245 protein-coding genes, 9 tRNA genes, 3 pseudogenes, 1 riboswitch and 3 other annotated features (1 of these 261 running past the window's edge) are annotated in these 227630 nt (G+C 43.3%); of the genes and pseudogenes, 68 read left to right on the top strand and 189 right to left on the bottom strand.

The features are described 5' to 3' along the window. The 5 genes in view from AB5N96_RS05980 to AB5N96_RS05960 are tightly spaced (at most 57 nt apart) and all read right to left on the bottom strand, a layout consistent with a single transcriptional unit that may run on beyond the window. On the bottom strand, positions 1 to 37 hold the beginning of the coding sequence (locus AB5N96_RS05980; RefSeq protein WP_499704934.1) for a DUF1444 family protein. 773 nt of this gene lie to the left of the window's left edge; only the first 37 of its 810 coding nucleotides appear in the window; its start codon is at positions 35 to 37; the stop codon falls past the left edge of the window. A 37-nt stretch (positions 38 to 74) separates the two neighbouring features. Then, a complete protein-coding gene (locus tag AB5N96_RS05975) occupies positions 75 to 389 on the bottom strand; it encodes a thioredoxin family protein (protein ID WP_499704933.1) in 315 nt (104 codons plus the stop codon). After that, positions 386 to 913 carry a hypothetical protein gene (locus tag AB5N96_RS05970; protein ID WP_204590492.1) on the bottom strand — a complete coding sequence of 176 codons (528 nt, stop codon included), beginning with the start codon at positions 911 to 913 and terminating at the stop codon, positions 386 to 388. Before AB5N96_RS05970 ends, AB5N96_RS05975 begins: the two co-directional genes overlap by 4 nt. Before the next feature lie 57 nt (positions 914 to 970). Next, positions 971 to 1492: a DUF84 family protein gene (locus tag AB5N96_RS05965; RefSeq protein WP_499704932.1), complete on the bottom strand. Its 522-nt coding sequence runs from the start codon at positions 1490 to 1492 to the stop codon at positions 971 to 973. Positions 1493 to 1532: 40 nt separating this feature from the next. Next, a complete protein-coding gene (locus tag AB5N96_RS05960) occupies positions 1533 to 2606 on the bottom strand; it encodes a M42 family metallopeptidase (RefSeq protein ID WP_499704931.1) in 1074 nt (357 codons plus the stop codon). Positions 2607 to 2772: 166 nt separating this feature from the next. On the opposite strand from AB5N96_RS05960, the gene AB5N96_RS05955 reads away from it, so the two are divergent. After that, positions 2773 to 3090: a PepSY domain-containing protein gene (locus AB5N96_RS05955; RefSeq protein ID WP_204590495.1), complete on the top strand. Its 318-nt coding sequence runs from the start codon at positions 2773 to 2775 to the stop codon at positions 3088 to 3090. 236 nt (positions 3091 to 3326) lie between these two features. Here the strand turns inward: AB5N96_RS05955 and AB5N96_RS05950 are convergent, their stop codons facing one another. From AB5N96_RS05950 to pepV, 6 genes are read right to left on the bottom strand one after another with little or no spacing between them, the layout of a single operon-like run. Further along, the gene (locus tag AB5N96_RS05950) at positions 3327 to 4175 is read right to left on the bottom strand and encodes a YtnP family quorum-quenching lactonase (RefSeq protein WP_499704930.1); all 849 of its coding nucleotides are present in this window, start codon (positions 4173 to 4175) and stop codon (positions 3327 to 3329) included. A 10-nt stretch (positions 4176 to 4185) separates the two neighbouring features. Continuing rightward, the gene (gene trmB, locus AB5N96_RS05945; protein ID WP_499704929.1) at positions 4186 to 4827 is read right to left on the bottom strand and encodes a tRNA (guanosine(46)-N7)-methyltransferase TrmB; all 642 of its coding nucleotides are present in this window, start codon (positions 4825 to 4827) and stop codon (positions 4186 to 4188) included. A gap of 14 nt (positions 4828 to 4841) precedes the next feature. Next, positions 4842 to 5759: a diacylglycerol/lipid kinase family protein gene (locus AB5N96_RS05940; protein ID WP_499704928.1), complete on the bottom strand. Its 918-nt coding sequence runs from the start codon at positions 5757 to 5759 to the stop codon at positions 4842 to 4844. Continuing rightward, complete coding sequence (gene thpR, locus AB5N96_RS05935; RefSeq protein WP_499704927.1) at positions 5756 to 6301, bottom strand: RNA 2',3'-cyclic phosphodiesterase; 546 nt, start codon at positions 6299 to 6301, stop codon at positions 5756 to 5758. The genes AB5N96_RS05940 and thpR overlap by 4 nt, the downstream gene beginning before the upstream one ends. Next, on the bottom strand, positions 6294 to 7145 hold the full coding sequence (gene dat, locus AB5N96_RS05930; RefSeq protein WP_204590500.1) for a D-amino-acid transaminase: 852 nt from the start codon (positions 7143 to 7145) through the stop codon (positions 6294 to 6296). Before dat ends, thpR begins: the two co-directional genes overlap by 8 nt. A gap of 3 nt (positions 7146 to 7148) precedes the next feature. After that, a complete protein-coding gene (pepV, locus tag AB5N96_RS05925) occupies positions 7149 to 8543 on the bottom strand; it encodes a dipeptidase PepV (RefSeq protein ID WP_499704926.1) in 1395 nt (464 codons plus the stop codon). Between the two features lie 226 nt (positions 8544 to 8769). On the opposite strand from pepV, the gene AB5N96_RS05920 reads away from it, so the two are divergent. After that, positions 8770 to 8991: a DeoR family transcriptional regulator gene (locus AB5N96_RS05920; protein ID WP_204590502.1), complete on the top strand. Its 222-nt coding sequence runs from the start codon at positions 8770 to 8772 to the stop codon at positions 8989 to 8991. A gap of 54 nt (positions 8992 to 9045) precedes the next feature. On the opposite strand, the gene AB5N96_RS05915 is transcribed toward AB5N96_RS05920, so the two are convergent. Both AB5N96_RS05915 and AB5N96_RS05910 read right to left on the bottom strand, forming a co-directional pair. Beyond that, on the bottom strand, positions 9046 to 9750 hold the full coding sequence (locus AB5N96_RS05915) for a pseudouridine synthase (RefSeq protein ID WP_499704955.1): 705 nt from the start codon (positions 9748 to 9750) through the stop codon (positions 9046 to 9048). Further along, a complete protein-coding gene (locus AB5N96_RS05910; RefSeq protein WP_499704925.1) occupies positions 9750 to 11390 on the bottom strand; it encodes a putative polysaccharide biosynthesis protein in 1641 nt (546 codons plus the stop codon). The genes AB5N96_RS05915 and AB5N96_RS05910 overlap by 1 nt, the downstream gene beginning before the upstream one ends. A 103-nt stretch (positions 11391 to 11493) precedes the next feature. Here AB5N96_RS05910 and AB5N96_RS05905 point away from each other — a divergent pair, with 103 nt between their 5' ends. Next, a complete protein-coding gene (locus AB5N96_RS05905) occupies positions 11494 to 12747 on the top strand; it encodes a BaiN/RdsA family NAD(P)/FAD-dependent oxidoreductase (RefSeq protein ID WP_499704924.1) in 1254 nt (417 codons plus the stop codon). A 1156-nt stretch (positions 12748 to 13903) separates the two neighbouring features. Here AB5N96_RS05905 and leuS read toward each other — a convergent pair. The 7 genes from leuS to AB5N96_RS05870 all read right to left on the bottom strand — a co-directional run bounded on the left by leuS (position 13904) and on the right by AB5N96_RS05870 (position 22885). Further along, the gene (leuS, locus tag AB5N96_RS05900; RefSeq protein WP_499704923.1) at positions 13904 to 16318 is read right to left on the bottom strand and encodes a leucine--tRNA ligase; all 2415 of its coding nucleotides are present in this window, start codon (positions 16316 to 16318) and stop codon (positions 13904 to 13906) included. Between the two features lie 56 nt (positions 16319 to 16374). Beyond that, positions 16375 to 16589: a binding site (T-box leader), on the bottom strand. A gap of 43 nt (positions 16590 to 16632) precedes the next feature. Beyond that, positions 16633 to 17400, bottom strand: coding sequence for a 3-hydroxybutyrate dehydrogenase (locus AB5N96_RS05895; protein ID WP_204590506.1), 768 nt, complete (start codon positions 17398 to 17400; stop codon positions 16633 to 16635). Between the two features lie 65 nt (positions 17401 to 17465). Then, positions 17466 to 18788, bottom strand: coding sequence for a GntP family permease (locus AB5N96_RS05890; RefSeq protein WP_204590530.1), 1323 nt, complete (start codon positions 18786 to 18788; stop codon positions 17466 to 17468). A gap of 40 nt (positions 18789 to 18828) precedes the next feature. After that, on the bottom strand, positions 18829 to 19488 hold the full coding sequence (locus AB5N96_RS05885) for a 3-oxoacid CoA-transferase subunit B (protein ID WP_204590507.1): 660 nt from the start codon (positions 19486 to 19488) through the stop codon (positions 18829 to 18831). Positions 19489 to 19505: 17 nt separating this feature from the next. Beyond that, positions 19506 to 20195, bottom strand: coding sequence for a CoA transferase subunit A (locus tag AB5N96_RS05880; protein WP_204590508.1), 690 nt, complete (start codon positions 20193 to 20195; stop codon positions 19506 to 19508). 225 nt (positions 20196 to 20420) lie between these two features. Then, positions 20421 to 21716 carry a sigma-54 interaction domain-containing protein gene (locus AB5N96_RS05875; protein WP_499704922.1) on the bottom strand — a complete coding sequence of 432 codons (1296 nt, stop codon included), beginning with the start codon at positions 21714 to 21716 and terminating at the stop codon, positions 20421 to 20423. Then, positions 21713 to 22885, bottom strand: a complete 1173-nt coding sequence (locus tag AB5N96_RS05870) for an MDR family MFS transporter (RefSeq protein ID WP_499704921.1) — start codon at positions 22883 to 22885, stop codon at positions 21713 to 21715. Before AB5N96_RS05870 ends, AB5N96_RS05875 begins: the two co-directional genes overlap by 4 nt. Positions 22886 to 22974: 89 nt before the next feature. Here AB5N96_RS05870 and mnmM point away from each other — a divergent pair, with 89 nt between their 5' ends. Continuing rightward, complete coding sequence (gene mnmM, locus AB5N96_RS05865; RefSeq protein WP_499704920.1) at positions 22975 to 23532, top strand: tRNA 5-(aminomethyl)-2-thiouridylate-methyltransferase MnmM; 558 nt, start codon at positions 22975 to 22977, stop codon at positions 23530 to 23532. Positions 23533 to 23585: 53 nt separating this feature from the next. On the opposite strand, the gene AB5N96_RS05860 is transcribed toward mnmM, so the two are convergent. Both AB5N96_RS05860 and AB5N96_RS05855 read right to left on the bottom strand, forming a co-directional pair. Further along, a complete protein-coding gene (locus tag AB5N96_RS05860; protein ID WP_499704919.1) occupies positions 23586 to 24899 on the bottom strand; it encodes an NAD-dependent malic enzyme in 1314 nt (437 codons plus the stop codon). Between the two features lie 55 nt (positions 24900 to 24954). Continuing rightward, entirely contained in the window at positions 24955 to 25743 is a 789-nt protein-coding gene (locus AB5N96_RS05855) for an alpha/beta hydrolase (protein WP_499704918.1), read from the bottom strand. Between the two features lie 72 nt (positions 25744 to 25815). Between AB5N96_RS05855 and AB5N96_RS05850 the strand changes: the two genes are divergently transcribed. Continuing rightward, positions 25816 to 26328: a gamma carbonic anhydrase gene (locus tag AB5N96_RS05850; RefSeq protein ID WP_499704917.1), complete on the top strand. Its 513-nt coding sequence runs from the start codon at positions 25816 to 25818 to the stop codon at positions 26326 to 26328. A 45-nt stretch (positions 26329 to 26373) separates the two neighbouring features. Here AB5N96_RS05850 and metK read toward each other — a convergent pair whose 3' ends face one another. Beyond that, entirely contained in the window at positions 26374 to 27573 is a 1200-nt protein-coding gene (gene metK, locus AB5N96_RS05845) for a methionine adenosyltransferase (protein ID WP_338032458.1), read from the bottom strand. 180 nt (positions 27574 to 27753) lie between these two features. Beyond that, positions 27754 to 27878: riboswitch (SAM riboswitch) on the bottom strand. A 190-nt stretch (positions 27879 to 28068) separates the two neighbouring features. Here metK and pckA point away from each other — a divergent pair. Then, the gene (gene pckA, locus AB5N96_RS05840; RefSeq protein ID WP_499704916.1) at positions 28069 to 29655 is read left to right on the top strand and encodes a phosphoenolpyruvate carboxykinase (ATP); all 1587 of its coding nucleotides are present in this window, start codon (positions 28069 to 28071) and stop codon (positions 29653 to 29655) included. Positions 29656 to 29821: 166 nt separating this feature from the next. Here pckA and AB5N96_RS05835 read toward each other — a convergent pair whose 3' ends face one another. Further along, positions 29822 to 31042 carry a prolyl oligopeptidase family serine peptidase gene (locus tag AB5N96_RS05835; RefSeq protein WP_499704915.1) on the bottom strand — a complete coding sequence of 407 codons (1221 nt, stop codon included), beginning with the start codon at positions 31040 to 31042 and terminating at the stop codon, positions 29822 to 29824. Positions 31043 to 31276: 234 nt separating this feature from the next. Next, positions 31277 to 31726, bottom strand: a complete 450-nt coding sequence (locus AB5N96_RS05830; RefSeq protein ID WP_204590518.1) for a Dps family protein — start codon at positions 31724 to 31726, stop codon at positions 31277 to 31279. Positions 31727 to 31808: 82 nt separating this feature from the next. On the opposite strand from AB5N96_RS05830, the gene yidD reads away from it, so the two are divergent. Next, complete coding sequence (gene yidD / locus AB5N96_RS05825; protein ID WP_204590519.1) at positions 31809 to 32039, top strand: membrane protein insertion efficiency factor YidD; 231 nt, start codon at positions 31809 to 31811, stop codon at positions 32037 to 32039. 89 nt (positions 32040 to 32128) lie between these two features. Next, positions 32129 to 33190, top strand: coding sequence for a metal ABC transporter solute-binding protein, Zn/Mn family (locus tag AB5N96_RS05820; protein WP_499704914.1), 1062 nt, complete (start codon positions 32129 to 32131; stop codon positions 33188 to 33190). A gap of 441 nt (positions 33191 to 33631) precedes the next feature. On the opposite strand, the gene menE is transcribed toward AB5N96_RS05820, so the two are convergent. The 5 genes from menE to AB5N96_RS05795 are packed head-to-tail and all read right to left on the bottom strand — an operon-like array spanning position 33632 to position 39746. Further along, the gene (menE, locus tag AB5N96_RS05815; protein ID WP_499704913.1) at positions 33632 to 35038 is read right to left on the bottom strand and encodes an o-succinylbenzoate--CoA ligase; all 1407 of its coding nucleotides are present in this window, start codon (positions 35036 to 35038) and stop codon (positions 33632 to 33634) included. A 58-nt stretch (positions 35039 to 35096) separates the two neighbouring features. Further along, on the bottom strand, positions 35097 to 35915 hold the full coding sequence (gene menB, locus AB5N96_RS05810) for a 1,4-dihydroxy-2-naphthoyl-CoA synthase (protein WP_204590522.1): 819 nt from the start codon (positions 35913 to 35915) through the stop codon (positions 35097 to 35099). 13 nt (positions 35916 to 35928) lie between these two features. Continuing rightward, a complete protein-coding gene (menH, locus tag AB5N96_RS05805; protein WP_499704912.1) occupies positions 35929 to 36693 on the bottom strand; it encodes a 2-succinyl-6-hydroxy-2,4-cyclohexadiene-1-carboxylate synthase in 765 nt (254 codons plus the stop codon). Next, on the bottom strand, positions 36686 to 38395 hold the full coding sequence (menD, locus tag AB5N96_RS05800; RefSeq protein WP_499704911.1) for a 2-succinyl-5-enolpyruvyl-6-hydroxy-3-cyclohexene-1-carboxylic-acid synthase: 1710 nt from the start codon (positions 38393 to 38395) through the stop codon (positions 36686 to 36688). Before menD ends, menH begins: the two co-directional genes overlap by 8 nt. After that, entirely contained in the window at positions 38385 to 39746 is a 1362-nt protein-coding gene (locus tag AB5N96_RS05795; protein WP_204590525.1) for an isochorismate synthase, read from the bottom strand. Before AB5N96_RS05795 ends, menD begins: the two co-directional genes overlap by 11 nt. Before the next feature lie 197 nt (positions 39747 to 39943). Between AB5N96_RS05795 and AB5N96_RS05790 the strand changes: the two genes are divergently transcribed. Both AB5N96_RS05790 and AB5N96_RS05785 read left to right on the top strand, forming a co-directional pair. Continuing rightward, positions 39944 to 40285 (top strand): P-II family nitrogen regulator, encoded by a 342-nt coding sequence (locus tag AB5N96_RS05790; RefSeq protein WP_499704910.1) that lies wholly within the window; start codon positions 39944 to 39946, stop codon positions 40283 to 40285. 12 nt (positions 40286 to 40297) lie between these two features. Next, positions 40298 to 41572, top strand: a complete 1275-nt coding sequence (locus AB5N96_RS05785; protein WP_499704909.1) for an ammonium transporter — start codon at positions 40298 to 40300, stop codon at positions 41570 to 41572. A 123-nt stretch (positions 41573 to 41695) separates the two neighbouring features. Here the strand turns inward: AB5N96_RS05785 and AB5N96_RS05780 are convergent. From AB5N96_RS05780 to acpS, 24 genes and pseudogenes are all read right to left on the bottom strand, one after another. Further along, a tRNA-Glu gene (locus AB5N96_RS05780) sits at positions 41696 to 41767 on the bottom strand. 9 nt (positions 41768 to 41776) lie between these two features. Next, positions 41777 to 41867, bottom strand: a tRNA-Ser gene (locus AB5N96_RS05775). Between the two features lie 5 nt (positions 41868 to 41872). Further along, a tRNA-Asn gene (locus AB5N96_RS05770) sits at positions 41873 to 41948 on the bottom strand. Positions 41949 to 41953: 5 nt separating this feature from the next. Further along, positions 41954 to 42030 (bottom strand) — tRNA-Ile (locus tag AB5N96_RS05765). Between the two features lie 3 nt (positions 42031 to 42033). Next, positions 42034 to 42107, bottom strand: a tRNA-Gly gene (locus AB5N96_RS05760). A gap of 3 nt (positions 42108 to 42110) precedes the next feature. Beyond that, positions 42111 to 42186: transfer RNA gene (locus AB5N96_RS05755), tRNA-Phe, on the bottom strand. A gap of 53 nt (positions 42187 to 42239) precedes the next feature. Continuing rightward, a tRNA-Asp gene (locus tag AB5N96_RS05750) sits at positions 42240 to 42315 on the bottom strand. A 27-nt stretch (positions 42316 to 42342) separates the two neighbouring features. Further along, positions 42343 to 42414 (bottom strand) — tRNA-Glu (locus tag AB5N96_RS05745). A 5-nt stretch (positions 42415 to 42419) separates the two neighbouring features. Next, positions 42420 to 42495 (bottom strand) — tRNA-Asn (locus AB5N96_RS05740). An 88-nt stretch (positions 42496 to 42583) separates the two neighbouring features. Then, positions 42584 to 43051, bottom strand: a complete 468-nt coding sequence (locus tag AB5N96_RS05735) for a SprT family protein (RefSeq protein ID WP_204590655.1) — start codon at positions 43049 to 43051, stop codon at positions 42584 to 42586. A 207-nt stretch (positions 43052 to 43258) separates the two neighbouring features. After that, a complete protein-coding gene (locus AB5N96_RS05730; RefSeq protein ID WP_499704908.1) occupies positions 43259 to 45397 on the bottom strand; it encodes a Tex family protein in 2139 nt (712 codons plus the stop codon). An 86-nt stretch (positions 45398 to 45483) separates the two neighbouring features. Then, positions 45484 to 46095 carry a PP2C family serine/threonine-protein phosphatase gene (locus AB5N96_RS05725; protein WP_499704907.1) on the bottom strand — a complete coding sequence of 204 codons (612 nt, stop codon included), beginning with the start codon at positions 46093 to 46095 and terminating at the stop codon, positions 45484 to 45486. Next, positions 46092 to 46877 (bottom strand): RNA polymerase sigma factor SigB, encoded by a 786-nt coding sequence (sigB, locus tag AB5N96_RS05720; RefSeq protein WP_204590653.1) that lies wholly within the window; start codon positions 46875 to 46877, stop codon positions 46092 to 46094. Before sigB ends, AB5N96_RS05725 begins: the two co-directional genes overlap by 4 nt. After that, positions 46855 to 47325: an anti-sigma B factor RsbW gene (gene rsbW, locus AB5N96_RS05715; RefSeq protein WP_204590660.1), complete on the bottom strand. Its 471-nt coding sequence runs from the start codon at positions 47323 to 47325 to the stop codon at positions 46855 to 46857. The genes sigB and rsbW overlap by 23 nt, the downstream gene beginning before the upstream one ends. 2 nt (positions 47326 to 47327) lie before the next feature. Beyond that, positions 47328 to 47657 (bottom strand): STAS domain-containing protein, encoded by a 330-nt coding sequence (locus AB5N96_RS05710; protein ID WP_204590652.1) that lies wholly within the window; start codon positions 47655 to 47657, stop codon positions 47328 to 47330. A 69-nt stretch (positions 47658 to 47726) separates the two neighbouring features. Beyond that, on the bottom strand, positions 47727 to 48728 hold the full coding sequence (locus AB5N96_RS05705; RefSeq protein WP_204590651.1) for a PP2C family protein-serine/threonine phosphatase: 1002 nt from the start codon (positions 48726 to 48728) through the stop codon (positions 47727 to 47729). A 13-nt stretch (positions 48729 to 48741) separates the two neighbouring features. Then, positions 48742 to 49143: an anti-sigma regulatory factor gene (locus tag AB5N96_RS05700; protein WP_204590650.1), complete on the bottom strand. Its 402-nt coding sequence runs from the start codon at positions 49141 to 49143 to the stop codon at positions 48742 to 48744. A 6-nt stretch (positions 49144 to 49149) separates the two neighbouring features. Further along, on the bottom strand, positions 49150 to 49512 hold the full coding sequence (locus AB5N96_RS05695) for an STAS domain-containing protein (RefSeq protein WP_204590649.1): 363 nt from the start codon (positions 49510 to 49512) through the stop codon (positions 49150 to 49152). After that, a complete protein-coding gene (rsbRA, locus tag AB5N96_RS05690) occupies positions 49509 to 50339 on the bottom strand; it encodes an RsbT co-antagonist protein RsbRA (RefSeq protein ID WP_204590648.1) in 831 nt (276 codons plus the stop codon). The genes AB5N96_RS05695 and rsbRA overlap by 4 nt, the downstream gene beginning before the upstream one ends. Before the next feature lie 125 nt (positions 50340 to 50464). Beyond that, complete coding sequence (locus tag AB5N96_RS05685; protein ID WP_204590647.1) at positions 50465 to 50815, bottom strand: type II toxin-antitoxin system PemK/MazF family toxin; 351 nt, start codon at positions 50813 to 50815, stop codon at positions 50465 to 50467. 5 nt (positions 50816 to 50820) lie between these two features. Next, a pseudogene (locus tag AB5N96_RS05680) lies at positions 50821 to 50946 on the bottom strand (transcriptional regulator); the annotation flags it as partial. 250 nt (positions 50947 to 51196) lie between these two features. Continuing rightward, positions 51197 to 52303: an alanine racemase gene (gene alr / locus AB5N96_RS05675; RefSeq protein WP_499704906.1), complete on the bottom strand. Its 1107-nt coding sequence runs from the start codon at positions 52301 to 52303 to the stop codon at positions 51197 to 51199. 104 nt (positions 52304 to 52407) lie between these two features. Then, positions 52408 to 52602, bottom strand: coding sequence for a hypothetical protein (locus tag AB5N96_RS05670; protein ID WP_499704905.1), 195 nt, complete (start codon positions 52600 to 52602; stop codon positions 52408 to 52410). A 46-nt stretch (positions 52603 to 52648) separates the two neighbouring features. Continuing rightward, complete coding sequence (gene acpS, locus AB5N96_RS05665; RefSeq protein ID WP_392455813.1) at positions 52649 to 53002, bottom strand: holo-ACP synthase; 354 nt, start codon at positions 53000 to 53002, stop codon at positions 52649 to 52651. Between the two features lie 59 nt (positions 53003 to 53061). Between acpS and AB5N96_RS05660 the strand changes: the two genes are divergently transcribed. Beyond that, the gene (locus tag AB5N96_RS05660) at positions 53062 to 53691 is read left to right on the top strand and encodes a rhomboid family intramembrane serine protease (RefSeq protein WP_392455812.1); all 630 of its coding nucleotides are present in this window, start codon (positions 53062 to 53064) and stop codon (positions 53689 to 53691) included. A gap of 19 nt (positions 53692 to 53710) precedes the next feature. On the opposite strand, the gene AB5N96_RS05655 is transcribed toward AB5N96_RS05660, so the two are convergent. The 7 genes from AB5N96_RS05655 to AB5N96_RS05625 all read right to left on the bottom strand — a co-directional run bounded on the left by AB5N96_RS05655 (position 53711) and on the right by AB5N96_RS05625 (position 61615). Beyond that, positions 53711 to 55225, bottom strand: coding sequence for a PH domain-containing protein (locus AB5N96_RS05655; protein ID WP_499704904.1), 1515 nt, complete (start codon positions 55223 to 55225; stop codon positions 53711 to 53713). Further along, positions 55218 to 55691, bottom strand: a complete 474-nt coding sequence (locus AB5N96_RS05650; protein ID WP_392455809.1) for a PH domain-containing protein — start codon at positions 55689 to 55691, stop codon at positions 55218 to 55220. Before AB5N96_RS05650 ends, AB5N96_RS05655 begins: the two co-directional genes overlap by 8 nt. Positions 55692 to 55784: 93 nt before the next feature. Beyond that, entirely contained in the window at positions 55785 to 57311 is a 1527-nt protein-coding gene (cshA, locus tag AB5N96_RS05645; protein WP_204590640.1) for a degradosome RNA helicase CshA, read from the bottom strand. A gap of 348 nt (positions 57312 to 57659) precedes the next feature. Continuing rightward, positions 57660 to 58388 (bottom strand): alpha/beta hydrolase, encoded by a 729-nt coding sequence (locus AB5N96_RS05640; RefSeq protein ID WP_204590639.1) that lies wholly within the window; start codon positions 58386 to 58388, stop codon positions 57660 to 57662. Between the two features lie 10 nt (positions 58389 to 58398). Further along, the gene (locus AB5N96_RS05635; RefSeq protein ID WP_499704903.1) at positions 58399 to 59763 is read right to left on the bottom strand and encodes a UDP-N-acetylmuramoyl-tripeptide--D-alanyl-D-alanine ligase; all 1365 of its coding nucleotides are present in this window, start codon (positions 59761 to 59763) and stop codon (positions 58399 to 58401) included. Next, positions 59760 to 60848: a D-alanine--D-alanine ligase gene (locus AB5N96_RS05630; protein ID WP_204590659.1), complete on the bottom strand. Its 1089-nt coding sequence runs from the start codon at positions 60846 to 60848 to the stop codon at positions 59760 to 59762. Before AB5N96_RS05630 ends, AB5N96_RS05635 begins: the two co-directional genes overlap by 4 nt. Then, the gene (locus AB5N96_RS05625) at positions 60848 to 61615 is read right to left on the bottom strand and encodes a hypothetical protein (protein ID WP_204590637.1); all 768 of its coding nucleotides are present in this window, start codon (positions 61613 to 61615) and stop codon (positions 60848 to 60850) included. Before AB5N96_RS05625 ends, AB5N96_RS05630 begins: the two co-directional genes overlap by 1 nt. Before the next feature lie 137 nt (positions 61616 to 61752). Here AB5N96_RS05625 and AB5N96_RS05620 point away from each other — a divergent pair, with 137 nt between their 5' ends. Continuing rightward, positions 61753 to 62937: an FtsW/RodA/SpoVE family cell cycle protein gene (locus AB5N96_RS05620; protein ID WP_499704902.1), complete on the top strand. Its 1185-nt coding sequence runs from the start codon at positions 61753 to 61755 to the stop codon at positions 62935 to 62937. A gap of 559 nt (positions 62938 to 63496) precedes the next feature. Here AB5N96_RS05620 and AB5N96_RS05615 read toward each other — a convergent pair. Beyond that, positions 63497 to 63724 carry an Lmo0850 family protein gene (locus tag AB5N96_RS05615; protein ID WP_204590662.1) on the bottom strand — a complete coding sequence of 76 codons (228 nt, stop codon included), beginning with the start codon at positions 63722 to 63724 and terminating at the stop codon, positions 63497 to 63499. 117 nt (positions 63725 to 63841) lie between these two features. Here AB5N96_RS05615 and AB5N96_RS05610 point away from each other — a divergent pair, with 117 nt between their 5' ends. The 4 genes from AB5N96_RS05610 to AB5N96_RS05595 all read left to right on the top strand — a co-directional run bounded on the left by AB5N96_RS05610 (position 63842) and on the right by AB5N96_RS05595 (position 68097). After that, the gene (locus AB5N96_RS05610; protein WP_204590635.1) at positions 63842 to 64150 is read left to right on the top strand and encodes a metal-sensitive transcriptional regulator; all 309 of its coding nucleotides are present in this window, start codon (positions 63842 to 63844) and stop codon (positions 64148 to 64150) included. A 12-nt stretch (positions 64151 to 64162) separates the two neighbouring features. Further along, positions 64163 to 64378 carry a copper ion binding protein gene (locus AB5N96_RS05605; RefSeq protein ID WP_499704901.1) on the top strand — a complete coding sequence of 72 codons (216 nt, stop codon included), beginning with the start codon at positions 64163 to 64165 and terminating at the stop codon, positions 64376 to 64378. Positions 64379 to 64459: 81 nt separating this feature from the next. Beyond that, positions 64460 to 66853 (top strand): heavy metal translocating P-type ATPase, encoded by a 2394-nt coding sequence (locus AB5N96_RS05600; RefSeq protein WP_499704900.1) that lies wholly within the window; start codon positions 64460 to 64462, stop codon positions 66851 to 66853. 65 nt (positions 66854 to 66918) lie between these two features. Continuing rightward, the gene (locus AB5N96_RS05595; protein WP_499704899.1) at positions 66919 to 68097 is read left to right on the top strand and encodes an MFS transporter; all 1179 of its coding nucleotides are present in this window, start codon (positions 66919 to 66921) and stop codon (positions 68095 to 68097) included. A 14-nt stretch (positions 68098 to 68111) separates the two neighbouring features. Here AB5N96_RS05595 and AB5N96_RS05590 read toward each other — a convergent pair whose 3' ends face one another. Then, positions 68112 to 69413 (bottom strand): MFS transporter, encoded by a 1302-nt coding sequence (locus tag AB5N96_RS05590; RefSeq protein ID WP_499704898.1) that lies wholly within the window; start codon positions 69411 to 69413, stop codon positions 68112 to 68114. 113 nt (positions 69414 to 69526) lie between these two features. Between AB5N96_RS05590 and AB5N96_RS05585 the strand changes: the two genes are divergently transcribed. Beyond that, entirely contained in the window at positions 69527 to 70753 is a 1227-nt protein-coding gene (locus AB5N96_RS05585; protein WP_204590631.1) for a helix-turn-helix domain-containing protein, read from the top strand. Between the two features lie 185 nt (positions 70754 to 70938). Here AB5N96_RS05585 and AB5N96_RS05580 read toward each other — a convergent pair whose 3' ends face one another. Further along, positions 70939 to 72327, bottom strand: coding sequence for a cation:dicarboxylate symporter family transporter (locus AB5N96_RS05580; RefSeq protein ID WP_204590657.1), 1389 nt, complete (start codon positions 72325 to 72327; stop codon positions 70939 to 70941). Between the two features lie 140 nt (positions 72328 to 72467). On the opposite strand from AB5N96_RS05580, the gene cls reads away from it, so the two are divergent. Continuing rightward, complete coding sequence (cls, locus tag AB5N96_RS05575) at positions 72468 to 73922, top strand: cardiolipin synthase (protein ID WP_499704897.1); 1455 nt, start codon at positions 72468 to 72470, stop codon at positions 73920 to 73922. A 618-nt stretch (positions 73923 to 74540) separates the two neighbouring features. Here the strand turns inward: cls and AB5N96_RS05570 are convergent. Next, positions 74541 to 75365 (bottom strand): M15 family metallopeptidase, encoded by an 825-nt coding sequence (locus AB5N96_RS05570; RefSeq protein WP_392455797.1) that lies wholly within the window; start codon positions 75363 to 75365, stop codon positions 74541 to 74543. A gap of 124 nt (positions 75366 to 75489) precedes the next feature. Between AB5N96_RS05570 and AB5N96_RS05565 the strand changes: the two genes are divergently transcribed. Then, entirely contained in the window at positions 75490 to 76644 is a 1155-nt protein-coding gene (locus AB5N96_RS05565) for an MFS transporter (protein WP_204590628.1), read from the top strand. 46 nt (positions 76645 to 76690) lie between these two features. Here AB5N96_RS05565 and AB5N96_RS05560 read toward each other — a convergent pair whose 3' ends face one another. From AB5N96_RS05560 to AB5N96_RS05535, 6 genes are all read right to left on the bottom strand, one after another. Next, on the bottom strand, positions 76691 to 76945 hold the full coding sequence (locus tag AB5N96_RS05560; RefSeq protein ID WP_204590627.1) for a hypothetical protein: 255 nt from the start codon (positions 76943 to 76945) through the stop codon (positions 76691 to 76693). An 8-nt stretch (positions 76946 to 76953) separates the two neighbouring features. Beyond that, positions 76954 to 77721, bottom strand: coding sequence for a membrane protein insertase YidC (yidC, locus tag AB5N96_RS05555; protein WP_338032462.1), 768 nt, complete (start codon positions 77719 to 77721; stop codon positions 76954 to 76956). Between the two features lie 81 nt (positions 77722 to 77802). Further along, entirely contained in the window at positions 77803 to 78612 is an 810-nt protein-coding gene (locus tag AB5N96_RS05550; RefSeq protein WP_204590625.1) for an AraC family transcriptional regulator, read from the bottom strand. 78 nt (positions 78613 to 78690) lie between these two features. Continuing rightward, entirely contained in the window at positions 78691 to 79590 is a 900-nt protein-coding gene (locus AB5N96_RS05545) for a diacylglycerol/lipid kinase family protein (RefSeq protein WP_499704896.1), read from the bottom strand. Positions 79591 to 79653: 63 nt separating this feature from the next. Then, on the bottom strand, positions 79654 to 79983 hold the full coding sequence (locus AB5N96_RS05540) for a YbyB family protein (protein ID WP_204590623.1): 330 nt from the start codon (positions 79981 to 79983) through the stop codon (positions 79654 to 79656). An 84-nt stretch (positions 79984 to 80067) separates the two neighbouring features. Beyond that, on the bottom strand, positions 80068 to 80502 hold the full coding sequence (locus AB5N96_RS05535; protein ID WP_204590622.1) for a GNAT family N-acetyltransferase: 435 nt from the start codon (positions 80500 to 80502) through the stop codon (positions 80068 to 80070). A 98-nt stretch (positions 80503 to 80600) separates the two neighbouring features. On the opposite strand from AB5N96_RS05535, the gene AB5N96_RS05530 reads away from it, so the two are divergent. Beyond that, the gene (locus tag AB5N96_RS05530; protein WP_204590621.1) at positions 80601 to 81098 is read left to right on the top strand and encodes a GNAT family N-acetyltransferase; all 498 of its coding nucleotides are present in this window, start codon (positions 80601 to 80603) and stop codon (positions 81096 to 81098) included. A 23-nt stretch (positions 81099 to 81121) separates the two neighbouring features. On the opposite strand, the gene AB5N96_RS05525 is transcribed toward AB5N96_RS05530, so the two are convergent. The 6 genes from AB5N96_RS05525 to mntR form a co-directional block, all read right to left on the bottom strand. Beyond that, entirely contained in the window at positions 81122 to 81619 is a 498-nt protein-coding gene (locus tag AB5N96_RS05525; protein WP_392455790.1) for a DUF4064 domain-containing protein, read from the bottom strand. A 321-nt stretch (positions 81620 to 81940) separates the two neighbouring features. Then, entirely contained in the window at positions 81941 to 82222 is a 282-nt protein-coding gene (locus AB5N96_RS05520) for a GNAT family N-acetyltransferase (protein WP_204590619.1), read from the bottom strand. Between the two features lie 19 nt (positions 82223 to 82241). After that, on the bottom strand, positions 82242 to 83216 hold the full coding sequence (locus AB5N96_RS05515; RefSeq protein ID WP_499704895.1) for a ring-cleaving dioxygenase: 975 nt from the start codon (positions 83214 to 83216) through the stop codon (positions 82242 to 82244). A 383-nt stretch (positions 83217 to 83599) separates the two neighbouring features. Continuing rightward, positions 83600 to 84493, bottom strand: a complete 894-nt coding sequence (locus AB5N96_RS05510) for a DUF1002 domain-containing protein (protein ID WP_499704894.1) — start codon at positions 84491 to 84493, stop codon at positions 83600 to 83602. A gap of 51 nt (positions 84494 to 84544) precedes the next feature. Further along, on the bottom strand, positions 84545 to 85408 hold the full coding sequence (locus AB5N96_RS05505) for a CvfB family protein (RefSeq protein WP_392455787.1): 864 nt from the start codon (positions 85406 to 85408) through the stop codon (positions 84545 to 84547). 12 nt (positions 85409 to 85420) lie between these two features. Beyond that, entirely contained in the window at positions 85421 to 85846 is a 426-nt protein-coding gene (mntR, locus tag AB5N96_RS05500; RefSeq protein WP_204590615.1) for a transcriptional regulator MntR, read from the bottom strand. A 163-nt stretch (positions 85847 to 86009) separates the two neighbouring features. Between mntR and AB5N96_RS05495 the strand changes: the two genes are divergently transcribed. Next, complete coding sequence (locus AB5N96_RS05495; protein WP_204590614.1) at positions 86010 to 86165, top strand: lmo0937 family membrane protein; 156 nt, start codon at positions 86010 to 86012, stop codon at positions 86163 to 86165. 31 nt (positions 86166 to 86196) lie between these two features. On the opposite strand, the gene AB5N96_RS05490 is transcribed toward AB5N96_RS05495, so the two are convergent. The 4 genes from AB5N96_RS05490 to AB5N96_RS05475 form a co-directional block, all read right to left on the bottom strand. After that, positions 86197 to 87300 carry a GNAT family N-acetyltransferase gene (locus tag AB5N96_RS05490; RefSeq protein ID WP_204590613.1) on the bottom strand — a complete coding sequence of 368 codons (1104 nt, stop codon included), beginning with the start codon at positions 87298 to 87300 and terminating at the stop codon, positions 86197 to 86199. Between the two features lie 53 nt (positions 87301 to 87353). Beyond that, the gene (locus AB5N96_RS05485; protein WP_499704893.1) at positions 87354 to 89723 is read right to left on the bottom strand and encodes a penicillin acylase family protein; all 2370 of its coding nucleotides are present in this window, start codon (positions 89721 to 89723) and stop codon (positions 87354 to 87356) included. A gap of 138 nt (positions 89724 to 89861) precedes the next feature. After that, positions 89862 to 90773: a UDP-N-acetylmuramate dehydrogenase gene (murB, locus tag AB5N96_RS05480; protein WP_204590611.1), complete on the bottom strand. Its 912-nt coding sequence runs from the start codon at positions 90771 to 90773 to the stop codon at positions 89862 to 89864. Between the two features lie 78 nt (positions 90774 to 90851). After that, positions 90852 to 91157, bottom strand: coding sequence for a winged helix-turn-helix transcriptional regulator (locus tag AB5N96_RS05475; protein WP_204590610.1), 306 nt, complete (start codon positions 91155 to 91157; stop codon positions 90852 to 90854). Between the two features lie 210 nt (positions 91158 to 91367). Between AB5N96_RS05475 and AB5N96_RS05470 the strand changes: the two genes are divergently transcribed. Both AB5N96_RS05470 and AB5N96_RS05465 read left to right on the top strand, forming a co-directional pair. Then, positions 91368 to 91892 (top strand): YceI family protein, encoded by a 525-nt coding sequence (locus AB5N96_RS05470; RefSeq protein ID WP_499704892.1) that lies wholly within the window; start codon positions 91368 to 91370, stop codon positions 91890 to 91892. A gap of 378 nt (positions 91893 to 92270) precedes the next feature. Then, positions 92271 to 92522 carry a hypothetical protein gene (locus AB5N96_RS05465; protein ID WP_204590608.1) on the top strand — a complete coding sequence of 84 codons (252 nt, stop codon included), beginning with the start codon at positions 92271 to 92273 and terminating at the stop codon, positions 92520 to 92522. 14 nt (positions 92523 to 92536) lie between these two features. On the opposite strand, the gene AB5N96_RS05460 is transcribed toward AB5N96_RS05465, so the two are convergent. From AB5N96_RS05460 to AB5N96_RS05445, 4 genes are all read right to left on the bottom strand, one after another. After that, positions 92537 to 93916: a Glu/Leu/Phe/Val family dehydrogenase gene (locus AB5N96_RS05460; protein ID WP_204590607.1), complete on the bottom strand. Its 1380-nt coding sequence runs from the start codon at positions 93914 to 93916 to the stop codon at positions 92537 to 92539. Positions 93917 to 94000: 84 nt separating this feature from the next. Beyond that, entirely contained in the window at positions 94001 to 95407 is a 1407-nt protein-coding gene (locus AB5N96_RS05455) for an alanine/glycine:cation symporter family protein (protein ID WP_499704891.1), read from the bottom strand. A 96-nt stretch (positions 95408 to 95503) separates the two neighbouring features. Beyond that, a complete protein-coding gene (locus AB5N96_RS05450) occupies positions 95504 to 96208 on the bottom strand; it encodes a DsbA family oxidoreductase (RefSeq protein ID WP_499704890.1) in 705 nt (234 codons plus the stop codon). Between the two features lie 56 nt (positions 96209 to 96264). Continuing rightward, entirely contained in the window at positions 96265 to 97191 is a 927-nt protein-coding gene (locus AB5N96_RS05445; protein WP_204590604.1) for a manganese-dependent inorganic pyrophosphatase, read from the bottom strand. Positions 97192 to 97332: 141 nt separating this feature from the next. Between AB5N96_RS05445 and AB5N96_RS05440 the strand changes: the two genes are divergently transcribed. Continuing rightward, the gene (locus AB5N96_RS05440) at positions 97333 to 98130 is read left to right on the top strand and encodes a GNAT family N-acetyltransferase (RefSeq protein ID WP_204590603.1); all 798 of its coding nucleotides are present in this window, start codon (positions 97333 to 97335) and stop codon (positions 98128 to 98130) included. 319 nt (positions 98131 to 98449) lie between these two features. Here AB5N96_RS05440 and AB5N96_RS05435 read toward each other — a convergent pair whose 3' ends face one another. The 3 genes from AB5N96_RS05435 to AB5N96_RS05425 form a co-directional block, all read right to left on the bottom strand. Then, positions 98450 to 99064, bottom strand: a complete 615-nt coding sequence (locus tag AB5N96_RS05435; RefSeq protein WP_204590602.1) for a DNA-3-methyladenine glycosylase — start codon at positions 99062 to 99064, stop codon at positions 98450 to 98452. Further along, a complete protein-coding gene (locus AB5N96_RS05430) occupies positions 99065 to 100336 on the bottom strand; it encodes an acetyl-CoA hydrolase/transferase family protein (protein ID WP_204590601.1) in 1272 nt (423 codons plus the stop codon). It lies immediately after the preceding gene. Positions 100337 to 100421: 85 nt separating this feature from the next. Beyond that, positions 100422 to 101639: an MFS transporter gene (locus AB5N96_RS05425; RefSeq protein WP_499704889.1), complete on the bottom strand. Its 1218-nt coding sequence runs from the start codon at positions 101637 to 101639 to the stop codon at positions 100422 to 100424. 163 nt (positions 101640 to 101802) lie between these two features. Here AB5N96_RS05425 and thrC point away from each other — a divergent pair, with 163 nt between their 5' ends. Then, positions 101803 to 102864: a threonine synthase gene (gene thrC, locus AB5N96_RS05420; protein ID WP_499704888.1), complete on the top strand. Its 1062-nt coding sequence runs from the start codon at positions 101803 to 101805 to the stop codon at positions 102862 to 102864. After that, the gene (gene thrB / locus AB5N96_RS05415; protein WP_204590598.1) at positions 102861 to 103760 is read left to right on the top strand and encodes a homoserine kinase; all 900 of its coding nucleotides are present in this window, start codon (positions 102861 to 102863) and stop codon (positions 103758 to 103760) included. The genes thrC and thrB overlap by 4 nt, the downstream gene beginning before the upstream one ends. Positions 103761 to 104063: 303 nt before the next feature. Here thrB and zupT read toward each other — a convergent pair whose 3' ends face one another. From zupT to AB5N96_RS05375, 8 genes are all read right to left on the bottom strand, one after another. Then, on the bottom strand, positions 104064 to 104876 hold the full coding sequence (gene zupT / locus AB5N96_RS05410) for a zinc transporter ZupT (RefSeq protein WP_392455770.1): 813 nt from the start codon (positions 104874 to 104876) through the stop codon (positions 104064 to 104066). Between the two features lie 80 nt (positions 104877 to 104956). Beyond that, positions 104957 to 105610 (bottom strand): uracil-DNA glycosylase, encoded by a 654-nt coding sequence (locus AB5N96_RS05405; RefSeq protein ID WP_204590596.1) that lies wholly within the window; start codon positions 105608 to 105610, stop codon positions 104957 to 104959. Between the two features lies 1 nt (position 105611). Then, positions 105612 to 106223 carry a phosphatase PAP2 family protein gene (locus AB5N96_RS05400; RefSeq protein WP_204590595.1) on the bottom strand — a complete coding sequence of 204 codons (612 nt, stop codon included), beginning with the start codon at positions 106221 to 106223 and terminating at the stop codon, positions 105612 to 105614. A 97-nt stretch (positions 106224 to 106320) separates the two neighbouring features. Then, positions 106321 to 106629, bottom strand: coding sequence for an antibiotic biosynthesis monooxygenase family protein (locus AB5N96_RS05395; RefSeq protein WP_204590594.1), 309 nt, complete (start codon positions 106627 to 106629; stop codon positions 106321 to 106323). A 2-nt stretch (positions 106630 to 106631) separates the two neighbouring features. Then, positions 106632 to 107597, bottom strand: a complete 966-nt coding sequence (locus tag AB5N96_RS05390) for a siderophore ABC transporter substrate-binding protein (RefSeq protein WP_499704887.1) — start codon at positions 107595 to 107597, stop codon at positions 106632 to 106634. 14 nt (positions 107598 to 107611) lie between these two features. Further along, a complete protein-coding gene (locus AB5N96_RS05385; RefSeq protein ID WP_499704886.1) occupies positions 107612 to 108376 on the bottom strand; it encodes an iron ABC transporter ATP-binding protein in 765 nt (254 codons plus the stop codon). Then, positions 108373 to 109323 (bottom strand): iron chelate uptake ABC transporter family permease subunit, encoded by a 951-nt coding sequence (locus AB5N96_RS05380; RefSeq protein WP_499704885.1) that lies wholly within the window; start codon positions 109321 to 109323, stop codon positions 108373 to 108375. Before AB5N96_RS05380 ends, AB5N96_RS05385 begins: the two co-directional genes overlap by 4 nt. After that, complete coding sequence (locus AB5N96_RS05375) at positions 109316 to 110269, bottom strand: ABC transporter permease (protein WP_392455761.1); 954 nt, start codon at positions 110267 to 110269, stop codon at positions 109316 to 109318. The genes AB5N96_RS05380 and AB5N96_RS05375 overlap by 8 nt, the downstream gene beginning before the upstream one ends. 185 nt (positions 110270 to 110454) lie before the next feature. Here AB5N96_RS05375 and AB5N96_RS05370 point away from each other — a divergent pair, with 185 nt between their 5' ends. Then, on the top strand, positions 110455 to 112194 hold the full coding sequence (locus AB5N96_RS05370) for an ABC transporter ATP-binding protein (RefSeq protein ID WP_204590590.1): 1740 nt from the start codon (positions 110455 to 110457) through the stop codon (positions 112192 to 112194). A gap of 51 nt (positions 112195 to 112245) precedes the next feature. On the opposite strand, the gene hflX is transcribed toward AB5N96_RS05370, so the two are convergent. Genes hflX through AB5N96_RS05355 form a run of 3 tightly spaced genes read right to left on the bottom strand, consistent with a single transcriptional unit; the run spans position 112246 to position 115901 of the window. Continuing rightward, on the bottom strand, positions 112246 to 113511 hold the full coding sequence (gene hflX / locus AB5N96_RS05365; protein WP_204592021.1) for a GTPase HflX: 1266 nt from the start codon (positions 113509 to 113511) through the stop codon (positions 112246 to 112248). Between the two features lie 11 nt (positions 113512 to 113522). Beyond that, complete coding sequence (locus AB5N96_RS05360) at positions 113523 to 114260, bottom strand: VOC family protein (RefSeq protein WP_499704884.1); 738 nt, start codon at positions 114258 to 114260, stop codon at positions 113523 to 113525. Between the two features lie 45 nt (positions 114261 to 114305). Beyond that, entirely contained in the window at positions 114306 to 115901 is a 1596-nt protein-coding gene (locus AB5N96_RS05355) for an AMP-binding protein (protein ID WP_499704883.1), read from the bottom strand. Positions 115902 to 116022: 121 nt separating this feature from the next. Here AB5N96_RS05355 and AB5N96_RS05350 point away from each other — a divergent pair, with 121 nt between their 5' ends. Then, entirely contained in the window at positions 116023 to 117198 is a 1176-nt protein-coding gene (locus AB5N96_RS05350; RefSeq protein ID WP_499704882.1) for a class I SAM-dependent methyltransferase, read from the top strand. Next, positions 117195 to 117467 (top strand): hypothetical protein, encoded by a 273-nt coding sequence (locus AB5N96_RS05345; protein ID WP_204592014.1) that lies wholly within the window; start codon positions 117195 to 117197, stop codon positions 117465 to 117467. The genes AB5N96_RS05350 and AB5N96_RS05345 overlap by 4 nt, the downstream gene beginning before the upstream one ends. Before the next feature lie 856 nt (positions 117468 to 118323). Here the strand turns inward: AB5N96_RS05345 and fumC are convergent. Further along, on the bottom strand, positions 118324 to 119700 hold the full coding sequence (fumC, locus tag AB5N96_RS05340; protein ID WP_499704881.1) for a class II fumarate hydratase: 1377 nt from the start codon (positions 119698 to 119700) through the stop codon (positions 118324 to 118326). A 140-nt stretch (positions 119701 to 119840) separates the two neighbouring features. Between fumC and AB5N96_RS05335 the strand changes: the two genes are divergently transcribed. The 3 genes from AB5N96_RS05335 (at position 119841) to AB5N96_RS05325 (ending at position 122710) form a co-directional block, all read left to right on the top strand. Next, the gene (locus tag AB5N96_RS05335; RefSeq protein WP_499704880.1) at positions 119841 to 121973 is read left to right on the top strand and encodes an MMPL family transporter; all 2133 of its coding nucleotides are present in this window, start codon (positions 119841 to 119843) and stop codon (positions 121971 to 121973) included. 136 nt (positions 121974 to 122109) lie between these two features. Further along, positions 122110 to 122370 carry a metal-sensitive transcriptional regulator gene (locus AB5N96_RS05330; RefSeq protein WP_204590090.1) on the top strand — a complete coding sequence of 87 codons (261 nt, stop codon included), beginning with the start codon at positions 122110 to 122112 and terminating at the stop codon, positions 122368 to 122370. Between the two features lie 34 nt (positions 122371 to 122404). Then, entirely contained in the window at positions 122405 to 122710 is a 306-nt protein-coding gene (locus AB5N96_RS05325) for a rhodanese-like domain-containing protein (protein ID WP_204590091.1), read from the top strand. A gap of 26 nt (positions 122711 to 122736) precedes the next feature. On the opposite strand, the gene AB5N96_RS05320 is transcribed toward AB5N96_RS05325, so the two are convergent. The 3 genes from AB5N96_RS05320 to AB5N96_RS05310 form a co-directional block, all read right to left on the bottom strand. Then, positions 122737 to 123111 (bottom strand): DUF3221 domain-containing protein, encoded by a 375-nt coding sequence (locus AB5N96_RS05320; RefSeq protein WP_204590092.1) that lies wholly within the window; start codon positions 123109 to 123111, stop codon positions 122737 to 122739. Between the two features lie 177 nt (positions 123112 to 123288). Next, complete coding sequence (locus tag AB5N96_RS05315; RefSeq protein ID WP_392455752.1) at positions 123289 to 123741, bottom strand: TraR/DksA C4-type zinc finger protein; 453 nt, start codon at positions 123739 to 123741, stop codon at positions 123289 to 123291. A gap of 65 nt (positions 123742 to 123806) precedes the next feature. Continuing rightward, positions 123807 to 124526, bottom strand: coding sequence for an SDR family oxidoreductase (locus tag AB5N96_RS05310; RefSeq protein ID WP_499704879.1), 720 nt, complete (start codon positions 124524 to 124526; stop codon positions 123807 to 123809). A gap of 90 nt (positions 124527 to 124616) precedes the next feature. Between AB5N96_RS05310 and AB5N96_RS05305 the strand changes: the two genes are divergently transcribed. Then, positions 124617 to 125261, top strand: a complete 645-nt coding sequence (locus tag AB5N96_RS05305) for a GntR family transcriptional regulator (protein WP_204590096.1) — start codon at positions 124617 to 124619, stop codon at positions 125259 to 125261. Positions 125262 to 125337: 76 nt separating this feature from the next. Here the strand turns inward: AB5N96_RS05305 and brnQ are convergent, their stop codons facing one another. Together brnQ and AB5N96_RS05295 are read right to left on the bottom strand one after the other, a co-directional pair. Continuing rightward, positions 125338 to 126684, bottom strand: a complete 1347-nt coding sequence (gene brnQ / locus AB5N96_RS05300; RefSeq protein WP_204590097.1) for a branched-chain amino acid transport system II carrier protein — start codon at positions 126682 to 126684, stop codon at positions 125338 to 125340. A gap of 185 nt (positions 126685 to 126869) precedes the next feature. Continuing rightward, positions 126870 to 127658, bottom strand: coding sequence for an alpha/beta fold hydrolase (locus tag AB5N96_RS05295; protein WP_204590098.1), 789 nt, complete (start codon positions 127656 to 127658; stop codon positions 126870 to 126872). A 152-nt stretch (positions 127659 to 127810) separates the two neighbouring features. On the opposite strand from AB5N96_RS05295, the gene aroD reads away from it, so the two are divergent. The 3 genes from aroD (at position 127811) to AB5N96_RS05280 (ending at position 130769) form a co-directional block, all read left to right on the top strand. Beyond that, positions 127811 to 128548: a type I 3-dehydroquinate dehydratase gene (gene aroD / locus AB5N96_RS05290; RefSeq protein WP_204590099.1), complete on the top strand. Its 738-nt coding sequence runs from the start codon at positions 127811 to 127813 to the stop codon at positions 128546 to 128548. Positions 128549 to 128638: 90 nt separating this feature from the next. Next, the gene (locus tag AB5N96_RS05285; RefSeq protein ID WP_392455745.1) at positions 128639 to 129568 is read left to right on the top strand and encodes an ABC transporter ATP-binding protein; all 930 of its coding nucleotides are present in this window, start codon (positions 128639 to 128641) and stop codon (positions 129566 to 129568) included. Beyond that, entirely contained in the window at positions 129531 to 130769 is a 1239-nt protein-coding gene (locus tag AB5N96_RS05280) for an ABC transporter permease (protein WP_499704878.1), read from the top strand. The genes AB5N96_RS05285 and AB5N96_RS05280 overlap by 38 nt, the downstream gene beginning before the upstream one ends. Positions 130770 to 131039: 270 nt before the next feature. Here AB5N96_RS05280 and AB5N96_RS05275 read toward each other — a convergent pair whose 3' ends face one another. Further along, positions 131040 to 132167 carry an N-acetyldiaminopimelate deacetylase gene (locus AB5N96_RS05275; protein WP_499704877.1) on the bottom strand — a complete coding sequence of 376 codons (1128 nt, stop codon included), beginning with the start codon at positions 132165 to 132167 and terminating at the stop codon, positions 131040 to 131042. Next, entirely contained in the window at positions 132168 to 132881 is a 714-nt protein-coding gene (dapD, locus tag AB5N96_RS05270) for a 2,3,4,5-tetrahydropyridine-2,6-dicarboxylate N-acetyltransferase (protein ID WP_392455741.1), read from the bottom strand. Positions 132882 to 133034: 153 nt separating this feature from the next. On the opposite strand from dapD, the gene AB5N96_RS05265 reads away from it, so the two are divergent. Together AB5N96_RS05265 and AB5N96_RS05260 are read left to right on the top strand one after the other, a co-directional pair. Beyond that, positions 133035 to 133451: a DUF4395 domain-containing protein gene (locus AB5N96_RS05265; protein WP_204590104.1), complete on the top strand. Its 417-nt coding sequence runs from the start codon at positions 133035 to 133037 to the stop codon at positions 133449 to 133451. A 102-nt stretch (positions 133452 to 133553) separates the two neighbouring features. Beyond that, entirely contained in the window at positions 133554 to 133847 is a 294-nt protein-coding gene (locus AB5N96_RS05260; RefSeq protein WP_204590105.1) for a hypothetical protein, read from the top strand. Positions 133848 to 133888: 41 nt separating this feature from the next. On the opposite strand, the gene AB5N96_RS05255 is transcribed toward AB5N96_RS05260, so the two are convergent. Together AB5N96_RS05255 and AB5N96_RS05250 are read right to left on the bottom strand one after the other, a co-directional pair. Further along, entirely contained in the window at positions 133889 to 134362 is a 474-nt protein-coding gene (locus AB5N96_RS05255) for a hypothetical protein (protein ID WP_392455740.1), read from the bottom strand. Further along, positions 134359 to 135078, bottom strand: coding sequence for a YebC/PmpR family DNA-binding transcriptional regulator (locus AB5N96_RS05250; protein ID WP_204590107.1), 720 nt, complete (start codon positions 135076 to 135078; stop codon positions 134359 to 134361). The genes AB5N96_RS05255 and AB5N96_RS05250 overlap by 4 nt, the downstream gene beginning before the upstream one ends. 143 nt (positions 135079 to 135221) lie before the next feature. On the opposite strand from AB5N96_RS05250, the gene AB5N96_RS05245 reads away from it, so the two are divergent. Further along, positions 135222 to 136502, top strand: a complete 1281-nt coding sequence (locus tag AB5N96_RS05245) for a glucose-6-phosphate isomerase (protein ID WP_499704876.1) — start codon at positions 135222 to 135224, stop codon at positions 136500 to 136502. A gap of 50 nt (positions 136503 to 136552) precedes the next feature. Here the strand turns inward: AB5N96_RS05245 and AB5N96_RS05240 are convergent, their stop codons facing one another. From AB5N96_RS05240 to AB5N96_RS05195, 10 genes are all read right to left on the bottom strand, one after another. After that, on the bottom strand, positions 136553 to 137170 hold the full coding sequence (locus AB5N96_RS05240) for an NAD(P)-dependent oxidoreductase (protein ID WP_204590109.1): 618 nt from the start codon (positions 137168 to 137170) through the stop codon (positions 136553 to 136555). A 473-nt stretch (positions 137171 to 137643) separates the two neighbouring features. Then, positions 137644 to 139281: a glycoside hydrolase family 13 protein gene (locus AB5N96_RS05235; RefSeq protein ID WP_204590110.1), complete on the bottom strand. Its 1638-nt coding sequence runs from the start codon at positions 139279 to 139281 to the stop codon at positions 137644 to 137646. An 18-nt stretch (positions 139282 to 139299) separates the two neighbouring features. Next, complete coding sequence (locus AB5N96_RS05230) at positions 139300 to 140328, bottom strand: LacI family DNA-binding transcriptional regulator (RefSeq protein ID WP_499704875.1); 1029 nt, start codon at positions 140326 to 140328, stop codon at positions 139300 to 139302. 16 nt (positions 140329 to 140344) lie between these two features. Beyond that, positions 140345 to 141451: an ABC transporter ATP-binding protein gene (locus tag AB5N96_RS05225; protein WP_204590112.1), complete on the bottom strand. Its 1107-nt coding sequence runs from the start codon at positions 141449 to 141451 to the stop codon at positions 140345 to 140347. Next, a complete protein-coding gene (locus AB5N96_RS05220; RefSeq protein ID WP_204590113.1) occupies positions 141448 to 142365 on the bottom strand; it encodes an ROK family protein in 918 nt (305 codons plus the stop codon). The genes AB5N96_RS05225 and AB5N96_RS05220 overlap by 4 nt, the downstream gene beginning before the upstream one ends. After that, on the bottom strand, positions 142362 to 144032 hold the full coding sequence (locus AB5N96_RS05215) for an alpha,alpha-phosphotrehalase (RefSeq protein ID WP_204590114.1): 1671 nt from the start codon (positions 144030 to 144032) through the stop codon (positions 142362 to 142364). Before AB5N96_RS05215 ends, AB5N96_RS05220 begins: the two co-directional genes overlap by 4 nt. A 102-nt stretch (positions 144033 to 144134) precedes the next feature. Next, positions 144135 to 145496, bottom strand: coding sequence for an FAD-dependent oxidoreductase (locus AB5N96_RS05210; RefSeq protein ID WP_499704874.1), 1362 nt, complete (start codon positions 145494 to 145496; stop codon positions 144135 to 144137). A gap of 497 nt (positions 145497 to 145993) precedes the next feature. Beyond that, a complete protein-coding gene (locus tag AB5N96_RS05205; protein WP_204590122.1) occupies positions 145994 to 148027 on the bottom strand; it encodes a catalase in 2034 nt (677 codons plus the stop codon). A gap of 103 nt (positions 148028 to 148130) precedes the next feature. Then, on the bottom strand, positions 148131 to 148907 hold the full coding sequence (fabI, locus tag AB5N96_RS05200) for an enoyl-ACP reductase FabI (protein WP_392455730.1): 777 nt from the start codon (positions 148905 to 148907) through the stop codon (positions 148131 to 148133). Between the two features lie 93 nt (positions 148908 to 149000). After that, a complete protein-coding gene (locus AB5N96_RS05195; RefSeq protein WP_499704873.1) occupies positions 149001 to 149897 on the bottom strand; it encodes a MerR family transcriptional regulator in 897 nt (298 codons plus the stop codon). Positions 149898 to 149999: 102 nt separating this feature from the next. Here AB5N96_RS05195 and AB5N96_RS05190 point away from each other — a divergent pair, with 102 nt between their 5' ends. The 6 genes from AB5N96_RS05190 (at position 150000) to AB5N96_RS05165 (ending at position 155225) form a co-directional block, all read left to right on the top strand. Beyond that, positions 150000 to 150428, top strand: coding sequence for a hypothetical protein (locus AB5N96_RS05190; protein WP_499704872.1), 429 nt, complete (start codon positions 150000 to 150002; stop codon positions 150426 to 150428). A 4-nt stretch (positions 150429 to 150432) separates the two neighbouring features. After that, the gene (locus AB5N96_RS05185; RefSeq protein WP_499704871.1) at positions 150433 to 151497 is read left to right on the top strand and encodes an ABC transporter permease; all 1065 of its coding nucleotides are present in this window, start codon (positions 150433 to 150435) and stop codon (positions 151495 to 151497) included. A 4-nt stretch (positions 151498 to 151501) separates the two neighbouring features. Next, the gene (locus tag AB5N96_RS05180) at positions 151502 to 152203 is read left to right on the top strand and encodes an ABC transporter ATP-binding protein (protein ID WP_499704870.1); all 702 of its coding nucleotides are present in this window, start codon (positions 151502 to 151504) and stop codon (positions 152201 to 152203) included. Next, positions 152196 to 153497 (top strand): cryptochrome/photolyase family protein, encoded by a 1302-nt coding sequence (locus tag AB5N96_RS05175; protein ID WP_499704869.1) that lies wholly within the window; start codon positions 152196 to 152198, stop codon positions 153495 to 153497. Before AB5N96_RS05180 ends, AB5N96_RS05175 begins: the two co-directional genes overlap by 8 nt. A gap of 78 nt (positions 153498 to 153575) precedes the next feature. Then, positions 153576 to 154751, top strand: coding sequence for an aminotransferase class I/II-fold pyridoxal phosphate-dependent enzyme (locus tag AB5N96_RS05170; protein WP_499704868.1), 1176 nt, complete (start codon positions 153576 to 153578; stop codon positions 154749 to 154751). Positions 154752 to 154766: 15 nt separating this feature from the next. After that, positions 154767 to 155225: an antibiotic biosynthesis monooxygenase family protein gene (locus AB5N96_RS05165; protein WP_499704867.1), complete on the top strand. Its 459-nt coding sequence runs from the start codon at positions 154767 to 154769 to the stop codon at positions 155223 to 155225. Between the two features lie 37 nt (positions 155226 to 155262). Here AB5N96_RS05165 and AB5N96_RS05160 read toward each other — a convergent pair whose 3' ends face one another. After that, a complete protein-coding gene (locus AB5N96_RS05160; protein ID WP_204590130.1) occupies positions 155263 to 156246 on the bottom strand; it encodes a ring-cleaving dioxygenase in 984 nt (327 codons plus the stop codon). A 110-nt stretch (positions 156247 to 156356) separates the two neighbouring features. Further along, positions 156357 to 156929 carry a GNAT family N-acetyltransferase gene (locus AB5N96_RS05155; protein ID WP_392455721.1) on the bottom strand — a complete coding sequence of 191 codons (573 nt, stop codon included), beginning with the start codon at positions 156927 to 156929 and terminating at the stop codon, positions 156357 to 156359. Between the two features lie 152 nt (positions 156930 to 157081). Between AB5N96_RS05155 and AB5N96_RS05150 the strand changes: the two genes are divergently transcribed. The 8 genes from AB5N96_RS05150 to trpA all read left to right on the top strand — a co-directional run bounded on the left by AB5N96_RS05150 (position 157082) and on the right by trpA (position 164546). Continuing rightward, positions 157082 to 157906, top strand: coding sequence for an ABC transporter substrate-binding protein (locus tag AB5N96_RS05150; protein WP_499704866.1), 825 nt, complete (start codon positions 157082 to 157084; stop codon positions 157904 to 157906). An 84-nt stretch (positions 157907 to 157990) separates the two neighbouring features. Continuing rightward, positions 157991 to 158192, top strand: a binding site (T-box leader). A 62-nt stretch (positions 158193 to 158254) separates the two neighbouring features. Further along, a complete protein-coding gene (trpE, locus tag AB5N96_RS05145) occupies positions 158255 to 159610 on the top strand; it encodes an anthranilate synthase component I (protein ID WP_499704865.1) in 1356 nt (451 codons plus the stop codon). Further along, positions 159607 to 160182 carry an anthranilate synthase component II gene (locus AB5N96_RS05140; protein WP_204590134.1) on the top strand — a complete coding sequence of 192 codons (576 nt, stop codon included), beginning with the start codon at positions 159607 to 159609 and terminating at the stop codon, positions 160180 to 160182. The genes trpE and AB5N96_RS05140 overlap by 4 nt, the downstream gene beginning before the upstream one ends. After that, positions 160166 to 161179 (top strand): anthranilate phosphoribosyltransferase, encoded by a 1014-nt coding sequence (gene trpD / locus AB5N96_RS05135; protein WP_499704864.1) that lies wholly within the window; start codon positions 160166 to 160168, stop codon positions 161177 to 161179. Before AB5N96_RS05140 ends, trpD begins: the two co-directional genes overlap by 17 nt. After that, a complete protein-coding gene (gene trpC, locus AB5N96_RS05130; protein ID WP_499704863.1) occupies positions 161176 to 161964 on the top strand; it encodes an indole-3-glycerol phosphate synthase TrpC in 789 nt (262 codons plus the stop codon). The genes trpD and trpC overlap by 4 nt, the downstream gene beginning before the upstream one ends. After that, on the top strand, positions 161951 to 162562 hold the full coding sequence (locus tag AB5N96_RS05125) for a phosphoribosylanthranilate isomerase (RefSeq protein ID WP_499704862.1): 612 nt from the start codon (positions 161951 to 161953) through the stop codon (positions 162560 to 162562). The genes trpC and AB5N96_RS05125 overlap by 14 nt, the downstream gene beginning before the upstream one ends. Next, a complete protein-coding gene (gene trpB, locus AB5N96_RS05120) occupies positions 162559 to 163764 on the top strand; it encodes a tryptophan synthase subunit beta (RefSeq protein WP_499704861.1) in 1206 nt (401 codons plus the stop codon). The genes AB5N96_RS05125 and trpB overlap by 4 nt, the downstream gene beginning before the upstream one ends. After that, positions 163761 to 164546 carry a tryptophan synthase subunit alpha gene (trpA, locus tag AB5N96_RS05115; RefSeq protein ID WP_499704860.1) on the top strand — a complete coding sequence of 262 codons (786 nt, stop codon included), beginning with the start codon at positions 163761 to 163763 and terminating at the stop codon, positions 164544 to 164546. The genes trpB and trpA overlap by 4 nt, the downstream gene beginning before the upstream one ends. A gap of 419 nt (positions 164547 to 164965) precedes the next feature. Here trpA and AB5N96_RS05110 read toward each other — a convergent pair whose 3' ends face one another. The 3 genes from AB5N96_RS05110 to AB5N96_RS05100 form a co-directional block, all read right to left on the bottom strand. Then, positions 164966 to 166354: a copper amine oxidase gene (locus AB5N96_RS05110; RefSeq protein WP_239584876.1), complete on the bottom strand. Its 1389-nt coding sequence runs from the start codon at positions 166352 to 166354 to the stop codon at positions 164966 to 164968. A 202-nt stretch (positions 166355 to 166556) separates the two neighbouring features. Beyond that, complete coding sequence (locus AB5N96_RS05105; protein WP_499704859.1) at positions 166557 to 167348, bottom strand: anti-sigma factor; 792 nt, start codon at positions 167346 to 167348, stop codon at positions 166557 to 166559. After that, a complete protein-coding gene (locus tag AB5N96_RS05100; protein ID WP_338032445.1) occupies positions 167329 to 167913 on the bottom strand; it encodes an RNA polymerase sigma factor in 585 nt (194 codons plus the stop codon). Before AB5N96_RS05100 ends, AB5N96_RS05105 begins: the two co-directional genes overlap by 20 nt. 163 nt (positions 167914 to 168076) lie before the next feature. Here AB5N96_RS05100 and AB5N96_RS05095 point away from each other — a divergent pair, with 163 nt between their 5' ends. Then, on the top strand, positions 168077 to 168685 hold the full coding sequence (locus AB5N96_RS05095) for a hypothetical protein (protein WP_204590141.1): 609 nt from the start codon (positions 168077 to 168079) through the stop codon (positions 168683 to 168685). Between the two features lie 54 nt (positions 168686 to 168739). Continuing rightward, the gene (locus tag AB5N96_RS05090; protein ID WP_204590142.1) at positions 168740 to 168904 is read left to right on the top strand and encodes a hypothetical protein; all 165 of its coding nucleotides are present in this window, start codon (positions 168740 to 168742) and stop codon (positions 168902 to 168904) included. A 14-nt stretch (positions 168905 to 168918) separates the two neighbouring features. On the opposite strand, the gene AB5N96_RS05085 is transcribed toward AB5N96_RS05090, so the two are convergent. The 4 genes from AB5N96_RS05085 to AB5N96_RS05070 all read right to left on the bottom strand — a co-directional run bounded on the left by AB5N96_RS05085 (position 168919) and on the right by AB5N96_RS05070 (position 175075). Next, positions 168919 to 170295 (bottom strand): MATE family efflux transporter, encoded by a 1377-nt coding sequence (locus tag AB5N96_RS05085; RefSeq protein ID WP_204590143.1) that lies wholly within the window; start codon positions 170293 to 170295, stop codon positions 168919 to 168921. A 427-nt stretch (positions 170296 to 170722) separates the two neighbouring features. After that, complete coding sequence (locus AB5N96_RS05080; RefSeq protein WP_499704858.1) at positions 170723 to 171511, bottom strand: 3D domain-containing protein; 789 nt, start codon at positions 171509 to 171511, stop codon at positions 170723 to 170725. A 233-nt stretch (positions 171512 to 171744) separates the two neighbouring features. Then, positions 171745 to 173631 carry an alpha-E domain-containing protein gene (locus AB5N96_RS05075; protein WP_392455704.1) on the bottom strand — a complete coding sequence of 629 codons (1887 nt, stop codon included), beginning with the start codon at positions 173629 to 173631 and terminating at the stop codon, positions 171745 to 171747. Continuing rightward, on the bottom strand, positions 173624 to 175075 hold the full coding sequence (locus tag AB5N96_RS05070; protein ID WP_392455703.1) for a circularly permuted type 2 ATP-grasp protein: 1452 nt from the start codon (positions 175073 to 175075) through the stop codon (positions 173624 to 173626). Before AB5N96_RS05070 ends, AB5N96_RS05075 begins: the two co-directional genes overlap by 8 nt. A gap of 165 nt (positions 175076 to 175240) precedes the next feature. Between AB5N96_RS05070 and AB5N96_RS05065 the strand changes: the two genes are divergently transcribed. Then, positions 175241 to 176773, top strand: coding sequence for an FAD-dependent oxidoreductase (locus AB5N96_RS05065; protein ID WP_499704857.1), 1533 nt, complete (start codon positions 175241 to 175243; stop codon positions 176771 to 176773). 184 nt (positions 176774 to 176957) lie between these two features. On the opposite strand, the gene AB5N96_RS05060 is transcribed toward AB5N96_RS05065, so the two are convergent. The 5 genes from AB5N96_RS05060 to AB5N96_RS05040 form a co-directional block, all read right to left on the bottom strand. Further along, positions 176958 to 177419, bottom strand: a complete 462-nt coding sequence (locus tag AB5N96_RS05060) for a hypothetical protein (protein ID WP_204590148.1) — start codon at positions 177417 to 177419, stop codon at positions 176958 to 176960. Positions 177420 to 177783: 364 nt separating this feature from the next. Beyond that, on the bottom strand, positions 177784 to 178641 hold the full coding sequence (locus AB5N96_RS05055) for a nuclease-related domain-containing protein (protein ID WP_499704856.1): 858 nt from the start codon (positions 178639 to 178641) through the stop codon (positions 177784 to 177786). Positions 178642 to 178758: 117 nt separating this feature from the next. Continuing rightward, on the bottom strand, positions 178759 to 179022 hold the full coding sequence (locus tag AB5N96_RS05050; RefSeq protein WP_499704855.1) for a hypothetical protein: 264 nt from the start codon (positions 179020 to 179022) through the stop codon (positions 178759 to 178761). 369 nt (positions 179023 to 179391) lie between these two features. Then, positions 179392 to 180954 (bottom strand): flotillin lipid rafts scaffold protein FloT, encoded by a 1563-nt coding sequence (gene floT / locus AB5N96_RS05045; protein ID WP_499704854.1) that lies wholly within the window; start codon positions 180952 to 180954, stop codon positions 179392 to 179394. Positions 180955 to 180966: 12 nt separating this feature from the next. Further along, positions 180967 to 181497, bottom strand: coding sequence for an NfeD family membrane protein (locus tag AB5N96_RS05040; protein ID WP_204590202.1), 531 nt, complete (start codon positions 181495 to 181497; stop codon positions 180967 to 180969). A 181-nt stretch (positions 181498 to 181678) separates the two neighbouring features. On the opposite strand from AB5N96_RS05040, the gene nfsA reads away from it, so the two are divergent. Beyond that, the gene (nfsA, locus tag AB5N96_RS05035) at positions 181679 to 182410 is read left to right on the top strand and encodes an oxygen-insensitive NADPH nitroreductase (RefSeq protein ID WP_499704853.1); all 732 of its coding nucleotides are present in this window, start codon (positions 181679 to 181681) and stop codon (positions 182408 to 182410) included. A 50-nt stretch (positions 182411 to 182460) separates the two neighbouring features. On the opposite strand, the gene AB5N96_RS05030 is transcribed toward nfsA, so the two are convergent. From AB5N96_RS05030 to AB5N96_RS04945, 18 genes are all read right to left on the bottom strand, one after another. Next, positions 182461 to 182646, bottom strand: a complete 186-nt coding sequence (locus AB5N96_RS05030; RefSeq protein ID WP_204590154.1) for a hypothetical protein — start codon at positions 182644 to 182646, stop codon at positions 182461 to 182463. 324 nt (positions 182647 to 182970) lie between these two features. Further along, positions 182971 to 185547 carry an AAA family ATPase gene (locus AB5N96_RS05025; protein WP_499704852.1) on the bottom strand — a complete coding sequence of 859 codons (2577 nt, stop codon included), beginning with the start codon at positions 185545 to 185547 and terminating at the stop codon, positions 182971 to 182973. Next, the gene (locus AB5N96_RS05020; protein ID WP_499704851.1) at positions 185544 to 186881 is read right to left on the bottom strand and encodes a 3' terminal RNA ribose 2'-O-methyltransferase Hen1; all 1338 of its coding nucleotides are present in this window, start codon (positions 186879 to 186881) and stop codon (positions 185544 to 185546) included. Before AB5N96_RS05020 ends, AB5N96_RS05025 begins: the two co-directional genes overlap by 4 nt. Positions 186882 to 186977: 96 nt before the next feature. Next, a complete protein-coding gene (locus tag AB5N96_RS05015) occupies positions 186978 to 187625 on the bottom strand; it encodes an SDR family oxidoreductase (protein WP_392455689.1) in 648 nt (215 codons plus the stop codon). Positions 187626 to 187662: 37 nt separating this feature from the next. Continuing rightward, positions 187663 to 187866 carry a hypothetical protein gene (locus AB5N96_RS05010; RefSeq protein ID WP_204590157.1) on the bottom strand — a complete coding sequence of 68 codons (204 nt, stop codon included), beginning with the start codon at positions 187864 to 187866 and terminating at the stop codon, positions 187663 to 187665. A gap of 61 nt (positions 187867 to 187927) precedes the next feature. Continuing rightward, on the bottom strand, positions 187928 to 188422 hold the full coding sequence (locus AB5N96_RS05005) for a VanZ family protein (protein ID WP_499704850.1): 495 nt from the start codon (positions 188420 to 188422) through the stop codon (positions 187928 to 187930). Between the two features lie 12 nt (positions 188423 to 188434). Further along, a complete protein-coding gene (locus tag AB5N96_RS05000; RefSeq protein ID WP_499704849.1) occupies positions 188435 to 188911 on the bottom strand; it encodes a GNAT family N-acetyltransferase in 477 nt (158 codons plus the stop codon). Beyond that, positions 188912 to 189652 (bottom strand): SDR family NAD(P)-dependent oxidoreductase, encoded by a 741-nt coding sequence (locus AB5N96_RS04995; RefSeq protein WP_499704848.1) that lies wholly within the window; start codon positions 189650 to 189652, stop codon positions 188912 to 188914. Between the two features lie 34 nt (positions 189653 to 189686). After that, positions 189687 to 190046, bottom strand: a complete 360-nt coding sequence (locus tag AB5N96_RS04990; RefSeq protein ID WP_392455683.1) for a hypothetical protein — start codon at positions 190044 to 190046, stop codon at positions 189687 to 189689. Beyond that, a complete protein-coding gene (locus AB5N96_RS04985; protein ID WP_204590161.1) occupies positions 190043 to 190243 on the bottom strand; it encodes a hypothetical protein in 201 nt (66 codons plus the stop codon). The genes AB5N96_RS04990 and AB5N96_RS04985 overlap by 4 nt, the downstream gene beginning before the upstream one ends. Next, the gene (locus tag AB5N96_RS04980; protein ID WP_392455682.1) at positions 190240 to 190809 is read right to left on the bottom strand and encodes a maltose acetyltransferase domain-containing protein; all 570 of its coding nucleotides are present in this window, start codon (positions 190807 to 190809) and stop codon (positions 190240 to 190242) included. The genes AB5N96_RS04985 and AB5N96_RS04980 overlap by 4 nt, the downstream gene beginning before the upstream one ends. A gap of 275 nt (positions 190810 to 191084) precedes the next feature. After that, the gene (locus AB5N96_RS04975) at positions 191085 to 191486 is read right to left on the bottom strand and encodes an RDD family protein (RefSeq protein ID WP_204590163.1); all 402 of its coding nucleotides are present in this window, start codon (positions 191484 to 191486) and stop codon (positions 191085 to 191087) included. Beyond that, positions 191483 to 191695, bottom strand: coding sequence for a hypothetical protein (locus AB5N96_RS04970; protein WP_392455680.1), 213 nt, complete (start codon positions 191693 to 191695; stop codon positions 191483 to 191485). Before AB5N96_RS04970 ends, AB5N96_RS04975 begins: the two co-directional genes overlap by 4 nt. A gap of 43 nt (positions 191696 to 191738) precedes the next feature. Next, positions 191739 to 192137 carry a thiol-disulfide oxidoreductase DCC family protein gene (locus AB5N96_RS04965; protein WP_499704847.1) on the bottom strand — a complete coding sequence of 133 codons (399 nt, stop codon included), beginning with the start codon at positions 192135 to 192137 and terminating at the stop codon, positions 191739 to 191741. A 95-nt stretch (positions 192138 to 192232) separates the two neighbouring features. After that, positions 192233 to 192655, bottom strand: a complete 423-nt coding sequence (locus AB5N96_RS04960; protein ID WP_204590166.1) for a hypothetical protein — start codon at positions 192653 to 192655, stop codon at positions 192233 to 192235. 16 nt (positions 192656 to 192671) lie between these two features. Continuing rightward, positions 192672 to 192884: a hypothetical protein gene (locus AB5N96_RS04955; protein WP_392455677.1), complete on the bottom strand. Its 213-nt coding sequence runs from the start codon at positions 192882 to 192884 to the stop codon at positions 192672 to 192674. A gap of 64 nt (positions 192885 to 192948) precedes the next feature. Continuing rightward, positions 192949 to 193587: a FusB/FusC family EF-G-binding protein gene (locus AB5N96_RS04950; protein ID WP_499704846.1), complete on the bottom strand. Its 639-nt coding sequence runs from the start codon at positions 193585 to 193587 to the stop codon at positions 192949 to 192951. 70 nt (positions 193588 to 193657) lie between these two features. Beyond that, positions 193658 to 194107, bottom strand: coding sequence for a hypothetical protein (locus AB5N96_RS04945; protein WP_499704845.1), 450 nt, complete (start codon positions 194105 to 194107; stop codon positions 193658 to 193660). A 101-nt stretch (positions 194108 to 194208) separates the two neighbouring features. Here AB5N96_RS04945 and AB5N96_RS04940 point away from each other — a divergent pair, with 101 nt between their 5' ends. Next, the gene (locus tag AB5N96_RS04940; protein WP_499704844.1) at positions 194209 to 194448 is read left to right on the top strand and encodes a hypothetical protein; all 240 of its coding nucleotides are present in this window, start codon (positions 194209 to 194211) and stop codon (positions 194446 to 194448) included. Positions 194449 to 194529: 81 nt separating this feature from the next. Here AB5N96_RS04940 and AB5N96_RS04935 read toward each other — a convergent pair whose 3' ends face one another. The 7 genes from AB5N96_RS04935 to AB5N96_RS04905 form a co-directional block, all read right to left on the bottom strand. Then, positions 194530 to 194955 (bottom strand): protein-tyrosine phosphatase family protein, encoded by a 426-nt coding sequence (locus AB5N96_RS04935; RefSeq protein ID WP_499704843.1) that lies wholly within the window; start codon positions 194953 to 194955, stop codon positions 194530 to 194532. A 121-nt stretch (positions 194956 to 195076) separates the two neighbouring features. Next, entirely contained in the window at positions 195077 to 195460 is a 384-nt protein-coding gene (locus AB5N96_RS04930) for a DnaJ family domain-containing protein (protein WP_392455673.1), read from the bottom strand. 470 nt (positions 195461 to 195930) lie between these two features. Then, positions 195931 to 196428 carry a VanZ family protein gene (locus tag AB5N96_RS04925; protein ID WP_499704842.1) on the bottom strand — a complete coding sequence of 166 codons (498 nt, stop codon included), beginning with the start codon at positions 196426 to 196428 and terminating at the stop codon, positions 195931 to 195933. Continuing rightward, positions 196425 to 197735: a D-serine ammonia-lyase gene (gene dsdA / locus AB5N96_RS04920; RefSeq protein ID WP_392455670.1), complete on the bottom strand. Its 1311-nt coding sequence runs from the start codon at positions 197733 to 197735 to the stop codon at positions 196425 to 196427. The genes AB5N96_RS04925 and dsdA overlap by 4 nt, the downstream gene beginning before the upstream one ends. Positions 197736 to 197753: 18 nt before the next feature. After that, complete coding sequence (locus AB5N96_RS04915) at positions 197754 to 198167, bottom strand: DUF4181 domain-containing protein (RefSeq protein WP_204590177.1); 414 nt, start codon at positions 198165 to 198167, stop codon at positions 197754 to 197756. 12 nt (positions 198168 to 198179) lie between these two features. Beyond that, complete coding sequence (locus tag AB5N96_RS04910) at positions 198180 to 198545, bottom strand: hypothetical protein (RefSeq protein WP_204590178.1); 366 nt, start codon at positions 198543 to 198545, stop codon at positions 198180 to 198182. Next, on the bottom strand, positions 198546 to 198758 hold the full coding sequence (locus tag AB5N96_RS04905; RefSeq protein WP_499704841.1) for a hypothetical protein: 213 nt from the start codon (positions 198756 to 198758) through the stop codon (positions 198546 to 198548). Between the two features lie 154 nt (positions 198759 to 198912). Between AB5N96_RS04905 and AB5N96_RS04900 the strand changes: the two genes are divergently transcribed. After that, the gene (locus AB5N96_RS04900) at positions 198913 to 199275 is read left to right on the top strand and encodes a VOC family protein (protein WP_392455665.1); all 363 of its coding nucleotides are present in this window, start codon (positions 198913 to 198915) and stop codon (positions 199273 to 199275) included. A 94-nt stretch (positions 199276 to 199369) separates the two neighbouring features. Here AB5N96_RS04900 and AB5N96_RS04895 read toward each other — a convergent pair whose 3' ends face one another. The 3 genes from AB5N96_RS04895 to AB5N96_RS04885 form a co-directional block, all read right to left on the bottom strand. After that, positions 199370 to 199759, bottom strand: a complete 390-nt coding sequence (locus AB5N96_RS04895; RefSeq protein ID WP_499704840.1) for a DUF4181 domain-containing protein — start codon at positions 199757 to 199759, stop codon at positions 199370 to 199372. A gap of 175 nt (positions 199760 to 199934) precedes the next feature. Next, positions 199935 to 200324, bottom strand: coding sequence for a hypothetical protein (locus AB5N96_RS04890; RefSeq protein ID WP_499704839.1), 390 nt, complete (start codon positions 200322 to 200324; stop codon positions 199935 to 199937). A 180-nt stretch (positions 200325 to 200504) separates the two neighbouring features. Further along, on the bottom strand, positions 200505 to 201041 hold the full coding sequence (locus AB5N96_RS04885) for a hypothetical protein (protein WP_499704838.1): 537 nt from the start codon (positions 201039 to 201041) through the stop codon (positions 200505 to 200507). 167 nt (positions 201042 to 201208) lie between these two features. On the opposite strand from AB5N96_RS04885, the gene AB5N96_RS04880 reads away from it, so the two are divergent. After that, positions 201209 to 201655, top strand: coding sequence for a DUF4362 domain-containing protein (locus AB5N96_RS04880; RefSeq protein ID WP_499704837.1), 447 nt, complete (start codon positions 201209 to 201211; stop codon positions 201653 to 201655). A 30-nt stretch (positions 201656 to 201685) separates the two neighbouring features. Continuing rightward, positions 201686 to 202117, top strand: coding sequence for a DUF4279 domain-containing protein (locus AB5N96_RS04875; RefSeq protein WP_499704836.1), 432 nt, complete (start codon positions 201686 to 201688; stop codon positions 202115 to 202117). Between the two features lie 95 nt (positions 202118 to 202212). On the opposite strand, the gene AB5N96_RS04870 is transcribed toward AB5N96_RS04875, so the two are convergent. Next, entirely contained in the window at positions 202213 to 202443 is a 231-nt protein-coding gene (locus AB5N96_RS04870) for a hypothetical protein (RefSeq protein ID WP_499704835.1), read from the bottom strand. 150 nt (positions 202444 to 202593) lie between these two features. Between AB5N96_RS04870 and AB5N96_RS04865 the strand changes: the two genes are divergently transcribed. Further along, entirely contained in the window at positions 202594 to 203895 is a 1302-nt protein-coding gene (locus AB5N96_RS04865) for an acetamidase/formamidase family protein (protein ID WP_204590186.1), read from the top strand. Between the two features lie 28 nt (positions 203896 to 203923). Here the strand turns inward: AB5N96_RS04865 and AB5N96_RS04860 are convergent, their stop codons facing one another. From AB5N96_RS04860 to AB5N96_RS04835, 6 genes are all read right to left on the bottom strand, one after another. Further along, the gene (locus tag AB5N96_RS04860; protein WP_499704834.1) at positions 203924 to 204187 is read right to left on the bottom strand and encodes a Txe/YoeB family addiction module toxin; all 264 of its coding nucleotides are present in this window, start codon (positions 204185 to 204187) and stop codon (positions 203924 to 203926) included. Continuing rightward, positions 204184 to 204477 (bottom strand): type II toxin-antitoxin system Phd/YefM family antitoxin, encoded by a 294-nt coding sequence (locus AB5N96_RS04855; protein ID WP_499704833.1) that lies wholly within the window; start codon positions 204475 to 204477, stop codon positions 204184 to 204186. Before AB5N96_RS04855 ends, AB5N96_RS04860 begins: the two co-directional genes overlap by 4 nt. Before the next feature lie 644 nt (positions 204478 to 205121). After that, positions 205122 to 205622, bottom strand: a complete 501-nt coding sequence (locus tag AB5N96_RS04850; RefSeq protein ID WP_499704832.1) for a GNAT family N-acetyltransferase — start codon at positions 205620 to 205622, stop codon at positions 205122 to 205124. 246 nt (positions 205623 to 205868) lie between these two features. Continuing rightward, a complete protein-coding gene (locus AB5N96_RS04845) occupies positions 205869 to 206348 on the bottom strand; it encodes a hypothetical protein (protein WP_499704831.1) in 480 nt (159 codons plus the stop codon). Beyond that, positions 206345 to 206731, bottom strand: a complete 387-nt coding sequence (locus tag AB5N96_RS04840; RefSeq protein ID WP_499704830.1) for a hypothetical protein — start codon at positions 206729 to 206731, stop codon at positions 206345 to 206347. Before AB5N96_RS04840 ends, AB5N96_RS04845 begins: the two co-directional genes overlap by 4 nt. Positions 206732 to 206854: 123 nt before the next feature. Further along, positions 206855 to 207562, bottom strand: coding sequence for a DNA alkylation repair protein (locus AB5N96_RS04835; protein WP_499704829.1), 708 nt, complete (start codon positions 207560 to 207562; stop codon positions 206855 to 206857). A gap of 159 nt (positions 207563 to 207721) precedes the next feature. On the opposite strand from AB5N96_RS04835, the gene AB5N96_RS04830 reads away from it, so the two are divergent. Beyond that, entirely contained in the window at positions 207722 to 208639 is a 918-nt protein-coding gene (locus tag AB5N96_RS04830; RefSeq protein WP_499704828.1) for a carbon-nitrogen hydrolase family protein, read from the top strand. Positions 208640 to 208668: 29 nt separating this feature from the next. Further along, positions 208669 to 209337, top strand: a complete 669-nt coding sequence (locus AB5N96_RS04825; RefSeq protein WP_499704827.1) for a GNAT family N-acetyltransferase — start codon at positions 208669 to 208671, stop codon at positions 209335 to 209337. A 58-nt stretch (positions 209338 to 209395) separates the two neighbouring features. Here AB5N96_RS04825 and AB5N96_RS04820 read toward each other — a convergent pair whose 3' ends face one another. The 4 genes from AB5N96_RS04820 to AB5N96_RS04805 form a co-directional block, all read right to left on the bottom strand. Beyond that, positions 209396 to 209545, bottom strand: coding sequence for a hypothetical protein (locus AB5N96_RS04820; RefSeq protein WP_204590194.1), 150 nt, complete (start codon positions 209543 to 209545; stop codon positions 209396 to 209398). A gap of 19 nt (positions 209546 to 209564) precedes the next feature. Continuing rightward, positions 209565 to 210404, bottom strand: a complete 840-nt coding sequence (locus tag AB5N96_RS04815; RefSeq protein WP_204590195.1) for an alpha/beta fold hydrolase — start codon at positions 210402 to 210404, stop codon at positions 209565 to 209567. Between the two features lie 546 nt (positions 210405 to 210950). After that, positions 210951 to 211556, bottom strand: coding sequence for a flavin reductase family protein (locus tag AB5N96_RS04810; protein ID WP_499704826.1), 606 nt, complete (start codon positions 211554 to 211556; stop codon positions 210951 to 210953). Positions 211557 to 211567: 11 nt separating this feature from the next. Further along, positions 211568 to 212509 carry a ring-cleaving dioxygenase gene (locus AB5N96_RS04805; protein WP_499704825.1) on the bottom strand — a complete coding sequence of 314 codons (942 nt, stop codon included), beginning with the start codon at positions 212507 to 212509 and terminating at the stop codon, positions 211568 to 211570. Positions 212510 to 212651: 142 nt separating this feature from the next. Between AB5N96_RS04805 and AB5N96_RS04800 the strand changes: the two genes are divergently transcribed. Beyond that, entirely contained in the window at positions 212652 to 213284 is a 633-nt protein-coding gene (locus AB5N96_RS04800) for a pentapeptide repeat-containing protein (RefSeq protein WP_499704824.1), read from the top strand. A gap of 41 nt (positions 213285 to 213325) precedes the next feature. Here AB5N96_RS04800 and AB5N96_RS04795 read toward each other — a convergent pair whose 3' ends face one another. The 4 genes from AB5N96_RS04795 to AB5N96_RS04780 all read right to left on the bottom strand — a co-directional run bounded on the left by AB5N96_RS04795 (position 213326) and on the right by AB5N96_RS04780 (position 216730). Next, on the bottom strand, positions 213326 to 213973 hold the full coding sequence (locus tag AB5N96_RS04795; protein ID WP_499704823.1) for an NAD(P)H-binding protein: 648 nt from the start codon (positions 213971 to 213973) through the stop codon (positions 213326 to 213328). A gap of 290 nt (positions 213974 to 214263) precedes the next feature. Continuing rightward, entirely contained in the window at positions 214264 to 214704 is a 441-nt protein-coding gene (locus AB5N96_RS04790; protein ID WP_204591902.1) for a disulfide oxidoreductase, read from the bottom strand. After that, a complete protein-coding gene (locus tag AB5N96_RS04785; RefSeq protein WP_204591904.1) occupies positions 214697 to 215389 on the bottom strand; it encodes a DsbA family protein in 693 nt (230 codons plus the stop codon). The genes AB5N96_RS04790 and AB5N96_RS04785 overlap by 8 nt, the downstream gene beginning before the upstream one ends. A gap of 270 nt (positions 215390 to 215659) precedes the next feature. After that, positions 215660 to 216730 (bottom strand): PQQ-dependent sugar dehydrogenase, encoded by a 1071-nt coding sequence (locus AB5N96_RS04780; RefSeq protein ID WP_499704822.1) that lies wholly within the window; start codon positions 216728 to 216730, stop codon positions 215660 to 215662. A gap of 148 nt (positions 216731 to 216878) precedes the next feature. On the opposite strand from AB5N96_RS04780, the gene AB5N96_RS04775 reads away from it, so the two are divergent. Beyond that, complete coding sequence (locus tag AB5N96_RS04775; RefSeq protein ID WP_499704821.1) at positions 216879 to 217589, top strand: ZinT family metal-binding protein; 711 nt, start codon at positions 216879 to 216881, stop codon at positions 217587 to 217589. A gap of 60 nt (positions 217590 to 217649) precedes the next feature. Here AB5N96_RS04775 and metG read toward each other — a convergent pair whose 3' ends face one another. Then, on the bottom strand, positions 217650 to 219272 hold the full coding sequence (gene metG, locus AB5N96_RS04770) for a methionine--tRNA ligase (RefSeq protein WP_499704820.1): 1623 nt from the start codon (positions 219270 to 219272) through the stop codon (positions 217650 to 217652). A 47-nt stretch (positions 219273 to 219319) separates the two neighbouring features. After that, positions 219320 to 219557: a binding site (T-box leader), on the bottom strand. Positions 219558 to 219658: 101 nt separating this feature from the next. Here metG and AB5N96_RS04765 point away from each other — a divergent pair. Beyond that, on the top strand, positions 219659 to 220144 hold the full coding sequence (locus tag AB5N96_RS04765) for a hypothetical protein (protein WP_499704819.1): 486 nt from the start codon (positions 219659 to 219661) through the stop codon (positions 220142 to 220144). A 64-nt stretch (positions 220145 to 220208) separates the two neighbouring features. Here the strand turns inward: AB5N96_RS04765 and AB5N96_RS04760 are convergent, their stop codons facing one another. From AB5N96_RS04760 to AB5N96_RS04715, 10 genes and pseudogenes are all read right to left on the bottom strand, one after another. Then, on the bottom strand, positions 220209 to 220652 hold the full coding sequence (locus tag AB5N96_RS04760; protein ID WP_499704818.1) for a hypothetical protein: 444 nt from the start codon (positions 220650 to 220652) through the stop codon (positions 220209 to 220211). A gap of 24 nt (positions 220653 to 220676) precedes the next feature. Further along, positions 220677 to 221132, bottom strand: coding sequence for a GNAT family N-acetyltransferase (locus AB5N96_RS04755; RefSeq protein WP_392455632.1), 456 nt, complete (start codon positions 221130 to 221132; stop codon positions 220677 to 220679). Beyond that, the gene (locus AB5N96_RS04750; RefSeq protein WP_499704817.1) at positions 221116 to 221985 is read right to left on the bottom strand and encodes a DUF2268 domain-containing putative Zn-dependent protease; all 870 of its coding nucleotides are present in this window, start codon (positions 221983 to 221985) and stop codon (positions 221116 to 221118) included. Before AB5N96_RS04750 ends, AB5N96_RS04755 begins: the two co-directional genes overlap by 17 nt. A 1-nt stretch (position 221986) precedes the next feature. Further along, positions 221987 to 222223, bottom strand: coding sequence for a hypothetical protein (locus tag AB5N96_RS04745; protein WP_204591914.1), 237 nt, complete (start codon positions 222221 to 222223; stop codon positions 221987 to 221989). 107 nt (positions 222224 to 222330) lie between these two features. Then, on the bottom strand, positions 222331 to 222495 hold the full coding sequence (locus tag AB5N96_RS04740; protein ID WP_204591915.1) for a hypothetical protein: 165 nt from the start codon (positions 222493 to 222495) through the stop codon (positions 222331 to 222333). Positions 222496 to 222658: 163 nt separating this feature from the next. After that, positions 222659 to 222949: a hypothetical protein gene (locus AB5N96_RS04735; protein WP_204591916.1), complete on the bottom strand. Its 291-nt coding sequence runs from the start codon at positions 222947 to 222949 to the stop codon at positions 222659 to 222661. A gap of 144 nt (positions 222950 to 223093) precedes the next feature. Then, positions 223094 to 223276 (bottom strand): annotated as a pseudogene (locus AB5N96_RS04730) (LysR family transcriptional regulator); the annotation flags it as partial. Between the two features lie 276 nt (positions 223277 to 223552). Continuing rightward, a pseudogene (locus tag AB5N96_RS04725) lies at positions 223553 to 223828 on the bottom strand (DMT family transporter); the annotation flags it as partial. Positions 223829 to 224160: 332 nt separating this feature from the next. Further along, entirely contained in the window at positions 224161 to 224529 is a 369-nt protein-coding gene (locus tag AB5N96_RS04720; protein ID WP_499704816.1) for a type II toxin-antitoxin system PemK/MazF family toxin, read from the bottom strand. Positions 224530 to 224612: 83 nt separating this feature from the next. Continuing rightward, entirely contained in the window at positions 224613 to 224894 is a 282-nt protein-coding gene (locus tag AB5N96_RS04715) for an AbrB/MazE/SpoVT family DNA-binding domain-containing protein (protein WP_204591925.1), read from the bottom strand. A 359-nt stretch (positions 224895 to 225253) separates the two neighbouring features. Between AB5N96_RS04715 and AB5N96_RS04710 the strand changes: the two genes are divergently transcribed. Beyond that, positions 225254 to 225520 (top strand): DUF1905 domain-containing protein, encoded by a 267-nt coding sequence (locus AB5N96_RS04710; protein ID WP_499704815.1) that lies wholly within the window; start codon positions 225254 to 225256, stop codon positions 225518 to 225520. Positions 225521 to 225982: 462 nt separating this feature from the next. Here AB5N96_RS04710 and AB5N96_RS04705 read toward each other — a convergent pair whose 3' ends face one another. Beyond that, on the bottom strand, positions 225983 to 226537 hold the full coding sequence (locus AB5N96_RS04705) for an SMI1/KNR4 family protein (RefSeq protein ID WP_499704814.1): 555 nt from the start codon (positions 226535 to 226537) through the stop codon (positions 225983 to 225985). A 412-nt stretch (positions 226538 to 226949) separates the two neighbouring features. After that, complete coding sequence (locus AB5N96_RS04700) at positions 226950 to 227381, bottom strand: Imm26 family immunity protein (RefSeq protein WP_499704813.1); 432 nt, start codon at positions 227379 to 227381, stop codon at positions 226950 to 226952. Between the last annotated feature and the right edge of the window lie 249 nt (positions 227382 to 227630).

Here is a 227630-nt window from a genome sequence, read left to right as displayed (position 1 = left end):
ATGTTTTTAACTGTGCAATCAGCTGCAAAGGCTTCATTGAGAGCACTCCTTTCTCAGCTTCAAAATGAAACGGCTCACGCGAGTGAACCGTCTAAAAACTCTTCAATTTGTTGTTGTGTCTTGCGGTCTTTACTAACAAAACGTTTCGTTTCTAACCCTTGTTCAAAAACGATGAAACTTGGAATGCCATAGACGTCCATCTCTTGGCAGATTTCGATGAATTGATCTCGATCAACTGAGACAAATGTGTAGTGTGCAAACTTCTCTTCCACTTCTGGCATGAAAGGATCGATAAAGTGACAATCTGGACACCAACCAGCTGTAAATAAGAATACTGTGTTGCCTTGTTTTAGCTCTTCAAACTGTTCTTTTGACTGTAAATCAATCATTGTGACGCCTCCTCAGTTTGGTATGAATGCACAATCCGCATCATATCTTGTAATTTTGTATCAATCGCTTTGTCATTTGTTACGGTGGAAAGCTTTACGCCGCCGCGGCTAACAATCAATTCAAATTGATCATCTGAATGCGCGACCACAGCTGCGAACCCAAATTGGTCACTCAATTCATTCGTTTCTTCTTCCACAATTTCTTTTGAAGGATCCGATACGAGTAAATCATAATACAGTCTGCTAGTAGCTGGTTCATTCTCATTTATAAATAACACATACGTGTCGTTTGAGTGATTCAATAATATATTTGGTGCCTCTGACCCTGTTTCTACTTGATAGCCTGATGGAATGAATAGACCGTGTTCGCCAACTTTTTCATTTGGTTGCTCAGGTGTCTCTTCAAGTAATTTAGTTGCGCTTCGCACACCTTCAGCTGCTTGTTCTTCAGGTGATGCACAAGCTGCGAGTACAAGGACGAGAGCCAGTGGGACAAGTAAAAATCGCCATTTACGTTTTATCATTTGATGGCCTCCCTTCTTTTTCCCCGCCCTCTATTGTACCTGTCTAGGCAAAAACAATCAAACAACTGATTTTTGACGCATCCATTGGCCGATGAGCTGCAGCACGATATGTTCAAACATCGCACTTCTATCAATGAGCCCATTTGTGAACACGCCGATAGCCCCTTCATTATGGCGAATATTTTGTTTGTTCGTATAAAGATCCATTAAAGGTCCAAGTTCTTGTCCCGCACGAATCCCCTCTGCGATTTCTTCCGGGAGAGGTAATCCAGCGCCCATTGCAGTGAACGTCTCTCCATCTTTTGTAACAAGTGCTCCCCAATTACACAAATACAGAGTCCCTTCGATCCACTTGACTCCACCTTCTAGGCCGATTGCAATTTCTGATTCCGTTTCACGCAATGCGTGAGTTGCTCGGTTTATCGCGCCTCGTCGTGTTTCCTCATCTGAGATGGGCTGTGCTGCCACATCTGATTCTGCAGGAAATGGTTGAAAATCAAAGATCACTCCAGCTTTTTCACATGCATTTTTCACAGCTTGAATTTTCGCTTTGTTTTGTGTTCCAATAGTGCAAATCATATCAGTTCCTCCTATTAAAGAAAGTGCCCCGAAGGACACTTTAAACGTTTTCTTTGATCGTTTTCAATGTAGTAGCATCTGCTGATTTCACAAGTTTGATGAGCAGTTCTTTCGCTGCCGCGTAATCGTCTGTGTGAATGATCGAAGCTGCCGTATGAATATAGCGCGAGCAGATTCCGATCACTGCACTTGGAACCCCTTCGTTTGCCGTGTGGACACGTCCTGCATCGGTCCCACCTTGTGAAATGAAATACTGGTACGGAATTTTGTTTGTTTCAGCCGTATCCAAAATGAATTCACGCATTCCACGGTGAGTCACCATCGAACGGTCTAAAATACGCAATAATGTTCCTTTTCCAAGTTGACCAAATTCATTTTTGTCGCCAGACGCATCATTCGCTGGACTTGCATCAAGTGCGAAGAATAGATCAGGTTGAATCATCGTTGCAGATGCTTGTGCTCCACGAAGACCAACTTCTTCCATTACGTTTGCACCAGAGAACAATTGATTCGGTAACGTTTCACCTTTTAGTTCTTTTAACAGTTCAATCGCAAGACCCACACCATAGCGGTTGTCCCACGCTTTTGCCATGATTTTTTTCGGATTTGCCATTGGCGTAAATGGACACACTGGAACAATCTGATCACCTGGACGGATGCCCATCGCTTGAACGTCTGCTTTATCGTCTGCCCCGACATCAATCAACATGTTCTTGATATCCATAGGACGATTGCGTACTTCTTCGCTCAACAAGTGCGGCGGGATTGATCCAATCACACCAGGAATTGTTTTTTCACGTGTCACGATATCTACACGTTGCGCGAGCATGACCTGATTCCACCATCCACCAAGCGGCTGGAAACGAATCATTCCGTTTTCTGTGATGCTAGAAACCATAAATCCTACTTCATCCATGTGTCCGGCAACAAGAATGCGAGGGCTATTTTCAGGTCCCTTCTTGACACCGAAGATGCCGCCCAAATTATCTTGAATGATGTCATCTGAATATTTTTCTAGTTCTGAACGTACGAAGTTACGTACTTGGTGCTCATTTCCTGGCGTTCCAGGTAGTTCTGTTAATGTTTTAAACAACTGCAAAGTTTCTTGATTCACTTGTAATGTCCCCCTTAACAAAATCACTCTACTTTCTAGTGTAGTAGAATCTAGTACAAAATTCCATCTTTTCTTTCGATTTTCGAAATAGCTAATGTTTCGTTTTCTGTTTAAAAACGTATATACTGTTTGTAAGGTATTTTTTGTATAGAGGAGGAATTCGTAAATGAGATTACGTGATTATATGATGGGTCTAGGAACAGGTGTCGTGATTGGGGTCGTCGCTTCACAAGCAGCTAGTCGCTATATTCCAAGTGTGACAGCGGATCAAGTTTTAGAGCAGGTGAAGGAAGCCTTTAAGCAAGAGGGGCCAATTGACGGGTCTTGGGTCTATATGAAAACTGAACCGTTTCATGTTGGCTTTATCGAGACAGAAGTTTTTAAAGGTGGCATTACGCGTATGAAAAACGGGCAGACTGAAAACTACGAGTTTGCAGCGGATGCGCGTACAGGCTCTGTGTTAGAGATTAAAAAGATTTCATAAATGAATGGTGAGTGAAACGAATCGCTGGAGCAGCGGTTCGTTTTTTTATTTGGTGTGTAGTTTGGTTGAGCGGCCGTTCATCGGACGAAGCGGCGATTTGTTCGACACTAAATGGGATTTGTTCTACCCAAATCGATTTTTATTCTACCGAAATCAGATTTGTTCTACCGAAGTCATGTTATGGAAACTATTCGCCAACAAAAAACCCGGCCCCCACTCCAGAGGCCGGATCCAAATTAAGGTGTACGTTTCACAGCGTCGACAATTTCTTTACCGTCCGGTGACCATTTCAACAAACGATAAAACGAGTCATGGTAGAAACTTACCCAGTACCCGTTGTCGAGCACTTCTTTCACTAACTTCTCTTTTGTAAAGACAGACGTCATCGGATAATCATCATACGCTAAAACCCATAACGGACTTTGGTGCGCATGTGTCGGCATCAAATCTGCAAAATGAATGATCGTCTCTCCGTTTTGTTCCATCTTGATGATGCTATGGCCATCACTATGACCACCTGTATGAATCATTGTAAGACCTGGAATGACTTCGTGCGTTTCTGAGAAGGTTTGCACCTGCTGCTCAATTGGCTGCCAGTTCTCTTTCCAGTATGTATTGCGTGAACGAACATTCGGATTGCGCATCTCGTTCCATTCTACTTCCGACACAAAGATTGTCGCATTTGGGAACGTGGAGCTGTATGAACCATCTTGCTCTAAACTCGTCAATCCAGACGCGTGATCAAAGTGCATGTGAGTCATCATAATATGCGTGATGTCGGCGAATGTTAAGCCGAGCTCTGCTAACTGCTCGTTGACACGAGATTCGTCCGTAATGCCGTAGTTGCGCTTTTTCTTATCATCAAACTTCCCCGCATTTAGTCCGGATTCCAACAAGATTTTGTAGTCACCTGTTTGAATGAGTAGTGGATCACACGGAAGTTCGATTTGATTTTGTCCATTGACCGGATATCTTTTTGACCAAAGTGGTTTCGGAACGACGCCAAACATCGCTCCTCCATCCATATTGGTTGTACCGCCTTTTAACCATGTAAACGTAAATTCCCCAAATTGATACGTGTCCATTTCTTCACCCCTAGTTGAATTTTGCTTCAAGTCGATAAATCGGCTGCCCCTTTGCAGCAAACTTTTCCTCATACTCTGTTCGTACATTGTCCTCTGGCTCGTTGGCATGCAAATCGAGCGAGACAAATACTAGTTTCATGCCAAAATCGGTCATGCTCATCAAAGAAAACTCAAATAAGCCACGATTGTCGGTTTTAAAGTGTACTTCTCCACCTTCTGGTAGCAACTCTTTATAGAGTGTCAGGAAGTTGGCATGCGTTAGACGACGTTTCGCATGACGGGTTTTTGGCCATGGATCCGAGAAGTTCAAATACACTTGACCAATGTCGCCTTTATCAAAATACTCTGTGAGGTCTTTTCCGTTTACATTCAATAGACGTAAGTTTGGAAGAGATTCCTGCTCCAGTACTTTTTCAAGAGCAACCACGATAACAGAATCATACAATTCGATTCCGATGTAATTGATGTGCGGGTTTTGACGTGCCATGCCAATGACAAAGGCACCTTTTCCTGTTCCAACTTCGACATGAACGGGGTTTGTGTTCCCGAACTCTTCATGCCATTTTCCTTTTCGTAATTCCGGGTCCGCAATAACGACTTCCGGATGGGCTTTAATATAATCTTCAGCCCATGGTTTATGACGTAAACGCATAGTTGTTCACCTTTCTATTTCACGGGCATTGCCCAAGTTTGTGGCTTCAATGAAACCTCTGCCCATTCATGAGGCAGCAATTCACCGCAGAATTCTCCGTCGGTATGCCCAATTGTTGCATGTGCGAAGCGAAAGCGAAAGCTAGTGCCGGAAAAACTTTGGACTGCTTTCAACTTTGTGTGCCAGCCTATAAAGACCGTACCAAATAAAACAAGTAATTTCCACCTTGAAATGTTTGATACGACGGTTGCTTCCAGAATTTCATCCACCGGATTCGATTGAGGAGAAATTTTCATTCCACCTCCAAAATACGATTGATTGCATACGACAACAAACCAAACATCCGGTATTTGATGCGGCCGCCCGTCAATTTCAAGGTGTAAAGAGGACGGCTTATACGTGAGAAGCTCCTTCACGACGACTCCGTAATACGCTACTTTCCCAAGACCAAAACGGTTGAATCTTTTTTTCCAGATCGAACGATTGGCTGCATAGACGACCTTTGCGTCAAATCCATATCCCGCATTGTTCACAAAAATTGCGCGATTGAGTGGCGTTGATAATTGACCGATACGCATCTGAACAGAAATTGTTGATTGCATTAGTAAGTCAATCTCTTCAGCGGACTTAACGTTTGTGAATGTCCGACCAAAATCATTGCCACTGCCTGCAGAGAGAGCCACGACTTCTACATGGGTGCTTCCTGCACATCCCTCAATCACTTCGTGAACCGTTCCGTCTCCTCCAATCGCAACAAGTAGGGTTGGCTGAGCATCTTGACTGATTTTCTGCGCAAATTCGACTGCATGTCGATGGTATTCGGAAAAGAAAACTTCATACGGTTTCGCCAGTTGCTTTTCTACTTGATACCATTTCTTTAATGCTTGACCATTGCCAGCCGCTGGATTTACAACTACAACGAGCCGCTTCATTGAAACAACTCCAGTTGCAGTGGAAAACTTGCAATCTGTTCATAACTGGGGCGCATACCTTTGTTGACACGGAACAGACAGAACTCGGCTACCTCCCAGCTTACTTGTGCTTGGCCTGTAAACCGAATGTCCTCTATTTGTCGTGTACGTTTTGCAAGCGTGACATGGGGAACATAAGGTGATTTTCTATCTGCCCCGAATCGTGACGTGACGGCCCACACTTTTTGTTCAAGCTCATCTAGTGCTTGATTTCCTTCAACCGCTGTATAGACGACACGAGGAATTTTGCCCTCTCCAAACCCAGCAATCTCCGTGGTACTCATCGAAAACGGTTTACTCTTCAATTCTGAGAGTAGCTGTTGAAGCTGTTGGAGCTGATCTGAAGACAGCTCTCCGATAAAAGACAAAGTGCAATGTAAATCAGTTGCATGCGTAACACGGCGGTAATAGTGCTCGAGTTCAAGTGTTTGTTGCAGATTTATAAAATAGGCATGGTATTTAGAAGGGACCGGGATCCCTACAAAATAATGCGCATTAGACATGAAGTTGTTGTGGCAGTTTTGCTTCGAATGCTTGCTGTAGCTTTCGAGTCCATTCCCCTGGCTTGCCATCTCCAATTACGGTTTCATCGATTTTCACGACTGGCATGACCTCGATTCCAGTCGACGATACAATAAATTCATCCATATGAAGTGCTTGTTCCTTAGTAAAGGCTTCTTCTACGACAGGAAGACCGATTTCTGCGCAACAATCCAAAATGACTTGACGCGTGATTCCGTTCAAAATCAAGTTGTTTACAGGGTGTGTATAAAGAACTCCATTTTTAATGCCATATGCGTTCGACGACGAACCTTCTGTAATGACTTCTCCGCGATGCTGCACCGCTTCGAAACAGCCTTTTTGTACGGCTTCTTGTTTTGCCATGACATTTCCAAGCAGATTTAAAGATTTTATGTCACAACGTAACCAGCGAACATCTTCGACTAAACAAACAGTAACTCCCGTTTCAAGTTCGTTGACAGGTCGTGCTGATTCGCGTGTGTAGCCTGTCACAACAGCTTCCACTGCAGGATTCGGGAATGCATGGTTCCGCGGCGAATGACCGCGAGTTACTTGTAAGTACACAATCCCTGTTCCTAATTCATTTTCTTCGATTAATTGATGAATCAAGTGATGCAGCACATCTTTTGTGTACGGGATTGCCATACCGATTTTATCGGCACTCGCATACAATCGGTCGATATGTTCTGTTGCAGTGAATACGTCTCCGTTGTATACCTTTACAACTTCATAAATGCCGTCTCCAAACTGATAGCCGCGGTCTTCGATGCTGATATGTACAGCGTCTCGTGCAACAAGTTGATCATTCCAAAGTACTTTTTCCATGAGTTAGTCCTTCTTTCCCGCGAGTTCAGCAAGTGCATCTGCATAGATTGCTGTCGCTTTTAGTAGATTTTTAATGTCGACAAATTCATCGGCTTGGTGGGCAACGTCTGCTTCTCCTGGGAACACCATACCAAATGCAACTCCCTTTTTAAGCACACGCGCATACGTTCCGCCACCAATTGCGAGAAGTTCTGCTTTTTCACCAGTTTGTCTTTCGTATACAGTAGATAACGTCTGAATCAGCTCATCGGATGCATCTACATAATGCGGACCTGAGTTTGAACTGACACGCACGTCGACTTTGTTCTGTTTGAAATAGTCCGTAATTTTCTCAACGAGTTCTTCAAACGGTGCGCTGACGGAGTAGCGCATGCTCACTTTGATTGTGAACCCTTCTTCACGCACAAAGTGAAGGACACCCGCATTGTAGGTTGTTTCACCTGACATTTCGTCAGAAAAATACCCATCAAATGTTTTTCCACGGGAATCGCTTCCGAATGCATCCACCAAAGTCTTCACGAATTTCGCACCTTGCCCGCCTATATTTAACGTAACAAGAAATTCTGCCAGTTTGACTGCAGCATTGATCCCGTTATCCGGCTCCATCGCATGCGAGGATTTTCCGCTGACTATAAGTGAAGTTTTCCCGTTCACGTTTTGCGCTTTTCCCTTTAGGTTATTTGCAAATAAAAATTTCTGGAAAGAGGCCTCGAGTTCGCTAAGTGGCAACTCGAGAAGCGCATTCGCTTCATCTGGCACCATGTTCGTACGTTCTCCTGACTGGAAAAATACTAGTGAAGAAGCCTCGTTTGTTGACGACTGAGACAATTCAATCCCTGCGATTCCTTTTTCCGCATTGATAATTGGAAAATCAGCGTCAGGCGCAAATCCTAGTGTTGGCATCTCTTCAGTTTCAAAATAACGCCGCACACAGCGGAATCCACTCTCTTCATCCGTTCCGATGATTAGACGAACGCGTCGCTCTAGTGGAATACCTGAATCTTTTACAAGTTTCATTGCCATCCAAGCAGCCATAGTCGGTCCTTTGTCGTCGATCGTGCCGCGCCCAATCATTTTTGAGCCGACGATTCGTCCTTCAAATGGTGGCACACTCCACCCATCCCCCGCTGGAACAACATCTACGTGACCGAGAACACCAATCAGTTCATCCCCTTGTCCCATCTCGATATGTCCTGCGACGTTTGCAACATTCTTCGTCGTCATTCCCTGCTCTGCTCCAAGATGCAGAAGGTATTCGAGTGCTTCGAGAGGTTTGGGTCCAAACGGGGCGTCTTCTGTAGCAGCAGATTCATCCAACACACTTTCTATAGAAATTAACTGCTGGAGTTCTTTCAATAGCTCGTCTTTTCGTGCTGTGGCTAGTTCAAACCAATTCATGGTAGTCCTCCTCAAGATGAATAATGCTTCTATTTTACACCGAAATAGCATTAAGGTTTTGTAAAATCAGCAAATTTTCTAGAAAATTGTTGCAAAAGCGCTTATAATGAAATTGTCAGATAGTTTTAGAATAGAACATAAAGGGGATGTCTAAAGTAACTAGTTAACCGTTTTACCAATCGTCCGCTAGTCGAGTCAAGGATACGATAAGAAGGAGTGGTTACGAATGAAACCAACTACTGATCGGATGCTCAATCGAATTAAAGATATGTATATGTTCATCCGTGAGAACGGAACAGTAACAACACAAGATTTAGTCGAAGAATTTGGCATCACTCCTCGCACGATTCAACGAGATTTGAACGTGCTAGCATTTAATGACCTAGTCATCAGCCCTGTTAGAGGGAAATGGACAACGACGAACAAACGCGTTAAAATCTCATCGTAGACAACCCACAACTTAGAACGAAGAGAGGCCCCAATCGGAGCCTCTCTTTTATGTTTACTGTAAGTTTTTGAATTCTTCTTCTGTGAGTTCCCGGTAGTCACCTTCAGAAAGTGTCTCATCTAAACGAAGATTAGCCATTTCAAGACGTTTTAAGTAGACGACTTTTTTCTCTACCGCTTCAAACATCCGCTTGACCTGATGAAACTTTCCTTCTGTGATGATGAGTTCAATCTTCGAAACCGAATCACTTTCGAGTATAATCAGTTCTCCAGGCTTCGTAATGTATCCTTCTCCGATTTCCACACCACGCGCAAACGCTGCAACATCTGCTTCCGTCACAACACCCTCCACATGAGCATAGTACTTTTTCGGCACTTTCTTTTTAGGAGAAAGCAAACGATGTGTTAGATCGCCGTCATTCGTTAGCAGCAAGAGTCCGACAGTATCTTTGTCTAGACGACCGACTGGGTGAAGATCGTAATGGCGAACATCCGCATCCAATAAATCGAGCACCGTTTTGTCTCGGTGGTCTTCTGTTGCAGAAATGACTCCCGGTGGTTTATTCATCATTAAATATATATACGGCTTAAATAGTACTTGTTCATCATAGACACGGATATCCGCTTTGTCTGGATCAATGGATAAACCACTGTCCTTTACAAGAACTCCGTTCACAGTGACAGCTCGTGCTTTCACAAGCTGTTTGACTTCTTTTCGCGTTCCAATGCCCATGTTCCCTAAAAACTTATCGAGTCGCATCATGAAATTCCCAACTTTCTAGTGAAACGAGTTAAACGCTCTCCAAAGAGCTTTTGAGCAAGACCGAGTTTCAAGCTAACAAACCCGTAAAATGCTGCTCCTACCCCAGCAGCTCCTGCAATAATGACAATAGATTGCAGTTTGGAATCTGGATTTAAGAAAAGCTCTAACAGTTCCTTCGTGAAGAACGCTAGTACAAGCATGACTGCAGTAAGTCCCACAATCAGTACTAAGCGTCTGAAAAGCATCTTAGTCTCGTATGCAAGGAAGTAACGGATCACCAGGAAATTCAATGTGATGGCTGTCAAGTAGCCAACAGATGTTGCGAGTATTGCTCCATTTGTCTCAAAGAGTTTAATAAACGGTACGTTCAGCAGCATTTTCACGAGTATGCCAATCATCAAGTTCAATATGATGAGTTTTTGCTGATCGATTCCTTGGAGAATAGCAGTAGTTACCGGGTATAAAGCGAACAAGATTGCAACCGGTGCATAAGCGGCTAAGATGCTCGCACCTGTTTCGCTTGCTTCGTAAAACACCGTATAAAATTCATACGACAATAGAGAAATACCCATTGCCGCAGGAAGCGTTAAGAACACAAGAATTTGGAATGTTTGATTCAGTGAACGCGTCAATCCTGCGATGTCTTGTTTAGCATAATATGTCGTAATCAAGGGAATCAGTGTCATCGCGAATCCCATCGCAAGCATGACCGGAATCATCACAAGCTTGTGGCTCGAGAAGTTGAGCATCCCTAGCAACGTATTGGCTGTTCCTTTCGCGACACCGATCGCTTCCATTGACGACACGAACGTAATCATATCGATAAATTGGAAAAGCGGATTAATGACCCCAACAAGGGCGAACGGAACCGTGTAAATCAGCATTTCTTTGTAAATCGTTTTTAAAGATCTTGTTGATTCTGTTGTCCCCGTGTAATTCATCATTTCATCGAACTCAGGTCGTAGCTTCTTCCAGTACCAAAACAGAACGCCCATACTCGCAAGTGCACCGATAAATGCAGCGAATACAGCAAATGAAACTGCCGTCTTCTCAGTACCACCAATTAGTTTTACAACGACAAATGCTCCTACAAGTAGTACAGCAATACGAACAATTTGTTCAATCAATTGCGATACTGCAGTTGGCGTCATATGTTGATAACCTTGGAAAAAGCCACGTATTAAACTCATCGCCGGAACGACTAGCACGGCGAAGCTGACGTATTTGATTACAGTCGCCACATCATTGACGTTGAATGGTAGATTTTCATCGACATCTCCTGATGCTTGTTGATTCATCACTATTTCTGCGAGTGGTTGCGCCATAAAAAACAAAACGAGAAATCCGACAAACCCAGTTCCAAGCATGATCAATCCACTAGATTTTACAAGTTTTCGTCCGGTCGCGTAATCGCCCATTGCATTATATTTCGAAACAAACTTACTGACTGCTACCGGAACACCGGAAACCGCAATGGCTAGCATAATCGTATAAGGAACATATGCGTATTGATAAAGCACCACATACTCTTCCCCAATCAGTTGATAAAACGGAATTACATAAAGTACGCCAAGAATTCGTGATAAAACGAGCCCGAGCGTTAATATCATAGTACCTTTCAGCAAATTTCCTGCCATCATCATCTTCCCATCTGCAAAATGTCTATCTTTCAGTTTACAACTCCTCACACAAAAGCTCAATGTTGTATACTAAAAAGAAAAAAAGGATTGTGACCAATTCATGTTTGATGTAATCGTAATCGGCGGCGGGCCGTCTGGACTTATGGCGGCGTGCGCTGCAGGTGCCGAAAAGAAAAAAGTTTTACTCATTGAAAAAGGTACGAAGCTCGGAAAAAAATTAGCCATTTCTGGTGGCGGACGTTGTAACGTAACAAATCGGCTGCCTCAAGAAGAAATCGTAGAGCACATCCCAGGAAATGGTCGTTTCTTGTACAGTCCATTCTCTGTATTTAATAACGAAGACATCATTGCGTTTTTTGAAGCGTTGAATGTTCCCCTAAAAGAAGAAGATCACGGGCGCATGTTCCCCGTTTCGAACAAAGCCATGGATGTTGTCAATGCTTTGATTGACGAAATGAAACGCTGGCATGTAGACGTCCGTCTACAAACAAAAGTTGCGAAGCTATTAATGGACGATGAAAAAGTACTTGGCGTTCGCCTCGAAGACGGTACAGAAATTCGCGCGCATGCCGTTGTAGTTGCCGTTGGTGGAAAAGCAGTTCCGCAAACAGGCTCGACGGGAGATGGCTACCCATGGGCAGAAAAAGCTGGCCACACAGTAACGGAACTTTTCCCGACAGAAGTACCCGTTTTATCTTCTGAAGCATTTATTCGCACAAAAGAATTGCAAGGCCTTGCTCTTCGCGATGTTGCCGTGAGCGTGCACAACGCTAAAGGCAAAACACTAGTAACGCATCAGATGGATATGCTATTCACGCACTTTGGCGTCAGCGGTCCCGCTATCTTGCGTTGCAGTCAATTTGTTGTAAAAGAACGTAAGAAAAATGGTGGAAAACCCGTCGAACTGCGCATCGATTCATTGCCGGAAATGAACGGTGAAGAAACGTTCCAACATGTGTACGGTATTTTAAAAGACGAACCAAAAAAAGCAGTGAAGAATTCATTGAAAGGCCTTGTCCCGGAAAGATGGCTGTTATTTTTGCTGAAGCGTGCGGAAATCAGTGAGGACTTGCGTGGTGAAGAGTTGTCAGCTGAACGCGTACGTACTTTCTCTACATTGTTGAAGTCGTTTTCGATGCTAGTCGATGGTACGCAGCCACTTGAAAAAGCTTATGTGACGGGTGGCGGTGTTTCAATCAAAGAAATCGAGCCAAAGACGATGGCGTCGAAGAAAAAGCACGGGCTTTATTTCTGCGGGGAAATTTTGGATATCCACGGCTACACGGGCGGCTACAATATCACAGCGGCCCTTGTTACAGGCAGAGTTGCGGGGATGAGTGCGGCGTCACTTTAGATGTGGAGCCGACTGTTCAGAAATTGTGCAAGATGACAGCGGAGCGCGTGAAGCGCTCTTTGCTTCATGGGATGCGTTGGCATCTTGCGGGATTTCTAGGAGGCGCAACTCGATTACTCTAGATGTGTAGAACGCCACTCTAGAAACTCCGAGGAAATCAGACGTGCCCGTGAAGGCGCTTTTCAGCCTTTGCGGGTGCGGCTGATTCCGGAGCGTGTTTCTGGCGTTCGGAACTCGATTTCGCCTAGATGTGGAGCCGACTCCAAGACATAGAGTTAAGTAAAATTGATAAAGGAGATCCCATGAAAAATCGGGCACTCGAAAACTGAGCGACCGTTCTTCTACCGAAAGTGAAATTTATTCTACCCAAAGTGGGATTTAATCTACCCAAATCGAAATTTATTCTACCGAAGTCGTATTATGGAAACTAATTCAAAAAATAAGTGACAGGCACCAAATGGGAACTGTTGGAAATAAAAATGGTGTTATATAGGGATTCGTCGCAATTAAAGAGAGAAATCGGTGCCTGTCACCCATCAAAAAAAGGAAATAAAATTCCAAATATAGAATATTATGATATTATTATGTTAAGTGAAGTACTAATTCAACATATTTAAAATTTTGGAGGCTGATATGAGTAAATCTAAATTTTGGAGGCTTATGTTATCTGGAATACTGACTGGTTTCATTTTATCAGGCATTTTAAGATGGACAGATAAAGGAATTTCATTGGAAAATATCTTTCAGGCTCTTCTGGGTGATCCCAGTTTCATCTCGGTTACGATATTAATAGTTGCCACATTACTATTTTGCTATGTAATAATTGCTGGGTCTTACAAAAATAGTGTAAAAGTTCGTAGATGAGAAGGTACATAAATAACAGTTAATAATTCAAATAAAGAACTCCATTAACTTGGAAGTTCTTTTTTTGCGATTAAAGTTGGTATCAAATCCCGGAAGCCAGGTTGTCATTTCCCGGGCCATCTGAGTTTTCCTGAGACCCGGCAACGAAGATGAAAGTGCCCTTCTTTCAGCTTACGTGGGGAGGCTCAGGGAAACTCACCCAGGAAATGGCAACCTGGGTGCAGGGATTTCCACTTTTAATGAACTCAATCAAAAGCCCCCTCCACCAAAATAGATGAAGGGGGCTGATCTATTATCCAACGACAATATTGACCATCTTGCCAGGGATTGCAATCACTTTGCGGATTTCCTTGCCGTCTGTCCACTCTTTTACTACTTCGTTTTCAAACGCAATTTTCTCCATCTCTTCACGAGAAGCATCTTTCGCCACAACGACTTTCGCACGAAGTTTTCCGTTCACTTGAACCGGAATTTCGATTTCGTTATCGACCAATTTGCTCTCGTCATACATTGGCCATTCTGCATATGTGATGGACTCTGTGTGACCTAAGTGCTGCCACAACTCTTCCGCTACGTGCGGTGCAATTGGGGACAACATCTTCACAAAACCTTCTGCATAATGCGTTGGCACAACATCGGCTTTGTAACATTCGTTAATGAACACCATCAATTGCGAAATGGCTGTATTGAAACGAATGCCTTCGTAGTCTTCTGTCACTTTTTTCACTGTTTGATGGTAGACCTTCTCAAGTGTTGTGTCCGATGACTCTTGAACTTTTGCAGCAAGCGTCCCTTCTTCTGTCATCATCAAACGCCAGATGCGGTCTAGGAAACGACGAGAGCCGTCTAATCCGTTTGTTGACCATGTAACAGCTGCTTCAAGTGGTCCCATGAACATTTCATACATACGTAATGTGTCGGCACCATGTGAAAGAACGATATCGTCCGGATTTACAACATTGCCTTTTGATTTTGACATCTTCTCGTTACCTTCCCCAAGAATCATTCCTTGGTTAAATAACTTCTGGAATGGCTCTTTTGTGTGGACGACGCCTACATCGTACAACACTTTGTGCCAAAAACGCGCGTATAGCAAGTGAAGAACAGCGTGCTCGACTCCACCGATATAAATATCTACAGGCAGCCAACGTTTCAATAGCTCTGGATCTGCGATTGCATCCGCATTGTCTGGATCGATGTAGCGGATATAGTACCAGCAGCTACCTGCCCATTGTGGCATGGTGTTAGTTTCACGACGACCTTTCATGCCGGTTTCAGGATGTACCACGTTCACCCATTCTTCAATGTTCGCAAGTGGTGACTCGCCAGTGCCGCTCGGTTTGATGTCTGTCGTTTTTGGAAGTTCTAGAGGAAGCTCATCTTCCGGAACTGTCGTCATTGTGCCGTCTTCCCAGTGAATGATTGGAATCGGCTCACCCCAGTAACGTTGACGGCTGAATAGCCAGTCGCGCAAGCGGTACGTGATTTTCTTTTCGCCGACACCATTGTCCGCTAACCAATCAATCATTTTTGTGATAGCTTCTTCTTTTCCTAAACCATCAAGGAATTCCGAGTTCACATGCTCGCCGTCCCCAACGTATGCTTCTTTTGTAATGTCTCCTCCAGCCACGACTTCCTTGATTGGTAAGTTGAATTCAGTAGCGAACTCATAATCACGCTCGTCGTGTGCCGGAACCGCCATGATAGCACCTGTTCCGTAAGTAGCAAGTACATAGTCTGCAATCCAAATCGGCATTTTTTCACCAGATACAGGATTAACGGCATAAGCACCTGTGAATACGCCTGTCTTTTCTTTCGCAAGATCCGTACGTTCTAAATCACTCTTTAACTTCACTTTATCTAAGTAAGCTTCCACCGCTTCTTTTTGATAAGCTGTTGTGATGTCCGACACTAAAGCATGTTCAGGAGCAAGCACGGCATACGTTGCACCAAACAAAGTATCTGGACGCGTCGTAAACGCACGGAAGCTCTTATCTGTTCCATCGATTGCAAACGTGATTTCAGCACCTTCAGATTTGCCAATCCAGTTGCGCTGCATATCTTTAATGCTTTCCGGCCAGTCCAGTTCTTCTAAATCATCCAGTAAACGCTCTGCATATTCAGTGATACGTAACACCCATTGACGCATCGGACGTCGCTCGACTGGGTGGCCGCCGCGCTCTGAAACGCCGTCGACAATTTCTTCGTTAGCAAGAACAGTACCAAGAGCTGGACACCAGTTCACAGCCACTTCATCCACATACGCCAAGCCTTTGTTATACAGCTGAATAAAAATCCACTGCGTCCACTTGTAGTAGTTCGGATCCGTCGTATTAACTTCACGGTCCCAATCATAGGAGAAGCCAAGATCTTTCATCTGACGCTTGAACGTCGCTACGTTTTGCGCAGTGAATTCAGCCGGGTCGTTTCCTGTATCTAGTGCGTATTGCTCTGCAGGAAGACCAAACGCGTCCCACCCCATTGGATGTAATACGTTGTACCCTTGCATACGCTTCATACGGCTCAAAATATCTGTAGCCGTGTATCCTTCTGGGTGTCCTACGTGTAGGCCAGCTCCTGATGGATATGGGAACATGTCTAGTGCGTAAAACTTTTGCTTTGAGTTGTCGTTCTCTGTGCGGAATGTTTTGTTGTCATCCCAAAATTGTTGCCACTTCTTCTCGATTTCCTGATGCGGAAAACTCATTGTAGTTCCTCCTTGTTGGTGGCGCATTTTAGACAATAAAAAAACTCGCCCCTTAAAAAAGGGACGAGAGAAATTTAGTCTCACGCGGTACCACCCAAATTAGCAGAATTCTGCTCAACTTGATTCCTTAACGCGGAATACGAAACAGACTACTAAATGTTCGCCTGTTTGACTCAAAGGGGAGTTCAGAATCGGATTTCACTGGTTTGCACCACCCACCAGCTCTCTAAAGAAATCTACAGTTCCTACTGATCCTTATCACAGTCTGTTATTGATTGTAATTGTACCGGAAGACGCGCCGTTGTTCAAGTGCTTTATTGAACTGTGTAGCCGCCGTCTAATACGACTGCCTGACCTGTCATCCCTTTTGCTTGCTCGCTCGAGATAAACATCGCAAGGTCTGCAATTTCTTTTACGTCTAGTAGACGCTTTTGAGGAACTAATGGATAGATGACTTCTTCAAGTACACTTTCAAGTGGCACGTTGCGTGTTGTCGCTAAGTCTTGCATCTGATTGCGCACGAGTGGTGTATCCACATAACCTGGGCAAATCGCATTGACTGTGATGCCGTCTGCTGCCGTTTCAAGTGCAGCCACTTTTGTTAATCCAATCACGCCGTGTTTCGCTGAGTTGTATGCAGCTTTCCCTGCAAACCCGACAAGACCATTGATAGACGCCATATTAATAATGCGGCCGAAACCTTGTTTACGCATATGCGGAAGTGCGTGTTTCGTTGCGACAAACGGTGCTGTCAGCATGATTTTAATTAGAAGTTCAAAACGCTCTGTCGGAAAATCTTCAAGCATTGCCACGTGTTGCATCCCAGCATTGTTAATTAAGATATCTAGTCGACCAAATGTTGCAACTGTCTGATCAATCGAAGCTTTCAATTCCTCTTCGTTTGTCACGTCACATTTAATACCAAGGCTGTCGCCACCAAGCGCTGCAGCGGATTCTTTTACTTTTTCTTCGTTAATGTCTGTAAGCACAACTTTGGCTCCATTTTTGAAAAACTCTTCTGCAATTTCAAAACCGATCCCTTGAGCTGCTCCTGTAATTAATACAACTTTATCTTGTACCATCGATGTCCCTCCTGTTGCTATTCTGAATAGAAAAAGCCGCACGAGGCGGCTTAATCACTTTACTGTTAAATACCAAAGCCTAATGAGAATAGAGCAATCGCAATAATTACACCGATCACTGGAATTGCTACAGTTACTGCCGCCATTGGCCAGTAGGCTGCACTATGCTTCTCGCCACAAATCGATTGAATTGTCGTAACAACATACCCATTGTGCGGAAGTGAATCCAGTGCACCTGATGAAATCGCAACTACACGGTGAAGTGCTTCCGCGTTCACACCAGCATCTAAATAGCCCGGTGCAATTAGTGGTAAAGCGATTTGTTGACCACCCGAAGCAGAGCCCGTCATACCCGCAATAACAGAGACAGCAACTGCTGCTCCTATAAGCGGAGAACCTGGAATGCTCGTCATTGCATTGACTGCAATTGAAAAGGCTTCTGTTTCTTTTGCCACTCCACCGAAACCTACTACTGCTGCCGTGTTCCCGATTGCAATAATTGCTCCAAGAGTCCCTTGTGAGACAGCTTCCCATGGATTTTTAAAGTATCTCCAGCTAACAATGAATGTTGCCAAAATACCAGACAACAAGGCAATGATTAAAGCCGACTGCTGCAGTGAATCATGGAAGATGAATGCAATGATCAATACGACAACGAGAGGTACAAAAGAAAGGAATGGGTTTGGTAATGGTCGTGTCGTGTCAAACGTTGGATCATTTGGACGTGCCTCAAACACTTCTCCTTTGTTTACTGCTTTCACAATTAGCTTTTTTAACCACATATAACCAAATACAGCCATGAAGATGGCGACAATGATACTAACTTCCCACCCTGCATAGGCATTCGTGCCAAGGAAAGGAATCGGAATCCAGTTTTGAATTTCTGGTGAACCTGCTGATGTCATCGTGAACGTCACAGAACCAAGACCTAATGTTGCCGGAATAAAGCGTCTTGGTAAGTTCGCTTGTTTGAATAGTGAAATTGCCATTGGATAGACGGCAAATGCAACTACAAATAAAGAAACTCCACCGTACGTCAAGATAGCACAGGCGATAACAATAGCTAATACTGCATATTTCAAACCTAGTTTGTCAGTTACAAACTTTGCAACAGCATCCGCTGCTCCGCTATCTTCCATCACTTTCCCGAAAATCGCACCAAGTAAGAACATCAAATACCAAGACATGATGAAACCTGTGAACCCAGTCATGTAACTCGTTACAAAGTTTGGTACGCCTTCAGCCGCAAGTTGCGGAAATAGTGGCATCCCTGATAATACAGCAACAAAAATTGCGGAAATTGGCCCAACGACGATGATATTAACACCTTTCATCGTCAAAAAGATTAATAGAAAGAGTCCTCCTAGCAGACCGATCATACTAAAAATTGTTTCCATTTTATTTCCCCCATCTAGTCATCGGGTCGTATTAGAACGAAACGTTCTCCTTCACGTTATCCACATTCAGGTCCGCTTCTGTTGCTTCTACGACGCCCTGAATTGTATGTCCTTCAAATACTTCTTTGAGGACGAGTCCATGTTCTGTCACTTCAATGACAGCACGGTCTGTGATAATTAAATTCACAACACCTTTACCTGTCAAAGGAAGCGTACATTCTTTTTTAATCTTCGGAGATCCGTCCTTTGCCACGTGATCCATGATGACAATAATTTTCTTTGCGCCGTGCACCAAGTCCATCGCGCCACCCATACCTTTGATCATCTTTCCTGGAATCATCCAGTTGGCAAGGTCACCCTTTTCAGATACTTCCATACCACCAAGGATGGCAACGTCAATGTGGCCTCCACGGATCATGGCAAAAGACTCTGCGCTTGTGAAGAATGCAGAACCTGGAATAGTTGTCACAGTTTCTTTCCCTGCGTTGATTAAGTCTGGATCAACTTGGTCTTTTGTAGGGTAGGGCCCTATTCCAAGTAGACCGTTTTCAGATTGTAAGACAACCGTTTTGTTCGGTGCAATAAAGTTTGCAACAAGTGTCGGAATCCCAATACCGAGATTCACATAGTTGCCATCTTCAATTTCCATCTCTGCACGTTTTGCAATAAATTCGCGTGTTGATAAAGTCATGAAAATCCCTCCTCTAATTAGTCTCGTGTCGTTAAACGTTCAATCCGCTTTTCTTGCTTCGCTTGGAATAGACCTTGCACATATACGCTCGGTGTATGGATCATCGCTGGATCTAGAGTACCTGTCTCCACGATTTCTTCCACTTCAGCGATCGTCACTTTACCAGCTGCCGCCATCATTGGATTGAAGTTTTGAGCTGTTTTATTGTAGATGAGGTTTCCGAATTTATCTGCTGTTGATGCACGTACGAGTGCGAAATCCGCAACAAGTGCTTCTTCTAAGACATATTCTTTGCCGTCAAATTCACGGACTTCTTTGCCATCAGCAACAACAGTGCCGACTCCGGCTGGTGTGAAGAATGCAGGAATCCCTGCCCCACCTGCACGACATTTTTCAGCGAGCGTCCCTTGTGGCGTTAATTCAACTTCGATTTCGCCAGACAGAACTTGGCGTTCAAATTCTTTGTTCTCTCCAACATACGAACCGATCATTTTTTTGATTTGCTTATTTTTTAGTAATAAACCTAATCCCCAGTCGTCGACTCCACAGTTATTGGAGATGACTGTTAAATCTTTAACACCTTTGTTTACAAGAGCGATGATCAGTTGCTCCGGTATACCGACAAGACCAAAGCCACCTACCATAAGTGTTGCTCCGTCCTGAATTTGGCTTACTGCTTCTTCTGCAGAAGAATAGATTGGCTTCATAGGAAACTTCCTCCTCGAGTTGTGTGTAAAAAAGCGCTTTCATAAGTATTAAAACAGAAGGACCGAGACATCGCAATAGACTGTGACGAAACTGTGACAATCTCAACTTCGAAACTTGTCCGATTTTCCGTACACATTCATTCAAAAACAGGTATGGGCACTGTATAAAAGCTATTTAAAAAATCCGGAAAATAAGACACTTTGTCTTAAAATCCGGATTTTAGGTCATAAGTTATATTTTTTTAATTTTTCATACAATGTCGATCTACTGATGCCAAGTGCCTTGGCCGCCTCTGTTTTGTCTGGAAATGCGGCAAGAGCATTTTCGAGCACTTGGACTTCCGTTTGCGCTAAAATATCTTCCAGCTTTCCCGATGTTGCATGATTTGTTTTTGAGGATTGGAACACATGCATGGGAATAGAAGCCGTCGTGAGTCGATTCCCTTCTGTCATATAGACCATCGCACGCAAAGTGTTGTATAGTTCACGTACATTTCCTGGCCATTGATACTCCACTAAATGACGCAACGTTTTCGGATCGACTTTCAAACCTCTTCTTCCCTCTTGTTGTTCGATTCGGTGGATGAAATATCTCGTTAGAAGTGAAAAATCTTCCATACGCTCTCGTAATGGTGGAATCTTTAGATACACTGATTGAATCCGGTAATACAAATCTTCACGGAAGCTCCCTGTAGATACGAGTTCTGCAAGATTTCGATTCGATGAGAACAGAAGACGCACGTCGGTTGTCGACTGTTCATTTTCAGTCAAAAATCGTAACAGTTTCGCTTGGACCGGTATTGCTAACGCATGAACTTCTTCTAACACAAGCGTTCCACTGGCAGCTTGATACACCTTACCTTCCTGTGGATCAAACAGCTCCTTTTCTGCAAGCTCTTGAGGAATCATTGCACAATTTAATTTGAGCAACGGTTTATCGGAACGGTCGGATAGCTTGTGAATGCTTTCTGCAAACATTTCTTTTCCGGTGCCGGTTTCCCCTTCGATGACCACTGGAAGTTTCGTTGGCGCGATCATGCGGATTGCCTCTTTCACTTTTCGAATGCCCGGTGATTCACCAATAATGTCTTCAAGATCCGTCAAGTGATCTGCAGTACCACTAAACCGTTGATCGATTCGTTCCATTGTCGTCTTAACATGGGCGCTCAGTCGTTTCCAGTCCGTCATATCTCGAAATATTACACTTCCGAAGGCGCCGACGATTTCTCCCTCTACAACTAGAGGTACTCGGTTTGCGAGCATATAGGTCCCTTTAATGTAATGAGGCGCGGCAATGTCTGCCTCTCCCTTTTCCATTACTTTGTGCATCTCCGTATTTTCAATGACATCTGCGACATGTTGACCAATGGCGTCTTTACGCTTGACCTCAAGAAAATGACAGTACTCTTCATTGATGTATAAAATCTTTGCCTCCCGGTCGACTACCACGAACCATTGAAATGCATTTTCGAGAATTTGATCCAATACTTCTGTTGATAATAACCCGATCCAGTCTTTCATTGTTCCGTCTCCTTTCGAAGGGGTCTGTCATATAAAACAGCGGGTATAATCGCTGCTGCCATGAAAACAGTAATGAATAGTAGCATCACACTCATTCCTTGGAGGTCTGCAATGACTCCTCCTATGACAGGCCCAATCATGCGGCCTACCGTAGCCGTACTGTTGACGATGCCTTGATAAAACCCAATTTTCCCGGGTGGTGCTAGTTGATTCGCAATCGTTGGAACCGCCGGCCAGACGAACATTTCTCCGAGCGTCAATATCACCATGGATACGACAAACATTGTAAACTGTTCGGCGAAAGCTACGACAATAAAGGAAATGAGCATAATAATGAGACCGACAACCATCTGCAATTTGATGCGGTGTTCGAGCCGTTTCACGATGGGTGCAATGAGTGGTTGTGCAAGCACAATAAGCGCACCGTTAATCGTCCACAACAAACTGTACTGTTTCAACGTGATTCCAATCTGCTGGGTATATGTTGAAATTGTAGATTGCCACTGTACATAGCCAACCCATGCGAGTAAATACGCACCAGAGATCAGCAGCAATGCATAGAATGGTGCTTTTCGGTCAATCTTGCTCCGTTCTTGCAAGACGTTTGTATTGACGGCCGCTTTCGTGTCATATTCGCGGTAGGCAACAAGCGCGAGCAAGAAGAATAGTACATACATCCACATGTTCGCTGTAAACAAATAATCGAACGAGTAACTCGCAATAATTCCTGCTGCAGCTGGTCCTAGGGCCACTCCCACGTTCGCTGCCAAATAAATGGCGTTGAACCCGCGCCGCCCACCTTCTGGCCAAGCGGTTCCGACAAGTGCGTACATACTCGGGAAGACAATTCCACCGCCAAGCCCAATTAAAATCATAAAGTACACATAATGGGGCCATCCGTGCCAAAAATTTAACCCAATGAGGGCCACGAGTGTGATTGTAATACCGAACATGATGGATTTATACCCACCTAGCCGGTCAAACATCCAACCTCCAAGCAGATTTCCAATGATCCCAGCACCTGCGTTTGCCATTAACACAAGTCCAGCGACGGATAACGATTTTCCTAAGTAGTCATTCATATAAATAGTATTTAAAGGCCACAGCAATGAGTTCCCTGTGACATTGATCAACATTCCAATTACTAAAAGCCAAACACGCTTTGGCATGATTCGTCATCTCCATTCACTCCACCCATTTTAGACCTTTTTTCATATTCCAACAAGATGATAAACTAGAGTGGAAAGGACGTGCCTGTATGTTACAAAATGCGTTAAATCAATCGAAGATCTATTTAAAAGAAATTATCGAGCCCGGTGACGTGGTCGTGGATGCAACTGCTGGAAACGGTCACGATACTTTATTCTTAGCAAAGCTTGTAACTCCTAGTGGAAAGGTTGTGGCGTTTGATATACAACAGGCGGCTGTCGAGTCAACCAAACAGCGCCTATCGAGTGCGGGAGTGGAACATGCAGAAGTCATCTTAGCAGGTCATGAGCGCATTGAGGAATTTATCTCACAAGACGTGCGTGCAGTTGTATTTAATTTAGGTTATCTTCCCGGTGCAGATCATACCGTTACTACGGAAAGTTCGAAGACGATTCAAGCGATTGAAGCAGCCATTCGACTGCTCGTTGTGAAAGGTCGCATTGTCCTTGTCATCTATCACGGTCATCAAACTGGAAAAATCGAACGTTCTGCAGTTCTTGACTTCGTAGCCACATTGCCACAAGAACAGTACCAGGTTCTGCATAGCGCCTTTCTCAATCAACAAAATTCGCCGCCGGAGCTTGTGGTGATTGAGAGAAAGAACTAAAAAACCAGTATCGACTCTTGAATTGAATCAAGAGATGATACTGGTTTTATTTATTAAATTTGTTCCTTCGCGGCTGCTTCCTCTACTGCTCGGGCCACAACCATGTGAAGTGCTGGATCTAGCGGAGTTGGAATCAATTCGCCACGGCGCGTGTGGCTTACAATCGCTTCCGCTGCTGCGATAAGCATTGGATACGTGATTTGTTTTGCTTCCGCATCGAGAGCCCCACGGAAAATTCCTGGGAAGCCGACAACATTGTTGACTGAACGTCCATCTGCTGCGAATGCAGCACCTGCTTTGATCGCTGCTGCCGGTTGAATTTCCGGATTAGGGTTAGATAACGCTAAAATGATTTGGCCTTCACGCACCATTTCCGGTTTAATCAAGCCTTCTACACCCGTTGTCGCAATGACGATGTCGCATTCTGCCATTAATGAATCTAATGAGTCCTTTGATTTACCGCCATATTTGTGAAGACGCTCAATGGCTTCTGGCTGACGATCGATTCCGTAAACATCTTTCACACCATACGCTAACAACATGCGAACGATGGCGAGTCCTGCTGCGCCGAGACCGATTTGACCCACGACTGCTTTAGTCGGATCAACACCTGTTGCGCGGCAAGCATTTAAAACGGCTGCCAATGTCACGACTGCTGTTCCGTGCTGGTCATCGTGCATGACTGGTATCGGTAATTCTGCTTTTAAGCGTTCTTCAATCTCAAAGCAATGAGGAGAACCAATATCTTCAAGTAAGATGGCACCAAAACCTTGGTGAATATGCTTGACTGTCTCTACAACTTTATCAGGGTCACTTGTGTCTAATAATATCGGTACGCCGCTTAAGCCAACGAACTGATCGAGTAAAACAGACTTCCCTTCCATAACCGGCATGCCAGCGACAGAGCCGATATTTCCTAAGCCAAGAATTGCCGTTCCATCTGTTACAATCGCCACTGATTTCCCAATTGAAGTGAAATACTTTGCTTGCTCAGGGTGCTTTTCAATTTCTAAACAGACACTTGCTACTCCAGGTGTATAGACGCGCTGCAAATCGCCGAGTGAACGCACATCAATGGTGCTCTTCATCGCAATTTTTCCACCTTCATGTGCTTTCAACACATCATCCGTCACTGCATGGATCTCAACGCCATTGCCAATTGACTCGATGTTTTGGATAACCGTTTGTAAATGTACTTCATCCCGACAAGTGACGGAAATATCGCGAACAGTTGTCAACGGACCGCTTTTGATCAACTTAATATCGCCAATATCCCCTTCCGCTGCTCCGATGGCAGAAGTGACAAGACCTAAATTTCCAACTTTTGATGGACTTTCTACTATAATATTACGAATGAGTTGCTGCATGATTCCTCTCCTTATAAGGTTTGTCATACGAGTATATCATATACGAGGTCAGACGTCATAGGACATAACCAAGCCGAAGAACGGCCAAATGAATGAAATCAATCGCACTCTTTGCTACAAATTCACGATCGGTATGTTGATGAATATCATGGCGCGCAGACGTCCATTCCGAGTAATGAAGCGTCGGGAATTTTTGACCCGCCATCCATGTGCGCACAGCTGGCACTGAAATCACTTTGTCCTCTGCTGCCAGTTGTAACCAAACAGGCACTGTCCATTCGCGTGAAGATTGTCCGACTGTTTTCATTCGCTCTTGCAATGCTTCATACCATTCCGTAGTGACCGTCGTATGTACGAGTTCGTCTTCCTGATATTCTTGTTGGAGAACGGCATCCGAAATATAGAGTTCAGCATCGAGTGGGAACTCAAGACGTTGATTGATTGTTAGTTTTGCTAAGCGGTTTGACCATTTCGAAGGGGTTGCTTTTAAGTCGATCCAAGGACTTGTCAGAAGAAGGCCTGCAACCGACTCTCTCGGTTTTCGCATATAGTGAAGAATCGTCGTGGCTCCGAATCCGTGCCCCAGTAAAAATATCGGTAAATGAAATTGGCTCGCATACTCTATGGCGCGCTCCAAATACAGTTCATATTCATCAATCGATTCATTATGGAGGCCTTTGTTCTTCGCGGCTTCTCCGTGACTTGGAAGATCACCCATGACAACATGGCAGTCGTTGCTTCGTAAGTATTCTATAACCCATGCGTAGCGTCTATGATGTTCCAATACATTATGGACGATAACGACAATGGCTTTCGGTTGGTTTTCGGTTTCCCATATCCACATGGCTACCTTCCCCTTTCTCATTCTGCTACACTTACTTTATAGTATAGCAAGGGTATAGAAAGGAAGTCTGTTATGATCTATCCATTTGGCGAAAAAACTCCAAATATCCATCCGTCCGTGTTTATTGCGGATTTCACGACCATCACAGGAGATGTAGAAATCGGTGAAGGGTCTTCAGTATTTTTCAACACTATCATTCGCGGCGACGTCAATGCGACACGCATTGGTCGTAAGGTCAACATCCAAGATCTTTGTTGCCTTCACCAAAGTCCTCAGTTCCCACTTGTCATAGAAGACGAAGTAACGGTCGGTCATCAAGTGACACTGCATAGTTGCACTATCCGGAAAGGTGCCTTGATTGGAATGGGTTCCATCATTTTAGATGGTGCAGAAATCGGAGAAGGTGCATTTATTGGAGCCGGTAGTCTCGTCCCTCAAGGAAAAATGATTCCTGCTGGTATGATGGCATATGGACGGCCAGCGAAGGTTGTGCGAGCTGTCAATGAGGAAGATAAGAAGGACATGGAGCGCATTGTGCGTGAGTATCATGAAAAGGGTCAATACTATAAAGGTTTGCAAGAATAACAAAAAAACTCCCAAGGAAGTAAATTCCTCGGGAGTTTCCTCATTTTATAAACCAGCTTTTGCTTTTAACTCAGCTGCTTTGTCTGTTTTTTCCCATGGTACATCGATGTCTGTACGACCAAAGTGTCCGTACGCAGCAGTTTGCTTGTAGATCGGACGACGAAGATCAAGCATCTTGATGATTCCCGCTGGGCGTAGGTCAAACAACTCGCGAATCCATGTTACCATGTCTGCTTCTGTTGCTTTTCCTGTACCGAATGTATCCACAGCAATTGAAACTGGCTGTGCTACACCGATTGCATAAGCAAGTTGCACTTCTACTTTATCCGCAAGACCCGCTGCTACGAGATTTTTCGCAACATAACGAGCTGCATATGCTGCAGAGCGGTCAACTTTTGTTGCATCTTTCCCAGAGAATGCACCGCCACCGTGACGTGCATAACCACCGTACGTATCAACGATAATTTTGCGGCCAGTTAAACCAGCATCTCCTTGTGGTCCACCGATTACGAAGCGGCCAGTTGGGTTGATAAAGTATTTCGTGTTTTCGTCAATCCACTCAGCCGGTACGACTGCGTTGATGACGTGTTCTTTCAAATCAGACTGAATTTGCTCTAGCGTAATTTCAGGAGCGTGTTGTGTAGAAATTACGATTGTATCGACACGCACTGGCTTGCCGTTTTCATCGTATTCAACAGTCACTTGTGTTTTACCGTCTGGACGTAAGTACTCAAGTGTTTCGTTTTTACGTACTTCCGATAAGCGGCGTGATAATTTGTGCGCCAAGCTGATTGGAAGTGGCATTAATTCTTCTGTTTCATTACAAGCAAATCCGAACATCAGACCTTGGTCACCCGCTCCGATAGCTTCGATGTCAGCGTCTGTCATAGACCCTTCGCGTGCTTCAAGTGCACGGTCTACTCCAGCCGCGATATCTGCAGACTGCTCATCAATTGCAGTTAAAACAGCAGATGTATCTGCGTCAAAACCGAATTTTGCACGTGTGTAGCCGATTTCTCGAACTGTTTCACGCACCGTTTTTTGAATGTCTACATAAGCAGATGTTGTAATTTCTCCAGCAACTAGAACAAGTCCAGTTGTGACGGTTGTTTCGCACGCTACACGTGCATTCGGGTCTTCAGTTAAGATTGCGTCAAGGATCGCATCTGAGATTTGGTCACAAATCTTATCCGGATGGCCTTCTGTTACTGATTCCGAAGTGAATAATCGACGTTGTGTCATGATATATTTCCTCCTTCTTGATCCTGCGGGATTGCTCCCGTGAATTGAACCGGTACTCATTCCCCATGGCAAGCCTAGAATACTTGAAGCTGTTTTGGATTTGGCGCATGGTTGAAGGCGTTCATAAATAATAAAATCCTTTCACTCACTAATGAGGAAAGGATGATTTCTTTGCACCTTTCACTCTTATCAATCAGGGGAATCCCCTGTCTCAGGTTGGGCACCTTTTCAATAAGTGTTGCATCTCTATCTTATTGAGGTTGCCGGGTTTCATAGGGCCTGACCCCTCCACCAGCTCGGGATAAGAGTATCCGTTCAATTTTCCATCATACGCATTCACCTATCGAAAGTCAACAAAAAACTGTGTGAAAGTCCCCACAAAAAAATCACTAATCAAGTGACGTATTAGTGTAGACTATTTAGTTTAATGTGTTATACTAATTCACATATTAGCATTCCGTCACTTCGGAAAATCTATTTAAGGATGGTATTTAACCTATGCAATCGATCGATACAAAAAGCGCAATTCAGTCTTTATTATCGGGAGACCAAGTCCACACGCAACTATCTGTAGCGGAACTTGTTGAACAAGCAACTGCTCGTGGTGAAGGTATGCTGACTTCAACTGGTGCACTACGTGCTGAAACTGGAAAGTATACGGGGCGTTCCCCAGAAGATAAATATATGGTAGATGAAGATATTTCACGTGATAAAGTAGATTGGGGTTCAGTCAACCGCCCAATCTCAAAAGAAGTATTCCAAAACTTATATGCAAAAGTTGTCGATTACCTACAAACAAAAGATGCTCTTTTCTTATTTAAAGGGTTCGCTGGTGCAGACGAAGCGTCTCGCCTACCAATCCAAGTAATCAATGAATACGCATGGCACAACTTGTTCGCCCATCAATTATTCATTCGTCCAACCGCTGAAGAGCTTGCTAACCACGAAGCACAATTCACAATCGTGAGTGCTCCAACGTTCAAAGCAGATCCTGCAGTTGATGGTACGAACTCTGAGACCTTCATCATGGTGTCTATTGAAGAGCGCATCGTACTAATCGGTGGTACGGAGTATGCGGGTGAGATGAAAAAATCCATCTTTGGTATTATGAACTACTTGCTTCCTGAGCAAGGGATTCTTCCAATGCACTGTTCTGCAAACGTAGGCGAAGAAGGCGACGTTACATTGTTCTTCGGTCTGTCTGGAACTGGGAAAACAACTTTATCTGCAGACAAAGGCCGTCATTTAATTGGTGACGACGAGCATGGTTGGTCAGATACGGGCGTCTTCAATATGGAAGGCGGATGCTACGCAAAATGTATCAACCTAACAGAAGAAAATGAGCCTGAGATCTATAACGCAATCAAATTCGGTACTGTTCTTGAGAACGTAGTCGTAAATGAAGAAACACGTGAAGCAGATTACGATGACAACTCTTTAACAGAGAATACACGTGCTGCCTATCCAATCGATTACATCGACAACATCATGGTGCCTTCTGTTGCAGGTCATCCAAAAACAATCGTGTTCTTAACGGCGGATGCGTTTGGCGTTTTGCCTCCAATCTCGAAATTAACAAAAGAACAAGCGATGTACCATTTCCTAAGTGGCTTCACATCAAAACTTGCGGGAACTGAGCGCGGGATTACAAGTCCACAACCAGTATTCTCAACATGCTTCGGTTCTCCTTTCCTACCACTTCCAGCTGCTGTATACGCAGAGATGCTTGGAAACAAAATTGACGAACACGGCGCAAACGTCTACCTTGTCAATACAGGTTGGACTGGTGGAGAGTATGGCGTTGGAACGCGTATGAAACTTTCTTACACACGCGCTATGGTTCGCGCTGCAATCGAAGGGAAACTTGAGAACGTAGAAACAGAGCAAGGTTCTGTATTCGGCGTTGCGATTCCTAAAGAAGTTCCTGGCGTACCAAGTGACGTCTTGAACCCACGTAATGCATGGGCAGACAAAGATGCTTATGACAAAAAAGCAAAAGAACTTGCAGATAGCTTCCGCGAGAACTTCAATAAGTTCTCTGGTGTTTCTGAAGAGATCATCTCTAAAGGTGGACCAATTATTTAATTGGACATACAGAACAAGGCCTACTCAATCCGAGTAGGCCTTGTTTTTTGCACATTTTCTTTAGTTAGTTTCCATAATATGACTTCGGGAGAATAAAAACCGATTTGGGTAGAAGAAATCACGGGTAGTGTAGAAGAAATCTCCAATTCGTCCGATGAACGCTCGCTCAGCGCCCCTGCTCAAGCATCCACTCGAGCGCTTCGCGTAAAATCTGTCGGTTCAGTGGGTCGGGCACAAAGTGATGGTGGTTTTCTAGATACCTCGTAGTCACAGGCTTATTTAAACCTTTCAATTTCTCCTCCAGAATCGTTGCGTGCTCAAACCCAACATTAGTATCTAGTTCCCCGTGAATGATGAGAACGGGTGCATTCATACGCTCTAATTGATGTAGCACGTCACGGTCTTCAAACGCATCTGGAGCCTTTTTAGGGGTCCCGCCGTAGATGCGTTTCATCATCCGGCGCATGTCTACACGTTCTTCATAAGTCAAATAGATGGAAGACACTCCTCCCCAAGTCACGAGCGAGGTCACTTCGGGTCGCATCACCGCTGCCCACAATGCCATGATTCCACCACGACTAAACGCAAACAGATGAATACGTGTATAGCCGCAAGCCGCTAAATAATCAACAGCTCCGTAAGCGTCTTGACGATCGGCACCCACAAACTCGTCTTTTCCTTCGCCTCCAAACGAACCGCGATAGTGCGGTGCGAATACCGTAAACCCTTGAGCTGCAATTTGTGCAATTCGAGCTCCTCGTACTTTTCCGATTTGATTGATTCCTCCGCGTAAATAGACAATGGCTTCTTGTGCCCCTGCAACTGGTTCAGCTAGCCATCCCTTTACGAGAAATTCATCAGAATAATAGGTTACTTCGTATATGCGGACTTTGCTATTTGGACTAGGAATCCGATGTTTCTTATAAAGTGGGAACTTCTTTTTTAGTTGCGTCAGGATTGCTTTCATCCCATCGTCTTTCATATAAAAACTCAAAAACGGATGTCTTTCAATATCTCGAAGCGTCAACCACTCGCGAGCCGTCGTTTCATGGAGAGCATCAAAGTGATCCACCTTTTTAAAGTCCGCCAAAAACACGGTTTTCACAAATGGTTCATCACTTTGCACTTCGTAAGATGCGAGCCAAGTAAGATTTTGAATCTGAATCGCAGTCTCTTCATAAACTTCTCGAAGGGCTGCATCTTCAAGCGATTCCCCTACTTCCCGTTTCCCACCTGGAAATTCATACCCTCGCGTAGAGTGTTTGGTTAGTAAAAACTTTGGACCTTTGCGAACAATGACGAGCACATGATGAGACTCCCTTTCAAACTGATTGGGTTCAAATGAAAACTTAACTTGTGTATTAGTCAAATCTTGAAATAGCAGCATTCTCTCACGCCTTTCTTCCCTTTGAGTATATCAAAGTTGATACGGCACATAAGAAAAAGGAGTTTCTCAAAAATAAGAAACTCCTCATAATTTGTGTTGTTGTGTAGGGGAAGCGTTCCGCGGGCGCGGGCTGAGCCAAGGTCTCAGCTTCCGCTTTTAATCCCGCTGGAGTCACCCCTACACAAAATTAAACATTGAAACAGTTTTTAACAACTACAACTACAACTACAACTACTATTCGTTTGTGTCCCCAAGGAATGCGTTGAGCATCCACTGGTGTTTTTCGATACTTTGATAGATGGCGTTTAGCAGATCTTCAGTCATATCATCTTCGTCTTTCGCTGCTTCGTCCATTCCTTTTTTCAACGATTTCATAATCGTGTCAAAGTCTTTGACGATGGTCCCAACCATTTGCTCAGTTGATTCTTTGCCTGTTGCTTCCTTAACTACTGAAAGTTCAAGGTGCTCTTTTAGTGTTGCCGTTGGTTTTCCACCTAACGTAAGGAGACGCTCTGCAATCTCATCCATATGCAGTGTCGCTTCGTTGTAGAGTTCTTCAAACTTCGCGTGGAGTGTGAAGAAAGTTGGTCCCTTTACATACCAATGGTAATTATGTAACTTCGTGTACATGACGGACCATGTGGCTACTTGTTTGTTCAGTTCTTTGTTTAAAGCTGCTGACATAAAAACATCTCTCCTTTTAAGTCGGTCTACTATTCATATTCCCATCTTATGGAGTAAACTAAACATCATGAGGTGAACTGATGTGAAACAAATTTTTATAGCGATTATTCGCTTTTACCAAAAAGCTATCTCTCCCCTGACTCCACCAAGCTGTCGCTTTTACCCGACCTGTTCCCATTACGGTGTAGAAGCCATCCAAAAACATGGCGCACTGAAAGGCGGATTTTTAACAGTACGCCGTATATCAAAATGTCATCCTTTTCATGAAGGCGGATTAGACCCTGTTCCTGACGAATGGCCACCAAAAAAGTAATTGGTGGTTTTTTGTTGCATTTTTTTTATGCAGCTTGTATGATTAGAAAGTCATTTATAAAACGTAATCATTACTATTTGGAGGAAATTATGAAAAAATATGCTTTGCCCCTATTTGCTGCTTCCGCTTTAACACTTGCCGCTTGTTCTTCAGAAACACAACCAGAAACTGAAACACCTGAAACACAACCTGCAGAATCAGCAGAACAGGTGGATACACTTTCCATCTATACTACTGTTTATCCACTGGAATACTTCTCAGAAAGAATCGGCGGAGAATTTGTAACAGTAGAATCTGTATATCCACCCGGCGCTGACGAACATACCTTTGAGCCTTCCCAGCAAGACATGATCAAATATGCTGATGCAGATCGTCTATTTGCTATCGGTTTGGGATTAGAAGGATTTATTAGCAGTGCAAAAGATACTCTTGCAAATCAGCAAGTAGAAATTGTTGAACTCGCGGATTCAATTTCGGATGATATGCTTTTAGATGCGACAGACGACGGGCATGATCATTCTGAAGAAGAGAAGCATGGACACGACGAAGAACATGGACACGATGATCACTCAGAAGACGAACACGGCCATAATGAGTCAGCAGATTCTCACGAAGGACACGACCACGGTCCACTTGATCCACACGTGTGGATTTCTCCTACACTAAGCATTGAACTAGCAAAAACTGTCCGTGATGAATTGATTGAAGCTTCTCCTGAAAACGAAGAATTCTTCAATGAAAACTTTGCAGCACTTGAAAAAGAGTTAATTGCCTTAGATGCTTCTTTTGAAGAAATGGTTTCTGAAGCTACCCGCGATACATTCTTTGTATCTCACGCAGCATTTGGATATTGGGTAAAAGACTATGGCCTTAACCAAATCGCAGTCGCTGGTATCAGCACGCAAGACGAGCCTTCGCAAAAAGAGTTGGCTTCTTTAGTCGATCAAGCACGTGAACAAGAAATTGAGTATATCTTAACAGAACAAAATGTTTCATCAAAGCTGACTGAAATCATTCGCAATGAAGTCGGAGCAGAAACTCTTTCTCTTCATAACTTAGGTGTTTTAACTCAAGAAGACATCGACAACGGTGAAGACTATATTTCATTAATGGAACGAAATATCGAAACACTGCGTACAGCTTTGCAATAAGCTAACTACCAAAATAAAAACCAGTTGCTTCTCTAGATCTTTAAGAGAAGCAGCTGGTTTTTAAATTGTCATTAATTGGTGCCTGTCACCATTTGGAAACCACTTCCATTTGGTGCCTGTCACCCCTTAATAAGATTTTGAAGACGCATCATCGCACTTGTCGAAACTAAAGTTGGGTGTAGTGGAGGGGCTGACTCCAGTGGGATTCCAGTCTGCCGTGAGATCTCGCAGGAGCCTGCGACGAGGAAGCTCACGCAGCGCCCTCGGAAAGCAGCCCCGTAGCGGAACTCAACTTTTCTTGAGCGGCGTTCTCCACATCTACATGAAATCGAGTTACGCCTCCTAGAAATCCCGCAAGAAGCCATCGCGGCCCATGAAGCAAAAAGCGCTTCACAGTCCACGCTGTCATCTCGCACAATTTCTGAACAGTCGGCTCCACATCTAAAGTAACCGGTCCTTCAGTTCACGTCGCACAAGCTTATTGGAAGCATTCCGAGGAAGCGCGTCCACAAAATAATAGTGAACCGGCTGTTTGTAAGAAGCAAGGCTTGTTGACAAGAACGTCTTCAGATCTGGTTCGCAGCCGTCTTTCACTTGCACAAATGCCACAGGTACCTGCCCCCACTTGGCATCGTCCATCGCGACAACACCTGCATCAAGTACATCCGGATGAGCCAGTAATGCCTGTTCTACCTCTGCAGGATAAATGTTTTCTCCACCAGAAACAATCAAATCTGACCGGCGATCCAAAATGTATAAGTAACCCTCTTCATCAATACGACCAATATCCCCAGTTTTGAACCACCCGTCTTCCGTTGTCGACTGCTGAGTAGAAGCCATTCCGATATAACCAGGTGTCACATGAGAACCACGCACCCAAATTTCTCCTTCGTTCTCCCCGTCTATTCGAACGTCAGCAAAAAACAATGGCCTTCCGGCTGACCCAGCTTTTCGAATGGCGTCCTCTGCTCCTAGCGTACATGTCTGACTAGAAGTCTCTGTCATACCATACGTCTGGATAACCGGGAATCCATAGAGCTGGGCTTTCTCAAGATAAGGAACGGGAACAGGTCCTCCCCCTGCAAGTGCAACTCGAAAAGTCGAAGGCAGTGGTTCCTGCTCATTTTCTACGATTTCAAGAAGTTGCTGCAACATCGTTGTCACTACGGAAAGATGCGTGACTCCTCGCGTTTGGATTGCTCTCATCACGCTCTCTGGACGGAATCTATCATGCAACTCGAGAGTCGAGCCGTAAATGAGTGAGCGCATGATCATTGAAAACCCACTGATATGATAAAGCGGCATTACACAGAGCCATTTATCTTCCGGTAAGATCCCTAAATTTAAAGCAGACCCGAGCGCACTCGTCATATGGTTCTCAAGCGTCTGTCTCACTCCCTTAGGGCGACCGGTCGTCCCGGAAGTATACATGATCGAAATGGTTCGGTTCGCAGCCCACATATCTTGCGGGTCCAGAGTCTCAAATCGGTCTCCAAGAATAGTTTCATATAAAAATACATGTTCAAGGAGTGCACGCTCTTTTTGATCAGTGACCGTCCATACCACTTCTGAATCCAGTTGTTGAAAAAGAAACTCCTCCTGCGTCAAACGATCATTGAAAAAAACAATCTCAAACTCTTTCAATAGCGCCGCGAGAATATAGAAGTACATGCTTTCACTATTTTTCGCCCAAAACGCCACTCGGTCGCCGCTCTTTCCAGGAAGTCGCTGTGCGATGCGTTCTACTTCCTTATAAACTTCCGACCACGAATACAAAGTACCATTCATTTCAAAAGCAATTCGATCAGGCGTTAAAGCTACACGTTTACGTAAAAGATTTGGGTACATACTGCCAGTCCTTTCCTAGAAAAAGAAAAGCTGCCCAGTTGGACAGCTTACGAGTAAATCAAGGGAATCGTGGGAATTGACCAAAGTTCGGCTTACGCTTTTCTTTAAATGCATCGCGGCCTTCTTTTGCCTCATCCGTAGTGTAGTACAGTAATGTTGCGTCTCCAGCCATTTGTTGAAGTCCTGCAAGTCCATCTGTGTCAGCGTTCATTGCTGCTTTCAAGAAACGAAGAGCTGTTGGAGACATCTCAAGCATTTCTTCACACCATTTCACTGTCTCATCTTCAAGATCTGCATAAGGAACAACAGTGTTTACTAAGCCCATATCAAGTGCTTGTTGCGCATCATATTGACGGCATAAGTACCAGATTTCACGCGCTTTCTTGTGACCAACGATACGTGCAAGGTAACCAGAACCGTATCCTGCATCAAATGAACCGACACGTGGACCCGTCTGACCGAAACGAGCGTTGTCCGCTGCGATAGATAAGTCACACACAACGTGTAAAACGTGTCCGCCACCAATTGCGTATCCTGCTACCATTGCCACTACTGGCTTTGGAATCACACGGATTAAGCGTTGCAGATCAAGTACATTCAGACGTGGAATTTCGTCGTCTCCTACGTAACCACCATGGCCACGTACAGATTGATCTCCACCAGAACAGAATGCTTTTTCACCCTCACCAGTCAAAATGATGACACCGATATCTTTGTTGTCACGCGCACGTGAAAACGCATCGATTAATTCATGAACAGTTTTTGGGCGGAATGCATTGCGCACTTCCGGACGATTGATTGTAATTTTTGCGATTCCGTTGAAGAACTCATACTTGATATCTTCATATGTACGGAGCGATTGCCATTCTCTTGTCATAGTGTTGCCTCCTTTAAAGTACATCCTCTATTATTGTACCAAACATTTGCGGATTTTCCACTTGAATCGCATGGCCGACATTCGGTACAATGCGTAACGTCGCATTCGGTAAACGCGCACTCATTTTTTTAGCAATCTCCACAAACTTTGTGTCCAGTTCTCCTACAACCATATGGACTGGATGATGATAACTTTCTAACTCGTTCCAGTAGCTCGGCATATTCCCCGTACTAAAATCTTCCAAACTGGTAGCGAGTTGCTCGGCATCATGTTGCAAACGTTCTGAACGCACCATCTGTTGAACATCTACAGGAAGGCGCTTTTGACTTTCAAACAACGGAATGTTCTCCCAGTAAGAAACAAACCAGTCCAATCCATTCTGACGAATTTTCTCAGCAAGATTTTGGTCGGCCTCATGTCGCGCATCTCGATCGTTTTGCAGCTCAATACCTGGCGAACTGCTGACAAGAATCAGCTGCTTCACAGGAAATTTCTGCGCATACCCCATTGCTAGACGCCCTCCCATTGAATAACCGAGCACTGTAGCTTCTTTCAACTTGTGCTGTTGAAGAAAATCCTCCAACCAGTTAATCTGGTGATGCATTTCCAACGTTTCATAGGAATAGGTGATCTCTCCGTGCCCTGGAAGCGTTGGCGCGATTACATGAATATCTTCTGACAACATTTCCACAACGCGCTCAAAAGAACGAGGTGATCCCGTGAAACCGTGCAGAACGACCAGTTTTTTCGTTCCAGTAGGATTCCATACTTTATACATCCGGAGTCCAACTTTCCTTCACACGTTTCCACAGTTTACGGTGTGCTTTTGTATTCGCTTGACGATTCGTAGTCACTTCAAGGATGCGTAGACCAGTTGATGATTTCGAAACGAGCTCACTCAATTGCTCTTTAGACTCCACAAGTACATATGGAATAGAATACATGTCAGCGAGATGCTTAAATGTCACGCCAGAACCAGTGCCAAACAATTTCTCAAAATACTCCGGTTCAGATGCTTGAGGCAGATAGGAGAAGATGCCTCCTCCATCATTGTTCATCACAATAATCGTCGCTTCCACATGTTGATAGCGACTCAATAAAAGACCATTTGCATCGTGCAAGAACGCAAGATCCCCAATCAACAAATAGAGTGGCTTTTCTAGAGCTTTTTGAGCACCGAGTGCTGTCGAGACCACTCCATCAATTCCATTCGTCCCTCGGTTTGCAAGGATTGAAATCCCTTTAGAATCTGCTGTGTGGAATGTATCTACATCGCGTATCGGCATACTACTACTTGCAAATAAAACAGCATCTTCAGGAAGAGCATCAAAAACTGTGGCAATATAAGCCCCTTCATCTTGCTCGACCTCACGATAAGCATGCACGAGTTCTCTAGCTACGACGTTGTTCGCCTGCCAGATGGCCAAGCTCTTATGATGAGATGATCGAGCTGTTTGAATACCTACTAAAGCTTCTATACCTCCCACGACCGTTTCTGTCGCAAGTCCAAGTGGGTCTCGAAAGCGAGCTGCCTCGTCTACCACTATAAAGCTTGTTGGCTTCGAAGTTTTTAAGAAGATGCCGAGAAATTTAGAGACTGGCTGTGGACCAATGCGAATAACGACGTCTGGTGAAAGTCTCTCGTAACTCATGTCATTTTTTAATAAAGCATCATAGTTTTCGATAATAAGAGACTTTAATTTCGGGTGCTTTGACGACCGTAAATTCGATAAAGGGTCGCATAAAACCGGCCAGCCAAGATCTGCCAAATAATCCTCAACCATGCTCACTTTTGAAAGAGCAAGTTCTCCAACGATTACAATTCCAGATTTCGCTTGCTCAACTATCGTAGTTAGTTGACTGCGCATCTGCTCAGATAAAACCGATTGTGTCGAATCGAGCATCTTTTCTCGTTTCGCTGGAATCTCCATCTCAAAATCAAGGAGCAACGGTTCACGGAATGGAATATTTAAATGAACGGGGCCTCTTGGATTCGTGCAAGACTCCAGGACTGCACGTGTTGTTTGACTATATACAAAAGGCGTTGTGCCCTCGAATGAATCCACAACCGGATAATCTATTGCCCATTTAACATGCGTGCCATACATTTTCACCTGATCGATGGTTTGTGGCGCACCGACTTCGCGCAGTTCATGTGGGCGATCTGCCGTTAACACGATTAATGGAATACGCGCATAATACGCCTCGACAATTGCAGGGAAATAGTTAGCAGCTGCTGAACCCGATGTACAAATGAGAGCAACCGGCTTTCCTGAGGCTTTCGCAAGGCCAAGAGCATAAAATGCTGCCGAACGCTCATCTACTTGAATAGATGCCGAAAAATCTTGGTCCGACACAACTCCATAAGCGAGTGGCGTTGAACGTGAACCAGGACTTATAACAACTTCAGAAACGCCATAGTCTTTCAGTCCTGAAAGTATAGCGCGAACGTAAGCCGTGAGATTCTGCTTATAATTCATGACGGTTGCCCCCTAAAACACGAAGCATCGGCCGGAACTTAACATTTGTCTCTTCGAGTTCAGCAAGTGGTTCTGATTCTGAGACAATTCCACCTCCTGCATATAACAGCGCTTTACCACCTCGCAGGAGCGCCGATCGTATACCCACCGCAAATTCTCCATTGTCATTTGCATCTACAAAACCAATTGGAGCCGCATAATACCCACGATCCATCTGTTCAAGCTCTCGAATAAGTTCAACAGCTCGTTTGCGTGGTGTTCCACCTAATGCTGGAGTCGGATGCAAAGCTTTCACAAATGAAAACATATCGGCATCTTTTTTTGCTGTGCCCTGAATAGGTGAAAACAAATGCTGGATGTCACGAATTTTTAAAAGCTTAGGTTGTTGCGGGATTTGCAGATCTGTACAAATCGGTTCAATGACCGTGCGAATCATAGAGACGACGAAGTCATGTTCCTCGCGATTTTTCTCATCTGCGAGTAAAGCATTTCCTAAACGTTGATCTTCCCCCACGTCTTTTCCGCGACGAACAGAACCAGCCACTCCAGCTGAAAAAATCATCCCATGCTCTTTACGAATCAAGCGTTCAGGTGTTGCACCAACAAAAGCAGATGCGCCGTTTTCTAAGACAAAGATATAGCTCTCCGGCTGCTCTTGAAGCGCATAGTAAAGAGCAGAACCTGTTGAAACCGGTTCCTCAAAATCTAATTCAATCGATCGTGAAATTACGACTTTGTCTACTTCTCCACGAGTGATTTCTTTTTTTACCGCGCGCACAGCAGCCAAATAATCCGGAACGTTCCTCTCCGTCTTTTCGATAACCACAGCCTTTTCGAACAGTGGTCGCTCTTGCACCTGTGCAACATGAAGAAGACGGTCTCTCTCTTTTCGAAGTTCATCAAAACGAGCACTCTGATCGGAGCGCTCTACTAAACTATTGATGGAGAGTTTCGTGGATTCATTTTTTATTTCTAATTGAAATTCTGGAACTACAAAATAGGAAGATGAAAACTTACGCCATTCATCACTTCCTGGATGTTTTGCATCAAATGAAAACCCTCCAAATAATAAAGGTGCTTGGTCTAATTGCTCTTTCACCACTAATTGCTTTATTCGGTTCCATTCCGTTTGAATGACCTCAACTCTATCATCACCCGTTGCTTTTAATACGATTGCATGACCAATCCCAACAATCGTATGGGTTTTCTCTCGATTTTGCCAAAAGAAGCGCTGACCTTGGTAGTGTCGGTCCCCAGCTTCAAAAAATGCAATAGGAGAAATTCCTTCTGTATCAATCGTCTCTGTATAGAGAAACTCAGTACCTGTTAGAGAGCCTACTTGTTTTGACATTGTTTAAACCTCCGTGACTTTACACTTCACACTATCTTCATTTTACTCTTTTCCGGATTTGCTCGCACACTTTAGACTCGAAAACTCCCTGAAAAATACTTCATGTCAACTTTCTTTACATCATTTTAAAAATAATGCTTGATTTTTCAGAAAAATAATTTTATGATGTTATATATTCTAACATTGGAGGTGCAAGTATGAAAAAGATAGAGGCAATTGTTCGACCAGATGTCTTCCCACAGATTCGACAAGCACTAGCTTTACACGGGATTGATGGATTTAGCGTGAGTGAGGTAGCTGGGATTGGAAAACAAGAGGGTCGTACAGGTCTGTTCCGAGGCAATAAATATGAGATGGAGTTTCATACTAAATTGAAACTTGAAATGGTTGTCGATGACTCCGAGGTACAATCTCTGATTGAGTTAATCGTCGAACATGCCTCTACCGGTAAGGTTGGAGATGGAAAGCTATTTATTTACCCAGTTGAAGAAGCAATTCGTATTCGCACAAAAGAGACGGGCGCCGTTGCGGTCCACTAAGGAGGAAATCTTATGACACCTGAACTTTTACAATCATCTATTAATATGCTGTGGATCATGCTCGGTACAATACTTGTTTTCTTCATGCATGCTGGATTTGCAATGGTCGAATCTGGTTTTACTCGATCAAAGAACACTGTAAACATACTCATGAAAAACTTTATTACCGTCTCTATTGCTTCTCTTCTCTATTTTGTAGTAGGCTATGCACTCATGTTCGGTGATTCATTCAATGGTTTGATTGGGACGAGTGGATTTGCACTTACAGGAGTCGATGATATTGCATTCTTCGTCTTCCAAGCCGTATTCGCTGCCACTGCAGCAACAATCATTTCAGGGGCTGTTGCTGAACGCATGAAACTATCTGCTTACTTTGTTCTAACCATTGCAATGGTTACCGTTATTTACCCAGTTGTTGGCCACTGGATTTGGTCTGGTGGTTGGCTTGCACAATTAGGTTTTATAGATTTTGCAGGCTCAACAGTTGTCCACTTGACCGGTGCTACTGGAGCTCTTGTTGCAGCGGCAATTTTAGGCCCACGTATTGGTAAATACACAGGGAAAAAAGTAAATGTCATCCCAGGTCATAGTATTCCTCTTGGCGCATTAGGTGTATTCATTCTATGGTTGGGTTGGTTTGGATTCAATGGAGCAAGTACTTTAGCGGCAGATCCTGCTGTAGTCCCTTCAATTATCACAAATACATTACTGGCTGCATCAGCAGGTGTCGTCTCAACTGCACTATACACGAAACTCCGCTACGGTCAAATCGATGCTTCACTTACTCTGAATGGAGCATTAAGTGGACTTGTGGGAATCACTGCAGGAGCAGCTAATGTGAGCCTCCCTTCTGCGATAATAATTGGTTTTATTGCAGGAATTGTAATGACAGAGGGAATTCGACTACTGGATGCAAAACTTCGCGTAGACGATCCAGTCGGTGCAATTACAGTTCACGGAATTATTGGTGTATGGGGAACGCTTGCAGTAGGACTGTTCGATACAGCATCGGGCCTCTTTACAACCGGAAGTGTTTCTTTACTCGCTGTTCAAGCTGTTGGTATCATTGCGGTAATCGCTTGGGTATCCGTATCAACGGCAGGAGTTGTTTTAGTGACGAAGGCCATTAGCGGAATCCGTGTATCTGAGGAAGAAGAAGTTACAGGTCTGGATTATGTAGAACATGGCACTAGTGCTTATGAAGTGCGAGAAACTTACGGCGCAGCATTTGATCGTACTGAACCATTCGCACAGCGCTTAACAGAGTTAGGTAAATCTTATTCCTGATTTAATTTACAAAAAGCCAGTAGAGACTCTGATTCTATCAGAGCTTCTACTGGCTTTAAAATGTATCGCTTTATTACAAATAAAAAGCACATCCTTCATTAAAGAAGAATGTGCTTTTTGCGATGACCCCTACGGGATTCGAACCCGTGTTACCGCCGTGAAAGGGCGGTGTCTTAACCGCTTGACCAAGGGGCCAATGCATGATGGCGGAGAAGGAGGGATTTGAACCCTCGCGCCGGTTGCCCGACCTACACCCTTAGCAGGGGCGCCTCTTCAGCCACTTGAGTACTTCCCCATCAATGGCTCCGAAGGCAGGACTCGAACCTGCGACCTGCCGGTTAACAGCCGGATGCTCTACCAACTGAGCTACTTCGGAATACATGGTGGGCCTAAATGGACTCGAACCATCGACCTCACGCTTATCAGGCGTGCGCTCTAACCAGCTGAGCTATAGGCCCATTTGGAGCGGGTGAAGGGAATCGAACCCTCATCACCAGCTTGGAAGGCTGGGGTTTTACCACTAAACTACACCCGCAAATGGTGGCTCAGGACGGAATCGAACCGCCGACACAAGGATTTTCAGTCCTTTGCTCTACCAACTGAGCTACTGAGCCAACAAGATTTTATGTAAGCGATATGGCTTATGTAAAATCTACTTATTAAAAAATGGCGGTCCCGACGGGAATCGAACCCGCGATCTCCTGCGTGACAGGCAGGCATGTTAACCGCTACACCACGGGACCACATTATGTATAAAAGCAAAAGAAAAATGACCCCTACGGGATTCGAACCCGTGTTACCGCCGTGAAAGGGCGGTGTCTTAACCGCTTGACCAAGGGGCCATGAATGGCTCCGAAGGCAGGACTCGAACCTGCGACCTGCCGGTTAACAGCCGGATGCTCTACCAACTGAGCTACTTCGGAATGTTGTTGTTTTGTTGCTGCGTCATCAGCTGACTTTTATTATTATAGATACACCTTATAAAAAGGTCAACAGTTTTTCTCTATATTTTTATAGTTTTTTTATTCCGCTGTATTCCAACCGACCAGAACACTTGCTACACCTGTATTTATCGGTATTCATTCGAATTTTCCGACTATAATTCTGACTGCATTTTAGACATCGATACAGGTGTATGTGAGGTCTCTTCTTTTGTTTTGTGTCCGAGATTGCTCGACAGAAACGAGGAGCCCCTACTTCTTTTAATAGTTGTTTAAACTCCTGATCACCATGTTTATAACCTCTTCCTTCCAAATGTAAATGGTAATGAACCAATTCGTGTTTGATAATCCCCTCCACTTCCTCCAGACTTCCGTGACTTACATAGCGTGGATTAATTTCAATGTCGTGAGAAATTAATAGGTAGCGCCCTCCTGTGGTTCGGAGTCTTGAATTAAAGCGAGCGGTATGACGAAAAGGTTTATAAAAATAATTTAAAGAAAGCTGTTCAACTAAAACTTGTAATTGTTCATCAGTCACGTTTTGTGCTCCTTTTTTAATATAAGGCTTGGAAACAACTGATTTCTAAAGAAATAATGTTAAATTGCTATATATAGAAAGTGGGTAGGGGTGACTCCAGCGGGATCAAAAGCGGAAGCTGAGACCTTGGCTCAGCCCGCGCCCGCGGAACGCTTCCCCTAACCACACCAGAGATTATTTCCAAGTCTTATCCATGCCTTTTAACAATTAGTTCTTCTCTGGAGAAACCATGGTCAGTGCGACCCTTCCTTTTTCAATAGACACATCCTCAATCCAAACCGTAACAATATCTCCTAGCGAAACCACTTCAAGCGGGTGTCGCACGAAGCCTTTTTTTAATTTCGAAATGTGGACAAGACCATCTTGTTTTACACCTATGTCAACAAATGCTCCAAAATCCACAACATTTCGAACAGTGCCTTGAAGTTCCATACCTGGCTTCAAATCCTCAAGCTTCAAAATGTCTGTCTTGAGAAGAGGCTGAGGATAGGCGTCTCGCGGATCACGCTGCGGACGTTTTAAAGCATCCACAATATCTTTAAATGTTTCTTTCCCTACTCCTAACTCTTCGGAATAGACAATTGCATCAAGTGCTTGTTGGGCTTCTGGAGTTCCGATTTGTTTTAAAGTGAGTCCCGCTTGCTTGATTATTTGCTCAGCTGCCGAGTAACTTTCAGGGTGGATAGCTGTTTTATCGAGCGGATTTTTTGCTTCAGGTACGCGTAAGAATCCGATTGCTTGCTCATAAGTCTTTGCGCCAAGTCGCGGAACTTTCTTCAGTTGTGTACGAGACGTAAATGTTCCCGTTTCGTTCCGAAGAGCCACTACATTCTCAGCCACTGCTTTGGATAGTCCTGCAACGTATTGCAAAAGTGAGGAAGAGGCTGTATTTACATCAACTCCGACTTGGTTTACCGCAGTTTCTACTACAAAGTGCAAGGATTCTGCCAGCTTCTTTTGCGTCACATCGTGTTGGTATTGGCCGACACCAACCGCTTTTGGTTCAATTTTCACGAGCTCTGACAAAGGATCTTGCAGTCGACGCGCAATGGATACCGCACTACGTTGTTCCACTTGCAGTTCAGGGAATTCCTGACGAGCCGTCTCAGATGCTGAATAGACAGAGGCACCCGCTTCATTGACAATCACATAAGCCGCATCACTTCCGGAAATGCGAAGGCATTCTGCGATGAACTGTTCGGTTTCACGTGAAGCCGTCCCATTGCCAATTGCAATCAAGGAGATTGGGAAGTCTTTCAACAGACGGATAATCTTGTCCTGTGCTTCTTTCACTTTATTCATCGGTGCATGTGGATAGATGGCATCAATTTTGAGCACTTTGCCGTTTTCATCGATGATTGCCAACTTACAACCTGTTCGAAATGCTGGGTCAACACCTAACACTACTTTTCCTTTTATCGGTGGTTGTAGTAATAGACTCTTTAGATTTTCAGCAAAGATATGGATTGCTTGTGCTTCTGCCACTTCTGTTAATTCACTTCGTATTTCTCGCTCAAGTGCGGGATGAATCAATCGCTTCCATGCATCTAAAAGGATAGTTTGCGTATAGGAGAAAAGTGGATGACTTGTTGGCGGTGTCCACCGACTGCCGATTTTTGCGACAGCTTGATCCACATCTACTTCGATAGCGACACGTAACACGTCTTCTTTTTCTCCGCGATTTATAGCGAGTGTTCTGTGTGGAACGATTTTCGACACCGCTTCTGAATACTCATAGTACATTTCGAATACAGCTTTTTCATCGACGGCACCCTTTTTAAGTTTTGTTGTTATTTTTGCCTGTCGCTTGTAGAAAGCGCGTAAAGTGGATCGAACGTCCGGATCATCCGAAATCATTTCAGCAATAATATCGGATGCTCCCTGTAAAGCTTGCTCTATAGTTTCTATATCCCCTTTGACATAAGGACCTGCTAGTTTTTCAGGAGTAGTCGACGGCCATTTTAAAACCTCCGTAGCGAGCGGTTCGAGACCAAGTTCTTTGGCAATTGTCGCTTTCGTGCGCTTCTTTTGTTTATAAGGACGGTAATAATCTTCTACTCGTTGTAAGACGGTTGCTTCTTCAATTTGTTTTCGAAGTTCTTGCGTCAACTTCCCCTGTTCTTCTATGACACGTAGCACTTCTTCCTTTCGATCAGCCAATTGATTCATATAGGCAAAGCGGTCATCAATTGCTTTAATCTGCACTTCATCTAAAGAACCCGTCTGCTCTTTTCGATAGCGTGCAATGAACGGAACTGTTTTGGCATCTTCAAGTAGCGCAATGACTTGACTGACTTGAGAAGCTTTTATCTGAAGTTCTTTCGCGATTTGTTCATGAATTTTCATTTTGTCACGTCCTTTTTAGTGAACTACTTTCCTAGAATACCATAGAAAGAACCAAACAAAAAAACCTCCTGCAAATGCAGAAGGTTCTATACCTCTTCATGAAAAAGTAGCCGTCCGGCGATAAATGTTGCATCGTCGCCAAACTTCATATCTGTCATTACACGCTCGTATAAATGGTCAGCTGAGCGTGCAGAACGAATTATTTCTTTAGGATTACGGATGTCGACCCCATCTGAATGCAGTAGGAAAGTATCGCCTGGGTAGACGGGATATGTTTGAGTCCGTAGTGATTGTTTTCTACCAGATAAATACCCCATGACCGGAAGCGGATAGATCATTTTATCAAACTTTTTTTGATACATATAAAATTTGACGTTTCCAACGCAACTATATGAAAGTGTTCTGGCCGTGTAATCGACTTTTACTAAAGCGACCGCAGCACCACGCTTATAAATCATTTCATTATTGCAACGTTCCATTAACGAGTCGATAGATTCTTCGCCATATTCGGCAAGAATCTCTGGTATCACATCTGCTGACTCCTTAGCTACCGGCCCATTTCCTAAGCCGTCTGCGATTGCACATAAAAAGAAATTCGGATATTCCGCGATATAATATGTGTCCCCTGAGAGACGATTCCCATCTTTCGCTTCATTATATACGCGGACATGCATCACTTGTGAATCAATTTGCTTCACTCGTCCATTCCACCTGCTGATAGAATAGCGTCCTGCAGCTTTTTGATAGCTTTACGCTGGATACGGGAAACATGCATTTGCGAAATACCCAGGCGTTCACCAGCATCTTTTTGGCTAAGCTGCTCAATGTATGTAAGCTGAATCACTTCTTTTTCACGATCGGATAGGTATTGGAGTGCATTTGCAACGAGCATTCGTTGATCTGTCTTTTCAAACTCGCCATCTTCTTGGCCAATCACATCAAACAATGTAATCGTACTTCCCTCTGAATCTGCTTCTAAAGAATGGTCCATTGAAAGGGCTTGGTAGCTCTTGCCCATCTCCATTGCTTCTAGAACATCTTCTACATCTACCTCTAGATACTCCGCGATTTCATATACTTGCGGAGAACGTTGGAGTTGCGTAGTTAGTTCTTCAGCAGCTGAGCGGATACGAGGTCCTAATTCTTTGATACGTCGTGGTACATGAACAGCCCACGTCTTATCACGCAAAAACCGTTTGATTTCACCAATAATAGTAGGTACGGCAAAGGCTTCAAAGCTGCGACCGAAATTTTCATCATATCGTTTCATCGCACCCAATAACCCAAGCATACCTACTTGCGCAATATCTTCATGATGAGACTTACCGTTTGAATACTTTCGTGCAATTGATTCAACTAAGCGTTGATAATGTAGAACAAGCTGAGTTTGGGATTCTTCAGACTGCGTGGCTTGATAGTCTTTTAACCAGTCCATCACTTGTTCTTTAGAAGCTTGATTATGATGAGACGTTTTCGACATTGCCGTTCACCTGCTCAGATCCGACGTTTTTCGTCATAAAGATCGTCACGCCCTCTTGATGATGAACTTTCACTTCATCCATGAGCGTTTCAATTAGGTAAAGACCAAGGCCTCCTTCACGCATAAAAGATACTTCCTCCGTGTCTGAGTAAGGCCCTAATTTCGCGCGAGTTTCTTGGAAGTCAAAGCTCTTTCCATGATCTGCAACCATGATTTCCATTTTCCCCTCGTATAGAGCACATCCAATAACGACTTCGCCTTCTTCGTTTTCTTGATAGGCATGTTGCACTGCGTTTGTAATAGCTTCCGAGGCTGCAATTTTCACGTCTTCAATGTCATCGTACGAAAATCCTAAACGGTTGGCTAAACCTGATATCGTAAGACGAGCCACACTGACGAATTGTGTCTTTGCGGGTACACGTATTTCTACGTAATCAAATGGCTTCATCTTCACTTCACCTCTCCTGTTGATGATTCTATGTCCATAATTTCTCCAAGACCTGTGATGTCAAATAAACGCTTGAGTCGTGAAGACAAACCAGTTAATTTCAATTTCGCATTCTCTGCTTTTACATTCTTAAAAAATCCTACAAATACGCCAAGACCTGTCGAGTCCATATAAGAGACCTCTGAAAGGTCGAGTACAATTTCTTTAGAATCTTCCAATGTGATTTCAGCTAATTTTTCGCGTAGCATTGGTGCCGTGAATGCATCTATCTCACCTTCGATAAAACCTAAAACCTTGTTATCTTCTCGTTGTAAGTCTACTGAAATATTCATAATCGTTTCCCCTTGTCTAGTATATAAGTTTAACGTTCTATACCCCTCATCTGTCAGGGAGTAAACATATCAAACGGTCCTTTTCACAATCACAAGCGTAAAATCATCGCGAAGTTCAAAATCTTGTAACAAAATCAACTCGCGATATACATACTCCACCATCTCTTGCGCCGACTCTGACTTGACGTCTTCAATAATGGACATAACTTTTTCTATCTCAATAAACCCTTCTTTCGAACGACACTCTGTCACTCCATCGGTCATCATCACGATAAAGTCTCCAACTTCTAACTTCGTCGTCTGGGAGTGATAAGTCGTTTGAGGCAAGACACCGAGAAGGAGACCTTTTACGAATAATTCGTGAAAGGCCCCCTCTTCCAAAGAATAATGCAGTGCAGGTTCATGACCAGCTGAAGCATATGTGAACGTATTTGTTGTCGTATCGTAATTTCCGTACATCATGGAAACGAACATGGAGTCTGTTACACTTCTCTCGACGATTCGGTTAATGACGTCTAACACGATAGAAGGGTCAACGGTAGCCGAGTCGACACTGTCCATTCCATTTTTGATCATGGACATGCATAGTGCAGCAGGAATCCCTTTACCGATAACATCTGCAATACCAATTCCCACTGCTTGTGAGTCTGCCAAAAAGTGTACATAGTCTCCATTCATCTCTTTTGCTGGGACCGATAGCATACCAATGTCTAATCCATCGACTTGTGGAACAGTCGTCTTAAGCAGTGTTTTTTGAACATTTGTAGCTAAATCCATTTCTATACGGAAGTTCTCTTGTTTTTGTATTAAATTTTGGTGTTCATGTAATGCCAAGCCATAGCGAATCATCACTTCGATTAATAAATCGAAGGAATGCTCAATTTTCTCCGGGACCTCAGAAACAACTTCTTCGAGCGCCGCTCTATGTATGCCAATCATCTCTTCCGGAGAAATATTCTTTTGAATCAGCTGTTTACTGAACGTTTGCCCCTCATAGAGGTTCAGCTCATTTTGCTGTTCTAAATAGTTTCGCAAAATCGCTTTGTATTGCCTTTCAACTTCTTGAGGCATTCGATTTCACTCCTTAACGCAGCCATTTCGTAGCTGTAATCGTGGTTCCTACGCCTACTTCCGTCTCTACTTTAAAGTCATCCATCAAACGTTTGACCCCTGGCATACCTGCTCCTAGCCCACCAGATGTTGTGTAGCCATCTTCCATAACTTTTCGAAGATCGGCAATTCCTGGTCCTTGGTCAGCTGAAATGATAATAATGCCTTTCATAGCACCGTCTGTGACGCGTTCAATTGTTATTTTCCCTTTGCCGGCATATAAGTATATATTACGAGCGAGTTCACTTATCGCTGTTGTGATTCTAGCCTGGTCAACAGTTCCGAAACCGACTTCCTTTGCCTCGTTACGTCCAAGCTGTCTCGCTGCAACGATATCCCACTCCGTAATGATATCTACAGAAGACTCAATGCTCATAATGGATTAGTCCTCCAATTCTCGTTCAAGTTTTTCCAATCCATTCTCTAAATCAAGAGCTGTTGCGACATCCTCTAGACGGATACCAAGCTCGATAAGTGTGATTGCTACCGCTGGTTGGATACCAGTAATGACAACTTTTGCTCCCATTAATCCGGACATGCTAATGACGTCCCCTAAAACCTTCGCAATGAATGAGTCAATGAAATCAATTGACGTCAGGTCAATCACAACTCCGCGTGCAGCTGTAGTGTGTAATTTATTTAATAAATCTTCTTGAAACGATAACGCCATTTGATCATCAAGTTCCCATTGAATTGAAACGATCAATGTGTCACGTAGTTTTAATATCGGAATACGAGTTCTCATTCTTCTTCCACCTCTACAATTTGTCGATTTGTAATGGCGAGGGCCTGTTCCATCCCTCGTTGTAGTGTACTCGTCGTTGTGAATTCATTTAAGTTGATACCAAGAGCCACAATTGTTTGAGCAATCTCTGGTCGAATACCAACGAGCATGCATTTTGCTCCGACTAAACGAACAGCATCAGCTGCTTGGATGATATGGTGTGCCACCATAGTATCTACAACTGGGACACCCGTAATGTCTAAAAGTACAACTTCTGAACGGTGTTTCACCACACCTTGAAGTAAGTTTTCCATAATTAATTTTGCGCGCTCTGTATCAATCGTTCCAACGAGTGGCATGACTGAGATCTTGTCAAAGACCGGAATAAGCGACGCAGACAATTCTTGTAAAGCCATTTTTTGCAGGTGGACTGTTCGTTCCCACGTTTTCGAGTAGGCTTCCACAATGCTGTGATTTAAAGGCGTCAGCCAATTGTTCATTAACCGAATGTAGTTACCTGATTTGTTGTCATTTAAGAAATCGGATTTTCCCATATGATCATAGATTGCTTCTGTGAAATTCGATAAGGCTTTCATGACAAATGAAATGGACCAGCCATGACGTGCTATTTTTATAGAGAATTCTTCTACTTTTTGTGAGAATTCCTCGTCATTTTCTGTGAGATTGACAATGAGTAATTCGCCTAGCTCACGGGCAGTTGAATCAATCATACCGTCTGACATGATTTGAAAGAACTTGCCATCTCCTTCTTCTTCCATAAATTGTTTCCACGTTTCTAGAATCGGATTTAGATTCTCACGTATGTAACTTGCTAGTGTAACGTTCATTTCACGGAGACACTCCTTTAAATTCTGTAGTAGTTTTATTGTAGCCGAAATTGTTTATTTTAGCACCTGCTGATTATTCCATGAAAAAAAGCACAGTAGCGCACTGTGCTTTTTCTATGTATGTATTAAAACTTGATGAGGCCTAGACTAATAGCCACTGCATGGTCTACGCTTTCCATCACTTCGTCATCTAGGTGTGTGAGTTTGTCTGTGAGTCGGGATTTATCAATAGTTCGTAACTGCTCTAGTAAAACTACGGAGTCGCGCTCTAACTGATACCGTTCCGCATCGATTTCGATATGCGTAGGCAACTTTGCTTTTTGAATCTGAGCTGTAATTGCCGCGACAATTACGGTTGGACTAAATCGGTTTCCGATATCATTCTGCAGAACCAGTACGGGTCTTGTGCCACCTTGTTCAGACCCGATTACCGGTGATAAGTCTGCGTAGAAGATATCTCCTCGTTTTACGATCAAATATGTCAGCCTCCACTTACGAGTCGCTCAGTGGTATCATGCGCCTCATACTCTGCATGAAGACATTCACTGCAAATAGACAAATTAATACGAGACATTTCCAGGTACCCCTGTATCATGGCTTCTCGTATAATTGATGTTTGTCCATGCAGTTTCGTAACGTGTTTTTTCAAAACACGCTTTCCGTATACGGGACGGACTTCCTCCATATAATCTGCTAACAGATAAACTGTTTCTATTTTATCTGACTTTCCCCCCACAAAAAACACCTCCGACAAAACTTTCCTCTATACGACAATTTCTTTCATCTTACCATCGATTCCCTCTCATAGAAAGGTTATTTCGACAATCTAATAGAAATTTACGTAGGAAGTACTAGTTTTATTTGTCAGATTGTGGGTAAATCCGTGGAACGCGATACGAAAGTTGACAACAGATTTCATAGGGGATTGTACGTAAGTATTCCGCCCATTCTTCAGCAGGAATGGTATGTACCCCATTTGAACCTAGTAATACCACCTTTGTACCTACTTTAAACTCTTTCGGCAATTTAATCATGGTTTGATCCATACAAATTTTGCCGACAATAGGTGCAACTGTGTCTTCAATCAATACAGAGAGCCCCTTTAGCCCGCGTAATAATCCATCAGCATAACCAATTGGAAGGGTACCGATCCACTCAGGTTCTGCGCTTGTATAATATGCGCCATACCCAATCGATGTACCTACTTCAACTTGCTTAACGTGAACAAGCTCCGATACCAATCGCATAGCAGGTGTATACACAAATGGACGATTTTCTTTCATCCAATCAGAGGCTGCAATGCCATACATCGATATTCCAAACCGTACAGCTGAGAAAGCTGCTCCCCCATGCTGGATAGCGGCCGCACTATTTGCAGCGTGCACAAGTCGAGGACGTTCAGGGAATAAAGCTAGCCACTTCTCAAACTTTTTCAACTGCTGTTCAAAGTGTGGATTTATCGCTTCATCAGCAGTTGAAAAATGTGTATAAACACCTTCAATCCTCCAGTTCTTATGTTGCGCAATCACTCGCAATGCTTCTTTTAACTCCTGTTCAGACTGTAACCCAATCCGCCCCATCCCCGTATCTAACTTGATATGGAGAAACGGAGATGCAGTAGTCGGGATGTTTTGAATCCATTCCAAAGAGTGCGCGGTTAAATGAATACGGTGACGCTCTGCATACGGTATAAACGAATGCGGAGAGTTGCCGAGAACAAGTATCTCTGACTGACTCCCCGCCTCTTTTAATTCTACTGCTTCATCCGGTGTGGCCACTGCGAAGAACTGGAGACCTTGCGCCTCTATATGCTGCACGACACGGACTGCCCCGTGACCGTAGGCATTTGCTTTGACTACCGGAATAATCATTGTCTCTTCGTTTAGTTGGTTTTTTAACGTTGCGATATTTGTAGAGATTGCATCTAAATCGATTTCTAAATAGGTTGGACGATAATGTGTCATGATGTTTACCTTCTTTTGTAGTAGGATAAGTTGTTATTTTTGTGAATGCGCCGACATCGAAGCAGCGACTTGAATCATTTCATCTGGAGTCAACTGTGTGGAGGCTAGGAAATAAGAGACACCCGCACTCTTTCATTGTTCCGAACAATCAATTGGTTCTTTTCTGGGTCTTGATCAGTTACTGATACACGGTAATAATCCGGTTGCGTGTGCCAGACTTCACTCGCCGCTCCACATCCCACCAATAGACTGACTACAAGAAGCAGAAGTACCAACTGCCATTTTTTCAGAGCGTCCATCCTGTCTTCCTACCATTCTAGGTCATTCTATGCGAAGGACTGACTCCTATGACAGCAGAATTACTTGCGCGGCCGCATACTCTTTTGTGTGTGTAATGGAGAGAAATGCTTGGAATTGATTTTCTTTATAAACGATGGAAGGCGCACCGAGTTCATTTTTCACAACTTCAATATCTTGAAAACTACAGCTGGCGCCTATTCCCGTTCCGAGTGCTTTCGCAAATGCCTCTTTGGCAGCAAAGCGAGCTGCTAAAAATTCAATTTGACGACTCGGTATTGCTGTTTCATAATATGCCTGCTCATTTGGTGTCAGGATACGTTTATAGAATTTTGGTGACCTTTGAATCAACCGGCCAATCCGGTCCAGTTCAATAATGTCTAGTCCAATCCCTTTAATCATTCTGCTTCTATTGCTCCTCTCTACCATGTATACTAAAATCGAATGAGGTGAAACCTACTATGTTTATACGACATGAAAATTTCCGAGAATACCGAACATATTATCCGGTCGTCTTTACCCTTCTCGTTGTAACTATTGCTATTCACATTATAGCAAATCTCCCAATCATCGGGCCTTATGTTTATGGGATTGGAATCGGCCACAACGGCTCTATTGCCGCAGGTGACTATTGGAGACTGATTACCCCGATGTTTCTACACGGTGGCATCATGCATCTACTGTTCAACATGTTCTCCCTGTTTTTATTCGGACCAGAACTAGAACGGATCGCAGGTCGCACACGCTTTTTGACGATCTACTTTTTATCCGGAATCGCAGGTACACTTGCATCATACGTGTTAGAAGATGCGAATTATATGCATCTTGGAGCAAGTGGAGCCATCTACGGAATTTTTGGCGCTTTTGCTGCACTCGTCTATTACACACGCAATGCATTGCCACAATTGAAACAAATCATCCTTCCTATCATTTTGATTGGAATCGTCATGACATTTGTAATGCCGAACATCAACATCACGGCTCACTTTGGTGGGTTGATTACAGGATTCATTCTTGGGTTCTATTATTTCCACCCAAGTCGCTTATCGAAATGGAAAAAAACAAAACCGCGTACCGCACTGCGTCGTTAGCAGCCGGTCGCGGTTTTGTTTATGTGTTTGGTAAATACCAGTTCATAACGCGTTGCATATCGTCTCGTTCCATCGCTTTTAAACTGTGCTGGCTACCGAGCGCGCCTGACTTGATAGTAGCATGTATAGAAGCTGCATCCGCCCGCTTCTCAAAGTAAGACTGGGAGAGCGTCACTGCTTGAATTCGTTTCTTTGCAAGCCACACGGTCTTACGAGAGAAAAAGCGGTACTGCATCGCTAAATAAGTATCTCGTATAGCTATACCACTTGCCTTATGGTTCCAAATATCAAATGCCACACTCACAGGAATCAGTAAGAAGAATAGGAGTCCATATGGGTAGAAGAAATAACTTAACACAGCCCCTATTATCGCGATGAGTAGTAAATTGATTCGGTAGTAAAACTTACGTGTGCGTTTTGGTGCACGGGTAAACTCTGGATCCCAGTCCCATTCTGGGAATAAGTCTGTCAGTAAGGTAACAGCCTCCGTTCGTTTCATTAACGGAACGAGTTTGACCGTTTCACTTTTTTCTAACACACTTCCCCCTGCGCTATCCAGCACGATGGTCGCATAGCCGAATAACTGCCTAAATGGATTTTCAACAAGTTGGATCCCTTGGATACGGTGCATCGGAATGGTCGTTCGTTTTTTCTCTAATAACCCGCGCTGAATAATCAACTCTTTATCGTCGAGCGTGACTGTGTAGCCATAGTTTTGTAAGTAGGTTAAAACTACACTGACCAGGAAACTTATCAACACCACAGCAAAAACAAGTAACGCTACAAACATTGCTCCAAAACGGAACAGCTCCAATGCTTCATTATAGATCGCTTCGTAAGGAATAAATTCTGAAAACTGAGAGAGCACAACAGCGGCCCCAGAGAAAATGATTCCGATCCCACCAGATGTTGCGGCGAGTAGTAGTAAGTCTTTGGATTTCATTTTGTGCAGCAGTCGAGTCGTGGACGCTTGAGATTCAGTTTCTGACTCTAATTCAGTTGGCTGAATTGCGTCAACTCCCTCTTCCAAACTATCTCCTTCCACTTCATCTACTACTTTTACACGCTTTTTCTTTGCGGCAATCATTTCTTGTTTGATTTGATCGGCTGCAGCGAGTGTTATCGCCGTTAACTCGGCTTCCGCTTCTCCACTTACACCCCCACCAGCTGTCTCTACTTTCACTTTCACAAGCTTGAACGGTCGGTGAAAAATGGATTCTGTGTAATCCAGGCTTTGAATTCTTTCAAACGGAATATACCGTTTCTTTTTGACAATCAAGCCGTATTCGATGCGGAGTTCACCATCTTCAAACCAATACTCATACTTCCACCATTTGATGATTCCCGATATAAGGTAGAGAAGTAAGGCAAGTCCACCTAGAACATAGGGTATGAACCGAAAGAGGCCACCATCTTCTCCCCCTGTATTGCCTAAAATCAAAAAAATCACTAGTGGAAAAATAAGATCTTTCAACCCTTTTACAAATGTGATGACTGCAGCCACCGGATGTAGTTTATATCGTGTCTCAGACATCATCTTCCGCCACCCTTGCAAGCTCCGAAATTCTTCTGCGCATCGATTCGGCTTCTATTTCGTCTAAAAATGGAATCGTATGCGAAGTGGCAGCCGTCGAAATATGTATAGAGGCTAAATTGTAACTGCGCAAAATCGGGCCTTGTTCAGTATCGACATGTTGTACGCGAACCATCGGAATTAATGTTCGTGTCACTATAAAAAGCCCATGTTGCAATTCGATTTCATGTTCTCGTACCTCATAACGCCAGCGCTTCCACCGTAAACTTGGCAGTACCCCAATAATCAGTACGATTAAAATCACTAATAAACTGATGGTCACTATGTAGAGCCAACCGAGCCCGAAAAAGAAAAAATTAAACGCACTGATTCCACCTGCAATCAGCACAAGAATTAATGATTGAATAAGACCATAAATGCGCCAGACCGTGAGCCCTTTGCGTGATAAATGATTTCCCGTTTGCATGATAATCCCTCCTTACTCTCCTATACGTATTATATGCTATGAAGTTTCAAAAAAAAGCTCCCCTTCCAAAAGGAAGAGAAGCTTGAAATTGAATTAGTCGTTACGACGTGCTGGACGTGCAGATGATGCTGGACGTGCAGAACGACGAGTCGAACCATCACGTGGACCCGATGAACGACGAGCGCCGCCACGGTCTCCACTACGACCACCTGAACCGCCTGAGCGACCACCACGGCCTCCGCCTGAACGGTTTCCACCACGGTATCCTCCGCGACCTCCACCAGAACGTTCGCCACGCATTGGAAGTGGACGCTCTTCAGAGATTGTCACAGGCTGATCACTTGGCTCTTTTGTCATTGATTTAATAGCTGCTGCTACCAAATCAACTGCATCTAAGTTTTCAAGAAGCTCAGTTGCTAGAGCGCGGTAATCACCTAAGTCATTCTTTTCAACTAGCTCTGTCAATGTTTCCATTGCCACGCGTTGTTGACCTAGTAATGCTTCGTCCTCACTTGGTGGACGTAATGGTGTCATACGCTTCTTCGTTGTTTCTTCAACAATACGAAGGTAACCCATTTCACGTGGTGTTACAAATGTAATCGCCATTCCACTCTTACCTGCACGGCCTGTACGACCGATACGGTGAACGTAGCTTTCAGGATCTTGTGGAATATCAAAGTTGTAAACGTGTGTAACGCCTGAGATATCTAATCCACGTGCAGCAACGTCAGTCGCTACTAGGATGTCAATTTTATTTTCTTTAAATTGCTTCAATACTGACATACGTTTTGCTTGGCTAAGGTCACCATGGATTCCTTCTGCCATATACCCACGGATGCTAAGAGCGTGAGATAGTTCGTCAACCCGGCGCTTTGTACGACCGAAGATGATCGCAAGTTCCGGTTGGTGAACATTGATGATACGTGATAACACATCGAACTTCTCGCGTTCTGCTGCTTTCACGAAGAATTGCTCAATGTTTTCCACTGTCATTTCTTTTGATTTGATCTTCACTTCTACAGGCTCTTTCATGAACGTGTTCGCAATTTTGCGGATCGGTCCAGGCATAGTAGCTGAGAATAAAAGTGTTTGACGCGTGTCTGGAACATTCGAAAGAATCGTGTTGATATCTTCGATGAAGCCCATGTTTAACATTTCATCTGCTTCGTCAAGAACTAATGTATTGACGTTTTCAAGTTTCAATGTACGACGGTTGATGTGATCCAAGATACGTCCTGGAGTACCAACGATGATTTGTGGATTGTTTTTAAGCGCACGAATCTGACGAGAGATATCTTGTCCACCGTATACAGATAAAAGTTTTACACGCTTGTCATAACCAAGCTTGTAAAGTTCTTCTGATACTTGGATTGCAAGCTCACGCGTTGGTGCAATGATCAATCCTTGGATGTTCGGGTTTTTTGGGTCAATCTTTTCAATTAATGGAATACCGAAAGCAGCTGTTTTACCAGTACCTGTTTGAGCTTGACCTAATACGTCGCGCCCTTCCATTGCATGTGTGATTGTACCTTCTTGGATTGGGGTTGCTTCTTCAAAACCCATACGTTTAATAGATTTTAATGTTGAAGCACTGATGTTTAATTCTGAAAAATTTGTCAAAATACTAATCTCCTTTGTTTCTGTTTTGACAAATGGTTACATTTTCAGATGACTGGCGGCAAATTTCGAGCCAAATAAAGAGGAACGTCTCCGTTACGAAAATCTCTGTGGGTTTCACGAGAGGTAATTAATAATAGGAAAGCCCGGTGATTGCCGAGCGGCTGGTGAGCGTTTAAGTACGTCTAGCACAGCCGTTAAGTTCAAAAAAAAAGCGCTCTTCGCAAACTAACAGAAGAGTCTTTACACAAAATGTATCCATTGCTCAAAACAGTGTATCATGCGTCACCTTAAAAAGCAACGCATGTGCACTTAGTGTTCCCACTACTTCTAACTCTATTCACAAATTGTTCAAGTTGTATGCGTTTGCATGTCTTGAGGGATAGGAATCGGCTTGTTCAAAAAAGAAAGAGCTTTTTCAAACCAGTCATCACAATCATCACTGTAACAAATATGATGTTTTCCACAGTCTGAGAAAATAAGTTCCTTTTCTTCAGACCCTAGCTGATCATAGAGATACTCTGCTGCTTGAAAAGGCACAATCCCGTCTTTCTTCCCTTGGACGATACATACCGGAATCGTAATCTTACTATAGTACGGTTCAACAAGTTTTAGTACACGCGTAAACTGATAAGCAGATCGAATCGGGGTCTTTCCTGCTTTTTGACGGTAGCGCATGTAGACAGGATTTTGATCCGCTTGTTTTTTCAACAAATCAACAGCTACTTCACGAATATCTTGAAGCATCTGTCCAGGTGCTATATATTTGGCTGCTGCACTTAAAAGCACGAGGCGTTCGACAGGATAACGAAGAGACAGATACATCGCAATCAGCCCGCCCATCGAAAATCCGACGACATACAGTCTGTCTACTTGTGGCAACAACTTTCGAATGGCGATTTCAGCTTCCATCGTCCAATCTTCTGCTAGCATTTCAGTCAATTCGAGTTCTTCCCCGTGTCCTGGAAGCGTGACGACAGACAATGTCCAGTCTGTATGTTTCGCAACATACTCCACAAACGGCTCGACTTCATAAGGTGCACCTGTATAGCCATGGATAAATAACACACCGGTCTTCATCAGACTTCACTCACTTTCGGTTCCATGTCTCCATGGCTCTTTCTACTTTCATACCTCTTGAGCCTTTGAGTAAAACCAAATCGTCCGATGTTAATTTTTTTGTCAAATGTTGTTGTAAGCTTTCCATCTCATCTGTCCAGTAAACGGCTTCCCCAAATGATCCTTGCAGTTCTTCATAGAGAGCCTTCATACGTGGTCCGATTAATGCGACTCCAGTGAAATCTTGCTTATTAATGGAAGCGGCAAGTTGTGCATGGTAAGCAAGTTCGGCCTCTCCTAGTTCTAACATATCTCCAAGTACGAGCCATTTTTTCTTCCCAAAATCGGCGTCACGGAGGAAATGAATTGCGGCTTGCATGGAAGTTGGTGCGGCATTGTATGCATCGTTGATAAATGTAGGTCCATCCGTCTCCATCACTTGCATGCGCATATCCGTTAAAATAACGTCTTTCAACCCCTGTTTGATCTGGTCTACCGTCAACCCTAGTTCGCGACCGATCAAAATCGCAGCAAGTGCATTTTTCGCTTGATGTTCACCAAGTACGCGAAGTACGAAATCGCCCTCTACTTCACCTTCTGTTGTAAACTGTGTTCCTTCTGTCGAAAATGCAGTTGATGTGAGACGCAGTGTGCAGTTTTCTCCCTTGCCATACGGGATGGCGTGCAGATCAGCTTTCTCAGCAACGGCTTGGAGCAGAAGTGGCTCATCTCCATCAAAGAACAATTTCCCTTCAGGTGACATTCCTGAGATGATTTCCATTTTTGCTTTTGTAATGCCCTCACGAGAGCCAAGATCTTGTAAATGCGCTTCTCCAATGTTCGTAATCACTGTAAATGCAGGCTTGGCAAGGTTTGATAAAAATTCAATCTCTCCAAATGAACTCATGCCCATTTCAAGAACTGCAACTTCCGTATCTTCATCAATTGCAAGAAGCGTCAATGGTAACCCGAGTTCATTATTGAAATTCCCTTGTGTTTTGATTGTTTTGAAATACGGTTCACAAAGTCCAGCAAGCAAATCTTTCGTCGATGTTTTCCCGTTTGATCCGGTCACACCAACAAACGTCGCCTTCAATTCTTGACGATAGGCAGCTGCTAGCGTTTGAAGAGCTTTCGCGGGATCTTCTACAAAGAGAAGCGGGCGATCTGTAGGTGGGTTCGGCTCATCTTTTAACCAAAGTGCTGCACTCGCGCCTTGCTCGAATGCTTGCTCAACAAATTTATGGCCATTGACCTGTTCACCGCGGAAGGGAATAAATAATTCTCCCGGCTGTAGTGTACGCGTATTTAATGAAGCACCCGTCACGATGACGTCTCCAAATTCTTTTGCGTCAGCTCCTAACCATGTTGCTAGTTCACGTAATGTCTTTTTCATTTTGAACCATCCTCGTCTCGCGTGTAGGCACGATGTTTCTTTTCCTCAAAACGCTCAAGTCCAAGTTGAATTAATTCTTCAACTAGTTCCGCATACGTTTTTCCAGATGCAATCCATAGTTTTGGATACATGCTGATTGGAGTGAATCCTGGTAATGTGTTGACTTCATTAATGTACACGTCGCCATCTGTCGTTAAGAAGAAATCTGCACGAACTAGACCAGAGCAATCCAGAATTTTAAATGCGTCAATTGACGCTTGTTGCAGGTCACTTAGTTCTTGCTCTGTGATTTCAGCAGGAATTGCATAGTTTGTCGTACCATCTACGTATTTTGCCGAATAATCATAAAAGTCTTTTGTCGGCAATACTTCTCCAGCAATGGATACTTTAGGCTCGTCATTTCCTAGAACCGAAAGCTCGACTTCACGCGCCGTGATTCCCTGTTCGACGACGATTTTACGATCGTATTCAAACGCAAACTGAATCGCAGCTTCTAGTTCTTCACGTGTTTTCGCTTTGGAAATTCCGACACTTGAACCTAAGTTGGCAGGCTTTACAAACAGTGGGTATGTGAGGTTCTGTTCGCAGGCATCTAAGAATTCTTCTTTGTGGGCGTTGTAGTAACTATGTAAGCAGTATTCATAAGGTACTTGTTTCAAACCTGCTTGTGTGAACAATTGTTTCATCACGACTTTGTCCATTCCTGCTGACGAAGCAAGGACGCCATTTCCTACGTATGGCAAGTTCATCATCTCAAACAAGCCTTGAATCGTACCATCTTCCCCATTAGGTCCATGAAGAACAGGGAACACCAGATCAAAACGTGTCTCTGGATTTGACGCAAGCTCTACAAACTGAGCGATTGAATTTGGCTGGTCAGTGCCTGTGAAACGAAGCGCTTCTGCCTCCTCAACAGGTGCTGTTAATTTTTCTCCGCACACCCATTCTCCATCTAGTGTGATGTAAATCGGTGTAACTTGATACGTTGAAAAATCTAGTGCAGCGATTACTGCTTTAGCGGTCATCAACGATACTTCGTGTTCGGCGGACTTTCCACCATACACAATTCCAATTTTCTTCATAATTAGTCCTCCATTTTCGAACGGGCTACAAATGGGAGTAAGCCCAGGGTTGGTTGTGTTAAATACGTATCGACATCTTGCATGATTTCATCTGGAAACGAAGGGTCTGCTATTTCTCGAAGTTCAAGTCGAAAGCTCCCATCATCTAACCTTGCAAGTGACAGCAAGGCCCCATCTTCAAGTAAATCTTCAAAGAGTATAAATTGTTCATGGATCAATTCAGGTACTACTTGCTGAACACGTCTTCTGAAGAACATGTTTGATCGAGTCTTTTGTGCTGCAAGTTGATTGAACAAATGAACGACGAGACGCATCATCTCATCGTATTCCCGGAAATACACTTTTGAAATCCTATCACTTTCATCACCAAGATAGACAAAGCGATTTTTCAACGTATGATAAAACGGACTCCGGAATGTCTCTTTTTTGTGTGCGACATATAGCAGTTCTGCTTGTTCCTGCGGAGAGAGTTGAATCAATCGTTTTTCATCGGCTACATCCAATAAACAAAGACGCGATTTTTGATCTTTTAAGGATGTCACAAAATCTTTAAATTCTTCTTGCACGATGTATTCGAACTGCGTATGCATATCAAATGAAGCGTCCTCGTAGCCATGTTCAAGTAACACAATTACGTTTGTATCTGCAAAGTAATGAAGCACTGTAGGGAACGTCAAACCGCTAAAGAGCGCAAAATTTTGCCCTTCATTTCCATGTACAAATAAGTGGTGCACATATTCATCTACTGATGGTAATTTTACTTTTTTCATAAGACGTCCCTCCTCCCCTCTAGTTTAACACCTTTTATCCGCTGCAACATCTTCCATCTATCTGCGTCTAATGAAGCAGGCATAAAAAGTGGTTGTGCGTTATAATAAAGGGATGAAATTTAGATGTGGGTGACAAAATGAATTCAAACAAACAATTTACAGACCGTTTTGACTGGGTCTTAGGTTTCCTGTTATTGCTTTTTTTAATCGTCAGTTTAATGGCGATCTCGTCTGCTCAGACAACGGGTCAGTACGGGATTAACTTCCTTCCAAGGCAACTGTTTTGGTACATAGTTGGAGCAGGTATAATCGGTGTCGTCATGTTAATTGAACCCGAGACTTATAAAAAAATGGCATGGTTCATTTATGGTATTGGTTTAGTACCACTGATTATATTATTTATCCTACCGGAAACGCTCGGTTTCGTAGAAGCACGAAACGGTGCACAAAGTTGGTTCCACTTACCGGGTATTGGTAGTATTCAGCCTGCCGAGTTTATGAAAACCTTTTATATTTTAGGTGCTGCCAAGCTAATTGTGAAGCATCATGAGAACTATCCTTTCAAGACGTCAAAAAGTGACTTTTTGCTCTTACTAAAAATCGGTGGTTTGTTCATCATTCCATTTGTATTTATCATGTTACAGCCTGACCTTGGCACTGGGCTCGTCTTCATTGCTATCACAGTAGCTTTGATTGTTGTAGCGGGTATCACTTGGAAGATTATTCTTCCGATACTTGGAGCTGGAATTGGGATCGGTGGAGCGTTAATTTGGATGGCTTTAAATATGCAAGACTTCATCGTCAATACGCTCGGCTTTAGTCCGTATCAACTCGCGCGTATTTATTCCTGGCTAGACCCTTATTCTTACGCTTCCAATGAAGGTATGCATTTGATCAGTTCGCTAAACGCAATTGGATCAGGTGAAATTTTCGGAAAAGGATATGGCGGGCGTGAAGTGTATGTACCAGAAAATCATACAGACTTTATTTTTGCAGTAATTGGAGAAGAGTATGGATTTATCGGTGCAAGTTTAGTCATCGTTCTTTACTTTGTGTTAATTTATCATTTAACAAAAATCACGTTGCAACTTAAAGATCCATTCAGCACATATGTGGCTGCTGGAATCATCGCGATGATTACGTTCCACGTATTTGAGAATATCGGGATGACGATTCAGTTATTGCCGATCACAGGGATTCCTCTTCCGTTTATTAGTTACGGAGGAAGTTCGCTAATGGGGAATATGCTCGCGCTCGGTTTGATTTTCAGTATGAAGTTTCATCATAAGACGTATATGTTTGGGAACCAGGATGACGATTAGATGTGAAGAACGCCACTCTAGAAACTCCGAGGAAATCAGGTGTGCCCATGAAGGCGTACTTCAGCCTTTGTGGGTGCGGCTGATTCCGGAGCGTGTTTCTGGCGTTCGGAACTCGATTCCAGTTAGATGTGAAACCGACTGTTCAGAAATTGTGCAAAGTAAGACGTTGAGTTCCACTGCGGGGCTGCTTTCCGTGGGCGCTGCGTGAGCTTCCTCGTCGCAGGCTCCTGCGGGATCTCACGGCAGACTGGAATCCCACTGGAGTCAACCCCTCCATTCCACCCAACTTTAGTTTTAGATGTGGAGAACGCCGGCATACACCGATTTTGTGTATGCCGGTTTTTTGTTTGCGAACTGAGCGGTCGTTCTTCTACCGAAACCGAGATTTGTTCTACCGAAACTGAGATTTATTCTACCCAAATCCACATTTATTCTACCGAAGTCATATTATGGAAACTAATTCTAGGAAATCAACCCCAAAATGGAACTCAAATTGCGCATACTACTAAAAAGTAAGGGATAGCAAGGCAAATAAAAAAAGCCCCTCAAACGAGGAGCCTTAACCGTGCTGCGGTTTTGGAGCAGCAGGTGGTGCTAGAGCTTTCAGCATTTCTAGGCGGGACTTTGTTTTGGTTACTTTGACGCCTAACTTTGCAAGATTGCTCACCAAGTTTTTAACATCCATTTCTGTAGCCAACGATACCTCACCCTTTCCATAAAATAAAAACCGTTCGTAACTTGAATTCTCTATTAGTGTACCACTTTTCTTCACTTTTAAATCTTTCAATTTTGTTACAATTGTAGAAAGTCTGTAAAAGCTTCGTACTCCGTATTAAAACCTTTCACTTTACTTACCCTCTGTGGGTATACTATACTTACAGTAATCCAGATTCGAGGTGATTCTATGGAAAATCTTCAAGCGGTCCCAGTTGCACGTACATCTCATCATTCAGAAGATACGAAACGCAACTTAACGGTTCGTTTAAATCGAATCGAAGGTCAGATTCGGGGTATTAAGGGAATGATTGAACGCGATGCGTATTGTGATGATGTCATCACCCAAATTTCTGCTACACAAGCCGCACTTAATTCTGTAGCTAATATTTTGTTAGAAGGGCATTTGAAAAGTTGCGTTCGCAACAAGATGCTCGCTGGGGACGAAGAAATTCTTGATGAACTACTCGTAACTGTACAGAAACTGACGAAAAAATAAGGAGGATTATTCATGATCCAACCACTTAAATTACATGTTGAAGGTATGACTTGTGGGCATTGTGTGAAAGCAGTCCACGACCGCGTGAAAGCAATTGATGCAGTTGATAAAGTTGATGTACATTTAGAAACTGGTGAAGTCGATATCGAGTTTGATCCAGAAGCAATCGAAATCCGCGATATCATAGCAGCAATCGAAGACGAAGGTTATAAAGTGAAAACTTTTTAATACGGTGAAAATAGCTGCTTCTATGCAGTTATTTTTTCGACGAATATATACCCCTATATAGTATAAAGGAAGGTGATTTCTATGAAGACTACTGAAATTCCGGTTACTGGTATGACGTGTAGTGCCTGCTCGAATCGTGTAGAGCGTGGTCTATCCAAGCTTGAAGGTGTCTCAAAAGCTTCTGTCAACTTTGCGAATGAAAAAGCACACGTTGAGTTTGACGATTCCATAATAAAGCCTGCTGATTTAAATGCTACTATTGAAAAACTTGGCTATGGTGTAGCCTACGAAACTGCAAACTTAGATATTCAAGGAATGACATGTGCTGCTTGTTCTGCCCGTATCGAACGAGGATTAGGTAAAGTGGATGGTGTATCTGAGGCAACAGTCAATCTTGCATTGGAGACGGCAAAGATCCACTACAATCCGTCACAGATTTCTGCAGCGGAACTCGTCAAGAAAGTAGAATCTCTCGGTTATGGAGCATCTATACCAAATGAAGAAGAACCTGTTGATCACCGGGCAGAAGCTTATAGACATAAGAAACGCTTATTCTATCTCTCAGCGATTTTATCTTTACCGCTCCTATGGACAATGGTGGCTCACTTTTCCTTTACAGAGTGGATGTACTTACCGGATATTTTGATGAATCCATACGTCCAGTGGGCACTCGCTACACCTGTTCAGTTCTACGTTGGAGCGATGTTCTATAAAGGTGCATACAACGCTCTTCGTAACGGTAGCGCGAATATGGATGTACTCGTAGCACTTGGTACATCAGCAGCGTACTTCTACAGTGTCTACTTAACGTTGACTGGAGCTGGGCATCACCAAGGACTCTATTTTGAAACAAGCGCGGTACTTATTACATTGATCATTCTCGGAAAAGTATTTGAAGCGCGTGCAAAAGGTCAGTCATCCGAAGCAATCAAGAAATTGATGCAGCTTCAACCTACAACTGCAACGGTTGAACGAGATGGTCAATCACAAGAAATCTCGATTCACGATGTTGTACAAGGTGATGTGATTATCATTCGTCCGGGTGATCAAATTCCGGTCGATGGAAAAGTCATTTCAGGAACATCTACCGTGAATGAGTCGATGCTGACAGGTGAAAGTTTACCTGTAGAGAAAACTGAAGGCGCCATCGTCTATGCGGCCACAATTAATGATCATGGCTCATTACGCATGGAAGCAACAGGGATTGGCAAGCAGACGATGTTGTCGTCAATCATTCGCGTCGTAGAACAAGCACAAGGTTCAAAGGCGCCAATCCAGAGACTTGCAGATAAAATTTCTGGAATTTTTGTCCCGATAGTCGTTGGAATTGCAATTGTAACGTTTATTGTGTGGTACTTCTTCTTAACAAACGGTAATTTGGAAACGAGTCTTATGAGCACGATTGCCGTGTTGGTTATTGCTTGTCCATGTGCACTTGGACTAGCTACACCGACATCGATTATGGCGGGTTCAGGTCGGGCTGCTGAGCTGGGGATTTTGTTCAAAACCGCTGAAGCAATGGAGCAGACCAAACATATTGATACGGTCATTTTAGATAAAACCGGAACCATCACGAAAGGTCTACCTGAACTTGTACACATTGAAGTTGCGGATGGATTCGATAAAGACGGTATACAACAACTTGCAGCATCTGCTGAGCAAGGCAGCGAACACCCCATTGCTCGCGCAATTACGTCTAGTTATTTAGGAGAACTATTTCCAGCCGAAGGTTTCAAAGCTATCCCAGGTAAAGGTATTAAAGCTGAAGTGAACGGGAAATCTATCGTGATTGGTACACGTGCGCTACTTGCTGAAAACAACTGCGACGGCTCCCCTTCTCCACACGTCGATGTGTGGGAATCTGAAGGAAAGAGTGTTTTGTACATGGCAGTCGACGGAACGTACGCGGCGACTTTTGCAGTGGCAGATACCGTAAAAGATTCGTCAAAAGCGGCTATTGAAAAGTTGCACGCACTCGGCATGCAAGTTGTCATGTTGACCGGTGATCAACCGGAGACGGCAAAAGCTATTGCAAGACAAGTTGGAATTTCGGAAGTCGTTGCAGGTGTGTTACCTACACAAAAAGCTGACGTCGTTCGTGAGTGGCAAAACAAAGGTCATAAGGTCGCCATGGTTGGGGACGGAATCAATGATGCACCGGCCCTTGCTCAAGCAGATATTGGGATGGCCATGGGTACAGGTTCTTCTGTAGCGATGGAGACGGCAGATGTCACGCTGATGCAAGGTGACTTACTGACACTCCCTGCAACACTTGAAATGAGCCGCCTGACCGTTCGTAATATCAAACAAAACTTATTTTGGGCTTTTGCCTATAACAGCTTAGGTATTCCAATTGCCGCAGCTGGTTTCTTGGCTCCTTGGCTTGCAGGTGCAGCAATGGCTTTCAGTTCTGTATCGGTCGTATTAAATGCCCTGCGCTTGCAACGCGTCAAACCAAAAACCATCTCCTCGTGAGGTGGTTTTTTTCTTGTTAAAAAGGGTGTAGAATAAAGAGCAGAACGAAGAAAGCAGGTCAAACCATGAAACAATCCATTGCTCTTTTGATGTCCGTCCAGTTTTTCGTCTATTTAGGATTCGGCATCATTATTCCCGTATTACCTGAAGTGATCCTTCAACAAAACTATTCAGAGATCCACGTCGGTGGATTATTATCTGTGTATGCTCTCGCATCCTTTTTTGTAGCTCCTTTATGGGGAAAATACTCGGATCGAACAGGGCGCAAAAAATTAATACTAGTCGGTCTATTGGGCTTCAGTTTAAGCTTTTGGGTGTTTGCTTTTTCATTCGACTCGTTGATTCTTCTCTATCTTTCACGGATTATCGGCGGACTCTTCTCTGGAGCGCTTTACAGTGCTGTGACGGGATATGCTTCAGACATTTCTACTGAAGAAACACGCAATAAATATTTAGGACTGCTCGGCATGTCTATCGGCTTAGGCTTTATATTCGGACCAGCCATTGGAGGTATTCTCGGGGATATCAGTTTACACCTCCCATTCATTGCGTCTGCGGTGTTGACTCTTGTACTTCTGGTTTACGCACAAATCATTTTAAAAGAACCTGAACGAACAGGCGAAGCAAATAAACGTCAGTTGCTACCGAAAGGAGCACGAATGTTGTGGATGTACCGTATTCGTTACTTATTTATTTTCTCATTTATGGTCACATTCTTACTAGCAGGACTTGAAGCAACCTTCCAGTTGTTCCATATCGAACGGATTCAAATCACACCGCTTCAGCTCGGGTATCTATTCCTCTTTAGTGGACTCGTTGATGCCATCGTTCAAGGTGGAATCGTGCGACGTATTAAAAATGGAACCGAAACAACTTGGATTATTTGGTCCCAAGTGATTGCTGCAATTGGATTGGGCCTCACTTTCTTTACAACTAGTCTTGTTATGGCTGGGATTACACTTTGTATCTTTACTGCTGGAAATGCCTTAGCAAGAACAACACTTGTTGCTCTTACAACAAAAGAATCAGGCGGCAACTATGGTACAGCTGCCGGAGTCAGTTATTCGATGGACAACCTAGGTCGTATCATCGGACCCTTAACATTCGCGTTCATCTTTACGCAACTTCCAAACACGCTTTATGTCGTTTCCGCAGTTTTGTCTTTAGCAAGCATTGTTCTAATCATTCTATTCCGCGCCAATTCAAATTCTTTACGCGAAACAAAAAAACAGCTAGCCCCGTAATGGGACTAGCTGTTTTATAGTGGCTGGACCTCTTTATTCAATGATTCAACGCTTTTCTTTGCAAGTTCTGGATGTGCTTTTACTAACACCGATGTTCTCGTCAAATACAGTACCGTCGCAATGAGGATAACTGCTGAGATGAGGAAGATCGGTTCCGGTGGGAAGACATCAAATAATACCCCAAACAGCACCATTCCAATCGGCATGAGCGCAATTGCAAATGTCTCAAGCAGCGAGAATACACGTCCTTTGTAATCATCATCAATTGTCTTTTGAAAATACACTTGCATCGGAGTATTGATGAAAATAATCATGACTCCTTGTATGAACATCAGCGCAATGTAGAAGATCAACATTTGCATATAGGAGATAGGAAGTAAAAGTGGTACAGTAATTGCTGCAAGCATTATCCCAAGCACTAGTATTCCACGTTTCGAAATTAGTAACGGATACTTAAATTCTTTCCGTGACGATATGTAAATCGAAGTAAGAAGCATTCCGATGGCAAATGCTGCTTCTGTAAATCCAAAGTGCTGGGCAGACATTTTCAACTGATCAATCAATACGAAAGAATAGCCAACTTGAAACGCTCCAAACATAAAGTTGACGGACAATGCAATAATCATGATAGAAAGAAGTATCGGCTGTAGTTTGACGTATGCCAGACCTGCTTTCATATTCTCAAGCATCTTTTCTTGTTTTCGCTCGCTCTCCTCTGTGCGACGAGAGTAGAGTGTAAAGTTCATGGTCGACTCTAAAATTACAGCCACTGCAGAAGCTACTGCAAACAATACGAGAAAGACTTCCAGTGAAACTGTCCCGTACAAAATCCCCCCTACCGCTGGACTTGCAATCGCAGCAAATGAGATGGACATTTGATTAAGAGACATCGCTTTTTGAATACGCGTTTCGTCAATGAGGCTTGAGATGGATGAACTAAATGCGACACCTGAAAAAGTCGATGTCATCGCAAGAATTGCTGTGACCGTATAAATTGCGGGTAACGAGAGTCCAAATGCCATCATGTAACCGATTAACGAGAGAATAGTAAGCACCGTGATAATTTGCGCTGAAATGACAATCACTTTTCGGTTATACTTATCTACAACATAGCCTGCAAATGGACCGAGTACAGCTTTTGGGAGGATACTAAAAATCAGATTCATCGCAAAGCTAGATGCAGATCCGGTCATTTGCAAAATGTAAAAACTAATGGCAAATGTATACACCGAGGCACCAAACGTACTAATCAACTTACTAATCGTAAATGTCCAGAGATGTTGAGTTGCTTTTTTCAACTTCACTGCGTCATCCATCATAAAGCCTCCTTAATGTTTAATTTTATTAAACAAAAATATATCATACCATTTTCTTGAAGTCAACACTAAAGTTTAATATAATTAAACTAACACGAAATGAGGGAATCCGTATGTCTTTAGGGGAACGTATCCGTGAACTACGTAAAGAAAAGAAAATGACATTACAGCAACTTGCTGGCGATGCTATTACAAAGGGCATGTTGAGTCTTATTGAAAACAACAAGGCAAAACCTTCGATGGAAAGCCTTCAACATATCGCATCGACTTTGGAAGTTTCTGTGAGTGATTTATTAGAAGACTCGTCTTCCGCTGAAAAAAAAGAAATTGTTCGTCAGGCTGAAGAACTATACAAAAAACTTAGTTATCCAGACACCAAGATATTTAGTGAAATTTTGAATTTAATTGCACCTCATCTGCCTGCAAAAGGAAGAGGGTATCTAGATGCTCGACTGCTCGACCTGTACACACGAATTGCGTATGAAAGTGGAAATCCAGATTGGAAAAGTTATTGTTCCCGTGCCATTACTCTCTATGAGGAAATTCAAGTAGCACGCCGCGCAGCATCTCTTCGTCTGTTCCGAATTTCTGTAAAGTTCCGTGAAAAACAGTATGAAGAAGCTCTTCGGCAATTACTTGAAGAGCGACAGTCATTAGAACAACAATCTGTATGGACGGATCCGTTATCTCGACTTGACTATGATTATTCGGAAGCTGTGTTTTACTATGCGGTCGGTCAGCAAGACAAAGCGCTTGATACGATGCATGCTGCAATTGAATTCTCAAAACAACAAAAAGTATTTTATCGCCTCGATCACCTCTACCGCTTAGCAATCATTCATGCTATCATGGCCGGAAATGAGAAAGAAGCAAAAATGTACATTTCTCGCTTAGAGGCGTATGGTCTATTTACTGATGATGCGGAAGTGACAGAATTCATCCAACTGATTTGGGTTCATTATTATACGAGCTACACAAAACAAATAGACGAAGCCGATAAGCTGATGCAGAAAATATTGAAAACATCAAAGCCGCTTGAAGAGTTGGATTCTGAGCGTGTGGAATATGCGAAGATTTTATATTACAAAGAGCAAATCGATAAAGCGCAAGAAGTTTTAGAAAACACTCCACCTCCACCCTACTTTGTCACTCACCCGATTGACTTGAGTATGTATTCTGAACGGGAGTATTATCTAGCTAAGATTTATCAGCAGCAAGGTGAATCAGACAAGGCGTTGGCAATTGCAGAAGAAGCTTGGGAGCAACTTGATACGTTTCTTGAGACTCCTTATAAGACGCGCATGCGTGATTTGATTGCAGAATTGAATTCTACAAACTAAACTGGCAGCGCCCGCGGAAAGCAGCCGCGCAGTGGAACTCAACGTCTAAAGTGGCGTTTTACACATCTAAATCGGAATCGAGTTGCGAACGCCAGAAACACGCTCCGGAATCAGCCGCACCCGCAAAGACTGAAGAGCGCCTTCACGGGCACGTCTGATTTCCTCGGAGTTTCTAGAGTGGCGTTCTACACATCTAAAGCTTGCTCAGACTGAGGCGTATTGTAGACAGATTCGTCCAGTTCGCCTGTCACCTTCGCAGTTGTTACGCCCGCTGTCATTGCTCCACTGACATTTACTGCTGTACGGCCCATATCAATCAAGGGTTCTACCGATACTAACAGACCCGCTAAAGCAACCGGTAAATCTAACGCAGATAAGACAAGGATAGCAGCGAACGTTGCGCCTCCCCCTACTCCTGCGACACCAAAAGAACTAATGGCCACGACCCCTATGACCGTTAAGATGAACCAAATATCGAGTGGATTAATTCCTACAGTCGGTGCAATCATGAATGCAAGCATCGCTGGGTAAATTCCCGCACATCCATTTTGACCGATAGACAATCCGAACGAGCCTGAGAAGTTTGCAATTCCTTCAGGAACTCCAAGTTTATGTGTTTGCGTATGAATATTCAGTGGTAAAGTACCTGCACTTGAACGAGATGTAAACGCAAATAATAAAGCCTCTGAAGCTTTCTTTACATACGTAATTGGGTTTACACCAGAAACAAGTAAGATCAATAAGTGAATCAAGAACATCACGCCGAGTGCTACATACGATGCCAATACGAACTTGCCTAGTGTATAGATGGCTTCAAAGTTTGATGTTGCTACTGTGCGCGCCATGATAGCTAATATTCCGTAAGGCGTTAAACGGAGAACAATTCGAACAATACCCATTACTAGTTCATAAATGGCATCAATGCCTTTTTTAAGTGTTGCGGCCGTCTCAGGTGAGCGGCGAACAACGGACAGATAGGCAAAACCGATGAATGCTGCAAAGATTACGACAGCGATTGTAGAAGTTGGACGAGCCCCAGTAAGATCAAGGAATGGGTTAGCAGGTAATAGACTGATCAATTGCTCTGGGAATGTCTGATCCGCTACTTCTGCAGATGTCTCTTCGATATATACGCCTCGTGACTCTTCTGCTTCTCCGCTAAAAATCTGCTCAGCATTTAAATCAAACAACGCAGCAGATGAAATACCTACAGCAGCTGCCACAGCTGTTGTTCCAATTAAAATAGCTAATATGATTCCTGCAATTTTCCCTAATTGATTGCCCAGCTTCAACTTTGCAAAAGCACCAATAATTGAAATGAACACGAGTGGCATAACAATCATTTGAAGCAGTCGTACATAGCCGACCCCAATGACATTATACCAAGCGGACGTATCTGTTAAGATTTCCGAATCCGCACCATATGCTAGATTTAAAATAAGTCCTAAAAGTATTCCGAGTCCTAGTGCTGTAAAGACACGAGTTGAGAATGATTTATTTTTACGCTTCATCCATACTAATACTCCAATGAGGACTAAGAGAGCGAGACTGTTGATTACTACAAACATGTTAATTTCCTCCTTTTTTTCAAACGATGTATCGTATTATATGCTTCTAATTCCAACCTGTAAAGTATGAATTACTGAGAAACTATGTAAATTGGTTTGCATTCGGTATACTTAAGGTAGAAATTCCATAGAAAGGAGGAGCTGTCATGACATATACTATTTTTAGTGTGGCGGCATCCATCGTCATTATTTTAAATATATTCTTAGCCGTAGCACTTATCTTCCTTGAGCGACGAGACGCAAGCTCCACATGGGCTTGGATTCTTGTTCTCTTCTTTGTGCCCGTATTAGGATTTATTATTTACCTATTCTTCGGTCGTCAAATCCGAAAGAAAACTCTTTTTAGGTGGGAAGGTCGAAAGAAAGTTGGAATCCAACAACTCATCAGTTACCAGAAGAGCGCAATCGAAGAAGACCGGTTTGAATTTCGTTTGGACGATGCACATAATTATAAAGACTTAATTGTGATGCATTTAAATAACAATCAGGCAGTCCTCACGCAAGATAACGCTGTACAGATTTTTAATGATGGTCGAGCGAAATTCGATTCGTTACTAGAGGATATGCGAAAAGCAAAAGATCATATTCATATGCAGTACTATATTTTACGTCTCGATAACTTAGGTAATGAAATCTATCAGGTCTTACTAGACAAAGCACGTCAAGGCGTAAAAGTTCGCATCCTCTATGATGAAATGGGTTCTCGAACATTACGCAAAAAACATTTTAAAGAGCTTACAGATTTAGGCGGTCGGGTGGAAGCCTTCTTCCCCGCAATTTTTCCAATGATCAATATGCGCCTCAATTATCGCAATCACAGAAAAATTGTCGTCATCGACGGACATATTGGCTATATAGGTGGATTTAATGTAGGTGATGAATACTTAGGTCTCAACAAAAAATTTGGTTACTGGCGTGATACACATTTACGTGTCGAAGGCAGTTCTGTGCATCCCCTTCAAACTCGCTTTATATTAGATTGGAATCAGGCTTCAGCTGATCATGATATCGAGTATGACGAACGCTATTTCCCTACCATTCCGATGAAAGGTTCCGTTGGATTACAGATCGTATCAAGTGGACCGGATGAAGAATGGGAACAAATCAAGAATGGCTATTTAAAATTGATTTCGTCCGCCAAAAAGTATATTTATATTCAAACGCCCTATTTTATTCCGGATGCGAGCTTCATGGATGCTCTGCGTGTAGCTGCACTTTGTGGGATTGATGTGCGCATCATGATTCCAAATAAGCCAGATCATATCTTTGTTTATTGGGCTACGTATTCACACGTTGGAGAGTTGCTGAAGGCTGGCGCGAAAATCTACATTTATCAAAATGGCTTCTTGCATACAAAAATGATTGTTATCGATGATGAAGCATCTTCTGTCGGGACAGCAAATATCGATGTGCGAAGTTTTAAATTAAATTTTGAAGTAAACGCATTTATTTATGATCGCGAAACTTCCCATCAACTTGCGCTGTTATTTGAAGAGGATATGACATTCTCTACAGAATTAACGAGAGAAATTTATTTGAATCGTACACGTCTGATCAAAGCAAAAGAATCAATCGCAAGGTTGCTGTCTCCAATTCTTTAAGATGTGGAGCCGACTGGTCAGAAATTGTGCGAGAAGACAGCGTGGACCGTGAAGCGTTCTTTGCTTCATGGGCCGCGATGGCTTCTTGCGGGATTTCTAGGAGGCGCAACTCGATTTCGTTAAGATGTGGAGCCGACTGCCTGTAAGGCACTGCATACTTTAGAAATCCAGATTCATCTTACGATGTTTGCTTTTAAGATCAAATTGAGAACGAAAAGGACTGGGGCCGCTCGAATCGAGCGGCCCCAGCGCGAGTCTTCTTAGTTTGCTCTTGCGCAATCATCTCCAGCTGAATCTGGCTAGTTCAAATGCTTCTTTCCAGGAAGTCGTTCCTTACATCGTTTCAGATTCGGCTCCGCCTCTATCATTTATTCTCAACTAACTATCGTTTTGCAAGTAACACATTTAGTTCCAGGCTGTGCTAACGCAAGGCCTGATTCAATTCCCTAAAATCAAAATAGAGGACAGCGAGCAAGTGCACACTTACTAAGTATTTAAATGATTTACAATAGATGATTGTTCAGTGGCAAGAAATCCCGGAAGCCAGGTCGTCATTTACCGGTTTGAAGTGATAATTGGTGAAAAAGGAGTTTCTCGTAATTTGAGAAACTCCTATTTTTATTGTTCGATATATTCTTCTACAGTCAATCCAGAATTAACTATCTCCAATGCGAGCTCTTTACCTAGATAACGGAAATGCCACGGCTCGTACATATACCCCGTGATTTTCTCTTTCCCCTCTGGATACCTTAAAATAAATCCGTAAAGGTGAGCGTTTTCAGCAAGCCATTTCCCTGCCTCTGTGTCTCCAAAACTCACCCGTGCAAAGTGCTGCTCAAAGTTTTTTTCTCCAATATCAAGTGCAAGGCCTGTCTGATGTTCAGAGTGTCCAGGTCGTGCACTGTATCTGTCCGCTTCTTCTTGACCGTCGTTAGCCACGTAGCGCTCATAAAGTTCTTGCTGACGTTCAAATGAACGATACCCACTAAATGCAACGAGTTCATATCCATCTAGGCTAGCCGCTGCAGCAAGTTCTGCAAAAGCTTGTTGGACTTCTTGAAGCATCTCGTCGGTTGGAACAAAATCTTGAGGCAATGGGTACTGCTTACTGGCCATTAAAATACCACTCATATACGTGGGTTCTTGCGGTAATACCTCATTTCCTTCATACCCTTTTGCTCCCGACCGGTCCACTTCTGGTTCTGGTTCAGGCTCTGGTTCAGGCTCTGGAATTGGCTCCGGTTCAACTTCTTCAGGTTGTTGTTCCACAATTGGCTCTGGCTCTTCTTGAGGAACTTCATCAAAGAGTTCATTGAGGGCGAGATAGCCTTGTTGGTGCGCAAAAAATGCACCACCCCCCGCTAGTAAAATGAAAAGCAAGCCTATAATCCAAGGCCACTTTTTCTTTTTTTTCGTTTGATATAAATAAGAGCGCGTATTCATCTGAAGCCTTCTTTCCTGTCTACAAAGTATCTTAAGTGTATCATGTTCCCTGGAATAATTCTTCCTTTCTCGACAGAGTGGCGTATAATGAAAGAATTGAATCGATAGTTTAGGAGTCGTTTGCATGAAGTCTCAAAAATGGATGTCTGTACAGTTTTTTATTTTCTTCTTCACTTGGGGTGTTTTCCTTCCGTACTGGACAGGATACCTAACAAATGTGAAAGACATGAGCGTTTACTCAGCAAGTTTAATCATGGGAGCAGGTATGATAGCACGTGCCTTTTCCACTCTTGTACTTTTCCCTGAGTTAACTAAACGCTATAGTATTCATGTTTTCCTTCGGATATTGGCGCTCGGATCGCTTGTAACATTCGTTCTCTATATTCCACTGTCATCCTTCACCATGTTGCTACTGATTACAGTTCTTTTTAGTTTGGTTTATCCAAATTTATTACCCGCAATGGAGAGTTGTGCTTCTCTATTGATGCAACGCGACCGCATCCATTATGGACGAAGCAGATCATACGGCTCTGCCGGCTTTATGGCAGCAGTACTTGTTATAGGTTTCACGACTGCGCAATTTGGTGAGCAAGCAATCTTGTGGGTAATGATTGGAGCGTTGGCATTTGTGGTGATTGCTACTTCTTGGAGAGCACCTGCCGCATTAACGGATGTCCCTGTTCGAGAAGGACAACAAAGTACATGGCAACTTGCAAAAGTGTTACTCAAGCAAAAGGAATTCTTAGCGGCACTAGTCATTGTTGTGTTGATTCAAGGCTCTCACGCTTCGTACAATTCCTATAGTTTTATTTATTTGCAGGATATAGGCGTGAGCAACTCATGGATCGGTGTAATAATCAACGTAGCCGTACTTGCTGAAATCGTCTTATTTATGGTGGCTGATAAAGTGTTTGGCAAATCAAAAGTCTATACACTATTTATGATTGCCGCAGTAGGTGCAACCGTCCGATGGATTTTAATTTGGTTGGTGCCGACAGCTGGAGTATTTGTTCTAACTCAAGTCTTGCATGCCATTTCCTTTGGTCTCGCACATTATGCATTTATTCAGTTCATTGCGCGCTCGTTGACGAAGTCATCTATCCCAACCGCTCAAGGGTTATACGCTGCATTTGCGATGAGTTTAAGCACTGCACTTCTTACATTCTTAGGTGGATATTTATATGATATTCAAGCGGGCTATGCATTCCTTGGTATGGCGGCATTCTCATTCCCAGCGATTGTAATGCTTATTTTACAACGCAAAAAATTGACCACATAAAAAAAGTACCTTCTCTTGAATCTAATCAAGGAAGGTACTTTTTTAATTACGTTAGAGTAATAACTAGCACAACTACAAATGCCACTGCAAAAAAGACGGCCATACCTCTCATCCACTTTGCTTCTTTTTCCATTCCACGCTCTTTAAATGTAATGGCTCGATACGTATTGGTAAATACAAATACCAATGTCATAAAGAGTACTGCTAGATTTAAAGAATTTTGAATGACAAAATAAATAGCAAGTGCACTGGATAAAACAACTGGAATTCCAAATGCTAGATTGCGAGTTCGTGACGGCATTTTTTCACTCATGCTGCATCAGCTGCTTTCTCAGGGTGTTCTGAATAAAACTTACGTCCGATATACGTCTGGATGATCAATAATACTCCTCCAACTGCCCAATAAAGCGGAAGCGCAGCCATAGACGTAAACGAGATCAACATAATCATGATTGGAGAAATCCAAATCATAATTTTCATCTGTTGTTTCTGTTGCTCTGGAACTGTCCACAGAGAGACTTTTGCTTGTAGGAAGTAAACAACTCCTGCAATCAATGTCATTGCAATATCTGGTGTACCGAGGCTGAACCAGATGAACTCATGTGTTTTGACTTCTTCCGAGTACAGAATAGCAAAGTAAAGACCCATGATAATCGGCATTTGAAGCAAAATTGGGAGACATCCCATGTTTAAAGGGTTCACGTTATGCTTGCGATAGAGTCCCATCATTTCTTGCTGAAGTGCCATTTGATCTTCTTTTGATTTTGTTTCTTTTAGACGCTTTTGAATATCGTCCATTTCAGGTTTTAACTTATCCATTTTCACTTTCATACCTTGTTGCGCTTTGTAGTTACGAAGCATTAAAGGCATTAATACCAAACGAATGATAATGGTAATAGCGATAATAGCTAAGCCGTAACTCCCATTAAATAGCGTCCCAAAGTAATCAAGTGCCCAATCAAACGGTCGCACAAAAATACTGTAAAACGTACCTTCTTTATTTTCCACGCCAGAACATCCGCCGAGGAATACTACAGTGGCTACAAGTAGTGCAGCCAAGCTCCATTTTTTCTTCACATTGGTCACCTTCATTTTTCAAACTATCCCTACTATATACTAAAACTTCCCTATTAATCAAACGCTAATAGGGAAGTTCACTCAGTTGACACTTTCTTTAAATGTGAATTGGAAGAAGGATGTAGCAGGTTGGTCTCTAAATTGTTTTGGCGTTACTGTCGTATACTTTTTAAAGATTCGAGTGAAATACGATTGATTGCAGAAATGGAATTGGTCCGAGATATCTGATATCGATTTAGACGTATGACGTAAAAAGTATTGAGATTCTTCTACTTTTCGAATGTTTAAATACTCTACTAAAGTAATGCTTGTATGTTCTCTAAAGATCCGAGACAAGTGACTCGTACTAATGGAGAATTTTTGAGCAATGGCTTCTACCGATAAATCGCTTTCGATTTCATCATTTATGTACAGAATTACTTTATTCACGGTCTGGTGATTAAATTGCGGTTTCGTTCGTTCAGATAAAACATGAACATAAAATTCAATCAATTCTTCTCCACATTGTAAAAATAATACATCGCTCATTCGGCTATCAATCACATCCATGCATGAACGACTAAATGCAAATGCCTTTACTGGAGGCACTTGACTATCAATCAATTTACGCGCCATTGTTGCTGCAAGGTGAATATAAAATAGACGGGCAGCACGAATCATGTCTTTTCCTGTGAGCTGACTTAGCGCGTCGATGATTAAACGGAGGCGCTCACGAGCTTGATCCAAATCCAGCGTTTGCATGTCGTGAAACATCTCTTTTTCTAATAAAAAGTATCGTTCGGCTAGAGCATCATGACTTGAATCCACACTGTTTTCTACAAAAGCATTTGAAAAAGCTTCTAAAAATAATTTGTCTGAAGAAAGCGGATTTTTATGAATTTTAGTGAGCATATGATTTAACCTCTTTTTCTTAACCACATAGTATCTATTTATTTTAAACCATAATGCTCACATTACCAATACTTCTTACTAATTATTTTCCAATTTTTCCGGTACTAGGACACGAAGGTGCTTTGGAAGTACTTGAATTTCAACAGGTGTACATGTTCCTTCATCCCCATCCACATTGCAAAATAGCTCTTCGGAGGTTTCAATGTGCACTTTTTTGGTCTTAATATACTCTACACCATCATCCTCTGCTATTTTCCCTTGTAACAGTTTGGATCCAACACGTAAAAACCCTGGAATTCCAGACTCATGCACGATAAATAAGTGGAGAAACCCATCATCGACTTCAGCATCAGGTGCAAGTTTTTCAAACCCGCCGACTGAATTCGTCAGCGCAGTTAATACTAGTGTTAAGCCGCCACTCCACTCGCCCTCGTCATGGGTAATCTTCATCTGCACTTCATTATCTTGAAGAATCGCCTTAGTTCCTTCTAGTAAATACGCTAATGGGCCAAGACGTGTTTTTGATTCTACAGATGTATCCGCTACTTTCGAAGCAATTTCTCCTATTGCGACGATATTCATGAAATAAGAATCCCCTATTTTTCCAATGTCTGCATGCTGTTCTTTCCCTACTTTTAATGCCTCAATTGCCTCTTCAGCATTTAGCGGGATTCCTAGCGCACGTGCAAAATCATTTACAGTTCCAAGTGGAACAAACGAAAAAAGAGGGCGATGATTCTGTTCAGCAAGACCATTCACAATTTCATTAATTGTCCCGTCTCCACCCATTCCAATGACAAAATCTATAGTGTCTTTACATGCTTGTTCAGCAAAGCGAGTCGCATCTTTTGGCCCTGTCGTCTCATTCACTTGAACTTCATAACCCATAGACGATACAACTTCTACAACTCGGTCTTTATAGTCACTAGCAAGCTCTTTACCGGATGAAGGATTATAGATTAGTACAGCTTGTTTCATGTAGATACTCTCCCTATTTTTTAAATTTGTCTATAAAAAAAGAGCTACGAGAGCTCTTTTATCTTACTGATAGTCTACTTCTTTATTCGATACGTCTGTCTTCTCTTTTTTAGATGACTTGTCTTGTACTTCCTCGTTGTAGTACTGCACACTCGTCATCGCGCCTTCATCAACCATTTTGTTATCGTCTACGTCTTGTGGGTCAGGGTGACCTGCTGTGCCGTAAGTTGATTTACTTGTAGAGTTTTGATCCATATAAGCATTGAATTTAGTTTTTAAGTTATTGAATTGGACCATTGCTTTGTCCCGATTCTCCGGTTTTTTAAAATATGCGTATGCTGCTGCTGCAATCCCTGCTACTACTAATGATGAACCGTTTGATTTTTTCCCCATTCGTAAAACCTCCAGTTAATATGAATTTTAGTTCCTATTATCTAGTAATACCCGTTGACGAGAAAAATTAACCAATTTTCAAGATTATTTTTTAATCATGTACACATGTGGAATGCCATCTTCTAAAAACTCTTCGGAGATAGTTTTAAAACCAAATGCCCCGTAATAGTTTTGCAAATGTGCTTGTGCACAAAGACGAATCGGCTGATTACCAAATTCGTTATCTACTGATTCAAGCGCTTTGGTCATCAATTGTTGCGCGAGTCCCGTGCCTCGCTTGTCCATTCGAACGATAACACGTCCAATTGATAACTCCTCATATTTCCCACTTGGGACAACTCGACAGTATGCAAGAATTTCCTCGTTCTCTCTATAGAAGATATGTAGGGACTCCTGATCAAAATTATCAATGTCTGGATAAACGCAATTCTGTTCCACAACAAAAACATCCGACCGTAATTTTAACGACTGATATAGTTCATCAAGAGTTAACTCGTGAAACTTTTTACATGTCCACATAAGTTAGACCTCCTCCTTTTTGTTTAATTATGACATACGCAGTAGCCAGGCAACTAGAATTTTGGTATGCTAGTTGAAATAGTTTAGAGGTGATGGCCATGATCCGTGTGATGACTGAAAAGGATATTCGTTCTGTACGGCAAATCGCCCTGGCCAGTTGGGGAGAAACCTACAGTTCTCTTTTTCCTGACGAAGTATTAGTAGATTGGTTTGAAAGAAACTATTCATCTGCTATGCTCTGTAAACAAATCGAAAAAACAAACATGTTCGTAGTCGAGCAAAATGAGCAAATCGTTGGTTTTGCTAGTTTTACACAAGTAGATGAGGACGGAGACAGTGAGTTGACTGCTTTATACATTTCACCGAAGCATACTAAGCAAGGATTAGGTACGTCTTTAGTTGAAAAAGGTGTTGAGACTCTTCAAACAAAAGGTCACAATCTTTACGTCTATGTAGAAAGTGTAAATCTTACAGCACGTTCATTTTATGAAAAGCTAGGCTTTCATTTATTAGAAGAATTTGATGAGTATTTTGAAGGTTATCCAACAACTACCGCACAATACGTCTTACCATTAAAAACTCCCACCCTCATTTAATTGAGAGTGGGAGTTTTCCTTGGTTATAGAGGGCGATTCGGCTCGTAGTAATCTAAGTCGCTTTCAGTTTCTGAAACATATGGTGCTTTGCGCACAAACGACATAATTGCTGCAATATACAGAAGTATAGATGTTAAAGAGAGTAAATAAGCAAATACTCCAGCTAGAATAAAGAAGATACCTGCAAGCTTTGGATTTTTGTTATTACGGATGTTTAAGATCGCTAAGATATTGAAGACTAGGCTAATAACGAGGGAAATAACTAATCCCCAACCAAACACTTCAAAAACGCCCATGCTACCTTGTACAATATCCATGATTGCATCCACATCTTGTTGCTGCAATGTTGGATCTTCTTCGATCCCTTGTTGCATTCCTGTTTCAAACTCTTCTAGAAATGCAGGATCGTTTAACGCTGCGCTTCCACCTGAAACAAATAAGGTCATTAAAATAATGGATAATGCGGTGAAGACAGCACTAATTACTCCTAATACAATCTCGCCTGTCCTTGAAAACTTCATTCTGACGTCCTCCTTTAATTTGTATTCATTAGTGATACGAATCACAATCACAAATGTTTCGCTTACTTGGTGTATCCCCTAAAAATAGTTCAAAAAAACTAGATTTAGTATAAAAACCTCGGGTATATATATACTAACAAACAATTAGAGAGGATGACAGACTATGGAAAAGAAATTAGTATTCTCACAAGGTGATTTTTTATACACGTTAGCAGGTGCTTCTGCATTAACTGCTCTTGTGGTGTTCTTCGTATGATTGGAATGAACTCTACTTACATATAAAAGGCAATCCACCGTTCATTGAACAGGGATTGCCTTTTATTATGCCTTCACATCATCATATTCTTTATAACGGTCGAATGCTGTTACAACATACGAGCAAACTGCATCCATTTTGTAGTCGTTTTTTCTAGCATAGTCAGCTGCTTGGTCTAGTAATTGCTTAGCTACTCCGCCACCACGCAATTTAGGGGATACAAATGTATGATCCATCACCATTATATCTCCAAGTAATGTCCACGTAATCTCTCCGACCTTCTCATTGCCTTCACGAACTTGATACGCAAACACATCATTTCCTAGCTCCGTAAATTGAAAATCCATGAACAATCACTCCTTTTTATCAGTCTATCATATCAAACGAAAGAGGGCGCAACTTTGATTCAATTTCATTTCTTCGAGATTCTAAAAAAGGAGGAAGTGCTAACTTCTCACCAAGTGTCTCCAGACTTTCATCTGAATCAAAGCCAGGTTCGTCGGTTGCCAGTTCATACAGAATTCCTGAAGGTTCTCTAAAATAGATGGATTTGAAATAATACCGATCTACTAAGCCTGAAGTTTGATACCCTGCTTGGGTTAGACGTTCTTGCCATTTTGGATACTCCTCCATGGACGGAATTCGAAATGCAACATGGTGAACACTACCACGGCCTGGACGTTCTACAGGAAGATCTGTACGAGTTTGAACATGTACCTCTCCAGCAGGTCCCCCTTCAGCCACTGAAGCGACTACTGTATCAGGTTGTCCTTCTACTCGTGATGGGTAACTCCCAATGATAGTGAAACCTAAAATGTTAGTCAGCGTTTCTACTGTTCTTTCTGCATGTCTAACTGTTAAGTAAGACGGCCCGAGACCGACTATCGCATATTCGATTGGTATATCCTCTTTCTCCCACGCTTCTCCGTAAGGAATTCCCTTCCCATCATCAACTACTAGATGCAATCTAGATCCTTCAAAGTCTTCAAAATAAAGGACCTCACGATCAAAAGCAGTTGTTCGTTCTAGTTTTGGAATAGCAAAGCTTTGCAGACGGTGTTCCCAAAAATCTAGTGCCTCCACGGATTTTATCCGGAATCCCGTATTAGAAATACTTGATACTCCAGGATATGTCTTGCCCGCCATAGGTATATCAAAATACGTCATATCTGTTCCTGGTGTACCCTTCGCATCTGCATAAAACAGATGATAGGAACTTGGAGAGTCTTGATTGACACTTTTTTTAACTAAGCGCATACCTAATATATGCGTGAAGAAGTAATGATTTTTCACGGCGTCTTTTGTTAATGCTGAAACGTGATGAATGCCACCTACTTGCATGTCTCCCACCCCCTTATCTTGAATTCGAGATATTTTTAGTATACTCTTTTTTTCAAAAAAAGAAAAGGAGTTCTCATTATTTTAAGAGACTCCTTTTGTACAGTATTGGGTGCGTAGGGGAAGCGTTCCGCGGGCGCGGGCTGAGCCAAAATCGAGTTGCGAACGCCAGAAATACACTCCGGAATCAGCCGCACCCACAAAGGCTGAATTACGCCTTCATGGGCACGTCTGATTTCCTCGGAATTTCTTGAGCGGCGTTCTCCACATCTAAAGCAAGGTCTCAGCTTCCGCTTTTAATCCCGCTGGAGTCACCCCTACTCACTTTTCAAATTTGAGACTTTACCAATAATTATGAAAAAATCAACTCTGTCTTGATCATAGTTTTAATTAAATATAGATCGGATTGAAGAAACTAAGTCGTTAAAGAATTTCTTTACGCCGTTCCAAAATCCTTCGTTTTCTACAATCGAGCCGATTTGATCTTGAATCGATTGGCTTAAATCTTCTAATTGCGTTGACCACTGACTAAAATCAATATCCAATTGGCGAATCCGGTCCATTAGATCAATCAAAAGTTGGCGGTCTTGTTCTGATAACTCAATTTGAAGGGTTGACAATTGTTCTGTAACAATTTGTTCGACTTCTTCACGTGTTGCAGGATTTTGCTCTGCAATCTGTTGCTTGATTTCAGTTAAAAGTTCACTCACTTTGTCTTGATCGATCCCAGATTCTTCAGAAAGGATTGTAGCGACAGACAACTCCTCATTTGCAACATCTGTTCGTTCTGAATCCAGTTGTTCCCCTGTTGCTTCGTAAGCTTTATAAATCCCTACAAGAGCAGAATGACCCGTTACTGGACTTGGCGCAGCGACTTCAACCGTAGCATTTTCAATTCCAGCTGTGAGCATGGCATTGGCATACATTTCATTGGTTACTTGTGTGATATTGTCTGGTGTGACAATTGAAATAACTAAGCCTTTGCCCGCATCTGTACGTGTGATTTTCGCAGAAGAGAACATCCGCGCAGACGAGTTTCCGTCTTTGATATATGTGGCTAAATCTTCACCAGTTACTGTAATTTCCTCTACAGTAGAGGATTCCGATACATTTAATGCTTTTTGTACACTAGCTTTTTGTTCAGCAGTCAGGTTGGCTCCGTATACAACAATGGGCACACCCAATTTTTCATCTATAACTTCTTGATTCTCTCCGTCTGCCAGAGTAATTGCAGGGAATAAAAGTAGAAGTGCGAGTAAAGATAGAAGTATTTTTTTCATTGTTTGACCCCTTTCTACTAATTGAAACGTTCTGGCAGTCAAAAGGTTGCCTTACAATTTCGAAAGTGTCCAACCATCTTGCTGCTCAATTTTCCCATCCTTCATTAGTTTACCTAATGCACGCTTAAATGATGCCTTACTCATTGAAAACATTTCTTGGATCTCATCCGGTGTTGATTTATCACCAAACGGCATCTTTCCACCAACGGATTGTAGATAGCGCCATACAGTCTCTGCATCATCAGAAAGTCGTTCTTGTTTTCTAGGAAGAAGTGATCCGTTCAGCGTACCATCTTCTTTGACTTCGATAATACGAACTTTTACTTCTTCACCTAGGCGAGGCTCAGCTTGACGCTCCGATTGATGGACAAAAATTCGATACATGCCTTTTGCAGACAATAGGAAAGTTCCTATTGGTAAAAGTCGATAAGCACGCGCTTGGATATCACTGTTATATACAGTAGAAGGCGCTTCGACATACAACTCTTCAATTTTTTCTTCTGTTGCTAATCGGCCAAGTAGATTTCCATCGCGATCTGTGCGAAGTGTCATGAAAATGCAATCACCCGGTTGTGGCCATAGCTCACGTAGTTTTGGAAGATCTTCTCCTTTGACAATGGCCGCCTGCGTGCCGCCAATATCAACAGTTGCTCCGTCGCGATCTGTCACTTTCATGACTTTCGCCCACCCGTACGTACCTTTTCGAATTGTCGGGATATGTCCACTCCCTAAAATGTTCCCTTTGCGATCAGCATAGGTAAAAACAGATACCTCTTGGCCTTCTTCCCATGCTTCAATAGCTTCTGATTCATTAATGACTACAACGTCCTTATCTTGTGTTACAGCAATCCATTTTGACCCTTCTTTTTCAAGCAACTTCACTTTCACGACTGCAGCAATTTCTAGTTCAGCCATACGAGCCCTCCTCTATTCCTCTACTTTTGTATCTGAGCGAAACTGTTCTAACTTGTCTTGGAGCTCGGGATGTTCTTCGAAAAACAATACTAGCTCCGCAATGCGGTCAATCGACTCCCAGCTCAAGTGGTGTTCGATTCCTTCTACATCTTGATAAATCAACTCTTCTGAAACACCAGCCAATCGTAAGAAATTCTCAAGAAGGTCATGTCGTTTCACGAGTTTTTTTCCAAGTTTATTTCCTTTTGGCGTCAAAGTTAAACCACGATATTTCTCATAGTGTAAATAGCCATCCTTATCGAGCTTTTGCACCATTTTCGTAACGGATGAAGGAAGGACTTCCAAAGCCTCGGCTATATCAGATACTCGTGCGTACCCTTTTTGTTCGATCAATTGATAGATTTGTTCAATGTGGTCTTCCATACTTGGTGTTGGCACTTGCGTTCTTCCTTTCCTACTCAGTGGTTTAAGTTTACTACACTCCACGAGTGCGGACAAACCGCTAATTTATTTTCATGTCGCATGTTTAAGTAAAATGTAGCTAGGGTATTCTTCTAGTAGTCAAGCAATTTACTTATTGTTAGAAAGGGGGGTGGCATACATGGGCCGCATTTTATGGTTAGTAGTTGTCGTACTTATTGTTCTTTGGTTATTAGGATTCTTATTCGAAATCGGTGGTGGATTGATCCACACTCTTCTGATTATCGCGGGTATCATTTTCGTTATCCAGTTAATCACAGGTAAACGAGCCGTATAGAAAAAGCCGCAGCATCGCGCTGCGGCTTTTCTTATTGAATTTTTGCGTATATACACGTGTTTGTAAACTCTTTTGAATCTGCTTTTCGCGCACTTTTGCGTAAAATCCCCTCAAGTTTATACCCACATCGCTCAGCAACACGGCGACTCCCTTGATTATCTTCATCACATCGAATTTCTACGCGCACAGCTTTCATTTCTCGGAATGCAAAGTCCGTCAACATCTGGACGGCCTCCGTGATGTAGCCTTTTCCTTCATAGCTTGAACGCAACCAATAGCCGATTTCAAAACGTCCTAGTGACCAGTCAATTCGGTGAAAACCTGTGGACCCAATAAAATTCCCTGTTTCTTTCTCAAACAAATGCATCCGGAAATCTTCTTGTGTCACGTAAGCTGCGATCGCCTTACGTAAACTGGCCTCCGTCTCTTCCATCTTTGGTGTTTGTTGTGCCCAAATCATCCATGGCTTCAAAGTAGCCATACTTTCTGAAATGGCTTCCCACACAAGAGGACCGTCTGATAGCTGTGGCGCACGTACGAGTAGACGTTCTGTTTCCAATTGATCCGGTACAAGAGGTCGCTCCGTTTGAGTAGCACCGGTCATCATTTCATCCCATGCAACGGGTGTTGACGTTCCTTTTAAGAAGTCCTCACGCGTCATACCATAGGTGACGGCATCATAGTACCGCTCTTCTTTTGGAGAAAACCAAGCTTGTCGAAGTTGTGCTTCCTTCACAAATCCAGCCCGTTCAAATGTTTTACGCATCGCTACATTGTCTAGACGTGTGTGCCCTTCAAGGCGAATCTTTTTCTCTGGAAGCGAAAATACATACTCCGTCACAAGCTTTAGTGCCTTTGACCCGTACCCTTTTCCACGAGCTGTTTCTGCAATTCGCAAGTCAAATAGCGGGATCTCATCTTGCAAATCATGGATCTTTACAATCCCTACTTTTTCGGCGTCTTCATTCTCTACCCAGAAGGTCTTGACGTCATCCGATTCGTAGCCGCCTTCCCCGATCGTCTTCTCTATCAGTTCGCGTTCAGGCGTTGCATTTCCGTGAAATGGCCATGAATTCGTTGTTAAAAAGTGTATGAGCTGCTCTTGTTCTTCCATTGTCCATTCTGTTAGTCTCATAAAGACCTCCCGTATACCGTTTCTTGTCTAAAGCAAAGATATACTTTCTTGGTCTAATTTGCAATCTTTTCAGGTACTAAACGCAGTTCATACGACTCTCCATATTCCCCATCTAGCCGGGTTTCATGGAAAGTACCATTTGCCCAATCATCCACTTGATTGTGGAACCACTTTGATTTCACGTGCCCACTCTGTCCAGGGCCCACTATATGATAGGCACTCGATAAGTCACTGAGGTCTGCTACAAATCGCCATGACGCCCCATGTGTGACTTCACCTTGTTCATTGAATGCTGCTGCTTGTACTGTAATTCCAGATCCACCAATCGGAACAGGTGTCGGGTTCAAGAAGCGTGCAAGTAGTGGCGATGCGCCTGCAAGAGGATGATCAAAAGTCAGCAAATGTTCTTCTCCCCACTGCCACTCAGACCAGTCCTCCCCATGCTTTTCTTCCATCTCCGCCATCATTTCTACGAAACTCGCCTCTACCCATGCTTCAAAACCGCCAAATTCCTCGACCCATACACTTGTCTCTCCATCCGCATAAAGCTTTAGCAGTTGATCGGTGATATTCGCTTTTCCTGGCATCATATCGTAAATATCTTCTGGAACTTGTTCTTCAAATAACACGTTGGGAAGTTTTTTCATCCATTTATTAAAGACGAGTGGAAATGGAGATTCTTTGTCATCGACAAGGTTCCAACTTTCCATCTTACTTAAAAGCTCTGTATATGTGCTACCTGCTTCTGTTGTAGAAAGTCCAGTCAACAGTTGCTCTAAAAATCTACGCGCTTGCAAGTTCTCTTGATCCATCTGCAGGTCCATCATATCCTGAACAGTCAACTCATCACTTGCCTCCAACACCTCTGCGATCCGCTCGTAACGGTAGGATTGCGCCCAGAAGTCCGTGATGTGATAGGGATAGCTATCGTCTACCACTTGATTGTTGGCTGTTGCGATAAAGCCCTCGTCAGGGTTCACTGAAGTCGGTAGTTCGTCATATGGAACATACCCATCCCACCCGTAATCAGAAGAGTCTCCTGGAACCGGAAGTTGCCCGTCCCCTTGTTTGCGAAGAGGTAGTCGTCCATTTGCTTTATAGGCGATGGTTCCGTCTTTTGCAGCGAAAACAAAGTTCTGTGCTGGCGCATGGAATTGTTCAAGCGCCGATTCGAATTGTTCCCAGTTAGAAGATTTGTTCATTTCCAAGATGGCTTGTAGCTCCTGCGTGGGTTCAAGTGCGGTCCACTGCATGGAAAACACAGCTTCTGGATTCGTTTCGTCATACAAGATGTCAGAAATCACAGGCCCATGCCGGGTCACTACGACTTCATAAGGCACGGACTCTTCATCCTTCACTGCGATTTCATACGACCGAACTTTCGCATCTTCCCACTCGCCGTCGTACGAGAATTGATACGGGTTCTCTGGGTTCGGAATCTCGATATACAAGTCTTGAACGTCTGGACCTACATTCGTTACTCCCCAAGCGACGTCTTCGTTATGTCCTAGAATGATTCCTGGAATCCCTGCAAAGATGACGCCACTGACATTTTGTTCAGGCGACTGGAGGTGCATCTGATACCAGATAGACGGTGTACTCAAGCCGAGATGTGGGTCATCGGCTAAAAGTGGTTCACCCGTTACTGTCTTGTCTCCAGAAACGACCCAGTTGTTACTCCCGTTAAATGGGTGAGGCATCACTTCAAGCGGAAAGTTCGCCCCTACTTGGACAGACGTCTCTTTATTTGCTTCTAAAATTGCTGGGTCACCTTCAGGATACGTAATGAAGAGCTCCCGCGCTTTATCCTCTTCTAAGTTTTGTAGTGCCCAGTGGCGAATAGCCAGTGTCGACCAGTTGCCACCAAGATCATACGCCATGTATTTTCCAATCGTCAGGGAATCTACAGGAGTCCATTCTTTTGGCTCATAGCCGAGAAGTGAAAACTCATAACTCAGTTTGCCTTCTTCTTTCGCGTGTGCAATAAAGTCATTCACACCTTCTGCATACCACGCGAGCACTTGCTTTGCTTCATCACTGTAGCCTTCATACGATTTTTCTGCTGCGTCCCGAAGACTAAATGTCAAAAAGAATTGATCGGTGGATAAAGCAGCACTCCCCACTACTTCTGATAATTGGCCGCTCGCTTGGCGACGCGCTAAATCCATTTGGAACAGACGATCTTGAGCCTGCACAAATCCTTGTGCACGATACAAGTCCGCATCACTTTCAGCTTCAATATGAGGCACGCCTTGTTCATCTCGGATCACGATAACTTCTTGTTCAATACTACTTAAGCCCATCTGTCCCTCGATTTGCGACTTAGAGTCCGCGATAAACCAATTGAGGCCAAGTAAAGCTATAACTACAATAGCTAGAAGAATTCCAGCAATCGTCAGTGTGATTTTCAGTCCTTTTTTCATGTCCCTTCCCCCTCGTATTGCTACTAATTCGGCAAACTTTGATAAACTCCTTCATAACCCGAAAAAGTTTGGGCATTGTGTGGGTATAAAAAAACACTTTCTCTAAAAAGAGAAAGTGCCCACTAATTCATTCTAATTTTATTCTTCGCCGACTATCTTCACTTCCAACTCAAGATCCACGCCAAACTTTTCTTTGACAGTCTTTTGTACAAGCTGAATAGTTTGGATATAGTCAGTTGCTGTTGCATTATTTTTATTGACGATGAATCCGGCATGTTTTGTAGAAACTTCCGCTCCCCCGTACCCTTTTCCTTGCAAATCGCTATCTTGAATCAGTTTCCCAGCAAAATATCCTGGAGGACGTTTGAACACACTTCCTGCAGAAGGATATTCAAGTGGTTGCTTGGATGTACGCTGGAAAGTCAGGTCTTCAATCTTGCTGTCAATCTCTTTTTGCTCACCATGCGTCAGTTCAAATTCAGCTGACAATACGAAATAGCCTTTTTTCGATATGACGCTCGTGCGGTAGCCAAGATCTAAATCTTCTTTCTTTAAAATCAACAGTTCACCTTCTGGCGTAACAACAGTACACTGCTTGATGATATCTTGAATCTCACCACCATAAGCCCCTGCATTCATTACCATTGCGCCGCCAACAGTTCCGGGAATCCCACATGCGAACTCCAAACCTGTCAGACCCTCAGCTGCAGCTTGTTTAGAGACATGAATAATAGGTGCTCCACTTTCAGCATAGACGTGTGTATTCGTAATTGTGATTTCTTGAAGTTTCGTCAACTGTAAGACGATTCCTCGAACTCCGCCATCACGCACGACCATGTTCGAACCGTTTCCTAAAAGCAATAAAGGAATTTTATACTGAGCCGCGTAATTGATGACGACAATTGCTTGCGCTTGAGACTCAGGTGAAACGAATACATCTGCTGGTCCTCCCATGCGCGTTATCGTGTGCAGTGAGAGAGGTTCATCTAATTTAACTGTATGTGCAGGCAAAACTGCCGAAAGCTCTTCAAACCATTTCTGTTTAGACAAAAAAGCCAAATCCTTTCTTTCTTAAACGTTTGTCTCCTTAGTATGCGAGGGAATCCGCTTTTACACAAGAACCATTCGTTACGTCCATTGTTGTGACCATTGTTCTATTCCTTCGATTACCGGACGCAATGCTTGTCCTTTTTCCGTTAAGGAATATTCCACTCGTACTGGAACTTCTGAGTAAATTTTACGTGTAACTAGACCTTCATATTCTAATTCTTTTAATCGCTCAGACAAAAGTCTTCCACTGATCGGCATAGAGGACTCGATTTCATTGAATCGTTTACATCCTTCTAATAACTGATAAATAATTAATGCAGTCCATCGTTTTCCTAACAGATCCATTGCGCTAGAAAGGCGTGGACAAAGCGCCGATTTTTTCATATTTTTCACTCCTAATTTATTTAGTATAGTAAAAAAATCTAAAAAACTCAAAAAATCACGATGATATCTCTTGACGTCTACTTAGTATTATTTTATAGTAAGTTACATAAAGTAACCAGTAATTTATTTTTTTAATCATATATCTTGATTTCGAAATAAATTATCCGTATACTTTTAGATAATTCGAAAAACAAAGGAGAGATTTTTTTCATGACAAACTTTAACCTCGACACAGCTCACTCTAGCATTGGATTCTCAGTGAAACACATGATGGTTTCAAAAGTACGCGGGAACTTCAATGAATTCTCTGCAAATCTAGAGGGAAATGAACAAGACCTTACTGGTGCAACAATCGACTTCACAATCGATGTAGCATCTATTAATACAAACAACACAGATCGTGACAATCACTTACGTTCAGCTGATTTCTTCGATGTTGAAAACTACCCATCTATCACGTTCAAAGCGACAGACATTCAGTCTAAAGGCGATGACGAGTACAAAGTGACAGGCGATCTTACAATCAAAGATGTAACAAAACCAGTTTCGTTTGATGTGGAGTACGAAGGAAAAGGAACGAACCCATGGGGTCAAGAAGTGGTTGCGTTCTCAGCAAGCTCAAAAATCAACCGTAAAGACTTCGGCTTAACTTGGAACCAAACTCTTGAAACTGGTGGAGTTCTTGTAGGCGAAGATATCAAGATTGACATCGAATTAGAGTTAAACCCGGCTTAAGTTTTAGATGTGGAGCCGACTGTTCAGAAATTGTGCGAGATGACAGCGTGGACCGTGAAGCGCTTTTTGCTTCATGGGCCGCGATGGCATCTTGCGGGATTTCTAGGAGGCGCAACTCGATTTCGTTTTAGATGTGGAGAACGCCATTCTAGGGAAGATACTTTCCTAGGGTGGCGTTTTTATATGAGCGTTTGGCAATTGTGTCGGGCGATTCGATGTCTATTGTAAGAGATTCGCTAATTGTGACGAGAGTTTCACCACTTCTTTTCTCACTTTTGGCAATTGCTGATATTATGGAAACTAATTCGCATCAATCAAATGAAACTTTCTTGCCACCAAGACGTAAAAGAAAAGAAACGGACAAAGGTGGTATGTTAAATGTGGTGGATTGTAGCGATTGTGGCGATTGGTGTTGGGGCTGGCTTAATTGACAGTTGGATGAAAAACAAACGAAAATTAGAAGAGTTGAAACTCGGGCATTTGAAAGAAGAATTGGAACTTGAGAAGTTACGCAATGAAAACTTTATTTTAGAAACAGAAAAACTGCGTCTTGAGCTTGAACATAAGCGAGAAGCTCTGACCTATACAAAAGACCCAATTCTGAAAGAACTAGAAAAGGAGAAGGCTTAGGCCCTCTCCTTTTTTTAATATAATTTCCCTTGCTTATACAGGACTTCAGATAACCTTCCGACTGCATGAATGAATGCATTCTGACGCAGCGCATATGGGTCCGCGTAATATTGAGGAAGTATTGTTTCCATCGTCTCGCCCATTTTTTCATACAATCTTTTGAATACTTCTTCCTCCGTGTAAAATTGTGTTTCACGGCCTTGAAGCCACTCTAAGTATGAGACAATAACTCCTCCAGCGTTAGCTAGAATATCTGGGATAATGATAACACCATTTTTGGCAAGCTGCTCATCTGCTTCTTGTGTCACTGGAGCATTCGCACCTTCTACAATAATTTTAGCTTTGATGTCGCTCCAGTTGTCTTGATGAATCTGGTCTTCAAGCGCTGCTAAAATCAATACGTCCATTTCCATAGTTAAAATGGCTTCACGCGATTCAATCGTTGCTTCTACATTAATCTCTTTTAATTGGTCCTCAGAAACCGGTAAGTCTCCTTTATTCTTCATCGTGAATTCAACAAGCGCTGGAATGTTTAAACCATCGCGATTCACGAGTGTGACGTTTCGGTCGGAAACCGCAATGACTTTGTTTTGAAGTTTTTGATCACGATAGGCTTCTAATGCGGTCACAGAACCCACATTTCCAAATCCTTGAACTGCAACACTTAACGGGCGTCCAAAATGATCAAGCGTTGTTTTAGCAAAGCGATTTTCAGACTTCTCTAAATTCGTACGGTTCTTCTCCACATAATCATGAAGAAGGTAGCGCATCGTGAAATAGACCCCTTTGCCTGTCGCTTCTCTTCGGCCTAGGGAACCTCCGTTAATGACACTCTTTCCAGTAAAACTGCCCAAATAAGGCTGTCCATGATTGATTTTCTTATACTCTGCCATCATCCAGTCCATTTCACGCTCTCCAGAACCTACGTCCGGGGCCGGAATATCTTTGTCCGGACCGATAATGTCGTTAAAGTTCCGAACATATTTGACGCACAATGTATGGAGTTCCTTTTCAGAAAGTGACCGTGGATCGATTATGATTCCACCTTTTCCCCCACCGTAGGGAACGTTATGTAGGGCGTTCTTTAGCGTCATTAAAAATGAAAGGTTTTCTACTTCGTGTTCGTTTACCGATTCATGAAAACGAATTCCACCTTTATACGGCCCTAATGCATTGTTGTGTTGAATACGAAATGCTGGAATTCGCACGATTTCTCCGTTTGCTAGCGGCATACGAATATACGCTTTATGGATCTGATTCGGTGTCGAAAGAATGGCTTCCATAGATTTGAAGGCTTTATCACGACTTTCGCCTTGGCACACAGGAAGGAATTCCTTACGCTCAAGTAGTGCTTTTAATGTTTCTTTTACAATCGGATGGGAGACTTCACTCATCCGAATCACCTCCTAAAATTAATTATCTTACTAAAAAAAGTATACCCCTCCGTTTGTAGGATAAAACGGAAGGGTAAGAACTAGTTATTTTGTTTCCGGTGCATCCTCTTCCCAACACTCTGTATTGGTTAAACCACCGATATTTTTCGCATAGAATTGTGGATCCACTCCACGCTTTCGTTGCCCGATGTAATCTTCAAGTACTTGCCCTGCTAATTTTCCTAATAAGATAATGACCACGATATTAATAACTGCCATCATCCCCATAAATAGATCTGCCATATTCCAGACGAGCTGGACTTTTGCAAGAGCACCGAACATGACCATAGCTAGTACTAGTACACGATACCCTTGCAGCCATCCGCGATGAGCATTGATTAATTCAATGTTTGTTTCCCCGTAGTAATAGTTCCCCATGATTGAACTGAAGGCGAAGAAGATAATCGCAATCGCAACGAAATACGGAGCCCAACTCCCCACGTGATCTGCCAATGAATTTTGCGTCAAAATGATTCCGTCGTCTGTAGCTGTTTTATAGAAGTCTGATAATAAAATGATAAAGGCTGTAGCTGTACAGATGATGATGGTATCAAAGAATACCCCTAAGCTTTGCACGAGTCCTTGCTTCGCTGGGTGAGATACGTTCGCTGTTGCTGCTGCATTTGGAACAGACCCCATACCTGCCTCATTCGAGAACAAGCCTCGTCGAACACCCTGCATGATGGCTGCACCAACACCGCCTCCTACCGCTTCTTGTAGACCAAATGCATGACTAAAGATGAGTGCGAAAAATGCAGGAATTTCAGATAGATTCGTGACTACCACAAATAGTGCAATTGCAATATACAACAGGGCCATCACTGGAACGATGACTTGTGTAACTTTGACGATGCGATGAACTCCACCGAAAATAATGATGGCTGTTAAAACCACTAATGTTAAGCCAATCGCCCATGTTGGTACGTTAAACACATCACTTACAGACACTGCGATTGTGTTGGACTGCACCGAGTTAAAAATAAAACCAAAGCTCAGAGTCAATAGAACACTAAAGATTACTGCAAGCTTTCGCTGTCCTAACGCTTTTTCCATGTAGTACGCTGGGCCGCCACGAAACTCATCCCCGTCACGCACTTTGTATACTTGCGCAAGTGTACTTTCCACGAATGCAGTGGCCATCCCGATAATTGCGATGAGCCACATCCAAAATACTGCACCAGGGCCACCGATACCGATTGCGAGGGCAACCCCGGTAATGTTCCCTGTCCCCACGCGTGATGCGGTACTGATTGTAAAAGCTTGGAATGCTGACACACCTGTATCTGTTTCTTTCTTTTCCGTGATGACACGGAACATTTCGCCGAACATGCGGAACTGAACAAATTTAGTACGGATAGAAAAATAAAGACCGGCACCAATCAAAAGGGCAATTAATATGTACGTCCATAAATAATTATTTGCCCAGTCCACAAAAGAATTTAACCATTCCATAAGCTTCCCTCCTCACATATCTTAATTTCCTTATCTATATACCCCGAAAGTCTCAGATGGCAAACAAAAAAACCTGTGAAATCACAGGTTTTTGGCTTATACGTCACATACGTCTCCATCACATGCAGCACCTTGTCCACCAATGGTTTGAAGAGTGGGTTTTATCCCTTCTTCTTCAGCGACTTTTTGTAGCGCCTCTTTGAAAACTTCGATAGGTTGTGCACCAGAGATTGCGTATTTATTGTTGAGAACAAAAAAGGGTACTCCACGGACTCCAATTTGAGATGCTTCCGTTTGATCAATTTGAACTTCCGGGAAAAACTTGTTGCTCTCTAGAACTTCTAAAGCACCTTCTCGGTCAAGTCCAGTGGCTACTGCTAAGTCTGCCAGAACGTCTACATCATTGATGTTTTTTGCTTCAATGAAATAGGCGTTCAGCAATTCTTCACCCAGTTCATTTCCTTTGCCTTGCGTATCTGCCCATTTTACAAGACGATGCGCACGTGCCGTGTTGGCTGGCTTTGCATCTTCCATGTTGTAATGCAGGTTTTCAGTCTTCGCTTGCTCAACAACATTTGCAGACATCGCTTTTGCCTGCTCAATGGATGTCCCATATTTGCGGGCAAGTGATTCATAGACGGATTCTGTCACCACTTCCGGCGTACTCGCATCCAACTGATAACTTTTCAGTTGAATCGTTGCTTGCTGTGCAAATCCTGTTTCTTGTAATGCGCGTTCCATACGTCGTTTTCCAATATAACAAAAAGGACAAACGTAGTCTGACCAGATTGCGATTTCCATACAATCACCTCTCTGTCAGCATAGTTTGTCCTGATGAAAAAATCAACGAATTGAGCTTAGTTTGAAAGTGCTTCTGTCAAAGCAGGAACCACTTGTTTTTTACGTGAAACGACGCCTTTTAAAACTGCTGTATGGTTTGTAAATACAACATTGAATGCGTCTTCTGCTTTGTTTGCCATTTTGCCTAGAGCTAGTGCCACTGAATCGTTGTTCAAGATATCAGTTACAACGAAGAAATAAAGATCCAATTCCTTTTCAGAGATGCGTTCATGAATCGCTGCTTCAATCTCTGATTGACGACCCAATACGTCTTGTGGATCCACAACATTGACTTGCGCGATTTCAACTTTGTAATCGCCCATGCCGAACTCTTTCGCATCTAGCGTCAACAAATCCTCGATTGTTTTCGATGATACATCTGCTCCAGCCTTCAACATATCTAATCCGTACTCTTCCGCACTCACACCCGCCAACTGCTCGAGCTCACGCGCTGCTTTTACATCTTGCTCTGTGCATGTTGGAGATTTGAATAGTAAAGAATCCGAGATGATAGCAGAAAGCATAAGACCTGCGATTTCCTTCGGCACTTCCACTCCATGCTCTTTGAAAAGCTTCAACAGAATCGTCGCTGTACATCCTACTGGCTCTGCACGATAGTAAACCGGATCTGCTGTTTCAAAATTTGCGATGCGGTGGTGGTCGATTACTTCTAAAATGTGTGCCTCTTCGATTCCATCTGCGCTCTGCTGGAATTCGTTGTGGTCAACTAAGATAACTGGTTGACCTTTTTCAACGGATGTTACAAGGCGTGGTGCTTCTACTCCAAAGAAACCTAAAGCGTATGCAGTCTCCCCTGCAACGTCTCCTAAACGGACTGCTTCAGCACTGTGACCGATTTGATTTTTCAAGTATGCGTAGACGATAGCTGACGTGATTGTATCAGTATCGGGATTTTTATGACCAAATACAAATGTGTTCGACATGAAAAATGCCTCCTTCAAATTTTGTGCTTCTTCAGTTTAGCATATTTTTTCCCAAATCGACATGTGGGATATGCCGCGTTTCCTTTGAAATTTCATGGTATACTGTTACTTATTTTGAAGTGTGAAATCAAGGGGGATACCATGGCACGGACAACTGAAGCAAAGTACCTACCACTGCATGACTTTTTTAAAAAGACTGACCAAAAGACTGTGAAATTGACATTCGATCAAATGGAAGCAATTCTCGGTCAACCCCTCCCCAATGCTGCCTACTTGAGCAGGAGTTGGTGGAAGAAAACGAAGCCGCCAGCGCAACATTTTCTTGCCTGGACAGGGAATGGCTATGGGGTCAGTGAAATTGAGTTGAATCAATATGTTGTATTCCAAAATTCTATACATGAACATGATACTTCAAAAGAACGTGAAAAGCAGGACATCTTAATTGTTCGTGAAGCAGAGACGGAAGATGCGCGCGCGTTTATTCAATTGCAGGAAACTATTTACTCCGAGACAGACTTCATGCTATACGGGAAGTCGGAGCAGAAACAATCGGTCCAGGGAATACGCAAACGCCTAGAGGAGTGGAAAGAATCCCGCAACTCCAATCTATTTCTTGCCATTATGAACGGGGAATATGCCGGTTACCTTGTTGTAATCGGAGGCCCTTCTCCTCGCGCGTCCCATCGCGCTTCTATTGTGATAGGGGTAAAACAGCAATTCTCTAATAAAGGCATTGCCTCTACCTTGATGTACCACGGAGAGAACTGGGCAAAAGGCGTCGGGATCGAAAAGCTCGAGCTGACAGTGATCAAAGAAAATGTCATTGCACAAAAACTTTACAACAAACTCGGGTTTGAACTTGAAGGAACACGTAAAAATGCACTACGCATTCACGGGCATTATGTAGATGAGTTTTACATGGGGAAAATGATTGATTGACACGCAAAAATCATACGTCTTTAACAAAGACAAGGGAGTTTCTCGTATAAATGAGAGACCCCCTTTTTTTATTTTCGCTAGGTGTGTAGGGGAAGCGTTCCGCGGGCGCGGGCTGAGCCAAAATCGAGTTGTGAACGCCAGAAATACACTCCGGAATCAGCCGCACCCACAAAGGCTGAACTTCGCCTTCATGGGCACGTCTGATTTCCTCGGAATTTCTAGAGCGGCGTTCTCCACATCTAAAACAAGGTCTCAGCTTCCGCTTTTAATCCCGCTGGAGTCACCCCTACCCACTCATCATGTCTGTTACATCATTGATTCAAACCCAATCATATTTTGGCGTTTTTGGTGCTCTGTATTTCGAGACAAATGGATTATCGGTCTCCCAAAAGCGGTACGGATAGTGAACAGCTTCCCCGCTATTGTCGATTCCGATACGGGGACCGGTAGAAATTCCACTTACTTCTTTTCCTTCCGCAATATAGAGAGGTGGTTCATACCAGAGCTCTCCGTAATGCGCCATCGTAATACCGAGTGCTTTCGTCAACTTCCCAGGCCCATTCGTCCACTGCTTTTTAGGAAGTTGATTTCGGTTCGCCTGCATTACCGTTTGTCCTTCTACTGGTTCAACAGCGCGAATCAAAATTGCATGCGGCTCATCGACGTCTTCTGCCACCACATTGATCAGAGTATGCGTATGCATCTGATATGTGTAGATGTGTCCGGGCTCACGGAACATGACTTCTGTGCGCTTTGTCTTCCTGCCCCCAAAACTATGAGCAGCTTGATCGAGCGGTCCCATGTAGGCCTCTGTCTCGACGATGTAACCAGAAAGTCTTCCTTCCGGTGTATCATGTACAAGAAGCTTTCCAATCAGTGCCTTAGCGAGCTCTAGTGTCGGTAGTTCGTAAAACTCTTTCGGAACAATGCGCATTTACAAAATCAACCCAAGCTTTTTCGCTTCGAACCGTAATTCTTCACGGAAGTCCGGATGCGCAATCGCAATCAGTTGTTCAGCACGCTCTGATAATGGACGTCCAAACATCTCGGCAACACCATACTCTGTCACAATGTGGTCCACATCGTTTTTATTCGTTGTCACGACAGATCCCGGAGAGAGTGCTACTTTAATACGCGACATTTCTCCGTTCTTGATTGTTGAGGACATAGTGATAAATCCTTTACCGTTCTTCGAAAAACGTACGCCTCGCGCAAAATCTGCTTGACCCCCTGTAGAGGAATAGTAACGCCCTGCTACCGTTTCACTTGCGCACTGGCCAAATAAATCGACTTCTGTCGTCGCATTGATGGAAATCATATTCTCTTCTTTTCCGATTTCACGCGGATCATTTACCGTACTGACTGGTAAGAACTGTAACGCTGGGTTGCCGTTCAGGAAATCATACAAGCGTTGAGACCCGTGTGCAAATGTCGCTATCATCTTTCCTTGGTTCGTGAACTTCCGCGTTCCATCCACTGCACCAGCCTCAACTAGATCGATGATGCCGTCTACGAACATTTCTGTGTGAATCCCTAAGTGACGATGTGTCTTCAACTGACTGACGACCGCGTTCGGTATTCCGCCTATCCCAATTTGCAACGTATCGCCATCTTGAATACGCTCTGCTACGTATGATGCAATCTTCATGTCCATGTCAGACACTGGCGCAGGTTCGTCCGCAACTAACGGTTGATGATTGACGACGTACCCTTCTATTTGGCTGATATGAATTTGGTTCTGTCCAAACGTTCGTGGCATATGCTCATTTACTTCCACAATAAATGGCACTTTTCCAATGAACTCACTGACGATATCGGCTTGCGTCCCAAGCGAGAAGTAGCCGTACTCGTCCATTGGCGATACCACGGCCATGACCATCATAGTGCGGCTGACCTTACGAAGGATTTTCGTCACTTCGTGGAAGTTGTTCGGCATCAAATCAGCAGTCCCTTGGTGGAACTCTTTGCGATTCGCTCCACTTAAAAAGTAGCTGATATGCTTCAAGTGGTCTGCACTCTCATTTGCCATATACGAACGGTTCCGAAGCGGTAGCAATTGATGGATCCGAACTTCTGACAGACGGTCTTGATGCGCCTCCAGGTAATCTAGTAGTTTATTTGGTTCTCCATTTGTAAGTGGGAACACGATATCGGCTTGAGCAGGAATCAGTCCAATTACTTGTTCTGCTGTCAATTCTTTCGTCATAAATCCACGTCCTTCAGTGTAAGTGTATAGATTCAGTGTAAACGAAATGGGAGTGAAAAAAAAGAAGCCACCGCGAGTGCGATGGCTAGAGTGTATCTTGAAGCTCTTGTTGTTTCGTTTCTGTCCCAAGGAAAGCGACGGCAAGAACACCGACGACGATGGCTGCACAGAAAACCCCAAAGATAATGCCGATGCTGTAACTTGCTGCTACCATCGTTCCGACTAGGAGCGGACCAAGAATTCCGCCGATCCGGCCAACTCCAGCGGCCATACCAGCACCTGTTGCCCGAATGACAGTTGGGTATTGTTCCGGAGAATAAGCGTACAATGCTCCCCAAGCCCCTAGGTTAAAGAATGACAGAAGCATTCCTGAAATCATGAGCATCGTAAGTGTCTCTGCAGATCCAAATACTGCTGCACTTGCTGCAGCCCCGAGTAAATACGTGATCAATACAAATTTACGTCCCACACGTTCAATCAACCAAGCTGCCGAGAAGTAACCAGGTAACTGAGCGAGCGTCATGATGAGTACATATTCAAATGTCTTAATCAAGCTAAATCCTTTGATGACCATAACTGATGGCAACCATAAGAACATGCCGTAATAGGAAAAGACAACTGTGAACCATAAAATCCATAACATGAGGGTCCGTCTTCTATAAGTCGGTGTCCATAATTCTTTGATATTCTGAACGACTGTCCGTTTCACATTTTCTACTTTCTCGTAGCGTGGTGAGTCTGGTAGTTTTAAGCGCAAGTAAATGGCGTAAAATGCCGGTAATGCAGTGAGTGCGAGTGCCCAGCGCCATCCGTAGTCTGGAATCACGAAGTACGCAATCAATGCGGCAAGAATCCAGCCTACTGCCCAGAAGCTCTCAAGAAGCACGACTACTTTTCCGCGTTCTTCAGCAGGGACAGATTCAGATACTAAAGTCGAAGCTACAGGTAGCTCTCCACCTAACCCCATTCCTACAAAGAATCGTAAAATCATAAATATCGCAAGCCCTCCAGCTAAAGCGGAAGCTCCAGACGCAAGACTGAACATGAGAAGCGTAATCATGAATACATTTTTGCGACCGATCTTATCCGCAATCAAACCAAAGAATACTGCTCCAACCGCCATTCCAATCGAGTTGACACTGCCGATCCACCCCATCTGTTCTGGAGACAAACTCCATTCGATAGCAAGAGCCGCAATGATAAAGGACAAAATTCCGACGTCCATCGCATCAAACATCCACCCTAATCCCGCGATAGCGAGCAATTTATTTCGAGAAAGAGGCTTTTTTGTTGTTGATTTCATTTCCCTAACTCCTGTCTTTACACATGTCGTGTTTGAGTATACGCCTAAATTGCGGGAAATACAACGAAAAAAATCAGGTTGAATTTCAAGTGATTGTGCTGTAAAATGTCCTTTATTAAAAGACATTTGTTTTTATCAAAAGAACAGAAAGGCGGAATGAGAAATGGCTTGGTCCGGATTATTGCAACAGTATAAAGAGTATTTACCTATTACAGAGGACACTCCACTTCTCACGCTACTTGAAGGAAACACACCTTTACTACATGCAGAGAACTTATCAAAAGAGCTTGGTATTGATCTTCATTTGAAGCTTGAAGGAGCAAACCCGACCGGCTCATTCAAAGACCGTGGCATGGTTATGGCTGTCGCAAAAGCCAAAGAACAAGGAAGTACAGCCGTCATCTGTGCATCTACGGGGAATACATCTGCTGCAGCTGCAGCTTATGCAGCACGCGCTGGTATGAAAGCAATCATCGTCATCCCTGAAGGTAAAGTGGCTGCTGGAAAGCTTGCACAGGCGTACATGTACGGTGCGGAAGTCATTCAAATTGAAGGAAATTTTGACCGTGCACTTGAGATGGTACGTGCCATCAGCGAGACATCTCCTGTAACGCTCGTGAACTCGGTAAACCCTTATCGCATCGAAGGACAAAAAACAGCGAGCTTTGAAATTGTCGATGCTCTAGGTAAAGCACCAGACGTCCTTGCCATTCCAGTCGGTAATGCCGGGAATATCACAGCGTACTGGAAAGGATTCTTGGAATATAACGAGCGCCATAACTCAGGTCTTCCCAAAATCTTTGGATTTGAAGCAGAAGGCGCCGCTGCCATTGTCAAAGGGCATCCAATCGAATTTCCAGAAACAGTGGCTACGGCCATTCGCATTGGAAATCCGGCTTCGTGGCAAACCGCTGTCGATGCACGCGACCAATCTGGCGGAGCCATCGAATCAGTAACTGATGATGAACTACTCGCTGCCTATCAGCTCCTTGCATCTAGAGAAGGCGTTTTTGTTGAACCCGCTTCGAGCGCTTCTGTTGCTGGTGTGATTCGAGCAGTTCAACAAGGACAAATTGCTCCAGGGACTACAGTCGTCGCTGTGTTGACTGGGAACGGTTTAAAAGATCCACAAACAGCGATGGACTGCAAAGTGATTCGTCCCCGTCAACTCGATTCGACAGCACCAGCTCTTCAACACTATCTGGAGGAGGTGTTATCCCCATGACAGTAGTGCTCAAAATCCCGGCAAGCACGGCGAATGTAGGACCGGGTTTTGATTCTGTTGGAGTTGCTTTACCCTTCTATTTAACTGTTGAAGCATCTCTTCATGAATCTTGGGAAATCCATCATGAAGGTCCTCACCTTCCAGCGGTCGAGGATGTGCAGACTCATCTAATTATGCAGACAGCAAAAGAACTTGCGCGACTTCACGGAAAAGTACTCCGACCACTTCGCCTGTATGTCACTAGTGAAATCCCTCTTGCACGAGGGCTTGGAAGTAGTGCAGCCGCTATAGTAGCTGCTTGCTTACTAGCCAATCACTTTGCCGAATTGGCATTGGAAAAGGACGCGCTTTTGGAGTTTGCTTCTTCGTGCGAAGGACATCCAGATAATGTCGCCGCAGCTCTTTACGGAGGGTGTATCGTGAGTTATCAATCTTCTGACCAAGTACTATATTCACGTTTTGAACTACCTTCTTTCCAGTGGCTAGTAGCGATTCCGCCTACAGAACTAAAAACAGAGAAAGCGCGACAAGTGTTACCAACAAGCTACACGCGTGAACAAGCCGTCGCTAGCAGTGCGGCTGCCAATATGTTAGTCGCTGGACTTGCAACAGGTAATGCGGAATTGGTTGGAAAAATGATGGGGAGCGATCAGTTCCATGAACCTTACCGAATGTCGCTGATTCCTTCTTCTCAGGAGTATAAATCCATTGTGAATGGCTTAGGCGCTTATGGAACCGCGATTAGTGGAGCAGGTCCGACTTTGATTTCAGTGATTCCTCCATCGTTCGATGTCACGTCTATTCAGAAGAAGTTTCCGCATTTCACACTTCATAAGGTATCCACTGCTTTGCGTGGTGCAGAGCTTGTGACACAAAAAATCAGCATGTTCTCCTGAGTAGCTCTTGAGAACATGCTGGTTTTGTTTTAACTCTGTTAATCTATTCTATTCGAAGTGTTAGATGAGATTTTGGTAGAGTGTATAACCTAACTAAATTTAGAAAAACTAGCAATTTCAATCGACAAGAGGAGGTAGTGAGTTCCTGGGGAATCAGAGTATGGCGAAGACCCCGCAGTGGAGGCGAGAAGTGCAAGCTTCTCGTATGCCAAGAGGAGGCTTCGGTATGCTCCCCCTGGAACTCGCTGCCGTATCGCCAGAGATTGATTACAATTTCTGACCAGTCGGCTTCACATCTAAAACCTAAACAGAAAACAATACCAAACTAGCCGCCATAACCATCATCCCCGCAACAACTCCGTAAATCGACGAATGTGTCTCATCAAACTCTTTCGCAGCAGGTAATAGCTGATCAAGTGAAATAAATACCATGATTCCCGCCACCCCAGCGAAGACAATTCCGAACATTAAGTCCGATAAAAATGGCATTAAAATCAAGAATGCGACGACCGCACCCACTGGCTCGGCAAGACCTGATAAAAATGACAGCTTGAACGCACGTCGGCGACTCCCTGTTGCATAATAAATCGGGACAGCTACAGCAATCCCTTCCGGTATATTGTGAATCGCGACCGCAATCGCAATTGCGATTCCGAGATTCGGGTCAGCAAGTGCCGACATAAATGTAGCAATACCCTCTGGGAAATTGTGAATCCCAATAGCCAGTGCAGTGAACATCCCCATTTTCATAAGGCGCGCATGTTCTGCTGCAGTTGGCCCTTTATCCATCGCCTCAACAGATTTTACTTCGTGCGGGTTTCCTAATGAAGGTAGCAAACGGTCAATCAACCCGATAAATAGCATCCCACCGAAAAATCCGACAAGTGTCATCCAGTAACCATTTGTAGCCCCAAGCTCCGCCACTAGCGCGTCTTTTGCTTTGAAGAAAATTTCGACAAGTGCTACAAAAATCATAACGCCTGCTGAAAATCCTAATGCCATTGATAAAAACTTTTTGTTCGTTCGTGAAGTAAATAATGCGATTAAACTTCCTATCCCGGTTGCTAGACCGGCCAAAACTGTTAAACCAAGTGCAAAGAGAACATTCCCATCCATAAAAATCATCCTACTTTATCTAGTTTTTTCTAGTATACGCGAAATGTTTCCTTTGTGCAACTTTTTTTAACGCACGAAATTTAATCGCCACTATTTCTCAAATACTGATCAATATGATTCCATACACGTTCCAATTCCGGACGAATTTTTGGGTTGTAGAAAACAGCGGCAGGATGGTAGGTCGGCATGATTGTGTAACTCTCTTGTGTCCATTCAAACTCATTTGATTCTAATGAGTGTAAACGCCGCACTGGATGATGAATCAGTTGCCCTTTCCAGTCATTCACTTTATAGGAAGGTCCGAGTAATCGTTGTAAACCTACATTGCCTAGTGTAACGATAAGACGAGGGTCCAGCTGTAGGATTTCATAATCTAGAACAGGGGCATGTGCGAGAATCTCAAGCTTAGTAGGAGGACGATTGTACTTTTTTTGAATATGTTCACCAGTCGGCAGTTTCTTTTCTCTCCATTTATAAGGTCGGCTCCTTACGGGGCTCGTCATATAGACATCTTCTCTAGACAATCCAATTTGTTCAAGAGACTTATCAAGCTCTTTCCCCGCACGTCCCACAAACGGTTTCCCTTCGATTGCTTCGTATTCACCAGGAGCTTCTCCTATTAAGAGAAGTGTTGGCGATTCGGGTCCACCCCCTCTAACAAATCCTTCTACAGGGAAACCTTCTATACGCTTCTTCGCGAGTTCCACTAATGACTCTGGAATTTGAAAATGCATCTTAGTGCCTCCGTTTTTTGAATTGACGTTCTCTCCGTTCGTACCACCACATGACAACTGCAAACCAAAAATAACCGAATGCCCACCCCGCAACAACATCTGATCCAAAATGATGGATGTTCGCTACACGAGATAAACCTATAAGAATCGTAAGAAGGGTAGCTGCTGACCAAATGATTGTTTGTTTTTTGCGGTCATACATATATTCAGTCAGGAAGTACGCAATCGTAAATAAATAAATCAACCCAATCATTGAATGACCGGATGGAAAACTAAAAGACAAAAGTTGCCCTTCAAGCTCCGGTCGTTCTCGCTCTATCAAGGTTTTGAGCAGTCGATTCATCACGCTTCCACCACCAACAGCTAGAAGGACAAACATCATGCCTCGAAAATTTTGCTTGAAAAACCATAAATAGACCACCAGTACAATTGAAACGATCAATACGACGGGTGGGTCTGCAACGACACTAAAGATTCCGATAAGCCTATTTCCTTCAAAGTTCGTCTGAAAGAATTGATCCGTCCATAATTGGTCTTTTTCTATATAAAAGTAAAGCAAAACAAAGAATAGAATCAAGGCAGGTAGAGCGAGTATGTATTTCCATTGCTTCATTGTAAATCCCCCTTATTCTTTTCTATTATCATACCCTCTCATGTAGTCTCATTAAACGCAAAAGCCCCTATGCTCAGGCTGAGCATAGGGGACTTGATTAATTTTGTTTATAATAGAGTCCGTGTTGACTTTCAAGTAAATAGTCTGGTTTCGGATTCCCTTCTTTTAGTTTGGCTTTATGGCCAGCAATATGTTCAGGGCTCTTCTCCCAATTTTTCCAAGCCTCTTCACTTTCCCATTTGATTAAAATCATGACTTCTTCATCGCCACGCCGAACCTTTTTGACTAATACATCTTTAGCTAGAAAACCTGGCATGTCCTCAATTTTCCCACGTTTCGTGAAACGCTCAACTACTTCTGAACTTGTGCCTTCTTTGACAGTCAACTGACGCACTTGATAGAACATTTTTACATCCCCTTCTTCATGTCAGCAATCATCGTACGCATAGACTCTAAGCCGCCGCCTGCCAAATACCAAGCCGATGGGTCTACATAGATGATGTTGCCATTTTGATACGCATTCGTTTTCTGTACAAGCTCATTTTCAAAGTCAGCATTGCCTGCATCTCCTGAAGCGATTGCTTGGCTACGATCTAAAACAAATAAGATGTCTGGGTTTGTTTCTGCGATATACTCATACGACACCCCTTGGCCATGTGTGGAAACTTCTAAATTTTCATCTGCCGCCTCGTACCCAAAGACGTCATGGACGATTCCAAAACGCGACCCAGGTCCATATGCGCTCACTTTTCCTTCATTGATTAAGACAAACAAAGCTTTTCCTTCCAACGCTTCTACTTCAGACACAATTGTATCAATTTCCGCTTTTACCGCTTCTAGTTCTGCTGCCATCTCTTGCTCTTTTCCGAACATCTCACCTAATAGAGTCATGTTCGTTTCAAATGAAGTCATGTATTCCGTCGCATCTAATCCCATATATACAGTTGGAGCAATTTCCGTGAATTCCGGATACAACTCTGCTTGACGCCCTGAAATAATGATTAGATCCGGTTGCATAGCATGAATCGTTTCAAAGTCTGGCTCTTTTAATGACCCCACATTCGTATACTCATCGCCAGCGTACTGTTCTAAATAAGGAGGAATGGCTGCTTGCGGAACTCCTGCAACTTTCACTCCAAGTGTATCTAGTGCATCTAAAACACCAAAGTCAAATACAACAACATTCTCAGGTTGTTTCTCTAAAATCGTTTCACCTAATTCATGTGTAATTGTCATGGGGAAGTTTCCTGTTTCTTCAGTTGTGGCAGACGTTTCTGTTGCCTCTGCTTCGTTTGCTCCATCTTCCGTTTCTCCACAAGCTGCTAAAACACTAAGTAAAAGTACTGCAAGTAATGCTAGTATCCATTTTTTCATGATTGTTCTCTCCTTTAGTTTGAATTGAAATACACACAGATCCGGCAGTTGTTCATTTGCTGAATCGGAATGTCCATATCATAAATCTCTTTTAACGCGGCAGATTCGATAATGTCCTCGGTTTTGCCTTCTCGAACCACTGCTCCTTCTTTCATTGCAACGATGTAATATGAGTAGACAGAGGCGAAGTTAATATCATGCAATACGATTACGACCGTCTTGCCTAAATCATCTACCAATTGACGTAGTATTTTCATTATTTGAACCGAATGTTTCATATCTAAGTTGTTCAATGGCTCATCAAGTAAGACATATTCTGTATCTTGTGCGATGACCATGGCGATGAATGCACGTTGCCGTTGCCCACCTGAAAGTTCGTCTAAATAGTCTTGCTGCAAGTCTTTTAATCCCATGTAGGAAATTGCCTGATCAACAAATTGTTCATCCGCTTGCGTCAATCGACCTTTCGAGTAAGGAAATCGGCCGAATCCAACTAGTTCACGGACCGTCAATCTCACATTCATATAATTGGATTGCTTCAAGATTGAAACTTTCTTCGCAAAGTCATTGGATTTCATTTTTCGCGCTGACGTTGCATCAACAACCACTTCCCCAGAATCGGCGTCAATCAATTTACTCACCATCGAAAGTAGAGTGGATTTTCCCGCCCCATTTGGCCCAATGAAGGACGTGATTTTTCCTTTTTGAATGGTGGTCGATACTTCTTTGACCACATGTTTTTTGCCGTAAAATTTCGTCAGGCCTTTTACTTGGATCATTTCGATCGACTCTCCTTTAGAAGTAAATAAATAAAGTAAATACCACCAATAAAGTTGATGATGACACTTAGCGTTGTAGAGAAGCCAAATACTCTTTCCACTATAAACTGACCGCCTATTAGTGCGACAAAGCTCATCAAAATAGCAGACGTTATGATTACGTTATGTTTATACGACTTCATAAACTGATACGAGAGATTTGCTACAATCAGGCCAAAAAATGTGATTGGACCAACAAGGGCTGTTGAAATAGCGATCAACACGGCGGACACGATTAACATCTTGCGAACGATTTTATCGTACGGTACACCAAGGTTGACTGCCGTATCTCGCCCTAAACTCACGACATCGAGGTAATTGTGGGAACGTGCACTCCAAAGAATTAGGATGCCTGTTAGAATCAGTGCGACCCAGACGAGATCAGTTCCTACATTGTTAAAACTCGCAAACATACGGTCTTGGATACGTAAAAATTCATTGGGGTCGATGAGCACTTGCATAAATGTAGAGATGCTCGAGAAAAATGTACCGATCACGATTCCGACTAAAAGTAAAAAGTAAATCGGTTGATTGCCTTTTTTGAATAAAACTTGATAGAGCAGTAACGCGAAAACAATCATTACAGCTGTCGACAAGAAAAAGTTTACTTGTTTGTTGACGAGTGCAATATGGGTGCTACCAAGCATGAAAATTAATACGGTCTGTAGCAACTGATAAAGCGAGTCCAAACCCATAATACTTGGTGTCAAAATCTTGTTGTGGGTGATGGTCTGGAAAACGACTGTTGCGTAAGCAATTGATGCACCTGTAATAAGCATTGCTAGCACTTTGATTGCACGCCTTGGAAGCGCATAATCAAAGCTTCCGTTTAAATCGTAGAGTAGATAGAGTCCTATAAACAGAACACTCAAAGTAGCCATAACCAGTAGTTTCGTTTGATTACGCATGTTTTCTCCCCCTCCATAGCAGATAGAGGAAGATACCGCTTCCTAGTACACCGACCATTAAACTGATCGAAATCTCATAGGGATAAATGATGACGCGTCCTAAAATATCTGCGAACAACAGAAAACTCGCACCTAGTAAAGCTGTAAGAGGTAAAGTCTTCCGCAAATGATCTCCGTTAAACAGGGAGACGATATTCGGAATAATAAGTCCTAAGAACGGAATCATCCCGACCGTTAAAACCACAGTTGCTGTAATCAGTGCAACAAGGACAAGTCCTAGGTTCACTACTCGTTTATAAGACAAGCCTAAGTTTTTGGAGAAGTCCTCCCCCATCCCGGCAACCGTGAACTTATTGGCATACAAATACGCGAGGATGAGGACAGGAATGCTTATGTATAAAAGTTCATATCTCCCTTTCATCATGAGAGAGAAATCTCCCTGAAGCCATGCCGACATATTTTGAATGACATCTGCCCGATAGGCAAAAAAAGTCGTGACAGACGATAGGATATTGCCGAACATCATCCCGATGAGTGGAATGAAAATCGCGTCTTTGAACTTGATTCGGTCGAGGATTTGCATAAATAAAAATGTACCTGCTAGCGCAAATAGAAATGCGACCAGCATTTTCTCAACCATTGAAGCGTTCGCAAACAACAGCATCGATACAAGAATTCCTAGGCGCGTAGCATCGAGTGTCCCTGCTGTAGTTGGTGATACAAATTTATTGCGACTCAACTGCTGCATAATCAATCCCGCAATACTCATCCCAGCACCTGCTAGTAAAATGGCAACGAGTCGCGGAACTCGACTGATCAAGAAGATTTGTGTCTCTTCGGATTGAATATCCAGTAAATCGACTGGGGTGACTCTACTCACGCCAATGAACAGCGAAAGAATCGCTAATCCAAAGGTCAGGAGTACCATGTAACGTAATTTCAACATGCGACTTCTCCATCTTCATTCTCATTTGCACCTTTTGATAATCATTATCAATTATACGTCACTAGTATAGCATTAAAGTAAATCAAGAAGTCAAGATAAAAATGAAAATCATTCTCATTTAATTTTTTATCGACATTTCAAGTTGTTTCGCTATACTAAATAGTAGACCTTGAAAGGAGACTCCCATGCTACGTAAATTTTTCAGTTATTACCGGCCCCATCGCCGTCTATTTATCATCGATTTTTCCAGTGCAATTATCGTGGCAATCCTTGAACTCGCTTTTCCTGTAGCGGTGCAGTATTTTATCGATGACCTGCTTCCAAGTGGCAATTGGGACGTAATTGTCCAGACTGGAATTCTGTTACTACTCGTCTATATGCTGAGTACATTTTTGCAATATATCGTAAACTATTTAGGCCATAAATTAGGGATCAACATCGAAACTGATATGCGCCGTGAGTTGTTCAATCATGTGCAAAAACAATCGTTTCGTTTCTTTGATAACACAAAGACGGGCCATATCATGAGTCGCATCACAAATGACCTGTTTGATATCGGGGAGCTTGCTCACCACGGCCCAGAAGACATTTTTATTGCGGTCATGACATTGATAGGTGCGTTCTTCTTGATGTTCAACATCAATCCAGAACTTGCTGTCATTGCAATCGTCATGGTTCCCTTCTTATCGATTGTTGCTACATACGGAAATATTCAGATGAACAAAGCATGGAAGCGCATGTACGGAAAAATCGCAGACGTGAATGCGCGCGTTGAAGACAGCGTCTCTGGTGTTCGTGTTGTCCAATCGTTTACAAATGAACAATTCGAGATGGACCGTTTTCAGCAAGACAACAACCAGTTCCGACTAGCAAAACTTCGTGCTTACAAAGTTATGGCCCAAACGCACTCAAGTATCTTCATGATGACACGCTTGGTTACTTTGGTTGTATTAGTTGTAGGTGCTTGGTTCACACTATCGGACCAGATAACGTACGGGGAATTCGTCAGTTTTGTATTGTTTGTCAACGTTTTAATTAAGCCTGTAGATAAAATCACAGCGCTTCTTGAACTGTATCCAAAAGGGATGGCTGGATTTAAACGTTTCACTGAATTGATTGATCAAGATCCAGAAGTTCAAAACCTGCCGCACGCAAAACCCGCTCCTCTGTTAAAAGGGGATATCCAGTTCAACGATGTATCGTTCGGCTATGATTCTCATAAAAAAGTTTTAGAGTCCATCAACTTATCGATTCCTGCTGGACAAACCGTTGCTTTTGTAGGCCCATCAGGAGCTGGAAAAACGACGATTTGTTCCCTGATTCCACGTTTTTATGATGTGAACGAAGGAGAAATCTCAATTGACGGAATTCCAATTCAAGATATGACGACCGAATCGCTTCGCCATCAGATTGGCATTGTGCAACAAGATGTATTCTTGTTTACTGGAACAATCCGTGAAAACATTGCCTATGGAAATTTAGCTGCAAGTGATGAAGAGGTTATGGAAGCGGCGAAAAAAGCCCATTTGGAAGAGTTTGTTGCAGGTTTACCAGATGGTTATGAAACACAGATTGGTGAGCGAGGATTGAAGTTATCAGGTGGACAAAAACAACGTCTTGCGATTGCGCGGATGTTCTTGAAAAACCCACCAATTTTGATCTTGGATGAAGCGACTTCTGCACTTGATACAGCCACAGAGCAGATTATCCAAGCTGCTTTAACAGAGCTTGCAGAAAACCGGACGACGCTCATTATTGCACACCGTCTCGCAACAATTCGTGACGCTGATCGCGTTGTCGTCGTAACTGAGAATGGCATCGAGGAGCAAGGCACGTATGATGAGTTAGTTGCCCAAGGTGGCGTATTTGCGACGCTTCATAATAGTCAGTTCCGTGAAAGTAAGTTAGGGATTACGAAAGAATAGATAATTTAACAGAAAAAGCTGACTTGCCTGCGTTGGCGAGTCAGCTTTTTGTTAGGCTTGCATAAAACTTTCAAGGCGTGCTGCATCTTTTGCAGACAATTCTACGGTCATTAATGTGCCGTGTTCATCGTATTCCGTGTCGAGCACATTGCTGTGTGTATTCAAGTAATCGACAATTTCACCTTGATCAAACGGAATCAATAACGTCATTGTCGTGTAATCTTGGAACACGCGCGACTTAATTTGCTCAATCAGTTCAGAAATGCCCGCTCCTTCTTTTGCAGCAATCCAGAGCTGGTCATCTTTGTAGACCGGATACTCTCTTTCAGCACGGTCACTTTTATTAAATACGTAAAGTGTTGGGACAGCTTCTACGCCAATCTTATCAAGTGTTTCATTCGTAATATCCATCATATAGCGATACTCCGAGTTTGAAACATCTACCACATGCAGCAACAAATCTGCTTCTCTTGCTTCTTCTAATGTTGAACGGAATGCTTTGACTAAATGCGTCGGCAACTTACTGACAAATCCAACAGTATCTGTTAGCAAGAATTGCTTTTGGTCTTCTAGCTTCACTTGACGAACGGAAGTTTCGAGTGTCGCAAACAACATGTCTTGTTCAAACACTTGCTTTTCATCTTTCCCCGCCTGTTGCATGATTTGATTCATAATCGTTGATTTCCCTGCATTTGTATACCCAACTAGCGAAACAACCGGTAGGCCTTCTTTTTGACGTCGCTTGCGTTGCGTGTCACGTTGACTTTTCACTGTTTCGAGTTCACGTTTAATACGAGAAATTTGCTGTTCGATTTTTCGGCGATCCAGCTCAAGTTTCGTTTCACCGGCTCCACGGTTTTTAAAGCCCCCACCTGTGCCTCCACCTTGTCGAGAGAGTGATGCGCGTAATCCGACCAAGCGCGGCAACATGTACTGAAGTTGCGCCAGTTCCACTTGGAGTTTTGCTTCACGTGTTTTTGCACGACGCGAGAATATTGCCAGGATCAACATTGTTCGGTCCATCACTTCACACTCAAGCGCTGCTTCTAAGTTGCGAATTTGAGAAGGTGATAATTCATCATTGAAAATGACCAGGTCCGCGTCTGTTGCTTCAAATAGCATCTTGATTTCTTCTACTTTACCTGTTCCCACATAGGTTCCTGCGTTGATGCGCTCAAGATTTTGAGTGACTTCTCCAGCTTTTTCAATATCTATTGCTGAAGCTAAATTTTCGAGTTCTTCCATTTCATACTCAAAGTGAAGGTCTTTTTGACGTTCGACTCCGACCAAAATGGCACGTTCTTGTTGTTGTTCCATACTAGACCCTCCTATGGCAAGAGCGTATACTGACCGCCCTCTATCTCTATCGTATTGTCCTTGCCTGTGCCGGTAATGTCAACTTCGACGAGACGGTGAGGACCCTTAGTCTCAATGAATTCGATTGTTGTGTTCTCCAAGTGCAATTTGTTTTCATCACTCTGCACCCCAAGTAAGTGTGCCCATTTTTTTGCAGTTTCAATCGGGTGGGGTGTCCCCATAACAAGTCGTTTCACTTTTAACTCCTCAACATTCGGTGGCAACTGTTTGAGCGCTTCCAAATCCGCGTATTTATCTTGTTGCGACTGTTCCCATTCAATGAAAAACGGCAAGGGTAATTCGTTTGATGGCTCTTCTTTCACAAAAAGCATCTTCCAGCGTAGTACGGTCCCGTCTGGAGTTGTTCGAGAGGCATCGAGTACGTCAGTTGTTGCAACGCCCATGTCAGCAAAGCGCCTGTGAACCTCTTCAATGGAATCGGGACGTAAGCAGATAGTACCAAGCCCTGGTCCACTCTCTCTGTCATACAGGAAAAGCTTCGTTAATGGATGGTCTGCTTCTTTCGCAACAGAATGGTCGACTAAACTCAACCATTCAATGTAGCTTGACGCTAAAAATGCCAATGTATTCGCAGTGCCCCATTGTGTATGAACACCACCTAAAACGCCATAAATCCCTGCATAATTCGATGTTTCAACAAGTTCTTCGGGTGTTCCTGATACAAAATGAACGATATGATCTAGTTGCATAGTAGTCTCCTGTCTAACGCTGTCTATTTCCCGGGAAATAACGACTTACTTTGTCACCTTTTGTTGGCCGAGTTCACGCAGCATGTATTTTTGTATTTTACCAGAAGCAGTCATCGGATACCCTTCTGTAAACTCGATATAGCGCGGGATTTTGTGATGGGCAATAGCTCCTTTCGCAAATTCCCGAATTTCATCTTCAGTGACCGAATGACCCTCTTTTAAAATAATCCAAGCCATCAGTTCTTCCCCATACTTCGCATCGGGAATTCCGACAACTTGTACATCTTGAATACTAGGATGTTGATAGAAAAACTCTTCAATTTCTTTTGGATAGATGTTTTCTCCACCACGAATGACCATATCTTTAATACGACCTGTAATATCGATATAGCCGTCTTCATCCATCACCGCGATATCCCCGGTATGTAGCCATCCGTGATGGTCGATAGCACGTTTTGTGGCTTCCTCATTTTTGTAGTAGCCCTTCATGACGAGATACCCGCGCGTACAAAGTTCTCCTGGAACTCCTGCCGGTGATTCTTCCCCTGTCACAGGGTCAATGATTTTCACTTCTACACCAGGATGCGCGCGACCAACAGAACTTACACGTTTTTCAATCGCATCGTCCGTCTTTGTCTGTGTAATAACAGGTGAAGATTCCGTTTGACCATATGCAATCGTAATTTCGCTGGCTCCCATATCGTGGATCACTTTTTTCATGACTTCCATCGGGCAGATTGAACCTGCCATGATACCTGTACGAAGGGAAGATAAGTCAAACGAAGCAAACTCTGGCTCGTTCAATTCTGCAATAAACATTGTTGGAACCCCATAAAGACCTGTACATTTTTCGTCTTGGACTGCTTGCAGGACTTTTTTCGGATGGAATTGTTCCAAAATGACCATGGTTGTGCCATGAATCACGCTTGATAACGTCCCCATCACGCAACCAAAGCAATGGAAGAACGGGACCGGAATACAAAGACGATCTTTCTCAGTTAGGTGAATGTAGTCCCCTACCAGTTGAGCATTGTTCACAATATTGCGATGAGTGAGCATGACTCCTTTTGGAAAGCCTGTAGTTCCAGAAGTATACTGCATATTGATGACGTCTTCATTTGATAAAGAACTAAATCGTTCATCGAGTTGCTCTTTTGTCACTTGATCCGCAAGTCCTTCTAGTTCTGACCATGTCATCATCCCCTGACGTTGTTCATCTGAAAACGTGATGATGCGGGAAAGATGTGGAACTTGCTCACGCGCTACCTTGTGAAGGATATCGATATACGATGTCCCTTTGAATTCATCTGCCAACAGTAACGTAGTGCTATCGGATTGCTTCAGCAAATACTCAAGCTCTTGCTTTTGATAACTCGTGTTCACGGTGACTAACACTGCCCCCATCTTCGCTGTTGCAAACTGTGTGAGCAACCATTCGCGCTTGTTATCCGCCCAAATAGCCACATGTTCCCCTTTTTGAATGCCAAGCGCCATAAACGCGCGTGCTAATCGGTCCGTCTCTTCATCAAACTCTTTATAAGTCTTACGGATTCCATGTTCAGGATAGACATACGCTTCCTGTTCTGGAAATTCTAAAGCCGTTTTTCGTAAAACTTCCCCAATCGTCAATTCATTTAACAAAACAATCACCCCTTTGTCGTGTTGTCTCTTCCATATTATCACAAAATTCTGACGGAATTCCTGTTGAGTTTGGAGTGTGCTATGATGAATTGTAGAAAATGCATGAACGGAGGTGTTCGCAGTGGAATTTCAAGAGTTAGTAGACGAAATCGTCACACGAATGCGCGGACAACAATTACGAAGTGGTGTCATCAGTCAGCCACGTTTAAAAACTGAAACTGCTGGCAAAATCAAACTAAAACCTGTGGAAATCAAAGGCGTGTATCATATCCAGTTCGAATCGCATTTTGAGCAGACATTGCGTCATAAAAACTATCCTTTAGAGGAAGTGGAAGAAGCTGTTGCTGCTTGCTTAGAGCAATACCGCCAACTTCAACTCGTATGGGCTGGCGAGACAGTTCACATCCAGCTCTCCAAAAAGAAAAAGGTAAGCATCAAGCGCACGGAAAATGACGAACAGGCCCCTACTGTACTTTCACATAACCGGAAGAAAAACTATGTATTAGATCCCGATACGATTCATCCGTTTCTGGTACATCTTGGTGTGCAAGCAAAAGATGGGAAAATCAAAAATCAAAAGCATGATAAGTTCAAGCAAATCAACCGGTTCGTCGAGTTCGTTGAAGACTCGCTTGCGTACTTACCAACGGACCGACCACTCAAAATACTTGATTTTGGTTCGGGGAAATCGTATTTGACGTTTGCCTTGTATCATTATTTACGAGAAATGAAAGGCTATGAAGTAGAGATTACAGGCCTCGATTTGAAGAAAGATGTGATTGCTCATTGTGAAAAACTTGCACGTGAACTGAACTATGACGGACTCCACTTCAAAGTTGGAGATATTGCCGATTACAATGATGCCCAACAAGTCGATATGGTCGTTACACTACATGCGTGCGATGTAGCAACAGACTTAGCACTGGGTCGCGCTGTAAAGTGGGGAGCTCGCGTCATTTTAAGCGTGCCTTGTTGCCAACATGAACTGTTTACACAACTCGAATCGCCTGCTCTATCTGTGATGACGCGTCACGGATTAATTAAAGAACGATTTGCCTCCCTCGCTACGGATTCAATTCGTGCGCAAGTGCTTGATTTAGTCGGTTATGATACGCAGCTGGTCGAGTTTGTGAATTTAGAAAATACACCAAAAAACATTTTACTACGCGCTTATTATACAGGGGCTACACCAAAGCCTGAGATGATTGTGGAAACGAAAGCATTTCTAGAATTTTTACAGGCAAAGCCGTATTTAGTGCGCGAACTGGATGATCAGTTGAAGGGAGTTCTAACGTGAGAGAGAACCAATACACGCTCCGCAAATTAATCAATGGGGCGATTTTAATTCCTGCTGTGTTTTTATCTTTACTCTTGAGTGCTTATTTTGATTTGTCTGTGATTGTGACAATTGGGTTGGCGATTGGGTTGACGGCGACGTTTGTTGTGATTGTGAACAAATGGCCAGCGCTTGATCGTCCGATTTCGAAGACTGCTTATACGGTTTGGAACGTGTTGATTATTTTTACGTTTGTTATCGTCTATTACTCGGTGCGGAGTTCTATGTAAGTTTTAGATGTGTAGAACGCCACTTCTTGTGGAGCCGAGTGTACTTTAAAAAGCCAGATTCATCTTTCGATGATTGCTTTTAAAATCAATTTAAGAACGAAAAGGACTGGGGCCGCTCGATATGAGCGGCCCCAGTGCGATTCTTCTTAGTTTGACCTTGCGCAATCGTCTGCAGCTGAATCTAACTAGTTGAAGTACTTCTTTGCCGGAAGGAGTTCCAATAATTCCATGACAGTTTCGGCTTCGCCTCTACAAATCATTCGAATGCACCACATCACTTATAAATAACGTAGTTACAGGCGAGCTGTGCTAACGCAAGGCTCGAATCAGCCATCTATAAAACATTGCTTAGGACTGCTGGCGAGTTCTAATTAAAAGGGACAACTTTTCAGTGGCAATAAATCCCGGAGGCCAGGTCGTCATTTCCCGGGCCATCGGAGTTTTCCCCTACACTCCACTCAACTTTAGTATCAATATATTTATGACAGGCACCCATCCCCTATAAAACATTGCTTAGGACTGCTGGCGAGTTCTAATTAAAAGGGATAACTTTTCAGTGGCAATAAATCCCGGAGGCCAGGTCGTCATTTCCCGGGCCATCGGAGTTTCCCCCTACACTCCACTCAACTTTTAGTTTCAATAAATTCGATGACAGGCACCCATCCTGAGCGCCCGTTCATCGGATGAATGTGTTATTTATTCTACCGAAACTGACTTTTCTTCTACACTAATGATGATTTATTCTACCGAAGTCATATTATGGAAACCAATACTCGAACAGCAGCCACAGAACTCAGCTCTCCCTAACTATAAAACAGCCCTCCCTAAACTAAATTTAGAGAAGAGCTGTTTCTAGTTAAATCATTTTTTGTGGCTGTACATAGTCATCAAACTGCTCTTCTGTTAACAATTCCAGATGAAGGGCTGCTTCTTTTAACGTCGTGCCGTTTTCATGTGCATGCTTTGCAATCTTCGCCGCATTCTCATAGCCAATATACGGATTCAATGCCGTTACTAGCATCAATGAATTTTCAACATGACGAGTGATCACGTCTCGATTCGGTTCAATTCCCACTGCACAGTTGTCATTGAAACTGTGGAGAGCGTCTGATAACAAGCGCACGGACTGCAAGAAATTGAAGATGATGACCGGTTTAAAGACATTCAATTGATAATTTCCTTGGCTCGCTGCGAATGAAATCGTCGAATCATTCCCCATCACCTGGGCTACAACCATTGTCAATGCTTCACTTTGCGTCGGGTTCACTTTCCCAGGCATGATCGAACTTCCCGGTTCGTTTGCTGGAATTGTCAACTCCCCGATCCCTGAACGGGGACCACTCGCTAATAAGCGCACATCGTTTGCAATTTTCATTGCGTCTGCTGCCAGACCTTTGATTGCACCATGAACCGCCACAACATCATCATACGATGTTAACGAATGGAACTTATTTGACGCAGATGTAAACTCACTGCCTACAAGCTTCGTGATTTCTTCAGCAACGCGTTCTCCGAATTCTTTTGGCGCATTGATTCCGGTTCCTACTGCTGTTCCACCGATTGCCAACTCACGCATAAACGGAAGAACCGCTTCTATCATATGCTTCGACTTCTCAAGCATCCGCACCCAGCCACTGAACTCTTGACCGAGTGACAATGGTGTCGCATCTTGCAAGTGTGTACGCCCGATCTTCACAATGTCCATATACGCGTTTGATTTTTCTTCTAGCGTCTTATGAAGTGCATCGATGGCCGGCAGAAGTTGTTGCTCGACGGCAAGAACGCCTGCAACGTGAAGTGCCGTTGGGAAGGTATCGTTTGAGCTTTGTGACTTGTTGACGTCATCGTTCGGATGCAAGCGTTCTTCTACTCCTGCTTCCTCTAACAACTGATTTCCACGATTCGCAATCACTTCGTTTACATTCATATTCGTTTGCGTGCCACTACCTGTTTGGAAAACGACGAGTGGAAAATGATCATCCCACTGCCCTGATCGAATTTCTTCAGCTGCCTGGACAATCGCATCTCGTTTTTCTTTTGAGAGGTTGCCAAGTGAAAAACTCACTTCTGCCGCAGCAGATTTGACAGCTGCTTGTGCATAAACGACTTCAAGTGGCATTAAGTCTGTACCGATTTTAAAATTTTGCTTACTGCGTTGTGTTTGGGCTCCCCACAATTTGTCTTGTGGAACTTGAATTTCACCCATTGAATCTTTTTCAATACGATATGCCATCCAAAACCCTCCTAAGTATTTATCGTTTCCATCATACCGTTCAACAAATTGTCAAACAATTAAAGTGACTTAAAAGTCGAATGATGCTACCGGTTGGAGTAAACTGTAAAAGACACATTGAAACTCAAGGAGGAACTTTCGTGAAAACATTAGCGACGTTTGTGACGCGCTTTTATAAATCCATTATTGCATTTTGGGTTATTCTATTGGTCGCCTCTGTGTACTTTGCGATTCAACTGCCAAGTACATTACAAGGGGACGGCTTCCGGACAGACGGCGAACACGAGGACGTCATGGAGACATTGACAGCGGAATTTGATATTCCAAACGAAACGATCCTCATGGTATTTGAAGGGTCCTCAGATGACGTCATCGAAGACGCGTTACGTCAAGTAGACGACTTAGGAGTAGCGGACACTATCGTCTCTCCCCTAGAGGATGAATCTCTTCGCGATGGTGACCTTTCTTACGCGCAGATTCATTTTGATGAAGATGTAGAAGACCTTCCTGCAATCGTCGATGACTTAAAAGACATTGCGAACCAAGAAGAGTCGGTCACGCTTACAGGTGGACCTGTCATCAATAAAGATATCAATACAGCGAGTCAACGTGACTTGGCAAGTGCAGAAGCGATTGGATTACCGATTGCAATTGTTGTTTTATTACTGGCATTTGGTAGCGTCATGGCCTCGTTTGTTCCACTGATCATCGGTGTGATGACAGTCGTGATTTCACTTGGTGTATTAGGTGTTATTGGGAACTCGTTAGACTTATCAATCTTTATCCTCAACATCATACCGATGCTTGGATTAGCGCTTAGTATCGACTTTGCTCTCCTCTTTATTAATCGATATAAAGAAGAGCGCCTGCATTCGTCGATTATCGATTCTGTTCAGACTGCCGTTCGCACGTCAGGACGTTCGATCATATTCTCTGCAATCTGTGTTTTCATCGGTCTAGGTGCGATGCTTGTGATGCGCGTCGATATCTTTATGAATATTGCACTTGGTGGGACACTTGTTGTTACACTGGCTGTTCTTTCTTCTTTAACATTATTACCAGCTTTATTGATGCTCATTGGAGACCGCATTAATAAATGGACGATTTTACGTGTACGCCCTGGTGGCAGCAATCGTTGGCAACAGTTTGCGGCGTTTGTCATGCGTCGCCCGGTTGCACTCATTGTAGTTGCATTCGTGTTGCTCGGTATTGCGATTGTTCCTGTGAAAGACATGAACCTCTCTATTCCACAAGTTGACTCGTTACCTGAGCAGTATGAGTCTCGTCAATCGTATGATTTACTCGATGAACGCTTTGGGTTTAGTGAAGAGTCTACAGTTTACCTACTAGCCGAACGGTCAGATGGCTGGGATTCTGAAGAGGCGCGTCAAGACATCTTTGACTTGCAAGAGTCTCTTCAAGAAGATGAAGCAGTAACGGATGTCGCTACGATATTCACAGCGACCGACATCCCATCACCAGAAGTATTGGAGCAACAACTGCAAGTTCCAGAAGCAGCCGCTGCACTTGAGCCAGCATTTGAAGGCTTCATTCAAGACGATTTATTATTTGTTCCAGTCACACTAGATTACGAAGGGTCTTCTAGCGAGGCGCAGCAATGGGTACGTGACTTTGGAGAGCGCGAGTTTGATTACTCTGTATCTATTGGAGGACAACCAAAGTTCAATCAAGAAATCTTTGATGAAATTTCAAGTAAGATCGGCTTACTGCTTGCGATTATTTTAGGGTCAACGTTCATTATTTTAATGATTGCTTTCCGTTCGATTTTAATTCCGTTGAAAGCGATCATCATGAACATCATTGGGCTGGCCGCTACATTCGGTATTCTCGTGTATATCTTCCAGTTTGGTCATTTTGGCTTGCCGGAAACCGAGATTGCACTGATTATTCCGGTCATTGTATTTAGTCTTGTGTTCGGATTAAGTATGGACTATGAAGTGTTCTTGATTTCACGTATCCAGGAAGAATACGTCAAAACGCAAAACAACACAGCGTCGACGATTACGGGACTCGTATCTACGAGTAAAATCATTACGTCCGCAGCACTCATCATGATTGTCATCACAGGTGCATTTGCCTTCACAGATGTCATGCCGGTCAAACAGATCGGAGTTGGAATTGCCATCGCTATTGCTATTGACGCGACCATTATCCGACTGCTGTTAGTACCGAGCTTGATGAAACTGTTTGGAAAGTGGAATTGGTGGTTGCCATTCCGCAAAGGTCCGTACAAAGCTGGCGGTCTTCACTAATCAAAATTCGCTCAGAAATGGGCGAATTTTTTCGCTTGACTATATACCCCTATGGGTATAAGATAGTCTGTAGAAGGCATCTTCAATTTTTTGTGCTATACTTTTCTGCAATGAAGAGTCTCGGGAGGGTAGAACCATGAACTATGATGCAAAGACCAAAAACCGTATCAAACGCATTGAAGGACAACTACGGGGCATACTTCGTATGATGGAAGAAGAACAGGATTGTAAAGATATTATCACCCAGTTATCTGCCTCTCGATCGGCTATTGACCGAACCATTGGCGTTATTGTCAGTGAGAACCTTGTAGCTTGTGTCCGAAAAGCAGAAGAGGACGGGGAACCGTCAGATGCCTATGTCAAAGAAGCAGTCGAACTTCTCGTTCGAAGTCGGTAACTGCAAAAAAACATATTAAAAGGAGCGTCAACTGATGAAAACAATCACACCACAAGAAGTTGAACAACAATTAAAAGAAGGTAAACAATTAAATTTAATCGATGTTCGTGAAGCAGATGAAGTTGCTGCAGGACACATTAAAGGAATTACACATATTCCACTAGGTGTTTTAGAATTCCGTATGAATGAACTTGATAAAAACAAAGAATACATCATGGTATGTCGTTCAGGCGGCCGTAGTGGTCAAGCAACGATGTTCTTAGATCAGCAAGGGTACAATGTGTCGAACATGACTGGCGGTATGTTAGAGTGGGACGGCGAAACAGAACACGGTAACTAAAAAAAGACCCCGCCGCGGGGTCTTTTTTACTCTTGTTTTTCGATTGTAACCGCTGTACTTTGGCCCGGATAGGACTCCGCTACTTGATTATGTGTAACGCGAACAGTGTCGCCTACTCGAATCATATCTCGCTGATCAATTGTCACGGTAAACCAAATGGCAGGTAGACCAGAATCAACTACCGCCTCTCCTGTCAGCCCCTCTAGTTCTTCATCCGTTCCCGACACGACCAACACGCGCTCATCTTCTAAAGCAATGACTTGCCCTGTAAATTCATTTGGTCCTTCTGTTATTTGTTGTGTTGGATTGTTTGCAAAAAAGGCAAAAACCGCAAACATGATCAGTCCAATGACAACAACGACGCCAACCACGATTCCAACAGCTACTTTTTTTCCATTCATCCCGTTCGCTCCTTAGTCTTTCCGTGTGATCCACTCTGTAATGATAACAAACGAGATGACTACGGCAATGACCAATGCTATAAACCAACTTGGCATACTCTCACCCTCTCTTCTTTCTAGTATAGGGGAAGAGACACCCATATGAAAAGGACCAGCATCCATCGCTGGCCCCAATAATTACGCTTTATCAGCTGGTGAATCTGAGCTTCCGAAATCTTCTACGTCTTCAAAGCTATTGTCCATATCTTCACGTTCCGCAGCAGCATCTAAAATCTTCTCTTCGATCGGGCGATGATCTTCTGGCGATTGATCCGCGTGATCAACACATGTCAAAGCAGTAGGTACGATTTCTAAGCGCTCGATAGGTATTTCTTTGCCGCAGACTGCACATGTCCCGTACGTCCCTTCATCCATTGCCTGTAAAGCTACATCAATGGACTCCAACTCTTCTTCCTCATGACGATCAAGTGCTTGCTGAGTATGTTGGTCTGTTAAATCCGTCGCATTGTCTGCAGGGTGATTATCGTAATTTGAAAGCTCTGTAGATTCTAGGTCTTCTTGAGTTTTCTCATGCTCTTCAAGCTCATGTTTGCGTTCGAGCAATTGTTTTTTTAACTTTTCATACTTCATAGTCCTCTTCCTCTCACTCATCAGTTATTAGAAAGAATACCCGAACAGCAATCGCCTAAAACAACTTAGTGCTCATAAATCATTTTTCGTGTCATACCACCATCGATTGTGAAATTTTCCGCAGTAATGAAATCATTGCGCTCATCTAGTAAAAACAAGCACATCCGTGCGATATCTGAAGGTTTTCCGACGCGCCCCGCCAAATGTTGTGCATGATCGACTTCCCGCAACTCTTCATAATCAGCTGTTGCAATCCACCCCGGCGAGATGCTATTCACTCGAATATGATAAGGACCTAATGTGCGTGCGAGTGCATGTGTCAGTGCTACAATACCACCTTTCGATGCGGCATAAGCTTCTGTATCTGGTTCAGACATAAATGCTCGAGTAGACGCCATGTTGATAATGACTCCACCTGACTCTTTCATTTCTTTAGCTACAAGTTGACTGCATAAGAACGTGGAGGTCAAATTGGTATTTAGTACTTCATGCCATTCATCTAAGGTGACATCGAAGAAATCTTTGAATTTACTAATCCCTGCATTGTTGATGAGACCATAAGGTGTTCCATGTTCTTTGAAAATAGTTGCGAATGTTGCCGTCACTGCTTTTGAATCTTGTAAATCTAAAGTGTAGGCTGTGCTAGTTTCAAGCTCTGCTGTCAGTGTTTGAAGTGCCTTTTCATCGTGGTCGAGTAAGATCGTTTTGTACCCCTCGGCATCTAGAAGCTGGGCAATCCCTTTTCCAATCCCATTTCCTGCGCCTGTCACTACTACTGTCTTCATCTGAACACTCCTCTCAATTCTTACGCATTGCGAACAAATATATTGTATAATAGAACTACATTGTAACCATAAAGGAAGGATTGTACTGACATGCCCATTCCATCAGATATGAGTAAGCCCGTACGTAAAACGGCGAAATTGCATGCCTATCATCAATTGCTAAACTGGATCATTGATGGTACTTTACAACCGGAAGAAAAATTAAATGATATTGAACTAGCTCAAGCATTGGGTGTTAGTCGTACACCCATTCGTGAATCACTTCAGCTTTTAGAGTCACAAGGGTTTGTCACGATGCAGCCAGGTCGTGCCACACAAGTGACACCGGTCCAAAAAGATGACATTAATCATTTATTACCACCTCTTGCCTCTCTTCAAGCATTAGCGACAGAATTAGCTGCACCTCATATGACAGATGAGATTATCGCAGAGCTTGAAGCGACGAATCAACAATTTGCAAATGCTTTGAAAGCTAAAAACTTTACAGAGGCTCTACGAATCGACGAACAGTTCCATCAACTAATTATTGATACGGCGAACAATCCGTATATTTCGCAAATCGTTGAGATGTTACAAGCGCATGTACGTCGTCTTTTCTACTCAGAGAAAATCATTTTACGTGAGTCTTCCATTGAGACACATGCGAAATTGATTGCTTTGTATAAAGCAAAACAAACTGAGGAACTTGCCTCACTTATGACAGACAACTGGCTTTATACACTCGAAGAATTATAAAGTGTAAGACGACATGACAAAAAAACAGTAGGTTCTCTGAGAATTCAATCAGAGGACCTACTGTTTTTTATTGTAATTATGCTGCTGTTCGTACTCGAGAAGATTTAGGCGCAGTGACAATCCCTGCTACCACTAAAATGATAAATGGTACGAGCCAACCGAGTCCGATTCCATAGAATGGCAAGATTGAATCATACACGTTCACGATTGATGCTAACCATGAAGGTGCTGCTTCTCCAAAGAAGCCTTTCAGGCCATCGATAATGCTAATCAAGAACGTGAATGCCGTAACTGATACAAACACCCAGCGTTGGTGACCGAATAGAGGCGCTGCAAAAGTTAACAAGATCAATGTGATGGCTAATGGGTAAAGCAATAATAATACTGGAATTGAATACGTGATGATTGATGACAAGCCAAAGTTCGCAAATACGGTTGTCATGATAATAAAGATCACTACAAATACTTTGTAACTGATTTTTGGAAACAATGTATTGAAGTATTCAGCTGTAGCTGTTGTCAAACCAATCGCTGTCGTTAAACAAGCTGCGATGATCACTACCGCTAAGACCGCTAACCCAACTGCTCCGAAATAATAATCAGCTGCCGTACTTAATACCGGCCCCCCATTATCAAATAAACCAAACTGTTCAGTTGTCGTTGCCCCTAAGTAGGCAACTCCTGCATAAATAAGACCTAGGAATAAAACTGCAATTCCGCCTGACTTTGCTGTCACTTTCAGTACACCTTTCGTCGAAGTAACACCTAATCGACGAATAGCTTGAATGACGATAATACCAAAAACAAGTGATGCTAAAGCATCCATTGTATTATACCCTTCAGTAAAACCTGTCATGAAAGCATTTGTTTCATAGCTACCATTTGGCCCTGTGAATGTTCCAATTGGATTGAACAAAGCCGCGGCAATTAATACAAATAGCCCTACAATAATGATAGGTGCTAGGTATTTCCCGACGCGATCAACGATTTTCGTAGGATTTAAAGATAAGAGTAAGGTGATTCCAAAGAACACGATTGTAAATACTAGTAATCCAGTAGAAGCAAACGATTCAGTTACAAACGGTAATACACCAATTTCATATGCTACGGCTCCCGTACGTGGTAAAGCAAAGAATGGTCCGATTGTTAAGTAAAGGGCAACAGTGAATACAATTCCATAAATCGGATGAACCTTACCTGCCAGGTCTTGTAAGCTTCGACTATTTGAAAAGCCCATTGCAAGTATTCCTAAAAATGGTAAACCAATTCCTGTAATTAAGAAACCAAGAACTGCAAAAAATAATGCCGTTCCTGCATTTTGACCAAGGCTAGCTGGGAAAATTAAGTTCCCTGCACCAAAAAAAAGTGCAAATAACATAACGCCAATGACTAATTGATTTGAGAAGGATAAACGTTCGTTCATCAAAATTACCCTCAACTTTCTATTGATATATCTCATATTCGCTCAAGTTTCGATAATACTAGACAATTTGCGAAAAAGCAACCATTTTCAGTCTTTTCATACTTTTCACCATAGCCTTGCAATTTTTTGCATACTTAAAAGGAACCAGAATACTTCCAGTTCCTTTTACAAGTGGGATTTTATCGTTAAGTTGTCACTTGTCGGGTTGCTTGATACCAGTGAATGAACGTTTCAGCTAGTTCGTCTGGTCGTTCATACATGCTCATGTGTGCTGCTCCTCGAATCAAGCTCTCTGTAGCCTTTTTGGATTCTCCAATAAATGTTTTATAGGACGGAACAACTTCATCCGTTTCACCCGCTACAAGTAAGTGGGGAATATCCACTTCATTGATAACTTGCCTACGATCTTTACGATCTCTCATTGCTTTTAGAAAACGTCTTACTTGCTTCTCATCCGTAGCATATCCGATTTTTTTGGTCTCTTCTAAAATTTCAGGGTGACGTGTAGCAAACCCCTCATCAAATAGTTTGGGGATGAGACCGTCAATAAACGACTCTAACCCCTCTTTTTCAATTATCTGTAATCCTCTGTCTCGTCCTTCTTTCGCTTCATCTGAATCTGGGAATGCAGTGGAATGGATCAATACATAACTGTCGAGATCATAAGGGTATTTCTCTGCATAGGCTAATGTTAAATAGCCTCCCAGCGAATGACCGACAAGTGTCATTTTCTTAATACCAATACTCTCTTTCCACATTTTTAATAGTTCCACATAGTCTTCAAGGGAAGAATACTGTACAGTTTTCGATTCCCCGTGCCCCGGTAAGTCTAAATAATAGGCTTTCATATGATTTTTTAATGGGGCCTCCAGAGCACTCCAATACGACCGACTGCCACAAAAACCATGAATGAACACGACAGCTTCACCTGTCCCTACTTCTTTATACGCAATACCCGTGTCACGTTGAAACATGTATGAATCGCCTCCTAGATTTTCGTTTTCTATTTTTTGTATTCCCTATACGGGACAGTTCACACATTAAATTTTCTGAACTTTCTATTTCAAATGACCTATTCTGAGATAGTTGAGTATGGTAGGATAAAAGAAAAACTAGGCAGGTGAGAATGTTGAAATTGGTCGAAATTCGTGGTGTTACGATTGGTCATGGCAAGCCAAAAATTATCGTATCGTTAATTAGTTCTACGCGCGATCGTCTACAAGCTGAAATTGAATACCTTCTTCAGAAAAAACCGGATATTTGGGAATGGCGACTTGATTTCATGGAAACGTTTGAAGAAGCCGAGCTTATTGAAACGCTGTCTCTGATCCGTGAACTCACTTTCCCTTCCCCCCTCCTCGTCACCTATCGAACTGTTCAAGAAGGTGGCCAAGGAAGACTTCGATCCAACGCATATGCAAATCTATTACAGCTGATTGCGAAGAGCCAACTGTGTGACTTAGTAGATGTTGAATTATTTTCAGAAGACAATAAACAGCTTGTCGCCTCCATTCATGCGGAGGGTGTAAAAGTGATCGTCTCAAATCATGATTTCGAAAAAACGCCTCCAAAGGAAGAATTAATCTGGCGTTTACGTGAAATGCAATTCATCAACGGAGATATCGGGAAGCTCGCAGTCATGCCGAAGCGTCCACATGATGTACTATGCCTCTTAGATGCAGCCGATCAAATGAAAACATTGTACGCAGACAGGCCGTTCATTGTAATGTCGATGGGTGACCTCGGTGCAATTTCACGTCTTGGTGGACACCACTATGGATCATCTGCAACGTTTGCAGCAGGCTCCACTCCATCTGCCCCAGGACAATTGCCAGTAGAGCTCATGAAACAACTTTTACTGTAAGACAATTAGTAAGCCCTCCACTTTGGGCTTATTTTTTTTGAAACTTTTTGTTTCGTAAACCGTAAAACACCTATGGAAGGAGTGAACGTGATGACACTCGTCATTGAAAATGTAACGAAGACCTATCAAAATTTCACAGCGGTCGATGCACTGAGCTTTACCATTCCAAAAGGAGAATCGTTTGGATTGATTGGACAAAATGGTGCAGGGAAAACGACGACGTTTCGTATGATACTGGACCTTCAAGAAACTACAAAAGGGACAATCAGTTGGGATGGGCACCCTATGAACTCCGTCGACCGTGACCTACTTGGCTATTTACCGGAAGAACGCGGCATCTTCCCCACAATGCCTGTCGAGGAACAACTTTATTTCTTTGGAGAGTTGCGCGGGCAAAAGCGGAAAGACTTGAAGAAAGAAGTGGACTACTGGATTGAACGCTTTGATTTAGAAGACAAACGTAAAGAAAAGGCTGAAAAGCTATCAAAAGGAAATCAACAAAAAGTTCAGTTGATAGCGAGCTTTATCCACAAACCTGCATTCTTGATTTTGGATGAGCCGTTCAGTGGTCTCGACCCGGTAAACAAAGATTTACTGAAAGAAGCAATTCTTCATTTAAAAGAACAAGGCACAACTATTCTGTTTTCTAGTCATCAGATGGACCATGTCGAAGAACTGTGTGACCATTTGTGTTTATTAAAGCGCGGGCAATCTTTGTTTTCAGGAAGCTTGCTGGATTTAAAGAAAAGCTACGGCAAAATCAAACTTGCGATTCGTTCGGACCATTCGCTTGAGCAATTGCTGGCTCTTGATGGAGTGGCATCAGGAGTGCAGAAAAAAGACCATGTCCTGTTGACTTTGCGTGACGAATCCTACGCGCAGTCTATCTTTGATTTTGTTTCTGCCGGGAACTATATCGAACGTTTCAGTCTTGATTACTTGTCCCTTGATGAAATCTTTAAACTGAAAGTAGGTGAACCAAGTGGCGAAGTTTTGGCTGCTCGTGAAACAACTCTATAAACAAAAAGTAAAAGCAAAATCGTTCATCTTCACGATTGCGCTCTACGCGATTGTTCTAGCAGGCGTCCTGTTTTGGAATGATATCAGTGAGTTTTTGTTCAGTGATGAACCGATGCAGGTGACCATTGTGGATGAGACAGCTTCTGGTGCTGGGGAATTGCTACAATCGACTGAAGATATGGAAGTGCTACAGTCGACTGGCTCGTTAGAAGATGCAAAAGAAGCATTGGTCGATGAACAAGTGGATGCGGTGATTTCTCTTCAGGATCAAGAGAATCAGCTCGCGGCTACAATCTTCACGAACGAACCGTTATCTTTTACAACACAAACAACACTCTCTGCACAGCTTGATTATGCTGGGAAGCTCTATGCAGTTCAGCAAATGAACTTAACACCTGAACAAGCGGAGCAAGTGCTCAGTGCTCAAGCATTTGTCGCGTATGAATTAGTGAACGAAGAAGCGACGAGCGGAAAAAGTGAATCCGAAAAAGCAGCTGGCATTGGTGTTTCTTATCTAGTTGGATTTTTGATTTATTTCTTCGTCATGACGTTCTTATCAATGATCACTTCAGATGTTGCATCTGAAAAAGGATCGCGCGTTCTTGAAGTATTGCTTGCAACAATCAAACCGACGACACACTTCCTTGCGAAGCTTGTCGGAACATTGCTCGTCGCTTTAACGCAACTGGCAGCTGTCGGTCTTATTGCGGTGTTATTGCTTCTAGTAGCAGATGGTGGATCACGATTAGAGATTGTGCAAGATATTTTAGGGGACTTGTCAGGTGCGTACCTGCTATATACAGTTGCCTTTTTATTGATGACACTGATGTTCTATTTGATTTTCGGAGCTCTACTTGGTTCTCTCGTTTCAAAAGTAGAAGAAGCGAGCCAAGCACTCGTTCCTGCGATGATGATGGCACTAAGTGGCTTCTACGTATTGATTACAGGTTCATTTAATCCAGACACGATGCTCATAAAAGTGTTCTCGTATCTACCGTTTTCATCCGGTATGGTCATGCCCCTTCGTATCGGAGCAACAGACATGCCAGTATGGGAAGCGGGCCTATCGTTCTTGATTCTCACTGGAACCGTGGTAGGATTGTTCTTCTTCACCATGCATTTCTATAAACGAAGCGTTTTAACCTATACAACAGGCGGAATCTTGTCGAAATTTAGAGCCGTCTTCAAAACTACTACTTAGAACGGGCCTTGTGCCTGTTCTTTTTTTTGCCGTGCTCCGTATACTAGCTACGAGGAGGAGTTCGATGTGTGGATTTGCGGGTAGTGTGAACTTTACCACACCACCCCTTGCTACTATAATACGACTGAGGGCACAAAGCGAAGTTTCCAGGGCACAATAGGCCTCCACCAGGGCATAATAAAACGGAATCAGGGCATAAACAAAACCGTTGGCGACCCTAGTACTTGCTAGAATACAAAAACCCCGACCAAATTTGGTCGGGGTTTCAACTTAGGATGCACGCGCGCGAATCCAGCGTTCCACAAATTCCGCAACGAGCGGAATCATGGACTCATCTGGGTTCAACTTCGCATGATGGAGGCCTGCTTCGGACTGAACACCTGCCCAAAACAAGAGGCCTGGAATATCTTCAATGAAGTAGCCAAAGTCCTCTCCTGTCATCGCTTCTTTAGACAACAAGAAATCGACAGTCGCATCCTGCTGTGCAAACTGAATAAATTGACCAGCCAGCACTTCATGATTATAGACTTGGTGATACGCTGACCCATAGTCAATCGTGATACGGCAATCAAATGACTGCTCGATTCCGCGTGCAAGTGCCTCGATACGTGACTTGATCTGCTTCATCACTTCCGCATCAAACGTGCGTATCGTCCCTTCGAGTCGAGCATGTCCAGAAATGATGTTCTGCACAGTTCCTGACATCATCTTACCGATCGTCACTACGCTTGGCTCCAAAGGATTGATAGACCTGCTGACAATCGATTGTAGCTGCACTAGAAGATGGGCGGCTGCAACCGACATGTCTGCTGTCCGGTGCGGAAACGCGGCGTGACCTTCTGTTCCGTACAAATCGATATACAATTCCGAGGTGTTCGCAAACAAAATACCAGGTTTCGTCGCCACTGTACCGACCGGAAGTTCCGGTGCGATGTGCAGGGCATAAAACTCGTCCGGTTCAAGTTCCGGCTTTTCCGTACGCACCCACTCAAGCATTGGTAACGCGCCACCCGGAGATTCTTCAGCAGGTTGGAAATACACAAGAACGTCATCACGCGCTGGTTTTTCCGCTAGTGCCTTCACTAAATGCAAAGCGACCGTCATATGAATATCGTGACCGCAGGCATGCATGAATCCCGGATGTTGACTCGCAAATTCGAGACCCGTCTGCTCAGCGATTGGTAGTCCATCGATGTCGGTACGCCACGCAATTGTTTTAGTAGGAGCTGTTCCGTTGATTTTTACAACGAGACCCGTTCTCCAGTGAAAAACTTCAAGTGCGTCTTGTGGAAATGTCGCAAGCGTCTCTTCAATCAACTGCTTCGTTTTGACTTCTTCAAATCCACGCTCCGGAATCTGGTGAAATTTGCGGCGTAACTGAATCAGTTCATGTGTCATTTACAGTTGACGAAGCTCTTGCATGATTTCTGTTTTTGAACGGGTCTTGTCATCGATTTCTTTAATAACGCGTGCTGGAGTTCCACCAACCACTGTATATTCTGGAACATCCTTCGTTACGACTGCTCCTGCAGCAACGACAGACCCTTTTCCAATACGAACGCCTTCAAGCACTACTGCATTAGCACCGATGAGAACATCGTCTTCCACGATTACGGGTGTTGCGGATGGTGGCTCGATTACGCCAGCAAGGACTGCGCCTGCACCAATATGACAGTTCTTCCCGACTGTTGCACGGCCGCCTAAAATAGCGCCCATGTCGATCATCGTTCCGTCGTCGATTGATGCACCAATGTTGATGACAGCGCCCATCATGATGATACAGTTGTTGCCGATGTGTACTTGATCACGAATAAAGGCACCTGGTTCGATACGTGAGTTGATGTTTTTTAAGTCAAGAAGCGGAATCGCAGAGTTGCGGCTCTCGTTTTCGATGACGATATCTGTGATTTGCGCTTTTGCAGTGTCTAGAGCTGGCTCAATTTCTGCCCACTCACCGAAAAGGATGACGGAGTTGCCTTGACCGAATACTTTTGTATTGTCACCAAATGAAAGTTTGTCGAGATCATTCCCGTTTACATAGACTTTCACTTGTGTCGATTTTTTAGCGTGTTGAATGTACGAAATAATTTCATGTGCATCTAATTGCTTCATTACACTACCTCCCTAAAGTAATACTATCTATTGTACAAGAATAATCTTAATAGTACACGTATTTTTATACAAGTCGAGCAAAGTCATTTACATTTCTTCGTTTTGTTTGTATGATTTAAATATTATAATTCATACAAGAATGGTGGGTTTTAAATGAAAACTATTCCAAAACCTCTTGTCACTCTCAATCAATGGATCATCGTGCTAGCTGTCGTGGCAGCACTCAGTATACAGTCTATTTGGCCACTGCTCATTCCATTCCTCGCAAATGGAATCAGTCTTGCAACAGGCTTCCACCCAATTTTAGCACCGGCAAAGAAATTGTTAAAAAACCCTTTGTCTTCGTATGTACAAGAAGATGTTGGGCAACTTCGCTTTAACCAATTTATGGCTGTCGCGTTTCTAGGAACTGCGATTGCTGGGGGACTTGCTGGTAGCACTGTTATTTTCGTTGCAGCGAGCATTATGGTCGGGTTAGCTGCTGCCATCGCACTCGCTGGTTTCTGTGTCGGATGCTTTATTCGTTTTCAGTACCAACAGTGGAAATATCGTCGGAGTGTCTCATCTTAAGTAGCATGAACTGTTGACCGAATGGGGTCAGCAGTTTTTTTGTGGGAACTTTTGGTGATAGCGATGCGTATAATTTAGAAACGAATATACTGGAGATTTGTGATGAAAAAAATACTTTTTGGAATTAGTATAGTAATTTTGTTTACCGCGATTGCCGTATCAGGACGACTTGCATTTGTAGAAATGCGTGTAACTGAGTATTTGATTGAACATGAATCGATACCGGAAGAGTCAATTTTAGTCAGTGATTCATTCATTGCGAATTTGCCTGGAGCAAAGAATTGGATGGTTGCCATTAAATTGAAGGATGATGCGCGTACATATTATTATTATTCTCAGAAGGGTCAAATTTATCTAGAATCCTATACAGAGAATGGTGTTGAATACGTGCAGTGACAGTAAAAGCCCGGCTCCTAGTAAGAGCCGGGCTTCATTCTTTATTCTTCTTCAGGCTCCTCTTCTTCTTTCTTCCCTTTACGGAATGAAATTCGTCTAAACAAGAAGAAACCGATTAACCCAAGAACGACAAACGAAAAAACTGAACCGATGGACTCAGTCGTTAATGAACTTTCGCGAACAGCTTCTCCCGTAAACTCAACTGTTCGTTCTCCGACTATATAGACACCTGGAGATTCTTCTACCGCAATCTTCTCTGCAGGATCGACTCCGGGAATCTCATAGTACGGCGTTCCTACTTCATACGCATTGGAGAAATTCCCGCTGTAGAACTCAACTCGGTCTCCGTACTCGGTGACTTCACCGATTTGTTTTCCGACCTCATCCACAGTTTCACTTGATAATTCATAGACATGATCTTCATAGACGACAAAGAAACTTGCAAAGTTTGCAAATGCTTGAATCGGCAGTAGTAGCCACCCAACAATCAAGATGGACACGACTAGTTTTTTCATTCGCTCAAATCCACGTTGTGATAGACTTGGCGAACATCTTCAAGATCTTCGATTGCGTCGATCATTTTTTCAAATTGTGCTTGGTCTTCTGCGCTTAATTGAATGTCATTTTGTGCAAGCATTGTTAATTCTGCAACTGAGAATTCCGAAACACCCGCCCCGCGGAAAGCTTCTTGTACGGTATGGAACTGGTCTGGTTCTGCATAGACAATAACTGCTTCCTCTTCGCCTAAAATATCACGTGCATCCACATCTGCTTCCATCAACAATTCCAATACGTCATCTTCTGTTTTTCCTTCAACACCAATAACAGCTGTTGCATCAAACATATACGATACCGAACCACTGACACCCATGTTCCCGCCGTTTTTCCCGAATGCTGCGCGCACGTCTGAAGCTGTGCGATTCACATTGTTTGTCAGTGCGTCGACGATGACCATTGAGCCACCAGGACCGAATCCTTCGTAACGAAGCTCGTCGTAACTTTCTTCTCCGCCACCTTTTGCTTTTTCAATCGCTTTATCGATGATGTGCTTCGGTACACTGTACGTTTTAGCACGCTCAAGTACAACTTTCAATGCTTGGTTAGAAACTGGATCCGGCTCACCTTGACGAGCAGCCACGTAGATTTCACGACCAAATTTAGCATAAATTCGGCTTGTATTGGCGTCTTTTGAAGCCTTCTTTTCTTTAATATTATTCCATTTACGTCCCATAAATTGTCACTCTCTTTCTATTCAGTCGCCTCCCATTATACACGAATTCACAGCATGCTTCTAGTTCCAGGAAATCGCATCAAAATGCACGTTTCTGTGCTATAATTGAAGTAGCAAAACGACATAAATAAGGGAGTTTTTCAATGACTGTTCACATCTCTTTTTCCGGGGATTACTCAAAACTCATTACGCCGGAAACGACACAAAAAATCACTACAATTTCTGAACAAATGAATGCACGCACATCGGCAGGCGCCGAGTTTTTAGGATGGAAAAACTGGCCATCTGAAATTGATTCTGAACTCGTTGCACGTCTGCAACAAACTGCTGAAAAGATTCAAAAGCAAGCAGACGTATTAGTTGTCATCGGTATCGGTGGATCGTACTTAGGTGCGAAAGCAGTACTTGAAGCGCTACGACAACCTTTTAAAACAAATGAAAAAGTTGAAATCATCTTCGCGGGTCATTTAGTAAGTGGCGCTTATTTGAAGAATCTCATGAACTACCTCGATTCAAAAGAAGTCGCGGTTAACGTCATTTCAAAGTCAGGAAAAACAACGGAACCCGCAATTGCTTTCCGATTCCTCCAAGACTATATGGAAAAACGCTATGGTGCGGAGGCGGCAGAACGCATTTATGTGACAACGGACGCTGAAAAAGGCGCGCTATTGGACGTTGCAAAAGAGAAAGAGTACGCACGTTTTGTCGTGCCAGATGATATTGGCGGTCGCTACTCCGTATTCACATCTGTTGGTCTTCTTCCGATTGCAGCAGCTGGCTATTCGATTCAAAATTTACTTGCTGGTGCGAAGCGCGCAGAAGAAGAGCTCGCAGAAGTGAGTTTAGAAACAAACCCTGCGATACAATATGCAGTGATTCGTAATCACTTGTATGCAAGTGGCTACCCAGTTGAAATCTCAGCTATTTTCGAGGAGCGTTTGAAGTTTATTCAAGAATGGTGGAAACAATTGTTTGGGGAAAGCGAAGGAAAAGAAGGCAAGGGAGTTTTCCCAGCATCCGTCGTCTACTCGACAGACCTTCATTCTCTCGGTCAGTATGTTCAAGATGGTAAACGCATGTTGTTTGAGACATTCTTAAAAGTGGCATCCGTGGAAGAAGATATCACGATGCAATTGGCGGACAACGACAGCGATGAGTTAAACTACTTGGCTGGTAAGACACTACATGAAGTAAATGATGCCGTCCAGCAAGCAACTGCAGAAGCACACTTGTCAGGTGGCGTGCCACTTGTAACGCTTGAAATTCCGGACTTCTCGGAAGACACGCTTGGGTATTTGTTATACTTCTACATGATTAGCTGTGCATACAGTGCGTATCTTCTAGAAATCAATCCCTTCGACCAACCAGGCGTTGAAGAATACAAAGTGAACATGTTCCGTTTGTTGAACAAACCCGGGTTTTAATAAAATGAAAACAGCATTTTCTCATCGATACGATGAAAAAATGCTGTTTTTTAATAGGCTAATCCTACGCGCACACGATTAAATGTTCCTTCGCTGAGTGCTGTGTACGCACAGTGCGCTGTATCCGCTGTTGAAATATGCTTTCCGTCTGCAGGAAGCATCGATTCTTCCGTACGGTACGTTTTTGTTAACGGACCATCTGGTAGATAGGTCGGACAAATGATGGTCCAGTCCAAATCGGAATCACGAAACGTTTCATACACGTGTGCATGTTGTTCAGCTGCAAATGTCAATTTGCGGTTTGATTCACCAGACTGGAAACGATATACACCTGGTGTCGTTCGACTATCTAAAATTCCAGCTGTTCCAATCGTCACGACTCGTGAAATCTCTGCAATAGCTAGTGCTGGAATCAGGCCTTCGATGAATTCTGTCAGTGTCGTGGTCTTATCTGTACCAAGGCCGCTAAAGACCGCGTCTGTTCCTTGAACTGTCTTTGCTACATCTTCGGGATTTTTAGCATCTCCGACAATCGCAGTAATTCCTGGTTGATCCATCCAGTCCTGCTGCGTACGAACGAGTAGTTGAACTTCGTGGCCACCTTGCAGCGCCATATCCACGACCTGTTTCCCGACACGCCCTGTGCCTCCGAAAATTGCGAGTTTCATCGTTTTCCTCCTTTTGTTTAAATATGTTGAACGCCACTCTTAACTGGTAAGCCCTCCAGCTAGAACGCCATTTCCTGGGGAACTTTCACCGAGCCTCCTCCCATCGACTGCGTCTTGTTGCGGGGTCTCGGCAAAACTTCGATAGCCCGGGAAATGACGTTCTAGCTTCCGGGCAGTTAATAGAAATAGTGCTTTCATCTTACTTATCAATTTAAGTGTACAGAAAATCTATAACATAAAGAATAAATTAGGCTTGAAGAATAGGATTTACAGACTGAATTGTTGAGCGGAATGGAGGGGCTGACTCCGGAGGGATCAAAAGCGGAACGTGAGACCCCGGAAGCGTGTTCTTGCACTGAGGAGGCTCACGCCGCGCCCTCGGAAAGCAGCCCTGCAATGTAGCTCAACATAGCAAAAATCAGTATTTACTCTCAACTGTACACAAGAGAAAATACTGATTTTAGCATGCTACCTTATACTAATTTATAAATACGCGCTTCAAACGGTGCAAGCTCTAGACTTTCTGAGTCAGAGTTCGCAAGCACAACTTGTGCATCTTTTACAGTCTCATAAAGGCTCTCGATGGAAGCTGCTTCTGCTGTGAGGTTCGCTACAACGAGGAAGCGAGTGTTTTCATGAGTGCGTGTATAGGCATAAACTTGTGCATCTTCTGCTAACACCAAATCATAATCGCCATAAACAAAAGCATCATTTTCTTTACGCAAACGAATCATCGCTTTGTAATAGTTCAAAATCGATTGTTCATCCGAAAGTTGGCGGTCCACGTTAATTTCTGTGTAGTTTGGATTCATACCAATCCAAGGTGTCCCCTCAGAGAAGCCAGCGTTCATCTCCTCTGACCACTGCATTGGCGTACGCGAATTGTCGCGGCTCGTCTGCCACAGATCTTGCATGATTGCTTCGTGTGTGTCGCCATTTGCCAACCGCTCACGATACATATTCTTCGCCGACACATCCTTGTAGTCATCGATCGAGTCGAATTGAACATTTGTCATCCCAATCTCTTGCCCTTGGTAGATAAATGGTGTTCCTTTCATGAAGAAATACATCGTCGCAAGAGCTTTTGCGCTTTGTGCCCAATACTCTTGGTCATTCCCCCATGTTGAAACGATGCGCGCTTTGTCATGATTTTCAATGAACAATGCATTCCATCCATCGTTTGCAAGGGCGTGCTGCCAACGCGTTAAAACGTTTTTCAGCTCGAGTACATCTAAAGAGTTGCCATCCCAAAGTCCGAGATGCTCAAACTGGAAGACCATATCGAACTTGCCATCGGTTTCATTGACCCATTCCGAGATTTGTTCACTACTTACTCCGTTTGCTTCTCCAACCGTCATAATGTCGTAGTTCGCAAACGTCTTTTCCTTCAACTCACCCAGGAAAGGCATGATACCTTCTACATTCATGTATTTGGACCATGCTTGAATATACTCTTTGCCTTCTTCTTCCGGCATATCAGAAAACGTAAGATCTTTCTTGATATGGCTAATCGCATCTACGCGGAAGCCGTCGATTCCTTTATCCAACCACCAGTTGACCATGTCATATAAAGCTGTGCGCACATCTTCATTTTCCCAGTTTAAGTCTGGTTGTTTAGTAGAGAACAAGTGCAAGAAGTATTGACCACTCGCCTCATCATATTCCCATGCAGAACCACCAAAAATACTTCCCCAGTTATTTGGTTCTTTGCCATCTTTTCCGTCTTTCCAAATGTACCAGTCACGTTTGTCACTCTCTTTAGAAGAGCGCGACTCGATGAACCATTCATGTTCATCCGATGAGTGGTTAATGACAAGGTCGATGATCAATTTCATGCCCCGTTTGTGCACTTCTGCAAGCAACAAATCGAAGTCTTCCATTGTCCCGAACTCGTCCATGATGTCTTGGTAATCACTAATGTCATAGCCGTTGTCATCATTTGGTGACTTGTACATCGGGCAAATCCAGATAATATCGATGCCTAAGTCTTGAATGTAATCTAAGCGAGAAATCAGACCTTGCAAGTCTCCAATCCCGTCTCCGTTTGAATCTTGAAAGCTGCGTGGGTAGACTTGGTACGCTACCGCTTCTTTCCACCATGTTTTTTTCATTAGATGCCTCACTTACTTCTACCGTGTATTGAGAGATTGGCAGGAGTTGCGGACGATGAGCGTCGTGTCCACATACTGATGGGTCGCTTCTCTCTCTGGTTGTTTGATGCGCTCGAGTAGTAACTCGGTCGCTTTTAGACCCAATTCAAAAATATTGATATCCACTGATGTCAAAGGTGGTTTTACATGCTCTGACAAGGCATGGTTATTAAAGCTAATAATCGAAACATCTTCTGGTACGCGAATCTCTAATTGTTCGAGGTAACGAATGATTTCGTACGCTACTGAGTCATCGTGCGCCACTAGAGCAGTAGGTGGTGACTGTTGTGTCATTAACTGTCTGATTGCTTCTTTTCCGTCCTGCTCAAAAGCAAAGTCGTGGATAAAATATTGTTCTTGATACTTTAAGGCATGCGATTCAAGTGCCACACGGTATCCCTCTAGACGATCAGATGATACGACGAACTCTAAATCTCCTCCGATGAAGGCGATTTCGCGATGCCCTAACCCGAATAAATATTCCACCACATCTTGTGCAATCTTTTTGTTGTCATTGTCGACAAAATCTACTTGGTCTTCAAATGCATATGGACGCCCCACAATCGTGAACGGGAACTGCATCTCACGTAAGTAATTGAGTGTTTTATCATCTACTCGAGAGTACAACAAGATGATGCCATCTACTTTTCTCCCCTGTACCATCGCGACAACTTCTTGGAAGATCTCTTCTTCTGTACCACCTGTAGATAAATACAGACCTAGCTTGCAAGCATGTGCCGTTGTAGAAATTCCTCGGATGACTTCCGGGAAGAACGGGTTTTGGAATGCGAGTGTCGCTGAGTTTGCCATCACGACACCAATAGTTTGCGTCGTGCGCGCTGCGAGATTTCGTGCTTGGAAGTTTGGATAGTAGTGCATACTTTCCATGACTTCCCGTACCTTTTTCTTCGTCTTTTCGCTAATCCGTGGGTGATCGGCGATGACACGTGAAACAGTGGAAGGAGAGACATTGGCCTCTCGTGCAACATCTATAATCGTTACAGCCATGCGAACTCCTTCTTTCTTAAATAGTGTCAACTGCGCCGATTCGTAGTTCAGTCTCTTTATCAAAGAAGTGTGCCCGCTCCATGTGGAACACGAGATCCACAGTCTGGCCGCGTTCGATACCGTTTTGTGCATCTACACGTCCAATGAAGTCTTGCCCTTCTAAATTTGCATATAAAATCTGCTCGGCACCTGTAAGTTCTGCCACTTCAATGTAGGCTGGTACTCGGTGTGCGTGCGTTACATCATAAGCTCCGTTATCATCTGTAACATGCTCTGGACGAATACCAAGAACGACTTCTTGTCCTTCGTATGCTTTTAAACGTGCTTGTTGGTCATCCGTTAGTGAAATCAGTACTTCGCCAACTTTGAACTGACCGTTTACCACTGTACCTGTCAGGAAGTTCATAGAAGGTGAACCAATAAAGCCACCGACGAACATGTTGTCTGGATTGTCGTATACTTCTTTTGGTGTACCAACTTGTTGAACGACACCGTCTTTCATAATGACAATGCGCGTTGCCATCGTCATTGCTTCTGTTTGATCATGTGTTACATAAATCGTTGTTGTGTTTAAGCGGTTATGAAGTTTAATGATCTCCGAACGCATTTGAACACGTAATTTGGAGTCTAAGTTCGATAATGGCTCATCCATTAAGAAGACAGATGCATCACGGACGATTGCGCGGCCTAATGCTACACGTTGACGCTGTCCACCAGAAAGCGCTTTTGGCTTACGATCTAGGTAAGGATCAAGACCTAAGATCTTTGCAGCTTCATCCACACGGCGCTTGATTTCATCTTTTGGCACTTTGCGAATTTTCAATCCGTACGCCATGTTGTCGAACACGCTCATATGTGGATAAAGTGCGTAGTTTTGGAACACCATCGCGATGTCGCGATCTTTAGAAGCCACATCGTTCATACGCTTGCCATCAATCATGAAGTCGCCTTCTGAAATATCTTCAAGACCTGCAATCATACGAAGTGTCGTTGATTTCCCACAACCAGAAGGACCTACGAAGACGATGAACTCGCGGTCTTCAATGTCTAAATTAAAATCTGTTACTGCTTGTACTTTATTGTCATAACGTTTTGTAATATTTTTTAGTGTAAGAGTTGTCATGCCAAACTTCCTTTCTCGCGGTGCGCCGCAGCGTCGCGTACAAGCATAGCTGCTCCGAGCATGCCTGCTTCATTTCCAAATTGAGCTCGTTTTAAAGTCAAAGGCTTCAGTAACAAAGGTTCTAACTCTTCTAATAGGTGACTCCACCAAACTTCAGCTGAATCGATCACACCTCCACCGACTACGACCACGTCCATGTCGAGAATGGCTTGTAATGATGAAATTGTGAGCGCTAGATCCTGCACATAACGCGCGCGTACTTGTTGCGCTTGTTTATGACCCTGTAATGCTAACGGGAACACTTCACGTGGTGTGACGAAAGAACCGTCCGCGTGCACGACTTGATATTCTTGAATCAAACGATGAATCGCTGAACCGGAAACATATTGCTCTGCGCACCCGCGTCTGCCACACCCACAAGGGATTCCGTGTGGATACAACAGCATGTGGCCGATTTCTCCGCCACCCCCATGTTTGCCGTCCATGATTTTCCCGTCAAAGATCAGCCCGCCACCTAGTCCAGTTCCAACAGTGACTGCTACAACGTTACGAGCCCCTTGCCCTGCACCGAGGATGGCTTCTGCTAGAGCTGCTACATTCGCATCATTGTTTACTGCGACCGGAAGTCCTGTTGCGCCTTCTAGCCACTCTTTCACTGGTGTCCCTTCCCAGCCCTCTAACTGCATTTCAAAAACAATTTTGCCTGTACCTGGTTCCACCATTCCGCGCGTCCCGATTCCAATTGCTTGGATTCCAGGATGGTCAGAAATGGCATGCTTCACGTGCTGCTCTAAATAAGGATAAAGAGGAATTTGTGTCGGAATGGTCCAGTCAGCTAAAACTTCACCTGTTGTCGTAACGACACCAAAACGAATTTTCGTACCGCCGATATCTACTCCAAGTACTTGTGTCATTTGCCTTCTCCTTTTGTACACTCGACAATCACTGCATCATAGGGACCAAGTTCGATACCATGTGCACTAGTTTTGAGTTTTGTATTTCCAATTACGTGTTGTGTAGATGGTAGTGGTAACTCTTCATGCGCTACAGTACGAGTCGTCTGTGAAAAGTTTGCCAGCACATACCATTCTGTGCCTTGATAACTACGTTTATAAACAAACAATTCTTCATCGTCTGGCAAAAGTAAAGTAAAATCGCCCTTTGTCAGAATCGCTTCTTTTTTTCGAAGTGCGATTAGCTCTTTATAGAAAGCGAAGATAGAATCAGGATCATTCACAGCTTGCTCTGCATTGATTGAAGCCGTGTTCGGGTTTTGCGCAAGCCACGGTGTACCTGTCGTGAATCCGCCTTGTGGAGTCCACTGCATCGGTGTCCGTGCATTGTCCCGTCCTTTAACGTAGATGCGCTTCAAGATACTTTCCGGCTCTTCCCCTGCAGCCAATCGTTCGTTGTACATATTGAGTGTTTCAATATCTTTATAATGCGAGATGTCGGGCAGTTGGATATTTGTCATGCCGATTTCTTCACCTTGGTATATATACGGCGTTCCTTTTAGGCCGTGTAACACGAGTGCCAACATTTTTGCAGAATGTACGCGATACGCCTCGTCATTTCCGAATCGAGACACGATACGCGGTTGATCATGATTGTTCCAGTAAAGCGAGTTCCATCCTTCATGCTCTAAGGCAAGTTGCCATTTTTCAAAGTTTCGTTTCAAGTCTGGCAAGTATAAGTCTTTGTAATTCCACTTGCCACCAGGACCTGAATCAAGATCCATATGTTCAAATGTAAACACCATGTTTAGTTCATGACGATCTTCTTTTGTATAGAGAATCGCGTCGTCTGTTGTAGCGCCTGGCATTTCTCCAACCGTTAAAATGTCATAGTGTTTTAAAACTTTTTCATTCATTTCTTGTAAGTATGTGTGAATAACAGGTCCGTTCATAAAGTAGGGGCTGCCGTCTCCGTAATGTGACCCTTCATGGACAATCCCGTCGGGCAAGTCTTCATGTTTCGAGATGAAGTTAATGACGTCCATTCGGAAACCGCCGATTCCTTTGTCTAACCAGTAGGTCATCATATCATAGACATCTTTCCGGAGTGCTTCACTGCGCCAATTCAAATCAGGTTGTTTTTTGGAAAACAAGTGCAAGTAATGCCAATCCTCTTCAGTGCGTTCCCACGCAGAACCTGAGAACACAGAGCCCCAATTATTTGGTGGATTTCCTTGCTTCCATATGTAATAGTCTCTATAAGGAGAATCTGTCGATGATTTTGATTCTGTGAACCAAGCATGCTCATCGGATGTGTGATTGACAACGAGGTCCATCACGATGCGGATACCACGTTTTTTGGCTTCTTCAATCAGTTGTTCTAAATCGGCCATCGTTCCAAATTCTTTATGGATGGCCCGGTAGTCACGAATGTCGTAGCCATTGTCATCGTTTGGTGAATCGTAGACTGGGCTTAGCCAGATGACGTCGATTCCGAGGTCTTGTAAGTAATCGAGCTTCGAGATGATTCCTGGAATATCACCAATTCCGTCACCATTACTATCCATAAAACTACGTGGATAAATTTGATAGACGACGCTCGTTTTCCACCATGGCTGTTGTTGCACGACATTCACTCCCCCATTTTCTTTCTCTCATTCTACTGCTTTCAAAATGATTATGCAAGCGCTTGCACAAAAAATAATGCACAGTAAAAAACCATGCCCCCTTTAGTAAGGTTCATGGTCATGTTCGCGTTTTACAAGTTTCCAGTTACGTTTCGCAATTTGTTGGATTGGGTCCCATACTCCATTGTAAGGCGGTGCATAGCTCAAATCGAGATCTAACAGTTCACCTAAACACATCTTTTGGGTCAAGGCTACAGTTAATACGTCAATTCGTTTATCGACCCCTGCGCCACCAATAATTTGTGCTCCGAGCAGACATTGAGTCTCTTTTTCCCAAATTAATTTTGTATGCAGTTCTTCTTTTCCAGGGTAGTAACCAGCCACATCATGCCCGATACGTGTATTGGTTTCATACGAGATGCCAAGTTTTGTTGCTTCTTTTTCACTAAGGCCTGTCTTACCAAGTGTGAGGTCAAAGAATTTTATAATGGACGTTCCTAAGATTCCTTTAAATTCATTATTGAAACCAATCATGGAAAGCCCTGCAATCCGTCCTTGCTTGTTCGCAGTTGTACCAAGCGGTACGTAATCCGGTTGTTCTTTTAACATATGGTAATGACTCGCACAGTCTCCAGCGGCGTAAATGTCTTGCACAGTTGTTTCCATACGCTCATTGACGAGAAGTGCTTCGTTTTTCAATTTCTCGGCATTCGTGATGAATTGTGTGGAGGGACTTACGCCAATCGCAACAATGACAAGGTCTGCTTCGTATTCTCCTTTCGACGTGTGTACTTTTTCAACTGCATCTTCTCCGCTGAATTTTAGAACCTCTTCTTCTAGATGGACACGCACATTTTTCCGCTCAGCTTCTCGTAGAATTAGCTCGGCCATCTCGGAATCAAAAATGTTCGCAAGTTGTGGCCCTCGTTGGAATATGCGGACTTCTTTATCCAGTTCACGAAACGATTCTGCGAGTTCGAGTCCTATGTATCCTCCGCCGATGATGGCAACGCGTTTCACGTCTTTTTGAAGAGCGGTCAGTATACGTTCTGTGTCCGGAATCGTTTTCAGCGGATAAATGCCTTTTAGTGAAATCCCTTCCCAGTCCGGCCAAATAGGGGCTGCTCCTGTCGCAATAAGGAGTTTGTCGTACGAGACTTCGAAGTCTTCGAGAGAATGTAAGATGCGTCCGCGAACAATTTTCTTCTCGCTGTCCACTTCACGTACCTCGTGCCCCGTTCGTGCATCGATGCCGTATTTTGACCGGAATTCTTCCACACTTCGCGCGATAACATCTGATGATTTTTCGATTTCTCCACTGATCACATACGGAAGTCCGCATTGGCCGTAACTATATATATGGCCTGCCTCAAGCACAGTGATTTCTGGGTTGTCTTCATTTCTGACGATTTCCATCGCAGCGCTCATACCGGCTGCGTCTCCCCCGATGATGACGTATTTCATATGCCCACACTCCTTTTCTATCTCTATTCTAGCTCTACCCCTTCTAGTCCTTTCTGAATCGTGGGCAATTTAGGGAAAACGCGGGTGAGTTTTGCGCTGAGCGGACGTTCATCGGATGAAATGGAGATTTGTTCTCCACTAATTGTGATTTGTTCTACCGAAATGGACTTTTATTCTACTGAAATCAGATTTGTTCTACCGAAGTCATATTATGGAAACTAAATTTTAGATGTAGAGCCGACAACTGACTAAAACGTTGAGTTCCGTTGCGGGGCTGCTTTCCGAGGGCGCGTCGTGAGCCTCCTCAGCGCAAGATCACGCTTCCGGGGTCTCACGTTCCGCTTTTAATCCCTCCGGAGTCAGCCCCTCCACTTCACTCAACTTAGTTTGGTATTCGCAAATTTGGTGTCTGTCACACTTTTGTGGAAACTAATTACCATCATCAATCTCAAATAAAAACCCGCCCGACGGTAATTTCGTCGGACGGGCTGATGTAATTAGTGTTTGTTGTTAGATTTGCCGCCAAGCTCACGTTCCCAGAAACGGTGTTTGGCTACTTCGTCAACAAATGATGCTGACAACACATCATCCGTGACACCTGGCTCCCCAGTGAATCCAAGGTGCTCAAGTAGCTGCTTGCCGTCTCCCGCAGAACCGATCGGTTTCACATGATCAAATGCTTCTCGTAAGAAGTTGGATGCTTCTTTCTTATAAATACTCGAAGCTTCCGGTCCCGCTACTGCTACTACTGCATCGTAGAGAACCGAATCTGCCGTCAAGAACTTCTGGTCGATTTCTAGACCACCATCCAGTTTCCCTTGACGCTCTGCAATCACTTCAACCTGCAAGCCTGCCGACTTCAAAGAATCCACAACTGCTTGAACATCACCAGAAGCATGAACGGAAGTTAATACTGCCACTTTCCGCGTATCTGGCTTCATCACTGTGTTCATCTGACTAAGTGCAGGTGATGACTTTTCAGAGTACGGACCTTTTTCAGTCGGAGCTTCCATACCTAAACTTTCCGCAACAGGTTTGGCTAAATCGATATGCACATGACTGAACATCTCCACGACTTGCTCACGAATGCTTGGTTCTTTACACTTACCTAGCTCAAAGCTCATCGCGTCAATCAAATGCTTCTTCTCTACTTCCGACATACTATTAAAGAACATCGTAGCTTGTGAGAAGTGGTCTTTGAAGCTCTCACTACGAGCACGAACTTTGCGCGCATCAATTTTTTCTTGGTAATGACTAAAGCCGCCTTCTTCTTCCGGTGTCGTACGTGGCGTATTGTTTGCCAATGAATTTTTATGATAGCTCACACGACCGACGTTAATTGTCTGGCGGCCATAGCCATCACGTTGATTGTTGAAGAACGGACAAACAGGACGATTGATCGGCAACTCGTGGAAATTTGGTCCGCCGAGACGGATCAACTGCGTGTCTGTGTACGAGAACAAGCGTCCTTGAAGCAGTGGATCGTTCGTGAAATCAATCCCTGGCACTAAGTGACCCGGGTGGAATGCGACTTGCTCTGTTTCTGCGAAGAAATTGTCCGGATTGCGGTTCAACGTCATCTTCCCGACAAGTTTCACCGGCACGTCTTCTTCTGGCCAAAGCTTTGTAGGATCTAAAATATCGAAATCAAACTTGAACTCGTCTTCTTCTGAAATGATCTGAAGACCTAACTCCCATTCAGGGAAATTCCCATCTTCAATTGCTTGCCACAGATCTTCACGGTGGAAGTCCGGGTTTTTTCCATTTACTTTTTGGGCTTCATCCCAGACCACTGAATGTGTGCCGAGCACTGGTTTCCAGTGGAACTTCACAAAATGGGATGTTCCTTCTTTATTAATCAAACGGAATGTATGCACACCAAAGCCTTCCATCATACGAAGGCTACGCGGGATAGCACGGTCAGACATCGTCCACATCACCATGTGCGCAGACTCTTGATTGTTCGCCACAAAATCCCAAAACGTATCATGCGCAGACGCCGCTTGTGGAATTTCATTATGCGGTTCTGGTTTTACGGAATGGACAAGGTCTGGGAACTTGATTGCGTCTTGTATGAAGAAAACAGGAATGTTGTTTCCTACTAAGTCATAGTTTCCTTGTTCTGTATAAAATTTTGTAGCGAATCCGCGAGCATCACGTGCTAAATCTGCAGAACCACGAGATCCTGCTACTGTTGAAAAACGTACGAATACGGGTGTTTTTTTCGATGTATCTGTGAGGAATTCAGCCTTTGTATAGGCTTCTAATGATTCATAAAGTTCAAATTCACCATGCGCTCCTTCGCCCCGCGCGTGAACAATGCGCTCTGGGATACGTTCATGGTCAAAATGGGTCATTTTTTCTCTGAAGTGAAAATCTTCAATGAGGGTCGGTCCTCGTTCACCAGCTTTTAAGGAAAATTCATCCTCTGCCATTTTGAGGCCTTGATTGGTCGTGAGGGCCTGGTCTTGATCATTTACACGGAACTGGTCGAGCTGCTGCTGCTTACTGTTCTTTTCTTGATTGGTCAAATGGGCTTCCTCCTTTAATGAACTTCATTTCCATTTTTACTGTTCCCTAAGTTCATTAAAAAAAACCTATTCCAGTGAATTTGGAATAGGTTGTTGTATAAGGTTACGCCATAATGTGGTAGCCACTATCTACATAGATGACCTCACCTGTGACACCGCGTCCTGTGTCTCCAAGAAGCGCAACAGACATGTCACCCACTTCTTGTTGTGTAACATTTCGCTTCAGAGGTGCTTTTGCTTCAATCTGATGTAAGATCTCGTTGAAAGCTGGAACGCCTTTTGCAGCGAGTGTACGGATCGCTCCTGCTGAGATCGCATTGACACGAATTGCGTCTTTTCCGATATCGTTTGCTAAATAGCGAACAGATGCTTCTAAAGATGCTTTCGCAACGCCCATCACATTGTATCCATCTAATACGCGTTCTGCGCCTAAATAACTCATCGTGATGATTGATCCGCCTTCTGTCATGAACGGCTTTGCTTCCCGAGCTGTTGCAATTAACGAGTACGCGCTTGTGTCTTGTGCAAATGCAAAGCCGTCACGAGACGTCTGTAAGAAGTTGTTGTGTAAGTCTTCTGCGTGAGCAAATGCAATCGAATGGACGACGCCGTGAATCACACCAAACTTCTCACCGATTTCTGTGAATGCCTGCTTGATACTCGCATCATCATTCACATCACATTGGATGACCGCAGCTTCGCGTTCTTGTTTTTCTAATACTTTTTGAATTTTTCCTAATGACCGTTCTTTACGGTACGTGAAAATGACATTCGCTCCAACATCAAACAATGATTTGGCGACTCCCCACGCAATACTCCGTTCGTTCGCAACACCCATGACAACAATATTCTTCCCAGCTAAGTTGATCAAATCTCGCATAGCGACCTCCATTGTTAACTGTTATTAGTACCTACTACTAATTTGAGTGTAGCATAAAAAAAAGAGCCTGTCATCACATGACAGACTCTACTTTTATAAGGATTCTTGAATAATAGCGTTTAAGTCTGGAGCAAAACGAATCGCGTCCAAATGGTTGGTCTTTAAATACGTCTCCATCCCACTACCACCTGCAAAGAACTTAATCTTCGGATGCTTTTTAGCAAACTCATTCAAGTTTAGTAAAGTTTCCGGATGTTCCTTTAAGGGAACGGAAGTAGAAGCAGAGAGCAAAACAAATTTTGGTTTCAATCGATCGACTAATGCCTCGATGGAACCGGGTGCAGGTGACGAGCCGATCATAAACGACTTCCAGCCGCGGACCATAAATTGTAAAAGCAAAATATGGAGAGGCACTTCGTGATACTCTCCTGGTACACACGCCCCAAGAACTAGGGGCGCATCTTCACGGTAAGGGTAGTTTCGGCGGATTTGTACAAGAAAATCGCGTACAACCATACTTGAGACCGCTTCTTGGTATTCATCCCATTGCTTCTTCTCCCAACGCGTCCCTACTTCTCTAAGGTAAGGTAGAACGACGGAACTTAAGAATAAGTCGAGTCCCAAATTTTGATGCGCTTGGTGAAGTGTTCGGTTTAACTCGAGCTCCTCACAATTTGCACCGTATTCAAGTAATTTAAATACATAATCATTCCACTCTTCTACAACGGGAACGGGAATAGTTTGATTCCCCGCCTGTTCAGCCTCGCGTTCTTTCTCGAGAAGCAACGCAGCTTGTTTAATTGTATACCCTTCTTCAGAAAGACGTTTTACACGAAGAAGCGTCGAGATATCTTGATCTTGATAAAGGCGGTACCCATTGTCCATCCGTTCGGGCTCTATGAGCTGGTACCTCTCTTCCCATTTCCGAATGACTTGTTTCGACAGACCTGTTACATCAGAGACCTGTTGGATATTATAATTTCCCTTCATTAGTCGGCCTCCTTTCAATTTGTTGATTTGATAACATTATACAATAATTTGACGAAGAAAACAATCTTCCTGTATAATTGTTGTAAAGGATGTGTTGAATGTATGGATAAAGCAGGACGTATTTTACTCGTTGGGCTCGTATCAGGACTTGTCCTTAATTATTATTTCAAGTTCATTGAATGGCTAACAGGAGATAAAGTTTATACACTATTGTTAAATGTTGATTATTTTCCGATTTTGAAAAATTACACATTCCCTGAGTGGATTGAAATCAGTTTCCACATGGTCGTGTCGTTTGCATTGGCATTTATCTATGCCTGGCTTTGGAAACGCTGGAACAAGCCGTTCTTGTATACAGTGTTAACAGCACTACTCATTGGATTGATCATCTATCCAACGACAGGGTTTTCAGGTCGGACACCTGAAGTGACCGACTTAAGTGCGCTAGCTTGGTGGCAGACAGGTCACCTTCTCTACGGATGGCTAGTTGCTTGGCTGCTTCAAAGACTTTACACCAAGACAGGAGGATGACTAGATGTTTTTAGCATGGAATGAAATAAAAAAGAATAAATTGCGCTTTGCGCTTGTGATCGGGGTACTGTTCCTTGTCTCTTACCTCGTTTTTTTCTTGACGGGACTTGCAAATGGACTCGCAAACTTAAACCGAGAGGCCGTAGATAAATGGGACGGTGACGGCATCATGTTGACGGAGGATTCTGACCAGAGCCTTCCACAGTCGTTCCTTTCGATTGACGATGCGGATGAACTCGACGCAGAAACTGCTGTACTTGGCCAGTTGAATACCATCGTGACAAGCGGTGACTTGAAACAAGGTGTGGCAATCTTCGGTATTAACGAAGATGAATTTATCACACCAGATATCTCAGAAGGCGAACTGTTCTCCGGAGAAAATGAAGTGGTTGCAGCAGACTTCTTACAAGAAGAAGGATTTGAAATCGGAGACACGCTTACGCTATCTTCTTCCGATGAAGAATTGACCATCGTAGGTTTCACAGAAGATGCGCGCTTTAACGCAGCACCTGTTCTCTACGCGTCACTCGACACATTCCAACTAGTGCGTTTTGGAGAAGCTGCTGAGCAAAATGCAGATCAAGTAAATGGTATTGTCATTCGTTCAGATGATTTATCCGCACTGGATGCGCCAGAAGATTTGGCAATCGTCGATACCCAAACATTTATTGAGAACTTACCAGGCTATACAGAGCAGAAACTAACGCTCGACTTTATGATTTACTTCCTATTCATCATCTCTGCAACAATCGTTGCGATTTTCTTATACGTGTTGACCGTGCAAAAGATCAATATGTTCGGAGTTATGAAGGCTCAAGGAATTTCAAATGGGTACTTGGCACGTTCAGTAGTAGCACAAACGTTTATTTTGGCAGCCGTCGGGGTTGTGACGGGCTACGTGTTGACCCTTGTGACAGGCTTGTTCCTTCCGAACGCAGTGCCTGTGCAATTTGATGGTGTTGCAATGGCCATCTACGGCATCGTGTTAATTGCAGTTGCCATCTTAGGCGCGATTTTCTCCGTATTAACGATAGTAAAAATCGATCCACTGAAAGCAATAGGAGCGTGATGATATGACAGTACTTGAACTCAAACAAGCGAAAAAGACATTCGGCTCGGGTCATAAAAAAGTCGAAGCCCTAAAAGAAACCAACTTTCAAGCCAAAGCTGGAGAAATGATTGCTATTATCGGTCCTTCTGGTTCCGGTAAAAGTACGTTTTTAACAATTGCCGGCGGATTGCAGACACCATCGGAAGGAGACGTTCTGATCAATGGCACTTCTCTAGCAAAACTCAACGAGAAGAAGCTATCCAAAGTTCGATTGAACGAAATCGGCTTTATTTTGCAAGCATCTAACCTGGTGCCATTTTTAACGGTCCACAACCAAATGATGCTCTTAAAGAAAGTAAAAAAAGACACATTAAACGACCAAGAGCTTGAAGATCTCTACAAAGACCTTGGTATCGAAGAGCTTTGCAACAAGTACCCTTCCGACTTGTCTGGAGGGGAACGCCAACGAGTGGCGATAGCAAAGGCTTTGTACACGAACCCATCTATCGTATTAGCCGATGAACCGACAGCCTCTCTGGATTCAGAACGCGCGTATGAAGTGATGGAACTGTTGCAAAAAGAAACGAAGTCGAAAAAGACGACCACACTCGTCGTCACACATGATACGCGATTGATTGACTACTGTGACCGTGTCTTTAAGATGACAGACGGCACGTTACGTGAAGAAGACCATACCCCGAAAGAAGGCGCTGCGCATGACTAAACGGACACTTGTCTGGTTTCGTCGTGACCTCCGCCTTCACGATCACCCTGCGCTAGCACAAGCCGGTCACGATGGCCGCGTGCTAGCTCTTTTCACTCTATCCCCTGAGATGCGCAAATTAGAAGCTTCTTGTTGGTGGTTAGAAGAATCATTGAAAGAACTGAAAAGCACGCTTCATGAAAAGGGAATTACACTTCTAGTCACGGATGAAGATCCAACGACTTGCATACCAAAACTTGTAGACGAACATAACTGTGACCAAGTTCTGTGGAATGACAGCTATGCAACAGACGAGCGAAAGGTAGAAATCGCTGTAAAAAAAGTGTTAGAGGATAAATCCATCACGTATCAAACACTGGATGGAGACCTCCTCTTCCCCCATCACGAACTGACAAAAGACAACGGTGAACCTTATTCGATTTTCACTCCCTTCTATAAACGTTCGCAGCAAGAAACGGTGAAACGACCGGTTGCGATGCCTGAAGAATGGCAAGGGATCCGTGCAAAAACATTGAAGACAATTGAAGAACTAGAACTCCTCCCCGATCATCCGTGGACGAAAAAGTTTGCGAAGCACTGGATTCCAGGTGAAAAAGCGGGCATCAAAAACTTCCAACGATTTGCAAAAGAAGAGATTGGGGACTACAAAAAAATGCGAGACTTTCCAGACGCGCAGGCAACTTCTGAAATCTCTCCGTATTTGACGTGGGGCAATCTTAGCGTTCGCGCTGTCTACTACGCTGCGAAACGAGAAAAGAATGCGGAGCCTTACCTACGCCAACTCGTGTGGCGCGAGTTCGCAAAACGTCAATTGTTAGAGCATCCAACGCTTGAGACGAAGGCGTTGCGGTCTGAATTCGATAAGTTCCCATGGAAAGCAAGTAAAGCCGACTTCGAAAAGTGGAAACGCGGTGAGACGGGCTATCCCCTTGTGGACGCTGGCATGAAGCAGCTTTGGGAAACAGGCTGGATGCACAATCGCGTACGAATGGTCGCAGCTTCCTTCCTCACCAAACACCTTCTCCTTCCTTGGCAGTGGGGAGCTGAATGGTTCAAAGAGACATTGGTCGATTACGACGAGGCGAATAACGGGATGGGTTGGCAGTGGGTCGCTGGGACGGGTATTGACGCTGCGCCGTATTTCCGAATCTTTAATCCCACGACTCAACTCGAGAAATTCGATAAAAACGCGGAATACGTACATCACTGGAAAGCTGAGCAAGATATCGAACTGATCGTCGACCATAAAGAAGCACGGGAACGCGCACTTGAAGCGTATAAGTCTATAAAATAACACAATTGTACTTCTAGACAATACAACCCATGCTATACTGAAAAGGTATTTTATCCAATCAGTTAAGGAGTGACGCATGTGAATGTTCAACCTGCAACACGAATGGAACGCTTCCCTACATCAATTTTTGGAGAACTAAAAAAAGCCGCGGCTGTCCGCACCTCAAATGACTTACCTGTTTATGACCTGAGCCTTGGCAGCCCAGACCTCCCACCAGCAGAAGCGGTCCGTCAGACTCTTTCAGAGAAAAGTGCGCTTGCCACTTCTTATGGTTATACATTGACTGGGACTACACGTTTTTATGAAGCGGTCGCAACCTATTACAAAAATCGTATGGGCGTCTCCTTAGACCCCGAAACTGAAATTATTCAGACAATGGGTTCACAAGAAGGTCTTGTCCACCTCCCTCTTGCGTTTTGCAATGAAGGCGATATTGTCCTGACAACCAATCCCGCATATGTCGCATATGATGCAGGCATCCATGTAGCCGGTGCAATACCTTACTACCTTTCACTTGATGAAGAGAACGGTTTCTTACCGGACATCGCATCGATACCTGATGAAATTGCAGATAAAGCGAAATTGTTGATTTTAAATTTACCTGGCAACCCAGTACCGGCTTTGCCAAGTGATTCGTTTTTCAAAGACGTCGTCACGTTTGCGAAAAAGCACAATATTATTGTTGTCCATGACGCTGCGTACGCTGAATTTTATTTTGATGGAAGCGGACCGAAGAGTTTCTTGGCCACTCCTGGAGCTAAAGAAGTGGGGCTTGAAATTAATTCTCTATCAAAGACCTTTAGTCTGGCTGGGGCACGAATTGCGTACATCGCAGGAAATGCTGAATTGATTGCTGTAATCAAAAGCTTGAAATCTCATCTCGACTATGGAATTTTTGAACCGATTCAGGAGGCAGCCATCACAGCCCTATCGCACGCAGAGGAAATCACTGATAATCTGCGCCACGTATTTTCAGAACGTCACAAAGTATTGCGACAAGGACTTGAAGAACTCGGCTGGAAAGTCGCACCTTCAAACGGTGGTATGTTCATTTGGGCAGCGTATCCGTATCCGATGAAAGACACAGAATTTGTGTTCCACGTATTGCGTGAAACAGGAGTCGTCATGGTACCTGGATCTATCTTTGGTACAGAAGGTGACGGGTTTGCGCGTATTGCCTTAGTTAAAGATGTTGAAGTATTGAAGGAAGCACTCGAAGCTTTAAAAACTCTCCAACCGATAGAAGTTGGATAAGGAGGAAGTTTAGGTATGTACATTTATTTGACAGATACACCGCAAGTGAGCGGTTTTCATTTAAAAGGCGAAACAGAACGTTATATTAACGAATATGAAACTCTGCAAGAACTAGAGGGGCATGGCTATGAAGTGATTGATTCGTCTGGAGAGCTTTCTGATAAAGGATTTTTCGTATTAAATAATATTCCTGTGACGGAAGCAGGTCGCCCCGTGTTCGAACAACGCTTCATGAACCGCGCTCGCGCGATTGAAGACGAACCAGGATTTATCGCGATTCGCGTGATGCGCCCAATGGATTCCAACACATACATCATATTGACGGAATGGGAAGACGAGAAGAATTTCAAGGATTGGCAATCATCACAAGCCTATTCAAAAGCACACGCAAAACGCGGTACTGACGAGGGCATCGACAAACGTCCAGCAATTTTTGATGGACCTAGTTTTGTTACTACGTATAGCGCAAAATAAAACAACCGACCCCGCATCACGCGAGGTCGGCTTTTTATTACTCATATTCTTTTTGAATATCCTTCGTACTACGCACCGTATCAATCGGGCGAACTAACGCTTCGATTTGTTCGCGGCGGCCTTCAAACTTCGGTGGCAATGCTAGCTTCTCTCCCAAAGTCTCATATGGCTCATCATCCATAAATCCTGGCCCATCTGTCGCAAACTCGAATAATAACGGTGGTGCGATTCGTGCATATAATGACTCGAAATAGAATCGGTCGACATAGCCAGATGACGGAATACCCACTTGGTTCAAACGGTCAATCCAGAAATTCAATGCGTCCCGGTCTTCAACGCGGAACGCCACGTGGTGAACCGTACCGAAACCTTGACGACCTGGTGGTAACACGACGTTCTTCTCGATGATGACCGCAGCCCCATTTCCACCTTCCCCTACTTCCATCCACGTCAAATCGCCTTCAGATGCGATTTCACGGAAACCAAGTACTTTATCTAGCATCTCCTTTAAGAAGTCGACGCGGTCGTAGCGGAACACAATCGGACCCAATCCTGTAATCGCAAACTCTAGTGGAATCGGACCGTTCTGCCATGGAGTACCGGAAGCGACTCCACTATTTGTTTCGTCTGAGATCAATTGATAACGCTGGTCGTCAAAGTCAGCAAATTTTACAACTTTACGGCCAAACAGTTCTTCAATTCCTTGATTTTTCACACCTAGACGGTCAAATCGTTTCACCCAATACTCTAATGCTGCATCCGTTGGAACACGGAATGATGTACGGTAGATTTCGTTCGTTCCGTGAGACCCTTTTTGAATTCCTGGAAAATCAAAGAACGTCATGTCTGTTCCTGCGCTACCGCGGTCATCTGCAAAGAATAAGTGATACGTCTGGATATCATCTTGGTTGACTGTTTTCTTTACTAAACGCATCCCGAGCACATATGTGAAGAACTCATAGTTTTTCTCCGCACTGCTCGTGATCGCTGTAACATGGTGGATTCCTTTTAATTCATTCATGATTTTTCCTCCTTGTGTTTCTTTCTGATTTTAGTATACGACGTAATTATCTTGAATTCAAGATATTTGTTTACTAAAAAGCCCATTCCTATAGAATGGGCTAAAGACTCTTAGTTATCATCTAAAATCGAATCGCGTTTTTCAGTAAGGAACGTGAGAACTTTGTTGGTTGGATCATACGATTCCCCATAAAATTCTTCATCTTTGTACGTATGAATATTTTCATACGTCCATTTCATCGCTTCGTACACTTCTTTCTCATCACGTGGTTCAGGCGTCCAGTAAAGAATCTCAAGCACTGTGTTCTCGCCAGTTGCTAGAGAACGACGATTGTATCCAATTTGAGTCGCATGGACAAATCCTTCACGCTGATAGAAACGTAAACGTTTTTCAGTATCTGTATCTTCATAATTCACAGGCTCAACTTCTAATAGAATCGTTTTACCAGTGGCTTTTAGTTTTTCGAGTAACTTCTTCCCAAGACCTTCTCCGCGTGCTTCTTTTGAAACAAACAAGTAGTCGACAAAAATAAAGTCTTTAAATTCCACATACATGAGGACATGCTTTGGCCCCTCATCTTTGCGGTAGACCTTGCCTTTTTCTTCTAGCAACGTCTCCATATGCTCACGTGACTTCATTTCTTCTACAGGAAAGTATTGGTTCAATTTTGTATACCAGTTCATTGTTGTTAGCTCCTTCGAATTTTTCATTGCCCGGAGATTTTTGTTTTTTGCAGCGTACAAGTTGAGGAAAAATCAGGCTAGATAAAAATCCTCACCACGACATGTTTACCCGATATTCGTTATACTTAAACATAAAAGAGGTGTTTTTTTCGATGAAACTGTTTAAAGACCATTTAGATAGGGAATTACAGATTCCTACTTTTCCACAGCGAATCGTTTCAATCTGTCCTGCCATTACCGAAACGCTCTTTGCATTGAACGTTCAGGATCAAGTAGTCGGCCGTACAAAATATTGCATTTTCCCAAAACATCAGGTGGAGACACTTCCTTCAATCGGAGGCACGAAAGATGTTTCCATCGAAAAAGTACGCGCTTTAAAGCCTGACTTGATCCTTGCTGAAAAAGAGGAAAATACAAAAGAAACGGTAGAGCTTCTTTCAGAAATCGCACCTGTCGTCGTGTTTGAGGTCCAGACGATTGAAGATTCTTACCGTCTGATTCGTGACCTTGGAGCAGTGTCCGGTGCGCAACCTGCTGCAACCAAACTTGAGCAAGAAGCGCGCATGTCTTTCGACTCACTACCTAAAGTTTCTGGACAGCCATCTGTCCTCTATATGATCTGGCGCAAACCATATATGGCAGTCGGTGATACTACGTATATCCAAGCAACGTTAGAAGCACTTGGATTCCAAAATGCAGCAAAGCCTCTTGATGGACGCTATCCTGAAATCACACCTGAATTACTTGAAGAACTCAAACCGGATTATCTACTTCTCGCATCTGAACCGTTTCCATTTGCCGAGAAACACAAACAGGAATTTGCAGAGTTCACATCAACTTCTAAGCCCGTGTTAGTCGACGGGGAAATGTTCTGGTACGGTGCAAAAATGACGGAAGCCGCACACTATTTTAAGAAACTTTTTGAAAATGATGAATCCTTCATCATTGACAACGACACAGTAAAGAAGGTAAGATAAACAAAACTTTTTGTTCGGGATGGGTAGAAGATGCCGGAGAGCCGCCATCGCCCTAGAGCAGAGTTGAGATGAGAGAGCAGAGATGAGAAATCCTCGACAAAGAAGAGTACACTGACGCGACATGTCAAAGAGAGCCGGTCATCGCTGAAAGCCGGTCATGTCATCAGCTGGAATGGACTTTGGAGAGTCTTCTGAAAAGGAAGAACGGATGATCCCCGTTACAAGATCTGGAGCGAGTTTTTGAACTCGAAACCAGAGGTGGTACCGCGAACCGTTCGCCCTCTGCAGGCTTTTTGCCTGTGGAGGGCTTTTTTCATTTTCTGCTCCTATGAGAGGAGCCAAGTCCAGATGACACACTATGTGCACGAGTCTCTTAATGGAGATTCTTTAACCCCTATTTCTATCTACCACCGCTTACAAGGCGACCGTAAGTTTTTGCTTGAAAGCTCTTTGAAGCATGAAAAATCCGGTCGCTATTCCTTTATCGGCGCTTCCCCATCCACGATGTATTGTGGGGAAAAAGGCCAGTTGACTGTGAAAGACTTACTGAGTGGGGCGACTGATCAATTTCATGGAGACGCGATGACGCTTCTGAAACAGTTGCTTCCCCCTCCACTTCCCGAAGGTCCTTTCCCCTTTTCCACAGGGGCAATCGGCTACGTAGGATATGAAGTGCTAGGGCATACAGAACCAACAGGCCACCCACTTCCGAAAGCACGAGAATTACCAGACATCTATTTCCTGTGGTATCCAACAGTCGTCGTCTACGATCATCAGACGCATACGGTAACCGTACTAAACAGCAATGGAAATGAAGACGAAGTGGCGCAAGTGGTTGCGGAATTACAAAAGACGCCCACGACTGAGCTTCCCGATGAAGCGACGCCGCTTCACTTTACATCCAACATCACAAAAGACGAATTTCTAGCGAACGTTGAAAAATCGAAAGAATGGATTTATGAGGGGGAAATCTTTCAACTTGTATTGTCGCAAAGACTTTCTGCTTCCATTAATCAGACACCCTTCGCCTATTACCGAAAGTTACGACGCGTCAACCCTTCCCCTTATATGTTTTACATCGACTTCGGGGATGCAGTTGTACTTGGGGCTTCACCGGAAAGTTTCGTACGCGTTTCTGAAGGTGTTTTGCAGTCCAACCCGATTGCTGGAACGCGACCAAGAGGCGCTACGCCGGAACTTGACCTTGCGCTTGAAGAAGATTTGCGGCAAGACCCGAAAGAACGCGCAGAACACGACATGCTTGTAGACCTAGCACGTAATGACGTCGGTCGCCTTAGTAAAGCTGGCAGTGTAAAAGTCACAAAATATCAGCAAGTCGAGCGGTATCAACACGTGATGCACCTGGTGTCGGAAGTCGAAGGACAGCTACTTTCAAACATCCACCCACTTGAAGCACTCACAGCGTGTCTGCCAGCCGGTACCGTTTCGGGCGCACCAAAAATTCGAGCAATGCAGTTGATCAATGAACTTGAGACGACGCAGCGCGGTGTCTACGCAGGAGCAGTCGGCTATTTGAGCGCGAGTGGCAATTTAGATGCTGCCCTAGCAATTCGTACAGCGGTCATCTCTGAAGGTTCCATCGCAATCCAAGCCGGTGCTGGTATCGTGTACGATTCAGACCCCGTGAAAGAATATGAAGAAACGTTACACAAAGCACGCTCTCTTCTGGAGGTGTTCCAATGATTCTCTTGATCGATCACTACGATTCGTTTACGTACAATCTGGCCCAGTACTTTCAAGAACTCGGAGAGCAAGTCGAAGTGGTGCGCTACGACACGTTGACAGTGGAGTCCATCCAAAAAATGAACCCAACTGCTATCGTACTTTCTCCTGGCCCGGGCCACCCAAAAGACTATACAGTCACGCAAAATATTTACAAAGAGCTCCATACTACTTACCCGTTCCTCGGCATCTGTCTAGGGCATCAGTTAATGGGACTTTGCACTGGAGCAGCCATTATCTCAGCTCCGCAAATCTTTCATGGCAAGACCTCACGCTTACAAGATGCAGATACTCAAGAAGAAAGCGGTGTTGTGATGCGGTACCATTCGTTAGCTGTCGATGCAACGACTCTTCCAGAAGAGTTTCTACCTGTCAGCTTCGCACAAGAAGACGGGACATTGATGGAGATGCGTCACCGCACGTTACCCATTGTCGGGATGCAGTATCATCCGGAATCCATCGGAACACCGGACGGCAGAAAACGCTTGGCCAATTACTTACAAGGAGTGATGCGAAGTGAAAGCTACTTATGAGCGAATCCTAGAAGGGGACTACTTATCGCGATTGGAGATGAAACAACTCGCCGGTCAATTTTTTGAAGCAGATGCAGAGGAGAAGTTGATCAAAGATATCTTGCTGGCTCTTCACGCGAGGCAAGAAACGGCGGAAGAACTTGCAGGTGTTGTGGATGCCTTGATGGAACGTGCGACATCCTATCCTACTGTTCCCTTCCCGGTATTCGATATGTGTGGGACAGGTGGCGATCAATCGGGAAGTTTCAATATCAGTACAACAGCTGCATTTGTCACTTCAGGGGCTGGAGTCCGTGTCGCTAAACATGGCAACCGGAGCATCTCTAGCCGTTCAGGAAGTGCCGATGTATTAGCTGCTCTCGGATTAGAACTTACTGTTACACCGGTAGAAAGCGCACATCTCCTTGAGACGACAGGCCTTACCTTTTTATTCGCACCGGATGTCCATCCGGCGATGCGGGTTCTGCAACCGATTCGAAAAGCAATCGGAAAACCAACACTTTTCAATTTGATTGGCCCCCTCGCCAATCCGTATCCGTTAACGCATCAATTAATTGGCGTGTACCGTGAGGACTACCAGCAAACACTGGCTGAAGCGGCACGTCTTCTTGGAAGAAAGCGGGCGGTCATTGTAACGGGTGAAGGGTGTCTTGATGAAGCTTCTCTTGATGGCACAACGCGCTATACTGTGTTGCACGATTCGGAAATCATGACGCACACCCTTACTGCAGAACAGGTCGGGCTCTCCCCACTTCCACGTGAAGCGATTGCAGGTGGCGACGCAGAACAAAACGCACACATTTTACGGGCTGTATTAAATGGCGAGCCTTCAGCTTATTTGGATACGACACTGTTAAACAGTGGACTCGCATTGTTTGCTGCAGGAGCTGCATCTTCTGTCAAAGAAGGAATTGAAACTGCGCGGGAGAGCATTCAGTCCGGCAAAGCACTTCATCAATTGCTGCATTACCCAACAGCTGTGGAGGTAACGTCATGACAATACTAGATACAATCATCGCAACGAAATATAAAGAAGTAGAACAACTGAAAACAACAGTCTTACCGGAGCGATCCATCCCATTACGCCAAAAATTATCGAATACACTCACGCATTCGAATCGCCTTGAAGTGATTGCTGAAATTAAGCGCGCTTCCCCTTCAAAAGGGTTGATACATCCGAACCTTGATGCTGTGGCGCAAGCCAGCCGCTACGTTGCAGGTGGTGCAGCTGCGATTTCGGTTCTCACGGACACCGAGTATTTCCAAGGGTCGTTTGAGGATTTGACGCAAGTAGCAAACTCTACCGATCTTCCAGTATTGTGCAAAGATTTTATGGTCGATCCAATTCAAATCGATGCCGCGTATAGCCACGGAGCGTCCATCATCTTATTGATTGTTGCAGCACTAGAAGTTGATGCACTACACGCACTCTACGATTATGCGACTCGTCTTGGCCTTGAAGTACTTGTTGAAGTGCACGACGAAGAAGAATTGGAAATCGCTCTAAATCTAGGTGCTCAATTGATTGGCGTAAACAATCGAGACCTTCGTACTTTCGAAGTGTCTCTTGATACGACGGAACGGCTGGCACGGAAAATTCCTGCTACTGCGAACGTTCACCTCATTAGTGAAAGCGGTATTGTCTCCCCGCAAGATGCAGAACGCCTAAGTGCTTGTGGTGCCCATGGATTACTCGTCGGTGAGACATTGGTTCGCGCAGATTCAGTGGAAGAAGCGCTGCAAGCATTCCAGGTCGGGAGGGTCGTTCATGACGCGTATTAAGATTTGTGGATTAAAAGAGGCGGAACATGTGGAAGCTGCAGTTTTTGCTGGGGCAGATGCCATCGGTTTTGTATTCGCCCCGAGCAAGCGCCAAATCACGCTATCAGAAGCCGCTGAACTTGCGAAAGCTATTCCGTTCCCTGTCAAAAAAGTAGGGGTTTTTGTGAACGCGACTGCCGAAGAAATCAATGCCACGGCACAAGCCGTTCCTCTCGATTACGTGCAGGTGCACGGGGATGAACCCGACACATTACTGGATGCCATTGAAGTACCCGTGATTAAAGCATTTTCAATCCGTTCAAAAGAAGATTTGGAGCGTGCGTTTGCAAGCCCCGCTCCTCTCGTACTCGTGGATGCACCAGGTACGACACACCGAGGAGGTTCCGGTCACACTTTTGATTGGACGTACTTCCATCAAGTATCAACGTCGAGACCCTTCATTCTAGCAGGTGGATTGACGCCAGAAAATGTAGGAAAAGCCGTACGAGATTTACAGCCCGCTATGGTGGATGTATCGAGTGGCGTAGAAACTGACGGACGAAAAGACAGCGATAAAATTAAGGCGTTCATACGCGCCGTACGGGAGGAATTAGGATGACAAACTATACAGCACCAGTAAAAGGTCGCTACGGAAATTACGGTGGCCAATTCGTTCCAGAGACGCTCATGCACGCTTTAGCAGAACTTGAAGAAGCCTACCTTGACGCGCAAAAAGATCAAGCGTTTAACGAAGAAGTCCGCTATTATCTGGAACAGTACGTCGGGCGTGAAAATCCTTTATATTTTGCAGAACGTTTAACTAAGCATTATGACAAAGCAAAAATTTATTTGAAACGTGAAGATTTAAACCATACAGGAGCGCACAAAATCAACAATACAGTCGGACAAGCCCTCCTTGCAAAACGCATGGGGAAAAAGAAAGTCGTTGCTGAGACTGGTGCCGGCCAACACGGCGTTGCTACTGCAACTGTTAGTGCGTTGTTCGGCCTTGAGTGCACGATTTTTATGGGAAAAGAAGACATTCGTAGACAACAGTTGAACGTTTTCCGGATGGAGTTGCTGGGTGCTAAAGTTGTCGAAGTTACACAAGGAAGCGGTACGCTGAAAGACGCCGTCAACGAGGCTCTTCGTTACTGGGTCACACATGTGGACGATACGCACTACATCATGGGGTCAGTTCTAGGACCTCACCCATTCCCGCAAATTGTCCGAGACTACCAATCCGTAATCGGCCAAGAAACACGGCGCCAAAGTCTCGCGCAATTCGAGCAGTTACCTACACACGTTCTCGCCTGCATCGGCGGTGGTAGTAATGCGATGGGTATGTTCTATCCGTTCATCAATGATTCCGATGTAAAGTTAATTGGTATTGAAGCAGCTGGTCACGGGGTCGCTTCTGGGAAACATGCAGCAAGCTTAACTGGTGGGAAAGTTGGCGTATTGCACGGTGCCATGATGCACCTCTTACAAGATGAAGCTGGTCAAATTCAAGAAGCTCACTCGATTTCAGCAGGCCTTGATTACCCGGGTATCGGACCCGAGCATAGTTACCTGCACGACCTCGGTCGCGTCGAGTACACGTCTGTGACGGACGAAGAAGCATTGACAGCTCTACAACTACTCGCCCAGACAGAAGGCATTATTCCGGCACTTGAATCAGCACATGCACTTGCTCACCTAGACGTCCTCCTCCCAACGACAACCGAAGATGATCATGTCGTCATTTGTTTATCAGGTCGTGGAGACAAAGACGTGCATACAATCCGAGAAGCACTCGCTAGTAAGGAGGAAAACGAATGAGTCGATTAACAAAAGCAATCCAGTCGCGCGTGGAGGCAGGAGAAACTGCGTTCATCCCCTATATCATGGCGGGTGACGGAGGACTCGACGTGTTAAAGGAACAACTGCTATTCTTGCAGAATTCGGGTGCAACAGCGGTCGAGCTAGGCATTCCGTTTTCCGATCCAGTCGCAGATGGCCCAGTCATCCAAGCAGCTGGCCTTCGTTCACTTGCCCATGGAACTACGCTTCGCGACGTTCTTGAGGCTGTGAAGGCACTAAAGAGCGACATCACTCTTCCACTTGTGGTCATGACGTATTTCAATCCTATTTTACAGCTCGGGCTCGATACATTTGCGAACTTGGCCAAAGAAGCGCGTGTTGCAGGTGTCATCGTACCTGATCTTCCACTCGAGGAATCCGAGATTTTGTCTGGTGTACTAGAACCTGCTGGAATCGATTTAGTTCAATTAGTCAGTTTAACGAGCCCGCGCGAACGTGTGGAACGGATTGCGAAAGCTTCCCAGGGATTCGTTTACGCTGTAACGGTGAACGGCATCACTGGGACACGCCAGTCGCTGCCAGAAGAGACATTTAAGCATCTTGCTGCACTTAAGTCTGTGAGCCCAGTTCCAGTGATGGCAGGCTTTGGTGTCTCGACTCCTGAGCATGTACAGCAATTAAGTGAGGTCGTGGATGGCGTAATCGTCGGAAGCTTTGTAGTCGACGCACTGCACCGGGGTGACCGTGACGCAATTCTCGCGCTAATCGATGCAGCGCGTTCTGTGCGAGCAGAGGTTTAACTGATTTCTTAAGGTCTTTCTAGCAAGGGCTTGGATCGCTCGGGGGTTTGTGCCATGGGCGGCTGTTTTTGTGACCTGCGTGAGTTGTTTTGTTTCTCGAGCGAGCGTTTCTGTGCCCTCGAAATTCATTTGTGTGCCCTGAGTCATGTTATGGAAACTAATTTCATCTGCAAGCCCTGATCTCCTAAGATCTTTCTAGAAAACCACACAAAAGAGCCCGACACTCCCCAGAGTATCGGACTCTTTTTCTATTGGTAAAAGACGTTGGTCCAAATCATCGAAACGATACTGGCCCTTACATCCCTATGCTGCTAGTGTCCCCCGAACTAACTCTGGATAAGAGTTGTAAGAGTCTAAATTGGAATCTTCCAATCTAGTGGTCGTCGCGCATGATGGGATCCATGTCTTAACCCGCTGGATTAGTTCTGTTCGCTTTTACGGCGACGAGTCATGAATGCTGCTGCACCAAGTGATGCTGCTAGTAAAGATCCAAGTAGGAATCCTTGTGCACCCATACCTTCTTCTTCAGCCATTCCGCCCATACCAGTACTTGGCATACCTTCTGGCATCTCTCCACCTTGGAAGTTTTCAGGGAATTGATCAACAATTGCGCCTGAGATAGCCGCTGATGGCATTAACATGTGCGCATAAGCTTCACGAAGGTTTGAGTAAGCTCCTTCGAAATCGCCCTCTACATATAGATCAAATGCTGCTAGTAACTGATCTACGTGCTCAGTCAAACCAGCTTCTAAATCTGCTGCTGGTAAACGGTCTTCAGTAGCCGCTGCTAAGAATGCTGCTTGCTCAACGATGTACTCGTCAAGTTCTGCCATTGCCTGCTCTTGTCCAGCTTCATCCTCATTTGCTGTAGCAACCACGTAATCTACGAAGTAGCCAATGTGGCTGTTCCAGATCTCTTTAAATTGTGCTCCGCCTTCTTCACCATATACTGAAGCGACTGCTGCTGATAGGTCATCTGCGTTAGCAAGAAGTGCTGCTGCTGATGCATCATAGTCAGGGTCACCATCTACTCCATTTTGCATAGCCATTACTGCAAGTCCGGCATGCTCTGTGAAGATACGGTCTAGGTTAGCACGTAAATCCGCTGCTGGTGTTACAGCTACAGTATTATCAAAGTTCTCAGGGAATTGGTCAGTAATTGCTGAAGCCATACCAGATGCTACCATTACCATGTGGTTGATTGCTTCGCGCTCGCTATTGTAAGACGCTTCATAATCTCCAGCTACATAGCTATCGAACGCTGCGACTAATTGACCTACGTGCTCAGTCAACCCTGCTTCTAGATCTGCTGCTGGTAAACGTCCTTCAGTTGCTGCATCTAAGAATGCTGCTTGCTCTACAATGTATTCATCTAATTCAGCTACAGCTTGATCTTTTCCTGCTTGGTCATCTGCTGCAGTTGCATTTGCATAGTCTACGAAGTAGCCAATGTGTGAAGCCCAAATCTCTTTGAATTGTGCTCCTGCTTCTTCTCCATATACAGAAGAGACAGCTGCTGTTAAGTCATCTGTGTTGCCGTTTAATGCGCCAGCTAATGCTTCAAAATCTTCTGTTCCATCTGCACCTTTTTTCAATGTTTCCACTGCTAAGAATGCGTGCTCAGTGAATAAGTGTGTTAGTGTCGAGCGAAGTTCTGATGCTGGTGAAGAAACTCCCATGTCATCTGAAACTGCTCCACCCATTGAAGAATGATCGCCGTGGTCATCTGCTAGTGCAATCGCCGGTGCCGCCATTGTCATTGCCAGTGTTGCCGCTAAAATTGCTTTTGATTTCATTTTGTAGTTCATGTGAATCTCTCCTTTTTTTTTTGGGGTTTTTAATTTACACCAAGCTAACGGAAGAGAAATTCGATTGGATCACTTTTTTTGAAAGTTTTTTTAAATTCTTTTGACCAACCTTCTCCAAAGTTTGATACATAAGGGTTTCAACCTTCTACAAAATGTATAACAAAAAGAAAAAACCGCCCATTTTCATGAGCGATTCAAGAAATTAATTAGCATTTGGTGCTGAAATAGTAGAAGCCATCAATACATCACCAAGTGGTGTTTCACTATCTTTTGTTGGTTCATGAGATACAGCAATCTGATCCCATGTGAAATCTTTCCCAGCAGGAAGTGTATACACAACCGCTCCATCTGTTCCTGTGGATGTAAATGTTCCTGCACGATCTGGACCATCCTCATCAATTAACCAAACTTGATAGACTTCTTCATCTGTTAGTTCTGGCAATGAAGATGCTTGGACGACCACTCGAATCTCATCGCCATTTCGGACAATAGATGCGGTTCCTGTTGAGTCACCTTCAAGAGGTTGCAAATTCACAAGTGCAATCAATTGATCGACTGTTTCACTTTGCGACACTAATGTTTGTTGTTGATCACTTACCATCCATCCTAGATAAGCGTTTCCTACTAATGAGAGGACAAGCGCTGCTGCAAGAAGTGGGAGCCATTTTGGTGTACCTCTTCTCTTACTAGAGGTATGTGTTACAGGTGTTGGCTGTGTAGTTTCTTTAGGTGCTGGTCGGAATGGGACAACGGGATCCGCTTGCGCTGGTGGGGTCTCTTCAAAGATTGACCCAAGTACACGTTCTTTCATTCCCACTGGCGGTTCCGTGAATTCCGACACGTACGGTAAATCTTCTGATAACGCCTGCCACTCAGCAAGCTCTTGTTGACACTCGGCGCATGTTGCCAAATGCTGTTCAAACGCTTCCTTCTCTTCCGTTGTCAGTTGTTCGTTGAAATAATCAATTGTTAAATCACACATCACTCGTTCCATCTGCAAGTTCCCCCCTTTCCGGTTCTAATCGTTTTCTGAGATGTTGTAAGGCTAATCGTATCCTTCCTTTGACCGTCCCTAAAGGAATATTTAAATCTTTTGAGATACGGTCTTGCGAGTAGCCATGAAAATAAAACAGCTCAACAATTTTTCTTTGATCTTCTTTCAAATAAGACAATGCCTTGCGAATACGATCACTTTTCTCTTGCCACTCGACCGCTTGCTCGGGGGCATCATGCATTGTATCCGTGACACGTTCAGCATCTTTATCTAGTAATCCGACTTCTTGTTGTTTAGCAGACTTTCGAATCACGTCCAAACAACGGTTGCGTGTCATCGTGAGCAACCATGAAGAAAACTTGCCGCGGCTAGCATCAAATGGTGCGTGATCACGCCAGAGCTTTGTGAATACGTCTTGCACGATGTCTTCTGCTCGTTGTTGATCTTGCATCATACGGTAAGCAAATGAATAGACCAGTCGTTCATATTTATTATAAAGCTCTTCTAGCGCATGTTGATCCTTGGCTAAAATTTGCTCGTACAACTCTTCATCCGAAAAAGACACGTAGTTCCCTCCCCTACTTCCAGTTCCTCTTATCATAACGGAAAGTAGCAAAGTATTACTATTAATAAGATAACGCAGAAACTCTGCATTTGGATCACTTTTCCTAGAACTAGGTGACACGAATCATTTTAGGGTATGATGAAAAGAAAAAAGAGGTGGTCCAATGATATTTTTTGTAGTGTGGATTATACTCGTTGGCTATGCTGTTTTTCTAGCACCTGGGCAAGGCAACAGCAGTGATCCCGTGTTAACAGAAGTATTTGCAGGAAATTGGGCGGCGATTGATCCCCTCGTGTTAACTGTATTTAATTCGTTAGGGATTTTCCCACTCATCTTTCTCACAGTACTACTTCGCAACGATACGAAACGTTGGCCGGCTTGGCCGTTCTCGCTCGTTTCATTCGGCCTTGGTGCGTTTTCACTACTCTTGTATTTTGCTTTCGGAAATCGACCACCGGAACGAAAAATCCGAACGCCTAAATGGTTGCTTCGTATTTTACGCTCAAAAACATGGCTACTATTCTTGATTGTGATTACAGTCGCCAATTTGATTTCCTTACAAAACGGCATTTCACTAGATGCTTATATGGAAACTTTCCAACAGTCGCATCTTGTATCGGTCATGACAGTAGATTGGTTCGTCCTTTGGGGCCTATCCATTTATGCCGTGTATCACTTTTATCCAGAAGCTCGCGCAAAGGCATTGGCCTTCATACCAATTGCCGGCCCAGCACTGGTGTTGCTAATTAATTCGAATCGTATCGACGTTTAAATTTTTTCATGGCGGGGTATTTCATAGTAAACACCTAAACAAGGAGGTCTATTTATGGATAACAACCGTCATGAAGAAAAGCACGTTGAGGTTCGACGTGAAGAAAAGACAGACAGCGGTCTAGTCGGTGCTACATTTATCAAATATGCAGCGTACATCATTATTTTCTTTGGTATTCTTTGGTTCTTGATTTCATACGTATTCCCGATGTTCAGCTAGCAGTGAAGCCGAGTTTACAACGACTCGGCTTCTTTTTGTTTTTCTGGCACTTTAACGAGCGCATATCTTTTCCATGCTTTGCTCTTCCATCTAAACAACATGATCAATCCACGCGTCCATTCATCAATTGCAATCGCAGCCCACACACCCACTAGTCCCCATTCCAAAGTAAAAACGAAGAAATAACCGAGCGGTAGACTGATACCGATCATTGAAATAGCTCCCATTATTACAGGGAAGCGTGCATCTCCTGCAGCGCGTAACGAGTTAATGATGACTATATTCAAGGTTCTTCCCGTTTCGAGTGCAAGACCTAACACTAGCACTTGTGCGGCAAGACGAATGACTTCAGGATTGTCCGTGAAAATCCCTACAATCGACTCTCGGAAGATGACCACTATGGATACGGCCACAATAGTAAATGTCATCGCGTATTGCACACTCTTCCAAAGTTGACTGTACGCCTCTTCAGAACGCCCAGCCCCTACAAACCGTCCAACAATAATGGCAGTCCCCATTCCAATAGCTATCGCGAACAAGTACGTGAACATCGAAATGTTGTGCGCATATTGCCTCGCCGCAAGTGACTCTGCACCAAGGTACGTAATATAGAAGAGAAATACGATTTGCGCAGCTTGGTACAAAATTTGTTCAAACGCAGCGGGCAGTCCAATACGAAGAATTTTTCCAATATAGTCTTTTGACCACTGGAAATAGTCTCGCCACATAACGCGAACATCCATCACTTTATAAAATAACCAGAAGAACACGAGCATCGCCAAGAAACGACTTCCAATTGAAGAAATCGCTGCCCCTTCAACGCCGAGTTCAGGAAAACCAAATTTCCCAAAAATCAAAACATAGTTCCCGATAACGTGAATGATGTTCATTCCAAGCGACACATACATCGTCTGTTTCGTCCATCCATGAACACGAATGACGGCCGACAAGGAGTTAATAATGGCTTGTAAGAAGATGGCTCCACCAACAATCGATAGATAACTCACTGCGTAGTCCAGGACATCTCCTTGCAGGTTCATCGCAACCATCATCGATTTGGCAAAAATCAAATAGACGATGCTGAGAATAATTCCGATCACAAGATTGAGTGTGATGGAGAGTGCTGCAACTTTGGAAGCTTCTTTAAAAAGCTTTGATCCAAGGTACTGCGCAACGACGATTGAAGCTCCTGCTGCCACTACTTCTAGTAGCAATATCGCTATATGAATATACTGATTAGCCGCTCCTACTCCAGAAACTGCGTCGTCTGAAAGGGAGCTGAGCATAAAGGTATCCACTATACCCATCAACATGAATAAAAAGACTTCTAAAAAAATCGGCCATGTTAAATGAAAGAGGTTTAAGTCACCGGTTTGTTTTGTTTTTTTCATTGTGCGTTCCTTCTTCCTCGCTAAACATTTACTTAGCATAGCAAAATCTCCGGAAAAAGAAAGGGCAATATTTTACTATTAGATGTGGAGCCGACTGTTCAGAAATAGTGCGAGATGACAGCGTGGACTGTGAAGTGTTCTATGCTTCATAGACCGCGATGGCATCTTGCGGGATTTCTAGGAGGCGCAACTCGATTACGGTTAGATGTGGCGATCAGAAGTTTTGGACTGAGCGAGCGTTCATCTATCGAAAGTATGATTTATTCTACCCAAATCGACTTTTTTTCTACCGAAACTGAAATTTATTCTACCCAAACCACTTTTTATTCTACCGAAGTCATACTATGGAAACCATTTCAGCCCCCTCCCCCTCCCCTCCCTAACCAGCACTAAAAAACCACGAGCGCAAAGCCCGTGGTTTCGAAAATTAATCTAAGATTTTAATTGTAACTGTTTGACGTCCCCAGTTTAGAGCACCTTGCTGATCTGGGATAAAGACATCGATTTTGTTCCCTTTGATTGCGCCACCAGTATCTCCAGCAATCGCTTCTCCGTATCCTTCAACCCATACCTTTGAACCTAATGGGATGACAGATGGATCAACCGCGATTACTTTTTGATTTGGGTTCGCACGTAAGTCGATACCTGTTGCTGTTGTACCTGAACATCCTTCACAGTAAGCTGTGTAAGCTGTTGCTTCAACCGTCATCGTTTGAGCGGCTTCTACTGGAGCAGACTCAACAGGTTGAGACTCTTGTGGTGCTGCCGCTTGCTCAGTTTGTTCAACTGGCTCAGACTTTGCTTCTTCTACAGGAGCTTGCGCTGCTGGAGCCTGAGCGGCAGGTGCTGCTATATAGTCATTCCCTTCCACAACTAACACTTGGTCTGGGAAGATTAAGTCTGAAGTTAAGCCGTTCCATCCTTTAAGGTCGGCCACTGAGATATCATACTGCTGTGCGATTTGGTAGAGCGTGTCGCCGCTAACCACTTTGTATGTTTCAAGTTCTCCGACTTGTAGTTCTTGATTTGGGAAAATCAAAGTAGAATCTAAGTTGTTCCATTCTTTGATGTCTCCTACAGATACTTCATTTTGCTGTGCAATGGACCATAATGTGTCCCCGCTTTTAACTGTATATGATTGTTCGGCTGCAGACGCACCGGCTGCGCCAATAAATAATCCTGAAATAGCGGTTAGTGCAACGATTTGTTTTTTCATAAGTTAAAATTCCTCCTTTTCACTAACGACCCCTATCGTACCACCTCCACATTGCAGAACAATGACAGGAAAGTACCACGGGGCTATCAATTACACGTCAGCGAAATCTCAAACATAACAACCACACCACAACTATGACAAACACATAACAGACATGACCCCTCACTAACAATACGCAAAAAAAAAGCCAGTTGAAGGGTTATCCCTTGCAACTAGCTGTTTTCCATCATTTCTCATTCGGTTTTAGAAAGCAAACTGACGGAAACTTTTACATCAATTTTACTAGCTCCACCGCGGTATACACCTTGGACTGGACTCACATCGTTGTAGTCGCGTCCCACACACATACGGATGTGGTTCTCAAGTGCTTCCACGTTATTCGTTGGATCTAATCCTACCCAACCAATTCCGGGAATCATCACTTCCACCCATGCATGGCTTGCTGCATCACCGACAAGTGCAGAGTCTTCACCAACGTACAAGTAGCCACTCACGTAGCGAGCCGGAATTTGTTTCGTTCGTAAAATTCCTAGCATGACGTGCGCCATATCTTGACAAACCCCTCCACGAAGTTCAAACGACTCCGAAGCTTTCGTTGAGACGTCTGTAGCATTCGGATCATAATTGAATGTGTCATAAACGTAGCGCATGACTTCAATGGAATATTGTACAGGATTGGTCATGAGGCCGATTGCTCGGTCGACGCGATCCATTTGTTGTGGCTCAAGATACGTGAAAGAGGTATTTGCTAAGTAGCCTGCATAGTGTTCTTGGAACAAGTCGGAATGAAAGATGTCTTTCATTTCTGGAGAATAATCAATTTGTTGGATGAATGGACTTCGCTGAATACTTACAATAGAAGTCGATTTGATTTCTAAATGTTGATGTCGTTCAGCAATAAAGAAAGTCTCTACATTGTTCCCCCAAATATCGGTATGCTCTTTCGTCAGCGACATTGGTGTGATATCTGTTCTATAGGAAAGGAGTCGCTGGCACTCGTCCGAACGCGGCTTCAAACGAATCGAATTCATACTTTGATCGACGACAGTGTCGTAGTCAAAGATGTTCGTATGTTCAATTTTGTACTTCATTGCTGTCTTTCTCCTCACTTCTGGCGGCAAGCTTTGTTCTTGGTGTTGTGAGATAGTTGGTGCTTCAACAGGTTGTGTTAAGTAATAAGTTCTCGAGAAAATCTGACCAATCTGATTACATTTATCTTGGAATTTATTTAAAAAACCAATTGTCTCATCTGTATCTAGATCTTGAATTTTCATTTGATTGAATTCCCGACGGAGAGCATCCATCGCCTCGTAAAGTTCCACAGAATAATGCGCAACTTTTGCATTCTCAAGAGCATCGACTGCTTCTCGTACATGATCCATACAATAGCGAATCGACCGCGGGAAGTCCTGATTCGTAATCAAGAAAGATAAAATCTTCGCTGGTTCCATGCGTGGCGGGTTTGACTTCAAGTAAGCTTCATACCCATTGACCATGCGAAGTGCACTCGACCAATAGTAGTAGTCGCTTGCTTCATATTCTTTTTCTCGGCTTCTTGTCTGTTCACTTACCACATTTAAAATGCGCGCTGTTTTTTCGGCACGTTCTAACCACTTTCCAATCTTCAACATATAGTATGCCACATCACGGGACATTGCTGCTTCGATAATGCCTTGTGCCATATAAGACGCTTGCTTTGTCTCATTGAAAAAGTCGCGCATCGTATGAATGGAATAGGCTCTGTCCGGAATTGGATTCGCCGACAAGTAAAATTGATTCCAGCACTCGAATAAATCATTGGGAATATAATCGCGGGTGACGCGGGCGTTGTCTCTTGCAATACGCACACAATTAAGTGCTGAGTTCAAGTTATCTTCCCCATACGTTAAATACGAAATTAAATCTTCGACCCGCGTCTTTCCTTCACTTTCTAAGCGCTTTAACTCTTCGGCTGTTGCACATACTTCAAATAGGATATGGTAATCCTCTTCTTGAAAAATATCTTTATTCCCTGCTTCAAGCATCTGCGTTAAATGTACATGCATAATGCGGGAGTGACTTTCAGACCGTTCGATATTTCGCGCCATCCAATACAGCGCATCCGCTACACGACTAAGCATGTGCAGTCCCCCCATTCTTTAAAATCCAAGTATCTTTTGCACCGCCGCCTTGAGAGGAATTGACGACAAGTGAACCTTCTTTTAATGCAACCCGGGATAGCCCTCCAGGCAGTACGTGTGTTTCCTTACCACGCATGACAAATACACGTAGATCCACGTGACATGGATAAAATTCTTCTCCTTGAAATGCTGGCGCTCTTGAGAGTTGAATTGTCGGTTGTGCAATGTATTGGTGTGGTGTTTCTTGAATTTTTTGCTTAAAGATTTCAATCAACTCGTCATCTGCTTGAGGTCCAATCAACATATCATACCCACCGGAAGCCCCTACATTTTTGACAACGAGATCTCGGATATTGGCGAGGACCCAATCACGTGTCTCTTGTTCCTCGAGACGGTATGTCTTCACATTGGCGATAATCGGCTCTTCATTCAAATAGAACTTGATCATATCTGGAACATAGGAATACATCGCTTTGTCATCTGCAACACCATTACCTATTGCATTTAGTATGGCCACATTGCCTTGTTTGTAGACGTCAACAAGTCCACTCACCCCGAGCATCGAATCTTCCCTAAATGCTGCAGGATCTAAGAAGTCATCATCGATTCGTCGATAGATGATATGAATGCGTTCTAGTCCGCGAATCGTTTTCATATAAACATGACCGTCTTTGACCAACAAGTCGCGCCCTTCTACAAGATGAATGCCCATTTGTTGCGCCAAGAAAACGTGGTCATAGTAGGCGGAATTATACATTCCAGGGGTCAGCAGGACAGCCGTAGGGTTTTCAATCCCTTCCGGTGCATGGTCAAGCATTGCCTCATGGAGATAAGTCAATTGATGTTCAAGTGTATGTACCGGCTCATCTGCAAAAAATTCTGGATAGACTTGACGCATGACATACCGGTTTTGATAGACGTATGACATTCCTGAAGGATTGCGTAAGTTGTCTTCTAACACCATATAATTGCCTTCTGCATCTCGAATTAAATCAATACCTGCTAAGAAAATATGATTATCTAACGGAACACGCACACCTTCTGCTTGTGCTTTATAGTAATATGCATTCTTTTCAACTAAATCGCGTGGAACGATTCCAGCATCCAATATGCGCCCTTCATGATAGATATCTTTTAGAAAACAATTTAGCGCTTCTGTGCGTTGCGCCATTCCTGTTTCAATCATCTTCCAGTCATCATTTGGAATGACGATTGGCACAAAGTCAAACGGCATGGTACGTTCTGTCCCCACATTCTGATGGTAAACCGTAAATGTTATACCCTGACGTAAAAAGGAGAGCTGGGCGAGTTCATGTTTTTCTTTTAGCGTTTCATGCTCACTTTCAATTAGTTTCGTATGAAAATTTTTGTAGTGGGGTTTCGGGGAGCACGTGGTATCGAACATTTCATCGAAAAAAGGGTGCACTTTGTAGTTGTCGAACATTGTGTCGCCTCCTATCGTCTTAATTTTCTGATTTCTAACATAATACCATACCCTTAAATCGATGTTCCTACTCTAAAAAAAATTCTCTAATTTGTTTGAGATTTGTGTAGTTGATAAAAACTAGGGTAGAGATACCATAATAAGTCTATTTAGGGAGGTTTCAAAATGACGAACGATTTTAAAAATGAACCTAGCTCGTACTGGCTTGATGGCCCTCAAATTCCGGAATTCGCATCACTTGGTGGCTCGATCAAAACTGATATTGTCATTGTTGGTGGAGGAATTGTAGGTATCACTGCCGCCTATTTGCTTCGAAATTCCGGTCGATCAGTAACTGTTCTTGAAGGTGGAAGATTGCTGCACGGAACAACAGGCTATACTACGGCTAAACTATCCGTACAACATGGTCTTATTTATGACGAATTGATTGGTACATTCTCAGAAGAAGACGCGCGCCAGTACTATGAAGCCAACCGACAAGCAATAGATTGGGCAAAATCTGTCACCGGTGAATTAGGAATTGATTGCGGATTTGAAACGCGCCCTGCTTATCTATATGCAGAATCTTCTACTGGTGAACAGAAAATTGAAAAAGAATTTGAAGCCTATGAAAAACTAGGGATTCCAGGAGCATCTTTAACGAAGCAGACCGACCTCCCGTTTCCGATTCGTACGGCACTGAAGCTTGAGGATCAATACCAATTCCACCCCGTCTATTTCTTAGCGGCTCTTGTGAAAGAAGCGCAACAGGCCGGTGTGAAATTTTATGAGAATTCGCGCGCCAAGACCGTTCATATGCCAAGCCAAGTTGAACTTGTGAATGGCTACACGGTCGATGCGCAACAAGTCCTCGTAACGAGCCATTTCCCATTCAACGATTTTGAAGGACTCTACTTCTCTCGTATGCGTGTTGAGAGAAGTTATGCGATGACATTGCGGGGGAACTTTAATGAAGACATGGGGATGTATATTAATGTGGAGTCTCCAACCCGGTCGATTCGAACTGTGCTCGATGCTTCTGGTGAGCGTCTCTTACAAATTGGTGGCGAGGGTCACGTATCCGGTCGTCATGAAGAAAGCACACGCAACAATTATGCGAAACTGCGTGATTTTGCATCAAGCTACTTTGGCACATCGGAAATGACACACAACTGGTCGTCACAGGATTTGCTCCCACTTGATCACCTGCCGTATATCGGCCAGATGGTGACGGGCATGCCACATGTATTCGTAGCCACAGGCTTTTCAAAGTGGGGAATGTCTAATGGCATTGCGGCTGCACATGTCTTATCTGATCTCGTTCTCGGAAAAGCCAATCCGTATGAAGACCTGTTCTCCCCTACTCGTACAAAACTGCGACCTAAGGGAATTGGAAGCTTCATCAAAGACAATGCAGGTGTTGCAAAAGAATTAATCAAAGGGAAAGTCACAGGTGCAGAAGCAAATCTCGACGAGCTCGGTCTCGACGATGGAAAGCTTGTCCGCGTAGAAGGCGAAAAACTCGCGGCTTACAAAGACGACAACGGCCACGTGACTTTCTTAAAGCCAGCCTGTACACACATGGGCTGTGACGTCGCCTTTAACCAAGCCGAACGTTCATGGGACTGCCCATGTCACGGTTCGCGCTTCAGTTACCTCGGGGATGTTATAGAGGGCCCGGCAACTAAGCCACTTGAGCAGGTGCACCCGAAGATTTAGATGTGGAGCCGACTGTTCAGAAATTGTGCGAGATGACAGCGTGGCCCGTGGAGCGCTCTTTGCTTCATGGGCCGCGATGGCTTCTTGCGGGATTTCTAGGAGGCGCAACTCGATTCCGATTTAGATGTGGAGAACGCCACTCAATTGCATAATAAAAAGTGCAGCTCATCGCGAGCTGCACTTTTTAGTTGCGCTTAAAGCCTTCTTCTTTTAAATAGAGAATTGCTGCTTCTTGAGACTCGAAGCTATCTTCTAAGTTCAAACCGTGGTAGATGTTCCAAAGATCGTCTTCTTGAACAAGTTTGAGTTCTCCACCTGTTTTTGAAGTCCAGACTTGGTCCGCTGCTTCTTCATCGTCTGTAGCTTCTTTAGTAGAAAGTAGCGCAATCGAGTAGTTGATCATCTCGCGCAGCTCATCTTCTGTCGCTTCACGAATGTTGGCAAGCCCACGCTCGTCCGCTTCGTACGGTCCGCCATCTCCAACGAATACATATCCGTTGCCATTCGGGTGCAATTGTTGCACAACGATTGTTTTGTCGTATTGGCTGTCTTCAAAGTGGTAGTTGAGACGTTTTAATGAGATCGATTTCTTCTTAAGCTCCGGAAACGTTTCGATAATCTGTTGTTTTTGTTCAAATGTAAGCATGTGGTACCTCTTTCTCCGTATGGAATGTTCGTAGTTTGTAGTATAGCACAGAATCGGCAGTCGCAGGGCGGGAGACTCATTCAGGTTATAGTAGCTAGGATTGGCGTTGAGCGGGCGTTCATCGGACGAGTCCGCGATTTATTCTACACTAATCGGGTTTTATTCTACCCAAATCCAATTTTATTCTACCCAATTCAGATTTGTTCTACCGAAGTCATGTTATGGAAACTAATTCGCCTAACCTACACACTACCTCTCTAAAGTTCCGCAGCAAAAAAGACCAGTCCACTAAAATGACTGGTCCAGAATAAATTACTTAAGCCCTTACTAGAAAGCCCTTAACACTCAAGCCCTTCATCATTCACTACGTTTCTATCCAATCTACTTTGTCATCCCGCCGTAACGTGTAAATTCGGTTCTTTTTTCCAGAACTAGTTTTAATCGTTCCTGTTCTCATCAAGTTGCCTAAATTTCTTGAATATAAAAAAGGAAGAAGTTGTTTGAGTTCCTTCATCTGAAGGCTATCTCCTAACAAATCAAACACATTTAAAATGTTCTCTTCCAACATATGAGTATTATTCACCCTACATTTCGGACAAACCCAAGTCCTAGCGTGAAGCCTCATAGGTGTATAGCAATCCAAACAAATCAAACCTTGGATGAGCTCGCTTGCTGTAATACCGTGCCTTTCACAAAGAGAGGGGATATAAAATGGCGTTGCTCTAGACTTGAGTCGCTTTACAAGACTAGCTAATTGAACGTCCTGCTTTGGTAATTTTTCTATCTGGTTTAAATAGTGGGGAAGTTGTTTGAGAAAGAGTAGTTTGTGAGGTGAGTTGGACGGAGCACCTTCAAGGTTTGCTGAACGATTTGCCCAAACAACCATCGAATAAATGGGCAGTTGTGTTTGACCGAGAAGTTTTTTAAAGTGAAGTAAATTTCGATCGAGCTGTGAAAAAGGGCAATCCAGAGCTAAGACTTCGCCATCTAGTTCGCGAATAAGTTGAGGAGGGTTTTGTCTAAAAGTGATACGTCCTTTTATATTTTTCACTTCAATCATCAAAATGTAGTGATGCGTGATTATTAAATAATCGATTTGAATTGCGAATTGATTGGGGATACGGGCGTGGAAATTGTGGAGTACATAGGATGGAATTTTATGAAGAGATTCTCGTAGATACGTGAGTACTTCCTTCTCCCCACTCTCTCCAGCTCCGCGCATAAATAAAGAATTTTGCAAGTGAAGGTGTTTGGGATGATGTACTGGAAGGCGCGCTGCAAGGTATGCGAGCGATTTACGCTCAGGTCGGGGCGAGTAAATTTTTATATAGACTCCTCCTTAATTATCATAATCTAGCTCTCCTTTTTTCATAAATTGACGCCATGAATTACGCTGCCAGAATGTCGAAATTGCAATCGCCCAAAACATCAGAAGAAACATGTAGAGAACAACTACTAGATCATGTTTGCTGAAATAGGAAAACAAAATAATCGTGTAAACAACAGCAAAGAGAACAGTTTCGCGAAGAAAGTGCTTCAGACCAAAATGGGCTTGAACAACAAATAAGACGATCGCAATTATAATTGGCAAGTGAAAGAGCACTAGCGGACACCTCAATTGGTAGTTTTTCTCATTGTAGGTGGAACCTAGTTGAAATGCAAGAGCTTTTTGAAGTGGGGGTAGATCTTTCTAGTAAGGGCTTGGGTAGCTATAACTAACTGGTGGTCAGTGGAATCTCAGTGGTAAGAAGTGAGCGGACGTTCATCGGATGAATCCGTGATTTATTCTACCCAAATCGGGTTTTATTCTACCCAAATCCAATTTTATTCTACCGAATTCAGATTTGTTCTACCGAAGTCATGTTATGGAAACTAATTGCCCAACCACCCAACCGCCCACTCGCTCGCCTAACCACTCCCACTCCCCATAATAACCCCCCCAGCTCGCCACGGCTTGGGGGGGTTGACACTATCACTTCTCCGAAGATGAAGGCTGAAGCTCTTTTTTCTCTTCTCCGGCTGCTTCTGATTTCTCAGCAAACAATCCATCTGAGATGCGGTCTAGGCTTGGGCGGATCGTGCCTTTACCCGAGTAGTTTTCAAGCATTTCTTTTACATCGATGCCTGAAGAAGCTTTCAATGTTTCTTGTAATGTTGACATCAAGTTTGTAGCGTATGAAGTGACTTTGTTTGCGCCGCCACCTTCACCGCCGCCTGTATCGACAACCGTAATCTTATCGATGTTGCCAAGTGGAGCTGCGATTTGTTTCGCGTATTCTGGCATCATGCGGACGATCATGTCGAGGACAGCCGCTTGTCCGTATTGTTCGAAGGCTTCTGCGATTTTACGTTTTGCTTCAGCTTCTGCAAGACCTTTCAAGCGGATAATGTCTGCTTCTGATTCCCCTTGCGCGCGTTCCGAGTCAGCTTTCGCCATCCCGTCCAATCGGACTTTTTCAGCATCGGCTTTTGCACGAGCTTCAATTGAGTACTTCTCTGCATCAGCTGCTGCCATTTGACGGGCTTTGTCAGCGGCTGCATTTTGCTCAATTGCGTAGCGGTCTGCATCGGCTTTTTTCTTTACTTCTGAATCGTATTGTTTCTCACGACGCAAAATCTCTTTTTCTTCAAGCTCAATTTGTTTTTGACGCTCGATGATCTGAACTTGCATCTCTTGCTCGGTAACTTCCTGCTTCGCACGCGCCGTTTCTAACTCATACGCTTGGTCAGCACGTGCTTTTGCGATATCTTGCTCTCGGCGGTACTCGGCTACTTTCAACTGGTTGTCTTTTTCAGACTCTGCAATTTCAGTCGCACGCTCAAGCTCTGCACGTTGCGCGTCTTTTGAAGCTTCCGCACGTTTAATGCGTGTTTCTTTTTCTGCTTCGGCTGTTGCAATATCAGCATCACGTTTTACCTGCGCAATACGTGGTTTCCCGAGTGACTCTAAATAGCCGTTCTTGTCGCGAACGTCTTTAATTGTGAACGATACGATGACAAGACCCATTTTCGCTAAGTCGTGCGAAGCGACGCGCTGGACTTCTTGAGAGAACTTGTCACGATTTTTATAAATTTCTTCTACTGTCATAGACCCTAGAATTGAGCGTAAGTGACCTTCTAGAACTTCTTTCGCTTCGTTTTCACGGTCTTCCTTCGTTTTTCCTAAGAACTGCTCAGCAGCAGTTGCGATTTGCGGAATCGTTCCACCAATCTTGATGATGGCTGTTCCGTCCGCCATAACCGGAACCCCTTGCTCCGTATAGACTTCAGGTGTTGTTACTTCTAGTTTGCTCGATAGTAAGCTAAGTGGCTCAGACTGTTGGAATACTGGTAACACGAATGTACCGCCACCACGAATGATTTTAATACGATTTCCAGATTCGTCTGTGTGAACGGTCTTTGATCCTAAGTAACTACCTGTAACAATTAACGCCTCATCTGGACCTACTGTTTTATACTTCGCTACATACACTCCAATGATTGATAGCAAGACGAATGCGACAACAGCAAGCACAATCCATAATTCCATTCCCATGTGTGTTTCCCCCTATAATTTGATTGGTTCATATTCTTTGACGTAAAACGTCCCATCTTCCACTTCGACGACTAGCACGGTCTTTCCAAACTCTATCTCTTCATTTTCAAGTCCCGTGGCACGCTTGGCGAGATTCCCATTAACGGTTTCGATCATAATCTCTCCGTACCCATCGGCGGGAATTGGGATGATGACAGTGGCGACCTGACCAGCAAGTGTTTCATCCGTATACGCAAGAGATGCTTCAGCAGACGACAGCGGAATCAATACTAAGAAATAAATGAGCGCATCTAAGATTGCCGCAATGATCATAGCTGCGAATAAAATCACTAAACTGTTCCAGCTTGTGTACCATTCCAAGATAAGCCCCGTGGCGGACGTGAGTGTCACAAATGCGAGTATGAGTGTCGGGTGCAGGAATGGTATACCTTCCCCGATCGCTTCAGTCACATCACCAAAGAACAAATATAAGAACGTCACAGCTGCCATTACAATCAAAACAAAGAAGTAAACTTGTTCAATTGAATAGCCGAAAATCTCCATCTTCATCACCTGCCAATATTCGTCATATTTAGTGGTCACCTACTATACGCACTGCTGTTCTGAAGGTTTCAAATTTACACAAAATAATTAGTGAATTGCGTGTTTCCGATTCTTTCGGGAACACGTTTTTTTAGACAATGCTACTATAAAAGAGACTTTTACAAAAGGGAGTGTTCTGCTGATGGTATTGGAACTAATGAAAGCTCATGCATCTGTTCGTGACTACAAAGATCAACCGTTAACAAAAGAACAAGTCGTGGAACTTGTCGAAGCGGCTCAAATGGCAGCTACGTCGCACTTCGTCCAGGCCTACAGTATTGTTTGGGTGACAGATCAAGACATGCGTAAAGAGATCGGGCAACTTTCAAGTAACGTGAATCAACTGGAGACGGCAGGTGCTGTATTTTTACTTTGCGCGGATTATCGCAGACTTGAAGAAGCGAGTAAGATGCACGGAGAACCTATTGTTTATGACCTCGCAGAACAACTAATCGTAGCTGTGACGGACGTTGGTCTCTTGGCACAGAACTTGGCACTGGCTGCCGAGTCGAAAGGGTACGGCATCTGTTACATCGGAGGGGTTCGGAGTAATTTGGAGAAAATCAGTAATTTGGCGAAGTTACCGAAAGGTGTCTTCCCTGTTTACGGATTGACTGTAGGTGTTCCAAATGAAAAAAATGAAGTAAAACCGCGTCTACCTGTCGAAGCAATTTTGCATGAGAACGTTTATGACGCTGAAAAGTATGCCACTTTGCTTCCGGAATATGACGAAACAATGAAGGCATATTATGCACGCAGAAGTTCGAATCAAAAGTCTACAACGTGGACGAAACAAATGGCAGACTTCCTAAAAGCACCACGTCGCGCGGAAATCACGGAGTTCTTAAAAAAACAAGGCTATGAAATGAAGTAGGTGCAACAGCAAAAGCAGCTTGTCCAAGTTTGATCGGGCAAGCTGCTTTTCTATAGACGATATTTTAATGTTTCAAAAACTACGCGAATGTGATTGTCGAGTGCTGTAAATGTAGTTTCCGTTGTAAATAAGTGCGTCAGCATATAGACGATTCCGATAATACCTAAAAATCCAATGACAAAATACATGCTAAGTGTCATGAATTCTTTAATGCTGCCCCATATATCTGTAAACATACTGTACATCCTCTCACCCCTTACAAACAATAGTGCTAGCGACTGATTTAAAGCTCGATTCGTTATCGAAGCATTATTGAAATTTCAGAACCCACGTAGACTTCCGATGGATCAGAGTGCTTCCGAAGCCCCGCAGAGGGGAGCAAAGCGCTAGCTTTGGGTAACCAAGAGGAGATTCGGAAGTACTCCCATGGAAACGCGAAGTGGGTTCTGAACTTTCATGTCAACAAGCCTGCTTCACTTTCCTATACTATACTCCACCAATGTTTCTATACTATGTCAGTACGTTTAAGAGGATGTTTCGTTACAGTTTCAATTAAATTTTTACAAACGAGGATCTGCAGGGTCTGATTCAATCGCCATCACTGCAAGTACGCATTCATGGATTCGCTCCACCGACTCTTGGTGAATGAAACGCTGAATGCCTTCTAAACCTAAAGCATATTCATCAAGCGCCATTTGTTGTTTCTTTTTTAGTCCGCGTTTCTTCACATATGCAAGCACTTCCGGTTCCAAGTAATTCATGCCGTAGATCAAGCGCAAATATTCACGACCGCGTACTTTCATAGCAGGCTGAACCGGACGATCAGTGGAAGATGAAGCGTCCCAGTCGAGAGGCTTCACGACAAACCCTTCACCCCCAGCATCTGTCAGCTCATGCCACCACTGAATGGCGTCTTGCTTTCCTTGTTCTCCGGAAATCAATCGGAACTCAGTCGCTACAAATAATTCACTAGCATCTGCTAAACGCTGACTCTGTTCCATATGCCACGAGTGTGGTTTAGATGTTAATAGCTCATGTTGATGTGCAAGAACATGGAAAACAGCAATTTGAATGGCATCGTCATTTTGGACGCTCCAGATGTAGGGTGCATAAGCATTTCGGAACGCTTCTGCATCGCGTAAGCCTTTCTCTGCCTCTTGTTGCCAATCGTTCACATCAACAGTTGCCGCCTCAGACAGAGTAGTTGCAATCGAGGCACGGTCAAGTATCGCGGCGTTCGCCACATGCGCATATTCACTCGCAATTAGCTCGCCTGCTTTAACGTTCCACGGAAGAATTTCTGAATCAAGTAGGATCCACTCGGTCTCCAATTCCTCGAAATAACCAGCGGTCACCACAGCGTCATGAATCCGTTCATGCATTTTCATTTTTAGGTCCCCATCAAAGAAATCACGACCTGTGCGAGAAGTTGTAACTACAGTATCGGCATAACCTGTCCATTTCAAAGCAGCTTCTTGCGAACGGAATACGAGAATCACTGCGCGGCTTCCCATGTGTTTTTTCTGAACAATCAAGCGGTCGATTCCGAGATCTTGATAATACGCAATCGCCTCTTCTGGATGTTCCAAATAGTCTGGAAGCGTAGATACCGGAGGAGGACTCATTGTCGGTGGTAGATAGACGAGCTGCTCAAGTGGAAGTGTAGCGTGCGAGAAATGATCGAGTGCCGTTTTGACTTGCTGGCCCGCAATTCGAATCGCGCCACGCTCTGTTTTAGCAGTAAACCCACCCAGCCATTTTTGAATCGTAGGTGGCTTCAAGCGTTTCTCAAACCACTCTTCAAGCGGGTTGATCGCTGACTTGGCATAGTCTATTGCTTCCACCTGCACAATCTCTTTTGATGGCAGACGCAGGGCCGTCAATTTACCGCCAAATACAGCCCCTTGATCAATATTGATTGTGCGCTGAATTTCAACAGGTACAGGACGAGGATCATGCCCCAACACAACAAGTACAGGAAGTAGATGGTCGATTGTCCAGTCTCCTCGTTTTGGTTTTCCGTTTTGCTCAACACCAACTACAGGGCCGTAGCGGCAAAAATCTGCGATACGTTCGGAATGCCTTCCAATAAATGAATCACGAATACCTGCATGAACCGCAACAGCTAGTGGAATGCCTTCCTCTTCAATCACATAATGAGACGGAGCATCGAGAAGCATCTTCTTCATACGTGCTTTCAACACACTTGTCTTGTCTTTTCCATATTGATTCTCATACGCCATGAACTCTTCTTCGACGTTCTCATCTCCATGGGCAAGCGTCACTTTTCGACCATCGAGCCAGCGTGCAATTTTCCACCCATGATTCGAATCAATCATATATGCGAGGCCTGCTTGGATATGCGCTTCAAAGAACAACATCGCTTCAAGTGATTTCGGTCCACGGCTCATGATATCACCGAGCGACAAAATCTTGCGGCCTTCCGGATGACGATATAGACCGTCTTTCCCTTGTTGATAGCCTAGTTTCACAAGCAGTTCTAACCACTCATCCATGCAACCGTGAATATCTCCGATTACATCTAAACCATCGCCAAGCGGAAGCGTAAACGGAGAACTTGTTCGTGTGACTTCTTCACGCCCTGACTCTACTATATACAGCGCATCGAATTCTTCGCGTTCAATTTTTCTCATTTCACTTTTTAGTTGTCGTACTTGAGATTGTACGCAGCGTTTGCCTCTTGCATGCTCACGCTGGGCATCTCTAGTTAATAACTCACTTTCTGAAACGTTAAACAGTAAACCGTAAAAGGGAAGATGATAACGACTAGCAAGCTTCCGGTAACGTTCTCGGTCGAGAGTAGCAAGGTTTGTCGCATCAATGATCACTAGTTTACCGAGTTTCAATCGAGCCTCTGCTAACGTTTCCATCAAGTGAAAGGCTTGCTCTGAAATTTGTGCGTACTCTTCTCTCAAATACGCCTGTTTTTGAACGTCTGCGTGTGTGGTCGGTGTAAACAATGTGCCACTGACTTGCAGGCGACACTGATCGGAACTGATGATTTCATCTTGCGAAATGATGCGGTTCGCAACCCATTGCTTAAGGACAGTGGATTTTCCGCTGTTGGATGGACCAATGCACAGAACAATCCCTGCATTCGGAAGTTGAATGGTCATGCACGTGTCCACTCCTTTCGTGTAAATATGGCCGCTTGTGTCGGAGAACCGAAATCAGAATGATGTTCACCAATGCCATAAAATGTGAGGGTATAAATAGTGTGTAGGTTCATTTGTTCACACCAATTTTGAAATTCAGAACGCGTCCACTCGAATCGATGATCGGTATGCCGAGATGTTTCTAGGCCATACACGGTATTGTACTCGCGGTTTGGTGTGGTCAAAATCAATTGTTTTGGGAAGTAATCGTGCAAGATTGTATTGAAGATGCTTGGTAAACGTTCTTCTTCGATATGCTCGATGACTTCACATAACACTATAGCGCCTTTGTCTTTCCACTGCGCGTCGTAGTAGAACAATGAGCCCCATGTCGCTTCCGGAACTGAACAACCAATTCGATTAGTCAACGCTTCAAAACGCTTTTGCGCTTTTTTAAGTGCTCGTGCAGATGGTTCAACCGCCCAAATTTGCTCTACCCCAGGAACAAAAGCAAGTCGTTCAGCAAGCTTCCCTTCTCCTGCTCCAAAATCCACAACAGAACGCACACGGAGTGCATCGATTTGTTCTGCAATCCAGTCATAACGCGCATCATTCAAACGTGGCGATTCATCACCGCCAGACCGTTTAGGAATGAACTGTTCAATCAATCCTGGAAATTTCAAATACTTCCGCACGATTTCATCACGAAGTGGGTGCGTGTCTAGCCATCCTGCACCATATCGCTTCAATTTTTCAATTTGATCGTTATCGAGGAAGTGGTGGCTGTCGGCATCTAAAACCGGTAATAAAATCCACAGCTGTGAGAGAAGTTCTTTCAACGAAACAGTTCCTTCTAAAGTCAATAAAAAAACAGACTTACGAGCTACTTCGGTTAACACAGTTTCCTCCGGTGGATGTGTATAGGTGACCGTGTATCCCAGCGACTCGAAAAGTTGCGATACAGTTGTTATCGGCATGGCCGTTGCCACAGGACCTACTGTAATCGTGAATGGAAACTTGTACTCTACCCACTCCGTCCATTCTTCTTTTACTTTTCCATTTAGCGCTGTTCCTAGTGTGGTACGAATAAGCGAAAGAAATACGGTGTTTGTGACGATATTTCGATCATGTATGTAATGCGTGATATCCATAGGGCCATTCGATGATTTCGTCCACGACATCGGATCGGTTTCGACGTAAATAAGTGCATCTACTTGGTTTTCATCTGCTTTTAAATAAGTAAAACGAACAGACTGCTCTTTTTCTCGGCGTTCATGACGGCGCCCTGGATGTTTTGCGAAAAGATGAGTGAGTACATTGGCGTGTGGTGAAGTTGTACGAATGCGTAATTGCATAGGTCGGCGCCTCCTTTTTTCTATAAGTATAGCCCATTTTATGTAAAGAAACAGCCAGCACATGATGTACTGGCTACTAGTTATCTTCGTTTAATTTTATAGCCCACTTTTTAGCGCGTCAGCTAATGAATGGTCTCCATTTACGAGTTCAATTGATTTTCTTGAAGTGGATGAATCGCCTACTACGTGTGCTAATGCATGTGCTACATCATGACGCGTGATGTCTCCAGGTTTTGCATCACTTCCAGCGGCGAACTTTCCAGTTGGCTCATCATCTGTTAAGGCACCAGGTCGTAGAATCGTCCAATCAAGCGATGACTCTTCCACGTGATGGTCTGCATAATACTTCGCCACATAATACGGTTTGATTTCGTCACTCCACGTGCTACGGTCGCCTACACCAAATGCACTCAACATGACGTATCGTTTCACGCCAGCGTGCTCTGCTGCTTCAACTGTCTTTACAGCTCCGTCTAAGTCAATCAAGAGCGTCATGTCTTGCCCTGTACTTCCGCCTGAACCTGCTGCAAAGATAACTGCGTCGTACCCTTTCATCGCATCAGTTAAATCCTCAACCGTGCTTTCTAGGTCAGCGAGTACACTGTGAATCCCTTTGTCTTCAAATTCTTTTTGTTGTTCTTCTTTTCGAACCATTGCAGTGACTTCATGATGTTCGTCTTTGTGTAATGTGTGAACGAGTTCGTGTCCAACCTGTCCGTTTGCTCCAACTACAAATACCTTCATGTGAAATCTCTCCTTTTTGTTCGATCTCACAGCAACATCAACAGCTCCAACTTCTCTTTTTCGCTAGATGCGTCACCGATTTCTCCATAGCAAAATATGCAATCACAAGAATCACGAGTGCCATCAACGGATGGTCGAGTATGGGTGCGCTAGATTTTGTAGCCACCCACAGACTGCCCAAACCCGCTAAGTATGCACTGAAAATTCCTGCTCCATAGAGAAGGTTTTTAGTACATCTCATGTTGTTCCCACCTTTTGTTCTACGCTACCATAGCTCTTACAGCTAGGACAACTCAAAGGACTTACCGCTTATTTTGTTGGTATATATATGTACGAATCGGGAGTAACCAATTTATAATCCGAAAACCAACGTATCCTAACAATACCCCTAGAGTATTTAAAAGCAGATCGTCTACATCAAAACTTCCAACCGCCATAAACCACTGAGCAAGTTCAAGGCCAAGACTGAATAAAAAGCCAAAGAACACCGTTATAAGTAAATAAGGCTTCGTTCGAAACAGTAGAGGAAATAAAACGCCAAACGGCAAGAATCCAATGACATTCCCTGCTAAATTAGAAAGCCTTACTGTCCACGGGATTCGTGAATCGTTCCAGTACAAACGAATGGTTTCAAACAATGTGAAGTTATTGGTGGTCCATTCACTTGGGCGTTCCCGTTCAAAGATATTGGTAACCGCACTTTGAGCATCCATTTCTTTTAATACGACTAACTGAACAATGACAGCTAAGTAAGCTAGAAAGGTCACCCAAAGTGCACCACGTGTTAATGTTCGCATATAAACTTCTCCTTACAACTCCTCCCTATAGCGGGCCATAGGGTCATTCAACGTGTTGTACCCGTTTCTCTCGTAAACTATGCGGCCCTCGTCACTTGGCCATACAAGTGTAAATTCTGCCTCGTGCAAATCCAACCAGTTATTAATCACTCTTAACAACTGACCTCCAATTCCTTTCGCTCGAAAAGCAGGTTTTGTGTAGACATTCGTCATCCAGTAAAATTGCTGAGGTTTTCGTTCTGGACGAATAACTTTGTTGATGCGTTGCAAGTAAATGTGAGAGACAATCTCTCCATCCACTTCCGCTACCCAAATCAACCACCGATTGTCCGTTGAAAACAACTCTTCTTGTGCAAGGAACTCCCTACAAAAGCGCTCCTTGGCTTCTTCGGACTGATCAAGTTCTTTGTCTTCTGCTGTGAACGCAAATCGCATATCAGCTAACGTTCGTGCATCTTGTTTGTCTGCCAATCGAACAGTTATGTCCACTCAGTTATCCCCCAATAGTTCTGTTACCGTATAAATACGACCGTTTTCAACAGGGCCGTTCGTCACCAAACTGACTAGCGCATCCGCTACTGTGCGCGGTGCACGAAGATCCCCTTTTTGCTTTAACTCTTTAAAACGCCCAACATCCGCAAACGCTTCTTCCGACGAACTGCGGATTGTTTGCTGCATACCTGTATCCATCACACCTGGATTGTAGGCAATCACTCGGTGTTCACTGCTCGCTTGGTCTAGTTCTAAACCCGTTACTTGCGTGTGCATGTTGATTGCAGCTTTTGTACTGTTATAGACGCTCCATCCTGAAATCGGACGAGAGCCTGCACCTGAGGTGACATTTACAATTGTCAAAGTGCCCGTCCACTGTTTAGCTTTTGCGAGCCAGACATTTGTCATCAGCATCGGTGCCAGTACATTAACTCGAAACGCAATTTCTACTCGATCAGCGTCCAGTTTCCCAACACGTTCAATCGGGTCGATGACACTCGCATTGTGAATGATCGTGACGTCTTGCGCACCGCTCTTCTCAATTTCTTGCCATATATGTTCAGCAGCCGTCAATGGTACTCCAGACTGCGACAAATCATAAAGTAAAGATGTAAACGCCTCGCGACTTTCTGTTTCTGAACGAGACAAGCCGATGACCGGAATCCCTTTTTCTAAAAAGCTATCGACTAATCCGTCTCCAAGTCCTTTTGATGCGCCCGTAACAATTGCTAGTTGCATTTAAACTCCTCCTCACGGTTTACTTCACGAATACTCATTGTCCTTCACTTTCTGGTACATCATGCAAACTGATTTCTCCACGCAAAGAAGTCAACATGATCTGATAGTCACCTTTTTCATAGAAACGCGTTGGTCCTTGTTTAGATGTCTGTTCCCATCCACGTTGCCAAATGATGAGCCGATAGCTTAGTGGAATATCTCCATCTGCCTCAGCTTTGTCCCAACTATAAATCGTGAGGCCCTCTGTTTTTTCAATTTGCTCCGCATCTTTTGCAATCGGGAACCCCGCGTGAGCACCCGAAGATTGATAGTGACTCGTCTGATAAGCATAGCCGATAATGACAACATTGATGACCAAGAGAGCTATGAATGTGAGCAACTTCCACCGTTTCATGTCTTTTTCCCCTTTCGGTATCGATAGGTTTCAAAAATCGCAAGTCCTAATAAGATGCATGTGACGACCACATAAATCCAAAATGTACCGACTTCTTGCAGTTCCGTGCGGTATAAAAAGATAAAAATGAGAGCCGCTATAGATACGATGTAATGAAAGAACATTAGCATCAATCGGCGGTCTGTTGTTTTAGTCATTGTGCACTTTCCTCTACTAAGTTTTTTAAAATTCGAGCAGGATTGCCTCCTACCACAGCATCATTTGGTATATCTTTTGTAACTACAGCTCCGGAAGCTATCACAACCCGGTCGCCGACTGTGACACCCGGCATAATAAGTGCACCTCCACCAATCCAGACGTCGTCTCCTATTTTTACCGGAATGGCATATTCTCTGCCAGAAGAGCGTTCTAAAGGATCTAAAGGATGTGTAGCTGTATAGATGTGAACACCTGGCCCTAGCATGCAGCGGTCCCCAAAACGAATTTCACAAACGTCTAAAAATACACAGTCAAAGTTAGCAAAAAAGGCCGTACCTGTATGGATGTTATATCCATAATCCACGCGAATGCTCGGCTCGATAGTTGGTGGTTCTTTCGTGTCTCCTAAAAGTTCAGTTAGAATTTCGGTTCGACGCGCTGTTTCTTCCGGAAGTGTTTGATTGTAGCTATGTACAAGTTGTCGCGCACGATTTCGTTCGGCAACTAATTGTGGGTCAGCAGCCAGGTACATTTCACCTGCCAGCATCTTTTCTTTTTCAGTCATGGTGCTCACACCCCTTTTCGCCATTATCTCCAAAACGCGAGGAAAATACAAAAGAGACCTTGATTACTAAAAGAACTTTCTAGAAAAGATTTTGGGAAGTTTGCGCTTTAGCGCCCGAATTTGCTCAATTAACGACCGAACGTCTCTCATTAGCGCCCCAACTTCCCTACTTAACGACCGAGTTCTCCTCATTAACGCCCCTACTGATGTTATGGAAACTAACTCGCTCGAACCCTACAAAAAATCCGCCCAAATTCACTCTGGGCGGATGGATCTTATACTTCGCGGACTACGACCCCAAATTTTCGGTCGTGTGGAAACTCGCTTCCGTCTGTCCCTTCAAAGCCTTTGCGGTCTTTCAAATAATCAAATGTGCTGAGTGTGTCACGGTAAACGGCACGCTTCAACGCTTGCTCACATGAAGGCACGCGACCATCTTCTGTTTCAAGCTTCAAGCCCATTGCTTTATAGCCAAGTGTTTGACCATTATTTTTAAACTGCAACGCTTCTAAACCCCACATGACAACTGTCGGAAGCACCGTTGCGTAGACTGCTTCTGCTGAACGATTCTTCTTCGTAATCCCTTTAAGTGCTGCTTCAAGTGTCAACGATACGGCTGTAGCGACTGCTGTGTCGATTAATACTGCTTTTGTTCGTTTTTTTGAAAGTTCTTTCATTCTGTAACACCCTTTCTTTTTTGAGAAACCCGGTAAATAGCCCAAAGACCTGTTCCTACAACTACTGTTTGAAACAGTAAGAACACATCACCTGAACTGACTGGTGCTCTTCCAGGCAAATATGTACTCGTCAATAGATAGCCTGAAATCAGCTGGGAAAAGAGAAGTAACAAAAATACAGTGATACAAATTACAATCCAAGTCTTCATACGATCACCTCTCTCTGTTTACGAAGAGAGGCGCTTAAAAGTTTCAATCTAAAAATCGCGTTCGGACGTTTAGTGGCGGAATACTGCATGCCTCTTTCTTCCCAAACCACTTGTACCGGTTGCGTGCAATCACCCGATATCCAGCATCTCGCAACTGCTTTGGAACGAACCTTCCGATTGAAAGCATGCGCCATGCTCCGTCCAAATAGCGTACTACCCGAAACGCAGCATCCGACTCGATATACGCATGGCCATTATCAAGGAAGATAAAACTATTCGTCTCTTCTGGTATGCGGTTTTGAGCAAGAAGCATTCGTCCTGTCTCACTTTGGAGAGAAACAAAATGGATAACTCCTTTTGAATCGCGCTTCCATATAAATTGAACGCTGGCATCGCAGAAATTACAAACGCCGTCGTACAACACAATTCGTTTCGCTTCCATACTGTCTCCCCCCTCTACTGAGTAGTTTACCATACAAAAACAGGGAATTCTTGTTATGGGTTCATAACAAAAACCGCTCAGATAGACAGAACGGTTTAGTCTTTATATTGTTTCACATGACTTCGCTGATTGCGGAATGACATCATCCCTACTGCAATGATTAAAATCCCGACAATGCCGAGCATCAACGTCCATAGCGAGAAGCCACCTTCATTCGCTTCGGAATATGTCGCTTTTACAAACTCACCTGAAGACACTTCGATTGCAATAGCTTCCGAACGATTCGTGCCTTGAATGTCATACAAAAATGTTCCGACTGGATAGACGTTGGATGCACCAGTTTGGATCTCATCCGACTCGACCGTAATCTCTCCAATGGCTGTACCCACTTCATCTGCGGCTATCACTTCAGTTGTCACATTGTAGACTCTGCCATCATGGACAACGAATTCCGTGTCTGCTGATGCAACGAAGCTCCCTAGTAAAAACAATACGATGAAACTATGTAAGATTCTCATGATGCGTTTTCTTCACCTACTCATAATGTTTTTCACGAATAAACAGTTCACTAACTTTCCAAACCGTGTACTGTGCAATTGCTACACAGAGGACCATCATGAAAATACTGACGAGCAACACTTCTCCTCCGTTTAAGTTCGGCATGAATTCGGTCCATGCCCACTCAGCAATTTGGAAGTACACGTAAATTAACACGACCCACAATACAAAGCGAACAAGAAACAACATGACCGACACCTCTTCCACTAAAGTTCTAATCTTGTAGTATTCGCTAGTGTATGGGTCGAATCCTCTATTTATTTTGTTGATTTTCAAAAATAAATGTATGAATTTGCTCTGCATTGTCTAAATTTGAATTGCACACAGCTGGATCTTCACAGATATAGTGACTGTAAGACGTAAAGGTATCTTCCGTCTTTCCTCTGACAGTTGCTGTGAATAAATTTACAAGGGTATGCTGGCGACAAATTCTGCAGACACCTTTTAACGTATCTACCTTTGTTACGCCTTGTAGTGTCTTCCACTTCCCCTCTTGTTCAATCACAAAGTACTGGCAATGTGTTCCTCCATCTTTCCAAGATAAGCAGGTCACTTCCTTCCAATCATAGGACTGGAGTGGCGGTATCCGAAGACGTTTTTCTTTTTTAAACAACTTCTTCAAGTCCTCTGCGGTCGGAGCTTTGAACGGAATGACATAGGATTTGACTGCATGTAGGAATAAATCGGCATCTGTACGGTCTGTCACTTGATGCAATTGATGCACGATTGTATCGGTCTGATCTGTTTGTGGAAGGGCAGCGCGAAGGTCTGTCTCAATCAATCCTTTTACAGCTGCAATAACGTCTTTATCTTTGGAAGTCGAAAGTGCATTCAGTAGTTTTGTAATTTGTTTTGTAAGCAATCTGTAGTTGGCTACGGTTAGAAATTCCATAAAAGACTCCCCCTTCTTAGGTTTATCGTACCATTATCTAATCCATGAAAAAAGCACAAGGCCCAGTGGGTTACTCGTGCTGTTCATATAGGCCGGAACCTTGAAGTTGATACCAGAGAGAATAGGTAGCGTTTGGTGCTGCGACTTCAATACAATCTGGGCTTGGAGGGGAATCAGAAGCTTGAATATACCCTGCAGTTAAATACGCTTCTTCGATAGATTGACCAATGGTGTCTTTTGTAGCTACACCAAGATCCAGGCTTTCTACTAGCTTCCAATGTGTCAGTCGATTTTGACCAAGTACCATGACATGACGATAGCCGTCTGGTTCTAATACTTTCACGATCGCAAGTTGTTGCCGACGTGGTAGTTGGTGGGCCTCAATAATTTCGTAAGTTTTAGGAAGCTGAAGTTGCTGTTCCCATTCTTTTAAAGGCTCTTCTATTGGTTCTGCTGAAATCATTAAAATACCGCTGATTCCAACTAATGCACAAATGCATAGAGCAATATACCGTTTCATCAGAACCTCCTACTTTTTCTTCATTTTACCATTTTACTAAATAGTATATACCATTTTATTAGAATTTTATGTACAATTAAATAAAGTGAGGGGGAAGTTCAATGTTCTGGTTGCCACTCTTTCTATTGATGTTCTTTATGACGATACAAGCCACCTTTGCTTCACTCGGGGTTGTGCGGTATTCACTACTCGCTGTTAGTATTCACACGATTATTTTATTTATGTTCTTCACAGATCACCCAACGACATGGATGCTTTATATTTTGACGATTCAGATGTGGGCGTTGTTTGTAGTCGGTGTATTTCGCCGGAATAAATGGCGAGAGGGACATATCATTTAGACAAAGAAAAAACACTATTTTCTCTTCTATCATGAGAAAATAGCGTTTCATTTATTCAATGAATATCTTTACCTACTAAATTTATTGTTCATATATAGAAAGCAAAGCTTCTTGGAATTCTGGTTTCACTTTTACGGAATCTCGGACACTTTGTACTTGTTGAATGGCGTCCTCTACAGTCGAAGCGCGTCCCATTTCGAGTAGAACGGCAGCTGCAACAGTTCCTGTTCTTCCGCTACCACCTTGGCAGTGGAAATAAACAGATTTGCCTGCATCAAAATCTTCTACGATTTGGTGAGCTACTTTTTTAATGGTGTTCGCTTGTCCTTCCCCGTCTTCAATAAGAGGAAGTGAGACACTCTCAGATGTTGATAGTTCTCCTCGTTCATGAGCCTCTGCACGAAGATCATAGATGACATCCACGTTTTCTTTTTCTGCAACTTCACTGGCTGCATCTGCGCCGCCTATATAAATCTTTCCTGGAATTAATTCGTTGTAGTTTGCCATTTGGCATTCCTCCTTTTTCCCTCTCTTTACTATACCCGATGTGCACATAACTACGCATTTCAAATAGTTAACGTAACTAGTTTCATTTTAATGGCCGCTCCTTTAGGGAAACGGCCTTTTATTATGTCCATCTGCTTATAGCTGCTTCTATTGACTCCAGTCTAACAGACCCCTTTTGCATTGGCGGTGGGCATTGTTGATTGTACTTAAAGATTTTGTCGTTGATTTGTTTTAAGCGAAGTTCGCTGTCTTTCTTTTTTCCTGCTTGAATGTCGGCATTTAGTTTATTCAAGTCGTCCCGTATAGCATGTTGGAGCTCAAGCCAATAGGGTTTATAGCCTTGTTCTTTCGCAATGCGTTGAAAGTTTTGAAATACGTCCCCTGACAAATACTCTTCTGACAATGGTTTACCCATTCCAGGAAGGTTGTCCATCCCGCCTGTTTTGGCATATTCTTTCACGATGTCACCAATCAAATCATTGTATTCCGGTTTGTCATTCGTCATAGCTTTCGCCTCACTTTCTGTCTCTTTAGTAAATTCTAGATAATTTGTTGAATTCCTATTACTAAAAGTGACAAAAACAGGAACTGTTGCGAGATAGTGACTTAGAGTTGAATGGTGAGCGTGCGTTCATTAGCCATGATTTGTATTCCATTGGCCATGATTTTTATTCCATTAGCCATTAAATGTATTCCATTAGCCACAAGTAGAATTATGGAAACTAAATACCTGGCCTTCGAAGAAAACATTGCTTCTTTTTAAAACCGAGCTGCCCAAGCCCTTGCTAGAAAGACCTTCAAACGACACATGGCCTCTGAAAATGTAAAAGGCCTGTACAGTGACAGGCCTTTTACTCCATTATAGATTCCAGATTGTCCTGAAGGAATTCAGTAATTGCATCTTTTTTTGGAAGAAGGATGAGGGAATCGTACACTACAGTAGCAACAAGTATATATATGGCTATCAATGAAAGCTTAATGGATTTCGTCATTTACTACCTCCCCGTATCTCCAATTCGCCCATACTTTACTGCCTAGATGAAAAATTCCCCACCCAAGGAGTGCACTTGGAATGTTCAAGATAAAATCATCTACATCGAAACTTCCTCGAACTGTTAGTAACTGAGTCACTTCAATACCCGTAAGTATACTTATAAACACAAGTAGAAAGGGTCCTATCTTACGCAGCTTTTCGAATAGTAGTGGTAGGAACAATCCAAAGGGTGTGAAGGCGATCAAATTGCCTCCTAAGTTACGCACAATGATGTCTGTATTCAATGTTTGATTTTGATAGGCGGATATGTAATCTGAAATTGTCGCAAACGGAACAAAGTTCGCATTGTATCGGAGCTTTTCCGCAAATGTATAGTCATAAACGAGATAACCATGTCGAGAACTCACAAACAACAAAGTTCCTAAAACGAGCAAGTACAGAATAAAACTCCCCCACATCAATGCTTTCAAAAACTTCATGAACCCGACCTAGTTGAATACATCTGTTTTGCTTTCGTCAAATAGACTTGTTGCATGTCCTCTGGCACCATTCCACCGCCTGTAGCCCAGATTAGATGTGTGGCCGATTCATCTGTACCTGGAACCATCACAGGGCCAATCATTCCTGCAAATGCAGATGGCTCTAAGAATAGTCCTTCTGCCCCGTAAAAGAGGTGCATCAATTCAAAAAGTCGCGCATCTGACACGGTGAAGCAGCCGCTCATAAATGGCTTCATTACCTTTCCAACAAAGCCAGAAGCACGACCGACTGCAAGTCCATCCGCTTCTGTCACGTTATCGAGCCCGATATCTGCCACTGACACTTTGTCATGAAGATTGGTCGCCATACCGAGTGTCATACACGGAGAGTGTGTCGGTTCTGCAAAATAGCATTGCACTGCGTCTCCAAATGCTAGTTTCAATCCAAAAGCGACGCCACCTGGACCTCCGCCCACACCACAAGGCAGGTACACGATAAGCGGATTTTCTGGATTCACTTCAATTCCTTGTTCCGCCAATTGACGTTTTAAACGAAGTCCAGCCACTGCGTAGCCCAGAAATAGATCTGTCGAGTTTTCATCATCCACAAAGTGACAACTCGGATCGTTTTCAGCTTGCTCTCTTCCTCGTTCTACTGCCAAACTGTAGTCTGAAGCATATTCGATTACCTCGACACCCTTCTCACGTAGCAAATTCTTCTTCCACTCTTTTGCGTCTGCTGACATATGGACTGTTACATGGAAACCGAGTTTAGCACTGATGATGCCTATGCTAAGACCCAGGTTCCCTGTTGAGCCTACAGCGACCGAGTAATTGGAAAAGAACTTCTTGAATTCCTCTGAAGCGAATTTTTCGTAGGTATCTTCTAAATGAATCAGTCCAGCTTCAAGAGCCAATGTTTCGGCATGCTTCACTACTTCATAAATCCCCCCACGTGCCTTGATCGAACCGGAAATCGGAAGATGACTATCAAACTTCATGAAAAGTTTACCGGCAATCTTACTTCCGGAATAGTTCACGAGAGCCTGTTGCATCGCAGAGATTTCTCTTACTTCAGATTCAATAATCCCTTCTGTCACAGCGGTTTCTGGAAAAGCCTTCACAAAAAATGGGGCAAACCGCTCCATTCTTTGCTCCGCATCACGCACATCGTCTTCGCTTAACAAACAAGAAGAGAGTGCGACATCTGTCGGAAATAACTCCTCGTTCAACCAAGCTGTTTCTTTTTTCGCAATCAAGTCTTCTACGACTGGGTGCAATTTACGTAAATTATCTGATGTGTACATATGTAAACTCCTTTACTGTTAAATTGAAAACCACTGGAGACCAACATCTTCTATCAAAACGGCTGCAAAAAGTGCTAAGACGGCTATTGATCCTACTCCTTCGACGAGAGATGCCTTGTAAAGGATGCGGTATTCATCATGCTTCCACTCCATGAAAATTCGAATAGCGCCAAGTGTAAATGCAACAAGAGCTGAAACCATGAATGCTAGTACTGGAATCGTTGGACCTTGACCGACAGCGTAATAAGAAGCAATAGGTGGAACCAAAACAATAATCGTATTCAAAGTGTAGTGTAAATACTTGTGCGTAGGTGTGTAATAAACCCCTGCTTCTCTTTTAGGTAATTCAAAGTAGCGTTTCACTGTAACTCGAATTAGATACAGTGCTAACAGGGTCAGAACCACTGCAAGTATGAAGTTCGATACATCCATTTAAAAGCCCCTTCACTGAGAAGGTTCATCTTTCAACGTAGCGTCTATATGAAGCTCCTGTTCTTGAATGGACACATTGCTAGCTTCGTCTTGGATCGCCATAAAAATAGCTGTATAGGAAAACAAACCGGTGAACATAGTCAGAACTCCAAATATAATACCTGCTAAGAACAATTCAAAAATCCATGAGAATACAAACACATCTACTGAAGTCCCAATCAACGAAACAATCGAAAATATACCGCCAAATTGAATAAGAACTTTACTGAAGTCAATTGTCGATTCAAGATTCCATCGGTTTTTAATAGACTGAGTGATTGCCGCAATCCAAATGACGACGAACACTAAAAATACAATCGAAAATAGAGCAATAAACATTTAATTTCCCCCTTTAGTCTTTTTAAAAAATAGTTCTGCTGTCGGCTTTGGTTCATCTGCGACGATGTCATGAAGCAGTTTTGTAGCCGTCAAAATAAAGACGAGTAACGCAACTGCAGCAACTAATTGTGTTACCAATGAGTTTGGAATCCACAGCCAGTAGAGAATGCCTCCGCTGATGAGTAGTTGTAAAGATAGTAGAAGATAGTGCATAGTCGTTACCTCAATTCTGTTTGAATGGACGTTCAATTAACTATCTGTAACTTTCATACGGACAAAAGCAAGAAGAGTTCCTCTTTTTGGAACTTTTATCGTTTTATACGAGCCCGTGGTCTGTCATACTGAAAGAACAAAGGGGGAATTTTACATGATACTTGGCTTACACCATGCTCAAATTACCATACCTTCGGGAAAAGAGGCAGAAGCAAAAGCATTTTATAGTGAACTGCTCGGTCTTCCGGAAATCCCAAAACCTGAATCCTTACAAGGTCGAGGTGGGTTCTGGTTACAAGTTGGCACGCAGGAAGTGCACGTCGGTGCTGAAGAAGGGTTCGATCGTTCCACGACAAAAGCCCATCTTGCTTATCTTGTTTCTGATTTAGCACACTGGAAGCAAGTACTCGATCAAGCAGGGATCGAAGCGTTAAGTGGGATTCCCATCCCTGGCTATGACCGGTTTGAGTTCCGCGATCCGTTTGGCAATCGTGTTGAGATGATTCAAGAACTATAGAAGTTAAGATACTTTGAGTTGAGTTCCGTTCCGGGGTCGCTTTCTGAAGGCGCGGCATATGTATTTGGTAGCAAAATTTGTTTCAGACTATGTTTTAGTAAGCTAGAGTAGTGATCCAGATATAGACCGCTCCAATGAACAGTAGGACAATAAATCCTACAGTCACCCAGGAAATCACTGCCCATTTCGGATTTTCACCGTGCTTTTTCTGCATGTAGATATTGACTAACTCTATGATAAAGAAAGCTGCGATTGGAAAGAACATAATAGGAAATGGTCTTTCTTCAGTGATGCTGCGTAAACCGAAAAATAATATGAGTGCTACTGCTAAACCCGTAATACTAAATCGTATTATTTTATGTGTTTTCGAATAAGCAAGTGGTGTGTTCCCTTCTAGACCCCATTTTCTTTTTAAATAAAATACTATTATTAAATACGAAAAGAATAATACTGTAGCTGCGACAGCTATTTTATAAAACTCCATTGTAATCCCCTCTCTATTTTCTTACTATTCACTCAGTATACTAAATTTGTAGTATTTACCATAGATGACAAAATAAAAAATGGAAGGTGACAGGCACCAAATGGATGTTGATTCCAAATGGTGCCTGTCACCTTGTTTTATATCTTTATAATATAATTATTCCTAGTTATTCAATTTAATTTGTGGACATAGTCATCCATACAATAATAGTAGCGATAAAAATACCCATCATTGTAAAGAGCGAAATCCAAGAGATTGCTATCCATTTGGGATTCTCCCCATGCTTTATTTGCATATAAATGTTGAGTGCCTCCAGAAGCACTGAAACCACAAATGGAATAGCTAGAAGTGGTAATCGATTTTGCGAGTCCGCTTGTCCAAAACCAATAAAGAGAATTCCTAAAATCGCTACGACTGCTAATCCTAAACGAAGATCTTTATGTAATTTGGAATAGGTAGTTGGTGGGTCGCCTTTTAAACCCCATCTTTTTTTTAACAAATAAATTAAGATCGAGTAAATTATAAGCACCACTGCCCCACCAGCCAACAGTTGATAAAACTCCATTGTAGTCCCCCTCCACTTCTTTCCGTTCACTAAGTATACTAAATTTGTAGTATTTACCATAGATGCCAAAATAAAAAATGAAAGGTGACAGGCACCAAATGGATGTTGATTCCAAATGGTGCCTGTCACCTTTCTCTCACCTTTCTGTAAAATAAAAAATCGACCGAGTTCGGCCGACCATTATGATTTTTGTCTTCTCATAAAATAATAAACGATTATGCCTATGCCAATTAAAAAAGGAATTCCTATTAACCAAAAACTAATGGGAGTGCGGTCCAAGGAAAGGTCCACTTGTTCATCAGGCAACTGCCCTTCACCAAGGATTGATAAATCGTCGGCTGCTGAGGAAGCAAGTGTTGTTCGATCACAAAGACCTGTCGTATAGCCGGTTCCAACATCTCGTGCATAAATCAAATGGTCCAGACCTTGTTGAAATTCAAAGCCACATGCTGCAGAGTCACCAGCAGTCACAATAATTTGTTGCGATTGCGTCTCTCCTTTAAATATGCGAGATACTTCAACTAGGACTTCTTTGTTACCTGCACTACTTGATTGCTTGATTTCACGTACAGTTCCCAAAATCACAAGTGCGCTGCTTTCTAGTTCTTCTTGTACTGAGAATGGTTCCACACAGCTACATGCCGAAGCTGTCGGGGTAAAGTATGGAAGCAACATAGAAAACAACATCATGCATAAAACTAGAATACTTCTTTTCAAGACAAGTCCCTCCTTTTGATGAGTAAACCTTATTTGGTTGAATTTGGTTACAATTATCTTCTTCAATTATTTCGTATCATTTGGAAAATGTCGACAGGAAGTTTGAAAAATGAGAAACTATTTGGAAGTAATAATTTCCATAATTCATGAAAATAATGGGGGTACTTATGAAGAGAAAATGCCTCGTACTAACTATCTGCATTTTGCTTATCGGGTGTGATTCCGGTTATGAAGGAGAGATTGAAAAAGTGGATCCTTCCACAATTGAACCATTAGAGATAACTTCTGAAGATATTGTGGATACACACGGAGACATTACAAATCTTGAACGTCTGAATGATTTTTTATCGAATATTGAGACCCATCAATCCGACCAAGTTCGCATCATTTCCTATACTGAGGAAGGAGCCCCTGTACTAAAGAACATTTCTTTTTCTGAGGATCTGTTCACTTTTACTCACGATACGCGACGAGATGGGTTTGGGACACAGATCGTCGAGACATTTACTTGCGAAGGAATGATCAAAGACGAAACGCAAAGTTCGATTCGGTATAGTTTGGATGGATGCACTGGTGATGAAGAAATGATCATGGTTTTAGAAAGCCATTCTTGACTATATCAAAGAGATTAGGAGCTGATTGAAATGCAGACATATTGCACAGAAACAAGGGGCTATTTTGTCATTTACGGAGATGAATTTCCACTCGAAGAATTTACAGAAGCAATGGGAGTTTCTCCGACAGAAGCCCATAGACAAGGTGAAGAATTTATTAGAGGTAAAACAAAACATACGCGCTTTGAAACTGCGTGGGAATTAGGCAGCGACTATGTGAATACGGATCATCCGGATGAAGTAATCGAAACGATAGTAGCTAAGCTACATAACTCAGTAGATACTATTAACTTGTATAAAGAAAGGTACAAGTTAGAATGTAAACTCGTTGGGGTCATAAATTTCAAAACTGCTCAGACGCGAGGTTTAATAATTTCTCCAGAACTTGCTGGGTTCGCAAATAAGATAGGCGCACCATTTGAATTTGATATTTATAATGAATCCACCGAAGACGAGTTTTAAGAGATACTTAAATACCTCACAAAAAGACAGTAGTTCCTCTTAGTGTTAAGTGGAGAAGCTACTGTCTTCTTTCTATCCTAAATTTAACTAGTGTATTAAAGCGCTGAAATCTCAAACCCTAAAACGACTGCGCCCAACAGAGCAATCACCGAATAGAAAATGAACGCCCCTTTTTTGTTATTCCGACGTGCATCAATCGCCGACACTGTAAACAACGTCATCAACAACAACGTCGACAAAATATCTAAAAACGGATTATCGATTATGTACGACGCAATAATACTGATTAACGCCACAACCGCAATCCCCACACCTATCTTATTCATCCTTAACCACCTCAGCTTCATTGTATCTCCTTTCATACGATTGATTCCAGTCAAAGTTCCAAGAAATTCATAGTACACTTCACATGACTATATCTCGATTTCGAGCTATACTAAAACTGAATTTTCAGATACTACGAAGGAGGAAATGAAATGCAAAAAGCAACAGATACTCTTCTCGTGAATACATTTATTGATGGTGTACTCGACCCACAAAAAGAAATGCTGGGACCCGTTCGTGATGGTGGCCATATTATCGCCAACACAGCACCTGGATGCTGGGGACCAATGATTACGCCTTGCATCCGTGGAGGCCATGAAGTTACAAAACCTGTTTATGTAGAAGGAGCAGAACCCGGAGATGCCATTGTTGTGAAAATCCATTCGATTCGTGTGACCTCTCTTGCAACCGCTTCCGGAAATGATGCTCCTGTGGAAGGACGCTTTTTAGGCGATCCATTTGTCGCTGTAAAATGCCCGGGTTGCGGAACGATGTATCCGGATACGGTCATTAAAGGAATCGGCCAGGAAGCTATCCGTTGTGCGAATTGTGATGCAGATGTTACACCATTCGTCTTCACAAACGGGTATACAATCGGCTTCAGTGAACACGGGGACGTGGGTGTCACGGTATCAAAAGAAGCGGCGGAGACCATTGCACACGATGGCCGTCACTACATGCAGACTCCGGAAAATTCTGTGCAGAATCCGATTGTCACATTCGCGCCTCACGATCTAGTGGGTGTCGTTGCGCGCATGCGTCCTTTCCTCGGACAGCTTGGAACTACTCCGTCTCGCCCTATGCCAGACTCCCATAATGCTGGTGACTTTGGGTCATTCCTAGTCGGTGCGCCACATGATTACAAAGTGACGGAAGATGAGTTGAAAGAACATCGCACTGATGGACATATGGATATCAGCCGCGTTCGTGCGGGTGCCACATTGATCTGTCCGGTCAAAGTTCCCGGTGGCGGAATTTATTTAGGAGATATGCACGCGATGCAAGGCGATGGCGAAATCGCAGGGCACACTGCAGACGTCTCTGGAATTGTTCACCTCCAAGTACATGTCATCAAAAACGCTAACTTGGACGGTCCAATCCTGCTTCCAAACGAAGAAGACCTTCCGTATACAGCTAAACCATTTACAGAACAGGAACGCAAGAATGCAGAAGCAATCGCAAAACAATGGAACATCGAGAAGCTGGAAGAATCGCTTCCAATCTCAGTAGTGGGGTCAGGTTCGAACCTAAACCTAGCAACTGAAAATGGTCTAGAGCGAGCTGCAGAATTATTCGGCGTGACAGTTCCAGAAATCATGAACCGCACGACCATCACAGGTTCAATCGAGATCGGGCGTCACCCAGGTGTTGTCACGATTACATTCTTAGCACCAATCGAGTACCTGAAAAAAGCCGGTCTGTTTGACGCAGTGTCCACACATTACCGCTATTAAAAGAAGCGCTGGGGGATTCCCCGGCGCTTTAATAATGATATTTCACTTGAATAATTTGAATTTTATCGGTCATCACTATATAAACAAGGCGATTGGTGTCATCAATTCTTCGTGACCAAGCTCCTGTCAGGTGAAACTTCAGTGGCTCTGGCTTCCCAATTCCATCAAAAGGGTCTCTCAGGATTGCATCAATAAGTTTATTGATTCGTTTCAGTGTCTTTTTATCTTCTGTTTGCAATGAAACATATTCTTCCCATGCGTTAGATGTAAACTCCAGGTTAAACTTTTTCATCCCTCTTCTTCAAACTGTCGCTTCTGTTTTTCCCACTCTTCTGGCGTAAGAACTTTTGTGCTCTGATTTTTTGCTTGTTCTAAGGATTCGTGGAGTGCATTTCGGTTCGCATCTGATTCCAATAAATAGAGTGTTTCTTGCCATGAATTGTATTCAGCTTCTGAAATCATCACGACGTTACGTTTTTTAGGACGCGTGATAATCACTGTCTCATTGTAATCAATCACATCGTCCGTGATTGCTTTTAGATTTTCTCGAAAATCACTGACAGTATAAGCATGGATAGCCATTTCAATTCCTCCATTCCTTTTTCTTTAGTATATGCAGGAATCATTATTTTGTACAATTTCTTGTACGTTTTATCCTATTTATTTTCTTTACTATTGATACCTGTCCTCCAGCGACGAATGTTCCGATTTCAGCGACGAAAATTCATAATCCAGCGACGAATAGTCCTCATCCCCGCGCCTTAGCGACGATTCCTCCGATTCTAGCGACGCAAATTCATGATCCAGCGACGCAAATCATCATCCTAGCGACGAATAGTCCTCATCCCCGCGCCTTAGCGACGATTCCTCCGATTCTAGCGACGTAAAATCATAATCCAGCGACGAAAATCATCATCCTAGCGACGAATAGCCCTCACCCCCGCGCCTTAGCGACGATTCCTCCGATTATAGCGACGCAAATTCATGATCCAGCGACGCAAATCGCCATTTTAGCGACGAATAGCCCTCACCCGTGTCCTTCAGCGACGATTGTTCCGGTTTCAGCGACGAAAACTCATAATCTAGCGACGCAAATCGCCAGTAGAGCGACGAAGCAATTACCCACAAGCAAATCTCAGCACTTGATCTTTGAAATGCACCGAGCAACAGTACAAAAAGCCTTGGATTTGTTTTCTACACACAAAAAAACACCCCAAAATGAGGTGTCAAACAAACTTGGCCATCAGCACATCATCAAGATAGGTGCCATCCGCCAACTTATATTCTTTTAGCTTTCTGCCTTCTTCCACAAAACCGAGTTGCTTGTAGAGCGCAATTGCTCGGGTATTCGATGCGAAAGTAAATAGCGAAATCTTCTCAATCACTGGGTGGGCATGCGCCCAGTCAATCAGTCCCTGGACCAACTGCTTCCCATAACCTTGACCGCGAGCTTCTTGCTTGATCATTACACCAAACTTCCCAGTGTGCCTGACTTTTATTCGACCTTCCGTTTGAAAAACCAACCAACCGACAACTTCACCGTCTTCCTCCGCAACAAACAGCACTTCATTCGGATGCTCTTGTTTTGCTTGAATCCACTCGCGTTGCCCTTCAACCGTCTGGTGGAATTCATCTATAGTAGAGACAAAATAAATTTCTTCTGTTAAAACTTCTTTTTGGATAGCTACCATAGCTTCCGCATCTTCTGGCCTAGCTAAACGAATCATTGAATCGACTCCTTATATAAAATCGAATATGAGATCACCTAAAACCAAAAGAGACGTTACACTAACAATAATAAATAGAATAGAGTTAACTTTTCTCCCTGCTTTCCATTCATTTAAAGCTGTTATTGCCCCTATATATGGCATTGTGAACATGAATATCGTGTAATATATATCAGTCTGAGTAATTAAATACGCAAGTGCACTCACTACACCCACTAGCCCAAAAATAAACGTAATCACTCTCATTTATTTCACTCCACTTTCTTCAGCCACCCTCTGCATCTCCTCACTCTCTCCAGAATAAGGATCCACTTTAAACTGACCACCTGTTTTTGTATGTATAAGATAATAATTGATTCCGGAAGGCTGCTCGATTTCGACACTTACGGATTCCGCTTCCTCGTTATGCACGTTCTCCACGATCTCCATTGCCTCCACAAACGTGTACTCCGGCTGAATGATCGGAAAAAGGAGAAGACTCGCCGCGACTCCCACGGAAATTGCGACGTAAACAGGCCGCATGCTATCAAAGTTATCACTCATCCAAGCAATAAAGAAAGCAACTACCAGCACTACAGCAAGCGCATTAGGAAGCGTTTGAAAGTTTTGCACGGGTTCTAACAAACTGTGTCCGGATAATGCACTGTCAAAGAATACACCTACTGATGCAAGCAATCCAATAAATCCGCCGAACATACCAAGTGCCGCTCTACGCTCCTCCCTCATCCCACTTCCACCTCGGAATGTTTCTTATAGAAACGAGTTTTTTGAAGTAGATAATCAAGTAGAGCAAAGAGGGCAGCATAAATCAATCCGGCCATGAAAAATAGTAGGAATCCCATTCCTTGAACAACGAATAAACCAAACAATCCGCTAATCATCCCCCCGACAATACCATGTAATACAAGGGATAATACGGGGTTTGTAAGTTTGTTCTGTAACAACCAGGAGAATGGAATGCCAATTAGAAAAACAAAAGGCACTGCAAATGCTGAAACCACAAGCCCAATCGTGAAAAAGTTTGTCCGCCACTCACTAAAAATAAACGGTACTAAGAAATAGCCAATTACTACGGCCAGAGCAGCAACCTCAAGTTTCCGATTCAACATAGGCCCTCTTCCTCTCTATTTATACCTTTTACTCCTTCATACGAATTTGTTTGTCGGAAGTTTCATATACTACCAGTTTATTCAAAATAGTTCGGTTTGCCTACTTTTATTTTCATCGCTAACTTAACACCTTACATATTTCCGCTTAAAGCCAAGCTTCCCACGCGTCATCCACTTCTCGATTGTCGCTGTGGCATCCAATACAGCGGTTTTTTTCCCTGGTCGCTCCAATTCAATCTGCCCGATTTCCCGTGACACCTCAAGGGCCTTTTCGTGAAGCGGGACGAAAGAGATGGCAACTGTATACACAAAGTTGTTCATAGACGATTGTGCGCGTGGTGGTGCGGAATGGATTGTCATCTTCACGACATCTAACAATCGACTAATCTTCTCGACATCGAATTCTTCGTCTTTTCGGTTGCCGAGTAGCCAGCAATACGTACTCCATCCAGCAGAGCGTTTCAACTCCTCGCCACTTTCAATCCAAGTATCCGCGACTTCTTGAGCGATTGATGCTTCTGATAAAGTAACGGCCACTACAAAATCGGACAACATATAAAAATAGGCGGTCTCCATCCACCGGTCGAAATCTTCTGCAGTCATCGCGTCTGGATCTGCAATGACACCTGCGAAATACATCGCATCGTAATTTCCTGTTGCGTACAATTCTTCTGCAAGCGGCTGGTTTCGTTTAATCACTTTCTTCATCGGCTTCATAGCACCAGTTGCTACACCAAACAACGGCTCTTTTGCACCATTCCCCATATAAAGCTTTTTCGTCCGTTCCGTTCCGAGACTTTCTAGTTCATTCATCACTTGTGAAAAGTTCATGCCGTTTCCTCCTTTAGTTCGTGTTTTATTCAGCATACCGAAACAGACAAAAAAAGTCTTAGAAAGTTCAAGTTTTTTTGATTTACTTCTTGCTAGAATGTGGTATTCTTTTCTCATTGCGCTCATCGAGCAAACACTTTGAGTAAGGGGGTTTTCACCTTGAAACTACGCGTTTCTGCTGTTCAATATCATCTTCATACTATTCAAAACTTTCAACAGTTCGCCGACCAAGTGACACACTATGTCAAAACGGCAGTTGAGTTCAATACAGAGTTTATTTTATTCCCGGAATTTGTCACGACCCAGTTGTTGTCGATCTCCGACACGGGGCAAGGCCAACCATTTCAAAATCTCACACTTTATACTGACGCGTATCGTGAACTGTTTTCACGTTTGGCTGTGCAGCATGGCGTTTATATCATTGGTGGAACGCATGTTACTCAAAAGGGTGACAAGGTCTACAATGTGGCTCATTTGTTCTCTCCAGATGGGCATATCGGCGAACAGGCAAAGCTTCACCTGACACCAACAGAAGTAGCTGACTGGGGAATCACACCTGGCGAATCACTACGTATTTTTGAAACGCCTAAAGGCAAAATCGCAATGATCACGTGCTACGACATTGAGTTTCCAGAGGTTGTCCGAATGGCTCGGGGTATGGGCGCGGACGTAATTTTCTCTCCTTCATGCACAGATGATCGCCACGGATTCAACCGAGTGCGCTACACTAGTCACGCTCGTACAATCGAAAATCAGGTGTATGTGGTCACAACAGGTACAGTCGGTTCTCTTCCGACAGTCGACTTTATGCGTGGAAACTTTGGAGAAGCAGCAGTTATCACACCAAATGATGTCCCGTTCCCACAAGACGGCATCCTTGTGAAAGGCGAAATCAACAACGATATGGTCATCACAGCGGACCTTGATCTTTCACTTCTCTATGAAGTACGCGAACATGGTTCTGTAACTACGTGGCGCGACCGTCGTTTTGATTTGTACCCTGACCTCGGGAAAGTCGAGACAGAGACGTTGCCGACACCGGATTGGGTAACTGCCAACCGCAACGTGCGCGTATAATTTCTTCACCAAAAAAGGAGCGATTTGAGATGGAGTATGTACAGATTTCTGGAATCAATGACCCATTGTTTCCGAAAATGCACAAGTTGATGCAGGATGTGTTTCCTGCAGAAGAAGTACTTGAATATAGTTTATGGGAAGGTCCCCTACAAGATCCGACGATTCGTATGTTTGTAGCTGTTGAAGACGGCGAAGTAGTGGGCGCGACGGAATATCGTTTCTATCCGGACCGCAAATTATCCATGACAGATTTCACATTGATTGGAAAAGAGGGGCTTGGCGTTGGTCCGTTCCTAGCGAAGAAACGTCATGAAGATTTGATGCATTTATCGTTTGAACATGGCATCGAGTTAATTGGCGTGTTTGCGGAGATTTATGACCCGTACCGTGCGGAGCGCCACGACTTTGGTGGGCTGCAGGCGATGAATCCGTTTGTTCGTCGTGAAGTTTTGGCGCATCTTGGATTTAAGAAATTAGACTTCACATACGTACATCCCTCTTGGACGAATGAAGGCGACGCAGTGACCGAACTGGATTTCTGCTTCCTTCCTTTTGCAGACCTTGAGTCCGTTCCAGGAGCAGAAATTGCAGATTTCTTGAAGATGTATTATGCCATCTTGTCTGAGAAGCCACAAGCTTGGCAGGATATGATCACTCATTTGGAAGCTGCTGGTGAAGTGAAGTTACTAGCTTTATAGTTGTTAATCAAAAGAACCCCAAGATTCTCTCACTCGAGAAATCCTGGGGTTTTGTTTTTTATAGAAATAGTGCGATGAAATTGAAAATTCCGGTGATTGAGTAAAGAACGATGGAAACTCCTATAGCTCCTACGAAAAAGTACGCTACTAGTTTGAGTAAGTCGAGAACTGCGCCAATCAAATCATCGATGAATGATAGTCCTTTCACATTCTCACTCCTATCAGAATTATTTCGTGCTGGTCTCTTTCACGAAGCTACCAAATTTCTCTTCCTCTTCAGCGAATGGAAAGTGATTGCTGTTCTTGAACTCCCAGAATGTTGCACCCGGTATTTCTGCAGCGATTTCTTTTCCAAAGACAAGTGGACATTGGGAATCATAAGTTCCTGTATATACAAACGTTGGCACTACGATTTCCTGTAGTTGTTTTGTGAGGTCAAAGTTCGGATATTCTATTTTTCGGAAGTAATCAAGTCTTGGCCCACATGTTTTTCCACTGTTTGGCTTTGTCATAGAACGTTTTAAATTCTCTTCCAAATGGTAGGACATCAAAGCCCACTCGTATCCTAGCTTTTGTCGTTCTTCAAGAGGGACTTCATCTTGACTTAACCGATCCATAATATAAACAATCCGTTCGTAATTTGGATTTTGGGTACTGTATATACAATCTGGATGTTCTCCGTACGCTTTTGAAGCCGCTGCCCCACCCACAATAATTTTAGTTAACGAGTCAGGAAATTGAATTGCGTAAACGAGCGCAAGCATGCCGCCTGTTGAATGCCCCGCAAATCCCCATTTGTTTAAATCCAGTGCTTTACGAATTGCTTCTAAGTCTTTTACAGTTTCCAACATACTAAACTCATCTTCATGCACAGCTCTCTCAGATTTTCCAGCACCTCTGACATTGATTAGGTAGACTTTATAATGTTCAGCAAATGCTGCCCCAAATAAATTTCCGTTCGAATTATATTCACTGTAATGATGTGTAACCGCCATTGGTTCTCCATGTCCATATGTGAAATACTCAAATAATCCACGATCAGTATGTATATAATTAGTTTCCCACATAGTTGCTCGCCACTTCCCATCTTTCTTCCATCATACACACCCACCCTTTATTCATCAACAGTATTTACCAATTAGAATTCCTTTAAGTTGTGGATTAAAAAAATTGATTTTCAGAAGACTAGATAGGTTTATTCTGGGGATGAAAGTTTACGCGGACATTGAATATGGTTTTGCGGACATTGAACTTACCTTTCTCGGACATTGAATTCATGTTTGCGGACATTGCTCGTTTACGCGGACATTGCTCGTTTACGCGGACATTGAATTCGGTTTTGCAGACATTGAACATACCTTTCTCGGACATTGAATTCATGTTTGCGGACATTGCTCGTTTACGCGGACATTGAATTCGGTTTTGCAGACATTGAACCTACCTTTCTCGGACATTGAATTCATGTTTGCGGACATTGCCCGTTTACGCGGACATTAAATTCGGTTTTGCGGACATTGAACCTACCTTTCTCGGACATTGAATTCATGTTTGCGGACACTAGAAAAACCCCCACCCCTCATCTGCCTGTTGACAGTGAAAAGTTGGGGCTTTTATTATTTCGGACGATCCATTGAAAAGATTTCACCAATCTCTGCATAGCTGGTTCCGGCTAAGCGACTTACCGCATTCAAAGCTCTCGGATCGATACGTCCATTGCTATAAATCTCTTCATCTATATGAAAACGGACGACACGACCAATCAGTAAATCGCTACCGGCATCGCCTTCATGGAATGGAATGGCTTCGACAAGTCGACATTCCATACGCACTTTTGCTTCTCGGATTCCTGGAACAGCAACCACTTCACTAGCTACTGGAGTGAGTCCTGCACGAATTAACTCACTCTCATCTGGCGCCAAACTAGCAGCCGTTTCATTGATCTTTTCAACATTGTCCCGGTCGACAATATGCACAACAAACTCTTTTGTCCTGTAAATATTGCGTGCCGTATCCTTGTGACCCGAAGCAGGTCGCTGTATAGAAAGAGAAACCATCGGCGGGTTAGACGAAACAATGGAAAAATAACTGAATGGCGCGCCATTCATGACACCATTTCCAGAGTCCGTCGTGACAAAAGCAATCGGTCGAGGAATGATACTGCCAATCAATAACTTGTAATTTTCACGTTCTGTCTGCGCGTTTGGATCAAAAGAAAGCATCGCACTACCTCCTAGTTGGACTGTTTGGGTACAGAAATCGGAATCAAGCGGTCTTCGATGCGTGACCGGTACTGCTCATACTGAGCCGGCAACATTAACTGTTCACCCATTGTTTCCAAAGACTCATCATACGCAAAGCCTGGTGGATCTGTTGCAATTTCAAATAAAATTTCTCCCGCTTCCCGGAAATAGATAGCATTGAAATAATTGCGGTCTTTGATATCCGTCACTTGCTCGCCTTTGTCATAGACATACGCCTGCCACTCTTTGTGATCCGCGTCGTCTTCTGCACGCCACGCAATGTGATGAACAGTCCCAACACCCATTGTACCGACAACACCCGTCACTAGTTTCAAATCAACAGTATTGCCAATATCAGCTGACGACGTAAAGCGTCGGTAATCCCCTTCTTCTGCGATTTTTTCTAGCCCCATCACTTCGGTCAACGTGCGTTCAGTCGCTTCTGGATTTGTCGAATACAATGTCGCACCTGCAAATCCTTTGATAGCTACGTCCGGAGTTACATCACTGATTGTCCATTCGTTATCAGCACCCGCTGCTCTTTCAACTAATTCTAGGTGAAGGCCATGTGGGTCATCGAATTGCACAACATTTTCGCCAAATCGCATTGCTTTTTTAAATGGAATTGCTTCAGATGCCAATCGGTTCACCCAAAACGGAAGACTACCGACGGGAACAGCATAGCTCGTTACGCCAACTTGCCCGTCTCCAATCGTCCCTTGGTAAGCATTCACCCATGGGAAGAAAGTTATGATTGTTCCCGGACGGCCACCTTTGTCTCCAAAGTACAGGTGATACGTTCCCGGATCATCGAAATTGACTGTCTTTTTTACGAGACGCAGCCCGAGTACGCGTCCATAAAAATCTACATTTTCCTGTGGATGGCCGACGATTGCTGTAATGTGATGAATACCTGCTGTTTGTTTTTTCATGCGGTTTCTTCCTTTCCTGTTCTTGTAAGTTTAGTATACGCTCCATTTATCTTGAATTCAAGATAAATGTTTTGATTCGAAATTTCTCTTTCGGAGTAAATATGCTACGCTAAATAAAAATAGGAAACGAGATGATAACTAGATGATCCAGCCTCCGCGCTTTGCGAATTCCCTTCTTGAAACCAAGCTTGCTGCAATCCCTCTTCATGAAGACCCTGAGGTTTACAATGCTGCTTTATCAGACGAAGTAATGCAAGAAACGACCTACAAAAGCTTACATATTGAAAATAGTATGTTCACCAACTGTGCATTTACAGAGAGTGAATTTTTACAAGCAGACTGGCAAGATGTACGTTTTGAGAACTGTGATTTTTCCAACGTCACACTCACTAAATGCACGTTAACACGCGTGGAATTTCTCAATTGCCGAATGACGGGTGTCGAGTTTGGAGAGTCGCATCTGCACGATGTGCGGTTCGGGACGTGCGTGATGGATTATGCCCTATTTGGGTCTGGAAAACTTCGCACTAGCAGGTTTGAGTCGTGTAAGCTCGACTTCGCCCACTTCTATTCCACACTGCTTGAGACTGTAGCATTCGCAGACTGTTCATTAGAAGAAGTGACATTTGAGCAGACCTCTTTAGCAGGAATTGACTTGAGCTCGAATCACTTCACCCAGCTCAAAGTGGGTCTTGAAGAAATAAAGGGAAGTCATGTCTCGCCGATGCAAGCATTACAGTTTGCGACTTTATTTGGCCTTGTTATAAAAGAATGAAAAAAAGCCCCACAGAAGCATTCTCTGTGGGGTATTGCTATCTAAACTTGATGTGGCGTTCGTACATCTTCGCCGGACCATACCGTGATTCCTGTAGTGTTGTCTTTGGCAGCACGAATCATTGTCGCAGCAAGTTCATCTGTTGGAAGTGGTCTCTGACTTTTCGCAAGACCTAGTTTATTCACTAGTTGAATGGCCTTCAAACCAAACTTTTCACCTACCCGGTCGCTCTCTTTTCGGTCGAGTATAGGTGGTTGCAAAATCGTGATGGCATCAAACGGCAATTTCTTGACCGCTTCTTCAAGCTGCCCTTTCATACGGGAATAAAACACGCGGGAGTTCGAATCCGCACCCGTCGAGGAAACCAAAACGTAACGAGGGACGCCGTTCGCACTCGCAGCATCGGCAAATTGATACTGGTAGTCATAATCGACTTTCCACTGCTCGTCTTGGTTCCCCGCTGCTTTAATGGTCGTTCCCAAGCAGGAGAATAGCACATCTCCCTTCACGAGTTGATGCCAATGCTGTGGTCGGTCGAAGTCAATCGTGTGGGCATGGAGTTTGTCATGGCGAAGTCCAAGGTCTCTTCGCACGAACAAGCTGACTTGTTCCACTTCGGAATCCGCCAAAAGCTGTTCGACTAAGTCTTTCCCTGTGGCACCTGTCGCACCAATCACTAACGCATGCATCGTAATTCCCCCACTTGAACAATTTTCTTAAGTATACGCCATTCTGCACCCATTGACCTCTTTATCGCGTCTTTTTTATCAGAAATTGCGTGGCTGCGTACGAAAGGTCTATGGAAAGGTGCAACACCCATCGATACCTACCGTGAAATCATGGGCGTGCCACTTCCGGTCGTCTGGCAAACCTTATGTCCGGAACATTCGCGCAGCACAAGACAACGGCTTAACGAGTATCGGTGTGCGATTTATAAATCAAAAAGCTGATGACCATTAGTGAGTCAACAGCTTTTTTGTTACGCTTTTTTTAATTTGAAATGCAATACAAATAAAATGATTGTAATCAATGTGAACGCTGTTAATGCGAGGAACGGAATCGTCACAAACCCGAACCAGTTGATGTACTGAACGTTACACGGAACGCCTTGCACACAGGGTTTGATGTTCGCAAATCCAGGTACTTTTTGCACGAGATAATGATACAGCGAAATGCTCCCGCCAATAATCGTGAGTGGCAGCACATACAAACGCATCCTTACATCATTTGTGAATGCTGCAATCCCCAGTACAATCGTCAGTGGATACATGAAGATTCGCTGAATCCAACACAATTCACACGGTACAAACCCTCGGATATTGCTGAAGTATAAACTACCAAGCGTTGCCACTAATGCCACTACCCATGCAAAATACAATGCATAATTTTCAATGAATCCTTCACGCGTCGATTTAGTCATTGTTCGTCTGCCCTTGTTCGATCAGCATCGCAATCATCTCATAATCAAACGGATCTTCTAGGAACACACCGTTGACGTAAATGGTCGGCGTAAACGGTACACCAAATTCCTTCACAAGTTCATTGTCACGTGTAACTTCCTGCACGATAGCAGATTCCTCAGATGCCATGTCGGTGCGCATCTTATCGATGTCAACTCCAGGAGCTGTCGCTTCAGCAATTTCCGCCATCTTATCAATCGTCACCCATGGCTCGTCATGTTGTTGCGAAGCAGGTTGTGCATCGTACACAGCTTTATTGAATGCCCAGAAGTTTTCAGGGTCTTGTTCGAAAACAGATTCAGAAGCTAGAGAAGCAATGACTGATTCTTCTCCGTGGAAAAGAACATTAATGTAGCTCAAGTTTGCTTTCCCAGTCTCAATGTAATCCTCGACCAGTTTCGGGTAGATCGTCTCTCCCCACTGCTTACAAGATGGACATTTGTAATCGCCAAACTCTACGATTTCAACTGGTGCATCCGCATCCCCAAGCATCGGTTGCCCTTCTGTAGGTGGGTAGACTCGTTCTGTTTCTTGCGGCACTTCAGTTGCCGTTGTACCGGTATCTCTGTTCATATAAAGGACGATGCCCACGATGACGACTGCTAGAGCCAGTGTGGCGAGCATGACTTTTTGATTTGTTTTCATGGAATTTCCTCCTTACAGGTGGTGCACTTAGTTTATCATAGGGTAGCCGGGTATACAGTTACAATTATGTGACGAGTTTCGTGGAGTGTTTAACGCCCGAAAGTGGTGAATTAACGACCGAGTCGGCTCATTTAGCGACCGAGTCGGTTCCATTAACGCCCGACTTGACCCCATTAGCGCCCCAAGTGATGTTATGGAAACTAATCGGCGCATAAAAAAGCCCCGGCAAGCCTCCTCAAACAAAGGACGCCAACCGGAACGCGCAAGTTTCTACTCAAGTGTCAATTTATATAATTTGTCATCGTTGTCACTCGGGTTGCCTCGGCCATCTGTGTTGTTCGAGACAAAGTAGAGGTCGTCTCCGTGAATCCACACATCCCGCACACGCCCGACGTCTTCGACAATTGCGCGGTACTCTTCTGTCGCAAGATCAAACTCCAAAACGGTCGTTCCTCGAAGTGCCGCTACGTAAACTTTACCGTCACGATACGCCATTCCTGAAGGCGCCCAAGTCCGGTCACTACCGGAGGCAAACAGTGGCGACTCTAGACCTTCTTGTTCCTCTGTCCCCTCTATCGTCGGCCAGCCGTAATTGGCACCCGCTACAATCTGATTCACTTCATCGTTCGCGCTTGGTCCGTGTTCACTTGCATACAACTCTCCATCTTCTGACCACGTCAGACCCTGTGCATTTCGGTGACCCATACTATAGACGTACGAGTCTCCAAATGGATTGTCTTCTGGAATCGAGCCGTCAAGATTCAAACGGAGAATCTTCCCAGCAAGTGACGCTTCGTCTTGTGCAAGCTCTGGGTCAGAAGCATCCCCAGCAGTTGCATACAGTTTGTCATCTGGCCCTATTTCTAGACGTCCACCATGGTGCACGTTGCCACTAGGAATCTCATCCAGCAGTACTTCTGTTTCTGTCCACGCATCACTTTCTAATTCAAGCTTCACAATTCGGTTGAACTGATTGCCGTCTTGTTCATACGTGTAATAGGCAAACGCCTCGTTGGACTCTCCGAAATCTGGTGCTAACACAAATCCTAACAATCCAGCTTCTGCTGCTTCTGATAATGTCAGTTCAAGTGAGACCGTCTGTTGTTCCACAGTTCCGCCCTCTACTTTTGCGATCGAGCCTGGTCGTTCGGAAATATAAAATGTGCCTTCATGTTCGTCAATCGACCACGGAATCGTGAGATTGTCTGCAACAACCTCTAGATCTGACCCACTTTTCGTATTTTCGTCCGTAAGGGGGGTATCGTCTTCAAAAATATTGACCGGTAAACACCCAGAAAGTAGAACGGCTGCAGTTGCAAGGGGTATCCATGTCTTTTTCATAGCAGTCTCCTCCTTCTTTGGTATTTAGTATAGCGGAAATAGGTGCTTTACCTGTAGTGAGAGAGTTTAAGACACACTTTACAAAACGTAATCATTACGATATATTGTAAAGCGTACTTATTACGATTTACATAAGAGGAGTTTTCATATGACGAAAAAATGGATGTACTTATTCGCTGCTGCCCTACTAACTTTTTTCCTTGCTGCATGCCAACAAGAAGAAGTGAATGAAGCAGAAGCAGACGAAGCAACACCTGAGACAGAAGAGACTGTAGAAGAAAAGTCGGACCATGATCACGCACACGGAGAAATGTCTGAGAAAGACCAACAAATCTACAAAGGATATTTTGAAGATAGCGATATCGGGAACCGTCCCCTTTCCAACTGGTCCGGCGATTGGCAGTCTGTTTATCCGTATTTGCTGGATGGAACATTAGATAAAGTATTTGAATACAAGGCTGAAGAAGGCGACATGACAGCTGAAGAATACAAAGACTATTACACGACTGGGTACATGACGGATGTTGACCGCATTGAAATCAATGCTGATATCGTTACGTTCCATAAAGGTGACGAGTCAGTTACTGGCCGCTATAAATATGACGGTTATGAAATTTTGACATACGAAAAAGGAAATCGCGGTGTGCGCTATATCTATAAGCAGATGGATGAGAATTCGGACGCACCGGCTTACATGCAGTTCAGTGACCACATCATTAGCGATAAGGTCTCCCATCACTACCATTTATACTTTGGGGATGACCGTACGGCACTTCTTGAAGAATTAGAAAACTGGCCAACCTACTATCATTCGGATCTAACGGGTGAGCAGATTGCTGAAGAGATGATTGCGCATTAAAAAATTCCCCTAGGCTGTCTCATTAGAAACATTTATGCTTTAGAGACAGCACTGGGGTTATTATTTTAGTTTTTCTAGTTCCTTCTCTATTATCTTTACATCAATTCGTTCATACAGAGGCTGTACTTCTACTAATTCGATTGGCAAGTTCTCCACTGGTTCCCAGCTATCATAAACGTCACCTGTCATTCGCTCAACTTGATGAGAACCAAACGGGATGAACGGCTTTACCAACTGCGCTATGTTTTGAATAGCATAGACACATGTAGCAAAAGTTTCTTTTGCCCTTTCCTCATCATCATTTACAGAAATCCAAGGTTTGTGCTCATCGAAATAACGATTCATCTCTCGTATGAATTCAAACAATACTTCTAATGATTGTTTCAGTTCGGCTACTTCAATCAGTTTCCCTACTTCCTCGTACAGTAACCTAATCCTAGTCTTTACCGAAGGATCCACTTGACTTCCCGGAACCTTACCTTCGTAAGATTTCTCTATAAACTTGAATGTTCGATTTATTAAATTGCCATATGCCCCAAGAAGTTCACTATTGTGGCTGTAAATAAATTCTCTCCATGAAAAATCCGTATCACGATTTTCCGGTGCATTCATAGTCAAGAAATAACGAAGGCTATCCGGATGATAGCGTTTTAACACGTCGGGTACCCATACGGCCCAGTTTTGGCTCGTTGAAATCTTTCTTTTCTCAAGCGTCATATATTCATTTGAAACAATGGCTGTCGGTCTCGCTTTTAGTTCAGCGCCACTAAGAATAGCGGGCCAAATAATCGAGTGAAACGGAATATTGTCTTTCCCGTGCACATAATAGCTCCTCACTCCGGCTTCCCACCACTTGTCATGGGAAACTCCTCTCTCTTCAGCCCATTTTCGACTTGCCGTATAATAACCTGCGACGGCTTCTATCCATACGTAGATTTTCTTCCCTTCAAACCCTTCGACGGGAACTGGAACACCGTTTGGCAGATCTCTTGTGACAGCTCGGTCATGAACACCTTCACTTAAATAGCGGGCCGTTAACTTTAAAGCATTATCACGCCAACCGCCTTTTCTTTCACTCGTCTTTACGAGATCTTCTAGCTCTTTTTGAAATTGGCGAAAGGCGAAATAAAAATGACTTGTCTCTCGTACTTCTGGTGGATTGCCACAAATTTTGCACTGCTTTTCAAGTAAGTCTAGTGGATCTAAAATGGTAGAACACATGTCGCACTGATCACCACGCGCCTTCGCTCCGCAAACAGGACAAACTCCTTCAACAAACCGGTCGGGAAGAAATTGATTGTCAAAGACGCAATAAGCTTGTTCAATCGTCTTAGTGTATAAATGGCCATTGTTTAGAAGTCTGAGAAAGAGCTCTTGCACATACTGATGATGTTTGGAATCGTCTGTACGTGTGTAGAGGTCGTAAGTAAACCCAAGTTTTCTAAACGTTTCATCAAACTCTTGATGGTACTCATCAGCAATATCCTTTACAGATTTCCCTTCTTGATGGGCTCGAATCGAAATGGGCGTACCGTTGCAATCGCTTCCCGATACGTAAAGTACTTCTTCCCCTTTTTGACGATAGTACCGGGCTAAACTATCTCCCGGCAACAGTGCAGCAATATGGCCGACGTGCAATGAACCATTCGCATAAGGCCAAGCCCCTCCAATAAATACTGGCATAGTACTTCCTCCTTTTGGGCACAAAAAAAGCCCTCATCGATTGACTCGATTAGGACGAACATGTCGTGGTACCACCTAAATTCGCATAAGACTCACATCTTATGCCTCTGCCAGTACGTGTGCATACTGCTGCTGTTGTAACGAGTGCACGTCTCGGCGCAGCCTACTAAACGGTTCGGTGCGCAGCTCAAAGGCCATTTTCATTTCAGGACATCTGCTTCATTTCCACCATCAGAAGCTCTCTATAAGAATTGCTGAACTTACTTTCCTTCTCATCGCTATTTTTTAAGTTGTGACTAGAATAGCACTTATTCCCAAATTGCACAATATTGGAATTGAGTTATGCTACACTTTTCATAAAGATATTTATAAACGGAGACAATCAAATGAAAACACAAACTACTGTACCCGCATCAACTTTAAAGCGAAGAAAAAAACCGGATAAAGAGTTTCTTTTATTCCCTTCAAACGAAACACTTTACTTACTGCCGAAACCTGCCGGGTCTTATGTTATAGATACAGTTACAGGAGACTCTTTACTACTGGGTGGATTATTTTATGGCCTTTCTAAATATCTGATGAAAAAAGATAAAGAAAAGCTAATGGACTACATGACAGCTTTCCGTGAAGGAAATACTGACTATTTCAACATACAGAAAAAAGCCATCTCTATTCGTTTTAGAGAGATTGAAAAAATCACGATTTCTATGAAAAATCCATATAGTAAGGAGTTGTGGTATGACAGCAAGTTGACTATACATAGTATCAGTGCTAAAACGTACGACTTTTCTGTGGGTTCTGGTGAACAACTTTCTGAAGTGGAATCGTTTTGTGCCATTTACCTTTCGGAAGTTCCAATAGAAAAGAAGTGAGATAGCTCTAGCTTTTGTTTCAATAAAACAAGATAAGACTTATGAGATAACCCCCGGGGGTGTCTCATAAGACTCGATTTACTTCGAGCAGTTTCATTATATAGGAGTCTAGTTCATCTGACTTCAGTTCATAATATAAATTGGTATCCTGAATATGTAGCTTTGCAGAGCCCATATCAATTAAAGTAGCACCTTTGTCATTTTTCAGACTGATTCTATACTTAAAAGTAGAGCCGATATAATTATTAAAATAACTCCTATTCAACTGTTGAATCGATATTATTTCTTGAACATGAATTACTTCATCTTCCATTAACTCATACGTATAGTAGTCATTTGCCGACAAATACTCAATCGACACTAACTCAATAGAGGTGAATGAGTTAATCTCCCTTTGTGCTAATACTTCTTCAAATGATTTATCTTGATTCGCATAGAGAATAATAGCCATAATTATCACACATACAATCCCTAAAACCCAACTTAACTTGCCTTTTATTAATCTCACTACACCTCTCCCCTCCATAACTCATCACCGATGGCCATCTTTCCTTGCCTGAATATATCCATAGTATGTACATGTTCCGTGCGAATGAAGATCCTTCACTTCAAAGCCGCATTGCTCGTAAAATGTGAAATTGTTTGACGACGTATGCGCGAACCAATCGCCATGCAGAAGTTTTTCAATACAGAGCCCAACTAACTTCTTACCAATTCCTTTTCCCCGATAATCGCTATGAACGACTAAATCCAAGATGTTCGCGACCATCACTTGATCAGAAATCACACGGATCATTCCAATCATTTTATCGGAGTCCCACACGGTAAACGCCCATGTCGCATTCTCAAAAATCAGCGCGTATTTTTCTTTTTGCCATTCCGGTAGTGGTTTCGCCCAGCCTGCGTCCAGGAAAAGTTCTTCTACACGGTTTGCATCTATCCCATTTGTGCCTTCACGAATGACGTGTCCATTAAAGTATTGGTACATTTTGTTCCCCCTTAGTGATTAGTGCTAACTCATCGCGTAACATTTCTTTATAATCCGACCGTCTCCAAAGCGTAACCGCCTCTAGTTCACCTAATTTATCGACCAAGTTCTCTACAATTCGGTACCCGAGGTAATAGGCAAACCGCGTTGCACCAAATCGAGTTCCACCATTGATTGAAAACCACTCACGAAACAAATCACTTTGATCCAAATTCTTTAAATCTTCAATGAGAGCAGTTGCAAGTTCTTTCTCGTTAGCTTTTGCAAAAGCTAGCCAGTCTTCTCCTTGCTGGTCATATGTGAAGTAGATAGATTCCGGGATATCTACGACTTGCATGGAATGATACGTTGCGACCCCTTCTTGAAGTAAGGTGGTATACGGGCTCATCCAGTCATGTTTGGCCCATTCCATCCCAAGTTGATCTGTGCGTGCATTATGCAGGGCATGACCCAACTCGTGTGCAATAATTGCATCCAGTGTGACATCTTCTGGTGAAAGTTTTTCTAAACAAAATGTGATGTCCGGAAAGATTTGCTTATGTGTAAATGCGTTGGACCCAAATGCGCCGACAATCATGTGGACATCTTGATCAAGAGTCACCGGATATAAAGATTCATACTTCTGCACAATCTTTAAAATTCGGCTCTCCATCTTGTCACTGTTCTCTTGAATTGCTGGCAAGAGTTCTTGATAGCGTATAAGAGCTAATTTCTTCTTTTCTTCTGGACGATAACAGTGATACGCAAAATATTCTTTAAAGTGCGGAGCAAACTTAGAATAATAGCCATCTAAAAACTCAGTAGTGGGTTCATAGTTACTGAGAAAATAGGAAACTGTGTTATAGATTTTCATTCTAGTCCCCCACAACCCGATTTCGCTTTTCCTTGCGCTGTTGTTGCTTCTTAAAATAATCATCGAACCCCATGAACATTCCGAGTCCCACTAGCACAACGCCACTAAGTTTTGTTCCGATCATCTGAACCGTCGAATGCGCTTCGTTGTTCAGAGCAATCAGCACAAACCCAACTAGTATCAGTAGTGTTCCGAACACCATCAAAAACGCCTTGAGTGCACTTTTCATCATTTTCATTCTGTTTAACCCCTTCCCCTAATCAACCATTCTCTCTATATCCTAAATTCTAGAAGTAATTCTAATCAGTATACTTCTGTATCCATTTTCTGTATACCAAATTCATGCTATTTCTCATTTTTCCCAACGACAGGAAAAGCCCACAGAAATAAAATCTTGCTATCGCTGCCTTCACACATATCTTCATCTACAACCCCACCAGCTACAAAATGGCCAGGATTCTTTTGTTGCCAATCTTTATAGAGGATAGATAATTTCTCATTAATCAACATAGTCTGCGCTCCTTTGACTTTGAACTGAATGACCGGAAAACAAATTGTCAAGGTTACTTCATAAACGTCTTCTAGTTAATCAAATAGGAATAAAACTGAGTGGTCGCTGATATCTTCGGCAGCGATATTTTTCTCCTCAACTTTATTAGCAGCAAATTTAATCTCATTTATATGCACCGACTGCAAATTGTAAAAATATACTCCTGTGAGCCTCCATCGCAATTAACTGATCCATTATTAATCGATCGTCATAATGAAGTTTGAAATTATCGCCTACCTCTTGTTTTATAGACTCAATGACTAATTCGCTTTCTCCATCTTGATCTTTAGTTAGATTAATTTTCTGTTGAACACCTAATCTAACGAATTGATAATAGAGCCTCATAACTAAATCCGAGGTGCCAATCCTTTGGAGTTTTGTCTTATTAGCTCCAACAGCTTTAAAACTAACCATTTCTCCGTTTCGAATAATGAGATCAAAAAATCTTGATTATTTCTCTAGTAATCGATTCAATTCTAAATCAATCGTTAATGGGAAATAACATTTTATTCACGCTAACCAAATAGAAAAAGAGAAAGAAGATGCTACACTATGTGCACCTTCATTAGAAACAACAACTCCTCTATTCGTTCTAATGAAAATGGTTATTTTAATTTCCTTTTCCAAATCCTTAATCGCATTTGATAAACTCGGCTGAGATATATATAAACTTTTAGCAGCTTCATTCATAGATCCCTTATTTGCTACTTCTAATGCATATCTTAATTGCTGTAGAGTCAAACCAGACACTCCTTTTTAACACTATTAAACTCCCAAAATGCTATGCTCTTCTTATAATATCTAGTAACCACACAAAAGCATTTTATCACTTTCCATTTCTTCTTATTTATTATCTATCATTCGTAAAAGCATACTTGTATGAAAAAAAAGAAGTGAAGATGCTCACAACCAAGCTTCTTCTCTTCCTATAATTTTTGGTGTGTAAGTTGAATTTCTTTCGATATTTCAGAATGATTTTCTACCATCGTCACTTTAAATACTTCTTAGTTTACAACTTCATGAACGTGAATTTCTCAGCATTTTTTTGTGGAATCTTGGCTTTACTTCAGCAAGCAAGATAGCTACGAGGATCAACGCAGCGCCCATAAGCATACGACCTGTCAGTACTTCGTGCAAAAATAAAACGGACAACAGCATGCCGAAAACGGCTTCTGTTGATAGAATAATGGCCGCCTTTGTGGCTGTGGTATATTGATGGGCCATATTTTGGAAAAGATAGGCAATAGCTGTCGAAAAGACGGCTAAATAAACAAGTGAATACAAAGCTTCCTTGAATTCAAAGTCCAAAATTTCAATACCTTGGATTGTTCTATTTAATCCATTACCGCCTGCTACAACCGAAAATTTTTCTGTAACTGGCAACTGCAACAAATCCATTACAGTGATCATATCTCTTATCCTTCCTTGTAGTCATATAACTCGATTATAAAGTATTGCAGTATTAGTTATATACTGCTTATTACTAATTCTATCAACTCTACACTAAATAAACCGGCAACTATTTTTGTAAATAAAACAGTTCGTAAAAGTAGATTTAAACGAACAAAAAATGAATATCAGTATTCAAAAAGACCAATCATAATGATTGGCCTTCCTTCCTTTCTTTACCCTATAAAAGTAATGGCATCTATAATAGCCTTGCATTCTTCAATCAACTCTTGATCGGCCTCGTCTGTTAATCTTGCAGCTCGGGCCAATGGATCAATTGCTTTTATCTTTTCGCACAATACATATCCAGTTGTCTGATTGTGTGCTGCGCTATTCTTGTTATTCTTAGTTCTTCCATTTAACGGTACATGAGTTGGGTATCCTTTATTCGTATTAGTGATTGGCAAAACCCAAATTAAATCGGTCTCTTTATGTACATTTTCTTCTGAAACTACGATGGCTGGACGATAACCTTGCTGTTCGTGTCCTTTTGCTGGGGACATGTCGACCTTTATAATGTCACCAACTTTAAAAAACCTTGTCATCACTATTCCTCCAATTAAATAGTGCCTGTACTATTCCATTAAGGATTAAGTACAGACACATAATCTTTAAGCCTATTAACTGATCACCAGTCTTCTTTTCCGACTGGTTCTACTTCATCCCAAAGTGATTCAGGTTCAGGCTTTCCGCCATTGTAACCAACAAATAACTTTTGAAACGGCGTTAACTTGCTTTTTCGAACCAACGAAATTCGATTGGGTTCAATCTCTACATCAAATACAGCATCATCAGTTGCATTGAATCCGGCTTCCTCGAGGATATCTCTTGTAAGTCGAACTGCTTTACTGTTACCCCAATTCTGAAGTTTAGCCTCTCGGTGACTAACTTTTTGCTTAACTTGCGGCATGTGAATCAACTCCTCAGAGTGCTATTTATATACTTAGTATATACAACGTATCTACATTCTGCAAGCAAAAGCTCCTTTAAGATTCTTTCTATAATGGAACTCGATTAAAAAAGGCCAGCCTTTGCAAAAGACTTTTCTAATCAATCCAGCTATTTATTTTACTTCTGATAATCCAGCAATATGTAAACTGTTTAAGCATGCATGTTGAGCTCTCGTTGGAACGTGAAAGTCTACTGAAACTTCTGCTTTATGCTCATCTTATTGGATACTATTTAAGGGTAAGCAGCGACAGTTACTGCTAATCCTTGATTATTGGTAAACTTAATGAGAAACGAGGTGACTTATTATGATCAAAATAATTGATAATCAGAAACTCGAATTGCAGTACAAAAAAAAATTTTGGAGCGTGGACGTATCATATTAGACTTCCTGGCACGGCCAGTATTCAAGGGAAATGGGGATACCTAAAGGTGTCTGGTACAATTGATGACTTTGAAATAAAAAGCATTAATTTGGCTCCAAGAAAAAATGAAGACAAGATTATTTCAATCAATCAAGAAGTTAGAGACGCAATTGGCAAAAGTGGTGGCGATATGGTAATGGTCACTTTATATCTGCATGATTAGCCTACTAAGAAGATAAGCAAATCGAATTCCCAGGTTAGACAAAAGGTTTTCTCAAAGTTCCTTATTTAGGAGCTCTGACCATTCATCATATGGTTTTTTGCTACTTATAGAGTTTTATGAATTAATATAACTTCTTCGTGACATCGATTATTTAGGTGTCACTTCAAGAGATAACATGAACCAATTTCAAGCTATATTTTGTACCGGAGTTTTAAAAAACCAGTAGCCTTCTATAAGGATTACTGGTTTTATAATTATATATTCCATTTAGAAAGACTTCCGATAAGGGGTCATATGTAAACTAATCACCTCTATATCTTTCATAATACACTCTTACGAACCAACTCTTGTATGCAATAAGAAAAGCTATCCTCAAAGGGGATAGCTTTTCTTGATCTAAAACAATTGTTTTCCTTGCTCCTTCTTCAACTAAAGCACCCGTTAGTTACATAAAAGATCAGACTATGATAATTCATAGTAATTTTCAGCTGTATAAATAGACCACGACCAAAACTTGGCCCCTGAGCTAATGATAAATCTATCCAACCATAATTCAAAGTTCATTTCTAATGGAATTGCCTCTTCAAACTGGTCTATATGACCTTTCCAAAATAAATAATTTTTTTTCGACTCACTATAATGTTTTGAATTTATTACAATATTATCTTGATAAATGTAGGCTATATCAAAACATCCTTCAAATTCATCGTAATGTTCATTTAAATCAATTATTTGGTCAAGACTATAAAATTCAATTTCTCCACCAGATTCAATATCATCAAATAAACGACATCCATTAGAAATTTGTAGAAACTCTTTATAATCATTTGGTAAAATTAAACCTGTTTGTCTTTCAAAATTCTTTATTTCCTCATCACTTGCTGGTGGATTAAATGTACATTCAACCTTAGCTAAATGACCTCCCTCTCCTTGAATCTGAATTATATTTTCATTTTCCTTTAATCTTTTTTTTAACGTATTTAAAGTTTGTTTAACAATACTTCCTTCTTCAACCATTTATATCAACTCTCCTTTTATTATTTTTTCAGCTTTTTCATTCTCAAATTACTAAAATCTTTTCAAAATATCATTACTTCTTCAACAAACCTGCTGCGTTAGTTGAAGTGAAAGCCTCCACATTATTTAACATAAATATCCAAATTAACCATTTCAATATTTAGATAGAAAAAAATGAAGAGAATCGGTTATGTAACAAAACTCGTGATTTATGGGGCCAATGATTATAAATAACTTTTAATAACTTCTGATAATCTCATGAAATGTAAACTGATTTAAGAGTAATTTTAAATCTTAGTTTTCTCTTTCTAATTAACTGTACTTTCTAAAGAATTTCTTATATCTTAAAAAACAAGTCGTTTCTTTTAGTTTTTTCTGCAAGACGATACTAATTTTTGAATCCGGTTGATCACTAGTAATCCAACGATTTTGTCCATGTATCATCTCCCATTATGCGGTCAATGATATGTTCTGCTTCCCATACTGCAGCAACCTCCATCCCTTCACACTCTTCTTTAGACGCATTCCGGATCTCGCCTTTATAGTAAATTTCAAACTCTCCAGATAACTGATCCTTGATACAAGAAGGTGGTGGCCATTCTTCATCTTCTCTTTCGAAAGGACGGTTTTCCACAAATGGCCACTTCTCCGATTTTAAAGCCGATTCATAAACCCCAACGATAAATTGGTACTCCTCTTTTTGCGGCAAATCATTGATGTCGTTGCCTATATGTTGATAAATTCCAATTCCGGCATCCCGAAAAGCCCTTCCGAAGGCAAAGTTACCATTGGGAAGGGGGATGGCATAGACATCTCCGACTTTTCGTCTTCTTCGTTTAGTCATTCTGCTCACCTCTTTCTATCGAGAACATTATTAAAGTTCCCTTTCACCTAATGCTGCCACAAGTGTATTTTTGCAATGCTGATAAATATCGTTGCTGTCCTTTTTTATAGAACATGGATACTGTCGATAGAGATCAATTTTTCCTGTTTCGTTAACAGAACCATGAAGTTTTTAAGAAAATCCGGCCAAAAACCCTGGCCGGACCTTTTTGAACTATTTCACATCTGATATTTGATAGTGGGCTCCGGA

The organism is Chryseomicrobium imtechense (assembly GCF_041475995.1).
Classification (GTDB): domain Bacteria; phylum Bacillota; class Bacilli; order Bacillales_A; family Planococcaceae; genus Chryseomicrobium; species Chryseomicrobium aureum.
The sequence above is the reverse complement of the archived record's forward strand: the minus strand, read 5'-3'. Positions and strand labels throughout refer to the sequence as shown.

Bases quoted from the DNA above. Each gene is read 5' to 3' on its own strand.
- AB5N96_RS05975 (WP_499704933.1), bottom strand. From the start codon at position 389: ATGATTGATTTACAGTCAAAAGAACAGTTTGAAGAGCTAAAACAAGGC.
- AB5N96_RS05970 (WP_204590492.1), bottom strand. From the start codon at position 913: ATGATAAAACGTAAATGGCGATTTTTACTTGTCCCACTGGCTCTCGTC.
- AB5N96_RS05965 (WP_499704932.1), bottom strand. From the start codon at position 1,492: ATGATTTGCACTATTGGAACACAAAACAAAGCGAAAATTCAAGCTGTG.
- AB5N96_RS05955 (WP_204590495.1), top strand. From the start codon at position 2,773: ATGAGATTACGTGATTATATGATGGGTCTAGGAACAGGTGTCGTGATT.
- AB5N96_RS05950 (WP_499704930.1), bottom strand. From the start codon at position 4,175: ATGGACACGTATCAATTTGGGGAATTTACGTTTACATGGTTAAAAGGC.
- trmB (WP_499704929.1), bottom strand. From the start codon at position 4,827: ATGCGTTTACGTCATAAACCATGGGCTGAAGATTATATTAAAGCCCAT.
- AB5N96_RS05940 (WP_499704928.1), bottom strand. From the start codon at position 5,759: ATGAAGCGGCTCGTTGTAGTTGTAAATCCAGCGGCTGGCAATGGTCAA.
- thpR (WP_499704927.1), bottom strand. From the start codon at position 6,301: ATGTCTAATGCGCATTATTTTGTAGGGATCCCGGTCCCTTCTAAATAC.
- dat (WP_204590500.1), bottom strand. From the start codon at position 7,145: ATGGAAAAAGTACTTTGGAATGATCAACTTGTTGCACGAGACGCTGTA.
- pepV (WP_499704926.1), bottom strand. From the start codon at position 8,543: ATGAATTGGTTTGAACTAGCCACAGCACGAAAAGACGAGCTATTGAAA.
- AB5N96_RS05920 (WP_204590502.1), top strand. From the start codon at position 8,770: ATGAAACCAACTACTGATCGGATGCTCAATCGAATTAAAGATATGTAT.
- AB5N96_RS05915 (WP_499704955.1), bottom strand. From the start codon at position 9,750: ATGCGACTCGATAAGTTTTTAGGGAACATGGGCATTGGAACGCGAAAA.
- AB5N96_RS05910 (WP_499704925.1), bottom strand. From the start codon at position 11,390: ATGGCAGGAAATTTGCTGAAAGGTACTATGATATTAACGCTCGGGCTC.
- AB5N96_RS05905 (WP_499704924.1), top strand. From the start codon at position 11,494: ATGTTTGATGTAATCGTAATCGGCGGCGGGCCGTCTGGACTTATGGCG.
- leuS (WP_499704923.1), bottom strand. From the start codon at position 16,318: ATGAGTTTTCCGCATCAGGAAATCGAGAAGAAGTGGCAACAATTTTGG.
- AB5N96_RS05895 (WP_204590506.1), bottom strand. From the start codon at position 17,400: ATGGTACAAGATAAAGTTGTATTAATTACAGGAGCAGCTCAAGGGATC.
- AB5N96_RS05885 (WP_204590507.1), bottom strand. From the start codon at position 19,488: ATGACTTTATCAACACGCGAATTTATTGCAAAACGTGCAGAGATGGAA.
- AB5N96_RS05880 (WP_204590508.1), bottom strand. From the start codon at position 20,195: ATGAAGCCAATCTATTCTTCTGCAGAAGAAGCAGTAAGCCAAATTCAG.
- AB5N96_RS05875 (WP_499704922.1), bottom strand. From the start codon at position 21,716: ATGAAAGACTGGATCGGGTTATTATCAACAGAAGTATTGGATCAAATT.
- AB5N96_RS05870 (WP_499704921.1), bottom strand. From the start codon at position 22,885: ATGCCAAAGCGTGTTTGGCTTTTAGTAATTGGAATGTTGATCAATGTC.
- mnmM (WP_499704920.1), top strand. From the start codon at position 22,975: ATGTTACAAAATGCGTTAAATCAATCGAAGATCTATTTAAAAGAAATT.
- AB5N96_RS05860 (WP_499704919.1), bottom strand. From the start codon at position 24,899: ATGCAGCAACTCATTCGTAATATTATAGTAGAAAGTCCATCAAAAGTT.
- AB5N96_RS05855 (WP_499704918.1), bottom strand. From the start codon at position 25,743: ATGTGGATATGGGAAACCGAAAACCAACCGAAAGCCATTGTCGTTATC.
- AB5N96_RS05850 (WP_499704917.1), top strand. From the start codon at position 25,816: ATGATCTATCCATTTGGCGAAAAAACTCCAAATATCCATCCGTCCGTG.
- pckA (WP_499704916.1), top strand. From the start codon at position 28,069: ATGCAATCGATCGATACAAAAAGCGCAATTCAGTCTTTATTATCGGGA.
- AB5N96_RS05835 (WP_499704915.1), bottom strand. From the start codon at position 31,042: ATGCTGCTATTTCAAGATTTGACTAATACACAAGTTAAGTTTTCATTT.
- AB5N96_RS05830 (WP_204590518.1), bottom strand. From the start codon at position 31,726: ATGTCAGCAGCTTTAAACAAAGAACTGAACAAACAAGTAGCCACATGG.
- AB5N96_RS05820 (WP_499704914.1), top strand. From the start codon at position 32,129: ATGAAAAAATATGCTTTGCCCCTATTTGCTGCTTCCGCTTTAACACTT.
- menE (WP_499704913.1), bottom strand. From the start codon at position 35,038: ATGTACCCAAATCTTTTACGTAAACGTGTAGCTTTAACGCCTGATCGA.
- menB (WP_204590522.1), bottom strand. From the start codon at position 35,915: ATGACAAGAGAATGGCAATCGCTCCGTACATATGAAGATATCAAGTAT.
- menH (WP_499704912.1), bottom strand. From the start codon at position 36,693: ATGTATAAAGTATGGAATCCTACTGGAACGAAAAAACTGGTCGTTCTG.
- menD (WP_499704911.1), bottom strand. From the start codon at position 38,395: ATGAATTATAAGCAGAATCTCACGGCTTACGTTCGCGCTATACTTTCA.
- AB5N96_RS05795 (WP_204590525.1), bottom strand. From the start codon at position 39,746: ATGTCAAAACAAGTAGGCTCTCTAACAGGTACTGAGTTTCTCTATACA.
- AB5N96_RS05790 (WP_499704910.1), top strand. From the start codon at position 39,944: ATGAAAAAGATAGAGGCAATTGTTCGACCAGATGTCTTCCCACAGATT.
- AB5N96_RS05785 (WP_499704909.1), top strand. From the start codon at position 40,298: ATGACACCTGAACTTTTACAATCATCTATTAATATGCTGTGGATCATG.
- AB5N96_RS05730 (WP_499704908.1), bottom strand. From the start codon at position 45,397: ATGAAAATTCATGAACAAATCGCGAAAGAACTTCAGATAAAAGCTTCT.
- sigB (WP_204590653.1), bottom strand. From the start codon at position 46,877: ATGTCGAAAACGTCTCATCATAATCAAGCTTCTAAAGAACAAGTGATG.
- rsbW (WP_204590660.1), bottom strand. From the start codon at position 47,325: ATGAAGCCATTTGATTACGTAGAAATACGTGTACCCGCAAAGACACAA.
- AB5N96_RS05710 (WP_204590652.1), bottom strand. From the start codon at position 47,657: ATGAATATTTCAGTAGACTTACAACGAGAAGATAACAAGGTTTTAGGT.
- AB5N96_RS05705 (WP_204590651.1), bottom strand. From the start codon at position 48,728: ATGCCTCAAGAAGTTGAAAGGCAATACAAAGCGATTTTGCGAAACTAT.
- AB5N96_RS05700 (WP_204590650.1), bottom strand. From the start codon at position 49,143: ATGAGCATTGAGTCTTCTGTAGATATCATTACGGAGTGGGATATCGTT.
- AB5N96_RS05695 (WP_204590649.1), bottom strand. From the start codon at position 49,512: ATGAGAACTCGTATTCCGATATTAAAACTACGTGACACATTGATCGTT.
- rsbRA (WP_204590648.1), bottom strand. From the start codon at position 50,339: ATGAACGTTACACTAGCAAGTTACATACGTGAGAATCTAAATCCGATT.
- alr (WP_499704906.1), bottom strand. From the start codon at position 52,303: ATGACACATTATCGTCCAACCTATTTAGAAATCGATTTAGATGCAATC.
- AB5N96_RS05670 (WP_499704905.1), bottom strand. From the start codon at position 52,602: ATGGACGCTCTGAAAAAATGGCAGTTGGTACTTCTGCTTCTTGTAGTC.
- acpS (WP_392455813.1), bottom strand. From the start codon at position 53,002: ATGATTAAAGGGATTGGACTAGACATTATTGAACTGGACCGGATTGGC.
- AB5N96_RS05660 (WP_392455812.1), top strand. From the start codon at position 53,062: ATGTTTATACGACATGAAAATTTCCGAGAATACCGAACATATTATCCG.
- AB5N96_RS05655 (WP_499704904.1), bottom strand. From the start codon at position 55,225: ATGTCTGAGACACGATATAAACTACATCCGGTGGCTGCAGTCATCACA.
- AB5N96_RS05650 (WP_392455809.1), bottom strand. From the start codon at position 55,691: ATGCAAACGGGAAATCATTTATCACGCAAAGGGCTCACGGTCTGGCGC.
- AB5N96_RS05640 (WP_204590639.1), bottom strand. From the start codon at position 58,388: ATGAAGACCGGTGTGTTATTTATCCATGGCTATACAGGTGCACCTTAT.
- AB5N96_RS05635 (WP_499704903.1), bottom strand. From the start codon at position 59,763: ATGAAAAAGACATTACGTGAACTAGCAACATGGTTAGGAGCTGACGCA.
- AB5N96_RS05625 (WP_204590637.1), bottom strand. From the start codon at position 61,615: ATGAAAAAAGTAAAATTACCATCAGTAGATGAATATGTGCACCACTTA.
- AB5N96_RS05620 (WP_499704902.1), top strand. From the start codon at position 61,753: ATGAATTCAAACAAACAATTTACAGACCGTTTTGACTGGGTCTTAGGT.
- AB5N96_RS05610 (WP_204590635.1), top strand. From the start codon at position 63,842: ATGGAAAATCTTCAAGCGGTCCCAGTTGCACGTACATCTCATCATTCA.
- AB5N96_RS05605 (WP_499704901.1), top strand. From the start codon at position 64,163: ATGATCCAACCACTTAAATTACATGTTGAAGGTATGACTTGTGGGCAT.
- AB5N96_RS05600 (WP_499704900.1), top strand. From the start codon at position 64,460: ATGAAGACTACTGAAATTCCGGTTACTGGTATGACGTGTAGTGCCTGC.
- AB5N96_RS05595 (WP_499704899.1), top strand. From the start codon at position 66,919: ATGAAACAATCCATTGCTCTTTTGATGTCCGTCCAGTTTTTCGTCTAT.
- AB5N96_RS05590 (WP_499704898.1), bottom strand. From the start codon at position 69,413: ATGGATGACGCAGTGAAGTTGAAAAAAGCAACTCAACATCTCTGGACA.
- AB5N96_RS05585 (WP_204590631.1), top strand. From the start codon at position 69,527: ATGTCTTTAGGGGAACGTATCCGTGAACTACGTAAAGAAAAGAAAATG.
- cls (WP_499704897.1), top strand. From the start codon at position 72,468: ATGACATATACTATTTTTAGTGTGGCGGCATCCATCGTCATTATTTTA.
- AB5N96_RS05570 (WP_392455797.1), bottom strand. From the start codon at position 75,365: ATGAATACGCGCTCTTATTTATATCAAACGAAAAAAAAGAAAAAGTGG.
- AB5N96_RS05565 (WP_204590628.1), top strand. From the start codon at position 75,490: ATGAAGTCTCAAAAATGGATGTCTGTACAGTTTTTTATTTTCTTCTTC.
- AB5N96_RS05560 (WP_204590627.1), bottom strand. From the start codon at position 76,945: ATGCCGTCACGAACTCGCAATCTAGCATTTGGAATTCCAGTTGTTTTA.
- AB5N96_RS05550 (WP_204590625.1), bottom strand. From the start codon at position 78,612: ATGCTCACTAAAATTCATAAAAATCCGCTTTCTTCAGACAAATTATTT.
- AB5N96_RS05545 (WP_499704896.1), bottom strand. From the start codon at position 79,590: ATGAAACAAGCTGTACTAATCTATAATCCTTCATCCGGTAAAGAGCTT.
- AB5N96_RS05540 (WP_204590623.1), bottom strand. From the start codon at position 79,983: ATGGGGAAAAAATCAAACGGTTCATCATTAGTAGTAGCAGGGATTGCA.
- AB5N96_RS05535 (WP_204590622.1), bottom strand. From the start codon at position 80,502: ATGTGGACATGTAAAAAGTTTCACGAGTTAACTCTTGATGAACTATAT.
- AB5N96_RS05530 (WP_204590621.1), top strand. From the start codon at position 80,601: ATGATCCGTGTGATGACTGAAAAGGATATTCGTTCTGTACGGCAAATC.
- AB5N96_RS05525 (WP_392455790.1), bottom strand. From the start codon at position 81,619: ATGAAGTTTTCAAGGACAGGCGAGATTGTATTAGGAGTAATTAGTGCT.
- AB5N96_RS05520 (WP_204590619.1), bottom strand. From the start codon at position 82,222: ATGGATTTTCAATTTACGGAGCTAGGAAATGATGTGTTTGCGTATCAA.
- AB5N96_RS05515 (WP_499704895.1), bottom strand. From the start codon at position 83,216: ATGCAAGTAGGTGGCATTCATCACGTTTCAGCATTAACAAAAGACGCC.
- AB5N96_RS05510 (WP_499704894.1), bottom strand. From the start codon at position 84,493: ATGAAAAAAATACTTCTATCTTTACTCGCACTTCTACTTTTATTCCCT.
- AB5N96_RS05505 (WP_392455787.1), bottom strand. From the start codon at position 85,408: ATGGCTGAACTAGAAATTGCTGCAGTCGTGAAAGTGAAGTTGCTTGAA.
- AB5N96_RS05495 (WP_204590614.1), top strand. From the start codon at position 86,010: ATGGGCCGCATTTTATGGTTAGTAGTTGTCGTACTTATTGTTCTTTGG.
- AB5N96_RS05490 (WP_204590613.1), bottom strand. From the start codon at position 87,300: ATGAGACTAACAGAATGGACAATGGAAGAACAAGAGCAGCTCATACAC.
- AB5N96_RS05485 (WP_499704893.1), bottom strand. From the start codon at position 89,723: ATGAAAAAAGGACTGAAAATCACACTGACGATTGCTGGAATTCTTCTA.
- AB5N96_RS05475 (WP_204590610.1), bottom strand. From the start codon at position 91,157: ATGAAAAAATCGGCGCTTTGTCCACGCCTTTCTAGCGCAATGGATCTG.
- AB5N96_RS05470 (WP_499704892.1), top strand. From the start codon at position 91,368: ATGACAAACTTTAACCTCGACACAGCTCACTCTAGCATTGGATTCTCA.
- AB5N96_RS05465 (WP_204590608.1), top strand. From the start codon at position 92,271: ATGTGGTGGATTGTAGCGATTGTGGCGATTGGTGTTGGGGCTGGCTTA.
- AB5N96_RS05460 (WP_204590607.1), bottom strand. From the start codon at position 93,916: ATGAGTGAAGTCTCCCATCCGATTGTAAAAGAAACATTAAAAGCACTA.
- AB5N96_RS05455 (WP_499704891.1), bottom strand. From the start codon at position 95,407: ATGGAATGGTTAAATTCTTTTGTGGACTGGGCAAATAATTATTTATGG.
- AB5N96_RS05450 (WP_499704890.1), bottom strand. From the start codon at position 96,208: ATGGAAATCGCAATCTGGTCAGACTACGTTTGTCCTTTTTGTTATATT.
- AB5N96_RS05445 (WP_204590604.1), bottom strand. From the start codon at position 97,191: ATGTCGAACACATTTGTATTTGGTCATAAAAATCCCGATACTGATACA.
- AB5N96_RS05440 (WP_204590603.1), top strand. From the start codon at position 97,333: ATGGCACGGACAACTGAAGCAAAGTACCTACCACTGCATGACTTTTTT.
- AB5N96_RS05435 (WP_204590602.1), bottom strand. From the start codon at position 99,064: ATGCGCATTGTTCCGAAAGAGTTTTACGAACTACCGACACTAGAGCTC.
- AB5N96_RS05430 (WP_204590601.1), bottom strand. From the start codon at position 100,336: ATGACGAAAGAATTGACAGCAGAACAAGTAATTGGACTGATTCCTGCT.
- AB5N96_RS05425 (WP_499704889.1), bottom strand. From the start codon at position 101,639: ATGAAATCAACAACAAAAAAGCCTCTTTCTCGAAATAAATTGCTCGCT.
- thrC (WP_499704888.1), top strand. From the start codon at position 101,803: ATGGCTTGGTCCGGATTATTGCAACAGTATAAAGAGTATTTACCTATT.
- thrB (WP_204590598.1), top strand. From the start codon at position 102,861: ATGACAGTAGTGCTCAAAATCCCGGCAAGCACGGCGAATGTAGGACCG.
- zupT (WP_392455770.1), bottom strand. From the start codon at position 104,876: ATGGATGGGAATGTTCTCTTTGCACTTGGTTTAACAGTTTTGGCCGGT.
- AB5N96_RS05405 (WP_204590596.1), bottom strand. From the start codon at position 105,610: ATGCATTTTCAAATTCCAGAGTCATTAGTGGAACTCGCGAAGAAGCGT.
- AB5N96_RS05400 (WP_204590595.1), bottom strand. From the start codon at position 106,223: ATGAAGCAATGGAAATACATACTCGCTCTACCTGCCTTGATTCTATTC.
- AB5N96_RS05395 (WP_204590594.1), bottom strand. From the start codon at position 106,629: ATGTTCTATCAAGTGCGTCAGTTGACTGTCAAAGAAGGCACAAGTTCA.
- AB5N96_RS05390 (WP_499704887.1), bottom strand. From the start codon at position 107,597: ATGAAAAAATGGATACTAGCATTACTTGCAGTACTTTTACTTAGTGTT.
- AB5N96_RS05385 (WP_499704886.1), bottom strand. From the start codon at position 108,376: ATGATCCAAGTAAAAGGCCTGACGAAATTTTACGGCAAAAAACATGTG.
- AB5N96_RS05380 (WP_499704885.1), bottom strand. From the start codon at position 109,323: ATGCGTAATCAAACGAAACTACTGGTTATGGCTACTTTGAGTGTTCTG.
- AB5N96_RS05375 (WP_392455761.1), bottom strand. From the start codon at position 110,269: ATGTTGAAATTACGTTACATGGTACTCCTGACCTTTGGATTAGCGATT.
- AB5N96_RS05370 (WP_204590590.1), top strand. From the start codon at position 110,455: ATGCTACGTAAATTTTTCAGTTATTACCGGCCCCATCGCCGTCTATTT.
- hflX (WP_204592021.1), bottom strand. From the start codon at position 113,511: ATGGAACAACAACAAGAACGTGCCATTTTGGTCGGAGTCGAACGTCAA.
- AB5N96_RS05360 (WP_499704884.1), bottom strand. From the start codon at position 114,260: ATGCAACTAGATCATATCGTTCATTTTGTATCAGGAACACCCGAAGAA.
- fumC (WP_499704881.1), bottom strand. From the start codon at position 119,700: ATGGCATATCGTATTGAAAAAGATTCAATGGGTGAAATTCAAGTTCCA.
- AB5N96_RS05330 (WP_204590090.1), top strand. From the start codon at position 122,110: ATGAACTATGATGCAAAGACCAAAAACCGTATCAAACGCATTGAAGGA.
- AB5N96_RS05325 (WP_204590091.1), top strand. From the start codon at position 122,405: ATGAAAACAATCACACCACAAGAAGTTGAACAACAATTAAAAGAAGGT.
- AB5N96_RS05320 (WP_204590092.1), bottom strand. From the start codon at position 123,111: ATGAATGGAAAAAAAGTAGCTGTTGGAATCGTGGTTGGCGTCGTTGTT.
- AB5N96_RS05315 (WP_392455752.1), bottom strand. From the start codon at position 123,741: ATGAAGTATGAAAAGTTAAAAAAACAATTGCTCGAACGCAAACATGAG.
- AB5N96_RS05310 (WP_499704879.1), bottom strand. From the start codon at position 124,526: ATGAAGACAGTAGTAGTGACAGGCGCAGGAAATGGGATTGGAAAAGGG.
- AB5N96_RS05305 (WP_204590096.1), top strand. From the start codon at position 124,617: ATGCCCATTCCATCAGATATGAGTAAGCCCGTACGTAAAACGGCGAAA.
- brnQ (WP_204590097.1), bottom strand. From the start codon at position 126,684: ATGAACGAACGTTTATCCTTCTCAAATCAATTAGTCATTGGCGTTATG.
- AB5N96_RS05295 (WP_204590098.1), bottom strand. From the start codon at position 127,658: ATGTTTCAACGTGACACGGGTATTGCGTATAAAGAAGTAGGGACAGGT.
- aroD (WP_204590099.1), top strand. From the start codon at position 127,811: ATGTTGAAATTGGTCGAAATTCGTGGTGTTACGATTGGTCATGGCAAG.
- AB5N96_RS05285 (WP_392455745.1), top strand. From the start codon at position 128,639: ATGACACTCGTCATTGAAAATGTAACGAAGACCTATCAAAATTTCACA.
- AB5N96_RS05275 (WP_499704877.1), bottom strand. From the start codon at position 132,167: ATGACACATGAACTGATTCAGTTACGCCGCAAATTTCACCAGATTCCG.
- dapD (WP_392455741.1), bottom strand. From the start codon at position 132,881: ATGAAGCAATTAGATGCACATGAAATTATTTCGTACATTCAACACGCT.
- AB5N96_RS05265 (WP_204590104.1), top strand. From the start codon at position 133,035: ATGAAAACTATTCCAAAACCTCTTGTCACTCTCAATCAATGGATCATC.
- AB5N96_RS05260 (WP_204590105.1), top strand. From the start codon at position 133,554: ATGAAAAAAATACTTTTTGGAATTAGTATAGTAATTTTGTTTACCGCG.
- AB5N96_RS05255 (WP_392455740.1), bottom strand. From the start codon at position 134,362: ATGAAAAAACTAGTCGTGTCCATCTTGATTGTTGGGTGGCTACTACTG.
- AB5N96_RS05250 (WP_204590107.1), bottom strand. From the start codon at position 135,078: ATGGGACGTAAATGGAATAATATTAAAGAAAAGAAGGCTTCAAAAGAC.
- AB5N96_RS05245 (WP_499704876.1), top strand. From the start codon at position 135,222: ATGACTGTTCACATCTCTTTTTCCGGGGATTACTCAAAACTCATTACG.
- AB5N96_RS05240 (WP_204590109.1), bottom strand. From the start codon at position 137,170: ATGAAACTCGCAATTTTCGGAGGCACAGGGCGTGTCGGGAAACAGGTC.
- AB5N96_RS05235 (WP_204590110.1), bottom strand. From the start codon at position 139,281: ATGAAAAAAACATGGTGGAAAGAAGCGGTAGCGTACCAAGTCTACCCA.
- AB5N96_RS05230 (WP_499704875.1), bottom strand. From the start codon at position 140,328: ATGGCTGTAACGATTATAGATGTTGCACGAGAGGCCAATGTCTCTCCT.
- AB5N96_RS05225 (WP_204590112.1), bottom strand. From the start codon at position 141,451: ATGACAACTCTTACACTAAAAAATATTACAAAACGTTATGACAATAAA.
- AB5N96_RS05220 (WP_204590113.1), bottom strand. From the start codon at position 142,365: ATGACACAAGTACTTGGAGTAGATATCGGCGGTACGAAAATTCGTTTT.
- AB5N96_RS05210 (WP_499704874.1), bottom strand. From the start codon at position 145,496: ATGAAATACGTCATCATCGGGGGAGACGCAGCCGGTATGAGCGCTGCG.
- fabI (WP_392455730.1), bottom strand. From the start codon at position 148,907: ATGCGAGATTTGATCAACTTAGCTGGGAAGAATATTGTTGTCATGGGT.
- AB5N96_RS05195 (WP_499704873.1), bottom strand. From the start codon at position 149,897: ATGAAGGGAAATTATAATATCCAACAGGTCTCTGATGTAACAGGTCTG.
- AB5N96_RS05190 (WP_499704872.1), top strand. From the start codon at position 150,000: ATGGATAAAGCAGGACGTATTTTACTCGTTGGGCTCGTATCAGGACTT.
- AB5N96_RS05185 (WP_499704871.1), top strand. From the start codon at position 150,433: ATGTTTTTAGCATGGAATGAAATAAAAAAGAATAAATTGCGCTTTGCG.
- AB5N96_RS05180 (WP_499704870.1), top strand. From the start codon at position 151,502: ATGACAGTACTTGAACTCAAACAAGCGAAAAAGACATTCGGCTCGGGT.
- AB5N96_RS05175 (WP_499704869.1), top strand. From the start codon at position 152,196: ATGACTAAACGGACACTTGTCTGGTTTCGTCGTGACCTCCGCCTTCAC.
- AB5N96_RS05165 (WP_499704867.1), top strand. From the start codon at position 154,767: ATGTACATTTATTTGACAGATACACCGCAAGTGAGCGGTTTTCATTTA.
- AB5N96_RS05160 (WP_204590130.1), bottom strand. From the start codon at position 156,246: ATGAATGAATTAAAAGGAATCCACCATGTTACAGCGATCACGAGCAGT.
- AB5N96_RS05155 (WP_392455721.1), bottom strand. From the start codon at position 156,929: ATGAACTGGTATACAAAATTGAACCAATACTTTCCTGTAGAAGAAATG.
- AB5N96_RS05150 (WP_499704866.1), top strand. From the start codon at position 157,082: ATGAAACTGTTTAAAGACCATTTAGATAGGGAATTACAGATTCCTACT.
- trpE (WP_499704865.1), top strand. From the start codon at position 158,255: ATGACACACTATGTGCACGAGTCTCTTAATGGAGATTCTTTAACCCCT.
- AB5N96_RS05140 (WP_204590134.1), top strand. From the start codon at position 159,607: ATGATTCTCTTGATCGATCACTACGATTCGTTTACGTACAATCTGGCC.
- trpC (WP_499704863.1), top strand. From the start codon at position 161,176: ATGACAATACTAGATACAATCATCGCAACGAAATATAAAGAAGTAGAA.
- AB5N96_RS05125 (WP_499704862.1), top strand. From the start codon at position 161,951: ATGACGCGTATTAAGATTTGTGGATTAAAAGAGGCGGAACATGTGGAA.
- trpB (WP_499704861.1), top strand. From the start codon at position 162,559: ATGACAAACTATACAGCACCAGTAAAAGGTCGCTACGGAAATTACGGT.
- trpA (WP_499704860.1), top strand. From the start codon at position 163,761: ATGAGTCGATTAACAAAAGCAATCCAGTCGCGCGTGGAGGCAGGAGAA.
- AB5N96_RS05110 (WP_239584876.1), bottom strand. From the start codon at position 166,354: ATGAACTACAAAATGAAATCAAAAGCAATTTTAGCGGCAACACTGGCA.
- AB5N96_RS05105 (WP_499704859.1), bottom strand. From the start codon at position 167,348: ATGGAACGAGTGATGTGTGATTTAACAATTGATTATTTCAACGAACAA.
- AB5N96_RS05095 (WP_204590141.1), top strand. From the start codon at position 168,077: ATGATATTTTTTGTAGTGTGGATTATACTCGTTGGCTATGCTGTTTTT.
- AB5N96_RS05090 (WP_204590142.1), top strand. From the start codon at position 168,740: ATGGATAACAACCGTCATGAAGAAAAGCACGTTGAGGTTCGACGTGAA.
- AB5N96_RS05085 (WP_204590143.1), bottom strand. From the start codon at position 170,295: ATGAAAAAAACAAAACAAACCGGTGACTTAAACCTCTTTCATTTAACA.
- AB5N96_RS05080 (WP_499704858.1), bottom strand. From the start codon at position 171,511: ATGAAAAAACAAATCGTTGCACTAACCGCTATTTCAGGATTATTTATT.
- AB5N96_RS05075 (WP_392455704.1), bottom strand. From the start codon at position 173,631: ATGCTTAGTCGTGTAGCGGATGCGCTGTATTGGATGGCGCGAAATATC.
- AB5N96_RS05070 (WP_392455703.1), bottom strand. From the start codon at position 175,075: ATGTTCGACAACTACAAAGTGCACCCTTTTTTCGATGAAATGTTCGAT.
- AB5N96_RS05065 (WP_499704857.1), top strand. From the start codon at position 175,241: ATGACGAACGATTTTAAAAATGAACCTAGCTCGTACTGGCTTGATGGC.
- AB5N96_RS05060 (WP_204590148.1), bottom strand. From the start codon at position 177,419: ATGCTTACATTTGAACAAAAACAACAGATTATCGAAACGTTTCCGGAG.
- AB5N96_RS05055 (WP_499704856.1), bottom strand. From the start codon at position 178,641: ATGCGCGGAGCTGGAGAGAGTGGGGAGAAGGAAGTACTCACGTATCTA.
- floT (WP_499704854.1), bottom strand. From the start codon at position 180,954: ATGGGAATGGAATTATGGATTGTGCTTGCTGTTGTCGCATTCGTCTTG.
- AB5N96_RS05040 (WP_204590202.1), bottom strand. From the start codon at position 181,497: ATGGAGATTTTCGGCTATTCAATTGAACAAGTTTACTTCTTTGTTTTG.
- nfsA (WP_499704853.1), top strand. From the start codon at position 181,679: ATGGTATTGGAACTAATGAAAGCTCATGCATCTGTTCGTGACTACAAA.
- AB5N96_RS05030 (WP_204590154.1), bottom strand. From the start codon at position 182,646: ATGTTTACAGATATATGGGGCAGCATTAAAGAATTCATGACACTTAGC.
- AB5N96_RS05025 (WP_499704852.1), bottom strand. From the start codon at position 185,547: ATGACCATTCAACTTCCGAATGCAGGGATTGTTCTGTGCATTGGTCCA.
- AB5N96_RS05020 (WP_499704851.1), bottom strand. From the start codon at position 186,881: ATGCAATTACGCATTCGTACAACTTCACCACACGCCAATGTACTCACT.
- AB5N96_RS05015 (WP_392455689.1), bottom strand. From the start codon at position 187,625: ATGAAGGTATTTGTAGTTGGAGCAAACGGACAGGTTGGACACGAACTC.
- AB5N96_RS05010 (WP_204590157.1), bottom strand. From the start codon at position 187,866: ATGAGATGTACTAAAAACCTTCTCTATGGAGCAGGAATTTTCAGTGCA.
- AB5N96_RS05005 (WP_499704850.1), bottom strand. From the start codon at position 188,422: ATGCGAACATTAACACGTGGTGCACTTTGGGTGACCTTTCTAGCTTAC.
- AB5N96_RS04995 (WP_499704848.1), bottom strand. From the start codon at position 189,652: ATGCAACTAGCAATTGTTACGGGCGCATCAAAAGGACTTGGAGACGGA.
- AB5N96_RS04990 (WP_392455683.1), bottom strand. From the start codon at position 190,046: ATGAAACGGTGGAAGTTGCTCACATTCATAGCTCTCTTGGTCATCAAT.
- AB5N96_RS04985 (WP_204590161.1), bottom strand. From the start codon at position 190,243: ATGACTAAAACAACAGACCGCCGATTGATGCTAATGTTCTTTCATTAC.
- AB5N96_RS04980 (WP_392455682.1), bottom strand. From the start codon at position 190,809: ATGACTGAAAAAGAAAAGATGCTGGCAGGTGAAATGTACCTGGCTGCT.
- AB5N96_RS04975 (WP_204590163.1), bottom strand. From the start codon at position 191,486: ATGAAAGAACTTTCAAAAAAACGAACAAAAGCAGTATTAATCGACACA.
- AB5N96_RS04970 (WP_392455680.1), bottom strand. From the start codon at position 191,695: ATGAAGACTTGGATTGTAATTTGTATCACTGTATTTTTGTTACTTCTC.
- AB5N96_RS04965 (WP_499704847.1), bottom strand. From the start codon at position 192,137: ATGGAAGCGAAACGAATTGTGTTGTACGACGGCGTTTGTAATTTCTGC.
- AB5N96_RS04960 (WP_204590166.1), bottom strand. From the start codon at position 192,655: ATGAGAATCTTACATAGTTTCATCGTATTGTTTTTACTAGGGAGCTTC.
- AB5N96_RS04955 (WP_392455677.1), bottom strand. From the start codon at position 192,884: ATGTTGTTTCTTGTTCGCTTTGTATTGTGGGTCGTGTTAATTTACGTG.
- AB5N96_RS04950 (WP_499704846.1), bottom strand. From the start codon at position 193,587: ATGGAATTTCTAACCGTAGCCAACTACAGATTGCTTACAAAACAAATT.
- AB5N96_RS04945 (WP_499704845.1), bottom strand. From the start codon at position 194,107: ATGAAACGGTATATTGCTCTATGCATTTGTGCATTAGTTGGAATCAGC.
- AB5N96_RS04940 (WP_499704844.1), top strand. From the start codon at position 194,209: ATGTTCTGGTTGCCACTCTTTCTATTGATGTTCTTTATGACGATACAA.
- AB5N96_RS04935 (WP_499704843.1), bottom strand. From the start codon at position 194,955: ATGGCAAACTACAACGAATTAATTCCAGGAAAGATTTATATAGGCGGC.
- AB5N96_RS04930 (WP_392455673.1), bottom strand. From the start codon at position 195,460: ATGACGAATGACAAACCGGAATACAATGATTTGATTGGTGACATCGTG.
- AB5N96_RS04925 (WP_499704842.1), bottom strand. From the start codon at position 196,428: ATGAAGTTTTTGAAAGCATTGATGTGGGGGAGTTTTATTCTGTACTTG.
- dsdA (WP_392455670.1), bottom strand. From the start codon at position 197,735: ATGTACACATCAGATAATTTACGTAAATTGCACCCAGTCGTAGAAGAC.
- AB5N96_RS04915 (WP_204590177.1), bottom strand. From the start codon at position 198,167: ATGGATGTATCGAACTTCATACTTGCAGTGGTTCTGACCCTGTTAGCA.
- AB5N96_RS04910 (WP_204590178.1), bottom strand. From the start codon at position 198,545: ATGTTTATTGCTCTATTTTCGATTGTATTTTTAGTGTTCGTCGTCATT.
- AB5N96_RS04905 (WP_499704841.1), bottom strand. From the start codon at position 198,758: ATGCACTATCTTCTACTATCTTTACAACTACTCATCAGCGGAGGCATT.
- AB5N96_RS04900 (WP_392455665.1), top strand. From the start codon at position 198,913: ATGATACTTGGCTTACACCATGCTCAAATTACCATACCTTCGGGAAAA.
- AB5N96_RS04895 (WP_499704840.1), bottom strand. From the start codon at position 199,759: ATGGAGTTTTATAAAATAGCTGTCGCAGCTACAGTATTATTCTTTTCG.
- AB5N96_RS04890 (WP_499704839.1), bottom strand. From the start codon at position 200,324: ATGGAGTTTTATCAACTGTTGGCTGGTGGGGCAGTGGTGCTTATAATT.
- AB5N96_RS04880 (WP_499704837.1), top strand. From the start codon at position 201,209: ATGAAGAGAAAATGCCTCGTACTAACTATCTGCATTTTGCTTATCGGG.
- AB5N96_RS04875 (WP_499704836.1), top strand. From the start codon at position 201,686: ATGCAGACATATTGCACAGAAACAAGGGGCTATTTTGTCATTTACGGA.
- AB5N96_RS04870 (WP_499704835.1), bottom strand. From the start codon at position 202,443: ATGAATAAGATAGGTGTGGGGATTGCGGTTGTGGCGTTAATCAGTATT.
- AB5N96_RS04865 (WP_204590186.1), top strand. From the start codon at position 202,594: ATGCAAAAAGCAACAGATACTCTTCTCGTGAATACATTTATTGATGGT.
- AB5N96_RS04860 (WP_499704834.1), bottom strand. From the start codon at position 204,187: ATGAAAAAGTTTAACCTGGAGTTTACATCTAACGCATGGGAAGAATAT.
- AB5N96_RS04855 (WP_499704833.1), bottom strand. From the start codon at position 204,477: ATGGCTATCCATGCTTATACTGTCAGTGATTTTCGAGAAAATCTAAAA.
- AB5N96_RS04850 (WP_499704832.1), bottom strand. From the start codon at position 205,622: ATGATTCGTTTAGCTAGGCCAGAAGATGCGGAAGCTATGGTAGCTATC.
- AB5N96_RS04845 (WP_499704831.1), bottom strand. From the start codon at position 206,348: ATGAGGGAGGAGCGTAGAGCGGCACTTGGTATGTTCGGCGGATTTATT.
- AB5N96_RS04840 (WP_499704830.1), bottom strand. From the start codon at position 206,731: ATGTTGAATCGGAAACTTGAGGTTGCTGCTCTGGCCGTAGTAATTGGC.
- AB5N96_RS04835 (WP_499704829.1), bottom strand. From the start codon at position 207,562: ATGAACTTTTCACAAGTGATGAATGAACTAGAAAGTCTCGGAACGGAA.
- AB5N96_RS04825 (WP_499704827.1), top strand. From the start codon at position 208,669: ATGGAGTATGTACAGATTTCTGGAATCAATGACCCATTGTTTCCGAAA.
- AB5N96_RS04815 (WP_204590195.1), bottom strand. From the start codon at position 210,404: ATGTGGGAAACTAATTATATACATACTGATCGTGGATTATTTGAGTAT.
- AB5N96_RS04810 (WP_499704826.1), bottom strand. From the start codon at position 211,556: ATGCTTTCTTTTGATCCAAACGCGCAGACAGAACGTGAAAATTACAAG.
- AB5N96_RS04805 (WP_499704825.1), bottom strand. From the start codon at position 212,509: ATGAAAAAACAAACAGCAGGTATTCATCACATTACAGCAATCGTCGGC.
- AB5N96_RS04800 (WP_499704824.1), top strand. From the start codon at position 212,652: ATGATCCAGCCTCCGCGCTTTGCGAATTCCCTTCTTGAAACCAAGCTT.
- AB5N96_RS04795 (WP_499704823.1), bottom strand. From the start codon at position 213,973: ATGCATGCGTTAGTGATTGGTGCGACAGGTGCCACAGGGAAAGACTTA.
- AB5N96_RS04790 (WP_204591902.1), bottom strand. From the start codon at position 214,704: ATGACTAAATCGACGCGTGAAGGATTCATTGAAAATTATGCATTGTAT.
- AB5N96_RS04785 (WP_204591904.1), bottom strand. From the start codon at position 215,389: ATGAAAACAAATCAAAAAGTCATGCTCGCCACACTGGCTCTAGCAGTC.
- AB5N96_RS04780 (WP_499704822.1), bottom strand. From the start codon at position 216,730: ATGAAAAAGACATGGATACCCCTTGCAACTGCAGCCGTTCTACTTTCT.
- AB5N96_RS04775 (WP_499704821.1), top strand. From the start codon at position 216,879: ATGACGAAAAAATGGATGTACTTATTCGCTGCTGCCCTACTAACTTTT.
- metG (WP_499704820.1), bottom strand. From the start codon at position 219,272: ATGCCAGTATTTATTGGAGGGGCTTGGCCTTATGCGAATGGTTCATTG.
- AB5N96_RS04765 (WP_499704819.1), top strand. From the start codon at position 219,659: ATGAAAACACAAACTACTGTACCCGCATCAACTTTAAAGCGAAGAAAA.
- AB5N96_RS04755 (WP_392455632.1), bottom strand. From the start codon at position 221,132: ATGTACCAATACTTTAATGGACACGTCATTCGTGAAGGCACAAATGGG.
- AB5N96_RS04750 (WP_499704817.1), bottom strand. From the start codon at position 221,985: ATGAAAATCTATAACACAGTTTCCTATTTTCTCAGTAACTATGAACCC.
- AB5N96_RS04745 (WP_204591914.1), bottom strand. From the start codon at position 222,223: ATGAAAATGATGAAAAGTGCACTCAAGGCGTTTTTGATGGTGTTCGGA.
- AB5N96_RS04740 (WP_204591915.1), bottom strand. From the start codon at position 222,495: ATGTTGATTAATGAGAAATTATCTATCCTCTATAAAGATTGGCAACAA.
- AB5N96_RS04735 (WP_204591916.1), bottom strand. From the start codon at position 222,949: ATGGTTAGTTTTAAAGCTGTTGGAGCTAATAAGACAAAACTCCAAAGG.
- AB5N96_RS04720 (WP_499704816.1), bottom strand. From the start codon at position 224,529: ATGACAAGGTTTTTTAAAGTTGGTGACATTATAAAGGTCGACATGTCC.
- AB5N96_RS04715 (WP_204591925.1), bottom strand. From the start codon at position 224,894: ATGCCGCAAGTTAAGCAAAAAGTTAGTCACCGAGAGGCTAAACTTCAG.
- AB5N96_RS04705 (WP_499704814.1), bottom strand. From the start codon at position 226,537: ATGGTTGAAGAAGGAAGTATTGTTAAACAAACTTTAAATACGTTAAAA.
- AB5N96_RS04700 (WP_499704813.1), bottom strand. From the start codon at position 227,381: ATGACTAAACGAAGAAGACGAAAAGTCGGAGATGTCTATGCCATCCCC.